Source organism: Segatella copri DSM 18205 (assembly GCF_025151535.1).
Lineage (GTDB): Bacteria > Bacteroidota > Bacteroidia > Bacteroidales > Bacteroidaceae > Prevotella > Prevotella copri.
On the sequence record NZ_CP102288.1, the window covers coordinates 1,510,172 to 1,740,857 of the forward strand.

At 45.0% G+C, this 230,686-nt stretch carries 198 protein-coding genes, 1 other RNA gene and 2 pseudogenes (2 of these 201 cut by a window edge); 77 read left to right on the forward strand and 124 right to left on the reverse strand.

Annotation, left to right across the window (positions count from 1 at the left end; all coding sequences use genetic code 11):
* The 3 genes from NQ544_RS06430 to NQ544_RS06440 form a co-directional block, all read left to right on the forward strand.
* Positions 1-1,427, forward strand: partial view of a DEAD/DEAH box helicase gene (locus NQ544_RS06430; protein WP_006849111.1) — the 3' portion only. Its footprint begins 280 nt before the window's first position; only the last 1,427 of its 1,707 coding nucleotides appear in the window; the start codon falls outside the window, past its left edge; it ends in the stop codon at positions 1,425-1,427.
* Between the two features lie 211 nt (positions 1,428-1,638).
* Positions 1,639-2,940, forward strand: coding sequence for a ComEC/Rec2 family competence protein (locus NQ544_RS06435; protein WP_006847510.1), 1,302 nt, complete (start codon positions 1,639-1,641; stop codon positions 2,938-2,940).
* Positions 2,941-3,160: 220 nt separating this feature from the next.
* A complete protein-coding gene (locus tag NQ544_RS06440; protein WP_006847509.1) occupies positions 3,161-4,495 on the forward strand; it encodes an NADP-specific glutamate dehydrogenase in 1,335 nt (444 codons plus the stop codon).
* A gap of 82 nt (positions 4,496-4,577) precedes the next feature.
* Here the strand turns inward: NQ544_RS06440 and NQ544_RS06445 are convergent, their stop codons facing one another.
* The 5 genes from NQ544_RS06445 to NQ544_RS06465 all read right to left on the reverse strand — a co-directional run bounded on the left by NQ544_RS06445 (position 4,578) and on the right by NQ544_RS06465 (position 8,980).
* Complete coding sequence (locus NQ544_RS06445) at positions 4,578-4,985, reverse strand: N-acetylmuramoyl-L-alanine amidase (protein WP_006847508.1); 408 nt, start codon at positions 4,983-4,985, stop codon at positions 4,578-4,580.
* On the reverse strand, positions 4,973-5,467 hold the full coding sequence (locus NQ544_RS06450) for a hypothetical protein (RefSeq protein ID WP_040552933.1): 495 nt from the start codon (positions 5,465-5,467) through the stop codon (positions 4,973-4,975). Before NQ544_RS06450 ends, NQ544_RS06445 begins: the two co-directional genes overlap by 13 nt.
* Before the next feature lie 112 nt (positions 5,468-5,579).
* The gene (locus NQ544_RS06455; protein WP_006847506.1) at positions 5,580-8,138 is read right to left on the reverse strand and encodes a DUF3987 domain-containing protein; all 2,559 of its coding nucleotides are present in this window, start codon (positions 8,136-8,138) and stop codon (positions 5,580-5,582) included.
* A 41-nt stretch (positions 8,139-8,179) separates the two neighbouring features.
* The gene (locus NQ544_RS06460) at positions 8,180-8,590 is read right to left on the reverse strand and encodes a hypothetical protein (RefSeq protein WP_006847505.1); all 411 of its coding nucleotides are present in this window, start codon (positions 8,588-8,590) and stop codon (positions 8,180-8,182) included.
* A 108-nt stretch (positions 8,591-8,698) separates the two neighbouring features.
* Positions 8,699-8,980, reverse strand: coding sequence for a DUF3127 domain-containing protein (locus NQ544_RS06465; RefSeq protein WP_006847504.1), 282 nt, complete (start codon positions 8,978-8,980; stop codon positions 8,699-8,701).
* Positions 8,981-8,988: 8 nt separating this feature from the next.
* On the opposite strand from NQ544_RS06465, the gene NQ544_RS06470 reads away from it, so the two are divergent.
* The 3 genes from NQ544_RS06470 (at position 8,989) to NQ544_RS06480 (ending at position 11,181) form a co-directional block, all read left to right on the forward strand.
* Positions 8,989-9,333 (forward strand): hypothetical protein, encoded by a 345-nt coding sequence (locus NQ544_RS06470; protein WP_006847503.1) that lies wholly within the window; start codon positions 8,989-8,991, stop codon positions 9,331-9,333.
* A 538-nt stretch (positions 9,334-9,871) separates the two neighbouring features.
* A complete protein-coding gene (locus tag NQ544_RS06475; protein WP_006847502.1) occupies positions 9,872-10,672 on the forward strand; it encodes a hypothetical protein in 801 nt (266 codons plus the stop codon).
* Between the two features lie 50 nt (positions 10,673-10,722).
* A complete protein-coding gene (locus NQ544_RS06480) occupies positions 10,723-11,181 on the forward strand; it encodes a hypothetical protein (RefSeq protein WP_006847501.1) in 459 nt (152 codons plus the stop codon).
* A gap of 53 nt (positions 11,182-11,234) precedes the next feature.
* Here the strand turns inward: NQ544_RS06480 and NQ544_RS06485 are convergent, their stop codons facing one another.
* The 3 genes from NQ544_RS06485 to NQ544_RS06495 all read right to left on the reverse strand — a co-directional run bounded on the left by NQ544_RS06485 (position 11,235) and on the right by NQ544_RS06495 (position 12,768).
* Complete coding sequence (locus NQ544_RS06485; RefSeq protein WP_006847500.1) at positions 11,235-11,639, reverse strand: hypothetical protein; 405 nt, start codon at positions 11,637-11,639, stop codon at positions 11,235-11,237.
* A gap of 71 nt (positions 11,640-11,710) precedes the next feature.
* Positions 11,711-12,274 carry a DUF4468 domain-containing protein gene (locus NQ544_RS06490; RefSeq protein WP_167529924.1) on the reverse strand — a complete coding sequence of 188 codons (564 nt, stop codon included), beginning with the start codon at positions 12,272-12,274 and terminating at the stop codon, positions 11,711-11,713.
* Between the two features lie 35 nt (positions 12,275-12,309).
* Positions 12,310-12,768, reverse strand: a complete 459-nt coding sequence (locus NQ544_RS06495) for a hypothetical protein (RefSeq protein WP_006847498.1) — start codon at positions 12,766-12,768, stop codon at positions 12,310-12,312.
* A 449-nt stretch (positions 12,769-13,217) separates the two neighbouring features.
* Here NQ544_RS06495 and NQ544_RS06500 point away from each other — a divergent pair, with 449 nt between their 5' ends.
* The 4 genes from NQ544_RS06500 to NQ544_RS06515 all read left to right on the forward strand — a co-directional run bounded on the left by NQ544_RS06500 (position 13,218) and on the right by NQ544_RS06515 (position 17,426).
* Positions 13,218-14,015, forward strand: coding sequence for a hypothetical protein (locus NQ544_RS06500; protein WP_153133990.1), 798 nt, complete (start codon positions 13,218-13,220; stop codon positions 14,013-14,015).
* Positions 14,016-14,063: 48 nt separating this feature from the next.
* Positions 14,064-14,531, forward strand: a complete 468-nt coding sequence (locus tag NQ544_RS06505) for a hypothetical protein (protein ID WP_006847495.1) — start codon at positions 14,064-14,066, stop codon at positions 14,529-14,531.
* 282 nt (positions 14,532-14,813) lie between these two features.
* Positions 14,814-16,106: an McrB family protein gene (locus tag NQ544_RS06510; protein ID WP_006847493.1), complete on the forward strand. Its 1,293-nt coding sequence runs from the start codon at positions 14,814-14,816 to the stop codon at positions 16,104-16,106.
* A gap of 6 nt (positions 16,107-16,112) precedes the next feature.
* Positions 16,113-17,426 (forward strand): 5-methylcytosine restriction system specificity protein McrC, encoded by a 1,314-nt coding sequence (locus NQ544_RS06515; RefSeq protein WP_006847492.1) that lies wholly within the window; start codon positions 16,113-16,115, stop codon positions 17,424-17,426.
* Between the two features lie 462 nt (positions 17,427-17,888).
* Here NQ544_RS06515 and NQ544_RS06520 read toward each other — a convergent pair whose 3' ends face one another.
* From NQ544_RS06520 to NQ544_RS06545, 6 genes are all read right to left on the reverse strand, one after another.
* Positions 17,889-18,212, reverse strand: a complete 324-nt coding sequence (locus tag NQ544_RS06520) for an Rpn/YhgA-type helix-turn-helix domain-containing protein (RefSeq protein ID WP_006847490.1) — start codon at positions 18,210-18,212, stop codon at positions 17,889-17,891.
* Between the two features lie 200 nt (positions 18,213-18,412).
* On the reverse strand, positions 18,413-19,777 hold the full coding sequence (locus tag NQ544_RS06525) for a hypothetical protein (RefSeq protein WP_006847489.1): 1,365 nt from the start codon (positions 19,775-19,777) through the stop codon (positions 18,413-18,415).
* Between the two features lie 282 nt (positions 19,778-20,059).
* A complete protein-coding gene (locus NQ544_RS06530) occupies positions 20,060-23,104 on the reverse strand; it encodes a type I restriction endonuclease subunit R (protein ID WP_006847487.1) in 3,045 nt (1,014 codons plus the stop codon).
* 51 nt (positions 23,105-23,155) lie between these two features.
* A complete protein-coding gene (locus NQ544_RS06535; RefSeq protein ID WP_006847486.1) occupies positions 23,156-24,277 on the reverse strand; it encodes a restriction endonuclease subunit S in 1,122 nt (373 codons plus the stop codon).
* Positions 24,278-24,280: 3 nt separating this feature from the next.
* Positions 24,281-25,789, reverse strand: coding sequence for a type I restriction-modification system subunit M (locus tag NQ544_RS06540; protein ID WP_006847485.1), 1,509 nt, complete (start codon positions 25,787-25,789; stop codon positions 24,281-24,283).
* Between the two features lie 7 nt (positions 25,790-25,796).
* Entirely contained in the window at positions 25,797-26,186 is a 390-nt protein-coding gene (locus NQ544_RS06545; RefSeq protein ID WP_040552930.1) for a hypothetical protein, read from the reverse strand.
* A gap of 1,058 nt (positions 26,187-27,244) precedes the next feature.
* Here NQ544_RS06545 and NQ544_RS06550 point away from each other — a divergent pair.
* Together NQ544_RS06550 and NQ544_RS06555 are read left to right on the forward strand one after the other, a co-directional pair.
* Positions 27,245-27,910 (forward strand): HU family DNA-binding protein, encoded by a 666-nt coding sequence (locus NQ544_RS06550; protein WP_006847482.1) that lies wholly within the window; start codon positions 27,245-27,247, stop codon positions 27,908-27,910.
* Between the two features lie 95 nt (positions 27,911-28,005).
* On the forward strand, positions 28,006-28,101 hold the full coding sequence (locus NQ544_RS06555; RefSeq protein WP_153072405.1) for a smalltalk protein: 96 nt from the start codon (positions 28,006-28,008) through the stop codon (positions 28,099-28,101).
* A gap of 268 nt (positions 28,102-28,369) precedes the next feature.
* Here NQ544_RS06555 and NQ544_RS06560 read toward each other — a convergent pair whose 3' ends face one another.
* Together NQ544_RS06560 and NQ544_RS06565 are read right to left on the reverse strand one after the other, a co-directional pair.
* Entirely contained in the window at positions 28,370-28,771 is a 402-nt protein-coding gene (locus NQ544_RS06560) for a DUF5053 domain-containing protein (protein WP_006847481.1), read from the reverse strand.
* 49 nt (positions 28,772-28,820) lie between these two features.
* Positions 28,821-28,955, reverse strand: a complete 135-nt coding sequence (locus tag NQ544_RS06565) for a hypothetical protein (protein ID WP_260113673.1) — start codon at positions 28,953-28,955, stop codon at positions 28,821-28,823.
* 169 nt (positions 28,956-29,124) lie between these two features.
* On the opposite strand from NQ544_RS06565, the gene NQ544_RS06570 reads away from it, so the two are divergent.
* Positions 29,125-29,268, forward strand: a complete 144-nt coding sequence (locus NQ544_RS06570) for a hypothetical protein (protein WP_006847479.1) — start codon at positions 29,125-29,127, stop codon at positions 29,266-29,268.
* Positions 29,269-29,574: 306 nt separating this feature from the next.
* Here NQ544_RS06570 and NQ544_RS06575 read toward each other — a convergent pair whose 3' ends face one another.
* From NQ544_RS06575 to rnpB, 7 genes are all read right to left on the reverse strand, one after another.
* Entirely contained in the window at positions 29,575-30,186 is a 612-nt protein-coding gene (locus tag NQ544_RS06575) for a hypothetical protein (protein WP_153134002.1), read from the reverse strand.
* 266 nt (positions 30,187-30,452) lie between these two features.
* Entirely contained in the window at positions 30,453-31,721 is a 1,269-nt protein-coding gene (locus tag NQ544_RS06580) for a hypothetical protein (protein WP_006847476.1), read from the reverse strand.
* Between the two features lie 119 nt (positions 31,722-31,840).
* The gene (locus tag NQ544_RS06585) at positions 31,841-33,019 is read right to left on the reverse strand and encodes an MvaI/BcnI family restriction endonuclease (RefSeq protein ID WP_006847475.1); all 1,179 of its coding nucleotides are present in this window, start codon (positions 33,017-33,019) and stop codon (positions 31,841-31,843) included.
* Positions 33,020-33,031: 12 nt separating this feature from the next.
* A complete protein-coding gene (locus NQ544_RS06590) occupies positions 33,032-34,906 on the reverse strand; it encodes a DNA cytosine methyltransferase (protein WP_006847474.1) in 1,875 nt (624 codons plus the stop codon).
* Between the two features lie 403 nt (positions 34,907-35,309).
* Positions 35,310-35,717, reverse strand: a complete 408-nt coding sequence (locus NQ544_RS06595) for a YkvA family protein (protein WP_006847473.1) — start codon at positions 35,715-35,717, stop codon at positions 35,310-35,312.
* Positions 35,718-35,756: 39 nt separating this feature from the next.
* Positions 35,757-36,194: a hypothetical protein gene (locus NQ544_RS06600; protein ID WP_006847472.1), complete on the reverse strand. Its 438-nt coding sequence runs from the start codon at positions 36,192-36,194 to the stop codon at positions 35,757-35,759.
* A gap of 87 nt (positions 36,195-36,281) precedes the next feature.
* Positions 36,282-36,682, reverse strand: an RNA gene (gene rnpB / locus NQ544_RS06605) — RNase P RNA component class A.
* A gap of 500 nt (positions 36,683-37,182) precedes the next feature.
* Here rnpB and NQ544_RS06610 point away from each other — a divergent pair.
* From NQ544_RS06610 to NQ544_RS06620, 3 genes are all read left to right on the forward strand, one after another.
* Positions 37,183-38,652 (forward strand): Do family serine endopeptidase, encoded by a 1,470-nt coding sequence (locus NQ544_RS06610; protein ID WP_040553047.1) that lies wholly within the window; start codon positions 37,183-37,185, stop codon positions 38,650-38,652.
* A 184-nt stretch (positions 38,653-38,836) separates the two neighbouring features.
* Positions 38,837-39,700 (forward strand): sigma-70 family RNA polymerase sigma factor, encoded by an 864-nt coding sequence (locus NQ544_RS06615; RefSeq protein WP_006847470.1) that lies wholly within the window; start codon positions 38,837-38,839, stop codon positions 39,698-39,700.
* Positions 39,701-39,760: 60 nt separating this feature from the next.
* The gene (locus tag NQ544_RS06620) at positions 39,761-40,324 is read left to right on the forward strand and encodes a hypothetical protein (RefSeq protein WP_040552928.1); all 564 of its coding nucleotides are present in this window, start codon (positions 39,761-39,763) and stop codon (positions 40,322-40,324) included.
* Positions 40,325-40,400: 76 nt separating this feature from the next.
* Here NQ544_RS06620 and NQ544_RS06625 read toward each other — a convergent pair whose 3' ends face one another.
* From NQ544_RS06625 to NQ544_RS06655, 7 genes are all read right to left on the reverse strand, one after another.
* A complete protein-coding gene (locus NQ544_RS06625) occupies positions 40,401-42,590 on the reverse strand; it encodes a S9 family peptidase (protein WP_006847468.1) in 2,190 nt (729 codons plus the stop codon).
* 3 nt (positions 42,591-42,593) lie between these two features.
* The gene (locus tag NQ544_RS06630) at positions 42,594-43,412 is read right to left on the reverse strand and encodes a gliding motility protein GldB-related protein (protein WP_006847467.1); all 819 of its coding nucleotides are present in this window, start codon (positions 43,410-43,412) and stop codon (positions 42,594-42,596) included.
* Positions 43,413-43,822: 410 nt separating this feature from the next.
* Complete coding sequence (locus NQ544_RS06635) at positions 43,823-45,070, reverse strand: DUF4861 domain-containing protein (protein WP_006847466.1); 1,248 nt, start codon at positions 45,068-45,070, stop codon at positions 43,823-43,825.
* Positions 45,071-45,103: 33 nt separating this feature from the next.
* Positions 45,104-46,120 carry a glycosyltransferase family 2 protein gene (locus tag NQ544_RS06640; protein WP_006847465.1) on the reverse strand — a complete coding sequence of 339 codons (1,017 nt, stop codon included), beginning with the start codon at positions 46,118-46,120 and terminating at the stop codon, positions 45,104-45,106.
* Positions 46,121-46,122: 2 nt separating this feature from the next.
* Entirely contained in the window at positions 46,123-47,022 is a 900-nt protein-coding gene (gene mnmL / locus NQ544_RS06645; protein WP_006847464.1) for a tRNA modification radical SAM protein MnmL/YtqA, read from the reverse strand.
* A 136-nt stretch (positions 47,023-47,158) separates the two neighbouring features.
* The gene (gene mtaB / locus NQ544_RS06650) at positions 47,159-48,577 is read right to left on the reverse strand and encodes a tRNA (N(6)-L-threonylcarbamoyladenosine(37)-C(2))-methylthiotransferase MtaB (RefSeq protein ID WP_040553046.1); all 1,419 of its coding nucleotides are present in this window, start codon (positions 48,575-48,577) and stop codon (positions 47,159-47,161) included.
* Between the two features lie 217 nt (positions 48,578-48,794).
* Positions 48,795-48,965, reverse strand: coding sequence for a PG1828 family lipoprotein (locus NQ544_RS06655; protein ID WP_022122035.1), 171 nt, complete (start codon positions 48,963-48,965; stop codon positions 48,795-48,797).
* A 402-nt stretch (positions 48,966-49,367) separates the two neighbouring features.
* On the opposite strand from NQ544_RS06655, the gene NQ544_RS06660 reads away from it, so the two are divergent.
* The gene (locus NQ544_RS06660; protein ID WP_006847460.1) at positions 49,368-50,540 is read left to right on the forward strand and encodes an MFS transporter; all 1,173 of its coding nucleotides are present in this window, start codon (positions 49,368-49,370) and stop codon (positions 50,538-50,540) included.
* 100 nt (positions 50,541-50,640) lie between these two features.
* Here the strand turns inward: NQ544_RS06660 and NQ544_RS06665 are convergent, their stop codons facing one another.
* On the reverse strand, positions 50,641-53,190 hold the full coding sequence (locus NQ544_RS06665) for a S9 family peptidase (RefSeq protein WP_006847459.1): 2,550 nt from the start codon (positions 53,188-53,190) through the stop codon (positions 50,641-50,643).
* A 280-nt stretch (positions 53,191-53,470) separates the two neighbouring features.
* Here NQ544_RS06665 and NQ544_RS06670 point away from each other — a divergent pair.
* A pseudogene (locus tag NQ544_RS06670) lies at positions 53,471-53,971 on the forward strand (PLP-dependent transferase); the annotation flags it as partial.
* A gap of 75 nt (positions 53,972-54,046) precedes the next feature.
* On the opposite strand, the gene NQ544_RS06675 reads toward NQ544_RS06670, so the two are convergent.
* Entirely contained in the window at positions 54,047-56,233 is a 2,187-nt protein-coding gene (locus tag NQ544_RS06675) for a helix-turn-helix domain-containing protein (protein ID WP_006847457.1), read from the reverse strand.
* 22 nt (positions 56,234-56,255) lie between these two features.
* Positions 56,256-56,777 carry a nitroreductase family protein gene (locus NQ544_RS06680; protein ID WP_006847456.1) on the reverse strand — a complete coding sequence of 174 codons (522 nt, stop codon included), beginning with the start codon at positions 56,775-56,777 and terminating at the stop codon, positions 56,256-56,258.
* 171 nt (positions 56,778-56,948) lie between these two features.
* Here NQ544_RS06680 and NQ544_RS06685 point away from each other — a divergent pair, with 171 nt between their 5' ends.
* The 3 genes from NQ544_RS06685 (at position 56,949) to NQ544_RS06695 (ending at position 60,340) form a co-directional block, all read left to right on the forward strand.
* Positions 56,949-58,334: a Y-family DNA polymerase gene (locus NQ544_RS06685; RefSeq protein WP_006847455.1), complete on the forward strand. Its 1,386-nt coding sequence runs from the start codon at positions 56,949-56,951 to the stop codon at positions 58,332-58,334.
* Positions 58,331-58,789: a LexA family protein gene (locus tag NQ544_RS06690; RefSeq protein ID WP_006847454.1), complete on the forward strand. Its 459-nt coding sequence runs from the start codon at positions 58,331-58,333 to the stop codon at positions 58,787-58,789. Before NQ544_RS06685 ends, NQ544_RS06690 begins: the two co-directional genes overlap by 4 nt.
* A gap of 150 nt (positions 58,790-58,939) precedes the next feature.
* On the forward strand, positions 58,940-60,340 hold the full coding sequence (locus NQ544_RS06695; protein WP_006847453.1) for an NAD(P)/FAD-dependent oxidoreductase: 1,401 nt from the start codon (positions 58,940-58,942) through the stop codon (positions 60,338-60,340).
* A 127-nt stretch (positions 60,341-60,467) separates the two neighbouring features.
* Here the strand turns inward: NQ544_RS06695 and NQ544_RS06700 are convergent, their stop codons facing one another.
* From NQ544_RS06700 to NQ544_RS06710, 3 genes are all read right to left on the reverse strand, one after another.
* A complete protein-coding gene (locus NQ544_RS06700; RefSeq protein ID WP_006847452.1) occupies positions 60,468-60,800 on the reverse strand; it encodes a cupin domain-containing protein in 333 nt (110 codons plus the stop codon).
* 64 nt (positions 60,801-60,864) lie between these two features.
* A complete protein-coding gene (locus NQ544_RS06705; protein ID WP_006847451.1) occupies positions 60,865-61,011 on the reverse strand; it encodes an NUDIX hydrolase in 147 nt (48 codons plus the stop codon).
* 288 nt (positions 61,012-61,299) lie between these two features.
* Positions 61,300-62,139 carry a carboxylesterase family protein gene (locus NQ544_RS06710; protein WP_040552923.1) on the reverse strand — a complete coding sequence of 280 codons (840 nt, stop codon included), beginning with the start codon at positions 62,137-62,139 and terminating at the stop codon, positions 61,300-61,302.
* Between the two features lie 267 nt (positions 62,140-62,406).
* Between NQ544_RS06710 and NQ544_RS06715 the strand changes: the two genes are divergently transcribed.
* From NQ544_RS06715 to NQ544_RS06740, 6 genes are all read left to right on the forward strand, one after another.
* Positions 62,407-62,877 (forward strand): peroxiredoxin, encoded by a 471-nt coding sequence (locus tag NQ544_RS06715; protein ID WP_006847448.1) that lies wholly within the window; start codon positions 62,407-62,409, stop codon positions 62,875-62,877.
* 140 nt (positions 62,878-63,017) lie between these two features.
* Complete coding sequence (locus tag NQ544_RS06720; protein WP_006847447.1) at positions 63,018-63,671, forward strand: DUF1349 domain-containing protein; 654 nt, start codon at positions 63,018-63,020, stop codon at positions 63,669-63,671.
* 11 nt (positions 63,672-63,682) lie between these two features.
* Positions 63,683-64,441 carry a response regulator transcription factor gene (locus NQ544_RS06725; protein WP_167529923.1) on the forward strand — a complete coding sequence of 253 codons (759 nt, stop codon included), beginning with the start codon at positions 63,683-63,685 and terminating at the stop codon, positions 64,439-64,441.
* A gap of 7 nt (positions 64,442-64,448) precedes the next feature.
* Entirely contained in the window at positions 64,449-65,000 is a 552-nt protein-coding gene (locus NQ544_RS06730; protein ID WP_006847445.1) for a sugar O-acetyltransferase, read from the forward strand.
* Positions 65,001-65,026: 26 nt separating this feature from the next.
* Entirely contained in the window at positions 65,027-65,290 is a 264-nt protein-coding gene (locus NQ544_RS06735; protein WP_006847444.1) for a GlsB/YeaQ/YmgE family stress response membrane protein, read from the forward strand.
* A 45-nt stretch (positions 65,291-65,335) separates the two neighbouring features.
* Entirely contained in the window at positions 65,336-65,842 is a 507-nt protein-coding gene (locus tag NQ544_RS06740; RefSeq protein WP_006847443.1) for an HD domain-containing protein, read from the forward strand.
* Positions 65,843-65,935: 93 nt separating this feature from the next.
* On the opposite strand, the gene NQ544_RS06745 is transcribed toward NQ544_RS06740, so the two are convergent.
* Entirely contained in the window at positions 65,936-66,478 is a 543-nt protein-coding gene (locus tag NQ544_RS06745) for a beta-class carbonic anhydrase (protein ID WP_040553038.1), read from the reverse strand.
* 37 nt (positions 66,479-66,515) lie between these two features.
* Positions 66,516-67,238, reverse strand: coding sequence for a phosphatase (locus tag NQ544_RS06750; RefSeq protein WP_006847441.1), 723 nt, complete (start codon positions 67,236-67,238; stop codon positions 66,516-66,518).
* Between the two features lie 160 nt (positions 67,239-67,398).
* On the opposite strand from NQ544_RS06750, the gene NQ544_RS06755 reads away from it, so the two are divergent.
* Positions 67,399-68,151, forward strand: a complete 753-nt coding sequence (locus NQ544_RS06755; protein WP_006847440.1) for a YaaA family protein — start codon at positions 67,399-67,401, stop codon at positions 68,149-68,151.
* A gap of 530 nt (positions 68,152-68,681) precedes the next feature.
* Here the strand turns inward: NQ544_RS06755 and NQ544_RS06760 are convergent.
* Both NQ544_RS06760 and NQ544_RS06765 read right to left on the reverse strand, forming a co-directional pair.
* On the reverse strand, positions 68,682-69,344 hold the full coding sequence (locus NQ544_RS06760; RefSeq protein ID WP_006847439.1) for an HU family DNA-binding protein: 663 nt from the start codon (positions 69,342-69,344) through the stop codon (positions 68,682-68,684).
* Between the two features lie 37 nt (positions 69,345-69,381).
* On the reverse strand, positions 69,382-70,746 hold the full coding sequence (locus tag NQ544_RS06765; RefSeq protein ID WP_006847438.1) for an ATP-binding protein: 1,365 nt from the start codon (positions 70,744-70,746) through the stop codon (positions 69,382-69,384).
* A 277-nt stretch (positions 70,747-71,023) separates the two neighbouring features.
* Here NQ544_RS06765 and NQ544_RS06770 point away from each other — a divergent pair, with 277 nt between their 5' ends.
* From NQ544_RS06770 to NQ544_RS06790, 5 genes are all read left to right on the forward strand, one after another.
* Complete coding sequence (locus tag NQ544_RS06770; RefSeq protein WP_006847436.1) at positions 71,024-71,158, forward strand: hypothetical protein; 135 nt, start codon at positions 71,024-71,026, stop codon at positions 71,156-71,158.
* A gap of 515 nt (positions 71,159-71,673) precedes the next feature.
* Positions 71,674-73,677, forward strand: a complete 2,004-nt coding sequence (locus tag NQ544_RS06775) for a site-specific DNA-methyltransferase (protein ID WP_006847435.1) — start codon at positions 71,674-71,676, stop codon at positions 73,675-73,677.
* A 59-nt stretch (positions 73,678-73,736) separates the two neighbouring features.
* Complete coding sequence (locus NQ544_RS06780) at positions 73,737-76,871, forward strand: type III restriction-modification system endonuclease (protein WP_006847434.1); 3,135 nt, start codon at positions 73,737-73,739, stop codon at positions 76,869-76,871.
* A gap of 51 nt (positions 76,872-76,922) precedes the next feature.
* Positions 76,923-80,159, forward strand: coding sequence for a helicase-related protein (locus tag NQ544_RS06785; RefSeq protein ID WP_006847433.1), 3,237 nt, complete (start codon positions 76,923-76,925; stop codon positions 80,157-80,159).
* Between the two features lie 56 nt (positions 80,160-80,215).
* Positions 80,216-80,878 carry a DUF4391 domain-containing protein gene (locus tag NQ544_RS06790; RefSeq protein WP_170269813.1) on the forward strand — a complete coding sequence of 221 codons (663 nt, stop codon included), beginning with the start codon at positions 80,216-80,218 and terminating at the stop codon, positions 80,876-80,878.
* A gap of 135 nt (positions 80,879-81,013) precedes the next feature.
* Here the strand turns inward: NQ544_RS06790 and NQ544_RS06795 are convergent, their stop codons facing one another.
* On the reverse strand, positions 81,014-81,817 hold the full coding sequence (locus NQ544_RS06795) for a putative polyvalent protein kinase domain-containing protein (protein WP_006847431.1): 804 nt from the start codon (positions 81,815-81,817) through the stop codon (positions 81,014-81,016).
* 117 nt (positions 81,818-81,934) lie between these two features.
* Between NQ544_RS06795 and NQ544_RS06800 the strand changes: the two genes are divergently transcribed.
* Both NQ544_RS06800 and NQ544_RS06805 read left to right on the forward strand, forming a co-directional pair.
* A complete protein-coding gene (locus tag NQ544_RS06800; protein WP_006847430.1) occupies positions 81,935-82,087 on the forward strand; it encodes a hypothetical protein in 153 nt (50 codons plus the stop codon).
* A 45-nt stretch (positions 82,088-82,132) separates the two neighbouring features.
* Complete coding sequence (locus NQ544_RS06805) at positions 82,133-82,471, forward strand: helix-turn-helix domain-containing protein (RefSeq protein WP_006847429.1); 339 nt, start codon at positions 82,133-82,135, stop codon at positions 82,469-82,471.
* Between the two features lie 95 nt (positions 82,472-82,566).
* Here NQ544_RS06805 and NQ544_RS06810 read toward each other — a convergent pair whose 3' ends face one another.
* From NQ544_RS06810 to NQ544_RS06860, 11 genes are all read right to left on the reverse strand, one after another.
* The gene (locus NQ544_RS06810; protein ID WP_006847428.1) at positions 82,567-82,815 is read right to left on the reverse strand and encodes a DUF2442 domain-containing protein; all 249 of its coding nucleotides are present in this window, start codon (positions 82,813-82,815) and stop codon (positions 82,567-82,569) included.
* Complete coding sequence (locus NQ544_RS06815; RefSeq protein ID WP_006847427.1) at positions 82,812-83,063, reverse strand: DUF4160 domain-containing protein; 252 nt, start codon at positions 83,061-83,063, stop codon at positions 82,812-82,814. Before NQ544_RS06815 ends, NQ544_RS06810 begins: the two co-directional genes overlap by 4 nt.
* Before the next feature lie 123 nt (positions 83,064-83,186).
* A complete protein-coding gene (locus NQ544_RS06820) occupies positions 83,187-83,666 on the reverse strand; it encodes a DUF1016 N-terminal domain-containing protein (protein ID WP_006847426.1) in 480 nt (159 codons plus the stop codon).
* A 192-nt stretch (positions 83,667-83,858) separates the two neighbouring features.
* On the reverse strand, positions 83,859-87,092 hold the full coding sequence (gene carB / locus NQ544_RS06825) for a carbamoyl-phosphate synthase (glutamine-hydrolyzing) large subunit (protein WP_006847425.1): 3,234 nt from the start codon (positions 87,090-87,092) through the stop codon (positions 83,859-83,861).
* A 140-nt stretch (positions 87,093-87,232) separates the two neighbouring features.
* Positions 87,233-88,309, reverse strand: a complete 1,077-nt coding sequence (gene carA / locus NQ544_RS06830; protein ID WP_040553026.1) for a glutamine-hydrolyzing carbamoyl-phosphate synthase small subunit — start codon at positions 88,307-88,309, stop codon at positions 87,233-87,235.
* Positions 88,310-88,378: 69 nt separating this feature from the next.
* The gene (locus NQ544_RS06835; protein WP_006847423.1) at positions 88,379-90,262 is read right to left on the reverse strand and encodes an amidophosphoribosyltransferase; all 1,884 of its coding nucleotides are present in this window, start codon (positions 90,260-90,262) and stop codon (positions 88,379-88,381) included.
* 105 nt (positions 90,263-90,367) lie between these two features.
* On the reverse strand, positions 90,368-92,272 hold the full coding sequence (gene glmS / locus NQ544_RS06840; protein ID WP_006847422.1) for a glutamine--fructose-6-phosphate transaminase (isomerizing): 1,905 nt from the start codon (positions 92,270-92,272) through the stop codon (positions 90,368-90,370).
* 52 nt (positions 92,273-92,324) lie between these two features.
* Positions 92,325-93,125: a polysaccharide biosynthesis/export family protein gene (locus tag NQ544_RS06845; protein WP_006847421.1), complete on the reverse strand. Its 801-nt coding sequence runs from the start codon at positions 93,123-93,125 to the stop codon at positions 92,325-92,327.
* Positions 93,126-93,243: 118 nt separating this feature from the next.
* Positions 93,244-94,698, reverse strand: a complete 1,455-nt coding sequence (gene pyk / locus NQ544_RS06850; protein WP_006847420.1) for a pyruvate kinase — start codon at positions 94,696-94,698, stop codon at positions 93,244-93,246.
* Between the two features lie 258 nt (positions 94,699-94,956).
* Complete coding sequence (locus NQ544_RS06855) at positions 94,957-95,580, reverse strand: LemA family protein (RefSeq protein ID WP_228023569.1); 624 nt, start codon at positions 95,578-95,580, stop codon at positions 94,957-94,959.
* A 67-nt stretch (positions 95,581-95,647) separates the two neighbouring features.
* Positions 95,648-96,472 (reverse strand): TPM domain-containing protein, encoded by an 825-nt coding sequence (locus tag NQ544_RS06860; RefSeq protein WP_006847417.1) that lies wholly within the window; start codon positions 96,470-96,472, stop codon positions 95,648-95,650.
* Positions 96,473-96,640: 168 nt separating this feature from the next.
* Here NQ544_RS06860 and NQ544_RS06865 point away from each other — a divergent pair, with 168 nt between their 5' ends.
* Together NQ544_RS06865 and NQ544_RS06870 are read left to right on the forward strand one after the other, a co-directional pair.
* Complete coding sequence (locus NQ544_RS06865; RefSeq protein ID WP_006847416.1) at positions 96,641-96,925, forward strand: HU family DNA-binding protein; 285 nt, start codon at positions 96,641-96,643, stop codon at positions 96,923-96,925.
* Between the two features lie 280 nt (positions 96,926-97,205).
* Entirely contained in the window at positions 97,206-98,777 is a 1,572-nt protein-coding gene (locus NQ544_RS06870; protein ID WP_006847415.1) for an Rne/Rng family ribonuclease, read from the forward strand.
* 93 nt (positions 98,778-98,870) lie between these two features.
* On the opposite strand, the gene NQ544_RS06875 is transcribed toward NQ544_RS06870, so the two are convergent.
* On the reverse strand, positions 98,871-99,149 hold the full coding sequence (locus NQ544_RS06875; protein ID WP_006847414.1) for an alpha/beta hydrolase family protein: 279 nt from the start codon (positions 99,147-99,149) through the stop codon (positions 98,871-98,873).
* Positions 99,150-99,282: 133 nt separating this feature from the next.
* Here NQ544_RS06875 and NQ544_RS06880 point away from each other — a divergent pair, with 133 nt between their 5' ends.
* Positions 99,283-99,600 carry a heavy metal-binding domain-containing protein gene (locus NQ544_RS06880; protein ID WP_006847412.1) on the forward strand — a complete coding sequence of 106 codons (318 nt, stop codon included), beginning with the start codon at positions 99,283-99,285 and terminating at the stop codon, positions 99,598-99,600.
* Positions 99,601-99,751: 151 nt separating this feature from the next.
* Here the strand turns inward: NQ544_RS06880 and NQ544_RS06885 are convergent, their stop codons facing one another.
* From NQ544_RS06885 to NQ544_RS06895, 3 genes are all read right to left on the reverse strand, one after another.
* Entirely contained in the window at positions 99,752-101,314 is a 1,563-nt protein-coding gene (locus NQ544_RS06885; protein WP_006847411.1) for an ATP-binding protein, read from the reverse strand.
* 238 nt (positions 101,315-101,552) lie between these two features.
* Positions 101,553-103,115, reverse strand: a complete 1,563-nt coding sequence (locus NQ544_RS06890; RefSeq protein ID WP_006847410.1) for an ATP-binding protein — start codon at positions 103,113-103,115, stop codon at positions 101,553-101,555.
* A 351-nt stretch (positions 103,116-103,466) separates the two neighbouring features.
* A complete protein-coding gene (locus NQ544_RS06895) occupies positions 103,467-104,216 on the reverse strand; it encodes an Abi family protein (protein WP_229775085.1) in 750 nt (249 codons plus the stop codon).
* Between the two features lie 782 nt (positions 104,217-104,998).
* Here NQ544_RS06895 and NQ544_RS06900 point away from each other — a divergent pair.
* The 4 genes from NQ544_RS06900 to NQ544_RS06915 are packed head-to-tail and all read left to right on the forward strand — an operon-like array spanning position 104,999 to position 108,190.
* Positions 104,999-105,541: a hypothetical protein gene (locus tag NQ544_RS06900; protein WP_006847407.1), complete on the forward strand. Its 543-nt coding sequence runs from the start codon at positions 104,999-105,001 to the stop codon at positions 105,539-105,541.
* Positions 105,541-106,374 carry an LpoB-related protein gene (locus NQ544_RS06905; RefSeq protein ID WP_006847406.1) on the forward strand — a complete coding sequence of 278 codons (834 nt, stop codon included), beginning with the start codon at positions 105,541-105,543 and terminating at the stop codon, positions 106,372-106,374. Before NQ544_RS06900 ends, NQ544_RS06905 begins: the two co-directional genes overlap by 1 nt.
* Positions 106,375-106,376: 2 nt before the next feature.
* Positions 106,377-107,264, forward strand: coding sequence for a DUF6175 family protein (locus NQ544_RS06910; protein WP_040553023.1), 888 nt, complete (start codon positions 106,377-106,379; stop codon positions 107,262-107,264).
* Positions 107,265-107,278: 14 nt separating this feature from the next.
* Positions 107,279-108,190, forward strand: a complete 912-nt coding sequence (locus tag NQ544_RS06915; RefSeq protein WP_006847404.1) for a hypothetical protein — start codon at positions 107,279-107,281, stop codon at positions 108,188-108,190.
* Positions 108,191-108,445: 255 nt separating this feature from the next.
* Here the strand turns inward: NQ544_RS06915 and NQ544_RS06920 are convergent.
* From NQ544_RS06920 to rpsF, 6 genes and pseudogenes are all read right to left on the reverse strand, one after another.
* Positions 108,446-108,670, reverse strand: a pseudogene (locus tag NQ544_RS06920) (helix-turn-helix domain-containing protein); the annotation flags it as partial.
* 853 nt (positions 108,671-109,523) lie between these two features.
* Positions 109,524-111,716 (reverse strand): alpha-amylase family glycosyl hydrolase, encoded by a 2,193-nt coding sequence (locus NQ544_RS06925; RefSeq protein ID WP_006847402.1) that lies wholly within the window; start codon positions 111,714-111,716, stop codon positions 109,524-109,526.
* Between the two features lie 90 nt (positions 111,717-111,806).
* Positions 111,807-112,694: an ACP S-malonyltransferase gene (gene fabD / locus NQ544_RS06930; protein WP_006847401.1), complete on the reverse strand. Its 888-nt coding sequence runs from the start codon at positions 112,692-112,694 to the stop codon at positions 111,807-111,809.
* A 284-nt stretch (positions 112,695-112,978) separates the two neighbouring features.
* Entirely contained in the window at positions 112,979-113,509 is a 531-nt protein-coding gene (rplI, locus tag NQ544_RS06935) for a 50S ribosomal protein L9 (RefSeq protein ID WP_006847400.1), read from the reverse strand.
* 20 nt (positions 113,510-113,529) lie between these two features.
* Positions 113,530-113,799 (reverse strand): 30S ribosomal protein S18, encoded by a 270-nt coding sequence (rpsR, locus tag NQ544_RS06940; RefSeq protein WP_006847399.1) that lies wholly within the window; start codon positions 113,797-113,799, stop codon positions 113,530-113,532.
* 2 nt (positions 113,800-113,801) lie between these two features.
* Positions 113,802-114,146, reverse strand: coding sequence for a 30S ribosomal protein S6 (gene rpsF / locus NQ544_RS06945; protein WP_006847398.1), 345 nt, complete (start codon positions 114,144-114,146; stop codon positions 113,802-113,804).
* A 189-nt stretch (positions 114,147-114,335) separates the two neighbouring features.
* Here rpsF and NQ544_RS06950 point away from each other — a divergent pair, with 189 nt between their 5' ends.
* Complete coding sequence (locus tag NQ544_RS06950) at positions 114,336-114,533, forward strand: hypothetical protein (protein ID WP_006847397.1); 198 nt, start codon at positions 114,336-114,338, stop codon at positions 114,531-114,533.
* A gap of 60 nt (positions 114,534-114,593) precedes the next feature.
* Here NQ544_RS06950 and rprY read toward each other — a convergent pair whose 3' ends face one another.
* The 3 genes from rprY to fusA2 all read right to left on the reverse strand — a co-directional run bounded on the left by rprY (position 114,594) and on the right by fusA2 (position 119,245).
* The gene (rprY, locus tag NQ544_RS06955) at positions 114,594-115,292 is read right to left on the reverse strand and encodes a response regulator transcription factor RprY (protein ID WP_006847396.1); all 699 of its coding nucleotides are present in this window, start codon (positions 115,290-115,292) and stop codon (positions 114,594-114,596) included.
* 59 nt (positions 115,293-115,351) lie between these two features.
* Positions 115,352-116,845, reverse strand: a complete 1,494-nt coding sequence (locus NQ544_RS06960; protein ID WP_006847395.1) for a sensor histidine kinase — start codon at positions 116,843-116,845, stop codon at positions 115,352-115,354.
* A 237-nt stretch (positions 116,846-117,082) separates the two neighbouring features.
* Positions 117,083-119,245, reverse strand: a complete 2,163-nt coding sequence (gene fusA2, locus NQ544_RS06965; RefSeq protein ID WP_006847394.1) for an elongation factor G2 — start codon at positions 119,243-119,245, stop codon at positions 117,083-117,085.
* Positions 119,246-119,472: 227 nt separating this feature from the next.
* Between fusA2 and hemW the strand changes: the two genes are divergently transcribed.
* Positions 119,473-120,609 (forward strand): radical SAM family heme chaperone HemW, encoded by a 1,137-nt coding sequence (gene hemW / locus NQ544_RS06970; RefSeq protein ID WP_040552910.1) that lies wholly within the window; start codon positions 119,473-119,475, stop codon positions 120,607-120,609.
* A 30-nt stretch (positions 120,610-120,639) separates the two neighbouring features.
* Here the strand turns inward: hemW and NQ544_RS06975 are convergent, their stop codons facing one another.
* From NQ544_RS06975 to NQ544_RS06985, 3 genes are all read right to left on the reverse strand, one after another.
* On the reverse strand, positions 120,640-121,002 hold the full coding sequence (locus NQ544_RS06975; RefSeq protein WP_147330125.1) for a hypothetical protein: 363 nt from the start codon (positions 121,000-121,002) through the stop codon (positions 120,640-120,642).
* Positions 121,003-121,273: 271 nt separating this feature from the next.
* The gene (locus NQ544_RS06980) at positions 121,274-122,620 is read right to left on the reverse strand and encodes a citrate/2-methylcitrate synthase (protein ID WP_006847390.1); all 1,347 of its coding nucleotides are present in this window, start codon (positions 122,618-122,620) and stop codon (positions 121,274-121,276) included.
* 34 nt (positions 122,621-122,654) lie between these two features.
* Positions 122,655-124,913: an aconitate hydratase gene (locus NQ544_RS06985; protein ID WP_006847389.1), complete on the reverse strand. Its 2,259-nt coding sequence runs from the start codon at positions 124,911-124,913 to the stop codon at positions 122,655-122,657.
* Between the two features lie 330 nt (positions 124,914-125,243).
* On the opposite strand from NQ544_RS06985, the gene trmD reads away from it, so the two are divergent.
* A complete protein-coding gene (trmD, locus tag NQ544_RS06990) occupies positions 125,244-125,918 on the forward strand; it encodes a tRNA (guanosine(37)-N1)-methyltransferase TrmD (protein ID WP_006847387.1) in 675 nt (224 codons plus the stop codon).
* A 161-nt stretch (positions 125,919-126,079) separates the two neighbouring features.
* Here the strand turns inward: trmD and NQ544_RS06995 are convergent, their stop codons facing one another.
* On the reverse strand, positions 126,080-126,931 hold the full coding sequence (locus NQ544_RS06995; protein ID WP_040552908.1) for a patatin-like phospholipase family protein: 852 nt from the start codon (positions 126,929-126,931) through the stop codon (positions 126,080-126,082).
* Between the two features lie 208 nt (positions 126,932-127,139).
* Here NQ544_RS06995 and NQ544_RS07000 point away from each other — a divergent pair, with 208 nt between their 5' ends.
* From NQ544_RS07000 to NQ544_RS07015, 4 genes are all read left to right on the forward strand, one after another.
* Positions 127,140-128,546 carry an aminopeptidase P family protein gene (locus tag NQ544_RS07000; RefSeq protein ID WP_006847385.1) on the forward strand — a complete coding sequence of 469 codons (1,407 nt, stop codon included), beginning with the start codon at positions 127,140-127,142 and terminating at the stop codon, positions 128,544-128,546.
* A gap of 83 nt (positions 128,547-128,629) precedes the next feature.
* Positions 128,630-129,841, forward strand: coding sequence for a C1 family peptidase (locus NQ544_RS07005; RefSeq protein WP_006847384.1), 1,212 nt, complete (start codon positions 128,630-128,632; stop codon positions 129,839-129,841).
* 259 nt (positions 129,842-130,100) lie between these two features.
* Positions 130,101-131,822: a single-stranded-DNA-specific exonuclease RecJ gene (gene recJ / locus NQ544_RS07010; protein WP_006847382.1), complete on the forward strand. Its 1,722-nt coding sequence runs from the start codon at positions 130,101-130,103 to the stop codon at positions 131,820-131,822.
* A gap of 115 nt (positions 131,823-131,937) precedes the next feature.
* Entirely contained in the window at positions 131,938-133,833 is a 1,896-nt protein-coding gene (locus NQ544_RS07015) for a RecQ family ATP-dependent DNA helicase (RefSeq protein ID WP_006847381.1), read from the forward strand.
* 142 nt (positions 133,834-133,975) lie between these two features.
* Here the strand turns inward: NQ544_RS07015 and ilvC are convergent, their stop codons facing one another.
* The 20 genes from ilvC to holA form a co-directional block, all read right to left on the reverse strand.
* Complete coding sequence (ilvC, locus tag NQ544_RS07020) at positions 133,976-135,019, reverse strand: ketol-acid reductoisomerase (protein WP_006847380.1); 1,044 nt, start codon at positions 135,017-135,019, stop codon at positions 133,976-133,978.
* Between the two features lie 197 nt (positions 135,020-135,216).
* Entirely contained in the window at positions 135,217-136,020 is an 804-nt protein-coding gene (locus NQ544_RS07025) for an acyl-[acyl-carrier-protein] thioesterase (RefSeq protein ID WP_006847379.1), read from the reverse strand.
* Between the two features lie 116 nt (positions 136,021-136,136).
* On the reverse strand, positions 136,137-136,682 hold the full coding sequence (ilvN, locus tag NQ544_RS07030; RefSeq protein WP_006847378.1) for an acetolactate synthase small subunit: 546 nt from the start codon (positions 136,680-136,682) through the stop codon (positions 136,137-136,139).
* Positions 136,683-136,786: 104 nt separating this feature from the next.
* Positions 136,787-138,502: a biosynthetic-type acetolactate synthase large subunit gene (gene ilvB, locus NQ544_RS07035; RefSeq protein WP_006847377.1), complete on the reverse strand. Its 1,716-nt coding sequence runs from the start codon at positions 138,500-138,502 to the stop codon at positions 136,787-136,789.
* A gap of 83 nt (positions 138,503-138,585) precedes the next feature.
* A complete protein-coding gene (gene ilvD / locus NQ544_RS07040; protein ID WP_040552905.1) occupies positions 138,586-140,388 on the reverse strand; it encodes a dihydroxy-acid dehydratase in 1,803 nt (600 codons plus the stop codon).
* Between the two features lie 385 nt (positions 140,389-140,773).
* Entirely contained in the window at positions 140,774-141,919 is a 1,146-nt protein-coding gene (locus NQ544_RS07045; RefSeq protein WP_006847375.1) for an OmpA family protein, read from the reverse strand.
* 237 nt (positions 141,920-142,156) lie between these two features.
* Complete coding sequence (locus tag NQ544_RS07050; RefSeq protein ID WP_006847374.1) at positions 142,157-144,757, reverse strand: alpha-L-arabinofuranosidase family protein; 2,601 nt, start codon at positions 144,755-144,757, stop codon at positions 142,157-142,159.
* A 169-nt stretch (positions 144,758-144,926) separates the two neighbouring features.
* On the reverse strand, positions 144,927-145,805 hold the full coding sequence (gene folD, locus NQ544_RS07055; RefSeq protein ID WP_006847373.1) for a bifunctional methylenetetrahydrofolate dehydrogenase/methenyltetrahydrofolate cyclohydrolase FolD: 879 nt from the start codon (positions 145,803-145,805) through the stop codon (positions 144,927-144,929).
* Positions 145,806-145,911: 106 nt separating this feature from the next.
* Positions 145,912-147,264 carry a signal recognition particle protein gene (gene ffh / locus NQ544_RS07060; protein WP_006847372.1) on the reverse strand — a complete coding sequence of 451 codons (1,353 nt, stop codon included), beginning with the start codon at positions 147,262-147,264 and terminating at the stop codon, positions 145,912-145,914.
* A gap of 143 nt (positions 147,265-147,407) precedes the next feature.
* Positions 147,408-148,067, reverse strand: a complete 660-nt coding sequence (locus NQ544_RS07065) for a hypothetical protein (RefSeq protein WP_006847371.1) — start codon at positions 148,065-148,067, stop codon at positions 147,408-147,410.
* Between the two features lie 511 nt (positions 148,068-148,578).
* Complete coding sequence (locus NQ544_RS07070) at positions 148,579-150,042, reverse strand: NAD(P)-dependent oxidoreductase (protein ID WP_228023567.1); 1,464 nt, start codon at positions 150,040-150,042, stop codon at positions 148,579-148,581.
* Between the two features lie 373 nt (positions 150,043-150,415).
* Complete coding sequence (locus NQ544_RS07075) at positions 150,416-151,213, reverse strand: prephenate dehydrogenase/arogenate dehydrogenase family protein (protein WP_006847369.1); 798 nt, start codon at positions 151,211-151,213, stop codon at positions 150,416-150,418.
* Positions 151,214-151,225: 12 nt separating this feature from the next.
* Positions 151,226-152,293 carry a bifunctional 3-deoxy-7-phosphoheptulonate synthase/chorismate mutase type II gene (locus NQ544_RS07080; protein WP_006847368.1) on the reverse strand — a complete coding sequence of 356 codons (1,068 nt, stop codon included), beginning with the start codon at positions 152,291-152,293 and terminating at the stop codon, positions 151,226-151,228.
* A 183-nt stretch (positions 152,294-152,476) separates the two neighbouring features.
* Positions 152,477-153,646, reverse strand: coding sequence for a pyridoxal phosphate-dependent aminotransferase (locus tag NQ544_RS07085; RefSeq protein WP_006847367.1), 1,170 nt, complete (start codon positions 153,644-153,646; stop codon positions 152,477-152,479).
* A gap of 36 nt (positions 153,647-153,682) precedes the next feature.
* A complete protein-coding gene (locus NQ544_RS07090) occupies positions 153,683-154,516 on the reverse strand; it encodes a prephenate dehydratase (RefSeq protein WP_006847366.1) in 834 nt (277 codons plus the stop codon).
* A 494-nt stretch (positions 154,517-155,010) separates the two neighbouring features.
* Entirely contained in the window at positions 155,011-155,292 is a 282-nt protein-coding gene (locus NQ544_RS07095) for a hypothetical protein (RefSeq protein ID WP_006847364.1), read from the reverse strand.
* A gap of 115 nt (positions 155,293-155,407) precedes the next feature.
* Entirely contained in the window at positions 155,408-156,316 is a 909-nt protein-coding gene (locus NQ544_RS07100) for a dihydroorotate dehydrogenase (protein ID WP_006847363.1), read from the reverse strand.
* Between the two features lie 121 nt (positions 156,317-156,437).
* Positions 156,438-157,214, reverse strand: a complete 777-nt coding sequence (locus NQ544_RS07105) for a dihydroorotate dehydrogenase electron transfer subunit (protein WP_006847362.1) — start codon at positions 157,212-157,214, stop codon at positions 156,438-156,440.
* Positions 157,215-157,409: 195 nt separating this feature from the next.
* The gene (locus NQ544_RS07110; RefSeq protein ID WP_006847361.1) at positions 157,410-157,955 is read right to left on the reverse strand and encodes a helix-turn-helix transcriptional regulator; all 546 of its coding nucleotides are present in this window, start codon (positions 157,953-157,955) and stop codon (positions 157,410-157,412) included.
* A 1,020-nt stretch (positions 157,956-158,975) separates the two neighbouring features.
* Entirely contained in the window at positions 158,976-160,004 is a 1,029-nt protein-coding gene (gene holA, locus NQ544_RS07115; RefSeq protein ID WP_006847358.1) for a DNA polymerase III subunit delta, read from the reverse strand.
* Between the two features lie 257 nt (positions 160,005-160,261).
* Between holA and NQ544_RS07120 the strand changes: the two genes are divergently transcribed.
* From NQ544_RS07120 to NQ544_RS07135, 4 genes are all read left to right on the forward strand, one after another.
* Entirely contained in the window at positions 160,262-160,720 is a 459-nt protein-coding gene (locus NQ544_RS07120; protein WP_022120899.1) for a type I restriction enzyme HsdR N-terminal domain-containing protein, read from the forward strand.
* Between the two features lie 353 nt (positions 160,721-161,073).
* Positions 161,074-162,327, forward strand: coding sequence for a nucleotide sugar dehydrogenase (locus NQ544_RS07125; protein ID WP_006847354.1), 1,254 nt, complete (start codon positions 161,074-161,076; stop codon positions 162,325-162,327).
* A 96-nt stretch (positions 162,328-162,423) separates the two neighbouring features.
* Positions 162,424-162,891: a MaoC family dehydratase gene (locus tag NQ544_RS07130; protein WP_006847353.1), complete on the forward strand. Its 468-nt coding sequence runs from the start codon at positions 162,424-162,426 to the stop codon at positions 162,889-162,891.
* A 3-nt stretch (positions 162,892-162,894) separates the two neighbouring features.
* Positions 162,895-163,746, forward strand: coding sequence for a TerB family tellurite resistance protein (locus tag NQ544_RS07135; RefSeq protein WP_006847352.1), 852 nt, complete (start codon positions 162,895-162,897; stop codon positions 163,744-163,746).
* Positions 163,747-163,927: 181 nt separating this feature from the next.
* Here the strand turns inward: NQ544_RS07135 and NQ544_RS07140 are convergent, their stop codons facing one another.
* A complete protein-coding gene (locus NQ544_RS07140) occupies positions 163,928-164,755 on the reverse strand; it encodes a zinc ribbon domain-containing protein (protein ID WP_006847351.1) in 828 nt (275 codons plus the stop codon).
* A 66-nt stretch (positions 164,756-164,821) separates the two neighbouring features.
* Complete coding sequence (locus NQ544_RS07145; protein ID WP_006847350.1) at positions 164,822-165,613, reverse strand: Nif3-like dinuclear metal center hexameric protein; 792 nt, start codon at positions 165,611-165,613, stop codon at positions 164,822-164,824.
* Between the two features lie 275 nt (positions 165,614-165,888).
* Between NQ544_RS07145 and NQ544_RS07150 the strand changes: the two genes are divergently transcribed.
* From NQ544_RS07150 to NQ544_RS07160, 3 genes are all read left to right on the forward strand, one after another.
* Positions 165,889-167,013 (forward strand): agmatine deiminase family protein, encoded by a 1,125-nt coding sequence (locus tag NQ544_RS07150; RefSeq protein ID WP_006847349.1) that lies wholly within the window; start codon positions 165,889-165,891, stop codon positions 167,011-167,013.
* Positions 167,014-167,042: 29 nt separating this feature from the next.
* Entirely contained in the window at positions 167,043-167,918 is an 876-nt protein-coding gene (locus NQ544_RS07155; protein WP_006847348.1) for a carbon-nitrogen hydrolase, read from the forward strand.
* Positions 167,919-168,116: 198 nt separating this feature from the next.
* On the forward strand, positions 168,117-169,025 hold the full coding sequence (locus NQ544_RS07160; protein ID WP_006847346.1) for an AEC family transporter: 909 nt from the start codon (positions 168,117-168,119) through the stop codon (positions 169,023-169,025).
* Between the two features lie 124 nt (positions 169,026-169,149).
* On the opposite strand, the gene NQ544_RS07165 is transcribed toward NQ544_RS07160, so the two are convergent.
* The gene (locus NQ544_RS07165) at positions 169,150-171,600 is read right to left on the reverse strand and encodes a C10 family peptidase (protein WP_006847345.1); all 2,451 of its coding nucleotides are present in this window, start codon (positions 171,598-171,600) and stop codon (positions 169,150-169,152) included.
* A 273-nt stretch (positions 171,601-171,873) separates the two neighbouring features.
* On the opposite strand from NQ544_RS07165, the gene NQ544_RS07170 reads away from it, so the two are divergent.
* Positions 171,874-173,643 (forward strand): TonB-dependent receptor, encoded by a 1,770-nt coding sequence (locus tag NQ544_RS07170; protein ID WP_006847342.1) that lies wholly within the window; start codon positions 171,874-171,876, stop codon positions 173,641-173,643.
* A gap of 102 nt (positions 173,644-173,745) precedes the next feature.
* Positions 173,746-174,498, forward strand: coding sequence for a NigD1/NigD2 family lipoprotein (locus NQ544_RS07175; protein ID WP_006847341.1), 753 nt, complete (start codon positions 173,746-173,748; stop codon positions 174,496-174,498).
* A gap of 181 nt (positions 174,499-174,679) precedes the next feature.
* Here the strand turns inward: NQ544_RS07175 and NQ544_RS07180 are convergent, their stop codons facing one another.
* Entirely contained in the window at positions 174,680-174,778 is a 99-nt protein-coding gene (locus NQ544_RS07180; RefSeq protein WP_153080104.1) for a smalltalk protein, read from the reverse strand.
* 67 nt (positions 174,779-174,845) lie between these two features.
* Positions 174,846-175,385, reverse strand: a complete 540-nt coding sequence (locus tag NQ544_RS07185) for an HU family DNA-binding protein (RefSeq protein ID WP_006847339.1) — start codon at positions 175,383-175,385, stop codon at positions 174,846-174,848.
* Between the two features lie 836 nt (positions 175,386-176,221).
* Between NQ544_RS07185 and NQ544_RS07190 the strand changes: the two genes are divergently transcribed.
* Positions 176,222-177,979, forward strand: coding sequence for an ATP-binding protein (locus NQ544_RS07190; protein WP_228023694.1), 1,758 nt, complete (start codon positions 176,222-176,224; stop codon positions 177,977-177,979).
* A gap of 559 nt (positions 177,980-178,538) precedes the next feature.
* On the opposite strand, the gene NQ544_RS07195 is transcribed toward NQ544_RS07190, so the two are convergent.
* Positions 178,539-178,811: a hypothetical protein gene (locus tag NQ544_RS07195; RefSeq protein ID WP_006847335.1), complete on the reverse strand. Its 273-nt coding sequence runs from the start codon at positions 178,809-178,811 to the stop codon at positions 178,539-178,541.
* A 347-nt stretch (positions 178,812-179,158) separates the two neighbouring features.
* Here NQ544_RS07195 and NQ544_RS07200 point away from each other — a divergent pair, with 347 nt between their 5' ends.
* Positions 179,159-179,455: a nucleotidyltransferase family protein gene (locus tag NQ544_RS07200; protein WP_022121250.1), complete on the forward strand. Its 297-nt coding sequence runs from the start codon at positions 179,159-179,161 to the stop codon at positions 179,453-179,455.
* Positions 179,456-179,609: 154 nt separating this feature from the next.
* On the forward strand, positions 179,610-180,767 hold the full coding sequence (locus tag NQ544_RS07205) for a PDDEXK nuclease domain-containing protein (RefSeq protein ID WP_040552895.1): 1,158 nt from the start codon (positions 179,610-179,612) through the stop codon (positions 180,765-180,767).
* 402 nt (positions 180,768-181,169) lie between these two features.
* Here the strand turns inward: NQ544_RS07205 and NQ544_RS07210 are convergent, their stop codons facing one another.
* The 3 genes from NQ544_RS07210 to NQ544_RS07220 are packed head-to-tail and all read right to left on the reverse strand — an operon-like array spanning position 181,170 to position 182,377.
* On the reverse strand, positions 181,170-181,679 hold the full coding sequence (locus NQ544_RS07210) for a very short patch repair endonuclease (protein ID WP_006847330.1): 510 nt from the start codon (positions 181,677-181,679) through the stop codon (positions 181,170-181,172).
* A gap of 24 nt (positions 181,680-181,703) precedes the next feature.
* Positions 181,704-182,066: a helix-turn-helix domain-containing protein gene (locus NQ544_RS07215; protein WP_006847329.1), complete on the reverse strand. Its 363-nt coding sequence runs from the start codon at positions 182,064-182,066 to the stop codon at positions 181,704-181,706.
* A gap of 11 nt (positions 182,067-182,077) precedes the next feature.
* Positions 182,078-182,377, reverse strand: a complete 300-nt coding sequence (locus NQ544_RS07220) for a type II toxin-antitoxin system HigB family toxin (RefSeq protein ID WP_006847328.1) — start codon at positions 182,375-182,377, stop codon at positions 182,078-182,080.
* 434 nt (positions 182,378-182,811) lie between these two features.
* On the opposite strand from NQ544_RS07220, the gene NQ544_RS07225 reads away from it, so the two are divergent.
* Both NQ544_RS07225 and NQ544_RS13945 read left to right on the forward strand, forming a co-directional pair.
* Positions 182,812-184,143, forward strand: a complete 1,332-nt coding sequence (locus NQ544_RS07225; RefSeq protein WP_006847326.1) for an ATP-binding protein — start codon at positions 182,812-182,814, stop codon at positions 184,141-184,143.
* A 534-nt stretch (positions 184,144-184,677) separates the two neighbouring features.
* Positions 184,678-184,833 (forward strand): hypothetical protein, encoded by a 156-nt coding sequence (locus NQ544_RS13945; protein WP_368389032.1) that lies wholly within the window; start codon positions 184,678-184,680, stop codon positions 184,831-184,833.
* A gap of 1 nt (position 184,834) precedes the next feature.
* On the opposite strand, the gene NQ544_RS07230 is transcribed toward NQ544_RS13945, so the two are convergent.
* From NQ544_RS07230 to NQ544_RS07265, 8 genes are all read right to left on the reverse strand, one after another.
* Entirely contained in the window at positions 184,835-184,957 is a 123-nt protein-coding gene (locus NQ544_RS07230) for a hypothetical protein (RefSeq protein ID WP_006847323.1), read from the reverse strand.
* Between the two features lie 35 nt (positions 184,958-184,992).
* Positions 184,993-187,380 carry a hypothetical protein gene (locus NQ544_RS07235; RefSeq protein WP_006847322.1) on the reverse strand — a complete coding sequence of 796 codons (2,388 nt, stop codon included), beginning with the start codon at positions 187,378-187,380 and terminating at the stop codon, positions 184,993-184,995.
* Complete coding sequence (locus NQ544_RS07240) at positions 187,380-188,579, reverse strand: AAA family ATPase (protein WP_228023692.1); 1,200 nt, start codon at positions 188,577-188,579, stop codon at positions 187,380-187,382. Before NQ544_RS07240 ends, NQ544_RS07235 begins: the two co-directional genes overlap by 1 nt.
* A 1,271-nt stretch (positions 188,580-189,850) precedes the next feature.
* Complete coding sequence (locus NQ544_RS07245) at positions 189,851-190,402, reverse strand: hypothetical protein (protein ID WP_006847320.1); 552 nt, start codon at positions 190,400-190,402, stop codon at positions 189,851-189,853.
* 1 nt (position 190,403) lies between these two features.
* Positions 190,404-191,702 carry a DNA cytosine methyltransferase gene (locus NQ544_RS07250; protein WP_006847319.1) on the reverse strand — a complete coding sequence of 433 codons (1,299 nt, stop codon included), beginning with the start codon at positions 191,700-191,702 and terminating at the stop codon, positions 190,404-190,406.
* Positions 191,703-191,705: 3 nt separating this feature from the next.
* Positions 191,706-193,367, reverse strand: coding sequence for a DEAD/DEAH box helicase family protein (locus NQ544_RS07255; RefSeq protein ID WP_006847318.1), 1,662 nt, complete (start codon positions 193,365-193,367; stop codon positions 191,706-191,708).
* A 2-nt stretch (positions 193,368-193,369) separates the two neighbouring features.
* Positions 193,370-195,739 carry an AIPR family protein gene (locus NQ544_RS07260; RefSeq protein ID WP_006847317.1) on the reverse strand — a complete coding sequence of 790 codons (2,370 nt, stop codon included), beginning with the start codon at positions 195,737-195,739 and terminating at the stop codon, positions 193,370-193,372.
* A gap of 1 nt (position 195,740) precedes the next feature.
* On the reverse strand, positions 195,741-196,055 hold the full coding sequence (locus NQ544_RS07265; RefSeq protein WP_006847316.1) for a helix-turn-helix domain-containing protein: 315 nt from the start codon (positions 196,053-196,055) through the stop codon (positions 195,741-195,743).
* A gap of 715 nt (positions 196,056-196,770) precedes the next feature.
* Here NQ544_RS07265 and NQ544_RS07270 point away from each other — a divergent pair.
* The 7 genes from NQ544_RS07270 (at position 196,771) to NQ544_RS07300 (ending at position 204,544) form a co-directional block, all read left to right on the forward strand.
* Positions 196,771-197,238 carry a hypothetical protein gene (locus NQ544_RS07270; RefSeq protein ID WP_006847314.1) on the forward strand — a complete coding sequence of 156 codons (468 nt, stop codon included), beginning with the start codon at positions 196,771-196,773 and terminating at the stop codon, positions 197,236-197,238.
* Positions 197,239-197,486: 248 nt separating this feature from the next.
* Positions 197,487-197,642, forward strand: a complete 156-nt coding sequence (locus NQ544_RS07275) for a hypothetical protein (RefSeq protein ID WP_006847313.1) — start codon at positions 197,487-197,489, stop codon at positions 197,640-197,642.
* A complete protein-coding gene (locus NQ544_RS07280; RefSeq protein WP_153133985.1) occupies positions 197,624-198,019 on the forward strand; it encodes a hypothetical protein in 396 nt (131 codons plus the stop codon). Before NQ544_RS07275 ends, NQ544_RS07280 begins: the two co-directional genes overlap by 19 nt.
* A gap of 450 nt (positions 198,020-198,469) precedes the next feature.
* Complete coding sequence (locus NQ544_RS07285; protein WP_006847311.1) at positions 198,470-201,046, forward strand: hypothetical protein; 2,577 nt, start codon at positions 198,470-198,472, stop codon at positions 201,044-201,046.
* 14 nt (positions 201,047-201,060) lie between these two features.
* A complete protein-coding gene (locus NQ544_RS07290) occupies positions 201,061-201,621 on the forward strand; it encodes a DUF5675 family protein (RefSeq protein WP_006847310.1) in 561 nt (186 codons plus the stop codon).
* Between the two features lie 323 nt (positions 201,622-201,944).
* On the forward strand, positions 201,945-202,895 hold the full coding sequence (locus tag NQ544_RS07295; protein WP_228023690.1) for a phage antirepressor: 951 nt from the start codon (positions 201,945-201,947) through the stop codon (positions 202,893-202,895).
* A gap of 290 nt (positions 202,896-203,185) precedes the next feature.
* Positions 203,186-204,544: an MATE family efflux transporter gene (locus NQ544_RS07300; protein WP_006847306.1), complete on the forward strand. Its 1,359-nt coding sequence runs from the start codon at positions 203,186-203,188 to the stop codon at positions 204,542-204,544.
* Positions 204,545-204,666: 122 nt separating this feature from the next.
* Here the strand turns inward: NQ544_RS07300 and NQ544_RS07305 are convergent, their stop codons facing one another.
* The 5 genes from NQ544_RS07305 to nusB all read right to left on the reverse strand — a co-directional run bounded on the left by NQ544_RS07305 (position 204,667) and on the right by nusB (position 208,423).
* Positions 204,667-205,116 carry a DUF5606 family protein gene (locus NQ544_RS07305; protein ID WP_006847305.1) on the reverse strand — a complete coding sequence of 150 codons (450 nt, stop codon included), beginning with the start codon at positions 205,114-205,116 and terminating at the stop codon, positions 204,667-204,669.
* 11 nt (positions 205,117-205,127) lie between these two features.
* A complete protein-coding gene (gene coaE, locus NQ544_RS07310) occupies positions 205,128-205,700 on the reverse strand; it encodes a dephospho-CoA kinase (protein ID WP_006847304.1) in 573 nt (190 codons plus the stop codon).
* Positions 205,701-205,989: 289 nt separating this feature from the next.
* On the reverse strand, positions 205,990-206,970 hold the full coding sequence (locus tag NQ544_RS07315) for a CdaR family protein (RefSeq protein WP_006847302.1): 981 nt from the start codon (positions 206,968-206,970) through the stop codon (positions 205,990-205,992).
* Positions 206,963-207,277, reverse strand: coding sequence for a preprotein translocase subunit YajC (gene yajC / locus NQ544_RS07320; protein ID WP_006847301.1), 315 nt, complete (start codon positions 207,275-207,277; stop codon positions 206,963-206,965). Before yajC ends, NQ544_RS07315 begins: the two co-directional genes overlap by 8 nt.
* Before the next feature lie 78 nt (positions 207,278-207,355).
* On the reverse strand, positions 207,356-208,423 hold the full coding sequence (nusB, locus tag NQ544_RS07325; protein WP_006847300.1) for a transcription antitermination factor NusB: 1,068 nt from the start codon (positions 208,421-208,423) through the stop codon (positions 207,356-207,358).
* Positions 208,424-208,707: 284 nt separating this feature from the next.
* On the opposite strand from nusB, the gene NQ544_RS07330 reads away from it, so the two are divergent.
* The 3 genes from NQ544_RS07330 to NQ544_RS07340 are packed head-to-tail and all read left to right on the forward strand — an operon-like array spanning position 208,708 to position 210,362.
* Positions 208,708-209,313: a 50S ribosomal protein L25/general stress protein Ctc gene (locus tag NQ544_RS07330; protein ID WP_006847298.1), complete on the forward strand. Its 606-nt coding sequence runs from the start codon at positions 208,708-208,710 to the stop codon at positions 209,311-209,313.
* Between the two features lie 51 nt (positions 209,314-209,364).
* Entirely contained in the window at positions 209,365-209,937 is a 573-nt protein-coding gene (pth, locus tag NQ544_RS07335; protein WP_006847297.1) for an aminoacyl-tRNA hydrolase, read from the forward strand.
* Positions 209,938-209,939: 2 nt separating this feature from the next.
* Entirely contained in the window at positions 209,940-210,362 is a 423-nt protein-coding gene (locus NQ544_RS07340; protein ID WP_006847296.1) for an RNA-binding S4 domain-containing protein, read from the forward strand.
* A gap of 42 nt (positions 210,363-210,404) precedes the next feature.
* Here the strand turns inward: NQ544_RS07340 and NQ544_RS07345 are convergent, their stop codons facing one another.
* Entirely contained in the window at positions 210,405-210,527 is a 123-nt protein-coding gene (locus NQ544_RS07345; protein ID WP_006847295.1) for a hypothetical protein, read from the reverse strand.
* Positions 210,528-210,529: 2 nt separating this feature from the next.
* The gene (locus NQ544_RS07350) at positions 210,530-210,739 is read right to left on the reverse strand and encodes a DUF6722 family protein (RefSeq protein WP_040552996.1); all 210 of its coding nucleotides are present in this window, start codon (positions 210,737-210,739) and stop codon (positions 210,530-210,532) included.
* 267 nt (positions 210,740-211,006) lie between these two features.
* On the opposite strand from NQ544_RS07350, the gene NQ544_RS07355 reads away from it, so the two are divergent.
* Positions 211,007-211,537 (forward strand): porin family protein, encoded by a 531-nt coding sequence (locus tag NQ544_RS07355; RefSeq protein WP_040552888.1) that lies wholly within the window; start codon positions 211,007-211,009, stop codon positions 211,535-211,537.
* A 155-nt stretch (positions 211,538-211,692) separates the two neighbouring features.
* On the opposite strand, the gene NQ544_RS07360 is transcribed toward NQ544_RS07355, so the two are convergent.
* Positions 211,693-214,638 (reverse strand): TonB-dependent receptor, encoded by a 2,946-nt coding sequence (locus NQ544_RS07360; RefSeq protein ID WP_040552885.1) that lies wholly within the window; start codon positions 214,636-214,638, stop codon positions 211,693-211,695.
* 218 nt (positions 214,639-214,856) lie between these two features.
* Here NQ544_RS07360 and aroB point away from each other — a divergent pair, with 218 nt between their 5' ends.
* Positions 214,857-215,903: a 3-dehydroquinate synthase gene (aroB, locus tag NQ544_RS07365; RefSeq protein WP_006847291.1), complete on the forward strand. Its 1,047-nt coding sequence runs from the start codon at positions 214,857-214,859 to the stop codon at positions 215,901-215,903.
* A gap of 33 nt (positions 215,904-215,936) precedes the next feature.
* Here aroB and NQ544_RS07370 read toward each other — a convergent pair whose 3' ends face one another.
* The 8 genes from NQ544_RS07370 to rfbD all read right to left on the reverse strand — a co-directional run bounded on the left by NQ544_RS07370 (position 215,937) and on the right by rfbD (position 226,158).
* Positions 215,937-216,920, reverse strand: coding sequence for an AMP-binding protein (locus NQ544_RS07370; protein ID WP_006847290.1), 984 nt, complete (start codon positions 216,918-216,920; stop codon positions 215,937-215,939).
* A complete protein-coding gene (locus tag NQ544_RS07375) occupies positions 216,917-218,041 on the reverse strand; it encodes an o-succinylbenzoate synthase (RefSeq protein ID WP_006847289.1) in 1,125 nt (374 codons plus the stop codon). The genes NQ544_RS07370 and NQ544_RS07375 overlap by 4 nt, the downstream gene beginning before the upstream one ends.
* Before the next feature lie 182 nt (positions 218,042-218,223).
* Positions 218,224-219,753: a carbon-nitrogen hydrolase family protein gene (locus NQ544_RS07380; RefSeq protein WP_006847288.1), complete on the reverse strand. Its 1,530-nt coding sequence runs from the start codon at positions 219,751-219,753 to the stop codon at positions 218,224-218,226.
* Between the two features lie 150 nt (positions 219,754-219,903).
* Entirely contained in the window at positions 219,904-221,634 is a 1,731-nt protein-coding gene (locus NQ544_RS07385) for a phosphoethanolamine transferase family protein (protein ID WP_006847287.1), read from the reverse strand.
* A 58-nt stretch (positions 221,635-221,692) separates the two neighbouring features.
* A complete protein-coding gene (locus NQ544_RS07390) occupies positions 221,693-222,868 on the reverse strand; it encodes a BamA/TamA family outer membrane protein (protein WP_006847286.1) in 1,176 nt (391 codons plus the stop codon).
* 18 nt (positions 222,869-222,886) lie between these two features.
* Positions 222,887-223,849 (reverse strand): PCMD domain-containing protein, encoded by a 963-nt coding sequence (locus NQ544_RS07395; RefSeq protein ID WP_006847285.1) that lies wholly within the window; start codon positions 223,847-223,849, stop codon positions 222,887-222,889.
* 269 nt (positions 223,850-224,118) lie between these two features.
* Entirely contained in the window at positions 224,119-225,252 is a 1,134-nt protein-coding gene (locus NQ544_RS07400) for a dTDP-glucose 4,6-dehydratase (RefSeq protein ID WP_006847283.1), read from the reverse strand.
* A gap of 33 nt (positions 225,253-225,285) precedes the next feature.
* Positions 225,286-226,158, reverse strand: a complete 873-nt coding sequence (rfbD, locus tag NQ544_RS07405; protein WP_006847282.1) for a dTDP-4-dehydrorhamnose reductase — start codon at positions 226,156-226,158, stop codon at positions 225,286-225,288.
* A 715-nt stretch (positions 226,159-226,873) separates the two neighbouring features.
* Here rfbD and NQ544_RS07410 point away from each other — a divergent pair.
* Positions 226,874-228,520, forward strand: coding sequence for a SusR-related protein (locus NQ544_RS07410; RefSeq protein WP_040552884.1), 1,647 nt, complete (start codon positions 226,874-226,876; stop codon positions 228,518-228,520).
* Positions 228,521-228,618: 98 nt separating this feature from the next.
* On the opposite strand, the gene NQ544_RS07415 is transcribed toward NQ544_RS07410, so the two are convergent.
* Positions 228,619-229,374, reverse strand: a complete 756-nt coding sequence (locus tag NQ544_RS07415; protein WP_006847280.1) for an SDR family oxidoreductase — start codon at positions 229,372-229,374, stop codon at positions 228,619-228,621.
* 79 nt (positions 229,375-229,453) lie between these two features.
* The gene (locus NQ544_RS07420; protein WP_006847279.1) at positions 229,454-229,960 is read right to left on the reverse strand and encodes a histidine phosphatase family protein; all 507 of its coding nucleotides are present in this window, start codon (positions 229,958-229,960) and stop codon (positions 229,454-229,456) included.
* A 282-nt stretch (positions 229,961-230,242) separates the two neighbouring features.
* On the opposite strand from NQ544_RS07420, the gene NQ544_RS07425 reads away from it, so the two are divergent.
* Positions 230,243-230,686, forward strand: partial view of a DUF308 domain-containing protein gene (locus NQ544_RS07425; protein WP_006847278.1) — the 5' portion only. 207 nt of this gene lie beyond the right edge of the window; 444 of the gene's 651 nt are visible here — the first part of the coding sequence; it begins with the start codon at positions 230,243-230,245; the stop codon falls past the right edge of the window.

The following is a 230,686-nucleotide window of genomic DNA, read 5'->3' on the forward strand; positions in this document are numbered from 1 at the left end:
GCTTCGGCTATTACCTGCAGGGCGTGAGCAGTGTAGCCGTATACGGCGGCAACGACGGCAACCGCTACGATCAGGAGTTGCGCAGCCTCCGCATGGGTGCCGATGTAGTCATCGCCACCCCGGGCCGCCTCATCTCCCATATCTCTCTGGGCAATGTAGACCTCAGCAAGGTAAGCTTCTTCATTCTCGACGAGGCCGACCGCATGCTCGACATGGGTTTCTCTGAAGACATCAAGACCATCGCGTCAAAACTGCCAAAGACCTGCCAGACCATCATGTTCTCGGCAACCATGCCTGAGAAGATAGAAGAACTGGCTAAGACCCTGCTCAAGAATCCGGTAGAAATCAAACTTGCCGTCAGCAAGCCAGCCGAGAAAATCAAGCAGGAAGCATACGTATGCTACGAAACCCAGAAGATGACCATCATCAAGGACATCTTCAAGGCAGGCGACCTGAAGCGTGTCATCGTCTTCAGCGGCAGCAAATTCAAGGTGAAGCAACTCGCAGCTTCTCTCCAGCAGATTGGAGTAAACTGCGGAGCCATGCACAGCGACCTGGAACAGGCTGAGCGCGATGATGTGATGTTCAAGTTCAAGAGCGGACAGTATGATGTTCTCGTAGCTACCGATATTGTGGCGCGCGGAATCGACATCGATGATATTGAGATGGTCATCAATTACGATGTTCCTCACGATACAGAAGATTACGTTCACCGCATCGGCCGTACAGCCCGTGCCAACCGCGATGGTAGAGCCATCACCTTCGTAAGCGAAGAAGACCAGTACTGGTTCCAGCAGATAGAGAAATTCCTGGAGAAGGTGGTAGACAAGATGCCTCTCCCTGAGGGATGCGGCGAAGGTCCTGAATACATCAAGCTCAACAAGCCGAAGAAGAAAGGTGCAAACGGAAGAAACAACAGACGCGGTAACGGCAGAAACGGAGAGGGCGGAAAGAACAGCGCCAAGAACCGCCGACAGAAAGACCGCGACCAGACTTCTCACAAGCGCAAGCCAAACAAGCCAAACGAGCGTCAGGAAAAAACACCACGCAACAACGAACAGCAGCCACAGCAGGGTAACAGGCAGCAGAACGCAAAGCAGCAGCCTCAGCAAGGCAACAGGCAGCAGAACGCAAAGCAGCAGCCACAGCAGGGCAACAGGCAGCAGAACAGAAAGCCAGCCCAGCCAGGCGAGCAGCCAAAGAACAGCAACAGCCAGAAGCGCCGCAATAACAGCAATAACAGCAACCAGCAGCGCCCAGGCACCGAGAACAATGTTCGCCCAGGCAGCAACGGCCGTGGCAGAGGCGTAGCCCAGAAAAAGGGCGAAAAGCCGGCTGCACGCAAGCACACCCCTATCGTAAATCCACAGAAGCAAGAAAACGCTGTGAAGAAATTCATCAAGCGCATCTTCGGATTCAAGAAATAGGTAAATAACTGAACTTTCGCATTTCAGGAAGTTAAAGGAGTTAAGGAAGTTAAGGAGTTAAGACGTATGTCTTGCTGCTTAAAAACAACGCCAAAAAGACTGTTGTCTTAACTCCTCAGCGACCGTAGGGAGCGATAACTCCTTTAACTCCTTTAACTTCTGAGCTTGCGAAACTTGAATAAATAATCATCTTTTAAAAAAGGAAAGAGGAATGATGAAAGAGCTACATCTCACCCCGCTCATGACCATCAGCCTCACACTGACGATCGGAATCATCATAGCCAAATGGGGCTATGATGATTTCAATATGCCCTTTTGGCCCATCATCTCCATCATTTCATGCGCCCTTGGCAGCATCATCTTTTTCCTTACTGAGTCCTTAAGCAAAAAAGCCTACTTCAGCAGGAGCCACCAGTTTCTCATCTTCTCCCAATGCGTGATGATTCATTTATGCATCCTGAGCCTTGGGGCTTTTCTTACCTGTAAGCAAATAGCTGATTCCCAAACCTCTACACAACTGAAAAACTGGCAGGAACTGTCTTACCTCACACGGGCAAAAATCAATACCGAACGCTATAAAAGCAATATTGAAAGCAAACTGGTTTCCCTTCACGTAAAACAGCAAGACTATGCAGTCATCGCAGCCATGGCGCTGGGCGACAAGAGCGCACTCGACTCGAACACCCGAAACAGTTACTCCATTTCCGGAGCCAGTCACATCCTGGCAGTAAGCGGACTTCATATAGGCATTATCTTCCAGCTTTTCATCTTTCTGCTAGGCGGCAGAAAGTACTCAGTTTACACCATCATTCTGTCCCTCATCTCCATCTGGACCTACGTTTTTCTCATAGGATTGCCGGCAAGTGCAGTCCGTGCAGCCATCATGCTTTCAGCCTACAGCTTAAGTTTAGCTTTCCATCGTACCGGTCTGCCGCTCAACACCTTAGCCTCAGCTTATATATTTATGCTCCTCATCAGTCCGCTCTATCTTTTCGAGTTGAGTTTCCAGCTTTCGTTCCTGGCAGTAGCCTCCATTCTGCTGTTCTTCACACCCCTTTACACCCTCCTCCCCATCCGCAGCCGTTTCATCCGTTGGGCATGGGGACTCCTTTGCGTTTCACTGGCAGCCCAGATAGGAACCCTTCCGGTCATCGTCTACTCCTTCGGCAGAATATCGTGCTATTCCCTTCTCACCAATTACATCGCCATTCCCGCAGCAACCCTCATCCTATATCTTGGAGCAGCCTTAATCCTGTTCTCCCCACTCACGTTATGGGCGCCCATAGCACCGGTTGTCGCCCCACTCATCAGCCTTACATCAGGCGCCCTGACCAGCATCACCCAGTTTTTGAATACAGCCATAAAACTGATCAGCATGCTGCCTGGAGCAAGCATCGAAAACGTAAAAATCAGTCTGCCTCAGGTAATCGGTCTCTACGCTATCATCCTGCTTGTTTATGCCCTATGGCGCAGGATAGATAAACAGAAGTCGTCAGAATGCAAGATTCCCTGAAACAGAAATAAAGGCTTAAACCCCGAAAAACGTCTCTTATATAATAAGGTGTGCGTACACAAAAGCGCTACAAATCGTGATTAAGAATGTTAAAAAATAACTTTTTTCTACTTTTTCTGCATTTTTTCTTTCTTTTTGTTGGTGTTTTCGAGAAAAACATGTATCTTTGCAAGCAGAAATAAAGAAGTAAGAATTTAAACACAATAAAAGATTAAAGATTATGAAAGCATCAGAAGTAATCGCGAATCTCCAAAGAAGATTCCCAAACGAGCCTGAGTACATTCAGGCAGTTAGTCAGGTTCTCGGTACTATCGAGGAAGAGTACAACAAGCACCCAGAGTTTGAGAAGGCAAACCTCATCGAGCGTCTCTGCATTCCAGACCGCATCATCCAGTTCCGCGTATCTTGGGTAGATGATAAGGGCAACGTACAGACTAACATGGGTTACCGCGTACAGCACAACAACGCGATTGGCCCTTACAAGGGAGGTCTTCGCTACCATAAGTCAGTAAACTTGGGTATTTTGAAGTTCTTGGCTTTCGAGCAGACATTCAAGAACTCTCTTACAACTCTCCCAATGGGTGGTGCTAAGGGTGGTTCCGACTTCTCTCCACGTGGCAAGAGCAACAACGAGGTAATGCGTTTCTGCCAGGCTTTCATGACAGAGCTTTACCGTCACATGGGTCCAGACGAGGATGTTCCAGCTGGTGACATCGGTGTAGGTGGCCGTGAGGTAGGTTACCTCTTCGGAATGTACAAGAAGTTGACACACCAGTTCCAGGGCGTCTTGACCGGTAAGGGTCAGGAGTTCGGCGGTTCATTGATCCGTCCTGAGGCTACAGGTTACGGTAACGTATACTTCCTCTGCAACATGCTCGCTACCAAGGGTATTGACATCAAGGGCAAGACTGTTTTGGTTTCAGGTTCAGGTAATGTAGCCCAGTACACTATGGAGAAGTTGCTCCAGTTGGGTGCTAAGCCAGTTACATGTTCAGATTCAGACGGTTACATCTACGACCCAGACGGAATCGACCGCGAGAAGCTCGATTACATCATGGAGCTCAAGAACGTCGAGCGTGGCCGTATCAAGGAATATGCAGAGAAGTATGGTGTAAAATATGTTGCAGGTGCTAAGCCTTGGTTTGAGAAGGCAGACATCGCTCTCCCATCAGCTACTCAGAACGAAATCAACGAGGAGGCAGCCAAGGCTCTCATCGCCAACGGCGTAATCGCAGTAAGCGAGGGTGCTAACATGCCTTCTACTCCAGAGGCTATCAAGGTATTCCAGGATGCTAAGATTCTCTACTCTCCAGGTAAGGCAGCCAACGCAGGTGGTGTTGCAGTATCAGGTCTTGAGATGAGCCAGAACTCAGAGCGTCTGAAGTGGTCTCGTGAGGAGGTTGATGCTAAGCTCCACGACATCATGAACGATATTCACGCAAACTGCGTGAAGTATGGTACAGAGCCAGACGGTTACGTAAATTACGTAAAGGGTGCAAACGTAGCCGGCTTCCTGAAGGTAGCTAAGGCTATGATGGCTCAGGGCATTGTATAAGGCTAGAAAATTTACAATAAACACTTAAAAAATTTAAAATAATAGGAAATAGCGGGTCTGTGAAGATCCGCTATTTTTTGTTTTACTCCTTCCCCCACTCCTTTTTTACATCAAAGCAGGGGCAGGCTTTGTTGGCAAATTCATTATGACCATGAATCGTGGCTAATGGATATTCCTCCTTCAGCTGCTCGATGAGCGAGCGCATTGCCGCTTTCTGTTCTCGGGTTCTTGTATCCTTCGGCTTGCCTTTCTTTGATAAGCCGCCGATGTAGCAAATGCCTATACTGATGGAATTATGTCCCTTGCAATGGGCGCCAACCTCCTCTATCGCACGGCCTACATGAATGCTGCCGTCACGATAAATCACGAAATGATAACCTATGCAACGCATTCCGCGCTCGCGGTGCCAGCGGTCAATATCCGCTACGGTGAAGTTGCGACCTTCCTTGGTCGCACTGCAATGAATGATGATTTCCTTTATCTTACGCATAATAATGATTTTACGGATGATTTGAAAGGTGATAAATACTTAAGCGGAATCGCATCAAAGCCCCAGTCTCTGATAACGAGCGTGATGTGCTCCCTGTTCCTGATTGCTTCATCCACCTTCTCGCAAAACTCCGAGAAGTATTCCTCAGAATGAAGCACAAGTCCTGAAATGTAGGATCTGCCCAGAATGATGCTGCCATACATTAATTTATAAGGGCCATTGCCTGGAACGAAGAACGGCTTGCGGATAACAGACTTCGGAACTCTGCCGTTTTCCTTCAGAATGACAGGCATGATTCTGCTCTTCTCATCATCCCTCAGAAACTTCGGGTTGGAAACCGGCACAAGTGCCAGTCTGTAAGCATCAGCTTTCAGATAGCCCTGAGGACGCTCCAATGTTCCGCAGAAAAACTTACCGTTAATGACCATAGTGCCATCTACTCCCCATGGAGTGAAACGGCGGCGAAATATACAAATGTGCATGATAATTTACAATTAATAATGAATAATTGGTTTAAGGGTGGTCATTAAGGCTGGGTTCAGACCCGAAAACCTTAATGACCCTTAATGACCTTGACCCTTAATGACACCCTCTTTAGACTGTAGGAGAAACTTTCTGATAGCGCATGTCAGGTAATACACAGATTAACCCCTGACGTTTCCAGTTCTTTAGCATCTGTTTTACCGTCTCATGGGTGGCACTTGCTCCCTTAAGTGCAATGCTCTGCTGCTCTGCCTGTTCGAAGGTGAAGGTTACGTCCAGCCGCTCAAAGATGGAATCATTCTTACCTCTGCGACTTCTGTCGTAAGCAGACTGACTGCAATAATTCTTGGATGAGAAAGCATCTTCTATTCGGCTACGGAAGAAATAGAGCGCATTATCCAGCTGGTAGTCAGCCAGTACATCAAAGACATTCAGCATGGTTGGTGTCTGCGTCTTTACGAGCATTCCCTTCCACAAATCAGGTGACTCCTTCAGCTGTTTCTCGGCTCCATTGAAACCATGCTTCTGAATCAGCGTTTCCAGAACCTTGCAGAGCATGATGCAGGTCATCATTCTCATGGTGGTTGGACAGATACGGAAACGCTGGCGGGCTTTCACCTTGTCGTCATTTTTCATCGTTTCCAGTCTTATCTGTTCCAGCCATTCCCTACCCTTATCCTCCAGCTTGGGCAGAACCACCTCACCGGTCAGCAAAGGCAGAAGATGAGCTATCTGAATAATGCGGTCGCGCTGGCGTTCGTTCATTACATACATGTTGTCAGAAAGTGGAGTGAAGGTATTATCGGGCGTTTTTGCCACGATGATACGGCTCTGGAAACCATCCGTATAATTGCTTACCACACGATAGAGCGCATCAGGCGTTCCACACATCACCACGTTCCATAACAGTCTGTCTATATGAACATTCACTGCATCTGCACTTCTTGCTTCACGCTCATAGCATGTTCCGTCGTAAGCCTGTCTCAACATGACTGAAAAGTCGCTCATTGCCGATTTCCACTTCTGCGCTACGGTGTCAGCTTCCGGAGTAAACGAAAAGGCGTGCTTGCCTTCTGTGTTAGCCAGTCGTTCAGCCAGATTCGCCACCGTATTGTTCAGTGTCAAGCATCTTACAGGCAGTTTCGGCTCTTCCGGCTGCTCCTTCTTGTTCTTGGCTGCACGTTTCTTGGCTCGCCATTCATCCTCCTTCTGCTGATACATTTTGTCCATTTCCTTCACTTCCGAAGTCCATGCGTCAATCACGGGGTCAATACTACCCTTGCCAGATGCAAAATCTCCGGCGATGTAGGAGATGAGGTTCAGCGAGTTCATCTTGCCGTGAACGGAAACCTTCACGCCCGTGGCGAGCATTCCGATGGCAGGACAGATGGCTGTGATTACAGGCAGTGCCAGTGCCGGACCCACTGCGCTGATGGAATCCCGAATGCCTTGCGGCAACTTAGGCAGCGCATTATAATAGAACAGATCGTCCTTGGCGTTAGCCTCGTCCAGCGCATTTACCAGCGCCTCATTGTCAGCCGCCGAACCACCACCTGCATTTCCCTGCTTCATTCGTTCCTGACGGATGGCAGAGAGCACATCCTTCAGCCGCTTAGGCATTTGTGTGATTTTCTCGTTCAATGCCGAGTTGATGCAAGCCATCTTTTCCTGTTCGGGAAACCCATCGTAGCAGGGAATAATCTGAGCCAGCAGATTGCGGTCAAAACCACAGATGTGGCGCAGGTTCACAGCCAGTTCAAAGGTCAACGTATTGCGGTTGGAGCGCATCGGCTCCTGCCCATCATTATACATCTGCCACCACTTCTTAATGATTTCTCCATAAGGAATCCCGAGATAATTGTCCTGAGCAGCAGAAGTAGTTGAAGCAGAAGAAGTTGACGCAGCAGAGGCAGAAGCAGCAGAAGTAGAAATTCTCGAATCCTTAAATTCCTGACCCTTAAAAGCCCCTTGAGAAGCTTTCTGAGAATCCTTAAATTCTTGACTCTTTAAAACCCCTTGAGGATTCTTCTTGATTTCTTCCAACCAAGGCATAAAGTGCTTGTTTGCCTTGTGCGCCCCTTCCGGCAGTTCCTCCTGTCCGTATCTTTCACGCTCTTCCAGGACCTTCCCTTCAGCTGCCACGGCAGCCTCATCATATTCATCCTTGAAAAGCCGTGGCGAAAGGAAGAGCAAATCTTCGTCATCCGATGTGGTCGTGAAATAAACCCGATTAATGTCGTGAGCTGAAGTATCCATTTCGCATTTCAGCATCGTAGCAATCCTCACCTGATTCTCCAGAACCGTCTTGCCCTTTTCGCGCTCAAACACCGCATGTCCGCCCTGTCGTGCGCTGCGCTCCAGCATCAGCAGTCCGTACTTGTCCGGTTCCTTCAGCAGTAGCTTGGCAGCCTTGGCAAAAGCCTCCGGCTCATCCATATCAAATCCGAAAGCACCGCTTGGCAGTTTCATTCCCTTCACCACGCCTTGCGGATAATGCCCGGAATAATTAAACTGCACCAGTCTCCGTTTCGCAGCATCGTTTCCGGCACGAGCCAGGCGAAGATTCGCCTTCTGCTCGTTGCTTCCACGCAGCTGCTTATACTCCTCTTCCGAGGTGATGGAGCGGGCAACCTTGTGCCCATTCTCCACCTTAATTAAATAACAACTCATCTATCTGTTTCTACTTATCGTTTTAAGTTGAATACAAAATCCTAATGTTTCAGTTGGTAATCCACTACCGCCTCAGCCCCTTCTTCAGCCTCAACAGCCAGCGTTCGGGCGATGTTGATTCCCTCATGGCAGAACACCTTCAAGGTAAGCTGAACAGCACCGTCCTTGGTCTTGCTCACACGACCATGCGCCAGTTTCTTAATCAGTTCCGACTGAGTTCTGAGGCGGTGCTGAACCACGAAATCAAACGTTCCGTCAGGCATTTGCTGAGCCACGCCCATCGAACGGAATCGAGGAACCTTATTCACCCCCGATTCCTGAGGACTGAAGAGGAAATACTGCTTAGCATCATAGTAAGCCATTCCACCCAACTGCACATGCTGGCAGTCATTATTATTCACCTGCTGGTTCTGAACATTGTTCTGAACCTTATTATTTTTCTTTGCACTCATAAAATCTTAAATTAAAATTGAAGATGAACGAAAGAAGTGTCGTAAGTTTCAGTTTGCGCAAATTATCCCGGGACAATTCTCACGCCACCTATTTCAATTCAAGATTAATTACTTGCCAAGTTTCTCAATGTCTGTAACGAGGATGTCTTGGTAAACCTGACCATTGTGCTCATGGGTAGTGAACCGGAGCGTAACAGCCACCAGCTCGCCCGGAGCATACTTACATTGCGCCATATTGCCGAGCATTGCCGCAGCGTACTGGTTCTCATACTTGCCGCCCATCTCCTGGAGAACGATGTTGCATTTCATCATCTGTCCGTTCTCACTTTTCTGACTCTGCACAGCGAAGGTCTCGCCCTGCTGCACCACTCTCATAATCTGAGTATACATATTATATAATGTACGAAGAGGTTTTCAAGAGCACCAAACCATTTCAGCGTTGTCTTGTTTCTTCGACGCTGCAAAAGTACTGCGAAAACAAAGGCAAAACAATCCCTTTCCCACAGCTTCCCCGAAAAACCCACGATTTTGGGAAAAATCGGGCATTTCTTGGGAAAAATAAAAAGCCTACACGCTCAGCAGGGGAAAACAAGAAAAAATCGCAAAATATTAACAAAAAGGCAAGAAAATACCCTCATTTTCCTGCAAGCCTTCCCCCACACTTTTCCCGAAAAACTGCTGTTTTTGGGAAAAATCAGGGGTTTCTTGGGAAAAATCGGAGCGTTATCGGGAAAAATGCTTAATGAAATCAAGATTACCTCAGAGAGAGAAAAAAAGAACTCAACTTATTGCATAAAAACATAAAAAATGCGTTGAAAATGCTTTATACGTTCTAAGAATGTTTTTATAATAATAGAAAGAAAACAAGGGATAACTATTTGATTACCAAGCGAAAAAACTTTTCATTTAGATTATTTCCTATCGCCTATGAGATTACATTTTTGTTTTTAGGCGTTTTTATTCCATTACAAAACTTTAGTAAACGGGTGAAGCACGCTCCGAAAAAATGAAGCAAGCTCACCCCCACACGCCCTGAAGGGGCAGAAGCTCCTAGCCCAGGGCACTCGCCCTGGGTAAACCAGCAATCAACCTTGCGCCCTGTAAGGGCAAAAGCTTTAAAAATCATCTTTCATTCTACATTTTAACACTCCAAATGTTTCTATTTCGTAAAAAATGCTTATTTTTGCATTCAATAAATGAATAGTAATGCCGATAGAATACGACAACGTATAATTTTCGCATTAACAATAACATAAACAACAACTTTAAACTAAATATATTATGACAGAAGAAGAGAAGAAAGAGTTCGAGGAATTCCTTCAGTGGAAAGCCGAGAAGAAGAAAAAGGAGGAAGAAGAGAAACGAGAGCAAGAAAAGCTTGACAAACTAGCAGAACAGGCTAAGCAAGAACGCTTGGTTGCAGCACAAGCAAAAGCTAAACAACAAGCTACTAATCCTTCTACTCCCAACAAATGGACAAATGAAAAAAGTGAATCTGATAAGTTTATACAGAAAGTTATAGTTTTTGTATGTATTGTCATGATTGCTGGTTTTGTGATAATTCTAGCCAGAATACAAAATGATCCTAACCATTCTCCTGCAACAGTAGCAAAAGAGAACATCCATAAGAAAGATTCTCTTGATGCGATTCAAGCGGCAGAAGATCAAAAAGAAGCTCTTCGTTTAGATAGTATCAGAAAGGCCAACAGAATAGACAAAGTTAAGCATTCAATTAAAATCATAAAGGCTTATTTGTCTTCTCCTAATAGTGCCGGTGGTGTAGATGCTCATTTGGTATGGAAGAATGTCTCGAAGAAAACCATAAAATACTTAAACTGGAGTGGTTATCCAATAAACGCCGTGGGTGATCCTGTTTCATGCGAAATACGTGGAATATCAGAAAGCGGCGGTAAAGTCACAGGTCCTATTAAACCAGGAACCACATATGGCTACGGCAAGTACTGGGAATGTGTATGGTATAATTATTCTGCTAAGAAGTTAATCCTTACAGGAATTGACATCGAATACATGGATGGTAGTACTATGCATATAAACCAGAATGAATTGAAATACATACGTTAATTATTAACATTAATAAAGTCCATCAATATTATAATATAAAAAGTGAGATTATGAAGAAATCCTTTAGAATCCTATTGTTGGCGATGATGCTATGTCTCGCTCATACTGCCCAAGCACAAATTGTGTTCTCCACCTTCAAGTTAAAGCCTACGCTACTCTATAATGTCAAGTCATTGCACTTAGGTTTTACCTGTAAGGGCGAGAAACAAGTGAAGTATGTTAAGATAGAATGGTGTGCTGTTAACGAGGTTGGCGATGTATCGACAGGCATGAGCCCCAACCTCTTGCTGCGCAAGGTTTCGGGTACGGGTCCATTTTCTCCTGGCAAGAAGTATAAACGTGAGGCAGCTACTGCTTATATCGGCGTAGAGAAGGTTCACGCAATGCCTGTAAGCATCTGCATTGAGTATTTGGATGGCACCGACTGGGAAAAAGACATCGATAAGGACAATTATCAAGAGTTCTTTCCACAGTTGAAATGGATTAACTTCACTGTGCCAGGAGAGTAAGAAAAGATACTTGTAATTACAAATATAATGATGGCAGAATAATAATCCTGCCATCATTTAAATTTTCCCTTCAATAGAGGTAAAAAGAAAATAGCCAAGCCTATAAACAATATTCCAAGAAAAGCAATTAGAACTGAAACGACAATCAGAATAGTTAATGCCAACAAAGTATTTTTAGAGAATACTTCCTTCTTAAAAAGCCCCCATGTTGTTAACTCATCTTTTTCTTTTGCCCTTTTGAGACAATCCACAAAAGTAACAATCAACCATGTTATTATAGCCAATACAATCCCCGTGACCAAACTACTTGTAAAGACGGTTTCCATAGGCAACTTTTCATGAATGCTTTCATAGCCTTCATGCACAGCTTCTTCGTAACTACCTATCCCAATGCAGGAAATAAAGAATACTGTAGTACCGACTGCTGAAGAAATTTCAAATTTTCTATCGTCATCCATATTAAATAGCTAAACCTAACTTACTAAAGATTAAACCACGTGAGTATATTTATGATATAGTATTCTAAAAATTAAAAATCGTCGTTTTCCAGTTCTTTGGCAGTTAACCAAATTCCAGCGGCGATTTTACCCACATCAGTCGAATATACTAGTATTGCATTTTCATCTTTTGACCACATAAAAAAGTTTTTCAACTCTAGGCTTTTTCTTCCATTATACTGTCTTGTACCATTAAATATAAAAGATTCTTGCCAATTTGCCATAGCATCTTCAGTTTTTATTCTAAATCGACCATCTTTGATATTGATAGTAACCATATAATCAATAGTACCAGTCATATCAATTGTGGTCTTTTGACGATAATTCTTCTTAGAAGAGAGATATGTTGAATTCCTAAATTTTATTGTACCATATTCCTTATCATCATACTGTAATTTCTGTTGGAAACCAGGAATATGAGAAGCAAGCCATTCTTTTGCAGAACGGTATAATACATCTTTTGATTGTGGATATGATAATACCATTGTGAGATTATAGTTAGTAGTATCACATTCAGCTTTCTCGACTTTAGCCTGAGCTTGGCAGAAAGTTGCCACAAAAAGACAAAGGAACAATATTGCAAAATATTTCTTCATGTTCATTTTATCTAAATAATTATTCAATTATATAACTAAAATTTTCTATTATAATCAACATCTACCCATTTAACACATGGAAAATATTTTTTAATATTATCTTTTGTAATTTGGATAGTATCACTACCTCCGCCCATGTAATCGATGACTATCTTGGAAGGAAATGGAGATGGCTTTTTACCAACAAAAAAATAAGGATCAAAATGTTTTGTATAACTATTCTTTGGTTCAAAAGGGCCAGTACAATATATATGAAAATATTTGTGACCATCCTCATCAACAATAGCATCTCCTACACTATTAAGAGGAGAGTAAAATACATTTAAATACTTTATATTTCTTTCACCAGTTACCTTAAACTTCGCTTCCAACTGGAGATGGCTAAAGTCCATAATATTTGCAACGTAATACTTAAATCTAGAGAATTGTACCTGCGCACTCATACTCATACTCATTGCGACTGTCATAATCGCTAAAATAACACGTTTCTTCATAATCACATCATTATATGTTATAGAATATATTAATAATCCTAACCGATTGTAGCTCCAGCAGCAGTTAATAAACCAACCTACAAAGCTCACTACAAAGGTAATTCATTTTTTTGATAATCAAACTTGTTTTATAGAGAAAATGTACTATTACGTTTCAACTTAACATTTTTAAACATAGACCGGAAAAGAAATCGAGAAAGAGGACGAAAGACGTGAACGTCAAATGCAAAGATGATGCATTCTGGGATGATTATAATAACAATTATAATGCTAATAGAGCCATCACCATCACAAACAAAAAAAAATACTCCTTGCTTGCTAAAAAAACTTCAAAAAGCAGTGGTTTTCTCGAAGTTTATTTATACCTTTGCAAACAAATATTTAGATATTAACAAAAACATCAGAAAATGAAGAAATCTAAGAAAACATTACGCCAAATTATCGCCCTCATGGCGATAGCATTTACCACCACATCCCTAACTGCCTGCGGTGGCAGCGACGATGATGGTGACAAAGATGATTTGATTGCCGCAAGTGAATATCTCCCTGGTAAAGAGTGGACCATTGGCAACGAAACTTATTCTTTCTACAAGAACCACCTATTGGTATGCGAAAGTAGCGCAAACGTTACAACTGGCGGTTTGACAAGCCAAGCTTACCTTTATTTCGGAACATGGCAGTTAGATGGCAACCGACTAACAGCAGCAATAACATCGAGTACCCAACCAAATTTTGATGCTAGCAAGTTTTTCCATGGTACATATAGCAACGTACATACAGAGAAAGATACATCTGGTGGAACTATCAGTTCTGACAAACCTGGCTCAATAACGATAACAGAGCCAAAGCCATATATCGTTGGTACAGGTACAGATGGAAAGTCTTGCTATATTTACTACCATAAGAACATGACAGAAGACAAGACCGACGAGACAATCCACGATGGAGCTTTACATGGCACATGGTACAATAAGGTTCAGTTGACGGACACCAAAAACGGCACAATGAAAACATATGAAGCAAAAATGATTTTCAAAGCTGATGGAACCGTACAGTTTGTAATAGGTGACGTGATAGACTTCACAACTACCTACGAGACAAAGAATGGTACTGTCACTTTAGGTAGTTACCTACTAAAGGACAATCCGGCTTCTTTTATCTATCTTCAGTACGGCCCAGTTGTATCGCTATACGACGTGAGTCAAACACGCTATACGTGTGATCGATGGTATAATACTCCGCAATAAAATGTATCTAAATAAAAGCCCTCGACAGCACCGGTTAAGTCAGACAGTATGAATAAAGAAGACGAAGAAACAAAAAAGAAAGTTCATTTTTTTCGAGCTCTGCTAAATGCTGGATTTAAAGATATAACAAATGATATATATCCAGAGAAGAATTATTCCGAAAAAGAACTTTCGTGCTATACAAATATTATGAAACGGGCTTTCAAAAAAGGTACGTATTCTATAAATTGTGATTACGGTGGTGCATTCATTAAAGTAGGAGAATCTTCTGAATTTAAATCATTTGAGGATATAAGCGACAAATTGATTGCACTTGTGATTTTTCTCGGTGGTCTGAAAACAGAAAATAGTCGTTATAAATTTGGTCGTTATAAAACTGAAGATAAAAACGATGTTTATGATGCAGTCATGACATCTTACCCTTACGATAACATGTTCAAGGCAAGAAAAAAAGCTATCGAGGAAGCACGCATTCAACTTCCAAAAATTTTAGAAGAAGTTCGAAGTCTCGAATAAGTAATAAAAGCGTTCCCAGTCAGCTGGTAGATGGATTTTATATAGACAACTGAACTTTCGCATGTGGTTTAAGTACGGGCTGAAGACCCAAAAGCTCCTAGCCCAGCGCAATCGCCCTGGGTAATATAGTAGTACTAGTTGGAATTATCTTCTTATGCCCAGCTTTGCTGCTTATACTTCTGTTTGTTCCAGCGCATTGAAAGTATTTGTCCGCTCATTTCTTTGATAATGATGTCAGCATCATCTCTTCGTGTAAATAAAAATATAGTTTAAAGTAGCAAAATGAAAAATATCAAATCATACATTGAACTGTTAAAAGCAAACAAGAATCTAGTTCTTACTGGTGCACCAGGCACTGGTAAAACATATCTTGCAAAACAAATTGCAAGAGCTATGAGAGCAAAAGTTGAATTTGTTCAATTTCACCCTTCCTATTCCTATACAGATTTTGTAGAGGGATTAAGACCATGTCGTGATGGAGCTGATCAAATAGAATTTAAAAGACAAGATGGAGTGTTTAAGACATTTTGTAAAGATGCCATAGCAAATAAAAAGACAGTTAGGAAAAATGAAGATGCCCCCCAAACAGATGAAGATGACCAAAAAGACCTATCTTACTATTACAATGTGCTAGTAGACAAAATTGCAAACAAGGAAATTACAAGCATTAAAAGATTGAGTGGTAAAGAATTTGAAGTATACTGTAAAAATGGAAAAACAATATATGCTAAGTTTGGAGTTAACAAATCTAAAGGTTACACGTATGACCCATCCATTTCATATAAAACTCTAAATAAAATATCTAAAAAATTTCCAGACTACGACTCATTAAAAAGTATAAAAACTAATTCGAGTCGAGAAAGAATATATGCAGCAGTTCTTTATATGCTTTATAAGATGAAGGAAGAAGATGAACTTAATGAAGCTGAATTAAAAGCAGATCAGGAAGTTCAAGAAGATAATCAGGAATACATTGACGTTTTATCAGAAAAAGAGCCAAAACCATATGTTTTCATTATCGATGAAATAAACCGAGGTGAACTTTCGAAAATATTTGGTGAACTTTTTTACGCAATAGATCCAGGATACAGAGGTAGAAAAGGTAAGGTGAAAACTCAATATCAGAATCTCGTTGGCAAAACTGACGAGTTTGCCAATGGCTTTTATGTGCCTGAAAATGTCTATATCATAGCAACTATGAATGATATAGACCGTAGTATTGAAAGTATTGATTTTGCCCTACGTAGACGATTTGCATGGAAGGTGATTAAACCCGAGGACCGTACTGACATGCTATCAGAAAAACTTGATCCAGATACTTGTGCAAAGGCATTAAAAGTAATGACGGCTTTGAATAAAGAAATATCTAGCATGCGTGGTCTAGGCTCAGCTTATCAGATTGGTCCTGCTTATTTTATGAAGCTTGACAAAGACCATTATAATGGTGATTTCACTGCATTATGGAATATGCATATAGAGGTGCTTCTTAAAGAATACTTACGTGTGTTCAATAATGCTGATATAAGATTGGAGCAGTTAAAGGAAATCTATTTTAATTCTTTAATTGAAAAGTAAGCACTAATGATAACAATTCAAGACAATGACTATTTAGGTAAGGTTTATCCTCTTAGTGAGGTTGAAGAACTGCTTTATATTGCGAATAAACCCATAAAGCAATTATGCGAAGAAGAAAACCTTCTTATCTATCCTCTTGACATTGAGAATTCTAATGATAAAATTGGGGAAAATTCTATTGTAAGTATCTATGCTAATGAGGGTAGTTCAGTTAGAATAAAGACTGGAAACATCATGGGTTTTATCGGACGTAATAACCAATATTTGAAAATATATTCACGTTTCGATAATGATCAAAATGATTTCTTCATGCATTATATGCTACAGAAGGTGTTTTCATATAATATCTTCAATTTGGACTTTATGTCCACTGAAGAGAATATCTTAAAAATTCTTGTTCTTATGTTTCCAACTATGTTGAAAACTGCAATGAAACAAGGAATCTATAAAGAATACCGCAAAATCCAATATAATGACTCTAATGTACGGGGAACTATTGACATCAGCCGACATATCAGAGAGAATATTCCTTTTTGTGGAAACATCTCATATGATACAGATGAATTCTGCTATGATAATGCAGTAATGGAATTAATACGTCACACCATTGAGTACATAAGAACAATACCTTTAGGTGACATGATTCTCTCTTCTAACGAAGTTGTGGAAGAATATGTTAGTAAAGTAATATCATATACGCCATGTTACAGACATTCAGACCGATTAAAGATTATACATGAAAATTTGACGCCTTGCCGCCATCCATATTATACGGGCTACAATGCACTCCAAAAAATATGTATACAGATACTTAATCAGGAAGATATGAAATATGGTGACGGAGATGGAAGCGTAAGTGGAATATTGTTTGATGGAGCCTGGTTATGGGAAGAATATCTAAATACCCTATTGTGTGATTATGATTTCAATCATCCCCAAAACAAACAAGGAACAGGTGCTATTTATCTTTTTGAGCATGGTGGAAAACGATATCCTGATTTTTGGAAAAAGGATTTTGTCCTCGATGCTAAATATAAAAAATACGCCCAAAGCGGGAATAAATTAGACATAGCTATAGATGATATTAATCAAATAGTTACATATATGTTCAGATTAAAATCTCAAAAAAGTGGCATTATATGTCCGTTAATCGGCGAGAAAAATAAAACCATTTCAGAAAGAATGAATAAAAACGGCTACAATGGAGTTATGTATATTTACGCCTTAGCAATTCCACAAAATTGTAAATCATATGATGACTTTGCAAACAAAATGGGGAAAAATGAGAACCAGCTTATTAAAGAAATTATGGATAGCTAGGTTCTTCTGCCCTTTCAGAACGTGTGGAGTTTACTTGCAAAATATATGAGAAGGTGCGCCTCCCCATCGCACCTTCCCTCCAATCTTCACTCTCAAATACTTCTCATATAACCATCCCTTTTCGACAGCTTATAATACAGATCCTGGGCGGTATGATAATCGGGATTGGAGCCTTCAAGCCACTCCGAAAAATGGTGGCTGTGGTTCTTCTGGGTTTCCTGCTTGCGGAAACAAGCCGGTTAGTTGTTGCAAACTACACAATAACCATTCTTGCGACCACCTTCATGTTTTAGAATCTGAAATTCTTCTCTTAAAGACTTAAGCTCCCGAGAAACCTTTCTTGCAGACATCCCCATTTTTCCTGCTAATTCTGATATTATCATTTTAGAATCCTCTGACAGCATATCCAACATAAGTTTCTGCAAATCAGTCAATTCTTTCTTGCATTCCTGATAACACTCACTACGAATGCAGCGGCTTCAATTCTTCTTCTGTCAATCCTGTTATCTGCATGATTTGAGACCAAGACATTCCCATAGCCAACAAGTTGCGCGCTACAGTCAAACCTTTAGACAATTCACCTTCTGCACGACCTTTAGCAATTCCCTTTTCCTCGCCTTCAACATACGAGCCATAAAGGCCTGAGTAGTAATCATCAACAGCCTTAATACTTTCATCGTATTTTTCCTGCTCCTCACTACTCAAGCAACGAACATCCGCCAATTTAGCAAGATGATCGAATATCTTCTTCTGTGCCGTAAAAGGCAATCTTTCCAATACTTCCATATACTTCAATACATAAATCCATAGGGGTTGATGTATCTACCCATAAATTATCAATTTAGATTCTGTAAATCTGCCGCAAAGATAAACTTTTTTATTGAAACTGCCAAGAAATTCTAGAATTTTCTTTCAAAAGAAAGAAAGAGAGATGTAGAGAGAAAGGGGAAGCTGCCCTCCCATCGCACCTTCCCAACTCTTCCTCCTCAAACTATCCTCTTATATTCCTCCTCCTTCTTCAGCTTATCATAAAGCTCGTGAGCTTTGGAATAATCTTTATCAGATTCTGCAAGCCACTCCGAAAAGTGGTGGTTGTGGTTCTTTTGGGTTTCCTGCTTGCGGAACGAGTCTACCACACACTTCTTTTCTACTTCGGGAAACATCAGGTTCATTCGGGAGGCGAAGGCTGATTTATCCTGATCACCCTTCACTATATGGAAAGTATATTTCATCAGACACCACACTATGTACCAGTCCTGCTGCTTGGTGATGTTGCCCTTGAGCCAGAACTTCAGCATGTTTTCTAACTTGTAAGGATCTACCCAGTTCACAAAGAAAGAATCGCTGTTACGCTCAAAATCATCAGCCCTGGCAATTTCTGCCTCCCACATTTTATGCTCACCCTGATACTTGAACAGCGTTTCAAAATCCTCGGGCGAAGCCTGCTCCCTGACTAGCGTACGGACGAGTTCTTCTTCCTCATCCTCCTCTCGCTCAAACCAGTCAGAACAAAGCGTATAATTGTTGTATTTCCCTTCAATATCATTCATTACTTTCTGCAAACTCAAAGTGGTAATATCTATTCTTCTCTCTCTCAGATGACGTTTCTTTACCTTTACCTCTCGTTTCAGATGGTCAGGTAGCGTGCCCTCGTCGAAAATTCGCTTGATATAATGGTAAATAATCACAGCCTCACGGTCGGTGCGGAAAAGGCGGGTTCTGTATAAGGCTAGGAAATCAGCACAAATAGCGGTAACTGTGGAGATGGTTTCAGCCAAAGCCATCTTCAACCCCATAGAGACAAAGTTTCTGTAATGGGAATCAAACTGGGGAAAGTCGTCTCCGGCAGGAACTTTAAGCTTCTTGCATTGCTCGAAAATAGCCTTAGCACTGGGAATCTGACCATACTCCGCTTCCTTATCGAGCAAATAGTCTGAATGCTTCCGGGCGATGGTCTGAATTTCCTGGAGCACCTTCTCTAAAACATCAGTATAAATCCCCATGAATTCATCATCATAGCTCTTGTAAATGGAAATGTAGACTTTCTTATGGAGCGAATGAATATATTTAAGAAAATCTGTCAACTGCTCGGCAAGGTTCTGGTAAATATGAAAATAACAGGTAAGACCTTTATGCTTTCCTGCATTCCATTTAAATTCATCTTTAGCATGCTGAATCTCCTTATACAAATGTTCTGCCTCTCTCTTAAACTGACCCACATCAGTAGTTGTTACTGGAGTGTATTTCTTGACTCCTGTTACTTCATCTTCCACAAAAAGATCTTCTTCTGATGAAATCTTCAGAAGAGAATTGTAGTTATTATCAGTATTGGGTATTTCCTCTGTCTGCATATTACTTTTCTAGGTTTGAATTGTTATATTGTTTAAATAAGCGGCGTGGGGTTCCCTGTAAGTACCGGTATTCAGGTACCTGCAAGAACCTTCGGTAAGGCACAAACAAGTACTGCCCACGCCGTAGAGGAGTGGACGCCTTGCTGTCACCATCTTCTTACCGAAAAATTCTGAATTTTGCAGGTTCTGAATACCGTAGAAGTGTCAGATAATCAGCGTCAATATTCTAATATGTTGTTTCTCTTGTTTACTTTCTGTTTCTTACTTCAAATTTTAAAGGGTTTATACTACGTTTTCTTCATCATCCGCCCAGTGGTCGCATTGGCGCATCACGGTTTCCAGCGCCTTTTCTGCACCCTCTGGTGGATACTTATACTTTTTGAGCAGCCGCTTCACCATCACTCGCATCTTCGCCCTCGCCGATTCCTTCCGGTTCCAGTCGATGGTGCGGTTGCGGTGCAGTACTTCCGTCAGTTCCCGGGTCAGTGCCACAAACTCCTCGTCGGAGTAAGCCTGGCGCACTCCTTCGGGCGTGGAGAGCGCATCATAAAATGCCTTCTCCTCGGGCGAAAGTCCCAGGTCGTTGCCCTCTGCCTCTGCCTGCTTCATCTGCTGAGCCATCTTCAACAGCTCCTCTATCACTTCCTCGTTGGTGAGCAAGCCCTTCAGATAGTTGGAGAGACTCTGGCTGAGCATGTCGGAGAAGAGGTCGCTCTGAACCACGTTGGTCTTCTGCTGCTGCTTGATTTTCTCTTTCATCAGTTTGGTGAGCAGTTCCACCGCCAGGTTGCGCTCCTTCATGTTCTTCACCTCCTGGATGAAGGTGTCGTCGAAGAGCGAGAACTCTATCTGGCGGTCGCCGAAGAGATTGATGACTCCATCGGTCTTCACGCTCTGGCGGAGCAGCTCACCGATGCGCTCGTTGATTTCATGGCGGCTGATTTTGCCCTTCTGCGAGAGTTTGAGCATCATCACGCGCAGCGCATCCATATAGCACACCTCTGCCTTCTGCTGCTCATTCAGGAGCGAACGGCAGAGCGTGGTGGCGTTGTGAAGCAGATTGCTGTGCTCCATGAAATTCTTCTTGCGCTGAACCATGGCTGGAGAACTCAGGAAGTTGGCTCCGCTGGTGATGGCGAGTGCCCGCTTCGAGTTGTCCTGTTCGAAGAAGCCGGAATAGTCGAAACCATGAAGCTGGTCTCGGCAGATTTCCATCTCTTCCTTCCATTTCACCAGGGCGGTCTTGGCGATGTCGGGGTCTCCAAAGCGGCGGCGGTCACGGTTGGTGTACTGCTGCATGGCACTCTTCAGTGCCTGCGCAATGCCTACGTAATCCACTATCAGTCCGCCTTCCTTGCCCGGGAACACTCGGTTTACACGGGCTATTGCCTGCATCAGGTTATGACCGCTCATCGGCTTATATACGTACATGGTGGCGAGCGACGGAACATCGAAGCCCGTGAGCCACATGTCTCTTACGATGGCGATTTTCATCTCATCATCGTTGTCCTTGAATTTTCTTGCCAGTTCCTTCTTGTAGGCTTCGTTGCCGATAATCGGCTGCCAGTCTTCGGGGTCCTGGTTCGAACCGCTCATCACCACCTTAACTTTCTCCGTCCACCCGGGGCGAAGCTCCAGCATCTTGCGGTAGATTTTGATGGCGATGCTTCGGGTGAGTGCCACGATCATTGCCTTGCCGGTGAGTTCCTGCGCACGGTTTTCCTCATAGTGCTTCACAATATCCCTTACCAGCGTGTCGATGGTGGCGTCTTCGCCCAGGAGCACTTCCAGCCGGCTATGCTCCTGCTTCGCCTGCCTGATCTGCTCCTCGGTGGCACCCTCATCGGCCAGGTTGTCGAACTCATCGTTCAGCAGCTTCATCGTGTCTTCGTCGAGGTTCAGGTTCACCACACGGCTCTCGTAATAGACCGGACGGGTGGCTCCATCATCTACCGCCTGACTCATGTCGTAAACGTCGATGTAGTTGCCGAACACTTCCTCCGTGTCTCTGTCGCGGTCGCTGATAGGCGTTCCGGTGAAGCCGATAAATGAGGCGCCTGGCAGGGCTTCTCTCATCTTCTGGCTGAATCCCTTCTTCATCGTCAGACTCTTGTTGTCCCAGTGCTCCTCGCCGTATTGCGAGCGGTGCGCCTCATCGGTCATCACGATGATGTTGCGGCGGGTGGAGAGTGCCGAATCGCCTTCTTCAAACTTCTGAATGGTGGTGAAGATGATTCCCCCACTCTTTCGGTTACGGAGCAGATTGCCCAGGTCTTCGCGGCTCTGGGCGTTCTGTGGTTCCTGACGCAGGAAGTCCTGGCAGCGGCAGAACTGACCGAAGAGCTGGTTGTCGAGGTCCTTGCGGTCGGTTACTACAACGATGGTTACTTCGGGCAACCGTTGCACCAGCTGGTGGGCGTAGAACACCATGGAGAGGCTCTTGCCCGAACCCTGCGTGTGCCAGAACACGCCGATTTTTCCGTTGCCTTCCACGGCGGTACGGGTGCGCTGCAGGGCTTTGCCCACGGCGTAGTACTGGTGATAGGCGGTAAGAATCTTGGCGTATTTGCCCTGGTTCTTGTCGAAGCAGATGAAGTTCTGCAGAATGTCGAGCAGTCGCTGCTGCTGGAACATGCCGAGGAAGAAGGTACGATAGTCGGCAAAGAGGGTTGACTCGTATGAGCCGTCCACGGTCTTCCATTCCATGTAGCGTTCCTGCTTGGCTGTGATGGTTCCGGCACGAGTCTCACTCATGTCGCTGATAACGTTGAAGGCGTTGTAGCTGAAGAGGCTTGGAACGCTCTGCTGATAGTTCTTGATCTGCTTGTAGGCATCTTCTACGGTTGCATCTTCGGAAATGGCACTTTTCAGCTCCACCACCACGAGAGGCAATCCGTTGACCATCACCACCATGTCGCAGCGCTTGTTCTTATACTCTTCTACCCGCCACTGGTTCACCACCTTGAAGAGGTTTCTTTCGGGATGGTCGAAGTCGATGAGCCTCATCAGGGCTGTTCGTTCTTCGCCATCTTGCAGGAATCCCACCTCCAGACCGTTTTGCATCCAGAGGGTAAACTGCTCGTTGTTCTGTTCTAAAGTACCGATGCTGATGTTGGTGATTTGCTTGATTCCTTCATCCATTGCATCGGCTGGCAGTTGAGGATTAAGCCGTCGCATCGAGGCGACCAAATCGGCACGATAGAAGGGCTCCTTATAGTTGCGCTCCACCTCGTAGCCACATTCGTACGCATAGCCGAGTTCGTCGCGGAACAGGGCAATGAGCGTTTGCTCGTATGCGTCTTCGGTGAATTTCTTGTCGTCTGCCATAATGTTAATATTTTATATTTTCTTTCTCGTTATTTTCTTTCGTAGCTTTTCTTATTCCGGGACTTCTATCTCGCCTGACATTAAGCGAGGGAGAAGGGTGTCACGGAGAGTTGAGAGGATACGAGATTCTGTTGAGATATTCTTTATTCTTTGAAGTATTGAATCAAGTATTTTACTACATTCTTCTACTACTTCCAAAGGAGGAAGAACAACAACAAACTTATCTATGTCTGCTTTACCCAAATGACTAACAGTTGTTCCCGTTTTGTAAGACTGAACAAATTCTAACTCTGGTTTCATTAAATAAAGAACAAACAAATTGCTAATTGATGTCTGCTGCGGCATTAATTTGCACACTCGCTGATTCAGCAATCCCGTATTACCTTTCCAAATATGAGGGACAAATTCAGCATCCATACCAGCAACTATGTCTCCCATATTAACATATTCTGTTTGCGGAAGTATTTCCGGTGTATAGAATTGCGGATTGCAATCTTTTAAATCCCTAATTCTTATTAAAGGAAGACCTTCTCCATTATCATTGAACTTTGCAGATTTATAAGGAGCACCATAAACAACTTTCACATATTCATATGGGCTTCCTACTTTCCATCCTTCCGGAATCATTCCCAATTCACTATCAACGAACTTACCATCCTTGAAAGGCTCAAAGTCAACGAACCAATTCTTGAAAATAGCCTGCGCCATCTCCTCCAAATCAGCATTGATCTTGTTGTTCAACTCTATCTTCCGGTCGAGAGAAGAAAGGATGGAGGCAATGCGGCGCTGGTCGGAAATATTCTTCGGATAAGATATCTGAATATCATTCAATATATTTACCGTCATACTAGGGACTGCAGACCCGACATTCATACTTGCAAAATCTCTTTTACAGATAGAATAAAACAGGAATTTTGGATCTACTTTGTCAGTATTTATAATGGACCAAAACATTGTATCTACAGTCCAAAATGGGCTATCAACAAACATTATATTGTTTAGAGTACCCTTTCTTGGAATCAGAATAGAAGGTCCATCATAAAGTATAGAATCCACGTAGCGCATCAATCCGCCACTTCCATAAACGGGATATTGTCCATCTGCAAGTTTCTTATGGTCTTTTCCATATTTTACTTCAAGAACATTCCCTAGAACATCTTCTTTCCACTCCATACTTTACACCTCCCATCCAATTTTCTTCAACTGCAATCTGATCTCTTCTTCCTGCTTCTTGCTTTCCTCAAACAGCTGCTTCAGCTCTCCGGTGAGATTCGTCATTTTCTCCTCGAAAGGCACTCCATCGCCTTCGTCTTCGGCGATTCCTACGTATCTTCCAGGAGTCAGGATGAAGTCCTGAGCAGCAATCTGCTCGGTGGTGCATACGGCACAGAAGCCTTTTTCATCCTCCAGGGTTCCCTGCTGGAAAGCATGGAAGGTGTCAGAGATTTTCTTAATATCCGTATCAGGCATCAGCTCACGAAGCTTGCGGGTTACCATCGTGCCCAGATTGCGGGCGTCGATAAACACGGTCTTGCCCTTCTGCGCCTTGTTGCGGCTGATAAACCAAAGACTTACAGGAATACCCGTACTGTAGAATAGCTGCGAAGGCAAAGCCACGATTCCCTCTACCAGGTCGGCTTCGATGATGGCTTGGCGAATCTGTCCCTCGCCGCCACTCTGACTCGAAAGCGCACCATTCGCCAGCACCAAACCAATCTTTCCGTTTGGAGCCAGATGGTGAATCATATGCTGCATCCACGCAAAGTTGGCGTTGCCAGCAGGTGGCAAACCATACTGCCAACGCACATCTTCCTGAAGCGCACTCTGCCCCCAGTCGCTGAGATTGAAAGGAGGATTGGCAAGAATGAAATCTGCCTTCAGCGTAGGGTGCTGGTCATCATAGAATGTGTCGGCAAAGACATTGCCCAGGTTCGCATCCAAGCCACGGATGGCAAGGTTCATGTGCGCCATCTTCCACGTATCAGGGTTTGCCTCCTGACCATAGATACTGATTTTGCGCAGGTTTCCCTTGTGGCGCTCTATAAACTTGGCGCTCTGCACAAACATACCACCGCTTCCGCAGCAAGGGTCATAAACTCTGCCCTCGTAAGGCTCCAGAATCTCTACCAGCGTTCGGACAATGCAGGAAGGCGTATAGAACTCGCCACCATTCTTGCCCTCCAGACTGGCAAACTGCTGCAGACAGTATTCGTAGGTTCTGCCCAGCAGGTCTTTCTCCTCGCCAGCATCGTGCATTTCTATGTTCGTAAAGAGATCTACCACATCGCCCAGACGGCGCTTGTCCAGCTCCGGACGGGCAAAATTCTTAGGCAGAATGCCCTTCAGTCTTTCGTTCTCACGCTCAATGGCGGTAAGTGCTTCATCTATCACCACGCCTATTTCCGGGGTGTGGGCAGCAGCACTAATCTTGCTCCATCGGGCTTCAGCAGGCACGAAGAAGATGTTCTCGGCAGTGTATTCGTCCTTATCTTCCGGGTCGGCGTATTCGTCGCCCTGCAGCTCCTGAAACTTCTGTTCGAAGCGGTCGCTGATGTATTTCAGAAAAATGAGTCCGAGCACCACGCCCTCGTATTGCGAAGCGCTGAGGTTGCCTCTCAGAATATCGGCAGCCTTCCATATTTTCTCTTCAAAACCAATGCTGATGGTATCTTGTTTCTTAGCCATAATATGTTTATTTTTCTACGAGCACAAGCTTCCAGTCCTCATTCTGCAGAACGAGGGTCCCGTTGTTGGTCGTAATGGTGAATATCTGATTATCTATCTGTATTTTGTTCTCCTTTATTAAATAGGTGTACTGACCGCAAGCAACGTTTTCGGTGGTAGTTTGGGTTATTTTACCGCCATCGTCGAAGTGGTTCACTTCCTTCGTTTCAGAGAAATAAATAGCATCTGAGGTGAAACGGCAGAACAAAGGAGCCTCTTTTACGTCGATAAAGATACTTCCAACACGCTGATAAAGGGCTGAAATCTGCCATTCGTGGGCTAAAAATGTGGTTTTGTAATCAAAAACCTCTGATTTTTCTGTTTCTTCGTCGCTAGAACAGGCGGTGGAAGAAAGCATAAAAAAAGCGACTATTATCATATAAAAATAAGATAATATTCGCCTGCGGATAAGAACATGATGATATTGGACTAACTTTGCCTGAGCAAAATTACCCCCCCCCTAAATCCCTGTGTATCAATGAGTTATAACTTTTCATCTCACTATTGTTGTTATGTAGTTTCTAGCTTTCCGGACTATTGCTACGTCAATATTTTGTTAATTGCTAGCAAAGATAATTAAAAGTTGGCAAACTAAAGAATTTTATCACGTTATTTAACGGAAAAATGCAAAATATGGGGGTTAGGAAGATGTTTTACCCCCTCTAGTATGGGTAAAAAATGCCCCTCCTCGGACATTAAATCCGTCTCTAACATGATGTATTTTTGACAAAATGCAACAGAAAACAAGGATAAAAATGTAGAATCGAACAACATATCAGCTAACTGAAGCGGCTTAATATGTAGATAATTATTATACACAAAATATTAGAGTAGGAATATAACAAAATACACATAACACACTAATAACCAACATATTCAGACATACGCTAAACCTATATCAGGTAAAACTCGCAAGTTCATCTTGCGTGTCATTAAGGGTCAAGGTCATTAAGGGTCATTTTCATTTTCGGGGGAGAAAAATCCCCTATAGTATATATATAAATAAATATTTATATATACTATAGCTCAAAATGACACTTTCATTTTTCTAAATGACCCTTAATGACACTGACCCTTAATGACACGCTTGTTTTTCATCCTTACTTTTCCATTGCTGATTGTTTCTGCAATAAAGTTCAGATAGAAAATCAATAGAACTTATTGTATTACAGCTACTTATAGCCTTTCTCACATAGAAAGTCAGGGTGAAAGCTTGCATTCTGCCCGAAAATGTTGTATCTTTGCACCGGCAATCGAAAGAACAGCCTTTTGTGCCTTGCTCGGGTCTTCTCTTAAGACCAACACGGGTCATAAATGATGGCAGGCGCCGGTCATCAATGAAGACCCCGAAAACGGCAGGAACGGGGCGTTCTGGGGAGTTGCAAAACAAAGGACTCTAAACATACTACAACGACTATGATTAATTACAGCATCGTAATGCGTAGCGTGAACGCAAATCTTCTGGAAATCAACCAGGCGAAGTCACGCATCAACCAGGCAAAGAAGGAGGGCAAGACCCCTGACCCAAAGGACCTGGAACTCGTGAAGACCGAGAAGCAGAATGCTTTCGCCATCTCGCAGTACACCGACATCATGACCATCGAGAAGTTTGCCAAGCACATCACCTCTCATGGCAGTGTTTATTCAAGAGCTGACATCAGCGCCATCCTCTACATCGCCGTAGACTGCATGCGTGAGATGTTGCTCGAGGGCAAGAAAATCCGCCTGGGCGATCTCGGTGATTTCTCTCTCCTTCTCACCTCGAAGGGTGCTGAGGATGCCGACAAGTTCACCGCTCAGAACATCACCGGTGTGAAGGTTCAGTGGGAGCCAGGTCAGGAGTTCAAGAACCTTCGCGATGACGCCGAGTTCAACCTCGTAGCCAGCCGCAGTGCTCAGGCAGCCGTTATCAAGGCGATTAAGGAGGGTAAGACCAACGTTGACCTCAACGCGCCAACTACTCCGGATAATACGCCAGGCGGTTCTACCCCAGGCGGTTCCAACACCGGTCAGACCGGCAGCGAAGGCCAAGGCTCTGAATCAGGCGGCGGTACTGGCGATACTGGTGACGGCCTTGAATAGCCAAAGGATAGACTGGCTAGGGTGCTAGCCCCTAGCCCAGCCTATCCGCCCCCAAAAAGTCAACATTCAACACTCAACATTCAACATTCAAAAAAATGAAAGCGAACACTTGGAAAACGATTCTGCAGATAGCCATCAGCATCCTGACCGCTATCGCTACTACGCTCGGAGTAACGAGCTGCATGGGATAAAAACAAAACGACCGCTCACCTCTAATGAGGGAGGGGGTTCTGTTAATACTTGGTGTAATACTCGGGTGGTTCAAAGGTACTACTATTTTTCGTAGTAGCCAAATATCCAATACGAAAAATCGTAGTATTAACAATGTTTAAGCTTTCTGACCATCAGAAAACGGTTGCTTGTAAATCCGCTTTAATATTGCTCATGCAGGCGTTAAGTCGCTGATGTCCCCGGCACGGAATCGTGTCGGGGACTGAGTTGAGTTATCGAACATGTTAGCTATGCTAACTGCAATGCACTAATGCGATTGCTTATTTCCTTGACTGCCTGGTTAAAAATGCCTTTCTGCTCCTGGTTGAGCGTATAAATCTTTCCACGCACCTGATATCCGTTGAGACGCTGCAAAAGCCATGATGCGCTCTTATTGAAATAGGTCTTGGCAATATAAGAGATAGGAAGCAGTTTGTAATCCTCCGCATCTATCTGGCTTCGGAGAGCTTTCATTTCGCTCTCCAGGCGAGTTACATTCTCCTCCACGAATGGTTTTGCCACTTCAGCAACAGCATCCTTATCCATCTTTTCCAACTTAGCGATAATTTCTTTTTTTCGCTCTTCGCTCCTTGCATCGGTATTACCAGCAAGAGACTGATATTCCTCCAATAAAATCTTAATATTTTCCATATCAATAATATATTTTATAATCTCCTCCCAAAGGAGGGGAAGTGAAACTTTACTTTCTATTCTTCATCAGTCTTGAAAGGTCATCTAAGAGATAATCAAGTCTCTTTTCGATTTCCTTCTTCTTTCTCTCGATTTCATTTTCTAAATCTTCTTGCATAGCTAAAAAATCTAATTGATTAAACATGTTCCTTAACTCGATTGCAAAGGTACATAATAATTTTAATATGTACAAATATCCCATAATAAATTTATTATGTATAACACATTTTTAACTTCTTGATACGGGAAATGAGCGGAAAAAAGCGTATCTTTGCAGGAAAGAAATGTTTCACCTATTTATATATATATAAGGTATGGAAAAGATAATAAGTAATAAGGCAGCCTCCTTTGTCAGCATGGAGCTTGCCAGATATGCGCTGGAACGGGCAGACCTGAGAGCCAGCAGCATCCTGACCGCTATCGCTACTACGCTCGGAGTAACGAGCAGCATGGGATAAAAACAAAAGAATGTGTCATAAGTCTAAATAATGGTAGCCGAAGACGGGCTGAAAGCCCAAAAGCTCCTAGCCCAGGGCAGCGCCCTGGGTTTTTAAATAGATACAACAAAGTCGCCCTGTAAGGGCAAAAGCCTTCAATTTCAAAGCTTTTGCCCTTACAGGGCGACTTGTTTGCGTCCGTATTTACCCAGGGTGTTACCCTGGGCTAGGAGCTTCTGCCCCTTCAGGGCGAGAGGGGTTCAGCCGGTCATTAAGGGTCATTATCATTTTCAAACCCCAAAGAGAATCCGGTCATGGAAGTTTTGTTCACTTCTTGTTGTTGTTAATTGGGGGCTGATTTTCCACAACCAAGTTTACGACATTTGTAACAGTTGTGAATTCAGGAAGTTCGACGCCTATGCTGACGAGATATTTTTCGAGGGTCGTCTTAATCCACGCTATTTTTTTTTCACGGTTCTTAAAAGTATTCATGGCAAACTTTGCTTCATCTGAAAGTTCCTGTCTCATGAATCTCTTTTCAGTCGTGATTTTTTTTTCGAGCTTTTCCACACTATCTTTCAACTTCTTATTTTCTCTAAGTCGGTTTTTGTCACGATTCTCATAATTGGTTATGAGTGACTTTTTCTTATTTTCATATTCGGTTATAAGTTTCTTTTCCTTGTTTTCATATTTGCTTATGAGTTTCTTTTTCTTGTTTTCATATTCGCCTATGAGTTCCCTTTCCTTGTTTTCATATTCGCTTATGAGTTTACTGGTCTCAACGTTAAGTTCACGTTTTACCATTGCTCTTGTGCTCAAAACAGCTTTCTCGAGGGCTTTTATCTCACTCTTCAATTCCCGGTTCTCTTCAACTAGCTTGTCGTAGTTCTTTAGAATCGGCATCATCTGCTGTTCGTATGGCAAGTCTTCATTCATCATTATCATCTCTTTTAAGTTAAGTTCGTTAAACAATTGCACGGACGATTGTGCCTCATCCGCTTATAATTTTATTATCAAGGGGCAAAGGTATATATAAATTATCAGAATTACGAACTTTTAAGAAGAAAATTTGCAATAATCCTGTATTTTTCTCTTTTTTGGGGCATGAAGGATCAAAGTTATTAAGGGTCATTTTCAAACCCAAAGAATCCGGTCATTTCCTGTCACGGTCGTTTTCTTTATAATCCGATTATAAGGATATTTGCCTAACTTAGGTGTTTTTCCTTTTCTAAACTTATATGCAATAATAATCTTGTAGGTTGCTTATTATTCAATTGAATATCATTCCATATCGCATCATTTTTGTATAATTTTAAGAATTCATCTATTATAGTGGATGAAAGAATCTGATTGTCAAGTTCACACCCGGGAATCATGAAAATAAACTCATAATGAAGGATATGTAAATCTGCACATAAATAAGGTATGGGATCCTCATTTTTCTTTCTAAAATACATATTAAGGAATGGATGAACGACAGGTTCTTTATGGATTGTTTCTTTAATATTTGGTAGTGTAATTGCGCAATCTTTGTTAATCCAATCAATTGTTTTCTTGAAATGTTTCAACTCAGAAGTAGGCAACATTCCTATTACAAACTTAACCATAGCACGATAAACATCTGAGAAATCAATACTATCAACATCCAAAACAAGATCAGCCTTATCTCTTATTACCGATACTTTTGTATAATCTATTAGTTTGAATTCAACGTCATTTGTATCTGGATTTACACTCAATTCAAAGGAGTCTGTTTTGATTTTATAGGATTTAAAACCTTCAAACTGACTTGATATAACCCTTGAGAAAGAAATATATTTAAGAAACTCTTGTTCTATAGTTGCTCCAAATTTTTTATTACATTCATCACATTCGTCATTTGTGAAATAAGCTATATTGCCCAGACAATTAGAAATAGTATGTGCATCAGTTTTAAAAGTTGCATTATCAGACATTGAACATCCACAATATCTACATGTCCTCAACTCACGTTTTTGCTCGCCAAAGCGTACTATTTTATTGTATGGATAATTCAATAAACGATAATGTTCAAATAAAGCAGAATACTTGTTCAGAAAATCTTTCAATTGTTCTTTTGTGGAAGTGCCACTTTCCAACTCCTTCATTTCCAACATCAATTTCTTCGTTTCAATTGCGTCAATAGAACAATTCAGTAATACTCCTAAACATTTTCCTTCTTCCATTTTTGAAACCAAAGCAATAACAGATTGCAATTCTGGAATCGTTTTTGATGCATCTTTGATGAACTTTATAAAAACTTCTTTCCATCGTTCTATAATTTGAAGCACAAATATTCCTTCTGGAGACTTATCACCATTACCTACCAATCGATTTAATTTAGTTACAAATTCCGTTTTAAATATATCTTCAATACTACATTTGGAAGATTGCAAAGCAATGTATGCCCCCTTATTCTCTTCACTTGTAAAGAAATTAATAATGTAAGTTACCATACAATAAAGTATTTAATATTTATCTTATATTAACAGTTTAACAACTTGTAGGTTAATGTCATTTTCAACCATCTACCTGAGGTGAACATATGAACATTTACAGATTACACAAAAAGATTCTAGATGTTGTATATTACTGATTCTGGAAACAGCAAAGGCATACCTTTCTTCTTAATTTTGAAAGAGTATGTATCGCCATGTCCACTTGGTCGGCAAAGCAACAAATCAACAGTTATAATATTCTGTTCAAGAAGTATATCAAATTGACCAATATTAGGATTCTTTGTATGCTCTATCTGTTTATAGCGAAAGTATTCCTTACCATTGTTTAACTCGTTTTCTACTTCAATCCAGAATGTTTCATGATGTTTTATTTGTAAACGTTGGTGTAACTTTACTAACCTCCAAGCTGCAATATCTTCAACTTTTCTTCTTTCAGCTTGTAATTCAAGAAGTTCGTCTACATGGTTGACATTCAAGAACATCATTTGACTGTTTGGTGGAGCACATTGAACAGTGTTTTGGTAAGTTTTGAAACCGTCTTCATTGATGTAACCGTATTTCTCGACAATTTCTCGTCCAGATTTCAATTTACTAATTCCCCAATCTGGGGTTTGGGTAAATAGTACATTTTTCTTGCTGTTTCTTTTATCCCTATGACTCTTCAATTCTATTCCCTTGTAATCAGGAGTTTTGTCACTATTCATACTGATTCCAAGGAAAGACTCTATAGCTCTGCCAATTCCAGTGTCAGCCGTTACTTCTGATTCAAACCACTGATCTTTAACAGCACGGAAACGCCCAAGAAGTTCCTCTGAAACAGAGTTTCCCTCTTTGTTAATTTCTTTCAAAATCTCCTGCATAGGCGTAATGAGAACTGAATTGTAGCATTTCTCTATATCTATATGAGATATATTGATACTATACAAAGTTTGTTCATGCCAAAACAAAACATGAATGTCATTACCGTCTGTATGTGCACCCAATCCATATATCCACATTCGAGGGTCTCCTTTCTTTGTGTTCGGACGATAAAAGGATGCTTTCGTGAAAAATTGAGTTGCATCTGTAAGTATGCAAGCTTGTTTTATTTGCTTATGTTCTTGACCTTGAAGTTGTTCCTCATAGTTATGAATACCATTTTCAAGAAAATAGGCTCGCATAGGAGCTGTTGAGTCAAGAATACCCTTACCTAAACCAGTAGGGGTAATCTCGACTTGTGTAAACTTCACATTGTGGTTTACAAGAAATTTTAAATTCTTCTGCTCGAAAGCAGTAAATGGACGCATATTAACCATACGAAAAACTTTTTACTTTATATGTTTCAACAATGTATTGGCAATTGCCCTTGCCATTAGTGGTGGGACAGCATTACCTACAAGTGTGTATTGAGGTATCTCTTTTTGGCGATTGTTACCACCTGTCTGACGTTTACCTTGGAACACAAACGAATCGTCAAAACTCTGGAGGCGAGCCATTTCACGAACAGTCATAGGACGATACGCAGAATAATGAATAAAGTCATCTGGCATTGTACATACTGTAGGACTTTGTCCAAGAGGATTCAAAACTACATAGTTTCGTTTCTGAGAATCCAATCCCTTTTCTTTCAGTTCAACCTTTGCCTCATCATAATCACCATGTGCAGCAATAATGCGCAGTCGTTCACGAACTTTTTCATTCTGTAGACTTGTTTGGTGATTGAACAAATCCATATGCTGATATTTCTGCGGTTTATCCAACTCATCCAAATTCATCACATAGAACGGTTCCTTATCAAACGTAAAGCGATGTCCCAAACGACCAATTTTTGACCATTCAGAAAACAAAAGTCCATGTTCGTCTGGCTCACCCTGAATAGCTCTTTGAATTTTTGTATCTTCAAATTTCGGGTTCAACTTTGGCTTCTTATACGAAGTTACTGTTTCACCATTTCCTATCATATCCAAATCCCAAAGAGCTTCATAAACTTTCACTTTCTCGTCATCACTGACGGTGGCTGGAATCTCTTTAATAACCTCTTGGTCATTTCGGCAACCAATAAACACGACTCGCTCACGATTTTGAGGAACACCATAGTTTGATGACAAAAGAACAAATGGCTCTTCAATATTGTAAAGACGAATCTCCTTCATCATCTCATTTAGATGATTGAGAAGGTCTGTTTTACCTTTGAGTTGCTCTTGAATATATTCTATACACTCATCAAATGTAGATGTCAATATTTCCAAAGACTTTTTCAAGGACTGAGCTTCATCCATACAATCACCCATATTTGCCACTTTATCAACAGCATCTAAAGTCTTTTCTAGAATCTGCTCATCTGATATAGTTTCAATTATAGCATTGTAACCATCCATAAAAGTGTCATTGTCAATGTGAGCACTGGTTTTTAACTGAATGACCTGTTTACGGATTGAATCTCTTTGCTGTTTCATTTTTAACAACAAAAGTCCATGACGAATAGTATTTACACTTTCATCACTCTTGCTTACGCTATATGGCAAATGCTTGGTCACATCCTTTAATTGTTGCTCAAGATTCTCAAAGAAAATCTCATTCTGCTTATCCCAATTGTCTGTGGACGTTTCCATACAAAGCCTAATATATAAGGCATAGTATAAGGATGCAGGCATCTGTGGTTTCAACACATCTTCCAAGAAAGCATAGAGCTGATTCATTCTCGCATCATCAACGATTGATCTGATTTCACGAAGAATTCTCTCTTTTATTCGTCCTTCATCCTTTGTTAATATTCCCTTTACATTCTCCATTACAAAGTATTTAGGGCGTAAAGCTTTAATAACCTTTAGGTAATGGAAGAACAGGTCATCACGCTTATCTAGTTTCTTTCTGCGACCTGCAAGACTAAACGACTGGCAACTTGGACCACCAGTTACAACATCGATTTCTTGATTGCCAATTTCTTTGAGAAGATTAGGTAAAAAAGAATCTTCCATAATGTCTTGACACATGAACTTAGTATCAAGACCTAACATCTTATTGTAACGTACACGATGTGTGAGTTCACAATTCTCGTTTATATCGCTTGCTAACCGAAAATTGTAATACTTGTCATCCGTATAGGCTTGCATGAAACCCTCGCTGAAGCCACCAGCCCCAGCAAACAAATCAAGATATGTAATGCCCTTTCGGGTTGAAATAAACTCTTTCTTTTCAGACATTGTTATGTTTTACTATTTATTTAATTCTGTTATTCAGCTCTTACCAATTCAGTACTGAACTTTCGCATGCGGTTCAAGAACGGGCTGAAAAGCCCAAAACTCCTAGCCCTGTAGGGGCAAAAGCTTTATAAATTACCTGATATTTAAAAGCTTTTGCCCTTACAGGGCGACTTGTTTGCGTCCGTATTTACCCAGGGTGCTACCCTGGGCTAGGAGCTTCTGCCCCTTCAGGGCGTGTGGGGCAAAACATGTTAAAGTTTAGCTACTACTGTAGCCGGTCATGAAGGGTCAAAGTCATTAAGGGTCATTATCATTTTCAAACCCCAAAGAGATTCCGGTCATTTCCGGTCATGGTCATTTCCGGTCATTTTCATTTTCTTATGCCTTGCCCCCTAGAGAAAAATCAAACCGGTGTATCGGTGGTTGAATCCTTGAAGAGGTCATCGGCTGATGGAATCTCATCTTCATCAAACCACTTCTTCAACTTGTCCTGAGCCTTTGACTTTACATCTTCAGAAACCTCACCCCAAACTTTCTTGAGCACAAACAGCAATACGGCCAGGTCATCGCCCAAACCGGCAATAGGTATGGCGTCTGGAATCACATCGAGCGGACTGATGAGATAACCCAAGGCACCTACGATCAGAGCCTTGTCCTTCAGCGAAACCTTGTCGCTCTCTAACGTATAATAGAGAATGAGCGCTGTATAAACCATCTTGGCACCGGCACGTTTGGCAACATGCGAAATCTTCTCGACAAATGCACGCTGGGTGAATTTGTCCTTATAGTCCATAAAGTCTGGTAATGTCATACTACTTATAGTTTATAGTTTATTATTTACAGTTTACAGTTACGACCGCTTCTCGTAGAAGAGGACTGCCTTGATGAAGGTCTCCATCTTAGGCTCCTTATGATGGTTCACGCGATAGGCGATGATCATCTGGAGAAGTGCCTTGACAAAACACGCCAGCAGCAGACCGATGATGACGGCTATGACCGTGGCGAGCATCTTGCCGTTGTCGTAGACGGGTGACTTATCCGGGAAACAGGACAGCACCAGTACGGGGAGGACGGTGATGAAACCGCCGATGGTGAGCTGGCTGCGCTTGGAACCACCCATGTCGAGTATCGCCTGCTTATCGAAAAGATAATCATCCAGCTCCATACGGGTAATGCCGTAGTTTTCAAACTTTGGGAAATCGGGCTCATTGCCATATTTCGCTATCTTGCCCGTTACCTTATGTTCGAAATCATCTAATATCTGCTTTTCCGGTTCTCTGAGTTTCATAATCTTGCTAGTTTTTAAAATCGTTTAAAATGAATGCATCTTATACCTTATTATATATATAGCGGCTGCGATGCTGAAAAAAAAAAGAAAAGCAGTGCCCCTATAAGCCGAGTTCTGTGTTCCTATTGAAAATAAGAATGTCTGTCATTTATCTAGTCCCAAAGTCACCCTTGGGCTCAAGCACTCTACCCTCCACAGCAGCCCGAAGGCAATCGGACGAGCCGCCCTCAATCTGCGGTATACATGAGCTTACAGCTCCCAGATGGCACAGCCTGACGATCACCCGCCAGCTGGTGGTCTCTTACACCACCTTCTCACCCTTACTCTCACCACCCCAGACTGGACTAACGGGATAAGTGAAAGCGGTTATTTTCTTCTACCGACACCTACTGTCACCAATAGCTTCTAGTTTCGGAAGTGGGATGCTCTATGCTGCCCGGACTTTCCTCTCGCACCTGAAAGATGCCAGCGACAGACCGGAGCACTGCTTTCGACATGCAAAAGTACAAAAAACTTTTGATACTATCGCACGATTCCTCACTTTTTTATGCATCATTAACTGAACTTTCGCATATCAGGAAGTTAAAGGAGTTAAGGAAGTTAAGGAGTTAAGACGTATGTCTTGCTGCTTAAAAAACTACGCCCAAAAGACGGTTGTCTTAACTCCTCAGCGACCGCAGGAAGCGATAACTTCTTTAACAGATATTCAATAATTAGCAAAAGATAGTTTTGTATGCAGAACTAAGATTTTCATGCTTACATTCAAATATTTGTGAATTTAGGGCATTTCTTATTTAATAGCCGTTAAAGTGTTAATTTAAAATGTTAAAACGGAATAAATTTATACTGAGAATGAAGCGTATCTCAAAAAATGACCCTATATTTGCAACCGGAAAACAGAGCGGTGCATGACAAGCTGACTTTTGGCATGATATTAGCTGCTGCAGTTTCAAGGAAAAGAAAAGTAAACAATAAAAAAATAAGAGACATGAAAAAATTAAGTAATTATGTTGTGGCTGTGCTCTGCGTTAGTTCGCTCGCATTTTCAGCCGGTGCTTTCATGAAAGTAAATGCTACACCTGCAGCTACCGCTGCGCCAGCAGGTCAGCCTGTAGACTTAACCTATGCTGCCGAGAAGGCGCTGCCTGCTGTAGTACATATTAAATACGTACAGAACTCGAAGGTGAAGACGGTAGATGTGCAGGACGACCCATTCGGAGGATTCTTCGACCCGTTCGGCTTCTTCGGCAACCCGGGACAGGGCAACGGAGGAACACGCAAGCAGAAAGTGCAGACTCCGAAGAGAGAGGCTACAGGTTCGGGCGTCATCATCAGTCAGGACGGTTACATCGTTACCAACAACCACGTGGTAGAAGGTGCTGACGAGCTGACCGTAACGCTGAACGACAACCGTGAATTCTCGGCTCGCATCATCGGAACCGACAAGACTACCGACCTCGCCCTCATCAAGGTAGACGGCAAGAACCTGCCTACCCTGCCTATCGCCGACAGCGACAAGGTGAAGGTGGGTGAATGGGTCATCGCCGTGGGCAACCCATTCGGACTGAACAATACGGTTACAGCCGGCATTATCTCAGCCAAGGCACGTTCGCTCGGTGCCAACGGTGTAGAGAGCTTCATCCAGACCGATGCTGCCATCAACGCAGGTAACTCGGGCGGTGCACTCGTCAACACCCAGGGCGAACTGGTAGGCATCAACGCCATGCTCTATTCTCAGACCGGTTCTTACTCCGGCTATGGTTTCGCCATCCCTACCTCTATCATGAACAAGGTGGTAGACGACCTGAAGAAATACGGCAGCGTACAGCGCGTGATGCTGAGCATACAGGGAAGCGATGTGCTGAACTATATCAACGCCCAGAAGGAGAACGGCAAGGAAGTGAACCTGGGAACCAACGAGGGTGTTTACATTGCCAAGGTTGATGAAGACGGCAACGGTGCTGAGGCAGGACTGAAGGAAGGTGACGTGATTACCAAGGTTGACGGCAAGAAGGTAACCAAGATGGCTGAGCTGCAGGAAATCCTGAACGGCAAGCGCCCTGGCGACAAGATGAGCATCACCTATCTGCGCAACAAGAAGGCAAGCACCAAGACCATCACACTGAAGAATGCCCAGGGTAATACTTCGGTTATCAAGAGTGCCGACCTCGACGTGCTCGGTGGCAGCTTCCGCCCTATTACTGAGAGCCAGAAGAACCAGCTCAACATCAAGTATGGTGTAGAGGTAATGAAGGTGAACAGCGGCGCCCTGAAGGATGGTGGCATTTCACGCGGTTTCATCATCCAGCGCATCAACGACAACAACATCAATACGATTGATGACCTGCAGAAGGCTGTAAAGAGTGCTTCTACCAGCAAGGACCCAGTGCTCTACATCCAGGGTATATGGCCAACAGGCAAGAAGGCTTACTTCGCTGTTCCGCTGCAGAAAGACTAAGGGTAAGCGTTTGAAGAGAAACGTCTCATGATTGAGTAGTGAAAAGGCATTTTTGCTGCCAAAAAACTCAAGAAACAGACAAAAATCAATAAAATAGTAGGTATTTCTGAAAAATATCTACTATTTTTTTTGGTATTTAAACAAAAAAGTGTATTTTTGCAACTACTTAAAATTTGATGCCAGCATGAGACAATTAAAAATTACTCAGTCAATTACGAATCGCGCAAGCGCATCGTTAGAAAAATATCTTCAAGATATTGCTCATGAGGAGCTGCTCTCTACAGATGAAGAGGTGGAGCTCGCTCAGCGTATAAGAAAAGGTGACCGCAGGGCATTGGAGAGATTAACAAAAGCCAATCTCCGTTTCGTGGTGTCTGTTGCAAAACAGTACCAGAACCAGGGGATCAGTTTGCCTGATCTTATCAACGAAGGAAATGTGGGGCTTATCAAAGCCGCACAGAAGTTTGATGAAACCCGAGGGTTTAAGTTTATCTCTTACGCGGTATGGTGGATTCGCCAGAGCATTCTGCAGGCCATAGCCGAGCAAAGCAGGCTTGTGCGCCTTCCGCTCAACCAGGTGGGAAGCGTTAACAAGATTAACAGAGAGATGAGTAAGTTCGAACAGGAATTTGAACGCAAACCGAGTGTAGACGAAATAGCTGACCGCATAGACTTGCCGGAAGACAAGATAGAGGACGCCATGAAGGCTACATCGACAAGTCGCCACCTGAGCGTGGATGCTCCTTTTTCTGATGATGAAGATGGCAGCATGCTCGACCTGATGGCCAATTCGGATGATCCGACCGACAAAGAACTGCAGACAGAGTCGCTGAGAGCAGAAATAGAAAGACTGCTCAAGACGCTGCCGGACAAAGACCAGAAAATCATTGCTGCCTTCTATGGCATAGGAACACCTGAACTGACGCTCGAAGAAATCGGAACCAAGTATCATCTCACCAGAGAAAGAGTACGCCAGATTAAGGAAAAAACGATCAGGCGACTCCGGAACAAAACGACAGATAAACTGCTGAAGTCCTATCTGGGATAAGGAAAGATCCTGCATGACTGATGGGGCAGACAGCACAAAACAAAATAAGACAGAAAAAAAATGAAAATTACAAAAATTGCATTAGCATCTATTGCATTAGCATGTTTCAGCTCGCTCTCTGCATCAGCCAAGAACGAAGTTAAGACTGCATACATCTTTGGATTTGCCTCGTCGTTTAATGACTCTACAGTCTATTTCACAGACGTTCAGAAGGTTGATTCTGCCTATTTCACCCGCAAGAACAAGTTTCTGGTAAGCCGCGAGAACTATTCATACCAGTTGCGCGACTATCTGGAGCAGAATGGTGCCGGCAACCGCACGTGTATCGTGATGTTTGACTTCAACCAGAAGAAGGCTGAAAAGAAATGGAACAAGCTCTATGCAAGATATATTCAGAAGCCAAAGGCTAAGAAGGCAAAGAACGGACAGCAGATGAACGATGCGCCTAGCCCTTATCAGGTGAAGACCATCAACTCTACTGATTTTCATTTTTCATCTGTTCAGCCAAACGATGAAGAGGTTGAAGAGGTAAAAGTGAAGAAGGCTAAAAAGCCAAGAAAGAAAAGCGCAGAAAAGGCGCTAAAACTGAATAAGAAATCAAACATTCCTTACTCTACAAAGTAAAAAAGTTAATACTTAAATTAAGAAGCCATTCCCGTTTCAACCGGGAATGGCTTCACTTTTTATATCATATCATTTTCTACTTCAGATTCTGCTTGAACCAGTTAGCTATCTGGCGAAGCAGATGGTTGCGGGTATTGCCGCCCGAAATGCCATGATTGCGGTTCGTGTACCACAAGGTCTTGAAGTCCTTGTCTGCCTGAACCAACGCCTCAGCATATTCGAAGGTATTCTGCGGATGAACATTGTCATCTGCCAATCCGTGACAGATAAGCAACGCACCATGCTGCTGCTTTACACGCTCGATAGGGTTCACCTTGTAACCCTCTTCATTCTCCTTAGGCGTGCGCATGTAGCGCTCAGTATAAACCGAATCATAGAAGCGGTAGCAGGTAGGAGGAGCCACAGCCACACCTGCCTTGAACACAGGACGGCCCTCGCTCATACTCATCAGCGTATTGAAACCACCATAGCTCCAACCCCAAATGCCGATATTATCCTTGTCTACATAAGGCAGAGAACCCATGTAGAGAGCTGTCTCAACCTGATCTTTCGACTCTAAATCGCCCAGACGGAGATAAGTAGACTTCTCAAACTCAGCTCCTCTACCGCCTGTTCCACGACCATCTACGCAGGCAATGATGAATCCTTCCTGTGCAAGATAATAATCGAAAGCACCGCCATTGCCCATACTGCCCGTGCTCCATGAATCGAGCACCTGCTGGTTGCCCGGACCGGAATACTGGAAGAGGATGACAGGATACTTCTTGCTGGCGTCGAAATCTACAGGCTTCACCATCCAGCCGTCCAGTTTCACACCTTCGGAAGTGGTGAAAGAGAAAGTCTCGCGCTTGCCCCAATTATACTTCCGGGTCTTTTCGAGCAGCTGCTTGTTGTCTTCCAATGTCTTGATGAGCTTGCCCTTGTTACTGCGTACGGTGAAGACATAAGGATGGCTGTAGCTGCTCCAGGTATTGACGAAATAGCGGTAATCGCCCGAGAAGTAAGCCGAGTTGGAACCAGCCGCATCGGTAAGGCGCTCCACCTTTCCGTTCTTATGAGCCACGTAAACCTGGCGGTCGTGCGCATTGAGCTTGGCAGCCTGGAAATAAACATCGCCCGTCTTCTCATCCATTCCGTAGATAGAGGTAACATCATAGTTGCCCTTCTCTACCTGGCGCAGGAGCTTGCCGTTCATATCATAGAGATAGAGATGCATGAAGCCGTCGCGGTCGCTAGGCAGCAGGATGTTCTTCTTGCCCACGATGCTGTTTTCAATCACCTCTTCCTTTACAAACTTAGGCACACTCTCCTTGATGAGCATCCTGCTCTTGCCGGTGAAAGGATTGACTGCATAGAGGCGCATGTCGTCCTGATGGCGGTTCATCGTATAGACAATCAGACTGTTGGCGTCTGGCGATGTCTTGATGCGTGGATAATAGCCGTCGGAATCTACAGGCACATCGAGCGCCACGGTCTTGCCGTTCTTCATATCATAGCTCCAGAGGCTCACCTTAGAGTTGTCCTGTCCAGCCTTAGGATATTTATAGGAATATTCTCCCGGATAGTCGTGATACTCGCTATGGGTAGGATGAGAACCTTCGAACATCTGCAGAGAATAAGTCTTTACGTGCGATTCGTCGAAGCGTATCCATCCGATGGCAGTTCCATCCGCATTCCATGCAAAGGCGCGGTTGAAGCTGAACTCCTCTTCGTAAACCCAATCAGGAATACCATTGATTACCTCGTTGAACTTACCGTCGCGGGTAATCTGGGTTTCCTTATCTCCATCGGTAACAAAGAGATTGTTATCCTTTACGAAGGCGATGTGGCGTGAATCAGGCGACCAGGTAGCCACCTGCTGGTTAACGCCCTGGGAAAGTTTCTTCAAACTCTTCTTAGCAATATCATATATGAAATACTCTGCCTTGAACGAGCGGCGGTAAATAGCTTCGCGATGGGTCATGATAAGCAATTTCTTGCCATCAGGACTGATTACATAACCCTCAATCTGTTCGAAGGGAGCCTTGACTGCGTTCACATCGAAGAGGATGCTCATCTGCTTGCCCGTCTTGAACGAATAACTGATAACCTGCTTGCCATCATTGCTGATAGAAGCGTACAAATCGGTGCCATCAATAGGGTTAATACCGGTAACATAAGAGGCAGCAAACTCGCCGGAGGTAATGGCCTTCAGGTCGAGTTTATCTGCAGCTTGCATTGCTGAAACCATCATGACAGTTGCAATAAAAACTGGAAATCTTTTCATGTGTTAATCTTTATGTAATGCCTCAATAGGCGAATAATCTTCGTCCTTGAGCAGTTCTTTTACCGTTACTTTAGGGTTACGCTTTACATAAGCGTTGATTGTATTCACATACTTGGTCTTGAAAATCTCCTTGCCCATCGCCTTGTTTACAGCCCACATAATCTTGCCCATGTGCAGATCGCGGTCGAGCTGCGGACGGGTGTCGAACTGATCCATCGGATAGATGCTCAGCAGATAGAAGGTAAGGCAATCAGGCACAATATACTGGCGCGACATGGTGCTGCGCTGCTGCGGTGTATAGAATTTCTTGTAGAGCGGATAGTTTTCGCCCATGTATTTATCTAGCGAAATTCCTACTGAGTGCTGTCCTACTACGATGCTCTGGTCGAGAGCGCCAATCTGGGCATAGAAACAAGGCTGCTGGAGCTCCGGAATCCAACTGTTCAGACGTGAGAAGGCAGATTTCAGCTGCTCGTTGATGTCTTCCATATTGGCAAATTCTGCCTCAGCATCGGCGATCAGTGCCTGCAGGGTAGAATCCTGATAGAACATGAGGAAACGGTTGCTGATATTGGCGTCGGTAATAGTGCCAAGCTGGAGCATTTTCTCTATCAGCGTACGGGTTTCTATCGGGTAATCGGTGTTCATCTGCTGCAGGGCTGAGAAATCACCGGTAGTAAGATATCTGCTTTCCAATCGGTCGTAACGCTGTACCGACAGGGGCACAGCCTCTCCTTCCTCGTTCGGCTTGAACTTAAACTCGCAGGCCGAACTGAGAAGCACGATTGCTAATATGACTATATAATTAAAAAACCTTTTCACGATAATTTACAAATCTTCGAGTTACGACTGCAAAAATACTAAAAATTATTTAAATTACCAAGCTTTTTTGCTAAAAAATCATACACATTCGCAAAATAAATGGGTTTTTCTCTTAAATTTGTTCTAACTGCCCGGTTGAAACGGGCTGAAAGCCCAAAAGCTCCTAGAAGCAGCACGCCCTGAAAGGGCAGAAGCTCCTAGCCCAGGGCAGCGCCCTGGGTATAATAGCAATCAATAAGACGCCCTGTAAGGGCAAAAGCTTTGTTTATTGCTTGGTTCTTTAAAGCTTTTGCCCTTACAGGGCGACGGGTTTGCGTTCATAATTACCCAGGGCGATGCCCTGGGCTAGGAGCTTCTGCCCTTTCAGGGCGTATTGGGTAATTTCAACCGTACAGGTCGAAAGAAACGGCTTATCGGATCATGACAGAAACTGAAACCTGAACCGGCTCTTCTATCTGCTTCTTCCAGGCTTTCAACCACTCATACCACTCCTTCTCGCCCTTGAAACCATAGGTTTCGTTGGCACTGGTATAAGCAAGCTTATAACTGAGCTGGCTGCCTGCAGGTTTCACCACCTGAGTATAGCAATCCTTATTGGCTGGCTGCTGACTAACCAGGGCTGACTGTGGCACATAAATGCCCAAGCCTACGGTCTCCAGCTTGTGCTTTCCATCGTCCTTGCCTGTTGGCCAGTCGCTGCCATAACAGCCTCGCAATCCCTTGCCATCAGCAAATTCGCTGGAACCCTTTACGTTGATGAGTCCTGTAGCAAACTGATAATCAGAAACATCCTTGTTGAAGAATACATCTACGTCGAAATCGCGATGACCGGCATAGATGGTGTAACGGATGGTGGCATTGACAGGCTTCAAGCCCGGAGCCGGAACCCAACCCTTATCCACTACCTCGACGATGGCACGGAGCGGACCTTCTGAAATGACGCACTGCTCCTGGTATTTCACGTTGTTGAACAGCACCTGGTCTTTACCGTCCCAGCCACGGAGCGCACCCAGTCCGTAGGTATTGCCTACCCAGAGGCAATCATCGCCCGAACCAGCCTGAATCTGCTCTTCTGAAGGATAGAACTGCGTATCCTGAACCACCAGTCCCTTGTTGATTTTGCCATAAAGGTCGATGGTCTGACGATGGTCGAAATAAACACGCATGGCAATCAGTTCGCTTTCGAAACAGATGCCATGAGAATGGACGTAGTGATAAGGGTCCTTGGTCTTCTTATCAAACGAGATGCTACGCAGATAAATATCCTGCCTGTTCTTAGCCAGCTTCCTGTTTCTGCTTGGCAGACAGAGTTCGGCAAAGGTACGAGCCGGATACTGTGCCTGCTCGCCCTCACGATAGAGATGCACCTGATAGGTCTTGGTTTCTTTCTTGCCCAAATCGGCAAGGAAACAAAGTTCATCGTTGGTACAATCGCGGTTGATGTCGTCGAGCTGGGAAGGAATCTCCTTGCCGTCAACGGTTACTACAGCGCGCTGAATATCACCAATAGCGCCCAACTTGCTGAGATCTACCACCACCGGAGCATCGGTTCTTGCCACCTTGGAAGGATTGGAAACCGACACCTGGAAATTAGCCTGCGCCTGGGCTGACAGAACCATCAGCGAAACCAGTGCCATCATCATTTGTTTTTTCTTCATAGATTTTTATTTTTAAGTTTGTTTATGAATAGTCTACAACTGCGAGAAGAGTTTCTTACCCTTGGCGTAATATTGCCAGATGATAGAGAGATTGTAAACCTGCGGAATCTCCTCCTTCACCCTACTCGCCTGTATCTTTCTGCGATCTTCGTCAAACTCATGTTTCCATGCCTTGAAAGCCCTGCGCGCCTTGAAGATAGCCTTGAAGTCACCCCAGTTGCGATTCAGAACCAATGTCTCGAAAGCAGCAAGATAATCCAGGAATCTGCGCATACGCATTACATGAGTCAACTCCGTATCACTCAGATTCTTATAAAGCATGGTTAAATTATTTCTGAAATTCAGATAAGTCTTCATCGGATTGCTTTTCGGCAGGGTTCCACCACCCACATGATAAACCTCACTCTCAGGAATGCAATAGATTTTTCTGCCCATCAGACGCAAGCGCCAGCAAAGATCAATCTCTTCATTATGGGCAAAGAAACGGCCGTCTAAACCGCCGGCAGTCCAATAATCCTTTGAGCGGATCATCATACAGGCACCCGTAGCCCACAAGATTTCCTGCTGGTAATCATACTGCCCATTATCGCGCTCTACCGTATCAAAGATGCGGCCACGACAGAACGGATAGCCGTATTTGTCGAGGAATCCGCCGCAAGCACCAGCATACTCAAAGCTGTCCTTATCGTATTCGGCAAGCAACTTAGGCTGGCAGGCAGCCACCTGCTGATGCGAATCCATAAACTCGATGAGCGGTGTAAGCCAATGATGCGAAACCTCCACATCGCTATTCAGGAGCACATAATACGTTGCATCAATCTGCTTCAAGGCACGGTTATAGCCTTCAGCAAAGCCGAAATTCTGCTCCAGCACGATGGTCTTCACCTGAGGAAACTGAGTCTCCAGAAGGTGCATCGAACCATCAGAAGAAGAATTGTCTGCCACCCAGATTTCAGCATCCTGACGGGAATATTCGATGACATTCGGAAGATACTTTGCCAGCATCTTCTGTCCATTCCAGTTTAATATAACGATTGCTACTTTTGCCATATTTATTGTAAACTCTTTAATCTGTTATTCAGGAGATTGGTAAACTCATAGTTCTTGAGTCCCCATTTGGGAGCAATCAGCAGTTCTTTGGGCGACTGACTGACGAAGCGCTCCAGCACCAAATCCTTTCTGAGCAGACGGATGTATTTCACGATGACATCAATATATTCCTCTACCGTGTAAACATGGAATGGGTGCTCAGCATATTCCTGTGCCAGCCGGGTGCCCCTGATAATCTGCATCTGATGAATCTTGAGAATATCAAGCGGCAAGGAAGAGATGAGAGGAGCCTGGCGCAGACTTTCTTCCGCATCTTCTCCCGGCAAACCGATGATGATGTGGCCGCCCGTAAGGATTCCCCTGGCATGAGTACGCTCTACGGCACTACGGCAACAGGCAAAATCATGTCCGCGGTTGATGCGTTTCAAGGTTTCATCATTGGCACTCTCAATGCCATATTCCACCAGCACGAAGGTTCGGCGGTTCAGTTCTTCCAGATAATCGAGCAATTCATCGCTCACACAATCCGGACGGGTTCCGATAACGATTCCCACCACATCTTCCACCTCAAGAGCCTCTTCATACATCTGCCTCAGTTGCTCCACCCTGGCGTATGTATTGGTATAAGCCTGGAAATAAGCCAGATATTTCATATCAGGATACTTCCTGCTGAAGAAAGCCTTTCCCTCCTCCAGCTGTTCAGTAATCGACTTTTTCCGGTCGCAATAGCTCGGATTGAAGGTGCGGTTGTCGCAATACGTACATCCGCCACTCGAAATCCTCCCATCTCTGTTAGGACAGGAGAATCCCGCGTCTATCGAAATCTTCTGAACACGGAAATCAGGAAACTGCTTCCGGATCCATGTTCCAAAATCGTTGTAATACATTGGACTTTGAACCATTTTATTTTCACAAGTAAGGGAATTAATTGAAGTTAAAGAAGTTATCACTCCCTACGGTCGTTCGGGAAGTTAAGAGACAACAGTCTCCTGACATAAAACCAAGTACATTTGTCCCTTAACTTCTCTCTAACTTCCCTTAACTTCCCTTAACTTCTAATTCTGCCTTCAGCGCCGTCTTATCGTGATTGAAATCACCCAGGCGAACCTTGATAAGCTGGTTGTCGTATTCTTCCTTGGCGAGAGCCGGTGAAAGTTCTACGCGGATATAGTTCTTGGTGAATCCATGCATTGCCTTGCCTCTTGGCGCCTTCTCGAAGAGAACCTCAGCCTCAGTACCGATGTATTGAGCATAGAATTCCTGCGTCTTCTGATCACTCAACTCCAACAGTCGCTTGGAGCGCTTCTTCTTCTCCTTCTCGTCAACCACATACGGAATCTTCAAGGCAGCCGTGCCCGGACGCTCAGAATAAGGGAAGACGTGAAGCTGGGTAACAGGCAGACTCTTCAGGAACTCATAGCATTCTTCAAAACACTCCGGAGTTTCGCCACGACAGCCCACCATCACATCGACACCGATAAACGCATCAGGCATCTTCTCCTTGATAAGATTCACCTTGTGGGCGAAGAGCGCCTTGTCGTAACGGCGGTGCATCAACTTGAGCACCTCATCGCTTCCGCTCTGCAGAGGAATATGGAAATGAGGCATAAAGGCACGGCTCTGGGCACAATACTCTATGAGATCATCATCACAGAGATCAGGCTCCAGACTCGAGATGCGGTAACGCTTGATTCCTTCTACCTGATCCATCGCCTTGACAAGGTCGATGAATCGCTCGTGGGTAGTCTGACCGAAATCACCGATATTCACACCGGTAATGACGATTTCCTTACCGCCTTCAGCAGCCGCCTGCTCACATTGAGCCACAAGCGACTGGATGCTCGGGTTGCGCGAATTGCCTCGGGCAAATGGAATGGTGCAATAGGTGCAATAATAATTGCAGCCGTCCTGCACCTTCAGGAAATAACGGGTACGGTTGCCACGCGAGCAAGAAGGCTGGAAGGTCTTGATTTCCTTCGTCTTCACGCTATAATGCTGATGAAGAGACGCAGCATCGCCGTTCTGAGAACTTTCAGCATCGCCGTTCTGAGGAGTCTGAGCAGCCAATCCGTTTTCCTGAGCAAATTTCTGCGCCCATGCATTGCTGAGATATTGAATCAAGTGCGCCTTCTCGTTAGCACCCAACACGAGGTCTACACCCTCTATCTTGCTGACATTCTCAGATTCGAGCTGCGCATAACAGCCCGTCACGATAACGAATGCGCCCGGATTGTTTCTCACCATCCGGTGGATAGCCTGACGGCATTTATGATCGGCAACTTCTGTTACCGAGCAGGTGTTAATCAGACAAATATCAGCTTTCTCCCCCCTTTTAGCAGTAATGACGCCCATATCTTCGAGCATTTTGCCAAAAGTGGAAGTTTCAGAGAAGTTGAGTTTGCAGCCTAGCGTATAATAAGCTGCCTTTTTACCTTGGAAGGCACTTGAATCTATCATATATTTATCTTTTTCTTTGGTTTCTTTTAAGCTTTTGCCCTTACAGGGCGCATTGATGATTGCTTTCATCCCCAGGGTGTTGCCCTGGGCTAGGAGCTTCTGCCCCTTCAGGGCGTTCTCCCCCAAAAAGACCTTAGGGTCTATAAAACGAAAAAAGCCGCTAGACCGAAGTCCAGCGGTTGTTTCTCTCATTTTTTCGTTCGCAAGTAATTTCAAATTACTTAGCAGAATCAGCAGCAGCTGTATCAGCAGCAGCAGTGTCAGCAGCAGTTGTATCTACCTGAGCTGTGTCAGAATCAGCAGAAGCTGTGTTCTGAGCTGTTTTGTTACCACATGATGCGAAAGAGATAGCTGCGATAGCTACGAACATAAAAACTAATTTCTTCATTTTCTTTGCTTTTTTAAAATCTGTAAAACAATCATTTGTTCTTTTGAACGATGCAAAGGTAAGCATTTTTTTGATACGTTGTTCTTTTTTTTGCGACTTTTTTTTAGGTGATTTTGTAACAAAATTACAAATCGCTATAAATCAACCACTTACAGAGTGCTAACAAAAGTTAAAGTTTTTAGTGTGCTCGGAAACAGCCTAATTTTAACACTTTTCGGTGTTTTTTAGCGTAACAAGGGTGCGCGCCAACATCTCTTCAGAGCAGCACTATATACATATAATAAGGTACGCGCGCGAGGGAAAGAACAGAAGTTTTTCCCAAGAAATCGTTCCCAAAAACTTTGATTGCCGAGAATTTTTTCGTAACTTTGCACTCAAAACAAAGAAACAAACAGACAGAAAATGATACAGCTAAAAGAAAATCAGGGCATTCCCCGCAGCATTCTTCTGATGATGGCTATCGTCGCAGGACTCACCGTAGCCAACTGCTACTACAATCAGCCGCTTCTCGAACTCATCCGCCACGACCTGGATATTACCGAGCAGAAGGCTAACCTCATCACCGTCATTACCCAGATAGGTTATGCGCTGGGCTTATTCTTTCTCATTCCCTTGGGCGACATGCTTTCGCGCAAGAAACTCATCCTTGTCAATATGACCATTGCTGCATTGATGGCAATCGTGATGGCTGCAGCGCAAAACGTATGGATGCTCTGGGGAGCTTCACTGCTGATTGGCGCCTGTTCAGTAATTCCGCAGTTCTTCATTCCGATAGCCGGACAGTTTTCGGCCCCCAAGAACAAGAGCAGGAATATGGGCATTGTACTCTCCGGACTGCTGACGGGCATTCTCGCCTCACGAGTAATCAGCGGTTACATCGGCGAATGGCTGGGATGGCGGGAGATGTTTATCATAGCTGCTTTCGTGATGATGGTTTGCATGGGAATCATGCTGCTGATGATGCCTGAAATGAAGCGCAACTATGTAGGAACCTATAGAGGGCTGATGACCACGATAGCAGAAATTTTCTTTTTCCATTCTTCTATCCGCATCTATTCCACCCGTGCAGCCTTCGGGTTCGGCAGTATGATGGCAATATGGTCTTGTCTGGCGTTCCATCTGGCACAGCCGCCTTTCAGCGCAGGAAGTGATATGGTAGGAATGCTCGGACTTTGCGGAATCATGGGAGCCGTTGCTGCCAGTGGTGTGGGAAAACTGATTCCTAGGTTCGGCATTCGGAAATTCAATCTGTTCGGAGCAGAAACGCAGATCATCGCCTGGGCAATAGCCTTGCTTTTCGGCGACACTTACGCCGGACTCATCGCAGCCATCATCCTGGTTGACATCGGTCTGCAATGTCAGCAGCTCAGCAATCAGAGTGGTTGTCTGCAGGAGATTCCGCAGGCTTCCAACCGCGCCAACACCATCTTCATGACCAGCTACTTCATCGGTGGTTCGCTAGGCACTTTCTGTGCCGGTTACGTCTGGACGCAAGCCGACTGGCTCGGTGTCTGCATCGTAGGAATCGCCTTCGCCATGATTTCTCTGCTTATCACGCTAAACTGCAAGAAATAAACATATAAAAGAAAAGAGATTATATTCCCGACTTACAGGAACATAATCTCTTTTCTTATTTTGATAGAGACTGAAGCTGGCATTTCTGCCGAAGCTTCAACTACATCTTTTCATCACCATACATTTCCGTCCACCAGGAAGCATCGTCCTGCAACCACTTGGCAAACCAGGCAAAGATGGTGTTCTGCCATTTCAGTCGCTTCTCGTAGTCGATGATGTGATGATCCTGACCATCTACCAATACCATCGCCGTAGGACGGCCAAGGAGTTTCAGCGCTGTATAGAGCTGGATACTCTCGCCCACAGGCACATTATTATCAGCCGTGCCGTGAACAAACAGCAGCGGAGTATGAATCTTGTCGGCATTATAGAGCGGACTCTGATCTACAAAGAGATGCTTGTTGGTCCAAGGATATTCGTTCGCCATAGAAACTTCGCTGTAGCTGTAGCCCCAATAGCCCTCACCCCAATAACTGGTATGGTCGCTGATGCCTGCATGCGAGATGGCAGCAGCAAAGAGGTCGGTCTTGGTCTGAAGGTACTGAGTCATGAATCCGCCGTAGCTGGCGCCGATGCAGCCAATCTTCTTGCGGTTTACGAAAGCATGCTCATCGCAGAAAGCCTGGGTGCTGGAGATGATGTCTTCAGCCACTCCCTCGCCTGCCGTATCTACATGGCGGGCTGAGAATTTCTGACCGAATCCGGTAGCTCCACTAGGATTCACAACCAGCACTACATAGCCCATTGCCGCATAAACATGATGAGGATAACGGCTCTGGAACATGCGGCTCGTAGGACTGCAACCGCCATAATAGTTCACTATCATCGGATACTTCTTAGCAGCATCAAAATGAGGTGGCAGATAGTAACGGCAGCAAAGGGTGTCGCCTCTTGAATTGACAAAATTCCAAGCCTTGCATTCGCCCAGTTCAACATCCTTCAACTCGCGCGCACTCAAATCGTCAACCAATTGCGATTTCAGCGCCTTCGTATTCATCTTATAGAGTCGGTCAGCATTGGATGCACTCTGACCGGAGAAAGCCATTTCTGCTGCAGAAGATGCAAGCGAGAAACTCTTGATGTACTCTTCAGGAGTCTTGAGAAGCGTAAACTTACCCGATTTCGGATTGAGCTGGAAGAGATGCACGCAATCCTTATCTTCTGCCGTGAAGTAGATGTTGCCATCTGCCTTACTCCAATCCACACTCTGCACATTCGGATTGAAATCCCTGGTCAGCGGACGAACCTTCTTATCCGACAAGGTCATCAGATAGAGCTGGGTGTCGATCATGCTAGGTGTCTGTCCTTCTTCCACATTCTTTCCAATGCCGTTGAAAGCTTCTGGCGAAGCGCTCACGAGAATGCTCTTGCCATCTGGCGAGAACTGGGCGCTGTTCAGGAATTCGCCTTTCTCTATCAGGGTTTCTACCTTTGGCGTTGTGGCTGAAGATGCATTCATACTGCCCAAATCCAGGCGGTAGAATGATGTCAGGGTTGTAGGACGCTTGGTGAGTCGCTCCTCTCCCTTTCCTATCAGCAGATAACGCGAATCGGCAGAAATATCCATCAGATAGATGTTGTGGTAACCGAAGGTAAGCGGCTGGAGAATGCCCGATGCAAGGTCGTATTTGGCGAGATTGCTGCGCTCGCGCCAACCAGGCTGTCTGTCTTCCGGTTCTTTTACATCATAAACTTGCGGATCCTTTTTTCTGCCTTCAGTAGTGAGCGTATAGATGAGTGTTTTTTCATCGGGTGTAAACTGGAACCAGCCTTCAGGAATATTGGCATCCAACACTTCGCGCTCCATCGTCAGCGGATTGATGGTAATGAGCTGCAATGTGCCATCCTGCTTTTCTTCTCCGGCAATACTGCTGTCGCTCGCCTTCTGGGTGAAATACAGTTTATTGCTTGAAGGCATCCATTTTACGTTCTCCTCAAATGTAGCCATCACTCTGTTAGTCTGAGAGTTGCGCAACTCGCTAATGCTATGGTTATTACCTTTTCTATCTACCCAGGTCTTCCGAACAACGATAAACTTTCCGTTTGGTGAGATAGAAACACTCGGATAGTTGGGCGCACAAATCACATCATAGATGTTATAGGCACGCTTGGCTGCCGCATCGCCTACAGAAAGCGGAGCGCCGTTGGCTGCAGTTATGGTCAACTTGATAGATTTCTTATCAGAAGATGCATTCTTCCGGGTAAGATATTTGATGACAACCGTATGCTGCGAAGGAGTCAGGATGGTTTCAGCCTTATCGCCGTTCACCGCTACCTGTTCGCCGTCAACGAACAGACGGTATTGCTCCAATCCTTCTACCGCGATGGTTGCTTTGGTGCGCTGGGTGTTAGAAACGCAGAAAGAAGCCAGATGGAGCGCATCCTGCTTGTCGGCAAGGAGTTGGGCTGCAGTCACCTCCTTGCCCTTATTTAATAAGGTGAAAGACAGCGGCGAATCGAGCAACTGCTTAAGGTCGAACGCTTCGCCCTTGATGTTCACACTGTCAGCCATCCAAGGCTGTGCTACGGCATAGGGGCCTGCATATTTCAACGTTTTCACCTCTATGGTTTCGGCACTGGCAGAGATTGAAGCCATCAGGGCAGCTGCCAGCAGTCCACTTTTTGTTGTTTTCAGAATCAGTTTATTCATAAATATCCTTATTTTTGATTTTGGTGCGAAATTACAAATAAAAATCGAGATAAACGAATGTTTCTGTTACAATTCGCTTTTTTTGCTGCATTTTTGCCTTACAAATGTTATCTTTAAGTTAATCGGATGAGCCAATAGGTTATTGTTGGGTTAAACCCCTCTCCAACGAGTTGCAATGCATAAAAAGCATTCGCAACTCGTTTTTTTTATGCGATTTATTGTCTATTTGATTTCTTTTTTGTACTTTTGCACGCAAAATATCACATAAAATAACAGAATGATGAAGAAACAGACTCAAGCTATTCATTTGGAATATGAGCGCCGCGATGCATACGACTCGCTGAGTGTGCCAGTATATAATACCCTTGCCTACGAATTCGACAATGCTGCCGTCATGGCTGAAGCATTCACCGACAAGATCAAGGCTCCAGATTATTCGCGCGTAGAGAACCCTACGGTGACCAACCTGGAGCGCCGTGTGGCAGCCCTTACCGATGCTGCTCATGCCACCGCCTTCAACTCAGGAATGGCGGCCATCAGCAACACCCTCATGGCGCTGGCAGCACAAGGCAAAAATATTGTTACATCCAAGCATCTCTTTGGCAATACTTATGCCCTGCTCGTAGCCACTCTGCGCCGTTTTGGCGTAAAGGTGCGTTTGCGCGATTTGACCAATATCGAAGCCGTGCGCGAAGCCATTGATGATGACACCTGCTGCGTCTTCCTCGAAATCCTGACCAACCCACAGCTGGAGGTTGCTGACCTGAAAGCCATCTCTAGATAAATTAAAAAAAAATAGCCGTAACTACTGCAAATATAGTTACGGCTATTATTATAATTATGGTGGAAGAATGCTTTATTCCCCCTCCATCAAATCATGAACCAGTTTGATTTCGTAATAATCAATACCAGCTCCCAGAGCTTCCTTTATTTCGCTAAAAAGCTCCAATTCAGGATGAGCCTTCATGAAATCACGGATTTTCTTTTCGTGGGCACTTGAAATCAGCGCCCGCAGTCCAATCTTTCCTTCTTTCACATACGAAGCAAGATGACCTGCAATCGTATCCTTGACTAACCCCCGTTCTGCAGCTATCTGCTCCAGCGTCATTCCCTGCTTATAAAGGTTATAACTGATTTCCCTTGTAGGGGTTTTCGGCACCTTCGGTTCATTCGGTTTCTTCTGTCTCCTTGACTTTCTGCCCGAACCGCTATCTGATGAGGCATCTGCATCCAACAGCAAGAACTGCGCCTTCTTTTTCAGATAATCTGTTACCGTGAATTCTGCACTACATTCATACTTCAAAAGCCGTTCTTTTAATTTTACATCCTCTGAGAAAACAGAGAAGCGGTCTTCAAACTGTTTCCTAGCCACCTTGTTGTCTGTATCAAGATTCGATTTTCTGATTAAATCACTCAGAATGCCGATTTTGTCAAGAAAATACATAGCTCCCTTATGAATACGGTCTTGCAGCTCAGCCTGTCTTACATCAGGATTTCGGGCAAGCATACCTGTATACTGCACACGGAATTTATCCGATACGGCTATCAGACTCTTCAGCACCACCTGCAACTTCTGATACTCGCTTACCACGCGCGGATATTTACCATTAAAAAACTCTATCAGGCAGCGCATCAGATGCTCATAGCTGGCTCTGATGGAATAAAAATCGAAGAGTTCGGTGATGCAATAAATGATGTATTGCAGCTCCAGACTGCTGATTTGCTCCTGACTAGGCGCAGCAAGCTGGCTGGTGAATGCATCCACCGTCTGACTGCTGATAATGGCTCCGCGAGAAAGCGGTTGACTGAGCACCATGCCCTCCAAAGTCTTGCAGCGGCTCAGCGCCACATAAGTCTGACCATGGGTAAAAGAATGAGAAGCATCGATGATGGCATGTTCGAAAGTAAGTCCCTGACTCTTGTGGATAGTTATCGCCCACGCCAGACGCAGAGGATACTGCATGAATTTTCCTTCCACCGTCTCCTCTATCTCCTTGGTTTTCTCGTTCAGCGTATATTTCGCATTGGTCCACTCCATTTTCTCCAGGTCAAACTCCTCGCCCGAATCCTTACTGCGAACGGTAATCTTACTGCCGTCTTCATCGGTCCTAACCCCTATCACCTCGCCTATCATACCATTATAAAAACGGTGCTGCGGGTTGTTCTTGATGAACATCACCTGTGCTCCCGGCTTCAATGTGAGCTTGAAATCGGCAGGATAAGATGTTTCAGGGAAATCGCCCTCTATATCTGCTGTAAAAGAAAATGACTGTGCAGGCAAGGCAGCAAGCTGCTGTTCGTTAATATACTGGGCAGGTGCATTATGGGTGGTAAGCCTGATATAATTGCCCTCCTTAGGTGGTACAAAATTTGGAATATAGCGCTGGTTCAGAGCCTGCAGCGTAGCTTCAGAAGCCTTGTTCTCCCTAATCTGGTTGAGCAGCGAGATAAACTGTTCATCCTGCTGCCTGTACACCTTTTTAAGTTCGATGGTGAGATAACCCACCTGCTTCAGAGCGTTGCTGCTGAAGAAGAAAGGAGTATCATAATGCTGCCCCAGCAGATGCTCTTCCTGTGGCGTAACCACGGGTGCCAGCTGCTGCAAATCGCCTATCATCAGGAGCTGCACACCACCGAAAGGCAAATCGTGGCGCTTGCGATACTGGCGAAGCACAGAATCTACAGCATCGAGCAGATCGCTGCGCACCATACTGATTTCGTCGATAACGAGCAGGTCGATACTGCGGATGATATTGCGCTTGAGCTTGCTGAACTGATAGCGTTTCTGTTCGCCGCTGCCAAAAGTCGTGCCCGGCACGTATGGCGAGAAGGGAAGCTGGAAGAACGAATGGATGGTCATTCCTCCGGCGTTGATGGCTGCAATGCCCGTAGGAGCAAGCACAATCATTCGTTTGGGCGACAGTTCTTTCAATCGCTTGAGGAAGGTCGTCTTACCTGTGCCCGCCTTTCCGGTAAGGAAGAGGTTGGCATTTGTCTTTTCTATGATATTCCATGCCAGGATGGATTCTTCGTTCATTTCCATACAGCTTCGTTTTATACCAGAACTAGATTTCTTCCGTGATTTCGCTCATCTCCTTACGCTTCTTCTCAGCGCGTGGACAGTCTTCGGCAATATGACCTACAGGGATGACGACCACCGCCTCATAGCCCTCACGCGGAAAGAACTGCTGCATCTTCGCCGTATCGTAATTGCAGACCCAGCAGGTACCCAGTCCCTTTTCGGTGGCAGCCAGACAGAGATGCTCTGCCGCTATCGCCACATCAATATCGCCATGCGGTTTCTCATCATATCTGCGCACCCAGTTCTCATTCACGTTTTTCATACCTATAATATATATAGGAGCCGTCTTGAACCATTCGCGGTCGTAGCAATCCTGCAGTTTCTTCTTCGCCTCTTCTGAGCGCACAATGAGCCAGCGCCAAGGCTGCCTGTTCACTGCCGATGGTGCCAGGCGCACACACTCCATGATATAGTCCAGATCCTCCTGGCTCACCGCCTCCGGAGTAAACTTGCGAGCCGAAAAACGCTCCTGGCTCAATGCCAACATGTTATTCTTATCATTCATATCGTTCAGTTTTATAATGTTTCAATACTAGCTTATGACCACAAAGGTAAGAATAAATCACGAAACGACAAAAAAACTTGAATGAAAAACTATCGTTTTCGGATTATTTTTTGTATTTTTGCACATCATACCAGGATTTCTGGTGATAACAAAAGGTGTTAATGATAAGATATGATAGGACTGGCAGACTGCAACAACTTCTACTGTTCGTGCGAGCGAGTGTTTCGCCCCGACCTGACAGGAAAACCCGTGGTTGTATTGAGCAACAACGACGGGTGCGTCATCGCACGCTCTGAAGAAGCCAAGGCATTGGGCTATAAGATGGGCGACCCCTTCTATCAGGTGAAGGAAAAACTGGAGGCTGAGGGAGTGGCTATCTTCTCGAGCAACTATACGCTCTACGGTTCGCTCTCCAACCGCGTGATGTCGATGCTATCCCATTATTCCCCACGCATCGACCAATACTCTATCGATGAGAGTTTCTTCGAGGCAGACGAATCAATGGCGAAAGTTTTCTTTCGGGAGCATGCGGAAGACCATCCTACTTTGTTCAATAAAATGACAATAGACGAACTGTCAGAAAAGCCCGATAGCCTGCTCCATCGCTATGGCTCCAAAATATCGGCAGATGTACTTCGGGCTGTTGGAATCCCGATATCCGTAGGCATCGCAGAAACGAAGACATTGGCGAAAATCGGCTCTAAATTCGCCAAGAAATACAAGGGCTTCCAAGGCTGCTGCCTCATCGACACGGATGAACGGAGACACAAGGCGCTGTCTCTCTTCCCCGTAGAAGATGTATGGGGAATAGGCAGACAGATAGCCCGAAAGCTCGATTATATGGGCATCAGAACCGCCGCTCAGTTTGCCGACAAGAAAGAAAGTTGGGTCCGCAGCCATTTCAATATCACCACCCTAAGAACATGGAAAGAACTGAATGGAGAAAGCTGCATCAGCATCGAGGAATTGCCGCAGAAGAAGAGCATCTGCACCAGCAGGAGTTTTGCCAACGAGGGCATTACCGACAAAAATGTGATAGAAGAAGCCGTGGCTAATTTCGCTGTACGTTGTACAGAAAAATTAAGGAGACAAGGTAGCGTATGTCAGGGCATCACAGTGTTCGCATGGACTTCCCGTTTTAACGAGCATGTGCCTGAATACACTATCCACGATTCCCTCACCCTGCCCATCGCCACTAATGCGCAGGAAGAAATAGTAGGTGCTGCCCTCAGCATTCTCCGGGCTAAATACCCGAAACCGATGGCAGACAGCAGGCCCGATCGCTCCGACATGTCGTTTCACTTCAAGAAAGCTGGCGTTATCCTGTGGCAAATCTCACCCGACCATCCTCGCCAGCAAGACCTCTTCGACCCCATCGACCGAAGCAAGCAAAAAAAACTGATGGAGGCTATCGACGCCATCAACCGGAAGAATGGTTATGGCACCATACGCCAGGCCATACAAGGCACAGACTGCCGATTCGACCTGAAACGCGAGTACATGTCGAAGCAGTTTACCACGAACATCCATGATATTCTGAAAGTAAAAACTCAATGAATAAGAATAACGATAACAAGATAAAACTGACATTTCACCCTGCGGAATTCGGAGCCAAGATGCCTATTCCGCTGGCAGAGCAAAGCGTAAAAGCAGGCTTCCCTTCGCCGGCACAAGACTATATGGAGGGAGAGATAGACCTCAACGATATTCTGGTTCGCCATCGTGAGGCCACCTTCTACGTGCGCATATCTGGCGACAGCATGCAGGATGCAGGCATTCTGGACGGTGATCTCGCTGTAGTTGACCGGCAGATAGAACCTTCAAACGGCAATTTCGTCATCGCCTTCGTAGATGGCGAATTCACCATCAAGCAGTTCAAGATAGACGAGAGCGGCACCTTCGGCTGGCTCATTCCATGGAACAAGAACTTCTCCCCTATCAGGGTAGATGAAACCAACCGCTTCATGATCTGGGGCGTGGTTACCTATGTGATTCATCAAATTGCAGAATAATTCATCTTTTTCTACTCATCTTCCTTTGCCACCTCATAAAAAAGTTGTACCTTTGCAGTCGAATTTTCAGCAAAAACCAGGCATTACGCCTTATAGAGAACAGAATTTGCAGCATATATATGTAATTAATATGTAAAAACAGCAGTAGTTATGAGCATTAATATCAAGAGAAATCAGTTGAAGAGAGTAGTGATTGTTGGTGGCGGACTCGGTGGCCTTCGCTTGGCTGAAGACCTGAGCAAGGCAAACCTGCAGGTGGTGTTGATTGATAAGAATAACTTCCATCAGTTCCCTCCACTTATCTATCAGATTGCCTCAGCAGGTATCGACCCAAGTTCCATCTCCTTCCCTTTCCGCCAGATTTTCCGCAAGCGCAAGAACTTCTACTTCCGCATGGCAGAGGCGAGAGCCGTATTCCCAGACAAGAAGATTCTGCAGACTTCCATCGGTAAGATTGAGTACGATTACCTGGTGTTCGCAGCAGGAACCACTACCAATTTCTATGGCAATGCCAACATCGAGAAGTGGGCGATTCCGATGAAGACCGTTTCAGAGGCAATGGGATTGCGCAACGCCGTGCTGAGTAACCTGGAGCGTGCATTGACCTGTGCCACAGAAGAGGAGCGACAGGAACTCCTGAACGTGGTCATTGTAGGCGGTGGTGCCACAGGTGTAGAGATTGCCGGAGCCCTCTCTGAAATGAAGCGCTACGTGATTCCTTACGATTATCCGGATATGGACTCATCTCTGATGCACATCTATCTTCTGGAAGCGGGCGACAGACTGCTCGCCGGAATGTCACAGGACTCTTCTAAGAAAGCATACGAATTCCTCACAAGCATGGGTGTGGATGTGCAGTTTGGCAAGATGGTAACCGACTACAAGGACCATAAGGTACTGATGAAGGACGGTCAGGAGATTCCTACCCGCACCTTCCTCTGGGTATCCGGTGTAAAGGCACAGCCTATCACAGGTATCGATGGCGACCATCTGGGCCGTGGTTTCCGAATCGTAGTAGATGAATTCAACCGCATCCCGGGCATGGACGGTCTCTTTGCCATCGGCGACCAGTGTATCCAGACCACAGACCCAGCTTATCCTGGCGGTCATCCACAGTTGGCACAGGTAGCCATTCAGCAGGCAGCACTCCTGGCTAAGAATATCCAGAAGATTGCGAAGGCAGATGAGGAGAATGAGAAGCATCCTGGTTCTTCAGCCCAAAACATCGACCAGCAGCTCAAGCCATTCCGCTACAAGAACCTGGGTTCTATGGCTACCATCGGAAGAAACAAGGCTGTAGTAGAGCTTGGCAAGTTCCACAGTCAGGGCTTCTTTGCCTGGGTATTGTGGCTGGTAGTTCACCTCCGCTCCATCCTTGGCGTAAAGAACAAGGTAATGGTAATGCTCAACTGGCTCTGGAAGTACGTAAGCTACAACGATTCTATCCGAATGATTACCTACGCCACCAAGCCTAAGGAAGTGCGCGACCGATTGAAGCGTGAGCAGACCACTCACCTCGGCACCGACTTGCTGGAGAATGAAGAAGATTAATATGAAGAAATAAAAACGACGAAAGTCCAGCTTGGAGTCTTTCTGAGAGAGGCATCCGAGTTGGACTTTCTTTTTTCATTTTCCTCAGGAGGAATATGATATGTTTTTCCCTGATACTCCAGGGATATTAATGATGCTCAGGCACAATGGCGAGATACACCAGGTCATGATCTGTGAGATTTTCCATATAATGAGCATGGTTCATCGGGCAGTAATGCACCTGTCCCTGTCGAACCTCTTCTACGGCATCATCATAATGGAAAGTAGCAGTGCCGCTTACCACATAGATAATCTCGCAGTTGCCCTCATGAGTATGAAGACCAGTTGATGCACCCGGACGCAAGGTAGAATACATAATCTTCACCTTGTCATCCACATAGTTACGAGTGTCGAGTTTACCCTGTCCACCCTTGAAGCCCTCCAAATGAGCCTCAGCAATCTTTTCGAAATCTATTACCATCTTTATAATGTTTATTGTTTAATGTCTAATATTTACTTGGCCTTTATAAATGAAGCCCTGCAGCTTACTTTGCTTTCGCAAAATACTTCCATAGCGGAGCCGCCATCAGGCTTTGCCAGATTTCTCCCTTCTCCAGCATTTCCATCACTTCATCCCTGGAGAAGAGGCGAACCTCGATATCCTCAGCCTGGTCAAGATGTTGTACATCCATGCGCTCCACATTTCCATTTCATATCTTTATCAGCCATTTTCTTACTTCCTTTAAAAAACTGGATTTTCTTTATTTTAATTGATGGTGCAAAAGTACGAAAAAAGATTGAAAAGAGAAAAGTTTACTTGTTATTTCTTTCAAAAAAACAGACTCTAAAACCTTTATGCCATTCTTAGCCCCTAATTTTAGAAAAAACAGTATCTTTGCAAGGCATAAAAATCATTCGCATAAAGGGATTTAATCAAATAAAAAGACATCATGGCAGAACATCTTATTATAAAAGATTCCTTAATATTCATTTCCCTCTTGCTTGATCACACTCGGACCATCGATGAGTTCAGGCTGAGGGGCATTTCTGTTCACATCACCATATGCTCTGCCCAGATCGCTCATCGTAATACTGATGTTGCGGTTCACGGGTCTGTCCTTATCTGAAAGGCTGTGAGAGAAGAGCCACTGATAGGTTTTCTTCAGATAAAACACGCGGGCAGGGGTACCGTGATTGGCACCCTTCCACCAGTCGTATATCAATCGGGTATCCTTGCCATCCTTTTCAAGTTTATCTACCACAACCTTCGATTGCTTGACCGGTACTGCCCTATCTGCTGTGCCATGGATAATCCAGAAAGGCAAATCGCCCAATCCACTCACATCCTTATACGAACAGCCGCCACACAGCGCCATGCCGGCAGCTATCCTGTCGGGATAAGTGGCGCAGACATCCATGGTGCCATAACCACCCAAGCTCATACCCAAGACATAAACCCTATTAGAATCGCATGGGTAATTCTTCTTCACCCAGTCGAGCATATCCATGATTTTCTTCGGATTCCAGGCTCCTCCCGGATTCTGCGGAACGATGGTCAGCGCATCGATATCGCGCCCCTTGACGATGGCATCAAGCGGTCCGTATCTTCTCACCTTATCCAGATTCTTGCCGCAAAGACTGGCTCCATGCAGAAAGATGATGACAGGAGTCTGTTCTTGCGAATAGAAATAATCTACCGGCGTATAAACCCAGAAGTTGTAACCTCCCGGTATCTCATCTTTCACAGCTCGCAGAAAGTCGTAAGCCGACATTCTGCATACGGAAAGACAGAATAATATAAACAAAAATATCTTTTTCATTTTCTTCCTTTTTTACCTGTTTAGTATCACGCTCCCTGTTTCATACCATGAACGTTCATCACACAAAAGTAAGTAAATATCAGCATATTACCAAATATCCTCCCTATATTTTTCTTTTTTTTATCCAAAAGAAAGATTCGTTTAAACTTCCTGGTAGAAAGATAAACAACGATTATTTGTGTTAAAAATCATAAAAATCATATCGGCTCGCATTATTTTTATTATCTTTGCATCATAACAAGACATATAATAAATAAATATAGAATTATGAATGTAGGAGATAGAATACCAGAGATTCTTGGCATTGACCAGGACGGACGTGAGATAAAGGCAAGCGACTACCGTGGTCGCAAGATTGTGCTCTACAGTTATCCGAAGGCTAACACCAGCGGATGCACTGCCGAGGCCTGCTCACTGCAGGCACATAAGGAGGAGCTGGCTGCAGCCGGTTATGAGATTATCGGCGTGAGCAAGGACAAGCAGGCTCTGCAGAAGAAGTTTGCCGAAACCAAGGGTTTGCAGTTCCCTCTTATCGCAGATACCGAAACCACCCTACTGCAGGAACTTGGCTGCTGGGGCGAGAAGGTAACCTGCGGCAGAAAGACCATTGGCATCCTCCGCACTACCTATCTTGTCAACGAAGAAGGCGTCATTGAGAAGATCTTCACTCCTAAAGAGATTAAGACCAAGATTCATGCCGAGCAGATTCTGGATTACATCCATTCAAACATCCAATAAGGGCATAATCCCATGCTGATAAATAACCATTCGGCACATTTTTTCTACTAGTTATTTTTGATTATCAGATGAATCTTTTAACTTTGCAGTTAAAAAGAGTAAAGAACAAATAAACTAAATAGATTAAAGAACGAAATAACATGAAGAAATTATTGACTATTTCGCTGTTTGCAGCAATGGCTATGACATCGGCAGCACAGAGTTTGGAGAAGATGAATTGGTTTAATGAACCAGTAAGTTATGAAATAAAGGGCAAGACATTAACAATGGATGTGCCTGGTCATTGTGACTACTGGCGAATCTCCCACTATGGCTTCACCGTAGATGATGCACCATTCTACTACGCCACTTATGGCGGTGAGTTTGAGGCAAAGGTGAAGATTTCGGGAGAATACAAAGTGCGCTTCGACCAAGCAGGAATGATGATACGCATTGATAAGGAGAATTGGCTCAAGGCGGGCATTGAATACGTGGATGGCAAATACAACCTGAGCACCGTTGTGACTCATCACACCAGCGACTGGAGTGTAATAACCCTCGACAAGCCCGTTGATTATGTGTGGATTAAGGCAGTACGCCGCCTGGATGCCATTGAAATTTTCTATTCTTTCGATGACAAGACCTACACCATGATGCGCAACTGCTGGATGCAGGACAACACCCCTGTTCAAGTGGGACTTGCAACAGCATGCCCAGATGGCGAAGGCTTCAAGGCTAAGTTTTCTGATTTTCAGGTAAAGCATCTTCCCGACCAGCGCAGACTGGAATGGCTCAAGACTCACAGCGAGAAATAAACAGAGATTTTATGATAGATATTGATGATAAACTGGATGAAAAGCTGCGCCAGCAGAGAGATGGCCAGCTGGAGGAAGACGAAGAACTGCAACTGCGATTCATCGCTAAATCCTATGCCATATGCGAGAATTCCATCGCTGTATTGAGTAATCTCCGTACCAACAAAAGCCATATCTATTATGGAATGACGAGCGACTTTCTGGGATTCGAACCATCCGGCAGTTATGAGAAGATAGAATCTATCTGGGAAGAGAAGATTCTGAATCGCATCCATCCTGATGACCAGCGCAGACGCAATCTCCAGGAGTTGGTTTACTATCAGTTTGTGAGCGCCTCCCATTCTGACAAGGCATTCTACTGGTACTTGGGAAATACCATGCGAATGGCTGACAAGGATGGCAAATATCTCCCCACACGTCACCGCATCTTCTATTTCAAGGGAAAGGGGCAGCGGGGCGTCTGCTATGCAATCTGTCTCTTTAATCTTACAGCAAAGACCAGCAAGATGGCCATTCTGAAGAATTCACTCACAGGAGAAGAGCACCTGATTGACATCGATGAGAAACAGCTCTTGAGTGAACGCGAGATAACCATCATGAACCTGGTAAGTCAGGGACTTTCGAGCAAGGCCATAAGCATCCGCCTGAACATCAGCAAGAACACGGTAGACAGGCATCGCCAGAACATCATCAAGAAGATGCAGGCAGCCAACATGGCAGAAGCTTGCCACAAAGCAAAGCAACTTGGAATAACTGTAGAATATCAATAAGAAAGAAATGACAGAATTTGAAAAAATGAGAAACAGCGAGCTCTATGATTTCAGCAACAAGGAAGGCATGAAAAGCATAGAGCACGCCAACCGTCTCTGCTGCCGCCTGCAGACGCTAACCCTGTTTGATGAAGACTATCGAACCATCATCGAAGAACTGATTCCAAGCATTCCTGCCTCAGCCACCATCTGCCCACCCTTTCACTGCGACCATGGTCACGGCATCAAGGTGGGTGAGAATGTATTCATCAACTATGGCGCCACGATGCTCGATGAAGCCCTGATTACCATCGGGGCACGCACCCTGATAGGTCCGAGCTGCCAGCTGGTAACCCCTAACCACCCCATCGACTATATGGAACGCCGCAAGCCAGTAGAAACAGGCTTCCCCATCACCATTGGCGAAGATTGCTGGCTGGGCGCAGGAGTCATCGTCTGCCCTGGAGTAACCATCGGCAACCGCTGCGTAATCGGTGCCGGCAGCGTAGTGGTCAAGGATATTCCTGATGACTCCATGGCTGTGGGAAATCCTGCAAGAGTTATCAGAAAGCTCAGATAAATAGGATAAAATAAAATCAAGAGAGTATGTTAGAACATATTGCAGATTTCACAGCGTGGCCAATCCTTACAGGTATTTTCATTGGCTATATTGCCAACCGCATTATGAGCGGTGAAGGAAAAGGATGTTGTATGAATCTCTTCATAGGTATTGTAGGCAGTTATGCCGGTGCCATCATCAGCAGTCTGCTGAACATTGAGTTGTTTGGCAAAGGTTATCTTACCAATTTCATCTTCTGTGTCATTGGTGCCATAGCGGTATTGTGGATTTGGAAGAAGCTTTTCGATTAACATCCCATCAAGTAGATATAAATATTGGTTTAAAGACATAAGATAATGACAAATAAGGAATTGATACTCGCCAGTCTGATGAGGGCGATGATTAAGTATGATGGCGGCGATGCGCCACGCATCCAGCATTTCGTAAAGGTACACGACTTTGCCCGTATGATTGCGATAGCAGAAGGAATGACCGGAGAAGACCTCTTCGTGCTCGAAGCTGCAGCCATTCTTCACGATGTAGGCATTCACGTTTCAGAAGCCAGATACGGCAACTGCGATGGCAAGCACCAGGAAGAACTGGGTCCTGACGAGGCAAGAAAAGTACTGTCAGAAGTAGATGGATTCACAGCCGCACAGATAGAAAGAATCTGCTGGCTCATTGCCCATCATCATACTTATAAAGATGTTACCAGCCTCGACCACCGCATTCTGCTTGAAGCTGATTTCCTGGTCAATTCCTTCGAATCCCAACTTGCTCCCGAAGGCATCATCACCTTCCGCAATCATGTCTTTCGCTCGGAATCAGCAATCAGTATGCTGAATGATATGTGGGGGCTGTAACGAAAGTTACTTTCTTGGAAAGAGCATCATAGCGGGAAGGTGAAAGTACAACAAACTGCTGTTATGTGTTTTAATTAAAATAATACCTTTATTCTATTTCACTTCTGTCAGTTTGCCCGTCTGTGAGTCAATGATATAGCCATGAAGATTGACGTCTTTTGGTACGAGAGGGTGTGTACGGATCGTATTGATGGTATTCCTTACAGAATCCTCTGTGTCGTGGAATCCCTCCAGCCAATGGTCGAGGTCGATGCCGCAAAGCCCGATGGTATCGATAACATTCTGATGGATGCCACGTTTGAGCATCAATTTCTTCATCTGCTGTCCGTTCATGTGGCATGCACCGCAGTTGGAGTGGGCAATGACCATGATTTCCTCTACACCCAATTCGTAGATGGCTACAAGGAGACTACGCATGGCTGAGTCGAAAGGACTGATAACCAGTCCACCGGCGTTCTTGATGAGCTTGGCATCTCCGTTCTTCAGGCCCAAAGCTGCTGGCAAAAGCTCAGTGAGGCGGGTGTCCATACAGGAAAGAATGGCAAGTTTCTTGTCTGGATATTTACTCGTAATATACTTTTCGTAAGCCTTACTGGCTACGAAGTTTTCATTATACTTGATGATTTCTTCTATAATCATAGTCGTGTAAATTGAAATGTGAAACTAAATTTTCCTATTTTTCAGGGGTTGGCTTGAGGTAAGCCATGAATTTCTCTGGCTGATAGTTGAGAACCAGCTCATCCGGGAACTCTGCTTTTTCTACCAGTGGCATAATGTTGCTGTAGTCAGCAATCATCGCAGAGAAGTGGGCATCACTTCCGAATATGACTGGAGTTTCATACTTCTTGGCAAGTTCCAGCAGTTCCAGATTATTGGGGGCAGCCACAGTCTTGTGGCGGATGGGAGCCATGGAATGGTTGTTGATTTCAAGCAAGGTATGCGTCTCCCTGGAAACTTTCATGAGTTCCTCGAAATCCAGTTCTGCCGTACCATCGCCGGGATGAGAGATAATCTGCACGAAGGGATTGCGCATGGCATTGATGACACCCTGCGTATTCTCCTCCTTACTTCCTCCCTGCCAGCAAAGGCTATGGATGCCTGCTATTCGGATATCCAGGATACGCCAGTAATCCTCGTCGAGATCGATATCTCCCTTCGTATTGAGGATGTTGAGTTCTGCTCCAAGCATCAGTTTGATTCCATAGAGCTGGCGTGGAACACAATGAAGGTTTCTGAAATAGATAGGATCACAGCTACCCGGGATATTGGGACCGTGCTCTGTGATTCCCAAAATATCCAACCCTTTCTCCTTTGCTGTCAAGGTCATTTCCTGCAAACTGCTGAAGGCATGACCTGATGCTATTGTATGTGTATGAACGTCTAATAATGTTTTCATGGGGCAAAGGTAACAAATATTTATAGATTACACAAGAAAAAGTACTATATAATGCTCGTTTTATAAAAAATTTTAATTTTATGGGATTTTTCTTGGCTATTTAGCATTGTATATTGATTTTTTCTTATCTTTGCAGGTACAATTCAAAAGATTAATTATTATGCAGATATTATTGGCAAATGCCAAAATCATGTTTGAGAAGGCAGACAGAAAGCCTATCTCCGTGCCACTATTCCAATCAGTTGCCAATGACTTGGCCAAAGAAATGGCAATGATGAATGTAGAGGAATTGGCTAAGCAACTGGATTGCAGCAGCAAGATTGCAATGACGAACTGGAAGCGATATCATGATTTTATGGCTGCAGAGAAGATGCCGGCTATCCTGGCTTACAATGGTCAGGCATATAAACATCTGCGTGCCAGTTCTTTGAGCGAGGAGGCGTTAGAGTATGCCCAGAAACATCTCTGGATTACCTGCTTCCTTTATGGATTGCTTCGACCGTTGGATGGCATCGTACCTTATCGTATGGAGCATTGCGTATCGCTCGAAGCTACAAACGACAAGCCTATCAATCAGTTCTGGAAAGACAAACTGACAGATGTTCTCATCGATAGTGTGAAAGCTGACGATGGTATACTCATCCATCTTTCTACAGAGGAATATGAACATCTGTTCGATTGGAAGAGAGTATGTAAGGAAATAAAGGTCATTCAGCCACTCTTTTATGTCCGCCAGAAAGACGGCAGATTGAAGATGCAGGCTGTATGGGCTAAATCTTGCCGTGGAGCCATGGTGAGATATATCCTGAATAATCAGCTTCTTACTCCAGAGGAACTGGCAGGCTTCAGTTACGAAGGTTTTGAATATGAGCCAGAATTAGGAGAAGCTGCTTTTCCTCATTTCGTTCGTTGAAATAGAACAAAAGCAAACGAACGTGATAAAAGGAAGATGCTGTATGTTTGGATTGAATGAGAGCACCCAATATATCTCATAGAAGTATCATCATTTTACGATTGTACAACTAAAAAGTGTATAGTTGTACAACTAAAGAGGTTATAGTTGTACGACTAAAGGGTATACAGTTGTACGACTATAGGGTATACAGTTGTACGACTATAGGGTATACAGTTGTACGACTATAGGGTATACAGTTGTACGACTATAGGGTATATAGTTGTACGACTAAAAGGTGTTGTCACTAGGCTCAGCAGAGGTGCTGACTGCAGTCAGCAGACCTGCTGACTAGGCTCGGCAGAGCTGCTGAGCCTAGTGGCAATGCCTGAGAAGGTATATGCTTGTACTCTAAAAGACGCTTGTTCTGACTCCTGGAAACGCTTCTTTTAACTCTCGGAGACGCATCCTTCAACGAGAAGAGACGCTTTATTCAAGTTAAGGAAACGCTTCCGTCAACCTAAAGAGCCGTTTCAATAACTACGTTTTAGTTACTCCTTCTTCCACAAACGATAGAGCGTTATTGGACCTTCCTTGGTAGCATACATTCTGGCAGCCGGTTCCTCACAGAGGTCATTCAATACCTTATTGGCATGATAGCGGGTGACACCGAATTCACGAATCATATCCTTCACCGTGATATAACCCTGCTGCTGACAAATCTCTACAATATCAGCAAATTCCTTATCCGCCTCTTTTGGAGTAGATTTCACACTCCAATACTGTCGGCTGCAGCCATTAGAGTGGCGTTTAAGCCTTTCCAGGAACTCCTTCGTAGGCTGAATTTCCAAGCCGCAGATATCCACCTCATTGGCTGGAATCAGATCACCCTCATGATAGGTCCTTTTCCATTCGATTCCATTCTTGTCCTTATGCTTCACCATCCCCAGCTTAGGCTTGACGATAAACATATCGCCTACCCTCACCTCGTTGCCCTCAGCCAAGGCGTAAAGCGTTTCATCCTCCAACGTTTCCAATGCAGAGATAAAGGACGAAACGTTCATCGCACAATGATCGCGAACACGCTTCTCCATCTTCTCCCGGTCAACGATATCCCGTTTTACAAACATCGGATGTATCTGATACTTACCGCTTTCGTCCTTCAAGGGCGTGCGATGCTCCAAATAATTGATTGAACCTGTTGCTCTAGCCATATTCTTAGTTTTTTTGATATTTCTTTATATCCCCCATCTACTTCTCCGCAAACAAATTGGAGATAGCATAAAGAGGAATGATGTTTATCTTCTTGCCATCGGGACTCTCGAATGTACCAAAGTTTTCGAGAGAACAGCGGATGCCCATTTCTATATGCTTCTGCGGATTGCGCATCAGCGAATACATGCTGCTCATAGAACCCTTCACACCCGATTTTACTTCTATCGGAACAATGTTGCCACTGCGAGCTATCACATAATCCACCTCGGCACAAGTACCTTTGTTCATGTTTTGCCAATAGTACAACTGATGCCGCTTCTGCGGAGAAGAATATTTAACCAGTTCCAAACCCGCCATCATCTCTGCCACATGCCCCTTGTCAACAAGATCGATGGAATCTGCCACCATCATCTCCTTGATGCTGTCGTCGATGTCGTCATCTATTCCCAGGATTCCAAGCAGCACGCCTGTATCATGGATAAGATATTTCACAACCCGCTCGTTGATTTCAGCCCCAAGCGGCACCCCATTGGCATCCGTATGATAGGTCGGGATGATTAGTCCGGCATCCTTCAGCATCTCCAAAGCCACCTTTACTTCTGCCGAACGATATTGTCCTTCTACCCTACTGTAAACAAACTTGGCTCCAGCCTGATGCGCTACGCTTATGAGAGTTTGGCGCAAAAGCAGAGGATTTGCCTTGGCTCCGTACTTGGCAAAATCGTCCTGATACCCCTGGATGATTTCATTTACAATATCACTGCTATAGCGATAAGACCCTGTCTCCTTGTAGGTTGCCACGGCTTCTGGCATTCCGCCAACCAGCATATAACTTCGAAAAGCCTCCACCAATCTGTTATAGAATGCCTCGGGCAGCGGATTCGTAGGACTGCTATTTCGCTTGGTTCTAAGAAGCCCCTCTTGCCCCATTGCCGTCAGGAATTCATCAAAAGACATCGGATAGACAAACAGTGAACTTACTCTGCCCACTCCAAATGATGCCAAATCCTTCAGCGCAAACTCCAGGAGCGAACCTGCTGCAATGACATGAAGTTCAGGATAATCTTCCTTAAAGAACCAAAGGCTGTGAATGACATCCTCGCTCTTTTGTATCTCATCGAGAAAAAGAAGGGTTTCGCCCGGAACAACCGGCACATTAAAGAAGTCGGATAGCTTAGCAGCTATGCTCTTCACATCACGACAGCCCTTAAAGAATTCCATCACCTCAGGATTTCTTTCCACATTAACTTCCAAAAAATATTTGAAGCTCTTGCCCAAATGCCGAATGGTGCTCGACTTGCCTACCTGTCGGGCGCCCCTCACCAAAAGAGGTTTTCTTCGAGGATTATCCTTCCATTCCAGCAAAGCCTGGTCGATGCTTCTTGACAAGTATTTATCCATATCTTTGCGTCTTTATGATTATACAGCTGCAAAAATACTGATTATTAACGAGATAAGCAATTATTTTATGTTAACTTTGCTAAAAGATAGAGTTATAAATGGGTGTTTTATGATAAAAGATAGAGTTATAAAGGCACGTTTTGTGATAAAAGATAGAGTTATCAGACTCATACAAGCCATTATAATCAAGATTATCAGTGTTAAAATTCATAAGAACACCTCATTTCTCATTATTTTTTATTACCTTTGCTCCATATAACAATTTAAAACAAAGGATATGAGCACATCAACTTATGCAATTACTCCCGATTTGCAAGCGAAGCTTGACAAAGCGAGAGAAGAACATAAAAACGGAGAAACTCTGTGCTTTGGCACTGCTCAAGATGCTATCGCATGGATGGAAACCTTATAGTGTTGCGAATAGACTCCTTATGGATGAAATTCCGGTATCCTTTAAAACTTGTTGCATCATAATGACCAACAAGGAATTTTGAATATATAACAATTAAAAAAGGAAGAAATATAAGAAACAGAAAAGAAAGATATAACATAGTAAGATTATAAACTTGCGTTTACTAATTTGTTCGGAAACACTTAAATTTTGCCAGAATTAAAGTTATATTCCACACAAAGAGTAAGTTCTGTAAACGCCTACGCTATAGCGTGGGCGGAACTTATCGTGTGGATGGGCCCGGCAAAAGCCTAAGTGTTGATAAGGGAAGCTCACGCTTCTTCTTTGTCTTCACTTCATCAAGGCTTTTCGACGGATGGCTTTCTGCTAATCCTTCTGTCCGCTGCCCGTTTTACTCCGATAATGATTTAGTTCCAAACGCACCCATCAGCTATAGCAAAAGACGTTGGAGTTCGCTTCAATGTTTGTTGCTATACCTTATTATATATAGTAACCAACAATGAAAAGAGCTACGAATGGACAAATTAAGAATGCAGAGTAGTAATGGTGTCGAGGACAACATTACGAAAATTGCGCAGCTGTTTCCCGACTGCGTTACGGAGACTTTAGATGAAAGAAGCGGCCGGCCAAAGCACCTCATAGATTTCGAGAAACTCAAGCAGAATCTTTCTGATAGCGTGATGTCAGAAAGAGCAGAACGCTACCAGTTTACCTGGCCCGACAAGAGCAAGGCGATTCTCCTTGCCAACTCTCCTATCAATGCCACACTTCGCCCTTGCCGTGAAGACAGCGTTGATTTCGACAACACCCAGAACCTTTATATCGAGGGAGACAACCTCGATGTTCTCAAATGTCTGAAGGAGACTTACCTCCATAAGGTGAAAATGATCTACATCGACCCACCTTACAACACAGGAAAAGATTTCATCTATGGGGATAATTATGCAGAAGAGGCTGATAATTATCTTTCCAATAGTGAACAATACGATGATCAAGGAAATCGATTGGCTACAAACATGGAAACAAATGGAAGGTTCCATACTGATTGGCTCAACATGATATATCCTCGTCTGAAGGTAGCAAAAGACTTCCTTAAAGAAGATGGTGTAATTTTTATTTCTATTGATGATCATGAAGTCACGAACTTACATAAAGTATGTGATGAAATTTTTGGAGCAGCAAACTTTACTGGATGTATAGTTTTACAAACAGCAACAGACAACAATCCACGTCAAATAAATACGGAACACGAATATATACTTTGTTATTGCAAAAATAAGGATGCTCAAGAATACTGGTATGCTGATAGTGAAAAAGCAAAGCTAATTCAGAAAAAGTATACAGAGCTAAAAGCTATATATGGGAATGATATCGAAACCATTCAAACTGAGTTACGTACATGGATAAAGTTAAATAAAGAAGAACTAAAAGGGGTTGCACATTATGACAATGTTGACGAGAAGGGAGTATTCCATGATGGTGACATTGCTAATACTACATTCGGAGGCTATGACTATACAATATTGCATCCTATAACACATAAAGCATGCAAGGTGCCAGAAAAAGGTTTCAGATTTCCACAGGAAACAATGGTAAAAATGATAGCCAATAATGATATCATGTTTGGTGTAGATGAAACAACATTAATCAAGCCCAAGAAAAGACTTGAAAATGCTAAAGATGTATTACGTTCTGTAATTTATGAAGATGGTCGTTCTTCAACAAAACAATTTGAAGCACTTATGGCAAGAGACATCTTCCAAAATCCAAAATCAACGACTATACTTAGCAGACTCTTTAACTTTGTTATAGAGAAAGATGATTATATCATGGATTTCTTTTCGGGTAGTGCTTCGACTGCAGAGACTACAATGCAACTCAATAATAAACACCAAGAATTAAATCTTAAATATATACTGGTTCAAATTCCTGAAAATATAGATAAAGTTATTGAGACTGCAAAAGATAAGGCAAAGAAAACTGCAAAGAATGCTATAAACTTTCTGGATTCAATCCATAAACCTCACACAATCTGCGAAATCGGCAAGGAAAGAATCCGCCGTGCCGGCAAGAAAATCAAGGAGGAGTCTCCTTTAACCACCCAGGACCTCGATATAGGCTTCCGTGTGTTGAAACTCGATTCCACCAATATGCAGGACATTTACTATTCTCCAAAGGATATTTCGCAAGCCGACCTCTTCTCGCAGGTTGATAATGTGAAGCCGGATAGAACGGGCGAAGACCTGCTCTTCCAGGTGATGCTTGAACTCGGTGCAACCCTGGATTCGAAGATAGAAACGACAATGGTAGCTGGCAAGACCATCTATAACGTTGCCGAAGGATACCTCGTGGCTTGTTTCGACCCGAATGTTACCGACGAAGTAGTAAAAGCCATCGCCCAGATGCAGCCAGCCTATGCCGTGCTCCGTGACACCAGCATGAAGGACGATTCCACCGCCACCAACTTCGAGCAGATCTTTAAAACATATTCTCCTGACACGGTCACCAAAATTCTTTAGAAAGGGATTTTGAAAGGTAAAAGGGTAAAAAAGTAAAAAGAGCTTTACTGATTACGATTATGAAACTGAAGTTTAAGATACAACAATATCAGACCGATGCCGTGGAGAGCGTCATCAACGTCTTTAAGGGGCAGCCCAACCAAGCCAACCTGGAATACAGGATGGATAAGGGAAAACTGTATGTGGTTGACAGCAAGAAGCATGACATCAAATTCGTTCAAACCAATGTTTTTGCTGATAGCGATGATGCTGGCAATAGCCTAGGCTATAAGAACAACCGCCTTGCCATGGATAAGGTGGCTCTCTTTGACAACATCCGACAGATTCAGACAGAGAACAACATCCATCAGGATGAAGAACTCTGTCAGAAACTCGGTGCCTGCCAGCTCGACGTAGAGATGGAAACCGGTACGGGAAAGACATACGTCTATATCAAGACGATGTTCGAACTGAACAAGCACTATGGCTGGACCAAGTTTATCGTGGTGGTTCCAAGCATCGCTATCCGAGAAGGAGTGAAGAAAAGCTTCGACATCACGGTAGATCACTTCATGGAGCAGTATGGCAAGAAGGCTCGCTACTTCATCTACGACAGCAGCAGCCTCAATGACATCGATACCTTCTCGCAGAGCAACGACATCAGCGTGATGATTATCAATACCCAGGCCTTCAACACCATGAAGGAAGGAGCCAAGAACAAGGCGGCACGCATCATCAACTCCGAACGCGATGAGTTCGGTTCCCGAAAGCCGATTGCCGTTCTTGCTGCCAACAACCCTATCATCATCCTGGATGAACCGCAGAAGATGGGAGGTGCCGCTACACAGACGGCACTCAAAGCCTTCAATCCGCTCTTCACCCTGAACTACTCCGCTACCCACAAGGAACACCACAACACGGTGTATGTGCTCGATGCACTTGATGCCTACAACCACAAACTGGTGAAGAAAATAGAGGTAGTAGGCTTCGAACTGAAGAACCTGAAAGGTACCGACAGCTATATCTATTTTACAGAACTGCTGCTCTCGAAAGACAAGGCACCACAGGTTAGACTGGAGATAGAACAGCAGAGCACTACGGGAGCCATCAAACGAATCTACAAGAAGTTGGGCGAAGGCGATGACCTCTATAGTGCCTCCGGAAACATGCTGCAATACAAGGGGTTCATGATTACCGACATCGTGGTGGATGCCCACCAGCCAAGTCGCAGCCAGGTGAAGTTCAGCAACGGCGAAAGTCTGATGCTGAAGGAGGTAATCGGCAACGTAACTGCCGACCACAAGGCTCGCATCCAGATAAGGGAAACCATCAAGGCGCACTTCCGCAAAGAGAGTGCGCTCTTCCATCGCGGCATCAAGTGCCTCTCGCTTTTCTTCATCGACGAGGTTGCCAAGTATCGCCAGTATGATGAAGACGGCAATGCGCTGCTTGGACGCTATGGGGAGATATTTGAACAGGAATATCGTGCAGAGCTGAACGAAAATCAGAATATGTACGACCCGGAGTATATGCAGTATCTCAGCTGCATTCCAGTCAACAAGACCCATGAGGGTTATTTCTCCATCGACCCCAAGACCAAGCGCATCAAGGACAGCGACGAGAAGAAGGGAGCCGGAAGCGATGATGTATCGGCTTACGACCTGATTATGAAGGACAAGGAACGCCTGCTGAGTCTCGACCCAACTTATTCACCAGTTCGCTTCATCTTCTCCCACTCTGCCTTGAGAGAAGGTTGGGACAATCCGAACATCTTCCAGATCTGTTCGCTCAGACAAGCGAACAGCATCTCGCAGAAGCGTCAGGAAGTGGGACGAGGATTGCGACTCTGCGTTGACAACAAGGGAGTACGACAGGATGCCGATACCCTGCAGGGACAGGTGCAGCAGATTAACCGCCTTACCGTGATTGCCTCTGAGGGCTATGCTGATTTCGTAAACGACCTGCAGAAGAATATTTCGGAAGATCTCTACGACCGTCCGAAGGTTGCCGACATCGATTACTTCGACGGAAAGACTTTCACGATTGAGGATGGCAGCAAGCACAGCATCACGACATCAGAAGCCAAGAAGATTTATTTCTATCTGGTAAAGAACGGTTATGTGGATGACGAAAGTCATGTAACCGATGCTTACCGCTCTGCTGCAACATCAGGAACACTCGCAACATTGCCAGATGAAATAAAGCCATACGGCAAATGGATTCACAAACTGATAGAAGGCGTTTGGAATCCTTCTGCCCTTGACGGTATGATAGAGAACGGAAGTACGCCGCAGACTCCAGAGAACAGACTGAATGAGAACTTTACGAAGAAGGAGTTCCAGGAACTTTGGAATCGCATCAACCACAAATATGCCTATACGGTGAACTTCGAAAGCAAGGAACTGATAGAGAAAGCCATTGCTGCCATCAACAAGGAACTGGTGGTTTCGAAACTGAGCTACGTAGTAACCCGAGGAGTGCAGAAGACGGAACTGAAACATGACGATATGAAGGCGGGCAGCATGATGGTGCAGGAAGAAATGCAGCATGATGACCTGAGAACGGATGTAGTAAGCACCGTGAAGTACGACCTGCTAGGCAAGATAGCCGCCAACACCCGATTGACCCGCAAAACCATCGCCGGGATTCTATCCCAAATCATGCCAAGCAAGTTTGATATGTACAAGGTGAATCCGGAAGAGTTTATCCGCAGGGTAAGTCGTCTGATACTGGAGCAGAAAGCCACCATCATCGTAGATCATATCAGTTACAACGAGATAGAGGGAAGCTACGATTCCGCCATCTTTACGGAGGAGAAGCATACCTCACTCGACAAGGCTTACCAGGGAAGGAAGAGCATCGTGGATTATGTGTTTACCGATGGAACGGCAAAGCAGAGTGTGGAACGCAAGTTCGTGGAAGACCTCGATACGAGCACCGATGTTGCCGTATATGCCAAATTGCCAAAAGGCTTCCACATTCCTACCCCTGTGGGCAATTATTCTCCCGACTGGGCGATAGCCTTCAAGGATGGTACCGTGAAGCATGTCTATTTCGTAGCCGAAACCAAGGGCAGCATGTCAACCCTCGACTTGCGAGGCATAGAAGATGGCAAGATAGCCTGTGCCGACAGGCTATTCGAACAACTCTCAGGTTCGGGCATCTACTATCATAAGGTAACCAACTACGACGACTTGATGGAATGGGTGAAATAATTCTTAATGTTAAATGTTAAGTGTTGAATGTTGAATGTTAAGCAATAGGACATGGAACAGCCGAAACAGATAAACAATACCAGCGAACGATTGGTGGACGACCTGAAATCGAGGTTGTCCACCCAAAGTCGCATATCCATCGCCGCCGCCTCTTTCTCCATCTACGCCTTCGAAGCCATGAAGGCGGAACTGGAGAAGGTGGAGGAAGTGCGCTTTATCTTCACCTCGCCAACCTTTGTGGCCGACAGGACGAAGAAAGAAAAGCGGGAGTTTTACATTCCGAAGTTGAACCGTGAGCGCAACCTCTATGGTACAGAGTTTGAAATCAAGCTCCGTAACCAGCTGTCGCAGAAAGCTATCGCCAAGGAGTGTGCGGCATGGATTCGGAAGAAAGTGAAATTCAAGTCCAATTCTTCACAGGAAGGAATGGGCGGATTTCTGCATCTCTGTGATGGTGAACCTTCTGCCCTACCTGTCTTTGACATGAATGTGCCCAGCAAGCAGCATGTTTATCTTCCTTTTGATGATTTCAGCACCACCCAACTGGGTTGCGAAAAGGGCAACAATGTCTATACGATGGTCAATGTGCTGCCTTCTCCTTCTGCCGAGGCTTATCTGCAGATCTTCAACCAGCAATGGGAGAACGATGAGAAATTCAAGGACGTAACTGCCAGGGTTTTGGAATACATCGAGACGGTTTATCAAGAGAATGCGCCCGAATACATCTACTTCATCGCTCTCTACAACATCTTCCATGAATTTCTGGAAGATATTTCTGAAGATGTTCTTCCCAATGAGCGGACCGGTTTCAAGAACAGTCTCATTTGGAACAAGCTATACAACTTCCAGAAGGATGCGGCACTCGCCATCATCAACAAGTTGGAGAAATACAACGGTTGTATTCTTGCCGACAGTGTGGGATTAGGAAAGACCTTTACTGCACTAGCTGTCATCAAGTATTACGAAAACCGCAACAAGAGTGTGCTGGTGCTTTGCCCGAAAAAGCTGAATGAGAACTGGATTACCTTCCGTTCCAATTACAAGAACAATCCGATAGCTGGCGACCGTCTACGCTACGACATTCTCTTCCATACCGACCTTTCACGAGAACATGGAAGTTCCAACGGCTTGAATCTGGACCACATCAACTGGGGCAACTACGACCTCGTGGTCATCGACGAAAGCCATAACTTCCGCAATGGAGGAAACGTGGATGAAGAGGAAGATGATGATGAGCAGCTTGAGGAAAGAAAGGAAAACAGATATCAGAAACTGATGAACCGGGTGATTCGTACTGGTGTGAAGACGAAGGTACTGATGCTGAGTGCTACCCCTGTAAACAATAGGTTTGGTGATTTGAAGAACCAGTTGCAGCTGGCTTACGAAGGCAGAAGCAGCTCGTTTGACGAAGCATTGGGACTAGGCAAGAACGTAGATGACATCTTTACGAATGCCCAGAAGGTATATAACCACTGGGCAAAACTAAAAGCAGAAGAACGCACAACGGAAAGGCTGCTCAACGACCTGAGCTACGATTTTTTCCAGTTGCTGGATGCCGTGACCATCGCCCGTTCGCGCAGCCACATCATGAAGTATTATGATACCAGTGCCATCGGTGATTTTCCACATCGTCTGCCTCCTATCTCCCGTCGTCCGAAACTCACCGACATCAGCAATGCCATCAACTTCAAGGATATTGCCACAGAACTGGACAATCTGAATCTGTCTATCTACACCCCGTCGCTCTATCTGCACGATAGCGCCAGGAACAGCTATACCATCGACTATGATGGAAGCGGCTTGTCTATCGACGGACGAGAGAAGGGACTACGGAATCTGATGGCTACCAACCTGCTGAAACGACTGGAAAGTTCGGTCAACTCCTTCCGCCTCACCTTGGAGCGCATCACGGCTTACATCAACGAAACCATCTCGCTCATCGATCAGGAAGCTGAAGAGATAAGAGGTTTCAGACTCAGAGATATGGATTATATCAGTTGGCGAAGAGATCTGGCAGCAGATCAGGAAGTACTCAGGATGCTGCTCCTGATGCTGGAAGATATTACGCCAGCCCATGACAGCAAGCTGCAAATGCTGATAGCAGACTTGAAGGAGAAATTTACCCATCCTATCAACAAGGATAACCGGAAGGTGCTCATCTTCACAGCCTTTGCCGATACGGCAGACTATCTCTATCAGGAACTTGCCGGAAGAATCAAGGCAGGCTGCGGATTGAACGTTGCCCTCATCACGGGTAGTACCGAGGGCAAATGCACCATTCCGAAGTTTGAGTGTACATTCAATAATGTGCTCACCTTCTTCTCGCCCATCTCCAAAGACAAAGGTGACATCTTTGATGAAAAGGATGCAGCTAAGAAGCCATGGATTCATGAAAACATCGATGTGCTCATCGCTACAGACTGTATCTCGGAAGGTCAGAACCTGCAAGACTGCGACTATCTGATTAACTACGATATCCATTGGAATCCCGTACGCATCATCCAGCGTTTTGGACGTATTGACCGTATTGGCAGCCGGAACAAGGATATACAGTTGGTAAACTACTGGCCTGATATGGAACTGGACGAATATATCCAGTTGAAAGGCAGAGTGGAAAGCCGTATGAAAGCCACCATTCTGACTTCTACTGGAGATGACAACCTACTGAGCGACAACGAAAAGGGCGACCTGGAATATCGCAGAAAGCAGTTGAAGCATCTGCAGGAAGAAGTGATTGACATTGAGGATATGGACACCGGTATCAACATCATGGACCTGGGACTGAACGAGTTTCGTCTCGACCTCTTATCGTATATCAAGGAACATCCCGACATAGAGCATGCTCCTTTCGGAATGAATGCTGTGGCAGGTGCAAAGGGCGATGTCAAGCCCGGTGTCATCTATGTATTGAAGAATCGCAATAATGCTGTGAACATCGACAAGAAAAACCTACTTCATCCTTTCTATATGGTGTATCTGTCGGATGATGGCGAGGTTATCTGCGACCATCTTCATCCCAAGAAACTACTGGATACCCTGCGATTGCTCTGCAAGGACAAGAAGGAATACGACAGAAATCTTTGTGCCCTGCTGAGTAAGGAAACCAGCGACGGCAGACACATGGAACATTATAGCGACCTGTTGCAGAAGGCCATCGACAGTATGGTACGCATCAAGGAAGAGAGCGACATAGACAGTCTTTTCTCGTTGGGTGAAACCACGGCTTTGACTAATGATATCAAGGGATTGGATGATTTCGAACTCATCACCTTCCTGGTTATCAGATAAGCAATCTCTTTAATCATAAAGTTCCAAGTTCAATGTGCAAAGTAAAAAAAGAACTTATGAATATATTAAATTTCCCCGACTTTACGTTGGTAAACCGAGTAGTACCCAAGATAGCTTTTTATAGCCATCTTGAGGTAACGGCTCGCATGAAATCTGCATTTATTGAGAATGTAGAGCAGGTAGTTTGGCTCTATAAGTTGGCACCCAGCAATCTGCATGTGGCAGATGGAAAGAATGTTCACGAACTCACCATCTTTCTTATTAAGCTTAAGAAAGGAATTTCAGACTGTTCAGACATCTTCCGCTATATTGATAGCAAGTTACCCCGACATACGATTTTCATCATTCAGCAGGATAATCGTTATCGCTTATTGGTAAACTACAAGCAATGGAAGGATGCTTCTGCTGGCACATTCGAGATCATCAAGTCATTTTCTACAGACTGGTTATCAGAAGAAATGCTATCTCTCTGTCTGGATAGTACTTCTAATATGGATACACTCTATGAATCCTTGGTTCGCCAGATTGCATCAACCCAGATTACTTCCTCGCAGCAGGATCTGCATCAAGCCGTTTCCCATACCATCCACATCGAAGCGATAAAAAAGGAAATGACAGCCATCAGAAAGAAAGAACTGAAAGAGCTGCAACCGCAAAAGAAATTCGCCTTGCATCAGAAATATATGAAGCTAAAAAAGAAATTGGAGGAACATATTTAGTAAAGGAGAATTATGCATACTATCATAAAAAGACACAGACTATAATAATAAGGGGCTGCCATATTAAGAGATTGCGAGGCTGCTTCTTCAGACTTAGCTATCCACAAACAAAAAATGGAGAAACTTGGTCCTCTTTCATACACATCTTGTTCTATAAAGATACTCCCATACCTCTCTTCCCGACTTCTTCAACCGGATAATCGGGTCTATGAAATACAGTTTGCCATCTTCATCACACAGCACATTATCACTGACATTAGAAACATCAGTTATTGCCAAATATTCATTTCCATAGAAATATCTATCCTCCTTTGTCAAGCCCAGTTGATTAATGAGATAATCGTCAATCGTTTTCTGCGATGGTACTTGAAACATATCGGATATATTTCGTTGCTGAAGAACAATCCGGATTCCCTTTATATCCTCTGAAAAGCCAATAAAACGATACCTCGTTGATGGGAATAAGATGTTATGAATCAGATGTTCATAAATGATATCCTCTGGCAAGATATGCTTCATCGGAGCCTTTGCAAAAGGAGACTTCATTTTGGTGAAAGTTGTTCCGTCTTCACTCAAAAAGACAATGCTTTCTCCCGTTGGAATCATTCGTCTGTCACCAAATTTACCCCAGTCCGACTTATCTATATACAAGCCTTGTTCTTTGGCGATATTTATCAAACGTAGGCATTCCTCTTCCTCTGCAGTTCTCGTGCTTTGCCTGTTATCTCCATATTGTTGAGTGGATAGCCCAGTCTCAAACACTCGAATATCGCTTCGGTCGCTATCTGCCTGTACTTTTCGCTCAGGCTCATAACATATTGCAGGGCGTTCCGCCCATCTCTTAAATATATAGTCGATAATTTTTCTTCCATAACTCTTCATTATTATAGTTTTTGCTGCAAATTTACGATTAAATTTTGAAACAACCAAAGTTTTCACTGCTTTTTTGGTACACCCTTATCATTTGACTATAAATCTCAAAAATTACTAGAAAAGTTTGGCAGTTTCGAATATTCAGCGTATCTTTGCAACAATAATAAAAGAAAGGAAAGCTATATGGAAACAAAAGACAAGAAGATACAAGTTCATACCATAGACTACAAAGACATCGACAAGTTTTTCCCTGCTCATAGCGAGATTACAATGTCTCCACTTCCGAAAGGACACGTAGCACGACTTGCTACCATCCACAAGGTTAAGATTCAATAAACTTGAATTAACTATAGATATCGACTATAATAAGGAGGATTTAATATGAAAACAAATAAACTGATGGATGAAATCCGCAAGTCAACTCCTGCGGACACAAACAAACAAGTCGACTTATGCGTTGCTATTGCCAACAGAGTCTTTGAACTATTACAGGAACGAAATATGAAACAGCGTGATTTCGCAAGAGCTCTTGGCAAGACTGAAACAGAAGTAAGTCGTTGGCTGAGTGGAACACATAATCTCACATTAGCTACAATTGCAAAGATGGCGACGATTCTTGGTGATGATATCATTACCACAAAACAGAGCCATCGTCCATACAAACTTCCAAATACGCAAAATGTAGCTATGATGGTAGCTGAAGATATGTGCAAAAAATAGTCATACAAATAAAAAATCCCTGCCATAGGAAGCCTTTCCTACAGCAGGGATTTTTCTATTGGGAATCATCAAGAATGACGAAACCGGGATTTTAATTATGCTGCCTTTCCATACTCATAAATACTGTCGCTGGCTAGATCTATCTTGTCGTTCCAATATACACAAGTTCGGCTGGTGTCCAACTGGGCTTGTTTAAAAAGGCCATATACATCCACTAATGCACGAAACGAAGGAAGCGTCTTGATGTCATCCTTCACATCGTACAACACTTTATATCCATCATCGAATTCAACGAAAAGGATATAGTCATCGAGAACTGACATTTTCTTAATTCTTGGTATCATAATGGTGGAAGTTTTGTTATTATTTGTTTGTCCCACATGTCCTGAAGTTCATCAGAATGAAGTGAGAGCCATTCTGTTACTAACTCTTGAGCCTTTTTAGGTAAATCTCCTTCAAACATTTCAAATGTCTTGATATTGAATAAACCTACATACTCATTATAGATTGCATGAATATGGGAAGGTTCATGCTCTTTTGGCTTAAAGAACATCTTTATGATGATTCCATAAAACCTTGCTATTTCCGGCATATTTTATTATTCTTATAGTTACATGTTATATTACAATGCAAAAATAAACAAAATCATGTAAATCACCAAACATTTCTGCAACTTTAACTTTTCTTTTTTCCATAAGGGAAGGACAAGCTGGGATTACAGATTCTCTTCAACATAGTATAGGGAATATCTAATACGAAAACAAAAATACCAACGAATGGCAGTAGAGTCTTCCACACGAAGAACTTTTGTTATATGTGTCCAAGTAAGATTTTGCAATCGCGATTGCAAAATTCGTATATCACTGATTGTCAAGTAGAATTGGCGGAAATAAGCCAAATTTCTTTTGCTAAATCCTTTACCATATTGATGTGTCAATTGCTCAGATAATTGCGCAATGATCTGAACCCCATACTCAGCACGTGCCTCACCATTCTGTTCTTCTTCCACGATGCGTCGCCCTATGTTCCAATAGGTCTCTATCATCTTATGATTGACGGAGGCATAAGCTTCCTTCCTGCCTTGCTCTATGATGGAGCAGACATCGGTATATAGTCTTGTATTTGTCAAATCGTTCGCCAATAGCGAACGATTTACAGAAAGCAGTACATCTGCTTGCAGTTCATCTGCTTGCAATACATCTTGTTTTCAGACGATTGCAAAAATAACGTCCAAGTTTTTTTTGATTTTTCATAAAAAAAAGCTTGTCTATAGCATCACTTACTACAGACAAGCTTTTTTGTTGATGAAAAGTTTACATTGACCACCATAAGAAGATCAGCTGTAAAACGGTTGACTTCTTTTGGCGAGAATTATTTAAATAAAGAGCTATTTATACTCTCCCCAAGCCTTGATATCGATATCCTCGAGCTTGGTGGTGCAGAATGCATAGATGAAGGCACTCGCCAGACGGCTGTTGGTAATCAATGGCACGTTCAGGTCGATGGCTGCACGACGAATCTTGTAACCATTGCTCAACTCGCTGCTAGTCAAGTTCTTTGGAATATTCACTACCATATCAATCTCGTGGTTGTGGAGCATCTCCAAAGCCTTAGGCGCACCACCTTCTGCCTCCTCTGATGGCCAGAGTACACGGGTATTCTCAATGCCGTTCTCGGTGAGGAACTTGCTACTACCACCGGTTGCATACAGCTTGTAACCATGCTTAACCAGCATCTGGGCAGCATCGAGCAAATCTACCTTCTGCTTGGCAGAACCTGTAGAAAGCAGGATGTTCTTGGCAGGAATGCGATGACCCACAGAAAGCATACTCTTCAAGAGAGCGGTAGATGTATCGTCGCCCAAGCAACCTACCTCACCGGTACTGCTCATATCCACACCCAATACTGGGTCTGCCTTCTGCAAACGGTTAAAGCTGAACTGGGATGCCTTGATACCTACATAGTCGAGATCGAAGAGGTTCTTGTGTGGCTTTTCTACTGGCAAACCGAGCATTACGCGGGTAGCCAACTCGATGAGGTTGATCTTCAATACCTTGCTTACGAATGGGAACGAACGGCTGGCACGAAGGTTACACTCGATAACGAGAATATCATTGTCACGAGCCATGAACTGGATGTTGAACGGACCGTTGATGTGCAACTCCTTGGCAATCTGACGACCTACTCGCTTCACACGACGAACTGTCTCAACATACAACTTCTGAGGAGGGAACTGGATGGTAGCATCACCTGAGTGAACACCGGCAAACTCGATGTGCTCGGAAATCGCATAGGCAATCACCTCGCCATTCTTTGCCACTGCATCCATCTCAATCTCCTTGGCATGTTCGATAAACTTACTTACTACCACTGGGTGATCCTCACTTACATTGGCAGCCAACTGCAGGAATCGCTTCAGCTCATCCTCGTTAGAACATACGTTCATCGCAGCACCCGAAAGCACGTAGCTAGGACGAACCAATACTGGGAAGCCTACACGCTCGATGAAGTTGTCGATGTCCTCCATAGAGGTCAGGGCGCTCCACTCTGGCTGGTTGATACCATTGTTGGTCAACATCTGAGAGAACTTGGCACGGTCCTCAGCGTTATCGATGTCCTTGGCAGCAGTACCCAGGATTGGCACATTCTGTGCATCCAGGTGCATAGCCAGGTTGTTTGGAATCTGACCACCGGTAGATACGATAACGCCATGAGGCTGCTCCATCTCGATGATATCCATCACACGCTCAAAGGTCAACTCGTCGAAGTAGAGACGGTCGCACATATCGTAGTCGGTAGATACGGTCTCTGGGTTGTAGTTGATCATCACTGAGCGCCAGCCTTCCTTGCGGATGGTGTTCAATGCCTGAACGCCACACCAGTCGAACTCTACGGAAGAACCGATGCGGTAAGCACCCGAACCGAGTACGATGATAGAACGGTGGTCGTTCTCGAATGTGATGTCGCTCTTCACGCCAGCGTAAGTTACATAGAGGTAGTTGGTCTGAGCAGGATACTCTGCTGCCAGGGTATCAATCTGCTTTACTACAGGCAGGATGCCATAGCTCTTGCGCTTGTTGCGAACCAGCAGGGCAGCCTTGTGCATGTTGCCCAACTCCTGCTCCAAGCCCACGGCACGGGCTACCTGGAAGTCGGTAAAACCGTAAACCTTAGCGGTGCGGAGCAAATCCTGGTCAAGAGTATTGATGTTGCACTTCTTCATCGCCTCGTCGATGTCGATGATGTGCTTCAACTTCTCAAGGAACCACTTGTCAATCTTGGTCAAGTCGTGAATCTGATCTACGGTATAGCCCTTGTGCATTGCCTTTGAAATCACGAACACACGCTTATCTGTTGGCTCGCGCAAAGCTGCATCGATATCGTCGATTTCCAGTTCCTTGTTCTCTACGAAACCGTGCATGCCCTGACCAATCATACGAAGACCCTTCTGGATAGCCTCCTCGAAGTTGCGGCCGATGGCCATTACCTCACCTACTGACTTCATAGATGAACCCAACTCCTTATCTACGCCACGGAACTTAGACAAGTCCCAACGAGGAATCTTACATACCACGTAGTCCAATGCTGGCTCGAAGAAGGCAGATGTGGTCTTGGTTACAGAGTTCTTCAACTCGAACAGACCGTAGCCCATACCGAGCTTGGCTGCAACGAAGGCAAGAGGATAACCGGTAGCCTTAGATGCCAAGGCTGATGAACGGCTCAAGCGGGCATTCACCTCGATTACACGATAATCCTCGCTCTTAGGGTCGAAGGCATACTGCACGTTACACTCACCCACGATTCCGATGTGACGGATAATCTTGATGGCGAGGGCACGGAGCTTATGATACTCAGAATTGCTCAGGGTCTGAGATGGAGCGATGACGATACTCTCACCGGTATGGATTCCCAGTGGGTCGAAGTTCTCCATGTTACAAACTGTGATACAGTTGTCGTAACGGTCGCGAACTACCTCATACTCAATCTCTTTCCAGCCCTTCAAACTCTTCTCAACCAATACCTGTGGAGAGAAAGAGAAAGCCTTCTCTGCGAGTTTATTCAGCTCCTCCTCGTTGTCTGCGAAACCGGAACCGAGACCACCCAAGGCGTAAGCAGCACGGATGATGACAGGATAGCCGAGCTCGGCAGCAGCCTTGCGGGCCTGCTCGATGTTCTCGCAAGCCTCACTCTTGATGGTCTTCACATTGATTTCATCCAGTTTCTCTACGAAGAGCTCACGGTCCTCAGTATCCATGATAGCCTGTACTGGAGTACCCAATACCTTGACATTATATTTCTCCAGGATGCCCTGGCGATAGAGTTCTACACCACAGTTGAGGGCTGTCTGACCACCGAAGCTGAGGAGGATACCGTCTGGCTTCTCCTTCTGGATGACACGCTCTACGAAGTATGGCTGCACTGGCAGGAAGTAAATCTGGTCGGCAACACCTTCTGATGTCTGTACGGTTGCGATATTCGGGTTGATGAGCACAGTCTCGATACCTTCCTCGCGCAATGCCTTCAGGGCCTGCGAACCTGAGTAGTCGAACTCACCTGCTTCACCGATCTTCAAGGCTCCAGAACCTAAGAGGAGCACCTTCTTTATATTTTCGTCTTTCATTATTCTTTATTTTAATGTTAAATGTTGAATGTTAAATGTTAAATGTTGAATTAGGCTTACGCCCTTGTTTCTCCTATTGAAAGGCTTGTTATTCGCCCGTTAGGCAACTTAACATTTAACACTTAACATTACACACAAGTTTACTTGAGTGTTTCTACGAACTTATCAAACATGAACTCTGTATCCACAGGGCCTGAGCAAGCCTCTGGGTGGAACTGGCTTGAGAACCAAGGGTTCACCTTGTGGCGGATACCCTCGTTAGAGCCATCATTCATATTTACAAAGAGTTCCTCCCAATCGTTGCCCAATGTCTTGGCATCAACGGCATAACCGTGGTTCTGAGAGGTGATGTAGCAATTGTTGGTTCCTACCATGCGCACAGGCTGGTTGTGTGAACGGTGACCATACTTCAACTTGTAGATAGTAGCACCGGCTGCCTTAGAAAGCAACTGGTTACCCATACAGATACCGCAGATAGGCTTGCGGCTCTGGCTAATCTGCTTGCGAATAATGTTTACTGCATCCTCGCACATATCTGGGTCACCAGGACCATTGGCCAGGAACAATCCGTCGAAGTCCATATCGGTGTAATCGTAATTCCAAGGTACACGGATCACCTCTACGCCTCTGTTGATGAGGCAACGGATGATGTTTGCCTTCACACCGCAGTCAACGAGAACCACCTTCTTGCCGGCACCCTCGTTATAACGGATAATTTCCTTGCAGCTTACCTGGTCAACGAAGTTTACACCCTCGTAATTAGCCTCAGGGATGTTGTCTGGTTCATCATCAAAGAGAATCTTACCCATCATCACACCATGTTCACGAAGCACCTTAGTTAACTCACGGGTATCGATGCCTGTGATTCCTGGCACTTTCTCGCGCTTCAACCAGTCGGCAAGACTCTCCACTGCATTCCAGTGGCTGTACTGCTCGCTGTAATCATTCACGATGATGGCAGAAGCATAAATCTTGTCACTCTCCATGAAGGTTGGCAAACCATTCTCCTCGAAAGTAAATGGTGGCACACCATAGTTGCCCACGAGAGGGAATGTAAGTGTCATCAACTGACCGGCGTAAGAAGGGTCGGTCAAACTCTCTGGATATCCCATCATGGCTGTGTTGAACACAACCTCGCCCGCTACAGGAGCGTCATATCCAAAAGATTTGCCATGGAACTTGGTTCCATCGCTCAAAACTAAGGTTACTTTTTTCATATCTGACATTTGATTCTTTTATTTCATACTTATAAGAGCAAATGAATTCTTTCGTTCTTCTCTATTCGCTTATTTATGATAAACGTTTTCAATGTAGTTTACAAACGACTGGTTGCAGAGCTTCGTGCCGCCTGGGGTTGGATAATGACCGGTGAAATACCAGTCACCCTTGTGGTTTGGAATCGCCTCGCGCAAGCCCTCGATGCTCTGGAATACGAGCTGGATAGGAGTGGTCATGCCCTCTGGGCGAAGCATCTCAACAATCTTCTCGTTGATTTCCTCGGTGCTGAATGGCTTGTAGATGGAGCGTACCGGATTAATCTGCTCCTCCTTTGGTTTTGCCAATTCTGCCTTGCAAGCCTCATAGGTCTGCTCGATAAGGTCTTCCATCTTGCGCTCTTTCAAAAGCTGGATAGCAGCACGGAACACGCAGAACTCTTCCAGTCTTGCCATATCGATGCCGTAGTAATCCGGATATCGGATCTGAGGGGCACTGGAAACCACTACAATCTTCTTAGGATGCAGACGGTCGAGGATGCGGAGAATACTCTCCTTCAGAGTAGTACCACGCACGATACTATCATCGATAATGACAAGATTATCCACATTCGGCTCGATGCTTCCGTAGGTTACATCATACACGTGGCTCGCCAGGTCGTTACGACTGTTGCCCTCGGTGATGAAGGTACGGAGTTTGATATCCTTCCATGCTATCTTTTCTGAGCGGACGAAGTCGCCGAGGATTTCGTATAATTCTTCTTTTGATGGAACATGGTCGAGGTTGGCAATCTGCTCAATCTTGGTCTCATTAAGATACTTCTTGAAACCGCTCAACATGCCATAGTAAGCCACCTCGGCAGTGTTCGGGATATAGCTGAACACGGTGTGGTCTACATCGTAATCCACAGCCTTCAGGATAGGCTGGGTCAACTGCTCGCCCAACTGCTTACGCTCCTTATAGATATCCTTGTCGGAACCACGACTGAAGTAGATGCGCTCGAATGAGCAGGCTGAATCGCCCTTCTGCTCCATGATGCGCTCGATGCTGCACTCTCCGTTCTTCTTCACGAGAAGTGCCGTGCCCGGCATCAGTTCCTGCACTTCCTCTGCCTCCAGGTCGAAGGTGGTCTGGAGTACAGGGCGCTCGCTGGCTACTACCACGATTTCATCGTTCTTGTAATAGAACGCAGGACGGATGCCCCAAGGGTCGCGCATAGAGAACATCTCGCCCGAACCGGTGATACCGCAAACCACATAACCGCCATCAAAGTTCTTCATCGTGGTCTTGAGTACATTGCTCATCTTCACGTGGTCTTCTATATAGTTGGTAATATCGGTATTCTGCATCTCCATCGCCTTTGCAGCTACGAAGTTGCGCTCCACCTCTCTGTCCAGACGGTGGCCCATCAGTTCAAGCATGATGTAGGTGTCGCTGTAGATGCGAGGACTCTGTCCCTGCTTGGTAAGTTCCTCGAAGATTTCATCTACGTTGGTCATGTTGAAGTTACCACAAAGGCAGAGATTCTTCGCCTTCCAGTTGTTACGTCGCAGGAATGGGTGCACATACTGAATACCACTCTTTCCGGTGGTACTGTAGCGCAGGTGTCCCATATAAAGTTCGCCTGCAAAAGGCAGTTCCTCTTTAGCGAACTTTGCATCAGCAAGCTGCTCGGGAGTCAGGCTCTTGAAGTTGGCATTCGCCTTGCCGAAGATTTCGGTCACGGCATTCTTGCCCTCTGCACGCTCACGGAACATATACTCATGACCAGGCTTACCGCCCAGTTTGACACAAGCCATACCAGCACCCTCCTGGCCACGGTTGTGCTGCTTCTCCATCATCAGATAGAGTTTGTTGAGTGCGTACATCCAAGTACCATACTTCTGCTGGTAATACTCCAGTGGCTTGAGCAATCTGATCATTGCTACACCACACTCATGTTTCAATGGTTCCATCTCTCTATTATCCTTATCTTATTTAGTTAAATTTGAATATACCTATCCGAGGGATCCCCCTCCAAAAAAAGGGAAACGTCAAGAAATGACGAATCCCTTTATATATTATTCTACAGTAACTGACTTGGCCAAGTTTCTAGGTTGGTCAACGTCCTTGCCCTTACATACAGCTACATGGTAAGCCAAGAGCTGCAAAGGAATGGTAGCCAATAATGGCTCCAGGCACTCCAAGGTCTCAGGGAGTTCAATCACTTCGTCGGCAATCTTGGAAATGGTTTCATCGCCATTGCTGACAATAGCAATAACACGACCCTGACGGGCTTTGATCTCCTGAATATTAGACAAGACCTTCTCGTACATGAAGTTGTGGGTAGCAATAACTACCACTGGCATATCGCTGTCAATCAATGCGATAGGACCATGCTTCATCTCCGCTGCAGGATAACCCTCAGCGTGGATGTAGCTAATCTCCTTCAACTTCAATGCACCCTCAAGGGCTACAGGATACTGGAATCCACGGCCCAGATAGATGAAATTGCGAGCGTATGTAAACGTACGGCTCAAGTCAGCAATCTTATTGTTGAGCTTCAACACTTCCTTCATCTTGGCAGGAATGTTCCAAAGCTGTTCTGTAATCTTCTGATATTCATTTTCGCTGATGGTTCCCCTCTCCTTACCGATGGCAAGTGCCAGGAGGATAAGGACGGTAACCTGACCAGTGAACGCCTTGGTAGAGGCAACACCAATCTCCGGACCTACGTGAATATAGGTACCTGTATCTGTCTCTCGTGCGATGGAAGAACCGATGGAGTTACAGATACCATAGATAAACGCACCGCTCTCCTTGGCAAGCTTGATGGCAGCCAGGGTATCAGCGGTTTCACCACTCTGGGAAATGGCGATGACCACATCGTCCTTCGTTACCACAGGATTACGGTAACGGAATTCAGATGCATATTCCACTTCCACAGGGATGCGGCAATAGTTCTCTATCATCTGCTTGCCGATAAGTCCGGCATGCCATGATGTACCACAAGCCACGATGATGATTCGCTTGGCATTGAGAAGCTGCTGGCGATGGTCGGTAATGGAGCTGAGCACAACACCCATCTCAGTCTCCTTCTTGCTGGTTGTATCGTCGCCATCAGTCATTACGCGAGTTTCCACTGTGCGGCTAACTACACGGCCACGCATACAGTTACGAAGGCACTCTGGCTGCTCAAAAATTTCCTTCAACATAAAGTGAGGGAAACCGCCCTTCTCTATCTGACCGAGATCAATGTCTACGGTCTGTACCTCAGGGTTGAGTTTAACGTTCTGGATGTTCACCACCTGCAATTCCTCACCGAGGCGCATCACAGCGATGTTACCATCCTCCAGATACACCACCTTATCTGTATATTCGATGATAGGACTGGCATCAGAACCGAGATAAAACTCACCATCCTTTCCGATACCTACAACCAACGGACTCTGCTTACGGGCAGCAATGATCTGATTAGGGTTACGCTTATCAAGAATAGCGATAGCGTAGGCTCCGATTACCTGACGGAGAGCCACCTGAACGGCAGTCAGCAAGTCGAGATTTTTCTTTATCTGAATATATTCAATCAGCTGAACGAGAACCTCAGTATCCGTCTCGCTCTTAAACTCTACTCCCTTAGCAATGAGATTCTTCTTGATATCGGCATAGTTTTCTATGATTCCATTATGAATCATGGCAAGGTTCTTGCTAGAGGAATAATGCGGGTGAGCATTTACAGCTGAAGGCTCTCCATGGGTAGCCCAACGAGTATGAGCAATACCCACATGTCCCGAAATATCCTTATCAGAGCAGAACGCTTCAAGATCTGCCACCTTACCCTTTGCCTTATATACATTCAAAGAGCCGTCATTGCCAATAAGGGCAACTCCCGCAGAATCGTATCCGCGGTACTCCAGACGCTTCAAGCCCTTGATGAGGGCTGGATAAGCGTCACCCTTACCTAAATATCCTACAATGCCACACATATATATATTATTATTTTTGTAGTATCCTGATTTTGCTCCCTTCTATTACCTGCTATCGCAAGATATTGACAATCAATGATGCGATAGAAATCAATGTACCAACGGCAGAGAACCACAATGTAGTAGATGAACCGATAGATGAGTTTTGAGCTTTCACCTTATTTGGTTCTACATAGATAATATCATTCTGCTGCAGATAATAGAATGGTGAATTAATAATATTTGCATCATTCAAGTTCATACGATAAGTATGCTTCTCTCCTGCTGCATCCTGACGAATCAATAATACATTGTCACGCTTACCATAGATGGTTAAGTCGCCACACTGTGCCAAAGCTTCAAGAATACTCATCTTCTCCTGTGGAGCATAAATAATTCCTGGCTTTTCTACTTCACCTAATACAGATACATGGTAACTGCCCATGCGAACCGTAACAATAGGATTTTCTTTTTCTGCCAGATAAGGCTTCACCTTATTCTTGATGAGATCTTCAGCCTGCTTCTTGGTCAAACCACCGACATGCAAGGTTCCAACAACAGGAAACTCAATATTACCATCATTATCAACCAGATATCCTTGCAGGGAACCACTACCATAACTCAGCTGTCCGCCTGTACCCAATGTTTGAGAGACAGAGAGGTTGAAAGGCATGGCTGCCTTTGGATCTGTCGTAATCACGGTAATGGTAAGTTCGTCCTTAGGCATAATCTTGGCTTCATAAAGCATTCTTGAAGCAGCCAAACTGATAGAATCCGCGTTTTGGAAATAAGCTACATTCTTAGTACTTCCGCAACTGCCAAGTACTAAGATCATAGTCAAAGCGACTAAAACTAAACTAACGAGTTTTTTCATTTTCTAAAATTTTCGTTTTAAAATATTGGTGCAAAATTACGGTATTTTTTTGAATACTGCAAATTTTTGCACCAATAATTCTATTTACGTCTATTTTTTTTTGAAATAATAGCCTTTTTTACTTATCTTCGATGCCATTTGATGGCAAATTAAAGCTATAACTATTATCGAAAATCTTCTTCACTTTATTAATCTCAACGAAGGTTGTGCCTCCACCCTCTCCAAAGCTACCGCTCAGATAAGCAATCTTATCCTCCTCACATAAGTAGCCTTTCTGGCGAAGCATACGTACCGCTGCGGTAAACATAGCCTTGGTAGAAACCTGATCCTTCTGATGAATTGGAATAATACCATAGCTCAGATTCAACCAGCGCTGGAGTTTCTCCTTATAGCAGATTGCCAATACCGGATTTGGACCACGGAAGGCTGCCAGGTCGCGTGCAGTCTGACCGGTCTCGCCATCGGTAATAATACCAGCAACACCCAACTTCTTAGTAGCCTCAATGGCAGCATGAGCCAGGAAGAGTTTCTGGTCAATCTTACCATCTTCCATTGGATCAATATCATTCAGTGGAGACTTATCCTTCTCTGCCTGCTCAGCAATACGGGCCATGGTCTGCACAGCCTCTACAGGATACTTTCCGCTTGCTGTTTCACCAGAAAGCATCAGCGCATCGGTGCGATAGAAGATAGCATTGGCAATATCAGTTACCTCAGCACGGGTAGGACGTGGATTCTTAATCATGGTATGCAACATCTGTGTTGCTACGATTACCGGTTTCTGCGCCTTCACACATTTAGAGATGATGCGGCGCTGGATGCCTGGAATTCTCTCGATTGGCACCTCGATACCTAGGTCACCACGGGCAACCATGATACCATAGCAGGCATCAATAATCTCGTCAATATTATCAACACCTTCCTGATTTTCAATCTTAGAGATAATCTTGATATCACTGTTGTGAGCGTCCAAGATATCCTGAACTGCCTTCACATCGGCTGCATTGCGCACAAAAGAGTGAGCGATGAAATCAATATCCAACTCGATAGCGAGTTCAATATTTCGGCGATCTTTCTCTGTCAGTGCAGGCAGGTCAATATGCTCTCCCGGCACATTCACGCTCTTGTGAGCCCCGAGCACTCCCTCGTTCTGAACCTCGGCAACCAGCATAGGCCCCTGGTTGTCGATAATCTTCATATCGAGTTCACCATCATCGAAGAGCAAATCATCACCTACCTTAACATCGGCTGCGATGTCAGGATAGCTCACATTCACAATATCATGAGAAGACTCCATTTCCGGACGTCCAAAGATTTTCACTACATCACCAACATTGTAGTGGATAGGTTCCTTCACACCTGTAGTTCGCACCTCAGGACCTTTGGTATCAATCATAATACCAATATGTGGAGACACGGCTCTTACATTCTTTACGATGGTGCGTATACCCTCTTCTGTGGCATGAGCAGTATTCATACGAACAACGTTCATACCGGCGAAAAACAGTTTTCGGATAAAATCCTGATCACATCTACGATCACTGATGGAAGCGACAATCTTTGTTTGTTTCATATTTGTAATTTACCTTATTGAAATTTCAATGTTTGCGGTATTTCTACCATATTTCTTAAATTGCGTGCAAAGATACAAAGAATTTCTGAAATAAAAAACATCTGAAATACAAAATATATATAAAATATTGAGTTACTTTCAAATTGAAAGCGCATAAAACAGAAAATCTAGCCAATGGGACACTTCTCGTTCCCATTGACTAGATAACAAATCTATTAATCCCGTTGAAAAACAGGATTCTTAATGATCAATTCTAAATTAGATATCCAAATCTGGCGCCTTCTCAGCTCCTGCTGCTGCCTCAAACTTAGGCATCACATTGAAATTGAAGAGGCTGGCGATAAGGGCACTTGGCATTTTTCTAACCGTCTGGTTATAGTTCTGAACGGCTTCATTATACTTACGGCGTGCCTCGCTGATACGGTTTTCCGTACCCTCTTCCTGAACCTGAAGAGCCTTGAAGTTCTCGCTGGCTTTCAACTCAGGATATTTCTCGGCTACTACCATCAGTTTGGAGAATGCATTCGCCAACTCACCCTGTGCTGCAGCATATTTCTTCAGGCTAGCCTCAGTAAGATTGTTGGCATCCAGCTTTACCTGACCTACAGCAGCACGAGCCTTGGTTACCTCGGCGAAGGTTTCTTTCTCATGCTTGGCATAAGCCTTTACGATCTTAGCCAACTGTGGCATCATATCAGCACGACGCTGATACTGAGTCTGAACATTAGCCAACTCTGTGGTAGCCAACTCCTGTTTCTCTACCAATCCGTTATAACCACTGAACATCCATAGTACCAGCACAACTACGATGCCCAGGATAATCCAACTTTTCTTTATACCTCTCTTTGCCGGTTGCATGTTTGAATTCATTGTCTGTTCCATTGTCATTATTATTAATTAATTATTTACTATAAACTATTAACTATAAACTATTAACTATAATCAGTCATCACCATCCTCCGCCAGAGCCGCCTCCGCTAAAGGTGCCTCCGCCAAAAGAACCGCCCGAGAAACCGCCGCCGGAAGAACCGCCACCTCCCATAAAGAAAGGAGGTATCCAGTCGTCATCGTTGTTTCTCCTACGAGACTGATTTCTCTGATTGCTCTTCGGTCTTGGCTTCACAATACCGAGCATCTCCAGAATATACCTGATAAACAGATAGATAGGAATACCGAAGAAGATAAGGAACAGGATAATGACCAGGAACCAGTCCTCTTCGTCATTAACCGAACCTTCATCAACATCCGCAATTCCCGTCCGTCCACTTTTCACCTTATTATATATAGCACGGCTCACAGATGCTACTGCCTCGCCCGGATTGCCTTCACGCATATACTTCACGATGCAAGCCCGGGCAATATCATCACAGTCCACATCAGTCAACTCACCCTCCAGTCCACTTCCTGGAGCAATAAAGTACTTATGGTCCTCCACCGCGATGACGATAACCAGTCCTCTCCGGCTCTTCTTGTAACCAATACCATATTGGTTGCCCACATCCTGCGCCATCCGGAAAGCATCCTGGTTGTCAACCTTTCCCACAATGATGAGCACATTCTGTACGCCACACTCCAACTTCAGTTTCTGAAGATAGAAATTGGCAGAATCCTTCTGAGCCTTATCAACATATCCATCCGGGTCGGAAACATATTGCGTAGAATCCCTGAGGAAAGGAATCGGTACATTTTTCGCCATCCAGACCTCCCCAGCCGTCAACGCCAATGCATGAAAGGCAACCATCATCAAAGCCAAAAAATATCTCTTAAATCTCATAATTTCTCTATTTTGGTGCAAAAATACGCAATAAAAACCTTATATGCAAATACTTAGAGCATTATTTTTGCAAAAAAAGCCTTAAGTATTTTGTTATATCATAAAAAACTTGTATCTTTGCACACCGAAATAAAGATTAACAAGTAAAATTAGTAAAAAAATAAAGAAATGACCAAAGCAGATATCATTAATGAGGTAGCTATCGCTACTGGTATGCCTAAGAAAGAAGTAGGTACTGTAGTAGAGGCTTTTATGGAAGAGGTTAAGAAGTGCCTCATCGAAAAGAAGGACAATGTATACTTGCGTGGCTTCGGCAGCTTCAACATCAAGCATCGTGCTGCTAAGACTGCCCGTAACATCTCTAAGAATACAACCATCACCATTCCTGCTCACGACTTACCAAGCTTCAAGCCATCAAAGAGCTTCATCGAGGAGATGCAGAACGCTCAGTAATACTGCTGGACAGGAAGAGAGAAATATCATTTTTTATAATAACAATATTTTAAAATTTTAAAATCATGCCAAACGGAAAGAAAAAGAAGGGCCACAAGATGGCTACTCACAAGCGTAAAAAAAGATTACGTAAGAACAGACATAAGAGCAAGTAAGCTAGCAGTGTAGCTAGTCTACTATAGCTCTCGGTCAGTTCGTGACTGAGGGGGTGTGTCAGTTCTGATATGGAATGACATACCCTTTTTTTGTATTAATTTAAAGTTAAAAGATTATTGAAGATATGACAAGCGAAGTTGTAATTGATGTCCAACAGAAAGACATCTCTATCGCACTCATGGAGGACAAGCAGCTGGTGGAATACCAGAACGAACCTCGTGAGGCATCGTTCTCTGTGGGCAACATCTACATCGCAAAGGTTAAAAAACTGATGCCGGGTCTTAACGCCTGCTTCGTGGATGTAGGTTATGAACGCGACGCCTTTCTTCATTATCTTGACCTAGGAAGTCATTTTAATTCCTACCAGAAGTACCTTAAACAAGTACAGAGCGACAGAAAGAAACTTTTCCCATTCTCTAAAGCCAGCAAAATGCCTGAATTGGAAAAGGACGGCAGCATACAGAATGTACTCAAAGCAGGACAGGAAGTGCTGGTACAAATCGTAAAGGAACCAATCTCTACCAAGGGACCTCGACTCACAGGCGAAATCTCATTCGCGGGCCGATACCTGGTACTCATGCCATTCGGTGATAAAGTTTCTGTCTCGTCGAAAATTAAAAGCGGTGAAGAACGCTCCCGACTCAAACAACTCATTCACAGCATCAAACCAAAGAATTGCGGCGTTATCGTCCGCACTGTGGCTGAGGGTAAGAAGGTCGCTGAGCTCGATGCTGAGCTGAAAGTCCTGGTGAAGCGATGGGAGGATGCTATCGCCAAGGTACAGAAGACCCAGCAGCGCCCGCAACTTGCATTCGAGGAGACCGGAAGAGCCGTTGCTCTCTTGCGTGACTTGTTTAACCCATCTTACGAGAACATCTACGTGAACAACGAAGATGTGATGAAAGAGGTGAAGAACTATGTTTCTCTAATAGCCCCTGAAAAGGCGGGCATAGTTAAGCTCTACACCGGTAAGGTGCCTATCTTCGACAATTTCAGCATTACCAAGCAGATTAAAGCTGGCTTTGGTCGTGTTGTTAACTACAAGCACGGTGCTTATCTCATCATCGAGCACACCGAGGCCTTGCACGTTGTCGATGTAAACAGTGGTAACAGAACTCGTGAGAAAGGTCAGGAAGCAAATGCACTGGATGTTAACCTCGGCGCTGCTGATGAGTTGGCAAGACAATTGCGCCTCCGAGATATGGGAGGTATCATTGTTGTCGACTTCATCGACATGAATCTTGCCGAAGACCGACAGCTGCTCTATGAACGCATGTGCAAGAACATGCAGAAGGACCGTGCCAAGCACAATATCCTGCCATTGAGCAAGTTCGGACTGATGCAGATTACACGCCAGCGTGTACGTCCGGCTATGGATGTGACTGTAGATGAAACCTGCCCTACCTGTTTCGGTACGGGCAAGATTAAGTCTAGCATCCTCTTCACCGACCAGTTGGAAAGAAAAATCGACCGCCTAGTCAACAAGATCGGCGTCAAGAAATTCACTTTGTATGTGAATCCTTACGTGGCTGCCTTCATCAACAAGGGCTTCATTTCCCTGAAGCGCAGATGGCAGTTTAAGTATGGTTTCGGCTTCAATGTGATTCCTTCACAGAAACTGGCGTTCCTCCAGTACGAATTCTACGACAAGGACAACCAGTATTTGGACATGCAGGAAGAACAGGAAACAAAGTAAGTTTTTAATTATCAGAAAAAGCTCCATTCGCATCTGATTGCGAATGGAGCTTTTTTATTTTGTTTTTCTACACCTTATTATATATAGGGCATTTTAGTACTCTATCTCATTATTCACCATCTTCTCTGTATCCCAAGGTGCAGGAGCACCACCGAGATAACGATGGAACCAGCCGAGGTGCGCGTTGTAATAGAGCGGCATCGACTTCAGGTTGCTTGGCCAGTGACCATCATACTTCAAAACTATCAGTCGAGAAGGAATGTTCAGGGTCTGCAAAGCTGTGAAATACTGCAAACTCTGGGTATACGGTACACGATAGTCCAACTCGCCCGCCATCACGAGTGCTGCCGAAAACATCAATCTCTTGTTCATATAACCTATAAATATTTATATTTCAGATGCAAAAGTAACAATTATTTTTGGATTTCCTGCAACCTTTTCACTACTTTTATCGTCTAAGCTATAAATAACATTGATAATAACATAAAAAAGAAAGGAAAAGATTATGATTTTAAGTACCACTCCAACCATAGAAGGCCACCCTATCCGTGAATACCGTGGCGTAGTAACCGGCGAAACCATCATCGGTACCAACTTTGTAAAGGATTTCTTTGCCAGTGTCCGTGATGTAATCGGCGGCAGAAGCGGTTCTTACGAAAGCACCCTCCGCGAGGCTAAGGATACAGCCCTCAGAGAGATGGCCGACCGTGCCGCATCCCTGGGCTGCAACGCCATCGTGGGCATCGACCTGGATTACGAAACTGTAGGCAACAGCGGCTCCATGCTGATGGTTACGTGCAGCGGAACGGCGGTGATTATCTAAGTTCTGCGACTGTACAAAAGAACAAAATATGCATGAAACGGGGCGGTAACTACCTAAAAAATCGAGTTACCGCCCCTGTTCAGATATATTTTTATCTATATAGTGTGGTGACATACACCTGATGAAGGTCACCAACTTTCTTCTATTTCATTTATTCTATCACCCAATCCTCTATACTTCGCTGGTTTTCCGAGAAGTTAATACCCACTTTCACAACCTTTCGCCCATCATCTGCAAAAGCCTTGGCATAGTCCTTGTCGCTGATTTGCGCCATGGCGATGTCGGCAGACTTCTTATATTTCAACTCAAAGATAAAGATACTCTTATCCGTCTTGAGCACAAGGTCTATTCTTCCATCCGAAGTGGTATGCTCCACTTTCACATCTTCGCCAAGCATGGTGAAGATGGTGAATATCACGGCTTGATAGTGACGCTCATTATTGTTGATAATCGTATATGGGAACTTATCATAGAATGCCTTCAAGTGAGGCATAAAGGCACCCATGTCATCATTGATGAGCACATTCTTGGAATAAGCATACACGATGGCATCATATCTGTTCATGTCTTGCGCAGTATAATACCGGACGAGACTTTTCGAGAAGCCTTGTCTTACTTCTTGATTTGGAAAACAGAGATGATACAATTTTCCCCTTCGCTCATATCCTTTAATGGTAAGATAACCACTCTGGAAAAGAACAGGAATCGGGTCTGTAAGCTTTTCAGTAGGGGTATCAAAACGATCATCATTAACCCATAAATCGTCCAGATTGAGCATATCCAAATTCTTCTGCTGCAACAACTCCACCAGAAACGTAGGCGTACCAGATGTAAACCAATAGCTATTAAACTCCTTATCATCCAAAGCATTGATAATGCTGTAAGGATTAAAGATATCCTCGCTATTGATACTGAAGTGGTAGCCATCATAATGCTGCTTGAGTTGCCCTAAGGTCTCCTCATAAGTAAGTCCATTATGCTCAGCCATCTCCTCGATACCCTCACGGAAATACTGAGTCAATTCACTCTTGGTAATACCACAACAGCTACTGTATTCATCCTTCAACGTGAGAATCTTGAGATTGTTCAACTCGCTAAAGATGCTGAGCTGACTAAACTTGGAAATACCTGTAATGAATACAAAGCGGATGTTTCCCTCTTGTTGCTTCAAAGGGCTGAAGAAATCTCGCATGATATTGCGGATGGTCTTCTGTATGTCTTCGTCACTGACAGAATCATGCATAGGAGCATCATATTCGTCTATGAGAACAACAACTTGTTTACCTGTTTGAGCAGCTGCTGCAAGCAAGATGTTCTTAAGACGACCTCCAAAAGACTTCTCATCTATTGGATTAACTTTTAAACCATATTTTTTCTCTTCTACTTCTAGTATTCCGTTTAGAATTGAATATGTATTCTCTAAACTATAATACTTACCGCAGCTCAGATCCAAGTGGATGACAGGATATGCCGTCCATTCCTTCTCCATCTGTTCGATGGCAAGGCCCTTGAACAGTTCTTTCTTACCCTCGAAATAAGCCTGGAGGGTAGATACAAACAAGGATTTTCCGAATCGACGCGGGCGACTCAGAAAATGAAACTTGGCATAATGAGCCAACTGATAGACGATAGCCGTCTTGTCAGCATAGAAGTAATTCCCCTTCACGATTTCGGAGAACGTTTGTATTCCCAAAGGATATCTCTTTGAAGCCATAATCTTACTCTTTATAATTAATGTACAAAGATACAGATAATATTTCAGAAAACAAGCATTTTTCTGATTATTAACAATGTATCACTGCAAAAATAGAACTGCAATTCAACAAAACATGCTTGAAACGGGGCGGTAACTGCCTTAAAAATCGAGTTACCGCCCCTGTTCAGGCATATTTTTATCTATATAGTGTGGTGACCTTCATCAGATGAAGGTCACCAACTTTCTTCTATTTCATTTATTCTATCACCCAATCCTCTATACTTCGCTGGTTTTCCGAGAAGTTAATACCCACTTTCACAACCTTTCGCCCATCATCGGCAAAAGCCTTGGCATAGTTCTTATCGCTGATTTGCGCCATGGCGATGTCGGCAGACTTCTTATATTTCAACTCAAAGATAAAGATACTCTTATCCGTCTTGAGCACAAGGTCTATTCTTCCATCCGAAGTGGTATGCTCCACCTTCACATCTTCGCCAAGCATGGTGAAGATGGTGAATATCACGGCTTGATAGTGACGCTCATTATTGTTGATAATCGTATATGGGAACTTATCATAGAATGCCTTCAAATGAGGCATAAAGGCTTCCATGTCATCATTGATGAGCACATTCTTTTTATAAGCATATACGATAGCATCAAGTTCACCTACCTCTGAAGGGGTATAATATTGGCAAAGGCTTTCCGAAAAACCTTGTCTAACTTCTTGATTAGGAAAACTAAGGTAATACATACCTAACTGCTTATCATATCCCTTAATCGTAAGATACCCACTTTGGAAAAGGACTGGCACAGGGTCGGTAATCGTCTCAGTAGGAACATCGAAGCGTTTAGCTCTAGCCCAGATATCATTTAAGTCCATCATATCCAAATTCTTCTGCTGCATCAGTTCTATCAAGAAAGTAGGCGTACCAGATGTAAACCAATAGCTATTAAACTCCTTATCATCCAAAGCATTGATAATGCTGTAAGGATTGAAGATATCCTCGCTATTGATACTGAAATGGTAGCCATCATAATGCTGCTTGAGTTGCTGCAAGGTCTCCTCATAAGTGAGTCCATTATGCTCAGCCATCTCCTCGATTCCCTCACGGAAATACTGAGTCAATTCACTCTTGGTAATACCACAACAGCTACTGTATTCATCCTTCAACGTGAGAATCTTGAGATTGTTCAACTCGCTAAAGATGCTGAGCTGACTAAACTTGGAAATGCCTGTGATGAATACAAAGCGGATGTTTCCCTCTTGTTGCTTCAAAGGGCTGAAGAAATCTCTCATGATGTTGCGGATGGTCTTCTGCAACTCTTCGTCACTTACAGAATCATGCATAGGTGCGTCATATTCATCGATGAGAACGACAACTTGTTTACCTGTTTGAGCAGCTGCTGCAAGCAAGATGTTCTTAAGACGACCACCAAAAGACTTCTCATCTATTGGATTAACCTTTAAACCATATTTTTTCTCTTCTACTTCTAGTATTCCGTTTAGAATTGAATATGTATTCTCCAAACTATAATACTTACCACAGCTCAGATCCAGGTGGATGACAGGATATGCCGTCCATTCCTTCTCCATCTGTTCGATGGCAAGTCCCTTGAACAGTTCTTTCTTACCCTCGAAATAAGCCTGGAGGGTAGATACAAACAAGGATTTTCCGAATCGACGTGGGCGACTCAGAAAATGAAACTTGGCATAATGAGCCAACTGATAGACGATAGCCGTCTTGTCAGCATAGAAGTAATTCCCCTTCACGATTTCGGAGAACGTTTGTATTCCCAAAGGATATCTCTTTGAAGCCATAATCTTACTCTTTATAATCTAGGTACAAAGATACAGATAATATTTCAGAAAACAAGTGTTTTTCTGTTTATTAACAATATATCACTGCAAAAATAGAACCGCAATTCAACAAAACATGCTTGAAACGGGGCGGTAACTGCCTAAAAAACGACCCGCACATTTGAGCATCGTTGAGAGGCTTGGCGGGTTCTAGCGCTGCAAAGATACGAATAATTATTGATAATACAAACTTTTGAGCAAGAAAAAACAGCCAACCTTCAATAGCATATTTGAAAGTTGGCTGTTTTTCATTTATAATGTTTCCTGCAAGTTTTTACTAAGCATAAGCTTACTTGTATTTTATCTATAAAGTTATCTCCATAGGGGCTCGGAAATCCAATTTTCAGGGAATCCCATTGCTGCAGGATCTACCTGTGGATAAGAAACGAGTAAGGATTTGAGCTCATTCTTGAAGTCCAATCCATATCCCATAGAATCAAGCCAATATGCAATACAACAGGCTATAGCATATACTTTGTTCGCATCAACACCTTCTATGTTCACCCATGCACCACGCAAAGAGGCATTCATTTGTGGAGCATTGGAGAGATAACGATTCCAAAGTCGTGAGTGATGAGCGCAACAGTTTCTTAGGACAGTTACACTACGCATCCAACTTTCCAACACCTCATGCTGTGGAAGATTGAACTGACGAGCTACACGCTTCTTCAACTTCTTGTCACCGAAATTGTAATAGAGTTTTGAAAGCGTACCGAAAGATGCCAGTTCAAGCGTTTTCCATGCAGGAGGGAATATCGGCTTGTCATAGTTGCGCCTATGTTCCTTGATAAAGTCCTCTTTACAACGCTGAAGCTCTCGGTCTATGGAGTTCATATTCTCAATAAACTTGTGCTCATCGTCAGCAAGGCTTGTATCAAAGAACCAAAATGGTCCATGTGCCAAAGAGAACTCTTGTATAATCTTTGTGCGCAAAGCAATCTCTAATCGTTGAACAGCCTTGAACATCAAATCTCTCAACTCTATATCAAAGTTATAGAGAGCTACGGCATCTTCAAATCTACTATTAGGCTTAAACTGATGTGTAGTCTTGTCTTCCTCCATAGGACGAAGGTATTGAACAAAACGAAAATAGCTGACCTCACCAAGAAATTTTTCAGCCTTGGATGAATCAGCAATATTTAAGCCTCTACTTTTTAGTAGTTCTATTTGTTCCGAAATAGAAAGAGCCTGCTTAGTGTATAATCTTAATGTACCCATAAAAAGCAAAAGACCCGCCCTGGTTCGCTGTTCAAATGGGAAGCGTGGCGGATTCTGTTGCTGCAAAGATACGAATAATCTTTGATAATACAAACTTTTGAGCAAGAAAATTCACGCAAAAGTAAATTTCTTTGATATATTTGTATTTAAGAATGTTAAATCAGACCATAAAAACACATTTTGTCTATAAAAAAAGAAAGAATATGAGATAAAAATGTTACCTTTGTAACGTTTATACCCATACCGAAAGCCTCGAGGGGCAGAGGTTGGGCAGACATATACATAATAAAAGGCGTATCTGACGCTTTGGTTTTGACGATTCGTGAACTTCGCAAACTCATTTGTCAGTCAAGAACAAAGCAACAAGGAACGTCTCATGGGTGTATTGTATACAGCCCTCATTGGCTTCGGTTGCATTTCGCATTCGTTGCAAAAAGGGTATTTATATACTTACACATACGTGGGGCTTTCGGCGTTGCTCGTTTCGGACTGACAGGGCAATGCGAAGGCCTACGAATCGTGGAACGAGTGACAGACTGGCTCCACGTTTTTTTATTTTGTATATCCGCCAATTAAAAAATAACCCTGCTGTGGTAGCCAGGCAGCCATCTTAATAATAATACAAGATGAAAAGATTTTTATTCGTTACCGCAGCATTGCTCGCAATGTCGGTATCTTTCTGTTTCGGTCAGTCCAAAGAGGACATTAAGGCTAGTATTGAACGTTGTGCAAAATTGGAGAAACTTTGCTCTAAACAGCCAAAGCAAACAGGAATTGCAGATGTTGACACCTATGTACAGGGAGTTTACAATGCAGCCATCAGTTCCGCAGCATCATCAGCTTTACTTCAAGACCTTTATTATCGTCAGATTGGCGAAACAAAGGATGGTGTTACAGACGTAACCATCAAGAAGCCTACCGTAGAGGAACTTGTCGCATTAGGCACAACTCTAACAGCAGAAGGTGTTTCTATCGCTGAGGCGGGGAAAGGTGCAGAAGCTGCAACCAAGGCATCTTCTACTAACAAAAATCCAATGAAAGTAGCTAAGATAGCATCAGCTCTAGCCTTTACAAAAGATGCTTACCCTGTCTTGCTTGAAGAATCAAAGGCAAAGGTCGCTGCCATCAAGCAGATGATTGAAACAGCAAAAACTGCAAAGAATCTGTAATGGGAAATTTTCGTATTTTATATGCGGTCATACTTGCGTGTATCCTTTGTGGGTATACGCAAGTTTCCTTAGCAGCCGATGACCGCCCTGTCATAGGCGTAACTCAGTTTACCTGCGATGAAGAGAGTCCTTACACAGGACTTATAACAGAGAAAGTTGTGGAAATGTTGACTAACACTCACCGTTTTGTTGTTGTTGACAGAACAAGTCGCGATAAAGTAATGGATGAGCTTGAACTACAGAAGAGCGAGGCTTTTCTCGACAGCCATAATCTTGCAGAACAAGGTGCGGCTGTTGCTGCCGAGCAATTGGTAACAGGTCATATTGTCAAGATTCCAGTTTATCGCATGAAGAACGGTGACGGAAGTACACGTGGCTATAAAGCGAGTGTAGCATTTCAGTTGAAAGTTGTTGACGTAGAGACAGGCGTAAGCAATGAGGCGCAGAGTTTTGATGGAAAATGCAGTAAGGAAATGCTGTCGCCAGAGAGTGCCGTTACAGTAGCCATGCAAAGCTTACAGTCCGATATCTACGAATATTTCCGTATCAATTTTCCTGTCAAAGGAAAAGTCTTGAAGACGATAGGTAAAAGCACGATACTTCTCAATGTTGGCAAGGAAGCCGGAATCAAGGTCGGCGATATGTTTACGATAGAATCAGTAGAGATGCTTGACGGCAAACCGTATCCGTCAGAACTCGGGAAGGCCAAGGTGACAAAACTATCAGGAGAGTCATTCGCCGAATGCAGCGTGTCAAGCAAAATCATTACCGCTATTGAAAATAGTAAAGCTTCTCACAATTTAATTCGTTGTAACCTAATTATCAAGAAATGAGTATGAAAAAAATTGTAACAATACTATTGGGGCTGTGTGCGTTCTGCTGCACATGGGCACAAAGCATAGAGTCTCAAGTTACTCCTTTACCTACGGCACGACCAAAGATTATGGTCATACCATATACAACGCAAGGTGAAGACATACGTACCGTTTTGGAGAATGACGTGAATAAGCGTATTGCCTTGACCAAGATAAAGGAAGCATTCGACCAAAGGGGGTATACAACAGTTGATTTTTTTGCCAAGTTAAAAGCCTTGTCAAAAGCAACCGCATTAGGCAATACCCAACAACAGGATGTCAAGACTATGATTATACAACAGTCTGGTGCAGATGTTTATGTCGAAGCGGAAATAAGCCTGTTGGAATCTCCTTCTGGCAATGCCATGAAAGTAATCCTGTCTGGTTATGAAACATCTACTGCAAATTCGCTTTCCAATGCTGTGTGCGAAAGTGGTAAGTTTTACACCGATGACTATGGTAAACTTACATCAAGAGCTGTCGAGATAGGGATGGACAAATTCTTGAACACCATGCAGGAAAAACTGATGGACATAGCTGAAAACGGACAATCCATAGCGGTAACTGTCGGCATTGACGAGACATCATCTCGCTCTATGTCGCAAGAGGTTGGCGCTGACGGTCTTGCTTTGTCCGATGCATTAGAAATGTGGGTAGAAGAAAATGCTTATAAAGGCAATTACCATATACAGGGAACAACCGACAAGCAGATGCTCTTCGACGATATTCGCATACCGCTAAAAGACGAGAACGGAAGAACATATAATATCAATAAGTTTGGATTGAAGCTGCTGACATTTTTCAAGAATCTTGGAATCAAGATTGAGAGAACTACAAGCAACAATATGCTGATTGTAACCATTAAATAACAGGAGGGTAGATTATGAGAAAAGTATTGCTTACAATGATAATCTTGCTGACCTCTTATGCAACTATTTTCGCACAAGGAATAGAAATAGCTTTTGCACTTCCTGTTGGTAATTGTCAATTAAGTGATAATACTGCAAAGATGCTAAGGAGCAAGTTCTTGCCAGCCATGACAGAAAGTGGAGTTGAAACAGCCGAAGTAAGTACCATTGCCATAAAGCCAGAGATTAGTTTCGTTAATAAACAAGTTGTTGAAGGCGGTATGAGGAATATACATACAAGCGACATACAATTCAATTTTGTCTGTACCAATCTTGCCACAAGTACAACTTTTGCAAGTTGTGTCGTTACAGTACGTGGAGAAGGATTCTCTGATGATGACGCAATAAAAAATGCCATTTCTAAATTGTCTGCCCAAGACAAACGTCTAACAGACTTTGTGAATAAGGCAAAAGACAAAATCATAGATTACTATCAGCACAATCTAAATTCTGTTATATCACGTGCTCGCACTTTCGCCAATATTCAACAATATGGCGAGGGACTGGCTCTGTTATTTTCTTGTCCTGCGACAATCTCTGGTTACACAAAAATCAATGACGAGATAACTACAATTTATCGTCAATACCAAACGCAGGAATGCAATAATGTCATCCAGAAAGCTCGGGCAGAATTCTCTAATGGTAATTTTGATGCGGCAGTCGAATATCTACAACAAATAGATATGACAAGCTCTTGTGCTGCTGAAGCTAAACAACTATGCATGCAAATCAAGCAAACTAAAGATGCAGAAACTCGCCGGGCAGTTGAACTCATCGAAAGACAATCACAACGTGAGACGGATCTTGAAAAAACAAGAATAAAAGCGGCACGTGATGTAGCTGTTGCTTATTGTAAAAGAAGAAGAGATGTGTATTTTATTTGGTAACATTATTTGTGTATTCGATTAGATGTGAGCAACCTATATGATTTCTCTTGCGAATCACTATTCACACAGTTCTCTTTCTTCACACTGCTCGCATAGCTCACACTCATCTCACTATTCAAGTCATTACTAAGGATAGTGATTCGTTGACTATTGCGAATTGTAAAATAATTAGGGAGGAGCGTGTTCGAAATACGCTCCTCCCTTAATCAAAAAAAAGACGGCTTGTTATCTCAACGTATTTACCATAACCAGTTATTATTTAGTATGACGTATTCTCTGTGCCCTCTTCTCATCCTTTCTCATCAAATAAGGAGATGGAGGAAGTTCTGGAAGCACATCATTGATGGCATCAATCTGACCCACCACCTTCAGCAAGAGGAGAAAAGTGGAAAGCGAAAGATTGCCCGCTGTACCATTCTCAAACTTGTGGATGGTGGTCAAGCCAAGCCCAGTAAACTCGGCAACCTCCTTCTGGGTGAGAGTCGCTTACAAATGACGCAGATTCACCCCTCCCTTTACCCCTCGCACATAAATGCTTTTTCTTGAAAAAAGTCTCAAAGTATCATTATTTGCAAATATATCACTGATACATAATGAATTACAAAATGATACTTCCAAATATATTTACAAAGAAGTATCATAGAAGTATCATAAATTCAATAGAAGTATCATTAAATCACCATGATGCATCATAAAAAAACACGAAATTATAGTCAACTAAATATAGAAAAAAAACAATTTGCTTGCTCAAAATAGTGCCCCAAAATTACCCCACGAAATGGGCATTCAATGCCCGCAGTACGGGCAATGAGTACCCAACACTTGGTCTATCGATACCCGTCACTTGATCCCTTAGTGCCCGTGTGAGGGGCACTAAGAGACCAACCTATGTGCTTATTACTAACTACAGTTGTCTGTGTTTTCCATCTTATTCCTAGTTAATATTGGCATACTTTATAAACTAGAAAGGTAGACACTATCAATTTTATAAAACTGAAATACTAGACATTTCTTAGTTTTTGTGCCTGTATTTCTAGACATAAATCCTCAAAAAAGGCTTTTTTGCAAGCAACTTACCTGAATTTCATGATACTTCTATTGAATTTATGATACTTCTATGATACTTCTTTGTAAAATAAACAGAAAAGTCTCATTTTTATAAACCATTATATATCAATCGTATACATCGGTTTTATCCACAAATAATGAGACTTTGAGACTTTTTCCGAGAAAAAAACTTTTATGTGCACGAAAGAAAAGGAAAGAAGAAAGCAGTAATTATAAAAGAAAAAAGCAGCAATGGCTACTACTCCATTGCTGCTTATTTTATATTTTACTGAACAATCTTGAAGCGGATACGCAAAGAATGCGCATGCTCATCCCAATTGGTACCAAGCAATACGAACTTGCCAATCTGGGCGGTAGAACGGACATGCTTGCCGATACATGGACAAACATCATAATCACCGATACGAACCAGACGCAAAGTCTCGCTCGCATCATCCGGCAGACGGTCTAACTTGACGTTAGCCGGAATATGGTCACGATCCACAAACTCGTAAGTAACAGGCATATCAAGCTCTATCAGGCGATTCATCTCCGTCTCAATCTCCTTCTCCTCCTGGCGGGTAGGCTTGTGATCGACTACGAAGGTCATCTTACTCTTCTTTCGCTCAATATGAGCATTCTTGCTGCGATCGCAGCCAAACAGGCGAACCATCAACTGATTGAGCAGATGCTCAGCCGTATGAGCAGGAGGGAACTCCTCCTTATGATGCTCATTCAATATGATATCACTTTCCTCCATCTTGACATTGAATTTATAGATTCTTACTCCGTTAGCATCCATTGATATCGGGAATACGCCATCCTTCTTCAATTCAACCTTCTTCTTGCCACCCGAGAACAGTTCTGTTACCAGCACCTCCTCTTCAGCAATATGGAAGAAATCGAAAGCATGACCAGGGATGCAAACCTGCAACTGGCGCGCCTCCTGAGCAAAATTGAGCACTATCAGCATGGCTTCATCATCCTTCTTGCGAAGGAAGGCGAAATTGGTACGGGGATCGAAATTCTCAGAACCCGGATTCACATACATCAAATCGAAGGTCTCACCCTCGCGGATGGCTTTCTCTTCATTGGCGAAGCGAAGAAGCTGACGATAAGTGGCTGCCAGATACTTCTGCTCCTGACTCAATGCCGAGTCAGATGAATCCTGATAGGCATGCGCCAGAGTTTCCGGACTCCAATAGTCGAATATCGTGGTACGGCCATCCGTGCCGCTGAATCCTTCCTTATCCATTCCCTTCTCGCCGAATTCCTGACCGCTGTAAAGCATGAAAGGATTCTTCTGGAAGAAGAGACTCATGGCTGCAGCAGGAATCGCCTTCATGGCTGAGCCACAGAAGAAATCGCTGGCGATGCGCTGCTCATCATGATTCTCAAGGAAATAGAGCATGTGGTCTCGGATATCATCCACTACCTGCCACTCGTGAGTGATACTGGCTGCCGGACGCTCACCTCGAACCACGCCACGCAGGCAATCATACATTCCTACCTTGTCATAAAGATAATCGAAACCAGCCTTTACATAGTTGCGGTACTGGTTAGGATCGTAAACCTCACCGATAACCACGATGTGAGGATACTTCGCCTTCAATATTCCGGTAGCGTATGACCAGAATGCCGTTGGCACCATTTCTGCCATATCACAGCGGAAGCCATCTACGCCCTTGCTTGCCCAGAAGAGGAGGATATCTGTCATCTTGCCCCATGTATTTGGCACTGGTTCATAATGATAGCTTCTGCCTCCTGCATCACAGTAATCTACACCGTAATTGAGTTTCACGGTCTCATACCAGTCGTTACAACCAGGACGGTTATCAAACCGGTCGTTTCCTGTAGCTCTGGCTGGGCTCTCGGTATAAGGTTCATAAATCTTGGCATCTTTCGCTGAAAAAGCCTTGAACTCTGGTTTGGATTGACGGATTTCATTCAAATCCAAATCGCCCCATGCATAATAGAAATTATTCCTGGTAGAGAAGTGCATGTTCGGATCATCATCTTCTCCCAAATCCCGTACACCTGTTGGTTTGCAAATGGAATGATACTCTCGGGCTACATGGTTCGGAACGAAATCCATGATTACTTTCATACCTGCCTTGTGAGTACGCTCTATCAGCTGCTCCCACTCTTTCATTCTCATACTGACATTCACAGCCAAGTCTGGATCGATGTCATAGTAGTCGGTAATAGCATATGGCGAACCTGCTTTTCCCTTCACTACCTCTGCATGCTGAGTAGGAATTCCATAAGAAGAGTAGTTTGTCTGAGTGGCATGACGAATCACACCCGTATACCAAATATGTGTAAATCCCATATCGTGGATGCGAGCCAGAACTTCATCTGAGAAATTATTCAACTTTCCGCAACCATTTTCTTCGATGGTACCATTTTCCTTACAAGTTGTATTCTGGTTTCCGAAGAGTCGTGGGAGAACCTGGTATATAATAACTTTTTCCTTCATTTAGCCGCTTTACTAAAAAAAATGAAACGTTTTACCTTTCCAACAACGCCTTTGCTGAAAAGATAAAACGTTGAATAGTGTTATTGTTGATTAAGCAATACCATGAACGGCAACATTCTTGTCGATGCGGCCAATCATGCCCTGCAATGCCTTGCCAGGACCACACTCTGTGAAGTCATCAGCACCATCAGCAATCATAGCCTGTACAGATGAAGTCCAACGAACAGAGCTTGTAAGCTGTGCGATGAGGTTCTGCTGAATCTCAGCTGGATCAGTATGAGGCTTACCGTCTACATTCTGGTAAACCGGGCACTTAGGAGCAGAGAATGTAGTCTTCTCGATAGCAGCCTGAAGTTCCTCCTTAGCTGGCTGCATCAATGGAGAGTGAAAAGCACCACCAACCTTCAAAGGCAATGCACGCTTAGCACCGGCAGCCTTCAGCTTCTCGCAAGCAGCATTGATAGCATCTACGTTACCAGAGATAACGAGCTGACCAGGGCAGTTGTAGTTAGCAGCAACTACCACGTTGCCTTCTGTGCTTACCTCAGCGCAGATTTCCTCAACCTTCTCATCTGGCAAACCGATGATGGCAGCCATGGTACCAGGGTTAGCCTCGCAAGCCTTCTGCATAGCGTTGGCACGGGCAGCAACGAGTTTCAAACCATCCTCGAAAGCCATAGCACCGGCAGCAACCAATGCAGAGAACTCACCGAGAGAGTGACCTGCAACCATAGCTGGCTTGAACTCCTCACCCAGGCAAAGAGCAGAGATAACAGAATGGAGGAATACAGCAGGCTGGGTAACCTTGGTCTCCTTCAACTGATCGTCGGTTCCGGCGAACATGATATCAGTAATCTTGAAGCCGAGAATCTCGTCGGCCTTATCAAAAAGTTCTTTTGCCAATGCGTTGTTATCGTAGAGATCCTTACCCATACCTACGAACTGAGAACCCTGTCCAGGGAAAACAAATGCTTTCATTTTATCCTATTATTTTTTAAGTTTATAATAAATATTCCTGCAATATACATGAATTCTTTGAATCCGACTGCAAAGGTACAATAAAATTCTGAGAATCAGCAGAGAATATTAAAAAATAAAGTTATATATTCTAAATTACTACAAGAATGGTAAAAATTTTCCATTCTGAACTGGGAAAAGGTACAAAAAAAATCCCTAATGCCTTTCGGCAAAAGGGATCTTTATATTAATTTGCTTTACAGTGCGAAAAATATCGTACTTCATACAAATTGATTGAGCCAGGATTATTCAGCTGCTGGAGCCTCTTCCTCAGCTGCAGCCTCAGCAGGTGCCTCAACTGGAGCCTCCTCAGCAGCAGGAGCTGCAACAGGAGCGTTCTCAGCAACAACATTAACTGGAACCTTAACCTCAACCTCCTTGTGGTAGTGTACAGTAGCCTCGTACTCACCAACCTTCTTAGCATCCTTCATAGTGATGATCTTGCGATCAACCTCGATGCCCTTCTTAGCGAGTTCCTCAGCAACAGTTGCAGCGTTAACTGAGCCATAGAGCTGACCAGTAGCGCTCACCTTAGCAGCAATAGTAAGAACGATGCCCTCGAGAGCCTCGCCCTTCTTAACAGCCTCAGCCTTGATAGCCTCAAGCTTGTGAGCCTGCTGCTTCAAATCCTCAGCCAACTGCTTCTTAGCAGATGGAGATGCGATAACAGCCTTACCTGTAGGGATAAGGAAGTTACGACCATAACCACTCTTTACATTTACGATATCGTTCTTATATCCAAGACCGATAATATCTTGCTTCAAAATAATTTCCATTCTTCTTTATCCTCCTTAAATTACTTCATCAAATCGGTTACGTAAGGAAGCAAAGCGATCTGGCGAGCACGCTTTACAGCCTGTGCTACACGGCGCTGATACTTCAAAGATGTACCTGTGATACGACGTGGAAGGATTTTACCCTGCTCGTTCAAGAACTTCTTCAAGAACTCTGGATCCTTGTAGTCGATGTACTTAATACCGCTCTTCTTGAAACGGCAATACTTCTTCTTCTTTGTGTCGATAGAAGGAGCAGTCAAATAACGGATTTCTGATTTCTGATCTGCCATGATTAAGCCTCCTCTTTTTTACCAAGCTTTGCACGACGCTTCTCTGCGTAAGCGGCAGCATACTTGTCAAGTTTAACAGTCATGTAACGAATTACTTTCTCGTCGCGGCGATAAGCTGTTTCGAGCTTAGCGATAACAGTTGGCTCAGCCTTGAACTCAACCAAGCTGTAGAAGCCTGATGTCTTCTTCTCGATGTTGTAAGCCAACTTCTTCAAACCCCAAGCCTCTTTGTTCAGAATCTCAGCACCATTATCGGTGAGTACCTTCTCGAACTTAGCGACCGTTTCCTTCATCTGTTCATCAGACAAAACGGGAGTCAAAATGAAAACGGTTTCGTATTGATTCATACTACTTTAAATGATTAAATATTAATATAAAAATTCTCATGCAAACCGGAAAATGTGTGCGAAAACACAGCCTTTTCACGAATTGCGGTGCAAAATTACGACTTTTTCTTGAATTAACCAAATATTTTTCGTACTTTTGCACAAAATAATTGTTAATAGTATAAAAACAACCTCTAAATAGTAAAGAATATGGCAAAAATGAACAAGAAACTGATTACTCTGTTCCATACCCTACCATCTATGGGCATGGCTTTCATCGTTTTAGGCGTCCTGCTGATGGTGGCCAGCTTTGCGTTTTCCATTCAGGGAAACAGCGTACTCTTCGCTGGCCTCTTTTTCATTCTGGCGGGAGTAGCCGGATTTGTATATTCATTAAAAAAAGGATAAGCCGGTCATCGACTTATCCTTTTTATATCTTTGGAAATCTTTTCCCAATTACAGAATCATTTAATCTTCGTTAGGAACTATCAGTTTGTATCCCTTACCATGGATATTGATGATTTCAATCTGAGGATCGTCCTTCAAATGCTTACGGAGTTTGGTGATATAAACATCCATTGAGCGTGCATTGAAGTAATTGTCATCAATCCAGATGGTCTTCAGAGCAAAATCGCGCTGCAGAATTTCATTAGAGTGAGCACAGAGCAAAGCAAGAAGTTCATTCTCCTTGGTGGTAAGTTTGGTCTGCTTTTCACCAATGGTAAGAAGCTGCTTCTGTGTATCGAAGGTAAAGTCACCAATGTGATACATGGTAGACTCCTTGCTCTTCTTGCCACGTACGCGGCGGAGAATAGCCTCTACACGGAATACCAATTCTTCCATAGAGAATGGTTTGGTGATATAATCATCAGCACCAATCTTGAAACCTTCAAGGATATCTTCCTTCAATGTCTTGGCAGTAAGGAAGATGATTGGGAGGTCGGCATTGGTCTGACGAATTTCCTGTGCCAGGGTAAAGCCGTCCTTCTTTGGCATCATCACGTCGAGTACTGCAATATCAAACTTATTCTTATTGAATTCCTTATAACCTACCTCGCCATCAGGGCACAGAACTGTAGTAAATCCCTTTGCCTGCAAATATTCGCGAAGCAACATACCTAAATTTTCATCGTCCTCGCAAAGCAAGATTTTAATTTTCTCTTCCATATCTTTATTCTTTAAAATTATTAATATTCTTTTAATTCTTTATTCTGTTTCTTCAAGTCTTAACTGTGAATCACCGGCAACTTGATGGTAAAGGTTGTGCCCTTTCCCAATTCGCTATCTACCTTAATTTCACCATCATGAAGATCTACTATCTTCTTGACATAAGCCAGTCCCAGTCCGAATCCCTTCACATCATGGACATTGCCCGTATGTACGCGGTAGAACTTGTCGAATATCTTCTTCAGATTCTCCTTCTTCATACCCAGACCGGTATCCGTAATCGAGAGATACAGATGTTCTTCATCATTCCAGGTCTTCATCGTAATGTTAAGCGGCTCGTCTGGCTTGCGGTATTTCACAGCATTGTCCATCAGATTGAAGATGACATTCTGGAAATGCACCTCGTCAACATAGAGTCCCGAATCGATGGCTTCGATATCGGTATAGACCTTACCACCTGTATGCTCAACGCGGAGCGAGAAGGAATTGGCAATATTCTCAACCATCTCGTTCAGATCGAGTTCTTTCTTTTTGAACACCGCCTTCTTGCGGTCGAACATACTCATCTGCAATACCTTTTCTACCAGGAAACGAAGACGCTTCGATTCATCGTTGATCACGTTACCCAGATGTTTCTGCATCTGTTCACTCTTTGCTACCGAGGTATCATTGAGCATCTGCGCTGCCAGACTGATACTGGCAATCGGCGTCTTCAGTTCGTGGGTCATATTATTGATGAAGTCGTTCTTTATCTCAGTATACCTCTTTTGTCTGAAGATAACCACAATGGTAAAGATGAAGGTAATCAACAGTACCAGCGTGAAGATGACACTAGGAATCATGAAGCGCACACTGGAGAAGATATAGCTGTTCATATCCGGGAAATGTACCCTTACTACACCCATCTTCGACTGTGGGTCGTTGCGGAAGAGCACCTGTGAGTAGCTGTATTCCTCACCCTCGTCCGTATAGTCAGGACAGCGGTAAACCTCTCGTCCATCCTGGGTAGTCACGGTGAAATGATAAGGTATGTTGATACCATTATTCATCATCTCAGCCTTGAGGTCCTGATCGAGCTGCTTGAAGTTGATTCTCTCCTTCAGCGGCTTGTCTGATGCCGAATAAAGGATAGAATATACCACCTCATCCAGCAACGCTTTCTGATAGACATAGCGGTTCTTCACGATTTCCTGAAGCGACTTCTGTGTTTCAGTCAGCGAATTCTTATCGCTACGCAGTATCATCGCCTTCGGCATATTGCCAGGATGTGTGGCATTTGTCTTCAGCTCGAAAGTTGAATAAACTGCCGTTCCCTTATTCTTATCTTTGTTGGCCTTACGTTCTGTCTCGTTGACATTCTTTTCGAGATAGCGCAGAGTTTCATTAAGCTCCAAATTTCTTGAAGCTTGATATAGGGCTCTGTTGACCGACTCGTCAAACTGTTCCTTCTTCATGTTTACCATCTCCTGGATGTAACTGAGCTGCAAGTACAGCAGCGCAAGGAACGAAAAGCCCATGATAATGGCTATGGTCCAAATCGTTTTCTTCTTCATGGGGGCAAAGATAAGAAATTTCTTAATCAGTTAACTTAAAATCGTTAATTAATTATTTACTCTTTCTAGTTTTTAACATTTTTCCGTATTTTTAGTTTCGTATATAAAACTAAATTTTCATTTTCCATAAAAAAAAGAGAGGAAGCATACATATCACATGCACACTTCCCCATATTGGTCATATCAACATAAAATTTTAACTTATATAAGAGAGATTTTTCTCTAACCTAACAATTGCTATTCAGCATCCTTCTCCAATTCTGCCTCATGATCCGCAATCAGCTTACTCTGAATGTCGGAAGGAACCAACTCGTAGCTGGCAAACTTGGTAGTGAATGAAGCACGTCCACCTGTCAATGAACTCAGAGAGATAGAATAGCTGGCAAGTTCCTTCAGAGGAATCTTGGCACTCAGTTTCTGATAACCAGCCTCGCTGTCCATACCCATAATGAGAGCACGACGTCCCTGGAGATCACTCATCACATCACCCATGAAATCAGCAGGCACATAAACCTCAAGATCATAGATAGGCTCCAGAATCTTCGGACCAGCCTGTTTGAAGGCATCGCTGAACGCATGGCGGGCAGCAAGCATGAACGAAAGTTCATTACTATCTACTGGGTGCATCTTACCATCATAAACGATGACACGTACATCACGTGCATAACTGCCCGTCAACGGACCATGTTCCATACAGTCCATAACACCCTTCAGAATAGCTGGCATGAAGCGGGCATCAATGGCACCACCAACCACAGAGTTGAGGAATACCAGTTTACCACCCCATGGCAAACTAACCTCTTCACGGCTCTTGATATTCATCTTGAACTCCTGACCGTTGAAGGTAAATGACGTAGGATCAGGCATACCTTCTGCGTATGGTTCAACAATGAGATGCACCTCACCAAACTGACCAGAGCCACCACTCTGTTTCTTATGGCGGTAGTCAGCACGAGCCTTCTTGGTAATAGTCTCACGATAAGGAATACGTGGCTCTTCGAAAGTCACATTGAGTTTTTCGTTGTTTTCCAGACGCCACTTCAGCGTGCGGAGATGGAACTCACCCTGTCCTCTTACGATTACCTGGCGCAATTCCTTGCTCTGATCAACAATCCAAGTAGGGTCTTCCTGGCGCATCTTCAGGAGTGCAGCCATCAGTTTCTCTGTATCCTGAACATTGGCAGCCTTGATAGCACGTGAATACTTAGGGTTAGGATATTTAATGAAGTCGAAACGCCACTCAGCCCCCTTACCATTAAGGGTATTGCCGGTCTTCACGTCCTTCATCTTCACGGTACAGCCAATATCACCGGCATTCAACTGCTCTACAGGCACACGGTTGGCACCCGCACAGGCATAAATCTGTCCGATACGCTCCTTGGAGCCACGATCTGCATTAGTCAGGTCGTCACCATTCTTGATAGAGCCGCTCATCACCTTGAAGTAGCTTACCTCACCGATATGAGGTTCCATACCAGTCTTGAAGAAGTAAACACTCTCAGGACCATTGCTGTCTGGCGTAATTTCCTCACCACGTGTATTATGCAGTTTCGGCATCTCGCTTACGAAAGGAACCACATTGCCCAGGAACTCCATCAGGCGGTGAACGCCCATCGACTTACCTGCACAAACGCAGAACACAGGGAAGATGCTACGGGTAACCAATCCCTTGCGGATGCCCTCGCGAAGTTCATCTTCTGTCAGACTCTCGCTCTCGAAGAACTTCTCCATCAGTCCCTCATCGTTCTCGGCTGCAGCCTCAACAAGAGCCGTATGAAGTTCCATGGCTTTCTCCATTTCCTCTTCTGGAATATCTTCAATAATAGGAGCACCGCCCTCAGGCTTCCAGGAATATTTTTTCATCAATAAGACGTCAATGAGAGCATTGAAGCCTGAACCGGTCTCGATAGGATATTGTATCTGCACACACTTAGAACCGTAAATGTCCTTCATGGTGGCTATGATATTATCAAAGTCGCACTTGTCTGAGTCGAGCTGGTTTACCAGGAAGATGACAGGTTTACCCAACTTCTCTGTATAACGGAAGTTGTTCTGTGTACCTACTTCTGGACCATACTGACCATTAATAAGGATAACTGCCTGATCGGTAACATTGAGTGAAGTAATGGCGCCTCCCACGAAATCATCGCTACCTGGGCAATCTATAATGTTAAGCTTCTTGTTGTTCCACTCTACATGAAAAACTGTAGGGAACACAGAGTAGCCGTATTCCAACTCAACTGGGAAGTAGTCGCTCACCGTATTTTTCGCTTCTACAGAGCCTTTACGCTTGATAACGCCTGCTTCAAATAACATACTCTCGGCAAGTGTAGTCTTGCCGCTACCCGCACTGCCCAACAGCGCAATGTTTTTAATCTCATTTGTCTGATAAACTCTCATGACGCTTATAGATTTTTAAGGGTTATACTTAAATTTGCTAGTTGCAATCCACAGTCAAACCACCGGTTTTTCTGTTTCATGCTACTAAAGTACAAAAAAATCGCACATTGCCAAAAGTTTTGGGCAAAAAACTTCTGTTTTTTAAAACATATTAGTACTTTTGCACTTTGTTTAGACATGTTTTTGTCTTTACACCTTATTATATATAGAAAAAGAAGTTCAGAAATATGGCAGGACTATACATACATATCCCCTTTTGTGAAAGCCGGTGCATCTACTGCGGTTTTTACAGTACCACCTCCCTCAAGTTAAGGGATGATTACACTGATGCTCTCTGCCAGGAGATGCAGATGCGCCCGGCAAAAGCCGCTCTCGGAAGCAATGAAACTATCGAAACCATCTATCTGGGCGGTGGAACCCCGAGTCAGCTCAACGGCTCCCACCTCAACCAGATTTTCTCTGCTATCAGAAAAAACTATACGCTGGCAGAGAATATGGAGATCACGATGGAATGCAATCCGGACGATGTAACCGGCGATTTCTGTGAAACGCTGAAGCAACTCCCCATCAACCGCATCAGCATGGGGGCACAGACCTTCTGTAACGAGCGTTTACGCTTTCTGCATCGCCGTCATAATGCCGGAGAGGTAGAAGAAGCCGTCACCCGACTCCGTAACATCGGCATCCGCAATATCAGTATCGACCTGATGTTCGGATTCCCCGAAGAATCTCTTTCCCAATGGATGAGCGATATCAGGCACGCCATACAGCTGGATGTGGAACACATATCTGCCTACAGTCTGATGTACGAAGAGGGAACGCCCCTCTACCACATGCTGAAACAGGGAAAGATTAGCGAAATAGATGAAGAAACCAGTCGCAAGATGTATGAAACCCTGATAGACCAGCTTACTGGAGCAGGCTACGAACATTATGAAATCAGCAATTTTGCCCGTCCGGGCTTCCGATCACGTCACAACAGCAGTTACTGGCACGAGGTACCATATATCGGAATAGGAGCAGCCGCCCACTCCTACAATAGGAAGCAGCGCAGCTGGAATATCGAAAATATCCAGACTTATATTCGAAGTATCGGCGATGGCATTCTGCCTTCTGAGAGTGAACAGCTAGATATTTTCACCCGATACAACGATCTGATAACAACCGCCTTGCGAACAAGCGACGGAATAAACCTCATGAAGATGGAGCAGGAATTCGGAAAAGAACTGGCAGACAGACTGCTCCAGGAAGCCCAGTCGCATATCAGCCGGGGACTGATGAAAATAAAGAACGGCAGACTCTCCCTCACTCGGGAAGGTCTTTACATATCGGATGATGTGATGAGTGATTTTATGATTATATAATGGTTTCAATAAACAAAAAAGCCTTGGAATCTAATTCCAAGGCTCTAATTTCTTTAAACCATTTTTCTTGTATACTTCATAATAAAAAGCTTTAATGCTCTTGACCACTTGTATGGTAGATTTCTTTTTCTGCAACATAGGCTTAACCAGCTGCATCACAGCAAAACAAACTACCACAATAAGCAATACTACTGCCCAAGAGAGAATCTCACTCTGAATATCCAAAATTGGCTGGAGGCCAATGCCCAAAGCCACAGGCAGGATAAAACAGACCCAATCTATCGGGCTGTCAAGCTTGGTTGATTCGAAATATTCATCGCGTAGTGCTTTTGGAGCATTCAAGATTAATCTTTTCTGGTGCTTATTCCAGTAATCTTCAAATTCTTTTTCCATGCAATCCATTTACTGTTTTGTCTTAAAACTAGACGGTTAAAACTTCAATACTTATACTATTCTTTATACTTTTCGGCTACAAAGTTAAGAATAATTATTCATTTCTCCAAAATTACAACATACTACTTTGAATATTTAACGTATATTAATTCTAATGGTCAAAACAAAAACTTCACTGCATCACTTGACAATAGCCTGCTTGTATAAAGACAGGAACAGGCAACACCCAACGACGGGCATTGCCTTTCTTGTATAAAAACAAAGAGGAATTTTATCTCTCATTAAGTGGCTTATACTCCAGTTCGCCAAGAATATTCTTATATGCAGGACGGATAATACGACGGCCTTCGAAATTGAGTTCTTCAATACGATGGGCTGTCCAACCCACGATACGTGCCATGGCGAAAATAGGTGTATAGATTTCCTGTGGCAAACCAATCATTTCATAGATAAAGCCACTGTAGAAATCAAGATTTGCACAGGCTGGCTTGCTGCCTCCACGGTGTTCCTGCAGACATTTGATACCTTCCTGCTCTATCAACTTCAGGAAATTATACTCTTCTTCTCTACCCTTTTCCTTGGCAAGTTCACCTGCCAGGCGCTTCAGTTCAACGGCACGTGGGTCACTCAAAGTATAGACCGCATGACCGATACCATAAATGAGACCTGTCTTGTCATAAGCCTCCTTGTTGAGCATTCGCTTGAGATAAGTATCAAGTTCAGTTACATTACCCCAATCCTTGATAGCTTCTTTCAAGTGGTGGAACATATTGATAACCTTGATATTGGCACCACCATGCAAAGGGCCCTTTAAACTACCGATACCAGCAGCAATAGAACTGTAAGTATCTGTACGGGTAGAAGATGTTACACGTACTGTAAAGGTTGAGTTGTTACCACCACCATGTTCTGCCTGGATAATCAGGAGAAGGTCGAGCATACGGGCATCCAGTTCGGAATAGTTTTCATGCTTCATCATATAAAGAAAGTTCTCTGCAATAGAGAGATTCTCACGAGGATGACGAATATGTAGACTTCTACCCTGAACAGAGTGACGGTAGATATTGTATGCATAAGCAATGATGGTTGGGAACTTGGCAATCAACTCAATGCTCTGGCGCATCAGATTGTCACGGCTGATGTCATCCGGATTCGGATCGAAGGTGTACATTTCGAGCACACAACGGGCCAGGATGTTCATGATGTTGCTGCCTTCCAGCTCGATGATATGGGTGATCGTACGATGATCAAGCGGCATATTATCGTTCAGAAGTTCCTTGAAAGCATCCAATTCCTCCTTATCAGGCAACTGGCCCGAGAGCAGCAGGAAGGCTACTTCCTCGAATCCGAAGCGCTTCTCCTTCAAGAGAGGAGTTACCAGGTCATCAAGTTCATAACCACGATAATAAAGTTTACCTTCTGTAGGGGTCAACTTACCTTCTGCATCGCGCTCATAACCCACTACATTACCGATATTGGTCAGTCCGACCAACACACCAGAGCCATCCTCATTACGAAGTCCACGCTTCACATTGAACTTCTTGAATGCATCCTTATCAATCTTGCATGAGTTTTTTACCTCATCGCTTAATTTATATATTAAATATTCTTTATTCATAACCGTTACTTTTTTAGCTGCATGGCTACAACTATTATTTCTTTGCAGCAAAGTTCAATGCAGAACCAGCCTTAAACCATGCAATCTGTGTATCATTATAAGTATGCTCAACCTCGAAACTATCCTCAGAACCATCCTTGTGCTTCAGGGTGACGGTGAGTTTAGAACCTGGAGCAAACTCCTTCAAACCTGTCAAAGAGATGCGGTCGTCCTCCTGCACCTTATTATAATCATCCTTGTTGCAGAATGTGAGGGCAAGCATACCCTGCTTCTTCAGGTTGGTTTCGTGGATGCGGGCGAAACTCTTGGCGAGAATCACCTTCACGTTGAGGAAACGAGGTTCCATAGCTGCATGCTCACGGGAAGAACCTTCACCATAGTTATCCTCTGCCACCACGATGCTGCTGATGCCTTTTGCCTTGTAAGCCTTGGCAGCGGTAGAAACCTCGACATAAGCACCATCCAACTGGTTCTTCACCTTATTGCTCTCACCGTTAAAGGCATTAACGGCACCCATTAAAAGGTTGTCGGAGATGTTCTGCAGATGTCCACGGAACTTCAGCCAAGGACCCGCCATAGAGATGTGGTCGGTGGTACATTTGCCCTCGGTTTTGATAAGAAGCGGCATATCTGTCAGGTCTTTTCCATCCCATGGAGCAAACGGAGCAAGTTTCTGGAGTCGGTTGCTGTCAGGCGCAATGACTACCTCTACATTGGCATTTTCTTCGCTTGGGGCAATGAATCCCTTATCCTCTACGGCAAAACCCTTAGGTGGGAAGGTGAAACCTGTAGGCGCATCGAGCATCACGCTGTTGCCCTCCTTATCCAGCAAGGTATCGGTAGCCGGATTGAAGTCGAGACGGCCCGCAATGGTGAGAGCCACAGTGAGCTCTGGACTGCCGATGAAGGCAAACGTATTAGGGTTACCATCAGCACGGCGGCGGAAGTTTCGGTTGAAAGAGGTAACGATGGCATTCTTGCGCGTATTATCATCGGTATGACGCTTCCACTGTCCGATGCAAGGACCGCAAGCATTGGTCATGATGAGGGCCCCAATCTTCTTGAAATCATCGAGGATACCATCACGCTCGGCAGTATAGCGAATCTGCTCTGAACCCGGGTTGATGATAAGCTGTCCCTTCACCTCAATACCTTTCTCATAAGCCTGACGGGCAATGCTGGCAGCACGTGCCAAGTCCTGATAAGAAGAGTTGGTACAGCTACCTACCAATCCTACTTCTACTACCATCGGATAATCGTTGGCAGGACCTTTTGCCTTCATATGAGAGATTGGTGTGGCAGCATCTGGAGTGAACGGACCGTTAAGATGAGGTTCAACCTTAGAAAGGTCGATTTCAACAATCTGGTCGTAGAAAGCAGACGGATTTGCCAACACCTCATCATCAGCACGGAGTTCGGCTGCATTCATCTGTGCGAGAGATGCAATTTCTTCACGGCCTGTCTTGCGGAGATACTCGCTGGCATTCTGGTCGAATGGGAAGATAGAGCATGTGGCACCCAATTCGGCTCCCATGTTACAGATGGTAGCCTTGCCGGTGGTAGAGATGCTGTCCAATCCCTCGCCGAAGTATTCGAGGATGGCATTGGTTCCGCCCTTTACGGTAAGGATGCCGAGGATTTCGAGAATCACATCCTTAGGAGTGGCCCAGCCAGAGAGTTTACCTGTGAGATGCACACCAATGAGACGTGGCATCTTGAGTTCCCAAGGCTGACCGGTCAACACATCTACGGCATCAGCACCACCTACACCTACGGCCACCATGCCGAGACCGCCGGCATTAGGAGTATGAGAATCGGTACCCACCATCATACCTCCAGGGAATGCATAGTTTTCGAGCACTACCTGATGGATGATTCCAGCACCTGGTCCCCAGAAACCGATATGGTATTTCTGAGAAACAGATTTCAGGAAGTCATATACCTCTTTATTAGTCTTGCAAGCCTCAGGAAGGTCTTGCGTAGCGCCCACATCGGCACGAATCAAGTGATCACAATGTACGGAAGCAGGTACGGCCACCTTGTCCTTACCCGCATTCATGAACTGCAAGAGTGCCATTTGCGCAGTCGCATCCTGCATCGCCACGCGATTAGGTCGGAAGTCAACATATTCCACACCTCTTTTATATGGTCGCAACTGTGTTGGGTCGAAAAGATGTGCAAAGAGCACCTTCTCGGCATAAGTAAGAGGTCGTTTCACCGTAGCCTTAGCCTGAGCTACACTTTCCGAATACGAAGCGTAAAAGCTTCTCAGCATTTCAATGTCCAATATCATCTTGTTCACAATTTTAATTAATTATACACTCTTTCGAGCAATTCTGTTTGCAAAAATACAACTTTTTCTACAAATAGTAGCATGTTTTATCGAAAATTTATCATTTTGATATGATTTTTCTATTTTTTGATAATTTTGTTGCATATTTATACGTTAATCTCTCTCTTTTTCCGGAAAAACAGGATTATGATATGAAAAGACAAGAATGGCTACGGAAAGGCAGGAAAACAGAGAAAAAAGAAAGGAAAGTGAAGAAAAGAGAAGTAAAAATGAAAGAAAAAGCAAAAATTTTTGGTGCTCTCCGCATTATTTATTATTTTTGCAGATGTTATGAGAATAGACATTATTACAGTATTACCAGAGATGCTGGAGGGATTCTTCAATGAGTCCATTCTGGCACGTGCGCAGAAGAAGGGTCTAGCGGAGATTCATCTGCACAACCTGCGTGACTACACATTAGATAAATGGAAGCGTGTGGACGACTATCCATACGGCGGAAGTGCCGGCATGGTGATGCAATGTGAACCAATAGACCGCTGCATTGCTGCACTGAAGGCAGAGCGCGAGTATGATGACGTGATTTATGTTTCGCCAGATGGTGAAACTTTCAACCAGAAGATAGCCAACGAAATGTCGATGCAGGGTAATCTCATCATCCTCTGCGGTCACTACAAGGGTATTGACCAGCGTGTGCGCGACCATCTCATTACCCGAGAAATCAGTGTAGGTGATTATGTGCTGACGGGTGGCGAACTTGCTGCAGCCATCATCTCAGATGCCGTCATCCGACTGGTTCCGGGCGTTATCAGCGACGAACAGAGCGCACTTTCCGACTGTTTCCAGGACGACATTCTTGCCGCCCCTATCTACACCCGTCCTGCCGACTACAAGGGATGGAAGGTTCCGGAGATTCTGCTCAGTGGCAACGAAGCCAAGATTCGCCAGTGGGAATTCGACCAGGCTATGGAAAGAACCAAGCGCCTGCGCCCTGACCTGCTGAAATAAGAAGAAATCATTGCTGATTACTATCATACCCAGAACGGTGATTTTTAGGCACGGTGTAAGCCGTTCCTAAAAATCACCGTTCTACTCATTCTCAAGCCATATACTAAAACTCTACACCTTATTTATCAACTACACCTTATTAATATTATTCTTTATTAATATTATTCTTTTTCTACGCATTTTTTGCAGAAAGCCTCACCCAGCATGAAACCTTCTTCGTAGAGGCGTTCCAGTTTATCGGTATCCTTCTCTATTCTGCCAACTTCCAACGGACGGATTGGACGGATACAAGTAATCTTACCCGCAGCCTCCAGATCATCTACAAGCTGGATCTGTTCGTTATAAGCGCGATGACGGTGACTCAGAGCCACACGCAGGCGAGGATAGTTCTTATATAAATAAGGTATCTTACGGTCTTTGCCCATATCACGCCATCCTTTGTTGCGAGTCAGGACAACCACATTGTGTTGCCACCCCATGTCAATGGCGTGCTGTACCGGAATACTGTCCGCAATACCACCATCCAACATCGGAATGCCATCCACTTCCACAATCTTGCTCACAAATGGCAAACTGCTGGAAGCACGCACAACATCCAGTGCACGCTGCCTGTCTTGATTCTCGGAAAGATACATAGCCTTGCCCGTAAGACAATTGGTAGTAACCATCTCGAAACCATCGGCATACTTAAAATAGGTATCAAAATCGAAAGGCAAGAGCTGGTTCGGAAACTTATCGTAGAGTAATTTGCGGTCGAAGATACACCCCTGAGTCACCAGATGGCGAATACCGATATACTGGTATCGGGCCAGATAATCGATGTTAGAGATACGGGCACGCCGAGGTTGGCGGCTCATATAAGACATGCCATTACATGCCCCAGCCGATACAGCCACCGTATAAGGGAAATGAACATCATGCTTCATGAAGGCATCCAGTACCCCACTGGTGAAGACCCCTCGCATGCCTCCTCCCTCAAGAACCAAACCTGTTGTTTTCAAATTCAATTTCATAACACACTCTCTGCTTTTAAAATTCTGAAAATAATTATATTTTGCTCGCAGCATAGACAATTTTCTTACATTTTGTCTAGCAAAAAGCCGTTTTTATATTAATTATTTATAAATTTACACGTTTTATTCAATTTTGCTTGCAAAGATACGTATTTTTTGGGAAATAATTGCTAACTTTGCAAGCAAAATAATGTAAAATACGAAAAATATGTTCAGCAAAGAGACTTACATCAGCCGCAGACAGGAGCTGAAGAAGCTTGTGAAAAGCGGCGTAATTATACTTTTCGGAAACAACAATTCACCATGTAATTTCCCTAATAACGGATATTACCCTTTCCGTCAGGACTCGACATTCCTCTATTATTTCGGATTGCAGCGCGACGGTCTGGTAGGTGTGATAGATATAGACAACGATATTGAAACCCTGATTGGCGATGACATCGACCTCGTAGACATCGTATGGTACGGAAGCGTTGACAGTGTTCATGATCTTGCAGCACAGGTAGGCGTTCACAACTCAGCACCTATGAAAACGCTCAAGACTATCTGCAACGACGCCATGTCGAAGAAGCGCAAGATTCATTTCTTGCCACCTTACCGCTACGACATCAAACTGCAGATATTCGACCTTCTGGGCATCCATCCTAACCAGCAGAAAGAAGAGGCCAGCATGGACCTCATCAAGGCTGTTGTGAAGATGCGTTCAACTAAGACCCAGGAAGAAATCGAGGAATTGGAGCGTGCTGCTGTCATCGGATACAAGATGCATACCACAGCGATGAAGCTCGTACGTCCGGGTGTGACAGAAAAATATGTTGCAGGTCAGGTAAGCGGCATTGCCCACTCTTACGGAGCCATGGTCAGTTTCCCAACCATCTTCAGTCAGCACGGTGAAATTCAGCATGGTTATCCATCTATGAACGTACTGGAAGAAGGCAGACTGGCACTCTGTGATGCAGGTGCAGAAACTATGAACAACTACTGTTCTGACAACACCCGCACCATGCCGGTGAGCGGAAAGTTCAGCCAGCGCCAGTTGGAAATCTACTCTATTGTAGAAGAATGCCACGACCATGCACTGGATGTAGCCAAGCCAGGCGTAAAATGGGCTGACGTACACTTCTCTGTTTGCCGCCTGCTCTTCGACCGCATGAAGGAACTCGGACTTGCAAAGGGTGATACAGAAGAGGCTGTAAAGGCTGGAGCACACGCCATGTTCCTGCCTCATGGTTTGGGCCACATGATGGGAATGGATGTTCACGACATGGAGAACCTCGACCAGATTAACGTTGGTTTCGACGAAGAGGTACGCCCTAATCTGGAGCAGTTCGGTACCAACTGCCTGCGTATGGGGCGCCGTCTGCAGGAAGGTTTCGTGGTAACCGACGAGCCGGGAGTTTACTTCATCCCTGCCCTCATCGACGACTGGAAGGCATCCGGTCATTGTGCAGAATTCCTCAACTTCGACAAGATTGAGACCTATAAAGATTTCGGTGGTATCCGAATTGAGGACGATGTACTCATCACCAAAGATGGTTGCAGATTCCTGGGCAAAGACCGCATACCTTATCATCCAAAAGATGTTGAGGAGTTCATGGCAGCCAACAAGGAATAAAATTCCTGAAAGAGAAATCATTTCAGAAAAAGGAATCAGAGAGAAGATATAACAAAAACATTAATATAAAGAGAAAAGAATTCATGAAGAAAACTATGATTGTTGCAGCCTTGATGGCTTTGGTAGCCACAGGAGCAAATGCGAAGAAAGCTGCAGACTCTGCAGAAGTAGCAAAGAACAAACCTGTATTTACTGTAGTAAAGCAGAATCCTATCACTAGCATCAAGGACCAGAACCGCAGTGGTACGTGCTGGGCTTACTCTACCCTCAGCTACTTCGAGAGCGAAATCTTGAAGAAGACAGGCAAGACCTACGACCTCAGCGAAATGTTCGTAGCCAACAAGACTTATATGGACCGCGCCACAGTGGCTGTAAGAATGCACGGCGACGTGAGCTTCTCTGAGGGTGGTAGCGCCTACGATGTACTCTATGCTTTGCAGCACTATGGTATTGTACCTGAGTCTGCCATGCCTGCACCAGGTTCATTGACAGGTGACTCTTTGGCTAACTTCGGTGAGTTCTTCAATGTAATGACTCCATACGTAGAGGCAGTAGCAAAGAGCACAGCTAAGAAGCTTTCTCCAGCCTGGAAGAGCGGTCTTCAGGGCATCATCGACTCTTACATCGGTAAGACTCCTGAGAAGTTTACATACGAGGGCAAGCAGTATACACCACAGAGCTTCTGCCAGAGCCTCGGTTTGAATCTTGATGATTATATCACCATTACCAGCTACACCCACCACCCAATGTGGAGCAAGTTTGCTGTTGAGGTACAGGATAACTGGCGCTGGCCTTTGAGCTACAACGTTCCAATGGAAGACATCTGCAAGATCATAGACAACGCTGTAAACAATGGTTATACAGTAGCATGGGGAGGTGACGTAACAGAAGACGGTTTCACTCGCAAGGGTCTCGGTATCGCTTACGACGTAAAGAAGGTTCGCTCTATGGCCGGTACAGATGCTGACCATTGGTTCAAGCTCTCTAAGGACGAGAAGAAGGAGAAGTTTGATTCTCTCGGCGTAAATGCTCCTGAGATTGTTCCTACCCAGGCTATGCGTCAGGAAGCATTCGACAATTGGGAGACAACTGACGACCACGGTATGCACATCTACGGTATCGCTAAGGATCAGAACGGCAAGGAGTACTACATGGTTAAGAACTCTTGGGGCGAGTATGGTGACTACAAGGGAACCTGGTACATGACCAAGGCTTTCGTAGCTTACAAGACTATGGACTTCATGGTTAACAAGAACGCCCTTCCTAAGGACATCCGCAAGAAGCTCGGAATCTAGGAGAGTTTTAATAGTTAAAAGTTTATAGTCTATAGGTTTTCTATGGACATTCTCCTTAACAAAAATATTCAAGGGGCAGCAAACCGATGAGTTTGCTGCCTTTTTTGTTGCCAAGAAAATCTCTTATTCACTTATTTTGGGTTGCCAACAAGTCTTATTTTTACTTATTTCTAGGTAATTTAATAAAATTCCTCCCTAAACATTTCCTTTTGTCATTTTATTTTCGTAACTTTGGGGGCAGAAATAAAAAATAATTAAAATGCATTTTAAATGGAATTACGAATCACCAACACCTGAACAGCAAAAAGCAGCTGAAGAATTAGGCGCCAAGCTAAATATGAGCCCAGTTCTTGCCCATTTGCTCATCAAGCGCGAGATTACGACAGAGTCTGCAGCCAAACGGTTCTTCCGTCCACAACTCTCAGATCTCATCAATCCATTTCTGATGAAAGACATGGATATTGCCGTAGACCGCCTGAACGATGCTATGGGTAGAAAGGAACGTATCCTTGTTTACGGAGACTATGACGTAGACGGATGCACCGCCGTTGCCCTGGTGTACAAATTCTTGCAGCAATTCTATTCAAACATCGACTACTACATTCCCGACCGCTACGACGAAGGTTACGGAGTGAGTAAGAAAGGAATAGATTTTGCTCATCAGACTGGTGTAAAACTGATTATTATTCTAGACTGCGGAATCAAGGCTATTCAGGAGATAGAATATGCCAAGAGTCTGGGAATAGACTTCATCATCTGCGACCATCACGTTCCTGACGATGTGATGCCACCTGCTGTGGCCATACTCAATCCGAAGCGTCCTGACGATCCATTCCCATTCAAGCATCTCTGCGGATGCGGTGTAGGGTTCAAGTTTATGCAGGCTTTTGCCAAGAACAACAACATTCCGTTCTCCAGGCTCATTCCTCTGCTCGACTTCTGCGCCGTGAGTATTGCTGCCGACATTGTGCCGGTGGTAGATGAGAACAGAATACTCGCCTTCCATGGTCTTAAGTTGCTGAATACCAACCCAAGTATCGGTCTGAAATCCATCATCGACATCTGCGGACTGAACGGACGCGAGCTCTCCATGAGCGATATTGTGTTCAAGATTGGTCCCCGCATCAATGCTTCAGGCAGAATGGAGAACGGCAAGCTGAGCGTAGATCTGCTGGTAGAAAGAGACTATTCCTCAGCCCTGCGCATGGCCAGACACATCAATGAGTACAATGAGCAGCGCAAAGACATAGACAAGCAGATGACTGAAGAAGCCAACGGCATCGTATCGCGTCTGGAAAGCATGAAACACAACTCCAGCATCGTGCTCTATGATGAAGGCTGGAAAAAAGGAGTCATTGGCATTGTTGCTTCCCGACTCACCGAAATCTACTTCCGCCCTACCATTGTTCTGACCCGGGATGGTGATATGGCTACAGGTTCAGCACGTAGCGTAACGGGATTTGACATCTACTCAGCCATCAAGAGTTGCCGCGACCTCCTGCTCAATTTCGGTGGTCATACCTATGCTGCCGGCCTTACCTTGAAGTGGGATAAGGTTAGAGAGTTCAGAGACAGGTTCCAGCATTATGTAGAAGAGCATATTTCGCCTCAACAGACAGAACCGATGCTCAACATAGATGCTGAAATTGACTTTAAAGACATTACCAAGCATCTGCAGGCCGACCTGAAGCGCTTCTCTCCTTTCGGTCCATGTAACCAGAAACCTATTTTCTGCACCAACCGGGTATATGATTATGGTACCAGCAAGGTGGTGGGCAGAGAACAGGAACACATCAAGTTGGAACTGGTAGACTCAAAATCGAGCACGGTCTTAAACGGCATCGCTTTCGGTCAGAGTGCAGCTGCCCGCTACATCAAGAGTAAGCGAAGTTTCGACATAGCCTTCACCATAGAAGAGAATATTTTTAAGAAAAACCAAGTTCAACTTCAGATAGAAGACATCCGTCCAAACGAAGGATGAGGTACTTAGCCCTATGCATGGATTAGGCACTGATTACTCGGATTACACGGATTTGTAGAGCAAATCCGTCAGGACGCACAAGCATCGAAATCTGCAAGGGCAAAAGTTTCAAAAAATGGCAGATAAATATCAAGAAATACTACGTACATATTGGGGGTATCCTGACTTTCGCGGCATACAACGAGACATCATCGAGAGTATAGCCCGAGGTGAGGATACCCTCGGGCTTATGCCTACAGGTGGCGGTAAATCCATCACCTTCCAGGTTCCAGCCCTTGCCCAAAAGGGCGTCTGCATTGTGGTAACTCCACTCATTGCGCTGATGAAGGATCAGGTACAGCATCTCAAGGCCCGCAACATCCTGGCTGAAGCCATCTACACAGGATTGTCGCGCCAAGAGATTCTCCGAATATTGGAAAATTGTATTTTCGGTGAAATCAAGTTTCTGTATGTTTCACCAGAACGTCTTTCTTCAGAATTGTTCCAAACTAAACTGCGCCACATTCCGGTGAGTTTCATCACGGTAGATGAAGCTCACTGCATCAGCCAGTGGGGTTACGATTTCCGCCCGTCTTATCTCGAAATTGCAAAAATAAGAGATATGAAGCCCGGTGTACCAGTCCTTGCTCTTACGGCTACGGCCACTCCCGATGTAGTAGAAGATATCCAGAACCAGCTTCACTTCAAGAAGCAAAACGTATTTAAAATGAGTTTTGCCCGCAAGAATCTTGCCTATGTGGTGCGCACCACCAACGACAAGTTGACCGAAATGGTTCATATCCTGCAGTGTACCCAAGGCTCGGCAATCATTTATGCGAGAAGCCGAAAACGAACCAAGGAGATGGCAGAACTTCTGAACAAACAAGGTATTTCTGCTACATTTTACCATGCCGGACTGGATTCCGACGTGAAGGATATCCGACAGAAAAACTGGCAAAATGACGAGATAAGGGTAATGGTAGCAACCAATGCTTTCGGCATGGGAATAGACAAGTCAGATGTGAGAATGGTAATTCATATAGATTGTCCAGACTCACTGGAAGCCTATTTTCAAGAGGCGGGACGAGGCGGAAGAGACGGCGAAAAGGCTTATGCTGTGCTGCTCTACAACCAGAGCGATGAAAACAAACTCATGAAACGCATAGACGAAACCTTCCCAGACAAAGAATTCATCAAAGACGTTTACGAGCATCTTGCTTACTTTTTCCAGGTGGCAGTTGGAAGCGGAATGGGACAGACTTTCATGTTCGAGATAGAGAAGTTCTGCTTCACCTACAAGTACTTCCCTACTCGCGTAGACTCGGCTCTGCGCATTCTGGAGCGCTCAGGCTATATCCACTACGAGGACAATCCTGACGGAAAAGCAAGAATCAGATTTAACATCAGCCGAAATGATCTCTATCTGCTAGAGAATGTTTCGGAGAAGGAAGAGTCTGTTATTACGGCGCTTCTGCGTAATTACGGCGGTCTGTTTACCGACTATGTTTACATTGATGAGTCGCTGATAGAGCGTGTAAGCGAACTAAACCGTCAGCAGGTATACATGATTCTGAAAAATCTGAGTGCCCGCCACATCATCGACTTCATTCCCCGCCGCAAGACACCTTATATCAGCTACACGCGTCCTAGGGAAGATGGTTTCAGAGTTATCATCCCTGAGGAGGTATGGGAAGTACGCAAGAAACAGTTTACTGCCCACATCAAGAGCATTATCAGTTATGCAAAGAACGACAGCATCTGCCGTTCGCGCCAGCTTCTGAGTTATTTTGGCGAAAAAACGAAAATGAAGGACGACTGCGGGATATGTGATGTCTGCATAGATCACAAAATACCCCAGAAGCAAACTATTATATCAGAAATTCTAGACTTGCTGAAAGACGGAAAGCCACATGACATTACAGAATTAAACCAACTGAAATATGATTCAGAAGATATGGCTGCAGTTCTTGAAGAAATGGTTGCAGAGAATATGTTTTATGTCGAGGGAGACAAAATCGTTCATGAGCCATAAATGAAATAGTAGAAAGGTGTATCATAAGTTATACTTTATGAGCCCGCTCCCATATGAAATCACTAAAGCCCCTTATAAACAGAAAAAAGGGAACGACACCTCTCGGGCCATTCCCTTTTCAACATTATGTACGAGAAAAAAATTAGTTATTCTCAGGGCGAAGTTTACGAACTGTAACACCAGCCTGCCACATTTCCTTGTTGCGCATAGCCTCGAGTTCAGCGTTCAACTTCTCGCGGTAATCAGCCTGAGAGTTCTTGTCGATAGAAATCTGAGCCTCGTTACCAGTCTTTACAGAGTAGTACAACCACTCCATTACAGGCTTGATAGCCTCACGGAAACGAGGAGCCCAGTCAAGAGCACCACGCTGAGCTGTAGTTGAACAGTTAGCATACATCCAATCCATACCCTTAGCACCGAAGAGAGGGCCAAGGCTCTGTGTGAGCTCCTCAACAGTCTCGTTGAAAGCCTCAGATGGTGAGTGACCATTCTCGCGGAGCACGTCATACTGTGCCTCCAACAATCCCTCAATTGCACCCATCAATGAGCCACGCTCACCTGTGAGGTCAGAAGTAGCCTCACGCTGGAATGTTGTCTTGAACAAATAACCGGCACCGATACCGATACCGAAGGCAATAGTCTTCTCCTCTGCCTTGCCAGATGCATCCTGGTATACAGCGTAAGAGCAGTTCAAACCACGACCCTCACAGAACATAGTGCGGAGAGAAGTACCAGAACCCTTAGGAGCAACCATGATTACATCAATATCCTTTGGTGGAACAACGCCTGTACGGTCGCTCCAATTGATAGCGAAACCATGTGAATAATACAAAGTCTTACCTGGTGTGAGGTATGGTTTAATCTTTGGCCAGCATGCAATCTGACCGGCATCAGAAAGCAACATACAGATGATAGTACCCTTTTCAGCAGCTTCCTCGATAGAGAACAGAGTCTTACCAGGAACCCAACCATCTTTCAGACACTTCTCGTAGGTCTTACCCTGACGCTGTCCGACGATGACGTTGAAACCATTATCGCGAAGGTTACAAGCCTGACCAGGACCCTGGATACCATAACCGATAACTGCGATTGTTTCGTTCTTCAATACTTCACGTGCTTTCTCCAATGAAAATTCATGACTGGTGACAACAGTTTCCATTACGCCACCGAAATTCATTTCTGCCATAATTTTTATTTTTTTTGTGCGGCTTGCCGTTTGTGGAGCCGCGGGTTATACTTGTCCATACGGATGCGAGCTGTATTCTTATCCAAAGAGAGCCTGTTTGATCCGTCCACCCCCTATCCAAGAAGGCGGCTCTGGGTTTATTCTTATTTTCTGAGTGCAAAGGTAAGCAAATAAAATGAAACTACCAAATTTTTCTTTCAATTTTTAATAAATTTAGCCTTACTTCTTACAACTTCCACCTCATTTACGTCATTTTTGCCGGTTTTTGTTATCTTTATGCAGTATTCTTGCATTTCTTCTGCCTCACTTGTTTCTTCCAAATAGAAATGAAGTTGGTCTCCCTGGTGACTTTCTGCTACGTAAGCTATCTCAAATCTTTGCAAAAAGTGAGTTTTGTAATAATCCAGATCAAAGAGGTCGAGGATATGTTCGATGTATTTCACCGAGTTGATGTGCCCGTTAACATCTACATCATGATAATAGGTGTCAATGGTTCTCACCAGCTTGGCATCCTTGCCCATTTTCACTCTCGAACTTGCCTGGATAGGACAAGGTTTTTCTGAATCAATATATTCTTTGATGAGCCCGTCGTGAATTTCAAAAATATCAACAGGCTGTCGGGTTTCCGTATCAATCATTGCCCACACGCTCTTGCCGTAGCCGTAAACCTTGGCTTCTTCGGATGATGATGTCTTGCCGCAGATTTTGAAATCTCGGGATGTGAAATATTTCATGGCACTCTCGCACCAGGTTTCTACTACAAAGCGGTCGTAAGACTTCGGCATCTCTGTCATCTCAATGGCCAGTCGGCTGAGAACCCATGTCTTGTGTCTGGGCATGAGGTAGTTCATACCGAACCCGCGGTCGTTGCTGTGAAAATCGGCAGCATTGAGCAGATGATTTCCGAGATGCCCCATAAAGAGGTGGCTGCTGAAATCGCAGTGGAAAGGCTCCGATAGGAATTCGTAACGCCCTACCTTATCTAATATTTTCTGTTCCATAATATCTGTCTCGTCCTTTTACTTTGTTGTCTGTCTTGTTGTTTTAAACCGAAAAAGCCCCCTGCTCCGCTAGTTTGAAGCCAGGGGAACAAAGGGCATCAAAATATGAAAAAAATCTAATCTTCTGAATTCTGCTTGAGATAATCAGAGATGGGTTCGTCAAAACTTCTCGTAACAGCGATTCTGCCGCTTCGGGTATACTGAAGCAGGCAGTTGTAGCTGTTGAGCTGCTGGAAGAGGTCAGCAATGTCTTCGGTAAGTCCTGCCAGAAGCACGGTGCTGTAGGTAGGATTCACCTCCATCATGCGGGCATCATGCTTGCGGATGGTGCGCGAAACCTCTGGATTTTCAAGCAATACCGGAGTGGAAATCTTGAAGAGAGCCACTTCATGGATGAAGATCTGGTCGTCGGTGTAGTAATCGCTCTTCACCACGTCAATCTTCTTCTCTATTGCCTTGTTGATTTTCTCAATCTGCTCTTCATCACTCCAAACCGTGATGGTATACTTGTGTATATTCTTGATACTGCTGGCCGAAACATTCAAGCTCTCGATATTTACCTGTCTGCGAGTAAACACGGCAGTAATCTGATTCAGGATACCGGCAATGTTTTCTGAGTAAACAAGCAATGTATATAATTTCTTTTCGTTGTTATTCTCCATTTTTCCAAATTTTAAAATAATCGGTTACTTTTCGGAGTCTTTCCTTTTCGGAGGATGCTCCCTCATGAAGGAATTTACACCTTATTATATATAGCCGAAAGCTTTTAATAATTCAACTCGAGTTGCATCTCATCTACACTCTTGCCCGGCAGCGTCATCGGAACGATGTCTTCATTCTCCTTGATGGCGCACTCCAGCAGGTAAGGACCCTTGGTGCTGATCATCTTCTCCACCTTAGCCTGAAGGTCCTTGCGGTCTATTACTACATCGTATGGTATGCCGTAGGCCTTGGCAATCTCTGCATAATGAGGATTCATCATGTGGGTGAAGGAGTGACGGCCACCGAACATCAGGTCTTGCCACTGGCGCACGTTGCCCAGATAGTTGTTGTTCAGCAGAATCATCTTTACCGGTGCCTGCTGCTCCATGATGGTACCCAGTTCCTGGATGTTCATCTGGAAACCGCCGTCGCCGAAGAAACAGCAGATGGTGCGGTCGGGAGCTCCGAAGGTGGCACCGATGGCTGCCGGAAGGCCGAAGCCCATGGTTCCGAAACCACCACTGGTTACGATGCTCAGCTTCTTGGTAAACTTGAAGTAGCGGCTACTGATCATCTGGTTCTGACCTACGTCGTTTACGAGAACTGCTTCATTATGAGTAGCTTCCGTTACCACGTTGGTCACCTCGCCCATAAGCAGCGGTCCCTCTGTAGGGTGGATATCCTTCTCTATTACCTTTTCCTGTTCCTGCTGGCGGTATTCCTCGAAGGAATCTCTCCACTCGCGGTGAACATTCTTGTTCAGCAGACGGGTAATGGCTGGCAGACTCTGCTTGCAGTCGCCCACAACAGCCACATCGGTCTTGATAACCTTGTCAATCTCAGCCTTATCAATGTCCAGGTGAATAATCTTGGCCTGGGGAGCATACTTAGAAGGCACGCCTGTGATACGGTCGCTGAAACGCATACCGATGGCGATGAGCACATCACATTCCTGGGTCTTCATGTTGGTAGCATAAGAACCGTGCATGCCGAGCATACCCATGTTGAGCGGGTGGTTGCTAGGCAGGGCAGAAAGGCCGAGCAGGGTTCTGCCGGCAGGGATATCTGCCTTCTCGAGGAATTCGATGAGTTCATTATGTGCACCGCCAAGCTCTACTCCATGACCCACGAGGGCGAATGGTTTCTTGGCATTGTTGATGAGTTCGGCAGCTTCAGCCACCGCCTTTTCATCTATCGTAGGATAAGGGTTGTAAGATGTAACCTTCTCACATTTCACTGGTTCCCACTCGCATGTAGCCACCTGCGCATTCTTTGTAAAGTCGAGCACCACAGGTCCCGGACGTCCGCTGCGGGCGATGTAGAAAGCACGGCTCACAGCCCATGCCACATCCTCGGCACGGCGTATCTGGTAAGACCACTTGGAGATTGGCTGGGTAACACCCACGAGGTCTACCTCCTGGAAGGCATCGGTACCCAGGGCACCTACGCCGACCTGTCCGGCGATGACTACGATTGGTGTAGAATCCATCATGGCATCAGCGATGCCGGTCAATGTATTAGTAGCTCCAGGACCACTAGTGACAAGAGCGACGCCCACTTCGCCGCTGACTCGGGCATAACCCTGTGCAGCGTGAGCAGCAGCCTGCTCGTGACGTACCAAGATGTGGTCAAACATCTTCTTTTCACCTCTCGTGTAACCGTACAGTGCATCAAACACTGGCATGATGCTGCCGCCCGGATATCCGAAGATGTTTTTAACATCCTCGTTTTTCAGGGAGCGCATCAGTGCTTCGGCTCCTGTTATTACTTCTTTTGCCATTTATATTTTATTATTCTGAATAATTCAAAAACTTTTCTTTTCTCAAAGACTCTAAAAACTGTCTTTTCAAAGACTCTCGAAGACTAGTCGATGATTCTCACACCGCCCTTATCTGCCGAACTTACGCTCTGGGCATAAGCGCGCAGTGCCTTGCTAACCACGCGGTTGCGCTTCAGCGGCTGCTGTGGGCGTGCTGCGAGTTCCTCGTCAGAGAGCTTCACATTGATGGAGCGGCTAGGGATATCAATGACGATGATGTCGCCATCCTTAATCTTGCCGATGTTACCACCTGCTGCAGCCTCAGGACTGATGTGACCGATGCTCAAGCCTGATGTACCGCCTGAGAAGCGGCCATCGGTGATGAGGGCACATTCCTTGCCCAGGTGACGGCTCTTGATGTAAGAGGTTGGGTAGAGCATCTCCTGCATGCCAGGGCCACCCTTCGGACCCTCGTGGGTGATGACTACGCAGTCGCCTGAGTTAACCTTGCCGCCAAGGATGCCTTCGCATGCATCTTCCTGAGAATCAAAGCATACGGCTGGACCCTCAAAATGCCAGAGCACTGGATCTACGCCGGCTGTCTTTACTACGCAACCGTTCTGGGCGATGTTGCCGAAGAGCACTGCCAGTCCGCCATCCTTGGTGTAGGCATGCTCGAGGTCGCGGATACAACCCTCGGCGCGGTCGGTGTCAAGACTCTCCCACTGAGCGTCCTGGCTACCCATCTGGGTAGAGAACTTTCTGCCCGGTGCAGAGTGGTAGATTCTGTCAGCCTCGGCATCAATCTCTGTGCCGGTAATGTCGTATTTCTTCATCTGCTCATCAAGTGTTTTGCCGTCAACACGCTTTACGGCGCCGTTGATCAGACCGCCCTTGTTCAGCTCGTTCAGGATACCGAGGATACCACCTGCGCGGTTGCACTCCTGTACACTGTATTTCTGGGTGTTAGGGCTCAACTTGCAGAGGCAAGGCACCTTGCGACTCAATTGGTCGATGTCTTCCATCTTGAAGTCTGCGCCAGCTTCCTGAGCTACTGCCAGCAAGTGGAGCACGGTGTTGGTGCTTCCGCCCATGGCGATGTCCAGGGTCATGGCGTTGAGGAATGCGTCGCGGGTAGCTATATTGCGTGGCAATACGCTCTCGTCGCCGTCCTCATAATATGCATAAGCGTTCTTAACTATCTGGCGTGCTGCATCTTTAAAAAGTTGGATGCGGTTTTTGTGGGTAGCAAGAATGGTTCCGTTACCTGGCAAGCTCAGACCGATGGCCTCAGTGAGTGAGTTCATTGAGTTGGCGGTAAACATACCTGAGCAGCTACCGCAACCTGGGCAGGCGCACTGCTCAATCTGCGTCATCTCCTCGTCAGAAACGCTTGTATCAGCACCCTTAATCATAGCTGTAATCAAGTCGGCGTTCTCACCCTTCCAGCGTCCGGCTTCCATAGGTCCACCTGAGCAGAACACGGTAGGAATGTTCAGTCGCATAGATGCCATGAGCATACCTGGGGTTACCTTGTCGCAGTTTGAGATGCAGATCATGGCGTCGGCCTTGTGAGCATTGACCATGTATTCTACAGAGTCGGCAATGATGTCACGGCTTGGGAGGGAATAGAGCATTCCGTCGTGTCCCATTGCGATACCGTCGTCAACGGCGATGGTATTGAATTCGGCTGCGTAGCACCCCATAGCTTCGATTTCCTTCTTGACGATCTGACCGATTTCATGAAGATGGGTATGACCTGGCACAAACTGCGTAAAGCTGTTCACGATAGCAATGATTGGTTTACCAAACTGCTCGTGTTTCATACCTGCAGCTACCCAGAGTGCTCGGGCACCTGCCATTCTTCTGCCTTCAGTACAGACGCTACTTCTTAATGGATGTTTCATATCTTTTATTTTCTTTTATTTTCTTGCTTAAAAGGGCTCTTTCGAGCCCCTTTGTTATAATTTGCCTGCAAAGATACAGAGAAATTATGTAATAGCCAACTAATTTCGTATAAATTTTCACAAAACTTCGTATTTTTGTTAGAAAAATAAATAAAATGCTTACAATTTATCACGATAGATACTCATTTCTGCTGATTTTGTGCAAAAAAAACAAGAAAGAGCTTATTAACCACACAGAACTCTTATCTTATTAAGATTACCTGACGAAAAAGTATAAAGCGAGGCGGCCAGACATGTAAGAAAGGTAAGAAGAAAAAAAATCCTCCTAAACCGAAGTTTAGGAGGACCTGGTCACAAGACCAAATATCTGAAACTACTTATTTCTTTATTCAGCTGCATTGTTATCATTGAATGTAGCAACACGGTTGAACTCAACCTGCTTGAAGAGCTTGTCAGTAGCACCCATACCCTTAGCCTGAAGACGATTTGCGCTAATCTTGTAAGTCTTAACGAGAATGTTCTTTACAGCATTGGCACGAGCCTCAGAAAGTTTCTGGTTAAGTTCCTTAGAACCCTCTGGAGATGCATAACCCTTAATTTCAACCTTAGCATCTGGATGATTCTTCATATACTGAGCAATCATCTCGATGTTTGGCATCTGGCTACGCTCTACTTTTGACTTACCTACAGTAAACAATACTGTTGGCTGCAAATTGGTAGCAGTAGCTGGCTTTACATACTTAGGAGCCTTCTGGCACTCATTGAGCGCATTCTGGAGATCCTTGATCTGCTTGTCCTTAGCTGCGAGTTCAGAATCCTTGCTATTCAAGTCGTTGCGGAGGTTGTTGATCTGACCATTCAAACCATCAATCTCGTTCTGGTCGCGTGGAGTTACGATAGTGAAGTTGTGAGAGTTGTTAGAACCCTTGAACTTGTAGTTAACACCCACCTTAACCTGAAAAGCAGACTTGTTAACATCAAACTGGCAACCATTGCAAGCACTCTTGTTGTCGTGAAGGAACCAATTCATAGATGGCTCTACATATACCTGCCAAGCCTTGTTTGCGCCAAGGTTGAATGCGAAGTCAACACCTGCGTTAGCTGTGAGGGCATTGAGGTTGCCATTATGAAGGTTGAAAGAGTGGTAAGCGCCGATGCCTGCCAATGGGATGATTTCGAATTTACGTGGCTCACCCTTGTAACCCAAGAAGAGGTTTGTTGCATTGATAGTACCGATGAACTTACCGCTTGCACCACGAACCAAAGTCTTATGTGTATAAGGCAGGTTGCGGTTACGAGCATAGAGGTCAGCCTCTACAGCAGCACCCCAAACTGGAGTAAACCACTTTCCGAGACGTACACCTACTGAAGGATTTACGTTCTTGAACCATGCATTGTGAGTAGTCTTTGTAGCAGCTCCAACGTTTACACCAAGATACCAATTGTCAAAGAACTTGCTCTCCTGTGTAGTCTGAGCAGATGCAGATACTGCCATTACGGCAGCAGCAAACATTAATACTAACTTTTTCATTTTCTCTCTAAAATTTGATTTTATATAAATTACTTAAAACTTCTTTTCAGGGTGCAAAATAATAAAAAAAATTATTAACTACCAAATTTTTGGCCATATTTTATGCTGTAAAACATAAAAAATGGAGAAAAAGAACATTTTTATATCCTATTTCTCCATTCTATTTTACTCAAAATGAATAATCTGAACCATTATTGGTTCTATCCGTTTCTATCAGAAAACATCTTCTGAAGAAAGCTAAAGTTCGAAAACCTGAGCGCTTCTGCCTGCGATGGTTACCTGCTTGTTGCCCAAGCCAGAAACCGAGAGTTTCAGCGTGCGAGGCAAGGCATTCACCACTTTAAGCCAGGTTTTGCCCGATTTAGAATCCTTCACCACACTGGTGCCCACATATTTCTTCAGCGCATCCGGCAGACTGAGCACGGATGAGATGTAGAGGTCACCGGCATGCTGACCGAACATCTTCTGCATCTTGTAGCTCTCGCTCGCGCGTACATTATTATTATCAAAGTAAATCATGTCCGGCTGCCAGTTGCTGTATCCGTCCTTACACAAGAGAGGAGCATAGGATGTCATTTCTACCACATCGCCGTTGCGCTCCACATTGCAGAGGTGGATGCCCTCAGCCAGCGCATTGTCTACCGCATTGGCACCGCGAGATGCATATTCGCCCAGATAAACCTTAGGAGCCTTGCGGTCGTAATGGTCGTAATAATCCTGATGGTTCAGGAACCAGCCCGGCTGCTCATAATAATGCTCGTCTACGGCATCAATCCAGCGCTTGTTTTCGCGGGCAATCTTCCAACCCTCAATATAATCGGAAGACGGGAAGTGGAACGGACCTACGGTACCCACAACCTCTATCTGAGGATACTTCTGCTTCACTGCCTTGCAGATCATCAGGTAGCGCTGCTCGAAATCGGTAGAGATGAGGTCTTCGTTGCCGATGCCTATCATCTTGAGGTTGAACGGAGCCGGATGACCCGCATCGGCTCTCATCTTAGCCCACTTAGAGGTGGCAGGGTCGCCATTCGCCCATTCTACCAGGTCTAGCACATCCTGAATATACTGCGGCATCTCGCTCATCGGGATTCCGCCCTGCTGACCAGCCACTCCGCGCTCATCTGCCACAGAGTTCTGACAAGGAACACCTGCCGCCAATACAGGCAGCGGCTCGGCTCCCATATCCTCGCACCACTGGAAATACTCATAGAAACCCAGCTGGCTGGTCTGATGGTATCCCCAGATGTTGTAGGCTGGCTTGCGATCTTTCTGCGGACCCACGCTCTCCTTCCAGTGGTAAATGTTCTTGAGCCCCTGACCGTGGAGCATGCAGCCGCCCGGGAAGCGCACAAAGCGAGGCTTCAGGTCGGCAATGGCCTCGGCAAGGTCTTTACGTAGTCCATGACCCTTGTAAGTATCTTGTGGTTTGAGACTTACCAAGTCTACCGCCACTTTCTGCTCGCCCTTAGGTAAGATAGCGAACCGGATGTTCTTGCCCAGTTTACCCTCCTTGGTGGTGGCTTCACTGGCGAGTTCGCCCTCATATTTATCGGTCACAATGAGCTGCGCCTTATATTCCTTCCAGTCTGCGCCCTGCACCTTGATCTTGGTCTGGCATACCGGCAATCCCTCCTGGTTTACGAGCGCCAGGGTGAGGTCTTTCTTCTTGGCATCAATGCAGCGGGCGTGCAGGCTCACCTCGTAGATGGCCGGCTGATGCTTACCCTCCTTGCCCTCAACGGCAGCTCCGCGACGTATGGCGATGCCGTCCCAACCTATATTATAAATAGGTGTAGCGCCCAGAACGGCGTAATGGGCATTGTTCTGGCTCACCCCGTTTTCGGTGGCGATGCCCTCTTTCTCTACCCCCACCCATGCCGTGGTGGCATTCCACTGGTGACGGTGGTCTTCCTTGTTATACTCAAAGTCGCCGTTCTGCAACATTTCTGCAGAGAGTCCTCCGTCGGCAGCGCGGCTGATGTCTTCGAAGAAGATACCCATCAGCTTGTTGGAGATGCGGTGGGATTTCTGTGGATTGATGCTGAGGTTGGCAGGGATTTCCGAATCTTTCGGCAGGTCGATGTGGTTGTCCTTGGTATAAGCTGCGAGGTCGGCATCGGTCTTCGGCATCGGCTGGGCGTTGAGTTTTGCCTCTTCAGAGAGGGCGTGGAACCAGGAACGGATGTAGTTGAGATGCACGGCCGGCACCTCGAAATCGCAGCCATGGAAGAGTTTTCCGCCTATGGTTGCAGTGTCGCGCTGCCAGAGTATCTCATCGGCAGAAGCCTCCAGCGTATCTTCCTTAAAGGTACGGAAATCGTTGCTTGCCTGTACGTATCGCTTGCCCTTAGATGTCTTGAGATAGATGTCGAAGTTGCCGTCATCCATCTGATAGGCAGCCACATCCTTCACGCCCTTTTCGCGGATGATGGGATAATCCTGCGGGCGCCAGGTGATGAGGTCTTCTGAATAGGCTACGGCAAACTGCGGTGCATGCTGGTTCACGCTCCAGAGTGCGCGCCATGTGCCGTCGTTGGCTTTTACCACGAAGGGGTTATACATATTCTTTTCAGCTCCCCACGGACCGTAGTCGCTGGCGCAGAGCTGTCCTACATCCACCCAACGCTCATCGTCGGTGAAATAAGCCAGATGCAATCCCTGGTTGGGTGCTGGCGAATAGATGAATATCTGGCAGATGGAATCCTTGCCCTGTATGGTGTATGCAGGGGCATCCTTGTCTATTTGCTTCTGCATCTGCTGCCTGCTGACAGCCTGACTGGCACTGGCAGCTGCCACGAGCAGCGCTGATGTAAATACGTACTTAAGTTTTATCATGTTTCTATATTTTTAGATTAATATTGTTTGTTCATTTTACACTCTTTCTCTCGGCTGGATAAAAAGGCAGAGTGCATCACTGCACCCTGCCCCACAAATTAGAGAGTTATAAAAAATCAAGTATGCAGTGACTTAAGCACTGCTTCTTTCTGAAATAATTATCTTCTTTCTAGCTGTAATATTCCTTCTTGCCGGCAGCCAGCGTATTCTTCATCAGCGAACAGATGGTCATCGGACCAACACCTCCCGGAACAGGAGTGATGAAGGAGCACTTCTCTGCCACCTCGTCGAATTTCACATCACCGTTCAGGCGGAAACCGCTTTTCTTCGTAGCATCAGGCACGCGGGTGGTACCCACATCAATGACAACGGCTCCCGGCTTCACCATATCGGCTGTCACGAAATCAGGACGGCCTATGGCTGCGATGATGATATCTGCCTCCTGACACTCTTTCTTCAAATTCTTGGAATGGGAGTGGCATACGGTGACGGTAGCATCGCCATACTGCTTCTGCATCATCAGCTGAGCCATTGGTTTGCCTACGATGTTGCTTCTGCCCAAAATGACGCATTTCTTGCCACTGGTCTCAATATTGTAATGCTGCAGCAGGGTGAGGATACCGAGTGGAGTAGCAGAGATGAAACAAGGCATGCCGAGCGACATTCTGCCCACGTTTACCGGGTGGAATCCGTCTACATCCTTGCGGTAATCTATGGCCATAGTCACCTTCTGCTCATCGATGTGCTTAGGCAGAGGAAGCTGAACGATGAATCCGTCAACATCATCATCCTGGTTCAGCTTGTCTACACACCGCAGGAGCTCTTCTTCGGTAACATCCTCCTCATAACGGATGAGGGTCGACTTGAATCCACACTTCTCGCAGGCCAGCACCTTGTTCTTCACATAGGTTTCGCTGCCTCCGTCGTGCCCTACGAGCACGGCTACCAGATGTGGCTGCTTGCCACCGGCGGCAACAATCTGTGCCACCTCCTGGGCTATCTGTTCCTTGATGGCGGCTGCCGTCGCCTTTCCGTCGATTAACGTCATTCTTTCTTTAGTTTATAATTTATAATTTATAGTTTATAGGGCATTCTTGCCTATCGCAAGTTTGCTATATGGCAAAGCCGCTATAAACTATTAACTGTCAACTGATTTACATTCCCGGCATCTTAGGCATGCCTGGCATACCCTTCATGCGGCTCATCATCTGCGCCATTTTGTTGCCGGTCATCATCTGCATCATCTTGCGGGTCTGGTCAAACTGCTTGATGAGTTTGTTCACCTCCTGGATATTGGTGCCCGAACCCTTAGCGATGCGCTGGCGGCGTGACGTGTTGAGGATGGCCGGGTTGGTGCGCTCCTTAGGAGTCATACTCTGGATAATGGCCTCTACGCCCTTGAATGCATCCTCTGGGATATCTACGTCGCGGATAGCCTTGCCAACCCCCGGAATCATCGCTGCCAGATCCTTAATGTTACCCATCTTCTTGATCTGCTGGATCTGGTTGTAGAAATCGTTGAAGTCAAACTGGTTCTTTCTGATCTTCTTCTCCAGTTTCTTGGCCTCTTCCAGGTCGAACTGCTCCTGTGCGCGCTCTACGAGGGATACCACGTCACCCATGCCGAGGATTCGGTCTGCCATACGAGCTGGGTGGAACACGTCAATGGCGTCCATCTTCTCGCCGGTACCTATAAACTTGATTGGCTTGGTTACCACGGTACGGATACTGAGGGCAGCACCACCGCGGGTATCACCATCGAGCTTGGTGAGAACAACGCCGTTGAAGTCGAGGCGGTCGTTGAATTCCTTAGCTGTGTTTACGGCATCCTGACCGGTCATGGAGTCAACCACGAAGAGGGTTTCGTCTGGACGTAGATGATTCTTGAGATTGCTAATCTCGTTCATCATCTGCTCATCAATGGCAAGACGTCCGGCTGTATCGACGATTACCACATCGTTGCCGTTGGTCTTAGCCTGCTGGATAGCATGGTCGGCGATACTGAGCACATCCTTGTTCTCTGGCTCGCTGTATACCGGAACACCCACCTGCTCACCCACTACATGGAGCTGCTGGATAGCTGCCGGACGGTAAACGTCGCAGGCCACGAGCAATGGCTTCTTGCCTTTCTTGGTCTTGAGCATATTGGCAAGCTTTCCGCTGAAGGTAGTCTTACCCGAACCCTGCAGACCGCTCATGAGGATGACGGCCGGATGACTTTCGAGCTTCAATGGGGCTTCTTCGCCGCCCATGAGTTCTTCCAGTTCATCGTGCACCAACTTGATCATCAACTGTCCCGGCTTTACGGCAGTAAGTACATTCATGCCGAGTGCTTTCTCCTTCACCTTGTTGGTGAATTCCTTAGCCACTTTATAGTTTACATCGGCGTCGAGGAGTGCACGGCGCACATCCTTCATGGTTTCCGCCACGTTGATTTCTGTAATTTTTCCCTCGCCCTTCAAGATTTTGAACGAGCGTTCCAGTCTATCACTTAAATTTTCAAACATTTTTCTTTCTTTATATTTTTGGCTACAAAGATACGACTTTTTTTCGAGAAAGCCAACTTGTTTATGCTTTTTTTTTATCCCGTCGGCTAAAATAGCTGTCGCTCTGCCTTTCCCGAGTTCATTTCTTCAGTTTACTCTTGTGCTTATTTTTCAGGATTCTCCTTCTTTTTCGATTTTGATTCAGCATCAGAAGTTGCTTTATCCTCTTCTGTAGCCATTTCAGAAGAAGGATCTTTCTTAAAAGCCGAGACATCATACGGATTAGTCAATTCATACTTTTTCCCCGTTGCTTTTTCATAAGCAGCTACCACAGGATCCTTATGTTCCATTTTTTCAAATACCTTTTTAGCCTGTTGCAGATGCTTCTTATCACGTTTTCCCTGTTTATCCATCCATCCGAAAGCATCGAAACCAATGCCAGCAGACGAAGTTGGCAAAGAGTTTATCTTCTCCTGAATATCCTCTTCCATGTTTTTGATGCCTTCCTGATTCTTGCCCCAAACTGTCACTTCGCCTAATTGTTTGGCATCCGGCAAGAGAAACAGAGTATCCGGCAGTTCCTTGTACCGGATAGTTGCCTTCATAAAACCAGGTTTCGATACAGTTGCTGAATCAAACTGATAGCGCATCGTCCAATAGCCCCGATAATCTGTTCTTGCCCAATGATTGTTATTGGTATGAATAAGTGCTTCACGAATAGGCACATGATTTTCTGCCGATGCGATGACACAGGTTTTCTGCGCATAGGCTACCTGCCCTAACATGGCAAGCAATACTGTTAAAATCAATATGATACGCTTCATGCTTTTCTCTGATTTATTTCTTTTCTTTGTACCAGACAAATTACTTCTTCTTAATATGAATCTGATACAAAAGTAATGATTAAATCTGATATTTCATTAAATTCCCAAAGAAGTTTAAGTTCATTTAAAGAGTAATGTAAAAAAATTAAACGTCTATAACAGTTGGTCTATATATATAGTATCATTCAAAGGTATATAGTATCATTCAAAGGTATATAGTATCATTCAAAGGAAAGATATGGTGTTTTCAACACTAAGAAATATTTTTATAAGTAAAAGCATATAGTTTTTAGAGTTCTTGCATATAGTCTTTTTAGTCAAAACACATAGTTTCTCAAGTCAAAACACATAGCTTCCCAGATATTACCACTAGGCTCAGCAGCTCTGCCGAGCCTAGTCAGCAGGTCTGCCGACTGCAGTCAGCACATCTGCCGAGCCTAGTGACAAATCCCAGTAAAAGCAGTTCCGTTACTGCAGAAATAATTCACTTAATTCTATTGAATTCATTTGATTATTCTACTATTCCACGTTGCTCGATTCTCTTAGCCTCTTCAAGAAGCTTGATGGCATCTACATACTGAGCGATGCCCTGAGCCACCTCCTTGGCAGCCTTCATTGCCAGAACTACAGTCTGCGGACGGTGTACCACATCACCTCCGGCAAACACACCGCGACGGGTGGTCATACCGAACGGACGTTCAACAACTTTTACATATCCCTTCTCATCCACCTCGATTCCGGCAGTGGTAGAAACGATACGGTTGGCAGGTCTTGAACCGATAGCGAGATAGATTCTGTCGAATTTTTCTACCCTTTCACCCTCAGGAGTGTTCAGCACACAGCTTCCCAGACGGCCGTTTTTGCCCTTCAGAAAGGCCTCGACGGTAGTTTTCCACTCAAATTTCACGCCTTCCTTCACAGCATCTTCATATTCGCTCCGGATCGCAGGCATCTCTTCCTGGGTCTTACGGTACAGCACGGTAACGTCGGCACCTAGTCGGATAGCGGTACGGGCAGCATCCATGGCCACGTTTCCGCCGCCAATGACACCCACCTTCTCGCCGTCGCGCAGCGGAACCATGTCGCGGGTCAAAGCGCCTTCGTTATAGGCATTCACGTTATGCAGAAAGTATGTACTCTGGCTCACACCGTGGAGCTTTGAGCCCGGTGTAGAGTCCATGTTCTGAGGCACGCTGGTACCTGTGCCCATAAAGATGGCGTCGTAGCCTGCACGGAACAGACTGTCGATGGTTACATTGTTCTCGCCCACCATGCAGTTGGTGATAAACTGCACGCCGAGGGCAGCAATCTTAGCCACCTCATCGCGCACTACCGACTTAGGCAAGCGATACTCAGGAATACCGTACATCAACACGCCTCCCGGCTCAGCCTGGCCCTCGAAAATGGTGACGTTGAAGCCCTGACGCGCCAGATCGCCGGCTACGGTCAAGCCCGCTGGACCCGAACCGATGACTGCCACACGGCCACGTGTTTTCTGTGGCAACATCTCGCGCGAAAGGTTCATCTTAGTATCAAAATCGGCAATAAACTGCTCCAGTTTGCCGATCTGTACCGGTTTGCCTTTCTTTCCGAGCACGCAGTTGCCCTGACACTGTTTCTCATGAGGGCATACACGGCCGCAGATGGCCGGCAGGTTGCTCTTGGCATTGATGATGCTCATCGCCGCACCCATGTTACCCATAGAGAGTTCGTGTACGAAATCAGGTATGTCGTTGCCTATCGGGCATCCCTTCTTGCACTGCGGAATCTTGCAGTGTAGGCAGCGTTTTGCCTCTTCAATGGCTTCGTGGGTTGAAAAGCCCTCGTTCACAACCTGGAAGGCAGCAGCATCTGTCTGCTGTTCAGCTGCATCATTCTGTTTTGCAGCATCGGCAGTTTCCGTCTGTTTCACTATTGTTTCTGTTGTATTCTGCCCAGCGGTCTGTGCCTCTGCAGCATTCTTCATATTTTTCATTTCTTTCTGTTCACTCATAATAGAACTGCTCTCCTGTTTTATTGATTCTACAATCTATCCTTTGATTTGTGGGTGCAAAGGTACAAATAATATTTCATAAATTGCCCCTATCTCCTTACATATTTTCATTTTGCCCCCTTTTTTCCTTATTATCCACCTACTGGCGCCTTACCGGGGACGCACACCTGCCTAATCACTAACCGGGGGTGGTCATTAAGCTTTTCCGCATCCGGCAACACATAAAAAGGGCCCTACATTCACATGCAAGGCCTTTAAATATTCAATATGAAGGTTCTACATTCACATGCAAAAACTTGCAAATATACGGAAGGGGGGAAATAATATAAGGGCTCCCCCCATTAGATATAATATTTTATTTTTCCTTAATCTCAATATCTTCCTTCACATGATTTCGGATTTTGGTAAGGAAGAGTTTCATACGCTTCGCATCCTTGTGGTCGATGATGTCGATGAGCTCAGCAAGCTCCTCTCTGATCTGTGTCACCTGACCCGATGTGTATGGGTTGAAGAGGATTTCCTGCAGCAGGTAATCATCTTCGTTGAGCACGCCCTTAGCTATCTGCATATGGCGCTTGAAGGTGGTGCCCGGAGCATCCTGGTGCTTCATCACTGCCGCAAAGGCAAAGGTGCTCACGAAAGGAATACTCAGCGAGTAGGCCACCGTCTGGTCGTGCTCATCAAATGTATACTCATGCAGACTCAACCCCAACTTCTGGTAGAGGTCCTTGAAGAATATCTTGCCCATGTAGTCACCCTCCTTGATGATGACTGCATTCTCCTCTGAAAGCTGGTTCAGATTGGCAAAGGTTGGGCCGAACATAGGGTGCGTGCTCACGAAGCGGAAACCGCTCTTCTCGTAAAACTCCTGCAGCCCGGTCTTTACCGAAGCTATGTCGCTGATGATGCAGTCGTGAGAGAGATGTGGCAACACCTCTTCGAAGGCTGGCAGCGTATATTTTACCGTCACCGCATTGATAACCAGTTCGGGGCGGAACATCTCTATCTCTTCCATCTTGGTGAAGCGGTAACAGTTGTAGGTGAAGCGCAGACGCTTAGCATCCTTCTCGTAAACCGCCACCTCGTGGTCGAAGCTGAGCAGGTCGATGAAGAAACTTCCCATCTTACCTGCTCCCATAATCAATATTCTCATCGCCAGTATCCTTTACTTCTGGTTCAGGATTTCCAACTGCTGGCGGACACTCTCCTCATGGATGTGCTCGAAAATCTGAGCGGCAAACTCAGGGCTCATGCCGCAGAGGGCTGCCTGGGCTCCACGCTTGTCGAGAATCTCGTTGTAACGGTTGGTCTGAACGATGGTCATGTTGTGCTCCTTCTTGTAGGTACCAATCTCGCGGCAAACGCGCATACGCTTAGCCAGAAGATCCATCAGCTGGTTGTCGCACTCGTCAATCTGACCGCGCAGCTGGTGCAGACCCTCTGTAGAATAATGCTCATCGCGCACTACGAGGAGGCTGAGGATGTAATCCAGCACCTCTGGGGTAACCTGCTGCTTGGCATCGCTCCATGCATCGTCTGGGCTGCAGTGGCTCTCTACGATGAGTCCGTCGAAACCTAAGTCCATTGCCTGCTGGCAGAGAGGGGCAATGAGGTCGCGTCGGCCACCGATGTGGCTAGGGTCGCAGATGATTGGCAACTGTGGTATGCGGCGGTGCAACTCGATAGGAATCTGCCACATAGGAAGGTTGCGGTAAATCTTCTTGTCGAAGCTGGAGAATCCACGGTGGATGGCACCGAGTTTCTTGATGCCTGCCTGGTTGATGCGCTGCAGGGCACCGATCCAAAGCTCGAGGTCTGGGTTTACCGGGTTCTTAACGAGCACAGGCACGTCTACGCCCTGAAGACTGTCGGCAAGTGCCTGCATGGCGAACGGGTTGGCAGATGTACGTGCGCCTACCCAGAGAATGTCGATTCCATATTTCAGTGCGAGCTCTACATGCTCTGGGGTAGCCACCTCAGTAGCTGTCAGCATGCCTGTTTCTTCCTTCACCTGCTTCATCCAAGGCAAGGCTGTTTCACCGTTACCCTCGAAGCCTCCCGGTTTGGTGCGTGGCTTCCACACACCTGCGCGGAACATGTGGCAACCTTTGGCAGCCAACTGCTTAGCGGTACTCATAACCTGCTCTTCTGTCTCTGCCGAGCAAGGGCCGGCAATGACGCAAGGGCGTTCCTGATCACTAGGAAAATTCAATGGTTCTAATTCTAATTCCATAGTCGTATATTTTTATTTTTTTACTTTTTTTCTTTTTTATCTTTAAGATTAAAGCCCAGGGGGACCAGCGATGGAATCGCTGGGAACGGGGGCGGAAAGGTGAAAGGCTCTTTTTACCTTTCAAAGGGGTTAAGGCTCTTTTTACCTTTTTACCCTTCTACCTTTTTAACTTTCAAAGGCCTTTTACTTTTCAAAAACCTTCTTGATTCTTTCCAGGGCCTCTTTCATCTTCTCATCCTTGGCACAGAGGCTGATACGGATGTAACGCTTGCCGTTGGTTCCGAAGATGAAGCCAGGGGTGATAAAGACGCGTGCCTCATGCAGCACCTTCTCTGTCAGGTCTTCTACATCGGCATATTTCTCAGGTATCTTGCCCCAGAGGAACATACCTACCTGGTTAGGGTCAAACTGGCAGTCGAGCACCTTCATGATCTCCTCAGCAATGTCGCGACGGCGGCGGTAGTTCTGGATGTTGTTCTCGCGGTGCCATTCATCCGTGTTGTTCAACATCGCCTCGGCAGCTGCCAGCTGTATGCCTCGGAAACTTCCGTTGTCGATGTTGCTCTTCACCTTCAGAATCCATGAGATGAAGGTCTTGTTGCTCGAAATCATCGCCACACGCCAGCCTGGCATGTTGTGGCTCTTGCTCAGGGAATTGAACTCGATGCAGCAGTCCTTAGCTCCCGGCACCTGCATGATGCTCATAGGGTGCTCGTTGAGGATGAGCGAATATGGGTTATCGTTCACCACCACGATCTTGTGCTTCTGGGCGAATGCCACCAGCTTTTCGTAGGTTTCGCGCTTTGCCACACCGCCTGTCGGCATGTTAGGATAGTTGGTCCACATCAGTTTTACGTGGCTCAGGTCCATCTTCTCCAGGGCGTCGAAATCGGGCTGCCATCCGTTATCCTCTCTCAGATCGTAGTAGGTAATCTTGGTACCCAGAATCTTGTTGATGGCGGTATAGGTAGGGTATCCCGGATTCGGGATAAGCACCTCATCGCCAGGGTTGCAGAAGGCGAGCGTTACGTGCAGAATGCCTTCCTTGCTACCTATGAGGGGCTGGATTTCTGTAGCCCAGTCGAGGTCTACATCATACCAGCGCTTATAGAAACCAGCCATTGCTTTGCGCAACTCTGGTATGCCCACCGTAGGCTGATATCCGTGTGCGTTTGGATTGTTGGCTACCTCGCAGAGCTTGTCAATGGTCTGCTTAGAAGGCGGCATGTCTGGACTTCCGATGGCCAGACTGATGATGTCCTTGCCCTCGGCATTAAGCTTAGCCACTTCCTTCAGCTTTCGGCTGAAGTAGTATTCCTGTATTTCCGTTACTCTATTGGCTGGTTGTATCATAATTCTTATTTTTAACTATTAACTGTTAACTATCAACTATTCCTTCTCCTCATATTCTCCCAACACCTTTATTTTCTTCACGAGCGGCGTAATGGCGTCGATGCTCTGGCGGTATCGGGTCAGGTTGTCGAAAGTGAGGTCTACGTAGAAGAGGTATTCCCACTCATGTCCGATGTTTGGCAGCGACTGAATCTTGGTGAGATTGATGTCGTAGAAACTCAGGATGGTGAGCACCTTGGAGAGCGATCCCTTATCGTGAGCCAGACTGAAAACGATGCTCGCCTTGTTGGCCTTTTCGATGGGACGGAGCAGGGCTGCCTTCTGGGGATTGCAGACCACGAGAAACCGGGTGTAGTTGTGCGGATTGTCGTGGATGTCTTCCTGCAGCACCTTCATGCCGTACATGTGGGCAGCGTAAGAAGAGCAGATGGCTGCCCATCCCCTTACCTTGTGCTGGGCGATGTAGGCTGCCGAGCCTGCGGTATCTTCTGCCTCCACCGCCTTGAGGTCGGGATGGTTGGCAAGGAACTTGCCGCACTGCATGAGGGCTACCGGATGGGAGTGAACCTCCTGCAGGGTGCTCCAGTCGTCTTCTGGCAGACAGCAGATGCTGTGCTCTATATGGAGCTTGTGTTCGCCTACCACGGTGGTTCCGCTCTGCCGGAGCAGTTCGTAATTGTGGAGCAGGCTGCCCGCGATGGTGTTTTCTATAGCGCAGATGCCTACTACAGTAGGGTCGCGCTTGATGTTTTCGAACACCTCTTCAAAGGTAGCACAACAGATGATTTCAATCTGTTCGCCCTCGAAATACTGGTGGGCGGTAATGTCGTGGAAAGATCCCAGCTCTCCTTGAATTGCTATTCTCTTCATGTTTCTTTTATCTTGTCTAATGTTACGAAAAACGGTCCTACTCAATAAGAGCGGGACCGTTTCGATGATTTCAAGAATCTAATATCCTAAGTTGAAATTTACACGCAACTTCCCGCTTTACAATTATTTGCAAAGTAAAAGTAATAGCTAAAAAAGAATGCGTTAAACTTCTTCATTGTCTTTACATTTTATATGTTACTCACTTTTGTTCTTTCCGAGCCCGTTTCTCCTTTATTATATAAGGAGCAGGGAGTGCTCAGATTTCGAGTCTCGACTTGCAAAAATCTCAACTCGACTGCAAAAGTAACATTTTTCTTTGATATTGCCAAACAATTTGATATATTTTTCTTCATTTTCCTTATATTTTATGCTAAAAAACATATTTTAGCCCGATTTTTATCATCAGAATACGGAAAAATGCAGAAAAAGGTACTCAAAAGCTAGGCGCTAGAGAGAGACGCAAACGCCGGAATCTGTGAGGCAAGCCCCTTCCTTTATCTGCAATGTTCTCTGCCTTCAGCCTTGAATTCTCCTGTCAGCTCCCCTACTTTCTCGGGGTTCAGCTCCAGGTAGCGCTTCATGTCCTTTCCGGCACCATCCTTGTCGCCCATCTGCATCAGCAGATTGCCGCGCTTCAGGAGATTCGCGCTCAGAGAGGCTTTTACAGACGAGTGTTCCGCAGAATCCTTCTGTTCTGCCAATTCTTTCTCCTGCTCTACAATCTGCTGCGTCAGCGTAGCAAGCAACAGAACAGGGTTTATCTGGTTCAAATCCATAGCCTTATATTTTTACAAAAAGTTATTCTGTTGTATATCAAGGAGTTAACCCACTTAATGCCCTAAAACAGGGCGTCAAAGTATGAGCCACTCCTTATTATAATAAAGGTGTAATTTACTTGATGGCCCCGATAATCTCAGTCACACTCTTGCATCCGTGAGCATCAAGCCACTCGTTGATTCCATCCTTTACCTTCTTCGTAACCGCAGGATCAATGAAGTTGGCTGTACCAATCTCAATGGCCGTAGCACCGCACATCAGGAACTCAATGGCATCCTTGGCAGAAGAAATGCCGCCCAGACCAACAACCGGAATGTTTACGGCATGAGCCACATCCCAAACCATGCGCAGGGCAACAGGCTTCACGCAAGGACCGCTCAAACCACCCGTACGGATGCTCAAGAGAGGCTGGCGCTTCTCAATGTCCACCGCCATACCCATCAGCGTGTTGATGAGCGAAACAGAATCGGCACCCTCAGCCTCCACGGCACGGGCGATGTCGGCAATGCTGGTAACATTAGGCGAAAGCTTCACGATGAGGGTCTTCTTATAAACCTTTCTCACCGCCTTCACCACGCTGGCTGCACCCTCGCAGGTTACACCGAAGGCCATGCCGCCATCCTTCACGTTAGGACAGGAGATGTTCAGCTCTATAGCCGGAATCTTATCCAGCTCGTTGATGCGCGCCGCACACTCAGCATAACTCTCAGGCGAATGTCCGCTCACGTTGACAATCATATTGGTATCAATGTCCTTGATCTGAGGATAAATATGAGAGCAGAAATGCTCCACACCCTTGTTCTGCAAACCTACGCAGTTGAGCATGCCCTGAGGCGTTTCAGCCATACGCGGATAGTCGTTTCCCTCGCGCGGTTCCAGGGTAGTGCCCTTCACGATAATACCGCCAATCTCCTCTAGAGGAACGAAATCGGCAAATTCCAATCCGTAGCCGAAAGTACCCGATGCAGTCATCACAGGGTTCTTCAACTCCAAATCCTTTATCTTTACACTTAAATCAGCCATAATCTTCTGTTTTACTTAAAAATGTTTTTACAAACAAAGACAAAAGAATTCTTCGTTCTTCACTCTTCGTTCTTCACTCTTCACTTCCAAACAAATTCTTCACTCTTCGTTCTTCACTCAATTAGATTTCCCAAGTAAGTTTCTTGATGTTGATGACAGGTCCATCCTTGCAGACGCACTGGTTACCCTCGGTAGTTTTCTCTACGCAGCAGAGGCAGGCACCCACGCCGCACGCCATCTTGTTCTCAAGAGAAACCTCACACTCCACGCCAGCCTTCTTGGCAAAGCGAGCCACGCTCACCATCATCGGCTTAGGTCCGCAGGTAGAAATCATATCAAACTTCTCGTTCTCCAGAACAGAGTGATTGGTAACGAAACCTACCTCGCCAGCCGAGCCATCCTCGGTAGTGATGCATACCTTTCCAATCTTGGCAAACTCATCCAGTTCGAGCAGATCTGTAGCCTTGCGTGCACCCAGCAGGAAGGTAACTTCAGCCCCGAAATCCTTGATGAGTTTTCCGAAATAGAGGAGCGGAGCCACACCTACGCCGCCACCTACGAGCAGATATTTCTGGCTCTTCCCGGTAGGCATGGTGAAGCCGTTGCCGAGAGGCAGCATACAGTTGAGCACGTCGCCCTCCTTGAGCTGTCCGAGCTGACGGGTACCATCGCCCACCATTGCTACGAGCAACCAGAGCTGATTATTTTCACGATCCACGAAATTGATGGAGATAGGACGGCGAAGCATGGTAGTAGGCGAATGGTCTACTCTTACTTCAACGAATTGGCCAGGCAAGATTTCAGGCAAAGGTTTCTCATCGGTAAGCTTAATCAAAACGTGCTTATCGCTAAGCGCCTCTACAGAAACCACCTTGAGGTCGAGAACATATTTTTTCATCTTATTGCTAATTTTTAATATGCTTATTATATAATGTACGTATATTATAATAGGTACCCGTAGCTTCCAGTTACGCCCACCTACGTTTCTACGATGCAAAGGTACATCAAAAATCCGAATTGACGAAAAGAAAAGAGATATTTTTTCTTTATCGCTGCTCCTATGTGTTTGTTTTAGAGTTCTCCAATCCCTACTTTATTTCTTAGGAACGAAGGTTTCCCAGGTCTGATCATCGTAGAAAATACGGATTTCGGTAATCTTTCTTTGCGGTTTGTCTACATATTTTACCGCCGCTTGGGCGATATTTTTAGGTGTACGATTTACACCCTGCATTTGAGGCTGGTCAAAGAGCGAGGGAGAAGTAGGGGAGGCTGTGGCTCCTTCGGCTCCAAAATCGAGCATAGGCTCGGCAGAGGCGGCTCCAGAAGACTGACTGCCCTGCTTCATCCCCTCAGCACCACCGGCTGCTCCATCCGTAACGCCCTGATACATGTCTGCAGCACCCTCTTCGCTGCCACCCTGGGAAGCCTGGTTCTGATACATAGGAGGAGTACCGTAGAGTACCCAATAAACGTTTACCTGAGGAAAACTCTTATGGATGCCATCCACAATGCTAAGCGAAGGATTGGTCTTCCCGTTGAAAATATTGCTCAGCGTAGCGGTCGAGATTCCGATCATCTGAGCGAAGTTTTGCTGAGTGAGGTGCTGGTCCTCCATCAGCTGTCTGATTCTATCTTTCATGCTCTAAAATTTTAGCGTTCATTTTTCTACTGATACGATGTTTTATTTCCGAACAAGCCACTTTTGGGCCCTTTTCGGGTTGATTTTACAAAGATAAAGCAAAAATTTAGAATAACCAAACATTTCTGAATAAATTTAGATTTTTAAACTTTAGGTTTCTGTTTATAAATTTAAATTCTACTCACTCCACCATCCGGTTTTTAGGTTTAGTTTTATAAATATAAACCTATCAGTCAAAATATATGACGAACCTTTTCTTTATAGATTTAGGCTAAATCACTGGTTATTCATACCATAAACCACCTAAATAAAGGCATATAGAGCGATTTATGCAATGTTTACCCCATACCTATGTAAAAATCTATGGTTTACAAAACAACTAAAGCACATAACTAACTGAGTTTCCACTACTTATAAATTCAAAATATAGCATGAATATTTATTCATTCATAACTATAAATACCCTGTTTTATCTTTATTTTTATAAATATAAAATGTAAATTCGCGTATTTAGTTTTCTTGTATTTATGTTTATAAATCAAAATCACCCGTTTTGATTTATGAATTTAAAAACATAAACTTAGGAAACGTAAACCTTAATAAATGCAAACGACCGATTTCAGACAACAGGAAATGGCAAATTTTTCCATTTCTAGCGTATTCCAGCCCATCGGCAAGGAGACGGGTAAATTCGCGAGTAATGAAGAGGGTTAATTTATCTAAGTTACTGATAACCAATAAAGTTAAGTCTATTTTCAGGCAAAACAGAAAAATGGGCATCTAGCTCGAAAAATCGCTTAAATCCCCCATTTTTGCCCAAAAATCGCCCAAAATGAGCCCAGGTAAACGCTCCAAAAAGAGCTGAAAATCCCCTATTTGGGGCAAATTTATAATGCTAAACGCTAGTTGGCTGCTTTCTGGAAACAGGCGGCAAAGAAGGCCGAAAACGGAAACGAGCTCCTGCCGAGAGAAAACTCTCAGCAGGAGCTCGCCTACTCTCCCCCACTTCGCTCTTCAGCATCAGTGAAGGATAAAAAAAATGAGTTCTTTCATCAGTTCACCCACCGGAGTGGATGGATTATCCAGTCCCTTTATCTTCGCATCCACCTCCTTAAACTTCTCAATAATCGCCATCACTTTCACGCCCGTATAGTTCCTCATTCCTATAATATATTCGCGCGCCGCCCAAGCTCCGCGCAAATCCAGGAATTTTGCGAGCTCATTTTCGTTCTGCCTGTTGGGTGCATAATAAGCAATCATCAGGTTTTGGAAATAAGTAAAGAGCATCGGGAGAAGCGTGAAGAGAGAACCACTCTTCGGATTGCTGTCAAAATAATTTATTATCTGATTTGCCTTGAACACATCGCGGCTGATGATGGCACTTCTCAGCTCAAAGGCATTGAAGTCTTTGCTCACCCCTATTTCTCGCTCCACAATCTCCGGAGTAACCCGCCGGTCGTTCTCAGGAAGAGAAATGAGCAGTTTGTCGAGCTCGGAAGTGAGTCGGTGCAAATCTGCTCCCACATGATCTGCCACCATCTGGGTAGCCTTGGGTTCAATGGTTGCCTTACGGGTCTTGAGATAAGTCTCGATGAAGCCCGGCAGATTTCGGTCGTAGAGCTTCTTGCTTTCAAAAACCACACCCGCCTTGGCAGCTAGAGCAGAAAACTTTTTACGACTGTCGAGCTTGCCGTTTTTATGACAGAAAACAAGGATGGTTGTTTTTACCGGATTTTCGAGGTACTTCTCGAGCGCTTCCAAATTCCGCAAATTCTGAGCCTCTTTCACAACCACCACTCTATACTCCGCCATCATCGGGTAGCCCTTGCACAAATCTGCCACTTGCGCACCCGTAACATCAGCTCCGAAAACCACCGTCTGATTGAAGTCACGCTCCTCGGGCTGGAGCACATTTTCTGAAATGTAGTCGCAGATCTTATCTATATAAAAAGGTTCCTCGCCCATCAGAACATAGACGGGAGAATACTTCCGAGCCTTCAAATCTTTCATGATTGACTCGTAACTTATTGCACTTTTCTTTTCTACCATTGGATTATTTTTTGTAACTTTGCACCCAGCAAACTCCGGGGGTGCGGACAAGCATTTGCTCCGCCTCCAGGTTCGCAGTTTTCTGAGGTACAGTTTTCAGCTGCACTTCGACTGCAAAGTTACAAAAAATAAATTGAACTGCCTATATAAAAGAGGTAGTTTTTGAAAATGAGGTATGGTTAAAAGAAGAAAAGAAACCATATCGAAAACAGAAAAGAAAGAAATATAACCCTATATATATAATAAGGTACAGAAAAATGATTCGCTTAAATTTGCCTTCTTTCGACATCAAGGTTTCGGGCTCAAAACAGCATCCCCAGATACTGGATGTGCTGCGCCGGAAGTTCATCACGCTCACTCCCGAAGAGTGGGTGCGCCAGCATTTCGTTCATTTTCTCATCGAGCACAAGGGGTATCCTGCCTCTCTGCTCGCCAACGAAATCCAGCTGAAATGTGGCGACAAGGTGCTGCGCGCCGACAGTGTACTCTACTCCCGTGAGTTGCAGCCCCGCATGATTATCGAGTACAAAGCCCCTCACATCCCCATCACACAGAAAGTATTCGACCAGATTTCGGTTTACAATCTTCTGCTCCATGTCGACTTTCTGGTGGTCAGCAACGGGCTGGAGCATTACATCTGCAAGATGGATTATGAAAGTAAAAAATATGTATTTTTAGAGACCATTCCCGATTATTCCGATTTATTGACATTATGAGAGCGTCGGGGGATAGTCCGGAAGTTTTTAAACAGAGTTTCCCCAGCCTTCAAAATTTGCGAATTTCCGCCCAACCGGCCATCCGTTTTAGAATTCGCGAATTTTGGAGGCCTTTTTCTGCCCCCTTTTCCTCTCCCTTTTTGAGCACTCCTTTTCCTCTCCCATCCCCTTTCTCGCGTTATTTTTTAATAAAAAACCCATTTTCATTTTGTAGTCTCCTCCTTTTATACTATCTTTGCATAAGATAAGCTGCACTCGGCAATTTGAAAGCAAGCTTTCATTGCCCTCGTTTGCATTATCTTTGCAACTAATATATATATTAAGGTATAGACAGCCTAAAAGAACAGAAAGAAATGGAGAATAAAAAGATAAAAATCGCCGTAGCCGGAACAGGATATGTAGGCCTGAGCATCGCTACCCTGCTGAGCCAGCATCATGAGGTGGTGGCAGTAGACGTGGTACCCGAAAAGGTGGAGCTCATCAACTCGCGCCGCTCGCCTATCCAGGACGAATACATAGAGAAATATCTGGCTGAAAAGGAACTCAACCTCAAAGCCACAACCGATGGAGAAGAAGCCTATAAGGATGCCGACTTCGTAGTGATTGCCACACCAACCAACTATGATCCGGTGAAAAACTACTTCGACACCTCGCACGTAGAAGAAGTCATCCGTCTGGTGATGCAGGTGAATCCCGATGCCATCATGGTCATCAAGAGCACCATTCCGGTAGGCTACACCGAAAGCATCCGCCAGAAGACGGGCAGCAAGAACATCATCTTCGCTCCTGAATTCCTGCGCGAGAGCAAGGCACTCTACGACAACCTCTACCCGAGCCGCATCATCGTGGGCAGACCGAACGGTGACGAGCGACTGGACCAGGCAGCCCGCACCTTTGCAGAACTGCTGAAAGAGGGAGCCATCAAGCAAGACATAGAAACCCTGTTCATGGGACTTACCGAGGCAGAGGCAGTGAAACTCTTCGCCAACACCTACCTCGCCCTGCGCGTGAGCTACTTCAACGAGCTGGATACCTACGCCGAAATGAAGGGCCTCGACACCAAGGCGATTATCGACGGAGTGGGTCTGGACCCTCGCATCGGCACCTTCTACAACAACCCTTCCTTCGGATACGGCGGCTACTGTCTGCCGAAAGATACCAAGCAGCTGCTCGCCAACTATGCCGATGTGCCTGAGAACCTGATTCAGGCGATTGTAGAGAGCAACCGCACCCGCAAGGATTTCATCGCCGACCGCGTGCTGAACATGGCTGGCTACTACGATTATGCCAACCAGAACAACTTCAGCGAGGAGGAAGAGAAGCCTTGCACCATCGGCGTATACCGGCTCACGATGAAGAGCAACAGCGACAACTTCCGCCAGAGTAGCATACAGGGCGTGATGAAGCGCATCAAGGCAAAGGGCGCGCAGGTTATCATCTACGAACCTACGCTGAAAGACGGAACCACCTTCTTCGGAAGCCGCATCGTAAACAACCTGGATGCCTTTAAGCAGCAGAGCCAGGCCATCATCGCCAACCGGTATGACAAGTGTCTGGATGATGTGGAAGAAAAGGTTTACACCCGCGATATTTTCAGAAGAGACTGATTTTGAGTTAAAAGTTAATAGTTAATAGTTAACAGTTGAAAGCTGAAGACGGAAAATAGGAAACAATAATATTTATAATAAAGAGAAAAATAAGAAATGGCAAAATTAGTAATCAATTCCTACGAGGAATTTGCATCTCACCTCGGTGAGAAGTTAGGAGAATCAGACTGGTTGCAGATTGACCAGGACCGTATCAACAAGTTCGCAGACGCTACACTCGACCCACAGTGGATCCACGTAGACGTAGAGCGCGCCAAGGTAGAGAGCCCTTACCACAGCACCATCGCTCACGGTTACCTCACCCTCTCAGTACTCCCATACCTCTGGCAGCAGATTATCGAGGTAAACAACCTCAAGATGCTCGTAAACTACGGCATGGACAAGATGAAGTTCGGTCAGCCAGTCATCACCGGTTCACGCGTGCGCCTGGTAGCCACTCTCCACGACATCCAGAACATCCGTGGCATCTGCAAGACCAGCATCAAGTTTGACATCGAAATAGAAGGTCAGCGCAAGCCAGCCCTCTCAGGCATCGCTTCTTTCCTCTACTATTTCAACAACTAAAAGATGGCAGCAGGTAAATGGATTGGTGGTGTGCTCGGTTTCATCACAGCCGGTCCGCTGGGAGCCCTGGCAGGCTATGCCCTCGGTTCCCTCTTTGAGCACGGACTGGATGCGGTAAACCGCGACGGCGACCACCATTACAACAACGCCTACGATGCCTACAGCGGCCAGCAGCACAGCGGCCGCCAGGGCTTCGGAAACCAGGGCTACAGCCGCCAGCAGAGCTATGAGGGAGAGCGAAACTCCTTCATGTTCTCGCTACTGGTGCTCAGCTCCTACATCATCAATGCAGATGGCAAGATCATGCATTCCGAGATGGAGATGGTGCGCCGCTTCCTGCGTCAGAATTTCGGCGAGGCAGCCAAACAGCAGGGCGAGGAAATTCTCCTCAAACTCTTCGAACAGCAGAAGCAGATGGGCATGCAGCAGTACCGTTCGGTGATACAGGACAGCTGTCATCAGATACGTGCCAACATGATGTATGAACAGCGCCTGCAGTTGCTCAATTTCCTCGTCATGATAGCCCAGGCCGATGGAGTTGTGAATCCTCAGGAGATTCAGGCGCTCAAGGAGATGGCCATCCACATGGGGCTTTCTGCCGAGGATGTAGACCAGATGCTGAACCTGGAGAGCGGGGCTTCTTCAGCAGGCAGTCTGGATGATGCCTACCGTGTTCTGGGTATCAGTCCTGACGCCTCAAACGATGAGGTGAAGGCCGCATACCGCAAGATGGCACTCAAGCATCATCCTGACAAGGTAGCAGCCCTAGGCGAAGATGTGCGCCGTGCAGCCGAGAAGAAATTCCAGGAAATCAACGACGCCAAAGACCGCATTTACAAGGCTAGAGGACTTTAGGGTCCGGATTAGGATTAAAAGTTCCAGATTAGGATTATAAAGGAGTTAAGACAGATTGTCCTAGCTGCCTGAAAACGAAAAAAATAAAGGCTCGCCAATCAATTTTGGCGAGCCTTTATTGTATCTTATCGCATCTTTATCAGAAGATTATCATCCGAAAAGAGCGGAGAGAGGAGGAAGATTAATCCTCACCCTCAGTCTTTCTTCTGCGGATAGCGCGCTTGCGCTTTGGCTTCTCCTCAGTCTTAGGAGCCTCAATCTTAACACCAGCCAATTCTGGGTCGATGAGGATACGGCCGCAATACTCACAAGGGATAATCTTCTTGTGCATCTTGATATCGAGCTGGCGCTGAGGTGGAATCTTGTTGAAGCAACCGCCACATGCATCACGCTGCACGTAAACGATACCCAAACCGTTGCGGGCACCATTACGGATGCGCTTGAAGCTCTGGAGCAAACGTGGCTCAATCTTCTTCTCGAGCTCGAATGCCTTCTCCTTCAAATTCTCCTCTTCCTCACGGGTTTCAGCCATGATAGACTCAAGCTCAGAACGCTTCATTACCAGACCCTTCTCGCGGTCAGCCTTCTGGTCCTCAGCCTTGTGAAGGTCGTTCAGGCGCTCGTTGATTGTCTGCTGCGCCTCGCGGATTTTCTTGCTGCAAAGTTCGATTTCCAGCTCCTGGAACTCGATTTCCTTGCTCAAAGTATCATACTCGCGGTTGTTGCTAACCATTTCGAGTTGCTTCTTATAACGCTCCACGCTAGCCTGAGCCTCCTCAATCTCGTGCTGCTTCTGATCGATGGCGCGGTCAAACTGCTCAATATCGGTCTGGATTTTCTCGATACGGGTGGTAAGACCAGCAATATCGTCTTCCAAATCCTGAACTTCGAGAGGCAACTCACCTCTCAACGCACGCTTTTCATCAATTGCAGACAAGGTGGTCTGAAGCTGATAGAGAGCCTTCAACTTCTCTTCCACTGTCAAATCTGTAGGATCTTTCTTTGCCATAACTTTATTTTTTTTAATGTTGAATGTTAAATGTTGAATGTTGAATGAGGCTTGCGCCCTTCCAACCTATAAATACAATATCGGATTCGTATTTATCTCCGAGATGCAGCATTTGGCATCTGGGAAATTCTCCTGGATGATGCTGCGGAAGATTTCGCCCGTAAACTGCTCACTCTGATAGTGGCCGATGACGCAGATCTGAATCTCCTGCTCGTGGCCGAAATACTCGTGATAGCTCATCTCGCCTGTGATGAAGGCATCGGCACCTGCCTTGATGGCTGCGTCGAGCAAGAAAGCACCTGCTCCACCGCAGAGTGCCACCTTCCTGATAGGCCGGCGAAGCAACTGGTTGCACTGCACGCACTCCACGCCAAACCGCTCCTTGAGCATCAGCACCAAGTCGTCGGCTGCCAGGTCCTCAGCCACCTCTCCGATGACGCCCTCGCCGCCCTTCACGCCATCCACTTCCTTCTCGCCAGCAAAGAACTGCACGTTTCGCAGTCCCAGTTTCTCGGCAATTTTGAAGTTCACGCCGCCCGCAGCCGCATCCATGTTGGTATGCATCGCCACGATGGTAATATCATTCTTAATCGCCTTGCGCACGGTACGCTGCACGTAGTTCTCGTCCGAGATTCTCGCCAGTTTGCGGAATATCAGCGGATGATGGCTCACGATGAGGTTACATCCCTTCCGGATGGCCTCGTCTACCACGGCTTCAGTAACGTCAAGACACAACAATGCCCCTGACATTTCTACCGCCTCTGTCAATCCAACTTGCAGGCCGGCATTATCATATCCTTCCTGCAAGGGCAGAGGCGCGTAATGTTCAAGGGCATCAACTACCTGTTTTATTTTCACGCTCCTATTCAATATTTTATTTTTAGACTGCAAAGTTACTCATTTTTCCCCGATTTTATCTCCATACAGCCCTCTGTTTAAACTTTTTTAATACAAAGTTTCGCTTTTGCGCAAAATATTTCACAAAAACAGCCGATAGTTGTAGATTTTTTATTAATTTTGCAAGCATACTTCATAAAAGCAGAACGGAGCCCGTCCCCAAGGAAAGGTTCCCGATGAAGAACAGAGTATAATAAATTGGTTTAGAACATCGTATCATAAAAATAGTATAGCTTATGCATCAATCTACATTACACTGCGATTTCGCACTCCCTGCCGAATGGGAGCCACAGAGCGCCATCATGCTCACCTGGCCACATGCCGGCACCGACTGGAAGCCGTATCTGCCTGAAATTACAGATACTTATCTCGAACTGGCAGATATCATCACGCGCTACGAGCAGCTGCTTGTGGCTACACCCGATGTGCCTGCCACCAGATACCAGCTCAAGAAAAAACTCTCTGCCGAACAGATGAGCCGCGTGCTGCTCTACGAGGTAGAAAGCAATGATACCTGGGTGCGCGATCACGGACCCCTCACGATGGTGCTGCGCAGAAAGCAGAACACCTGGATGGTGCCTTACCGCATACTCGACTTCAAGTTCAACGGCTGGGGCGAAAAGTTCAGATGGGAGAAGGATAATGCCATCACCCTGCAACTATACTATCAGGCAGCCTTCAATGCCGATATAGAGAACCACCAGGGCTTCGTGCTCGAAGGAGGCAGCATCGAGAGTGACGGAAAGGGTACACTCTTCACCACCTCACAGTGCCTGCTGGCGCCTCACCGCAACCAGCCGCTCGACCACGACAGCATCGACCATCTGCTGCAGACTTTCTTCCAGCTCAAGAGAGTCGTCTGGCTGGATCACGGCAATCTGATAGGCGATGATACCGACGGCCACATCGACACCATCGTGAGAGTGGCTCCACACGACACCTTATTATATGTAGGCTGCGATAATCCGGAAAATGAGCAGTATGAAGATTTCCAGGCGCTGGAAAAGCAACTCAAGAGCCTCTTCACCTGGGAGGGATACCCTTACCGCTTGCTCAAACTGCCGATGCCCGACCCTATCTATGATGAGGGCGACTGCCTCACCACCAACCCGGATAGCGAGGGCGACCGCTTGCCAGCCACCTATGCCAACTTCCTGATACTGAACAAGGCGGTGATTTATCCCACCTACAATCAGCCGGAAAAGGACGAGGAGGCACGCAAGCAGATTCAGCTCGCCTTCCCCGACCGCGAAATTATCGGCGTAGATTCGCAGACCATCATCCGCCAGCATGGCAGCATCCACTGCATCACCATGCAGTTGCCCGAGGGAGCCCTCAGAGACTCAACATTCCACATTTAACATTCAACATTTAACATTAAAAGTAAAAAATGAACGTCGGTTTATTACAACTTCATAATACGGCAGATATCGCCAACAACAAGCAGCGCCTGGCAGAAGGCATCATCGACCTCGCCCATCGCGGCGCAGAGCTCATCGTGCTTCAGGAGCTTCATAACTCCCTCTATTTCTGTCAGGTAGAGGATGTTGACCTCTTCGACCTGGCAGAGCCTATTCCGGGTCCTTCGACCGATTTCTACGGCAAGCTTGCCAAGGATCTCGGCGTCGTCATCGTCACCTCCCTCTTCGAGCGCCGCGCTCCGGGGCTCTACCACAATACGGCGGTAGTGATGGAGAAGGATGGAAGCATAGCCGGAAAATACCGCAAGATGCACATCCCCGACGATCCTGCCTACTACGAGAAGTTCTATTTCACTCCGGGCGACCTCGGTTTCCACCCTATCCAGACCTCTGTTGGCAAGCTCGGCGTGCTGGTTTGCTGGGATCAGTGGTATCCCGAAGCAGCCCGTCTGATGGCGCTGCAGGGATCCGAAATGCTCATCTATCCTACCGCCATCGGCTACGCTACCTATGATACCGAGGAGGAGCAGCAGCGCCAGCGCGAGGCGTGGACTACCGTGATGCGGGGCCATGCCGTAGCCAACGGATTGCCGGTCATCGCCGTAAACCGCGTAGGTTTCGAGCCCGATCCAAGCGGTCAGACCGAGGGTATCCAGTTCTGGGGCAGCAGTTTCGTAGCCGGTCCTCAGGGCGAGCTCCACTACCGCGCCAGCGATCAGGAAGAAGAGAGCCTGGTAGTAGATATCGACCTGAAGCACAGCGAGAATGTGCGCCGCTGGTGGCCATTCCTCCGCGACCGCCGCATCGAGAACTACAGAGATATTACCAAGCGATTTATCGATTAACTGAACTTTCGCATATCAGGAAGTTAAAGGAGTTAAGGAAGTTAAGGAGTTAAGACGTATGTTTTTCAGCTTAAAAACTATGCCAAAAAGACTATTGTCTTAACTCCTCAGCGACCATAGGGAGCGATAACTCCTTTAACTTCTTTAACTCCTGAACTTGTGAAACTTGAATATATAAGGTGTAGATTTTCAGGATAAATGGAGAATTTGGAAGTGATGGTGATACTTTTCATCATCGTGATTTTAGGTTACGTCGCCTGCAAGTTGGGATATATGGGCGACAAGTTTGACAAGAAGCTATCCAGCATGGTGGTAGATATCACCTGTCCCCTGCTGGTGCTCTCGTCAGTAATGGGCGATGAGCTGCCCGACCGCACGCTCATCCTTCCCCTCCTGGGCGTAGGTTTTCTTACCTACATCCTTTTGCTGGTATTCGGTTTCTGGGTGCCGCGTCTCATCACGCGCAATCATGACGACCAGGGCATGATAGGTTTTGCGCTGATGTTTGCCAACGTAGGTTTCATCGGCTACCCTATTGTTTCAAGCATATTCGGTCCGAAGGCCATTTTTTATGCCGCGCTACTCAACATGCCGAACACCTTTTTTATTTTTACGGCAGGTGTAATGCTCATCAAGGGCGAGTACAGCATCAAGCAGTTCAATCCTAAGGTGCTGTTTTCTCCGGCTCTTCTGGGTGCTTTTGTTGCCGCCCTCCTGGTAGCTTTCGGGGTTCATACGCCTGATATCATTGCGCGTCCGGTAACGATGGTGGGCAACATAACGGTTCCGGCAGCCCTGATGATTATCGGTTCCTCGATGGCTAAGTTGCCGGTGAAGGAGATTATCGGCAGTCCTAAGGTATACCTCTCCTCGTTCTTGCGTCTTGTGGTAGTACCTTTGAGCATTTATTTCCTGTTCAAGGTATGTGGTGTAAGCGATCAGGTCAACGACATCAATACGGTTGTCATTGCGATGCCCGTAGCGAGTTTCGGCACGATGTTCTGTCTGAAATACGGCCGCAATCCTTCTCTCATCACCGAGATGACGTTCATCACCACGGTTGGCAGCATCATCACCATCCCGCTCATCACCCTCCTCTTTTCGTAATGCAGGGAGGGTGAAATGCCTGGCGTACTTGCGTATCTTACTGCAAAAAAATCCCCTGATGCCACAGAGAGCACCAGGGGATTTTTATCTTTTAATTGTAATAATCAACACTCAACATTCAACATTACTTCGCGCTGATTTTCTTGCCATTCTGGATGTATACGCCCTTCTTCATTGCCTCGGTTATGCGGCGGCCGTTCAGGTCGTAAATGGCCTTATTGCCAGTCTCCTTATCCAATGTTACAGAATGGATGCCGGTAGGCTCCAGGTCCTCTACCACATTATCGAAGTATTTAATCCAGTTCTTGGTGTATGGATAAGCATTATACCTCGCCTTACAACCCTCGTAGAGATGCAGCGTGCGGTACAAATCACTGCTCTTGCTAGCAAATACGCACCAGCTGATCCAGCCAGGAGCCGCCTTATGACGCATATATACATCTGTCAGATTGAGGCAGTAATTGAATGTATTGAGACCGAATTCCTCTATCGTTTCAGGCAAGTCAATCTCCTTCAGCTTGGTTGCCGAAAAGGCGTTGGAACCTAACTCTTTTACACCGGCAGGCATCTTGAAATGCTCCAGAAAAGCATTGCCTTCAAATGCATACTTAGGAACCATATCAGCCCTGCTGTCTTCATAAGCAACCACCTTGGCTCCGCTCAGGTCGATGCTCTTGAAATAATGGCTTGCCAGCTCATCAAAGTCGCGCTTGTCTATCTCGCCGTTCACCTTGATATTTCGGTATACAACATAGTCAGGATCTTCGTTGGCAAGTTTTTCCTTCAGCTGCCCGGCTCCTGGCTGATTTACCACCAGTTCCTGCTCCTGATAGTCGCTATAAGTCCTTACCTCGAGATCATAAACCGGCTTCACACCTACGAAATAATTTATGCGCTCTGTGCTGACATTATCCACCAGTTTACCATTCATTATTGCAAAAAACTTTGATATGCCCTCATCCACCGTCAGGTAATAGTAATAACAAGAACCGAGGACAGGCTTGTTTTTATAGAAATTGCTAGGAAGATTATATCCGCCACTAGCTTGCTTAAATGTGGCACCTTTACCCATTTTCGTATTGAGTTCAAATGTGAGAGGCTCATATCCAGTTGCCGGCAAACGCTTTCTCTCAAAGTTTCGGTCATACAGTTCTATGTATTCCGAAGAACCTTCTTCCTTAGCTAGGATAGCCAGATAATCACCCGGTTCTGCATCCAGTGTAAACTGCAGAGAAAAAGTTGGAGAAATATAATACCTATTAACTGCCAATTTGTCCAATTTCATAGGTTGAGACGATACGATTTCTCGCCTTTCTCCCTTAGCATTCATAAGGGCTACGACGCACTCTCCGGTAAAAACACGGTCACCTGTATTACCGATAGGCATAGAAAAGAGTGTACCTTTCTGACCCTTCTTTACGTCGGTAATATTCATATTCTGTACCTGCATCCGATCTTTATCCTTCACGAATCCGATAGCAGACACTTTCTCCGTTCCGCCAGATGGTTCCATGCCGAATACTGCCGATTGACCTACATTATATTTATCGCCCGTTGGCTTTCCTGCGCTTTCCGGATTCAGGGCTCCTATCTGGTAGAAACCATCACAATAGCCGCCCCAGCCCCAGTTTACGCTGAAGCTTTCGTCCTTGTATCCATCAATTACGAAGGCATGACCGCCTCTAGCTGGGTCAGAAGCAGCATAGAGCACGGGGCGGTTGGCATCAATCTCGTCGCGCAGTCTGCCGTTCCATGCCTCAGCACCCACATCTTCTATTGCCATCAGATGCGAAAGTTTGCTGTAGCCGAAATGCTTCTGCAGGGCGGTTACCAGGTTGCCGATATACGCACCGCTTCCGTCCTTATTATACTGCATCTCCACAGCCACACCGAGGTCTGCCATCAGTCTTGCCACGCCGTCGAAAGCGGCATCGTTGGTGCCGTCATATTTGGCAGGCATGCTTGTCCAATCGTAGGTATGCTCGAAATTGGCAGTCAGGGTCTTGCCGTTCCAGGTATAAGAATGACTTCCGGTGCCCTTGGCAGGATAGCCGTGGTGCTTCATTACGATGGCTCCAGCCGTTGCTACACAGCCTGTTACATAGTTGCTTGGCGTATACTTATTGAAAGGAACATTTTGGTCCCATTCTGCGGTTTTGAGCAGTTTTTCGCCTGTAAATGCTGCTCTTGTGGCAGTTTGGTTTGCTACATAATTGTCGCCCAGCGCCGCAATCTGCCGTTCATAGCTCTTCAGCAGATCCTTCAGTCCGTCAGGCAGATTCTCGGCATCAAATGATCCCGTTGAGGTATAGCCCAATACTGGCGCTACGGCATCATCACCAGCGATAATGACGAATCCGCCGGCATCGTTGTTAAATACATAGTAAGCATCCGATGGCGATGCAGTAGTAGCCGTGCGGCTCTTCGCCTTCGCCTTCTGCGGCATCTGCTTTCCCCAGAAGCTGTAGGCCTGTTGCTGAGCCTGCCATTGTGTGATTCGCTTGGCCTGCAGAGGAGAGTATCCCAGCGCCAGCAACAATACCAATAGAAATTGAATGTGTAATAGTCGCTTCATAAGTTCTTATCTTTTTTAAAGGTTATTATATATATGTATAGTTCTTTGAAATTTCTTCTTCTTTTGCAAAGATAGTAAAAAAAAATAATGCCACGCAAGTTTTATGCCTTTTTTTTGCCCCGTTCTCCACTTTTTTACGCAATGACATCTTTTTTACGCATTGAACGATAAAAAAATCTCCATTTTTTCGTTATTACCCGTTTTTTGCTTATCTTTGCAAATAAATTTGGCACAAAGAAATCCTTTTTACCAATCATATAAATTAGAAAAAAAATGAAGATAAACAACAGTACGAAGAAAAGCCTGCTCATCATCGCACTCGCGATAGCCAGTACTACTTACCAGACACAGGCCGCTCCGATAGAACATATCGGCGACAGATACATCATGCATATTCCAGAAATGGAACTCACAGGCGAAGAATCACTCCTCGATGTGCTCATGATGTGCCCGGAAGTCATCTCGCTCGACGGCAACAACATCATCGGCGGAGATCCATTCGCCAACCTCTACGGCAAGTTCGTCATCCGCATCGACAACCAGGAATACGGACTCGATTACGCCACCTTCCTCCACCATTTCAAGGCTCGGGAGATTGAAACCATCAAGGTGTGCCAGAACGCCGAAGTGATGAAGGGATGCAGCAGTCTGAAGAAAGTCATCGACATCACGCTGCGCAAGAAGGAGAACGGAACCACCGGCAGATGGGGACTCTTCGGTGATACCTACGGCGGCGCAAAAGGCATCGTCAGCGTCATGAGCCAGCAGGATAAACTCCGCGTGCTCAGTCATGTAGAAGGCAACTTCCAGCGCACCTCCAGCAGCGATAAGGACGCCTACCAGGGCATCTCAGGCACCACCGTGAACCACTACTCCCACGAGGGCGCCAAGCTCAATCTGCTCTGGACACCTACCGCGAAGGATGTGCTCGAAATAGATGCGATGCAGACCTATACCCGCAACCATTTCACCCACACCCCGGCCGATTACGTGCGCGCCTATCATCTGCAGGCCGACTATACCCGCACGCTCGCCGACAACGGCTCCAACATCCTCTTTACCCTCGGAGCCGAGCATATCAGCGACAACGGACGCACGCTGGAAGAAAACCAGACTGCGCCTTACCAGAACCACTCTACCTACCCCTTCATGGTAGTAGAATACGCCACTCCGGTCATCACCTCCAATCTCTGGATTACGGCAGGTTTCGAGGGCGGACTCTCCATCGAGAAGAACTGCATCGCCGGTTACACCAACCATTCCAACTACCAGGATTTCTACGCCCAGCTGGATTACAACATCGGCAAGTGGGGATTCATGGCAGGCGACCGCTTCCGCATCATCAACTTCCGTCCTAAGCAGATTGCGCCGGAAGAGCACTGGAAGCATACCACGCGCAACCATATCTACTCGGTGAGCGCCTATTACAGCTTCACGCCGGGTCATACCCTGCAGGCCACCTACTGCCGCCGCATCTTCAATCCCGAGTTTGGCGATTTCGTTACCGCGGGCGATATGGAGGGCACCTGGCAGCCGGTTTATACCGCCGATATCGGCAACAGTATGGCGAATGTGGTAGAGCTCAAGCATACCTACAGCCGTCCTGCCTTCGTGCTCAGCACCTCGGTGAAGAACATCCACCAGCACCTGCTCAGCGCCATCCACGACAATACGCTCGGCATCGGCTCCACCGCCTTCTGGCACAAGGGCATCCTTCGCCTCACAGCCGGAGTCAACTACTTCTGGCAGCGCAGCGAAACCCCTTCAGAGGAGGCTCAGCAGCACAATGCGGAGTATAATCATTTTGCCGTGTTCAAGTTGGCACCGCAGCTCACAATGGCCGATGGCTGGCGCTTTACGGGCAGCCTCATCTGGTGTACCCGTCGCCGCAGCGATACCTACACCCCGGCTAATCTCTATGCCGAGGTAGGGGTATACAAGAATCTGGGCAAGCACTGGACGCTCGAAGGCCGCTTCCACGATATGGCGAGCCAGCACTTCGGCAACCGCGCTGCCACCATCGGCTGCACGTATTATTTTTAATTGAACTTTTAACAATCTTTTTCTAAATCAGAAGCAAGATTTCTGTTCCTTTCTTATTTTATTATCAGAAAGTGAAACAATAAAAAGAAAGGAACATTATATATGAGAAAAATTGATTTCAAGAAGATCGGGCTGGCAGCGATGATGCTCCTGTCGGCCCTCACATTCCAGTCGTGCGATAACGATAACGATACCGACTGGGATCGCGTTTTTCCTAACGCACTGGTAACCGTGAAGAAGAGTGGCGATGCCTGCTATCTGCAGCTCGACGACAACACCACGCTGCTCGCCAAGAACCTGAAACCTACCATTTTTGACGGTAAGGAGGTTCGCGCCCTGGTCAACTACACGCAGACCTCGGAGAAGAGCGAGAAGTATAACCAGGTGATTCACGTCAACTGGATAGACAGCATCCTGACCAAGAAGCCAGTTCCATCGCTCGGTTCTGATACCGAGAACAGCGAGAAGTATGGCAACGACATGGTCGACATCGTGCGCGACTGGGTAACGGTGGCAGAAGATGGCTATCTCACCCTCCGTTTCCGTGCTCTCTGGGGCGGTCAGAAGGTGCATTACATCAACCTCGTTACGGGTGTGAATCCAGAGAATCCTTACGAGGTAGAGCTGCGCCACAATGTTAATGGCGACTCTCAGAACTACTGGCGCGATGCCCTCGTAGCGTTCAATCTGAACGATGCCGTGCCTGATACCGAAGGCAAGACGGTGAAGCTCACCATCCGCTGGCGTTCCAGCCAGGGCTACAAGAAGGTAGATTTCGATTACTGTTCGCGCAAGCCTATCAGCAGTCCGAAGATGCTCGAAGGATACAGCCAGGAAGGAAGAGATATCCGATAAACGAAGAAAAAGCAGATAAAGCAGATAAAGCAAAAGCCCCGATGCGTGATGCATCGGGGCTTTTTTGGGTTTCCTTTATGGTAAAGGCTTTCTGGGGGGACCAGCGATGGAATCGCTGGGGACAGGGGCACAAAGGGGCTAAGGTTCTTTTTACCTTTTTACTTTTTTACCTTTTTACCTTTTAAAGGCTGCTGCAGCTTGTTATACCGAGGGTGGTAGCGATGGCTGTAAGGAAGGAGATTGCAATCTGCAAAATTGTTTTCCAGGTACTTGCTTTCATAATGTTTAATTTTTAATTTTTAATGTTGAATGTTTAATGTTGACTTGGTTGGCCTCAGGCGAGGGCTTTATTCAAGCCCGTCGCCGCCTTCCTGAGAGCCGCCGCCGGTAGTTCCGGAGCCGCCCTGGCTGGTGTCGCCGCCTTGTTCTGTGCCGCCAGAGGTACCACCAGAGGTGCCACCCTCGTCGGTGCCGGTATAGCCGCCGTACTCCTGAATCTTGCACTTCTTGCGCAGCTCAGAGTTGCTCCAGCTTTTTGTGTTTCTCACAATCAGGTGTACACCCTCTACGCTGGCAGCCGTTACCTTCTCCTTGGTATCCTCCGCCTTCGAAGTCATACCGATGGAGAACAGGCCGAGGTCAGAGAGACGCACACTCTTACCGTCGAGAATCAACTCCTGCAGATGGTCGAGTGCATCCATCAGCACACCGTGGATAGTACCTCGGGAGTAAGGCGAACCGTGGTCAGAGATGTGAGATACGAATCCCTCGAAATCCACCTCGCGGTCGGTTACCGCAGTGGCATACCACTTTTTCTTACCTGCGTTCTCGCCGCTCTGTGGTGTACGCTGCAACTTACGATACTTCAATGTTCCTTTCTGTTCCATGATATTAAAATATTAAAGGGTTAATATAAATGTTGAATGTTGAGTGTTGAATGTTAACTTGGTGGGGTGCGCTTTGTTGAGTGCATCCTTTCTTCGAACGACAGTGCAAAGAAAGTGCAAACGAGAACAGAGCTAAGCTTGCTTAAGCTTTGTCGAGTGCAGCCTTTCTTCGAACGACAGTGCAAAGGTACGGCAATTTTCTGATACTACCAAATTTCACCCTGCAGAGTTATGTTAAACAGATTTAACACTTCGAACACATCCGGTTAATCTTGCCAACTCATAATTTATCGTGTGAGAAAACTATGTAATGTAAAAAGTTTCTCTATGCTTTCTCACTCCGAAAAGCAACAGGAAGCAAGAAATCCATCATCAACCACCGAACCCATTTCCACCTCCAAAGTGTGACAGTTGTGACAGTTGTGACAGTTTTCAGCGCCTCCCCCACCTCCCTCTCTTTAGAGGTAACTTATAATATATATAAAAATATATATAATAAGTTAAATATAATAATAACAATTTGAAAGCAGCCCGATTTCATATACCCCTCCCCTGAAAACTGTCACAACTGTCACAACTGTCACAACTGTAACGCTCCCTCAATCCTTCTCCTCTCCTTCTCCCTCCATCCTGTTTTGTAAAGAAAAAAGGAATCACCCTAAACCTGATTTCCTATCATCTTTCTCCATGAAAACACAAAAGAAAAGCCCCAAAACTTGCTTAAAAGAAAAATATACTAGCTGGATGTTAGAAGTTTTTCGGGAAAAGTTTTGGAGATTAGGAGATAAAGTATTATCTTTGCCATCAGATTCAAAAACGAATAATCAAACTGAGTTATGATAGTAAGACCAAAGCGCATTTATCGCAAGCGCATACCATACGGCATGCAGAATTTTGAGGATGTCATAAAAGAGGATTGTTACTATGTGGACAAGACTCCTTTCATAGAGCAAATAGAAGAATCCAACAAGTATTTCTTCTTCATTCGCCCTCGCCGTTTCGGCAAGACACTTACCCTCTCCATGCTTGAAAATTACTATGACATCAACAAGAAAGACAAGTTTGATGAAATCTTTGGCAAGCTATACATCGGGCAGAATCCTACACCAGAGCATAGTACATATCTCATCATCCACCTCAATTTTGCCGAGGTGGCAGCAGGATTGGATGATTATAAGGATGGACTGGACAACCATTGTCGCCTTGTATTCAATTTCTTCTGCGACATCTATGCACATATTCTTCCTGCCAATACCAAGGAAGGAATGGAAAAGTTAACAGATGCAGTGTCTCAACTGAGGTTTCTTTGCCAGAAATGCCAGGAGGTGGGGAAGAAGATTTATCTCTTCATCGATGAGTACGACAACTTCACCAACATGATTCTCGCCCATGAGGAGCATCTTATGAGGTATCGCAACCAGACCCACGGAGAGGGATACTTGCGCCAGTTCTTCAACACCATCAAGGGTGCGGCTGGCAATACTCTGGGCAGAGTGTTCGTCACGGGAGTAAGCCCTGTGACCATGGATGACCTGACCAGCGGATTCAACATCGGAACCAACTACTCCCTAAGCCCAAAATTCAATGAGATGACGGGCTTCACGGAAGAAGAAGTGAGAGAGATGCTGGATTATTACCGCAGCGTTCTGCCGTTCAATCACACCACCGATGAGCTGATCAAGGTGATGAAGCCTTGGTACGACAACTATTGCTTTGCCGTCAAGAGCTATGGCAAGACCACGATGTACAACTCCGTGATGGTACTCAATTTCATTAGCAACTATATAGATAATGAGTACGACATCCCCGACTCCATGGTAGAGACCAACATCCGTATCGACTATGACAAGTTGCGAATGCTCATCCGCCACGACAAGGAGTTCGCCCACGATGCCAGCATCATCCAGCAGTTGGTAACCCAGGGATTCGTGATAGGCACGCTCAACGAGAACTTCCCTGCCGAGCGAATCAACGACCCAGACAACTTCCTCAGCCTGCTGTTCTATTTCGGCATGGTGACGATAGACGGAACATACAAGGGTGAGACCAAGTTCATCATCCCGAATGAGGTGGTGCGAGACCAGATGTACACCTACCTGCTCGACACCTACAAGGAGAACGACTTGGTATATGATAGATATAGCAAGGGTAAACTGGAGAGCAAACTGGCATACGATGGACAATTCAAGCCATACTTTGAGTATATCGCCGACTGCCTGAAGAAGTACTCCTCCCAGCGAGACAAGCAGAAGGGAGAGGCTTTCGTGCATGGCTTCACCTTGGCGATGACAAGCCAGAACAAGTTCTATCGCCCTATCTCTGAGCTGGACAATGACGGCGGCTATGCTGACATCTTCCTCTCTCCGCTCTGTGACATCTACAAGGACATGGTAGATTCATATATCATCGAGTTGAAATATTGCAAGAGCCAAACCACAGATGAGCAAGTGAAAAAGCTCTTCGAGGAGGCTTCAGCTCAAATCTCTCGCTATGCGGACAGTGATATGGTCAGAGAGGCAGTAAAGACTACAAAGCTCCACAAGCTGGTGGTTATCTACCGCGGAGCGGAAATGGTGGCTTGCGAGGAGATATAAAACAATTTCAACCATCAGGTTGAAAAATGCCGGGGTGAAGGGATTCTCGCCCATAAACTTGCGCTATATGAGTAAGTTTTTCAAACTATATGCTCCACTATGTGAAAAAGTTCCGCAGGCTGCGGACGATTTTGAAGAGGACTTGTATAAAACAGATATTCAGCGAGTTAGAGATAAAAAAACAAAATCGTCTACACGCGTGTAGACGATTTCAAAATTCTATTCTTTATTCCATGGTTTCATCATCAACGTATCATCGACAAATACAAGGATGATGTGAACAAAGAGAACTTATCCATAGCAGAAATGAGCGGCAAGAAACTCGACTGGTTCCGCAAGGTCTGTGCAGCGGTACTTTAGATACCTTGCCCCACACGCCCTGAAGGGGCAGAAGCTCCTCCCCCAGGGTAACACCCTGGTTATAAGCGCAATCCGCCATATTGTTGTGGCGCTGTTCTATGGTCAAACGGTCCGACATACTCTTTATTTACAAAGACTTCTTTTAACGTAACTTAGAAATAAAAACGAGGTCACTCTTACCAGCAACCTCGTTCAAATATTAGTTGAGTTTTAAAATATCCTCCTTGGCAAGCCCTGTATATCTTGCGATTTTATCAATAGGCTCGTTTTCCATCAGCATATTCTTAGCTATTTCTATTTTACCCTCTATGATAGCTCCTTTATAAGCTGCAATATGGTCACGCATCACCTTGATTGCATCATCATATTTCTCTTGATCTTCCTTGCAGAGTGCAGTAATGTCCTCTATCGCAGCAAGTTTCTGGAAGAGTTCATTTTCTGCCAAAGAAGGTATTTTGTCCAATATACTCATATTATTTAATTCTATTAAAAGAAACAATTCTTATATCAATAAACCCATTCATTGGCAAAATTAATCTTTTCTCATGAAAACACAAAAGAAAAAGCCTAAAAACTTGCAAAAAAGAGAAATATTGCTTTTTTTTGCAGAAAAAAAAGATGGCAAAGGAAATATAAGCTTATCAGTAATTTCTCATAAATCGTGTAATAATTCATAAAAAGAAGGCTTTTACTTGGTAGTTTCAGGTTTTTATTTTATCTTTGCAGAAGATAGGCTGCATCTCGGCAAAACATTCAAGCAAGCTTGATGTTCTGCACTCGATTTGCACTATCTTTGCGGTAGAAACAAAAACGATAATTATGAAGTCAAGGGAATATTATATATCACTCATCACTTCTCATGCCGAAGAGCTAAAAAAGAACTTTGGCATTAAATCATTACGCCTTTTCGGTTCTGTGTCTAGAAACGAACAGAAAGAAGGTAGTGACGTTGATATATGCGTAGATATGGAACCGAAAATGTTCCTTGTAGTAAGACTGAAACGTTTTCTAGAAAACCTGCTGGAATGTTCTGTTGACATTGTAAGATTGCACAAGCATATCAATCCATTCCTCCTTAAAGAAATAGAACATGACGGAATATACATCATCAAATAGAATTATTGGAACCTTAATACAAATTAAGGAAGCCATTAAACAATTGCAAGATTGGAACAAAGATGTACAGACTGTTGACGATTACTATTGTACACCAGAAGAATTGTAAAATATGGGGCGGTGTCCCACAAATTATGAAAAAGGATTGAATAATATGGAAAAATCTGCATTAACAAACATAACAGAAAAGCTGACTCAATCAGAGAAAATCTTTGTCTCTGACTTGAAGCTTTTAGCCGGGGAAGCACGTCGGCAAGCCTATCGCAATGCAGACCATCTATTGGTGGTTCGCAATTGGCTTATCGGTTGGCATATCGTGACACAGGAACAAAAAGGAAAGGAACGTGCGCAATATGGCAAACATGTCATCGAATTGGCCTCCCAAACCCTTACAGAAGAATACGGCAGAGGATTCGGACTGACAAGCATAAAGAACATGCGCTCTTTTTACCTGATGTTCAGTAAATTACAATTTGGTCAAGCAATGCTTGACCAATTCAAACTCACAGACAAACCAATTCGTCAAGCACCGCTTGACGAATCTACGATACCATTCTATCCTAACCTATCATGGCTTCACTATGAACGCTTACTGCGTGTAAAAGATGCGGATGCAAGGTTGTGGTATTTGAAGGAGGCAGCTCGTGAGCAATGGGATTACCGTACCTTACAGCGTAATATCTCCTCACAATACTATTATCGTTTGTTGCAAACCCCTGAACATCTGCGCAAAGAGGTAAGTGACGAAATGCGTTCGCTGACTTCAGATTTCGAAAAAGACAAACTCTCTTATCTCAAGAATCCTGTGATAGCAGAGTTCTTAGGATTACCACAGAACCCAGCCTATAGTGAATCGAAACTGGAAACTGCCATTATCGACCATCTGCAGACTTTCATCATGGAGTTGGGCAAAGGCTATGCGTTTGTGGCTCGCCAACAGCATATCAAGACGGATATGGGCGATTTCTATATCGACCTTGTGTTTTACAACATCATCCTAAAGTCCTATCTCATTATTGATTTAAAGACTACGCAGATAACTCATCAGGATGTGGGACAGATGGATATGTACGTCAGAATGTATGACGAGTTGAAGAAAGAGGAAGGCAATAATCCTACTATCGGTTTGGTTCTGTGTTCTGACACTAGCAATGACCTTGCACGTTATTCCATATTGAAAGACAGCAAGCAGCTCTTTGCCGCTAAGTATCTTACTTATCTTCCTACAGAAGAAGAGTTGAGCCGAGAAATCCGTGAACAGAAAGAATTTTTTGAACTACAAAAGGGAAAAGAGGCAGAAGATGAAGATTAGATTCATATGTATACTTGTAGTTTTGCTCTGTTGCTTTGTTAGCCGGGCACAAATGGTTGGCTACTCCTACAAGCTATTTGCGCAGTTGTCACCTTTGGATTAGTAGTGATAAGTTTGCAGATGGCTCTTTTAGCCTTCACGAACACTTTTCTTTGCTTGACTTCTTGGACTGTTTCTTTCTTTTCGTTGGCGAACTCTTTGGTGTCGTTGGCGAACTGTTTTTCTGAGTTGGCGAACTCTTTTGAGTCGTTGGCGAACTGTTTTTCTGAGTTAGCGAACTCTTTTGAGTCGTTGGCGAACTGTTGATTTATGACACACCCTCTTGTGGACCTTCAGCCCGTACTTAAACCACATGCGAAACTTGAGTTAAGAGTCCACTTAAAAAATCCGTGAAATCCCTGCCTATTCCTCCCGTCTTTCCGCCTCCGGCTCCGCCACCATTTCCGGCACTTCTTCCGGCAATTCATATCTTCTGATATGATGATCTTCCAGATAGATATGGTTCAGCGTAAAGGCGAGCGACTCCAGCGTCTTCTCCCTTACCGCCGGCTTCAGTTCACATTCCCATATCACGATGGTATGCCATCCCATTTCAGCCAGCCGGTGCAGCACCTCATGGTCCCTCTCCCGGTTCCTCCTGATCTTCTCCATCCAGAACCCGGTGTTCGATTTCGGCACCACATAATATTTGCACCCTTCATGTCCGTGCCAGAAGCATCCGTTCACAAGAATACAGGTACGATACTTCCTCAGCACGATGTCCGGCTTGCCCGGCAACCGCGGATGATTGAGCCGATACCTGAATCCCCTACTCCACAGAAATTTCCTGACAAGAATCTCCGGTTTGGTATCCCTGCCCCTTATTGCCGCCATATTGTTGTGGCGCTGTTCTATGGTTAAACGGTCAGACATTTTTAATTTATCATCAACATCTGCTTAACATTGCAACATCGCAGCAGGCGTTATGTTCAGAACCTTGCATAGCAATCTAGCTATTTTTAGAGTAGGCTCAGAGCGCCCTGTTACATAATCGTTAATACGTGAAGGACTTACTCCAATTTCTGAAGCCAGTTGTTTTTGAGTCATTTTCTTTTCATTTAAAGAAAGTTCGATAAGTTCAGAAACAGAAGGCTTTCCGATAGGAAAATGTTTCTTTTCGTATGACTCAACAATGTCCGACATTAATGTCAGTTCTATGGCATTCTTATCATTGGCAGGCGTATAGTCCGTTACCAATGGCAGGAGATCTTCTATTCTGTTGAGTGCAAACTCATATTGTTCTTTCGTAATTCTATCCATAATTGTTTTTATTAAATGGTGGAACAATCTATTTTGTCATATTCACTATGTGTTCCGACAAATCTTACGAAGAGTCGGCCTATTGTAAATTTAATAACCACTACCAACCTATACCTGTTTCCTCGAATGTTGAATACGTAATGTTGATTACCTACGTAGTCAGCATCAGGAAAGTCAGTTCTTATATCAGAAAAGTTGCGCCATTCTGCTTCTTCCGCAATCTGGTACCATCTTTCCAGAGCTACTTTTGAGTCTTCTCGCCCAGGGGTCTCGTAAAACTCTTTTAGTTTCCTATGCGAAATAATTCTCATAATTCCATGATTTAAATTTTCATTGCAAAGATATATAGAAATATTGAAATACAATAGTTTCTTCCATAAATATTTTGTTTTTTAGGATTATTTATATAATTAAGCTTGTTTTTCTACTATTTAGCTTCCACCTTACCCCTTACGGGCTGAAGGCCCAGAAGCTCCTAGCCCAGAGTATCACCCTGGGTATAAGCGCAATTAGCCTTGCGCCCTGTAGGGGCAAAAGCTTTATGTTTTGTCTGGAGTTTTAAAGCTTTTGCCCTTACAGACCGAAAAGATTTGCGTATTTTCAAATATTTCCACTAAAAAGATTTGCGTATTTTCTAATATTTTAGCTAAAAAGATTTGCGTATTTTCTAATATTTTTGTATTTTTGCACCGCCAAAAGGCATAAAATCAAGAAGTTAAAGATTTCGTAAACAATAGAAAATAAGATGAATAGATTTTTTAAACGAAAACTATATGATAGACTCCTGCAATGGAAGAATACGAGAAAGGGAGAAACAGCCATTCTCGTAGAAGGAGCACGTCGCGTTGGAAAGTCAACGCTGGTGAAGGAATTTGCTCAGAAAGAATATGAATCTTATATTCTCATTGACTTCAATAAGGCATCCAAGCGAGTTGTTTCACTATTTGACGATTTGATGGACTTGGATTTTATCTTCCTTCAGTTGCAAGCTATATATAATGTTTCTCTCGTAGCAAGGAAGTCTGCCATCATTTTTGATGAGGTGCAGGCGTGCCCTAAAGCAAGACAAGCCATCAAGTATTTGGTGGAGGATGGAAGGTATGATTATATAGAGACGGGGTCTCTTATCAGTATCACTAAAAATACGAAGGGCATTACCATTCCTAGTGAAGAGGAAAGAGTCGCCATGTACCCGTTGGATTACGAAGAATTTCGTTGGGCGATGGGAGATACGGCATCAATTCCTTTGCTCAAGCAATTCTTTGATAAACGGCTGATGCTAGGCCAAGCTCATCGAACAAAGATGAGGGAACTTCGTCTATATATGCTTGTTGGTGGTATGCCTCAAGCTGTAAATGAGTATTTGGAGACAAATAATCTCAGTATGGTAGATTTGGTAAAGCGGGATATCATTCGTTTGTATCTAGATGATTTTCAAAAGATAGATCCCTCTCGCAGAATAGAACAGTTATTCTTGAATATTCCTGCCCAGTTGAATCAGAATAGTAATCGATATAAACCTTATTCTGTTGTGGGAAGTGTGGATACGGACAAACTCCAAGGACTACTTCGAGAGATGGAAGATAGTAAGACTGTTTTGTTTGCTTATCATTCCAATGATCCCAATGTAGGGATGTCATTGCATCAAGACAATTCAAAGTTTAAACTGTTTTGTGCAGATACAGGTTTGTTTGTGACTTTGGCGTTTTGGGACAAGTCGTTTACGGAGAACGTGATTTATGAGAAACTGTTGAGTGACAAACTTTCTGCCAATCTGGGCTATATTTACGAGAATCTGGTAGCCCAAATGTTGACGGCGAATGGTAACAAGTTGTTTTATTATTCGTGGGCTAAAGATGCAACGCATAATTACGAGATTGATTTCCTTTTGTCTCGAGGAGCCAAGATTTGTCCGATAGAGGTGAAGTCATCTGGCTATAAAACTCATGCGTCGCTAGATGCCTTTTGCGATAAATACTCTAAGGTGGTGTCACAACGCTACTTGTTGTATACTAAGGATTTGACGAACGATGGCAATACCTTATTGCTGCCATTCTATATGATTCCACTCATTTGATGGTAATATTCTTACGAAGAGTTTTTGGCAATAGGCCCACTCCATAGAAGATCTTCCAGAGGATTATCTCCCTACCGAAGATTCTTATTATGAATTTGAGCCAGAAGATGTGAACAAAGAGAACTTATCCATAGCAGAAATGAGCGGCAAGAAACTCGACTGGTTCCGCAAGGTCTGTGCAGCGGTACTGTAGTCACTTTTTCCGATTGTCTGCAATTCGTCCGCAACTTGCGGACAAATTCACTGATAGCACAATAACCATTGATATTCAACAAGTTGCAGCCAATAAACGAAATCGTCTACAGCCTGTTGACGATTTCAAATTATTGGTTCCTAACTCTAGTTCCGCATGTGGTTCAGGTACGGGCTGAAGGCCCAGAAGCTCCTAGCCCAGGGCATCACCCTGGGTATAAGCGCAATCAGCCTTGCGCCCTGTAGGGGCAAAAGCCTTTTTAAAAAGGATATTAAGAATGAAAACAAGAGAAGGCAAGAAACCAGCACCATGATGGCAGCGATGTAGATATCTATGTAGAAATGCCCCCTAAGTTTTTCCTGATAGTCCGTCTGAAGGCATACCTTGAAGCCCTTCTGGGTTGCCCTGTCGATATTATCCGAAAGCACCAGCACCTCAACCCCTTCCGGCTCAAAGAGATTGAGAAAGATGGGATTGAAGTGATAGCGGAGAGATAGATTAGGGACACCGGTAGATAAATATGTTGACTATGGTACTCAACAAGTATCTCCGTTCGGCATCCTTGCTCCTTATTGCCGCCATATTGTTGTGGCGCTGTTCTATGGTTAAACGGTCTGACATTTTACTCTATCTTTTTTAAAAAGCCCTAAACAAAACTATTTTCCCCTATACTCCATCAGTTTTTCTGCCGTTGTAAACATAGGCTCGCCAGGAACATAGCTTTGGAATTTCTTAAGATGCTCAGCCCTCATATCCTGCAACAATCTGCCGATATCAATATTGCCGATATTCACCTCCTCATCAAAACGGAAGAAGAAGTAATTTCGCTTCGCACCATCATCGTCTCCCTCTACGGTTTCCATCGGATACCAGGTATTGCGCATTCTTTCTTCTGTCACCTTACTTGCCGTATCCTTTACGTGGAACACGTGATATTTACCCGTCTCCTCTGCACCATCGGTATAGAGAATCACGAAATGAATATTCTGCTTTTCGTAGAAATAGGCAGAATGGGCACCATCACGCGCCTCATCTTCCTTTAATTTCAGACGCACATTATAAACCAGACTACCCCTGTCGTTATTGCCCAGAATCCACTTCAGATGCTCTTCTGATTTATAATAACCCACCAGGATGCCACGACTCAAATCACGCTCCAGATAATGCACAGTAAGCCATTGCGGTGAATTCAGAGGCTGCTCCATTTCCTGTTCCACAGCCGGTTTCAACACCTTCTCAGGGTCCTTACCCATGTTACACTTGTCGATGATGAAATCTTGCTTCAGCTCATTAAACTGCCCCTCCGTCTCTGTCCATTTATCTAAAGGACGGGCATAAGCAAAGTACACCTCCCTATCCTCACCATAAGGCTTAAACACCCTACCGTTCATCTCATAGAAGTGTTTCTGCATATACAACTCGCCATCAACGCCCAGTTTGGCTCTCATGGCATAGATGCAGTAGTTTTTCTGTATCACCTCCCTTATCTCGTTGCGGAAAATATCTCTCACCTTCCTCTTCCACTGCGCCTTTTCGTTTGCCTTATTTCGGGCATATAGGAAAAGCACATAAAGGAAATTGACATCATACTGCGAAAGGAAGAGCGTATCGCGGTCGAAGAGCCTGTCAGGAAACTGATACGAAACCGTCGTACAGTGCTCCCCATTACCATTATAATGCTTGCGGATATTCTTCTCCCCTGCATTATACCGGTGATCATCATACACGAAACCACTGATAAAGAAGTTAGGAATCACGTCATACCCCTCTGTAGCTCCGATATCCTGCAAATGGATATCCCTGAAGCTCTCCCTGTCCTTCGCCCTGTTTTTTTTGTCTTCATCATCAAAGGCGGTATCATCAGAGAGGAACAGATTGATGTTCCACTGAATCACATTCCGGGCATAAGTATATTGCTTGTAGATAGATTCCGAAGTAAGCGGATGTCCGTTCTTATAATACTTGCTGTCGCCGATATAATATACCTCTCTGCTGGCCTGCGCATCATTCGATGTAAGAGCCAGGTCGGTATAGAGATGGTCCACCCGCTTGCCGTCCTTCTGGTCAGCAAGTCCCTTAGGAATATCGGTATGAGGCGTACCAATCAGGTCGTCAATCATAGCCTCGAACACGATATTGAAATTCTTGGCAAGAATATATTCCTGAGCATGCGCATTGATGGCGATGCGATAAGAATTCTCGAAGAAGGCATAGCACATATCCCAGAGCTGCAGCGCCTTATCCGAAAAATACTTATACTTAATCTGCATGAGTCTCATCTTGCCCATGCCCTTCAGATATTCCTTAAACTGCTTACCCGTAATCAGTTCATACTGGATATTGATAGGCGTTTGGAAACCATATTCAGCATTCAGATAGTTCAGAATGCTATAGTAGATGATAAACAGCTCCTCCTCATAGTTCACGATGCGCTTTTTATTGACAAGTTTCAGATACACAGGCGCTCCGTTTCCCTGCATGAAGGCAGAAGAATGACTGATGGTTTTCGTCCAGTTAATCTTATTGTTGCCACGGTGCAGATTCTTGACGGTAAAGAGCACGAAGTCACGGTTCTCCTGATTAAACCTGATCAGCGAAAGAACGATGTCGAGATAAGTATTCGTATGCTGCCGCTTACCCTTTCCTGTTCGGGTGATGTGTTTGTAGAGGATAGCCTTGCTGGTAGGATTAGCCTTATAGAACACGCTCAGTGCCCTATATACCCAGACCGAGAATTCGTAGATGAATTTACGGTACTCCCGGCTCAGTTTTTTCTGCTCCTGAGGCGTCAACACCTGTTCTGGGCATACCGTTTCCCCATCCTCCAGCGTTACGCCAGCCAGCACCTCCTTTTTCTTTTGAGGATCATCCTTCAAGAGCACCTTTGGCAGGATAAATACACAATCTCTCAGCTGTGGATTATAGAAATAACCCACATACTGCACGCTCACCTTCTTGTCCACATCCTGCAGCACATAAATGTCCTTCAGAATCTTCTCTACAGCTGAGCTTTCGTACTGATGTTCCTCAAATAGAATATACATTATTCGTTCTCCGTATTATTATTTTGCCACTTCATAATTCTGTTCAGAAAGTCAACCAGTCTCACTGTATTGACCTGTTCCCCTTCCTCATCATAGAAATCAGCGAAGGCAAGGTCTTTTTCTGTTTTCTTGCCATTCTTTTCCTCCTGATAAGTAAAGAGCGAAGCATCCTCAAAACCATAGTCCTTGAAAACATCGTTCCAGAGATAGAATATCACCTTACCCACCAGTGTATCAGCCGTGATGATGGTAGGCTTCTCGTCAGTCTCATTTGCCTTCTCAGACGGCTTGCAGAAGAAATAGCCCAACTGCTTATCGGCGCTGGATGTCATGGAAGCGATGATTTCATTCACCTTCTGGATAAAGTTCCACCAGGAGAGCGTTGTATTCTCGTCTATTATCTTTACAGGCTCTCCGTTCGCATCCTTTATCTGGATATTCCAGCCCAGTTCCTCGCCGTTCTCCTTCTTGCCTTTCTTAATCTTGATATACTTCCAGTCCCAGCGGCGCTTAAAGGCAGAGTCGATTGGGAAGAGACTCTGGTCGCTGGTGTTCATGGTTGCCAGAATGCTCATGTTAGGCGGCAGGGCCATAAAGCCAAACCAGTCTCTATCAGGGTATCTGTCCTTGCCCTCCTTATCCAGGCCGAATCTCTTGTTCATAGACGCAGCATACCCTGGGATACGGAGTTCTTTCAGATGTTCAGCTATATCCGTATCAGCCTTGATAGGATAAGTACTCCATCCGTCGTCGCTTCTATCCAGCAGCTGGAAGATGTCACCAAAAACCTGGGCACAGTTACCTCGGTTAATCTCCTCGATAACCAGGGCAATTTCCTTCTCAGGGTTCATCCAGGCTTGCTTGTAAGCCTCCAGGAAAGCCTGCTCCACAAACTCATAAGTCAGGCACTGGGAGTCCTTTATCTTATGTGGCTTGTAGCAGCCTACAAATGTAGCATAGTCGCTATCAGGATGGAAGGTAGTACGGATGCAGGTAATCTTTCCTTCATCCTCTTCCTTCTTGATAGTATGCGATTTACCGGTACCAGGAGCACCATAGTAGATGATTTGGCGAGGGGTGAAATCTCCGAATTTCAGGGATTTATCCTTGTCCTCTATCTTCTTAACATCTATATTCTGTTCATTTGTCCTGCTATCAAGTTCGTATAATCTATAGCTGTTATTATCTATTTCTATCAAATATTTGTCGCCGTATATCTCGTTGATATTATTAGCAAATATTTCCAATGATGGCAGAGTTTGCTCCTTAAAGAAACAGTATTCATTCCCTTTGAGGAACCATGTTATTGAAGTATCACAATCATCTTGATGTCTATAGTCCGTAACTGACTTTAGACTCTCAACTTTTTTACCGAAACGACAAGATTTAAATCCAACAGTCACTGTGTTAAAATTTAACCGTTTTTCAAGTTTGCTCAGATTTTCATCATATTTCAGGATAACTTTTAAAACGAATCCCCAAAAGTCGACAATATTGTTTGTCTCCTTCAATAATTTTCTTCCTACTTGAATGTCATTTTTAGGGTTTTTATCAGAGCTAACGCCAACTTCTAGGTAATCCACAAAGTTTTTATAATTTGATATAGATGCAGACCATGCGTTACCTTGTTTTTTGTTTGCTTCTAAAGGACATACCAGTTCATAGATTTTTTTTATAGACCATCGATCTATAACATCAAACAAACTGCTTTTATGGGCAACATCCTGAACTATTTGTATAACTTCCTCATGAAAAGGATGAGTGTAGGCATATTGCTTACAGGACGAATCTGCAAGTCCTGTAGATTTCAGGTACTCATAGAACATCTCTTTCTTTTTGTCTATATCTTTTTCAAGATAACTGTCCATTAAACACTTTTCGTTTTCCAATCCGAAAGTATCGAAAAACTCTTTTTTATTGTTTCTATCCATAAAACTAAAGATTTGCTTGGCGTTTATTTTTGTTGTTGACAATGTTCCCTCCTTTGAAAAAGAAAGAACTTTAGAGTAGCGGTTGATATAATTACGTACAATATCATCATTATTCTTTGCCTCATCATGGAAACAATTATGATAAGCTGTAGCATAATCACAACCTGGGTGTTTAGACACATAATCATAGAGTGTCTTTATCAAATATGTAGGGCACTCTAAATCCTTAAATCCATCACTAGCCACATAGGGATTCGGGATATAATAACGATTAATCCATAATTCCAAATATCTATGAGCTTCCGTTTCATCAATATCATGATCGAATCTAGGATAATACATACCATCTTCTGCCTCACAATACAGCGCCAACTGACAAGCTAACTGATATGGCGTATGAAAGAATTCTCCATTCCATTTGTCTTTCATGGAATTTCTGAACTGGGATATAGGCATAACTTCATGAGGCAATGAATTTGCTAATTCCATCACCGTTTTAGGAGTACCATTTCGCCATCTACATATTATATCTGCCATAATTATTCGTTTTCAGGATCGTAATATACTTTGGCATACATTTCTGAATCATTTTCACCCATCTTGGTAAGCATCAGGAATGTTACTTCAGGTATAGCGATACGCCTTATTAAATTATACGTATAAGCTTTGGGAGCTTTATTTATATCAGGATTAGAACGTTTATACGTCAATTCCTGAGCGTAAACTCTTCCATTTTTGTCATTTAGCCTTTTTCTTGTCAGGTCAAAGTTCAATTCTTCAGGAAGCAGTTTAACCTCTTCGTATAGAACTCTCCATGTATCAAGACTCACTTCATTCCTATAGTTGAATCTGTGGTTTATGTATTCCTGCTTTACAGAATCCAAATAATCCAAGACTTCATCTCGCATTAATACACAATGTACATCAAAGGCTTCAACTCCAAAGAAAGAAAAGATATCAGGATCATTCTTACTTCCCAGATAAAGACTGGCTTCTCCATTACCAGTGCCAGCTTTGTTGTCTTTAACAAAGCTGTCAACCAGTCGGATGGAAGCCCAGTCATCTATATATCTAAATATACGATTTGCCATATCAGACGCCGTATTGCGTAATATCCATCTGTTTCAACAAAGCTATAAGTACATCTACAACAATGCTATTACCTGCTTGCTGATATGCAGAAGTATCACATACTACAATTTTATAAGAATCTTTAAATCCCATCAATCTATGACATTCACGAGGGGTTAATTTTCGGATTCTTCCCTTGAAAGTCACATAGTTATCAACTCCGGCTCTATGCATTTTATGCATTGACTGTAAAAGAGGTCTCGCTATATCCAAATCTGTCTTTGTTGAAGTTTTGAAGTTTTTGGTTCCTCCTGCCAATACATATTTTGCCACCTTATCAGAAAGATAATATTTTTCTTCCACATCACGAACGTCAAATATAAACTCATCAAAAGCTTCATTCGTTGGAGTTAACTCAGAATCAGGATGATACACGAAATCTCCATGCCAATTAAACTCCTGATTTCTCTTTTGGCACAGCGCAACTTCTCCATTTATCTGAGTATAACTCTTCTCTCTGTTCTTATGACTGGTAACAAACTTAATACCTTTTTCCTTTAAGAAATACTTCGTGTCAATGTAATCTTCCAAGAAATCATACATTTTATATTCCAGTTTAATAGGAGCAGGATACTTAAAGTCTGTTGGCTTCTTAAAGCCTAAGCAGAACACTCTTTCCCGATGCTGAGGAATACCATAATCACAACTATTCAGAACCCTAAACTTTACATCATAGCCTAATTCTTCAAAAATATCATGAATTACATGCCAAGTTCTTCCCTTGTCATGACTCAATAATCCACGGACATTCTCAAAGAGGAACACTTTTGGTTCTGTCTCTTTTACAACACGAGCAAATTCATAGAATAAAGTACCTCTTGCGTCTTCGAAGCCTAATCTGTGACCAACCATAGAAAAAGCCTGACAAGGAGCTCCACCAACTATAAAATCTACTTTTCCTTTATATTTAGTTGCATCAAACTCACGAATATCAGTAAACCAATCTTCCTCATTGATTTTATAGTTCGCAAAATAACTAATTTTACATTTTGGCTCTATGTCTCCAGCAAAAACTATTTTATGGTTCAAACCAAGACGTTGAAAAGCATGTTCTATGGCACCAATGCCACTAAAGAGTGTACCAATCCTGACACAACGTTCAGGATGGGAGAATACTAAATCCTTCCAGTTTGGTCCATCGGAAATAGGTGTTGGCAATATTTCCTTATCATCCAAATTATCAGCACGTTTCCGGACGATACGCCTTACAGCTTTTATCTTAGCACTTTCTTCCTTTATATCTTTTTCTACAGTTGCCATTATTTATTTAATCCTTTCTAAATTTCCATTAATATAATATTCCTCGCTGTCTGCTGTATTCTGCACCACAGCTCGGTCGTTGATGAACGGTCCGATGTTATAGTACTTCGGCTTAACCTTAACCGTTCCATTTGCCAATAAGATACCCCACTTACCGTTTTGCTTAAACGGGATATACCCTTTATAGCAAGGGCGCATCTCTTCATAAATGGGTGGAACTATCACCCTATTATTGTGGTTGCAGACACCGTACAAGCCATTCTTTCTAAATACATTGTACTCAGAAAGACTTGCTGCCTGATTAGCTGCATCAGGCCTTACCTGAGCATTGCCCTCTGCATGTTCTACGACCATCATTTCTTCGTCGTCCTCTGTGTAATCAGGCTCATATTCCGAATCAGAATCAAGAATCAAGTCTCGCTTGATACCAGAGCCATCATTATAGCCCTCATTCCCGTCTGTTCCGAGAAAATGATACCGCCAATGCCGGTTTGCCATTGGAGTTCCGAAACGGTTGTAAAGTCCTACATTATCCAATATAATCGTGGTCTCTTTCCCTTTCGATATGCGAAGACCTCTTCCCACTTGCTGAAGATAAAGCGAGAGTGACTTGGTTGGTCGTGCCAACTGAATAAACTCAATATCAGGACAATCAAATCCTTCGGAGAATATATTGACATTCACGATAACCTCTATGCTGCCATTGGCGAAATCTGCAATCTTCTGCTCACGCTCTGCTGTAGGAGTTGTACCATCTATCATACAGACACTTACACCCTTCGTTGCATATAAGTCGCAGATATTACTGGCATGTTTGCGGTCGATAGCATAGATAATGCCTTTCTTACCCTTTGCATATTTCTCGTAGCTTTTATATAAGCCAGCACGTATCTTGGCTTTATCTATTACCGCACTCAATTCAGAATCTAGATAATCTCCATCTGCTCCCATCCGATCTATTCCGTTAATGGCATGCTGAACCTCTGAGGTTGGCTTGATACTGATATAATCATAATTGGCCAAATAGCCCTGATTAACAAACCACTCTATGCTCTTTGCCAAAACAATATCGCCAAACAAAGACGTAAAACCGCAATGACTCATACGCCAAGGAGTGGCTGTTACACCCAGTTTCTTGCTATTAGGGAACATCTCCCAAAGCTTCTGGTATCCAGGTGCCATACAGTGGTGCGCCTCGTCAATGATGATAAAGTCGAACTGTACCCGACGCATTATCTCATAATGCCGACGGCTCATGAAAGTCTGAATAGAAGCTACCTGTATAGACTTGTCTAAATCCAGTTTTTCGCCGCTAACAATCACTCCATGAGGAATATTTCCCAGTTTTCTGCTAGCCTGTCTGATCAGTTCCCTACGATGAGCAACAATCAAAATCTTAGATTCACGACTATGAAGGTTGCACCATCGCAAAATATCCTTGACAACCGAAGTAAAGACAATAGTCTTGCCCGTACCAGTTGGCATCTGAAGCATAACATTGTCTATTCTGTCCCAAAGACCATAGACATTATGTTTCATTTCTGCCTGATAAGGACGCAACCCGGTATCATCCGACTCTATATGCGAGAATCGGATGGCAGGGCGTTCGAAGGGTTCTACCTTCTCTACTTCCTCGTCAAGATATATGTCTTTATCTGTTATCATTATCAGTTTTCATTCCAGCCAGCATCTACGGCTTTCTCGTATAAATCGAGTGCCCATTTTGCTTGCTTGTATGTTAAAGTACGTCCACGCTTTGAAGAGAAAGCCACCTGTCCGATGAACGCCTGTTCCTTTGGAGTTAATTCTCCAGGGTTTTCTTTCGACCATCTAGACAAGGCAAACCATTTTTCAGGATCAACCTCCTTTGCTTCATCCATTTTCTTCTTCTGGCCTTCTGTTATTTCTTCATCAACATCGCCAACGCTACCCAAGAGTTCTGCTGGAATATTATACTTATCACCTTCCTGTGAAAGCTTGGTTTTGAGAGCATCCCAGCAGAGAGTAGCCTTTGTCCATTCATTGATATTCTTACCCTCGTCTACATCTATCAAATGCTTATATACAAATGGTTCTATATTCCTTACATAAAGCAGCACCTTATAGAGCTTTGTTGCTTTCAGACGGTCAATATCCTCTTGTGGAATCTCCTTTGGCACATAATGATTTTTACGTCTGCCGTTCGCATCTGTACGAGTTTCCTTTACCTTGTATGTAATGTGCTCAGCACCACAGATTAGTTTGGCATAAACATTATAAATATCCAGTGTCAACTCATTGTTTACCGTTGGGCTGATTACACACTGTTCATCCCATATAGCATCAAGATTTAATGCCCTTCCGGAATTAAGTGAGAGCAGAGACATTGTATAAGCCACCATATTCGACTTATATCCAGGTAAAGCCAATCCATCCTTACCATACAATGCATCAATCGCCTTGAAAAGAATCGCCTTAGCTATAGTACGCTGGTAACGAGTCTTGTCAAAATGAGCGCCATTGCGCTTCATCTTATCAAAGAACTTGGTATAATTGTTCTCGCCACCCCTACATACACTAGATGGATCCTGCTCCCAGCTCATGATAAACTTAGAGAGCGTTGTCTTATCAAACATCTGATTCTTAGGATATTCGGCATAGAATTCTTTTTCAGCCTTGCTGGAGTTCTGACGTTTTGCCTTATCCAAGTACTGACCACGTGTTCTTTCAAAGAACCACTTGCTCACTGGTTTACCGCTTGCATTCAGAACCCATGTTTCACGAGACTGCTGCTCCAATTCTACCAGGAAGCCTTCATTGATGTTGAAATCAGACTTCTTGACAGCAGATTGTGTATTGGCAAATCTCGAAATCTTTGGCACGATCTCGGACAGATTATCCTTATCCTTGACCACTGAGATTTTCATTGCTACATAAACGGAAGCCAATTGGGAGAAATCTACGTCTTTCATACCCATAACAGCGCTAATCGCAGCTGTAGTCTGGCCACCATTCACTATTTGCCAAGACTTAATCTTGGTTATCGCAGTACCTTCTTCATTCAGTTTTACGTCTGATGCCGTAGCAGATATACCATTGTTATAAGCAAAGAACATATCAGGTTCCGGTAAGGTATCTTCCACACCCTTTCTGCGTTCAACAGCTGTTGCCGTATGACCTATCAGCGTATTACGGATCCCCTTGTTTGAAGCACCTTTAAACTGAAGGAATGTACGGACATTCATCTCCAGTATCTGCTGATGATATTTATGATATACCTGCGAGAGAACCATACCAGGAATAATACAGAGATAACACTTAACGTTATCCGAAACGTCTGGCATCTGGATACATGGCAAAGTACAATTGTAATCGCCCTCAAAATCTACAACAATAGGCTTTCTACCAGAAATAATATTATCCTGTTGCATGATTCGCTTTGCATCCCAAACATAAAATTCACAAGAGGTACCATCAGCTATTTCGATATTATCTTTTTCATAATTTACTGGTGCAATAGCATTTGTGAGAAGAAACAATCTGATACGGTCTATCTTGCTGGTACTATGAATTAAATCTGCTACCTGATAAAGGTCGCTCTTAGTATCGTCCATAAACTTACCAAGCATGGCACCGCTGACAGACTGGTCATAGAAACGCTGGAGCCAATTGAACTGGCGATCCAAATCATTTGCAGAAATCTTAGAACCATTATTTGGGTCTTCATAAATGGTCAAAAAGAGATCTATGGTAGTGAGATCCTCATCACCATTAAAGCCCCAACCATCAAGTGCGACACCATTTTTTGATTTGTAAGAGCAGATGTTTACCTGGTTTACATCACCACACCCCTGAATATATCCTACGATAATTTGCGTCAAATCATCTTTCGGATTATCTGCCATCAAGAGCTGGTCATCAAAATCTTCCTTGAATTGCTCAACCTCAGTTAACTCTTTTTCTATCACACTTCCGATAGTTTCATTGACAAAAGCACCTTGCTCTTCGGCAGGCTTAAAGTCATCAAAGACTTCGCTATTACTATCAAACTGTTCCATATTATTCAGCTATATTGTCGGTATTCTTATCATGTTCTATTTTCCTAGACTCTATCTTCTCAACAAGAGGTATAATCTCTGTTTCGACCTCCTGCATGAAATCAACAACAGAAATTCCCATCAGGTTACAAATGCTACGTAACTCTATAAAGTCCATTCTACGCTCACAAGTTTCGATTTTGCTCACATAAGATTGCGGAAGGCCGAGCATCCCAGCCAACTGCTTTTGGGTAAGGCCTCGCTCTTCTCGCTTAGTTCGCAATCGAGCTATCACTTTTTGATAAAGTATTGTATGTACGCTTTTATCTATTGCCATTTTCTTAAGTCGTTTTATATTTTAAAAGCAAAATTACCTTTTTTCTAAAGAAAACCCAAACAGGGTTTTCCCCCTTTTATCCGTTTTTAGGGCACTTTAGGCAGGTTTTTTATTCCAAAATAGAATATTTAACCCGAATTAACGATAGAATATTACGAAATCAATGCCAAGAAGCATTATTTCTTATCGTTGCGGCAGAATAAGAAACGATGATTATGAGGTCAAAAGAATACTATAAATCGCTGATTTTATCTCATGCCGAGGAGATAAAAGAATCCATTTACATCATCTTTTCTCCTATTTTTTTTCGGCTTATTTATCATATTCGGGGCGCCATATAAAGCTTTTGCCCTTTCAGGGCGCCAGGCGTGGGGACATGAATACCCAGGGCGAATGCCCTGGGCTAGGAGCTTCTGCCCCTTCAGGGCGTGAGGGGAATGGCAGGGATGCGGGAGGGGTATTGCTGTGAGGTCTACGAGGAGGCTTGCAGGCGGCATTCAAGCCAAAGAAGAAGTTCGTTACGATTCGCCTAGGCGTGGATTTCAATGAGGACATTTTTGCTTATTTTCCCTTCTTTTTAGTTGCATTCAAACAAAAACCACCATTAAATCACTAAAATTCCATAAAATCAATGTATGATATTCCACGCTATCATACATTCACATTTTGCCGTTTAATACATAAATTGTACTTTTGCAGAACTTTGAAAAATAAAATGGCAACAATAAATGACTTAAAAGCAAAGTTAATCCAAGAAGATAAGCTGATGTCTATCGAAAGGATTAATGAAATACGAGAGAAAAACATCCTCTCGTATATTAAGTCCTTTATTGGTCAACAAGGAGATTTTATAAGACCCAAAACTTTCTCCGATATTACAGGAATCTCAGAACATTCTATTTCCAGAATTCTAAATGCATCCCACTTACGACCAGAGCAGCAGTTGAGATGGTGCCTCTGCATTTGGAATAACTGGGATAAGATAGTAGAAGAATTGGATAAAAAACACAGGGCTATCCACCTGAAGTTTGATAAGAAACAATTCCTAGAGGATTTCAATCAAGCCTTTCATCATTTTTCGGATATTGTTTATCTGATGAAGGATTTCAATACTCTTGAAGAAAACATCAATATTTATCAACAGAAATATTGTAGAAAGAGTTACAGAAATAGAAACTCTTAGAGTAGTATGAATTTTAATCATCAGATTAAAATAAGAGTTAACCGGCCAAGATGCTAACATCTGAAGCCAAATATTAATATTAATCATATCAACAAAAGTATGCAAACATAACCTTACCCGCCCCCACACCTTACGGATAGTAGGCGCTCGGCAGCCTCCAGCGGCTTACGCTAAAAACGTTAGCGCAAACACACGCCCTCTGCTAAAATGAGGAGGAAACAATTAACAACAAACTAAAACTATAAAAGATGAAAATATTTTTCTATAGAAAATTTATTCGCTTTGTAATAAAGCACTTTACCATCGTTATCAACAATACCATCCAGATGAATGGTGGACAATATATCGAGCACATGAACAACTATCAGGGAAAGGAGGATGAGAAATGTCTGGACAAAGAATGATCATCATGAACGCTGGTAGCTCGTACTTCGAGCATGTGGAAAACTATTATGGCAGCAATGCCTGTGAGCAAAACTCATGCAGAAATGCTGAGATGCCGGCTGAGCTGAAAACGGAAAAGGCTCAGAGGATAAAGAACAACCTGATAGAGATTGGCGTGGTAACCGAAAATTTCATGCCAGCAGGACTGTCATCATCCGAAGCTGCCATCCTTGCCAACCAGATAGGTACAGAGTTGAAAATCGATAATATATGGAGCGTATTCGGCAATTATTGGGGTCCTAATCCGAACTCGATGAGAGCCGCCTACAACCGAGGAATGGAACAGAAGAAAACGATTCCCTTCCTCGAAAAAGTGATGCCTGCTATCAGAGGATAAACTTATTCAAGTTTCACAAGTTCAGAAGTTAAAGGAGTTAAAGAAGTTATCGCTCCCTACGGTCGCTGAGGAGTTAAGACAATAGTCTTTTTGGCGTAGTTTTTTAAGCAGCAAGACATACGTCTTAACTCCTTAACTTCCTTAACTCCTTTAACTTCCTGATATGCGAAAGTTCAGGTAGTACTAGTACGCGTACATAGTACGTACTAGGTAGAAGTGAGAAATTTGCCTTACCTTTGCCCCCGGAATTCAGAACCAATGCGGTCTGAGTTTCGGGGGCTTTTGTGTATCTGCACATCAACCATGGTGGGAGCCCCCAATCTTCTAAATTATTTAAAATGATGGAAGTGAAAGCGTATGTGTTCAGTCCTCCTCCTTACAGACGGCTGAGAGTAGTGAAAACGGAAGAGGGGATTACCCCACAAACCAATCTTTTATTAACGAAATAACATGACAGAAACACAACATGTAATTGCACTGAACCCTTATCGCAAGGGCAATAAGGGGAAGGTGTTTTCAAACAGTATGGCGGTGTATGACAAGGTAATTGCATCGCCGGAAATCAGGAAGATGATTCAGCAGATTAGGGGCGAACTGCCTATCCCGAAGGTGAATGCCAACGATGCAGAGGCGGTGAAGAAGGCGCAGGACAGGCTGAAGAGCGAACTGCCTTTCTTCTGTCCCCACTACGGCATCTTCAAGAACAATGTGCGCAGACAGGAGAATGCCCAGCCCGAGAGCTTCATGTTCCAGACTATCATCGACGTGGATGACAGGGAGTATGTAGACAAGGCTATCGAGAAGGCAAGGGAGCTGAACTGCTCTGACAGCATCTGGAACGGCTCGCTGCTGCACCTCTGCTACAGTGCCCGGAAGAAGCTGCACATCGGTATCAGACTGCCGGTGGGAATGACCATCGAGGAGACGCAGAAGGCGTATTGCGAGGCGCTGGGGGTGCCTTATGACGAGAGCTGCATCACACCCGAGAGAATGATTTATCTTACGGATAAGGACTCGGAAATCTACAGGTCGAAGATGTGGTGCGCCGTGCTGAGCGAGAAGGAGATTCTGATGCGAAGGCAGGCGTATCTGGACCGCGGACTGACCGTGGACGGAAGAGGGAAAGTTAATAGTTTACAGTTAAAAGTTAATAGCAATGGTAAGAATAATGAAAATAATAGACTATCGGGCCACGACGGCAATACTGCTGTTTCTGCTGGCTCTGCTGTTCAGCCTGCCCAACCTGGTGATAGCCATGGTGCTGATGCTCCTCATATCGGGGATTCTGGAGGCAATCAGAATGCTGGCGGACTGGAAGCCAGAGAGAAGAATCTGATTGCGTTTGACCTCTTTACGCAGGCTGCCGGACTCGGGGGTATGGAGATTGATACCGTGGGGTCGAGACACTCTTCGCTGCTGGCTATCATGAGCGCCGGTGCTTCGAGGGTGATGGAGGAAGAGGAACTGATGAAGGTGGTGAGGGTGAAAATGCCGAGCTACTATCAGGAGAACGACTGCCATCAGCTGATTCACGACTTCTATGCGAAATATGCTGACAATACGAAGCCGATGTCGAGGGAAGTGATGAGGGTGAATGCGTTGGCGGAGCAGAAGGCCAGCCAGCAAGTTAATAGTTTACAGTTAACAGGTAATAGGGCTAAGCAACAAGTTAATAGTTTACAGTTAACAGGTAATAGGGCTGATGAGGATTATCCTGACCCACCGGAGATGCCGAAGAAACTGCCGAAGCTGGTGGAGCTGCTGATATCGAGGACGCCGGAAATTTATAAGCCGGCTGTGGCGCACGCTATCTTCCCGCCACTGGCTACGCATCTCTGGAAGACGAGGTTCAGGTATATTGACAACGTGGAGCACGAGGCGAGACTGATGACGCTGCTGCTTGCGGGTACCGGAGCGGGTAAGAGTAGCGTGAACAGGCCCATCGATTTCATTATGGAGGATATCAGGCTGAGGGATGCTGAAAACCTGAAGCGCGAAAAGGCGTGGAAGGATGAGATGCTGCGCAAGGGTGCCAACAAGGATAAGCGCAAGAGACCTGAAAACCTGATTATACAGGAGATTGATGCGGATATGACAAACCCGGCTTTCGTGATGAGAACGGCTGAAGCACAGGAACATTTCCTCTATACTTCGCTCAATGAGCTCGACCAGTTTGATGCGCTCAAGGGCAGCGGAAACCAGCAGTTCCGTATCATGTGTCTTGCAGCAGACCCGGGTAACAAATACGGACAAACTCGCGTGGGAACGATGAGTATTACGGAGCGTGTTACCATCCGGTTCAACTGGAATGCATCTACCACCATCCAGAAGGGTCAGCGTTACTTCTCTAAGGTTCTTACCGATGGTCCTATCAGCCGTATCAACTTCTGTACCATCCCCGAAAGGGAAATCGGCGAAGATATGCCTGTTTACGGAACTTATGATGAATCGTACCGTGAGGCGCTACGGCCTTACATCGAAAATCTGAACAAAGTAACGGGTCTGATTGAGTGTAAGGAGGCGTTTCAGCTTGCCCTCAAACTGAAGGATGAGAATGCTGAGTTTGCCCGGCTGTCGCAGGACAGGACGTTTGAGAATCTCTCGTTCCGTGCCAATGTCATCGCTTACCTGAAGGCGTGCGTGCTGTATGTAGCCAATGGTTGCAAGTGGGAGCCGGAGATTGACGAGTTTATCCGCTGGAGCGAGCAGTATGACCTGTACTGCAAGATGCGGTTCTTCGGCGACATGATTGCGAAGGAGAACTTTATGGCGGAGAAGAGTTCGAAGCGTGGACCTCAGAATCTTTTACAGATATTGCCCGATAACTTTACGGCTGCGCAGTTGCTTGCCATCCGGCTGGAGCATGGACTGGATGCGAAGGGTACCGATATGATGATCAGACAGTGGCTGCACCGGAAGTACATCAGGCGGGCGTATCAGTATACGGGCAAGCGTGACAGTTGTGACAGTTGTGACAGTTTTGAGAAGCTGAAGTATCGCCACGACGGTATGGTTATTGAATCTTAAATTTATTTTTACTTATGCAGATAGTTTTGAAACGTATAGTGAAGAAGAAGACCTACACGATAGGTCGCCTTTACATCCTGAAGGATGAGGATGTGAAGAAGCGCACGATTGAGAGTGTGAACAAGTGCAGGGGGCTGAAGACGGTGTGCGAGGTGCCCCAGGAGAAGCTGAATGCGGACTCGTATTTCTGTGATACACTGGAGCCGTGCTGGCGCAACCTTCTGGGTGTGGAGCTAAGTCCTGCCGAGGAGAATGTGCGGTTGGGGCGTGTATCGGGCAAGAAGGCGCAGAAGATGAAGGGCAAGACGGCGATACCTGAGGGCACTTATCCGGTGGTGATCAGCAAGTCGCCGAGGTTTCAGATGTGGTTGCCGCTGCTGTTGGGTGTCCCCAATTTTGAGGGCATCCGCATCCATGCCGGCAATTATCCCGATGATACGCAGGGCTGCATCCTGGTGGGTGAGAACCGTGTAAAAGGCATGGTTGTGAACTCCCGCATCTGGCTCCACCGCCTCATCAATGCCATTACCGCTGCGAGAGACAGGGATGAGAGCATTTGGGGAACGATTTTGTAATGATTAGTGATTAACTGAACTTTCGCATGTGGTTCAAGTACGGGCTGAAGGCCCAAAAGCTCCTAGCCCAGGGCATCGCCCTGGGTATAATGGCAATCAGTAAGGCGCCCTGTAAGGGCAAAAGCTTTATGTTTTGCCTGGAGTTTTAAAGCTTTTGCCCTTACAGGGCGACAGGTTTGCGTCCGTAATTACCCAGGGCGATGCCCTGGGCTAGGAGCTTCTGCCCTTTCAGGGCGTGTGGAGCTTACATGCGAAACTTCAGTGATTAATTTTTAATACATTTTTATATCATGGAAAAAAATTATAAAACAAAAAAGGAAGAAATGAAGAATGAAAAGACAGCGGGTAATGCTGTCGTGTTTGAAAACCCTGAATTCGGTAAGATTCGCACCTTGACCGATGAAAACGGGGAGCCCTTGTTCTGCGCAAAGGATGTCTGTGATACGCTGGGATATAAAAGAGCAAGATGCGCTGTGTATCAGCTAGTTAACCCACATGATGCTGTAAAACACAGCATAAGGGTAACGACTGGTATCAAGAAGGATGGAAGTGAGGCAAAGCGCTGGTGCCAGCTTCTTTTCGTCAACGAGAGCGGATTCTATGCTTTGGTGCTCGGGTCCAAGCTTCCTACGGCGGTGAAGTTCAAAAACTGGGTTACTTCCGAGGTGCTGCCGCAGATTCGCAAGACGGGCGGTTATATTCCGGTAAAGCAGGGCGAGAGTGATGAGGAGACGATTCGGCATGCTGAAGAGATTCTCAGGGCTACACTCAAGGAGAAGGAGAATCTGCTGAAAAACCAGCAGGTGCAGATTGATCAGCAGAAGAAACTCATCGGAGAACAGGATACGGAGATTCGTCGGCTGAACGGTGTGGTAGACGAACAGGTGGTTTGCATCGCCAAGAACGGTGAGAACATCATCCAGTTGGAGAATCAGGTGGATCATCTTCTGCCGAAGGCGCTCTACACCGACAATGTGCTCAACTCAGTTTCCTGCTATACCACCACGCAGATTGCGAAGGAGCTGGGTATCACGGCACAGGAGTTGAACCGCCAGCTCTGTGCCCTTCATATCCAGTACTACCAGAGCGGCCAGTATCTGCTCTATGCTGATTATGCCCACATGGGCCTGGCGAAGAGCCGCACCCGCTACTCTACCCACCCCGACCCTCACTGCGATGGGGCACAGGAGAAGCTGGGCACCGCCTACACCCACACCTACCTCGTATGGACAGAAAGAGGAAGGAAGTTCATACATTTAAAGGTAAAAGGGTAAAAAAGTAAAAAGGTAAAAAGAGCCTAGCTTACCCCCCGCTAGGCTCTTTTTACCGTTTTTAGGGGACCAGCGATGGAATCGCTGGGGACGGGGACAGGAAGGGGGAAAGCCTCTTTCTGCCTCTTCCTGCCTCTTCCTGCCTCTTCCTGCCCCGTTGCGCCCCGTTCCCAGCGATTCCATCGCTGGTCCCCTAAAAAAAAGGAGAAAAATTTGGTAATTAGTGAATAAAGCCGTAACTTTGCATGCTCTTAAGCAGAATAAAGGAAACAGATTAGTAATTAAAAGCAAATATGAATTATCATACGACATCAATAACGACAAACAGGAAACATCACTACCGGGAACTGCTGGCTATCGGCATTCCTATCATCATAGGACAGCTGGGTACCATCATCCTGGGATTTGCTGATACGCTGATGATTGGCCATCACAGTACACCCGAACTGGCGGCTGCCGGACTGGTGAACAATATCTTCGGTCTCGTTTTCGTATCCTATATGGGATTCACCTACGGACTCACTCCTATCATCGGACGGCTCTACGGCGAGGAACGGACCGACTGCATCGGACAGAAAGTGCGCAATGCCTTCTGTGCCAACATGCTGACAGGCTTCATCTTCACCCTCGCCCTCGTTGTGCTCTACCTGAATCTGGGGCGCATCGGACAGCCTGAAGAGCTGCTCTCGCTCATCCGCCCTTACTTTCTGGTAAACCTTGCCTCGGTGCTCTTCATGGGCATCTTCTTCACGATGAAGCAATTTCTTGACGGACTCGGACAGACCAAGGTGGCAATGTGGGCAATGATTGGCGGCAACGTAATCAATATTCTGGGCAACTGGGTACTGATTTATGGTGTGGCAGGCTTCCCGGAACTGGGTTTGCTGGGAGCCGGTATTTCGACGCTGGTGAGCCGCATTCTGATGGCGATGGCGATGGTGGGCATGCTGATGACGGGCAAGAATTTCGGGGAATACAGACGCGATATTCTGCACAGTTCTCTGACCAAGGCTGACTTCAGGGAGATGAACCGGTTGGGCTGGCCTGTGGCACTGCAGCTGGGCATGGAGTCGGCTGCCTTCACGCTGAGTTGTGTGATGGTGGGCTGGCTGGGAACCATTCCGCTGGCGGCTCATCAGGTGATGATTACCCTCTCGCAGCTCTTCTATCTCGTGCTTTCGGGCATGGCGGCTGCGCTGGCTATCCGCGTGAGCCATTTTATGGGTCAGAAGGACTACGGAGCTGTTCGCCGCAATGCCTACGACGGGTTCCGGCTGAACCTGCTGTTCTCGCTGTGCATGGGTTTGCCGGTGTTCCTGCTTCGCCATCAGATAGGTGGCTGGTTTAATGATAATGTGGAGGTGCAGGCGTATGTGGCTACGCTGATTATCCTGATGATGGTATATCAGTTTGGCGACGGACTGCAGTATACCTTTGCCAATGCGCTGCGTGGCATCGCCTGTGTGAAGCCGATGGTGCTCTATGCCTTCATCGCCTATTTCGTCATCTCCTTGCCGCTGGGCTACACCCTAGGTTTCCCTTGCGGCTTGGGCATTCTGGGCATCTGGTTAGCCTTCCCGTTCGGTCTGACCATAGCGGGAGAAATGTATCGAAGAAGATTTGAGAAGGAATTGAAAAAGATTGAGGAATAAGAATTAGGCACGGATTACATGGATTACACGGATTTATAGAGACATGCTCAAAACGAGTTATTATCTCGAAAAAAAAATCCGTGTAATCCGTGTAATCCGTGCCTAAAAAAAACTGACGGGATTTACTCAGCAACCTGCTCAGCACGATCATCTACGTTCTCACCCTCTGTAGGAGCGAGAGTAGCCTTGAAATCGGTGATGCCGTACTTAGCAAGAATGTTGTACCACTGGAGGAGCTTCTTGATATCGCTGTCGTGAACACGGTCGCGATCGTAGTTAGGAAGAACCTCAGCAAAATAAGCGTGGAGCTCAGCAACAGGCGCCTTCTTGTAGTTGAAAGTGCTAGGCTTGCCCTCTTCCTTCTTGCTTACGCTGTCGAGCACTTGCCAGAGTGGCACCTCATCATCGTCTGTATACATAGCGATGTCACCAAGGCTTGTTACGCGGTCGGTAGCGAAAGCTGGGATACGCTTGTGAGTCTCATCGAGTGTTTCTACGATGAGGTTTCTGTTACCTCTTGATACCAATTTATAAAGGCCTGGTTTGCCTGCAATTGAAAGGATTGTTTCCATTGTCTTTTCTGTTATTCTTTATTATTAATGATATCCAATAATTTCCTTACCTGTGCATCGATATCCTGCTCGCCATCGTTCACGATTTCGAAATCGGAGCGGGCTGCAAGTTCTTCCTGCGGCATGACGGCATCTATCCACTGCTGCGCCTTCTCTGCCGGGATATGATCGCGCAGCATGATGCGCTGGATGCGGACCGGTATGGGAGCCGTTACGCAGACCACGAAATCGAGGTGGATACGGCGGTAGAAACCGCTATCGAAGAGGATGGCACTCTCCATCCACTCATAGCTGCTCTGCTCGAAATCGCGCGCCACAGCCGGATGAACCACATCGTTGACAGCCTGCTTGTTAGCCTCGCCAGCCAGCAGAAACTGAGCCAGCACGGGCTTCTGCAAAACGCCCTCTGCACTGTAAACCTGCTCGCCCACCAGCTTCTTCAAACCAGCCTGCAAGCGGGCATCGGTGCGCATGAGCCGCTTAGCCTCAGCATCGCAGTCGTAAACCCGGATGCCCTGTTTCTCCAATATCCGGCACACATAGCTCTTTCCGCTACCTATACCGCCCGTTATCGCTATCTTCATCACGATGAATTATAAATTGTAAATTATAAATAACAGAACTTTCGCAAGTTTTACCCCACACGCCCTGAAAGGGCAGAAGCTCCTAGCCCAGGGTAACACCCTGGGTAATTACGGACGCAAACCTGTCGCCCTGTAAGGGCAAAAGCTTTAAAACTCCAGGCAATACATAAAGCTTTTGCCCTTACAGGGCGCCTTGTTGACTGCCATTATACCCAGGGTGTTACCCTGGGCTAGGAGCTTTTGGGCTTTCAGCCCGTACTTGAACCACATGCGAAAGTTCAGTTAATCATCATTGCTGTTCCAGCAGATAATCTACCGTTTCCAGTTCGAGATGCGCCTTGCTCACCGAGCGCGGCACGCTGCGCAACTGGAGTCTGCACTTGTCAGAAGGGTTGTTAGCCAGATCGTTATAATCTACTACCACCTTAAACTGGCTCGGCTTGATGGTTCTGAAGAGGCTGGCTCCGATGGTGAATCTTACCGCCACTTTAGATGGGAAGGTACGGAGCACCATGTTATCAGGCATGTTGATGGCCGTAACAGGCACCTCGACCGACTCTTCGGTAAGCACATCAGGATATACCGCCAGACGCACCATCTGAGGCACAATCTTCATGCCACGTATCTTCTTGATAGGTACGCTGCGATGAATGGTATCCTGCAGGTTGCGCATGTTGAACGGCTCGATTTCTACCGATTCCAACTGGTCGAGCTGCTTCTTGTTGGCATAAACCGTAACCGTAGACGGCAGGAATTCGGTATGTGCCAGATAATAGCTCTTGCTGGTTGTAATCTTACCTCTGAACACCACAGGCACTCGCTTGGAAGAGCCGTAGGTGAAGAAGAAATCGTATTTTGCCGGCTTGATGGAGATCAGTTTGGTAGAGCCATAGAGCTGGGATGCCACCTGTTTCTGCACATCAGCCATCGGAATCTGTCCCGTTCCCGTTTCCTCGTCGGCATAATTGGCAAACCGGAATGTGAGCGGAAGAATCTTGCCTCCGTAAGCATAGGTAACGAGTGTGAATCCCTTATCGCGCACCGTAATATGCACGGTATCAGGGAGTTCGCCGGTTATCACCGCATTGCGGGGCACGCCCGTTAGCTGCACAGGAATATTGAATTCTCTCTCGGTAGTCTCATTGAGCGTCATCATCAGCCAGAAGATGCCGCTGAGAGCGAGAAAGAACAAAAAAATCAGAAACTCCTTATTCAGACCACTGAACAGGAAGTTTCTGACAGCTTTTAATATGCTCTTGATACTATGCATTAGGTGTCTGACTAGCTGCATCAGCAAACACGTAGCCCTTAGCTACAGTGATTACCACGCCACGAGCTATCTCAACATCAACGGTATTAGCCTCGAGGTCAACACGCTTAACAGTGCCATAAACACCGCCGCCTGTAACCACCTTTGTACCCTCTGCCAAAGCATTCTGGAATTTGCGGATTTCCTTCTGCTTCTTCTGCTGAGGACGGATCATAAAGAACCACATGATAGCGAAGATAGCTACCATCATGATGAGAAAACTCATGCTGCTACCACCGGCAGCTGCTTGCAATACTAAATTTGTCATGTCGTTAAAGTATTATCTATTATTATTTTATGTTCTATATATAAATAAGGTGTGGCCAGCAAGAAAGGCCCCCGTTATTTACTCACCCTCGCCCGGAGCGCGGTGAATGCGCGGACGACGGCCGGCTGGGTGCTGGTTGTCTGGGCGCTGTTTGCCGGCATGTTCGCCGTGCTGTGCATGCTGATGCTGCTTGCGCTCAGGCATCTCCTTCTGGATGAGGTTGCGGCTGATGAGCTCGCGGCAGATGCTGTCGAGCATACCGTTAACATAACCGCCGCTGCGAGGAGTGCTGTATGCCTTGGCAAGTTCTACATACTCGTTGATAGTGACGGTAGCCGGGATGCCAGGGAAGTTCATCACCTCGGCGATGGCAATCTGCATGATAATCACATCCATATAGGCAAGACGTGAGAAATCCCAGTTGCGCAAAGCCTCGCTCATATAGCGCTGGTAGGTATCGCAGTTGAGGATGGTAGCACGGAAGAGCTTGCGTGCAAACTCTCTGTCTTCAGCATCCTTATATTCCGGCAGCAATTCCTGCTTGGCCTTAGCTTCCGGGTCGAAACGCTTGATAGTCTTCAATACGAAAGTATCTATGATATCCTTGTCATCGTTCCAGTAGAGGCTCTTCTCCTCGAGGAATGCATCAAGATCTTCATTATTCTGAATAAACTGCTTGTAGATGCGGCGCCATACCTCACGGTCGCGGCTATACTCGTCGAGATCGGCGAGTTCCTCATCAATAGCACCGCTTACATAATCAGCATAGAAATCACTAGACGTAATAGCTGTATACACTTTGCGTACCATTTCAATATCCTCATCCCAGTTGGAATGCTTAACATCTATCCATTCGAGCAGCATCTTGTTCTCTTCGAGCTGCAGAGCGAACTTATTGAATGCGAAACGTGGTGAAGGTTCCTGCTCACCCTCTCTCTTGGCACGAGCCACATCTACATCGTAGCGCTTGCGTGCCTCCTGAGTGATGGCAACGATGAGCTGCAACATGTAGTTGTACAAATCGTATGACTTGGAGAGACTAAACATCAGCTCCTTCTCAGCGTTATCCATGTTATGATCGCTGTTTTGATAGTATGCGTAGGTTAACTGCACAATCTTACGTCTTATCAAATCCCTATTAATCATTCTCTAATGTTTTTAAAAGATTCATTTATTAAATTACTTAATACGCTTGCAAAAATACACATTAAATAGGTAATAGACAAGAAAACGGGCAAAAATTTCAGTTTATTTAAGCAAAAAATTGTATTTTCAATATTTTTTCTGCATATAAAACCTGTTTTTCGGCAAAAAGTTTGCTCATTCCAAATAATTTTAGTAATTTTGCACCCGCTTTAAGCAAAGCTAATCCGTGTGATGGCGAGTTAAGGCACATTTTTTATTAATAACTTAATTTAGAGTAACACAAAATGAAAGAGATTAATGTAACAGGTCAGAAGCGTACAGACCTTGGCAAGAAAGCTTCTAAGACATTGCGTAAGGAAGGTTTGATTCCATGTAACCTTTATGGTGAGAAGAAGGGCGAGAACGGTGCTCCTGAGGCTTTGTCATTCGCAGTTCCATTCGCTGAGTTGCGTAAAATCATCTACACTCCTCATGTATACGTTATCAACCTCATCATCGACGGTGAGAGCCACACAGCTATCATGAAGGAGATCCAGTTCCACCCAACAACAGACGCTCCTCTGCACGTTGACTTCTACGAGGTTAACGACCAGAAGCCTATCACTATCGGTATTCCAGTTAAGTTGACAGGTCTTGCACAGGGTGTACGTGATGGTGGTCGTATGAACCTCTCTATCCGTAAGATCAACGTTACAGCTCCTTACCAGGTTATTCCTGAGCACCTCGATATCGACGTTACTGAGTTGAAGATCGGTAAGAGCATCAAGGTAGGTGACCTCTCATTCGAGGGTCTCGAGTTGGCTACAAGCAAGGCTGTTGTAGTTTGCTCTATCAAGATGACACGTAACGCTCAGCTCGCAGCTCAGGCTGCTGATGATGCAGAGGCTTAATCACTGAGTCATCTAGAGATTTTACGAACCTGAGTAAAGCATTATCAAACATTGGATAAATATTTGATTTGTGGGCTTGGTAACCCTGGCGATGAATATGCCGGCACCAGGCACAACACAGGATTTATGGTATTGGACGCTTTTGCTAAAGCGTCCAATATTCATTTTGAGGATAAGCGATATGGCTTCGTAGCCGAGACTACGCTCAAGGGAAGAAAGATTTTCCTGCTCAAACCTACCACATTCATGAACCTCAGCGGTAATGCGGTAAGATATTGGCTGAATCAGGAAAAGATTGACCAGAGCCGACTGCTCGTTATCAGCGATGAGCTAGCCCTGCCTCTGGGTGCTTTCCGACTGAAGGCGAACGGCAGCAACGGCGGCCATAACGGATTGGGACATATCCAGCAGCTTATCGGTCAGAACTATGCCCGCCTGCGCATGGGCATCGGCAACGATTATCCACGTGGCGGCCAGATAGACTGGGTGCTGGGCAAATATACTGAGGAAGACATGAAGCAGCTGCAGCCGGCCATCGACCTGGGTGTAGAGATTATCAAGAGCTTCGTCCTTGCCGGTATCGACATCACCATGAACCAATACAATAAGCTAGGAAAGAAATAATCATGAAGGAATCAGCAAGAATAGACAAGTGGCTCTGGGCTGCCCGCATTTACAAGACCCGCAGCATTGCTGCCGATGCCTGTAAGAATGGCCGCGTCATGGTAGGAGGCGTAACGAGAAAGCCTTCCTTCATCATCAAGCGTGGCGATGTGGTGAGCGTAAAGAAAGCCCCTATCACCTACTCTTTCGAGGTTCTCGACTGCATAGAGCAGCGCGTAGGTGCCAAGATGCTGTATGGTGTCTATAAGAACGTAACCGACCCTAAGCAATACGAGCTCCTGGAGATGAGCCGCATCAGCGGATTCGTAGATAGAGCCCGAGGCACTGGTCGCCCTACAAAGAAAGAACGCCGTGCCCTGGACGCCTTCGTAGCTCCAGCCATGTTTGGATTTGACGAAGAAGACTGGGACGAAGATGAAGAATAAAAGAATCCCCTATACATCTTTTACACTGTATAGGGGATTTTTTTATTCCCATTGAGCATTCTTCTTTTGCTGGCTCTTTTCATGAATAATCAACCCGACAGCAAAAAGACAAATCAGGATGAGTGCTCCACAAATCATTGCGAAATTAATTTCTTGTGTAGTCATAATTATTTTCCTTTCTTTCTTTTATTATTTTTATCGTCAGGACTATTAAGGTGCACAAACCAAAGCCCCAAGCCTAATATTACCATCATTATTAAAATTGCTATAGCAACCATTCCTGGGGTATTCATGTCTCCAAAAAAACTTGCTAGCAAGAGCGCCGTCAACATATACTTGGCAACGTCCATTAACCATTTTCCAAATTCCAGTCCCATAAGCATTTCTATTTAGCTCTGCAAATATACAACATTTTAAGATACGATGCAAGAAAATTGGGATAATTATTGCTAAAAATATACGAAATGGAAACTTATATGTGATATTTGGCTGCTTATTTTAAAATAATGCTTAAAATATTTGGAGCGAATAGAGAAAAAACATACCTTTGCATCTAGCAAAAATGATGGAATCAGCATACACACTGATAACTAATCATACTCTATATGAGCATTATATACTATCAATTTAAAATATTAGAGATCATGAAAAAATTATTCGTTATGGCAGCTATGGTACTGTCTTCAGTAGGTGCTTTCGCACAGCAGGCTGCAGGTACAACAACTATTCAGCCTAAGGTAGGTTTGAACGTTTCTACTATCGCTGACGGCGATTGGAAGGCAGGTTTCGCAGCCGGTGCTGAATTGCAGTATCAGGCTACAGACAAGTTAGGTCTTGCTGTTGGCGCTCTCTACTCTGCTCAGGGAACAAAGTCTGATCACGTAACTTGGACTCCAGGATATATCAACGTACCTGTAACATTGAACTACTATGTAGCTCAGGGTCTCGCTCTCAAGGCTGGTATTCAGCCAGGTTTCATGGTAGGTAAGGATGATATGCCTGACGAGCTTGTTAAGACATTCGACCTTTCTGTACCAGTAGGTCTCTCTTATGAGTATTCTAACCTTGTATTCGATGCTCGCTACAACATCGGCTGCACAAAGGTATTCAAGCACTCAGACGAAGGTTACAACAACGTAATCCAGATTACTGTAGGTTACAAGTTCGCTCTCTAATCGAGAACTCTTGACAAGACAAAATAACAATCCCCGCTCCTCATTACGAAGAGCGGGGATTTCTTTTTTTCTCGTCATATCTGTCTGAATAAGCCTCACGTAAACATGGAGTGAGGCTTACTATCGTTTTAAATGAAGCTTACTTCATTTTCTTTCTAGAACATTCTGCCGCCTGGACGACCACCGCCAAAACCGCCATTGAATGGACGGCCACTGAAGTTTGGACGACCACCAGGACCACTAGGACCTTCAGGTCCACCCCTATGGGCATCCTTGCCTCCGAAGAGATTCAGGCGGTAAATCACATGCAGCATCGCATAGCTGTTGATGGCATTATACTCCGTATCCGTACGGGATGTAGCAGAAATGGCACGAGAGAAGGTGCTCTGCTGGCGGAGAATATCGTAGAACTGCAGCATGATGGTAAGAGGCTTGCCCTTCAGGAAACCCTGAGAGAGCTGCGCATTCCATACAAACTCATCCGTATTCATGCTGCTGTCGCTATAACCGCGGCGGCTGCTGATAGAGAGGCTTGAGTTCAGACTGGTGCCCCAAGGCGCTGTAAGCGTCATGCTAGGACCATAAGAGAACTGCCAGGTATTGAGGTTGCTGTTAGGCTGCAACTTGTTTGTAGCATGGTTATAATTCAATGTTCCATCGAGCGAAAGCTCCAGCCAGTTGTTACGATAGCTGAAAGAGAGGCGCTCTCTCCAAGTAGTACTGCGGGTGGTATTCTTCTGTGAATCAGACTGCTTGTCGAGACTCAGATAACTCACATAGTTGTTGTAACCCAAGTAGGTGTCGGTATTCAAGTTCCATACACCAGCACTATCGATAGAGCAGTTGAACATAAAGGCTCCCATCACATTCCAGTTGCCATTGATATTCTCAGGTCGGGTGATTCTACCACCAGTCTTCTCATCGTAGGTCACCTTATTGCTGATGCTATTGTTGGTGGTTGAGAAGTTGATGAAAGTCATGACACCCTTGTTGTGGTTCTGCACGAAATTGTTGTAGAACAATCGGAAGTTCTGGGTGAACGATGGCTTCAAGCCAGGGTTACCCTTCGAGATGTTCAGCGGGTCGCTGTTATCCGTGATGTCAAGCAACTGAGAGATGCTTGGCTGCGCTGTGGTACCACGGTAGTTCACGCGCAGGTTGCTCATCTTGGAGAAGCGATAACGGAAATCGAGGGTTGGACTGAAATTGGTAACCGTGCGGACGGTATCCTTATGATTGCCCATATAATCGTAGATGAAGTTGGAGCGCTGTGGCTGAATCATTACACCGAAGTTGAGATTATATTTGCTTCGGATGAATCGCATCATTACCTGAATATCATGAGTATAGTTCTTATACTCAGAATACTTGCTCAAATCCTTATCCTTGTAATTATCAAGCTGACCGGCAAACGGATTCAGGTAACTATCCCAACCACGATATTCGTGATCGCCATTCATGGCATACTTGCTGAAATCGTAGGTGCTGCGGTCGCTCTTGGAGTAGCTGTAAGTAAACTTATAGCTGAACTGCAGGAAGGTAGCCTTCCAGAGTGGCTCACTATAGGTCAACTGGCCCGCATAACTGTAATTCTTCGAAGGAGTCAGGTTATAGCGGTTGGTCTGATAAGTAGAATCCTTACCCTCCGCTGTCTGTACGAGATAGAGCTTGGCGTTGTTGAGCGAGATGCTCTTGCTGTCATTATCCGTATATTTGGCATCCACACGGAAGGTGATGTTACGTCCCTTGTTGCCCAACTTGCGGTTCACCTGCAGCATACCCCTGATATTGTTATTATCAGAATAGGTGATTCCGTTAGTCAACTGACTGTTCACCATAGCCTCAGCCTTGTCCAACTCCTCAATACCTTCCTCAGAAAGAGGGTCTTTGGAGGTAATGGTATAAGGATCCTTGTTGTAAGAAGCCGACTGGCTGCCACTCAATCCATCGCTGGTACTCCAGGAGATGGAAGGACGGAAGAGGATATTGGTCATGGAATCAGGCATCCATTCCAAGCGGATGTTGCCATTCCAGCTGTTGCTGCGGGAGAAATTCTGAGTCAAGCTGTTGCTGAACGAAGAGCTGCTACCCATGAAGTTCTCGCTGGAACGACGGCTCCAAATATCGCCATCGCTGTGATTCCAGCGAAGTGAAGTATTGAACTTGAATTTATCTTTCAGTTCATAATTATAGTTAGCACCTATCATCTTGCTGGCATTCAAACCGTTAGCACCTCCGAAACCTCTACCGGGGCCACCGCCTCCGAAACCACGGTCGCTGGTGTTATTGGCATTGGCAAAGAGCATGAATCGGTTGTTATCATTGAAATAACCTCCCATGCCACGCATATTGTAGCGGCTCTTGTTGCCCACACCCAGGTCGATATTGGAAATCAGACCCTTGTTCATACCCTTCTTGACACCGAAGTCGAGCACGGTCTGCTCCTCGCCATCATCAATACCGGTCACCTTAGAGAGATCACTCTTCTCATCGTATGCCTTGATTTTCTCGATGATGCTGGTAGGCAGGTTCTTCAGGGCAGTCTTGGTATCACCCGTCATAAACTCCTTACCGTCTACCAGAATCTTCTTTACTTCCTTACCATTAATCTTGATGGTACCGTCATCGCTCACCTCTGCACCCGGCAGACGCTTTACGAGTTCCTCTACTACAGAGCCTTCCGGTGTGCGATAGGCTGAAGAATTGTACACGAAAGTATCCTCCTTCAGGGTTACCTTCTGAGCCATGGCTGTTACCACTGCGCCTTTCAGCATGATAGCCTCAGCACCCAGCACAATCTTACCCATAGCCAGATCCTTGTTATCAGAAATTTGGATACGCTTCACAGTAGACTTGTATCCTACGCTCGAAATCTTGAGCAGATACTTGCCATTAGCCGGAGCGGTGACATGAAAGAGTCCGTTCTCATTACTGATGGCACCAGCCACATACGTGCTGTCGCTCTTAAGCAATTGAATAGTTACCTGCTCAATGGCCTCCTTGGTATCGCGGTCGGTAATCTGACCGGATATCAGTCGCTGTTGAGCAAAGGATGCTATTGCCATCAACAGCAGCAGCATCGTCAGAATCGATTTTTTCATTCTTATTTTTAATTTGTTATTATTTCCAACTATGAGTGTTTTCACACATAATCGCTATGATATTCTATTATCATTTTTTGTTACTCGATTGTTTTGACGCGTTAAATACCCCAAGGTTTAATTCATTATGAGATAAAAAACGCAAATTTAGCAACTTTTTTTTTGTATTGTCTCCATTTTAGTGTATCTTTGCACAAAAATTAATACGTTAGAATGTTATGGAACAAAGAGTAATCATATCAACCCAACTGGAAAGCGAACTGGTAAGTGCACTTTCTGAGTGTGAGCACGACAAGCTTTTTGTGCTTACTGATACTACGACATTGGAACTATGCATGCCTGTATTGCAGAATTTTTACTGCATGAAGGAAGCCCATATCATCACTATACCGGCTACCGATAGCCATAAAGACATCGAAAGTCTGATGATGGTATGGAAAGGACTGCAGGAGGGAGGAGCTTCACGCCACTCCTGTATGATTAATCTGGGCGGCGGTATGGTAACCGACCTGGGTGGCTTTGCTGCCAGCACTTTTAAGAGAGGTATCAACTTTATCAATATCCCTACCACCCTGCTGGCTATGGTAGATGCATCGGTAGGTGGAAAGACAGGCATCAACTTCGGTGGACTGAAGAACGAAGTAGGTGTGTTCAACGATTCTAAGTTCGTTATTCTCGATACAGAATTCTTAAAGACGCTCGATGCAGAAAACATCTGTTCGGGCTATGCAGAGATGCTGAAACACGGTCTGATTTCTACAGAAGCCATGTGGGAAGAACTGGTCAGTTTCGACCTCGACAAGCCTGATTTGAAGCAGTTGCAGCGCATGGTAGGCGACAGCGTGAAGGTAAAGGAGCGCATTGTAGAGCAGGATCCTCACGAGCAGGGCATCCGCAAGGCACTGAACCTGGGCCATACTTTCGGTCATGCATTCGAGAGTTGGGCATTGAAGCGCAAGCCTATCCTGCATGGTTACGCAGTGGCATTCGGTCTGATTCCAGAACTCTATCTGAGTGTTGCCAAAACCGGATTCCCTACTGAGAAGATGCGCCAGACCGTAAACTTCATCAAGGAATTCTATGGTACACTGGATATTACCTGCGATGACTATGATGAACTCATCGAGCTGATGCACCATGACAAGAAGAACCAGAATGGCATCATCAACTTCACGATGCTGGGCGGCATAGGCGATATCCGTATCAACCAGACAGCTACGACAGAAGAGATCAAGGAAGCACTTGACTTCTTCAGAGAAGGATAATTCAGCTAAGGAATCTTTCTTCAGAGAATCCCTTTAAAGAAAGATAGAGCGCTTCGGCTTTCCGGTTTCGGTAAGCGGGAGATGCTCTACATGAAGGAATTCCCTTGGAATCCAATATTTATGATCAGATAAGAGGCGGCGAACAGTCGCCTCCACTTTTTCTATCTCCTCATCTTCCGTCAGGAGGACTGCAATCTCTCCAAACTTCCCGTCTTTCTTCTTGGCTATCATGAAAGGTTTTTCAAGATAAGGCTTCAACAGAGCCTCAACCTCTTCTATCTGAATCTTGATGCCTCCGCTGCAAATCACATTGTCTTTTCTGCCTTTGATGCGAAAACGGAGTTTTTCCACCTTATTATATATATAGGATTCTATTTCCACAATATCGTTCGTTACCAGGGGCTCAGCACAGACCTGCGGAGCATCTATTACCAGACATCCTTCATCGGTCTGACTGATTCTGACACTATCGAAAGGCTGGTACCATTCGCTGGCCTCAGCACCGTTAATTCTTCTCAGGGCAATATGCGAGAGCGTTTCGGTCATTCCGTAGGTACTCCAGATGGCAACATCGCCGGGAAGAGCCTTCAGTTTCTGTTCGAGAGCCTCATCTATGGCTCCGCCACCGATAATAAGATGCCTGATGCAGCAGAGACGAGCCCGCTCTTCAGGAACCTGCAGGGTGTTATAAACCTGCATCGGGACCATCGCAGCGAAGGTAATCTCTTCATTTACATCTTTCAAAGGATGCCCACTTGGGCAAACAGAAATAAGATGGAGATGGCGCTCTATACTCCGCACCACCACCATCTTACCTGCAATATAATCGAGCGACATGCAGAGCAGGGCGCTATCACCAGGTTTCAATCCCAGGAAATCACAAGTGATGCGGGCCGAGTTGAGCATTCGCTTCTTCTCTACCATCATCGGCTTGGGCTTGCCTGTAGAACCACTTGTATGAACAAGCACCCGGTCGCTACCGTTATTCCATTCTGAAAGGAATTCTTCTAAAGTCATTTTACTACAAACAATTTGTCACCACGAATCTCCAAAGGCATCGGTATATTATCAGTAAAGAGCTGTCCGGTGCCCAAGCCTTGCGGCATCTTGACATTAGGACCATATACTTTAGCTGCATAATGAGCAATAGCATTCAGACCGATATTACTCTCAAGAGCAGAAGTAATCCAACTGCCGATACCACGCTGGTTAGCCAGTTCTATCCACTCGTTGCATCCATAGATGCCACCATGAAGAGAAGGCTTCAAGATGATATATTGTGGACGAATGGTATCGAGCAAAGCCTCTTTCATGCTTCTCACATTCACACCAATCAACTCCTCGTCCAGAGCGATAGGAAGCGGTGTTTCGCGACAGAGCTGAGCCATCTTAGGCCACTGATGCTGCTTGATAGGCTGCTCAATCGAATGAATGTCATATTTAGCCAAAGCCTCCAGCTGACTCATTGCATTCTCCGGCAAAAAGCCGCCATTGGCATCTACACGCAACTCAACCTGCTCCTTGTTATACACATCACGGATGCGCTTGATGAGATCGAGTTCCTTGAAGAATTCGATGGCACCGATCTTCAGTTTCACGCAATGGAAACCCGCCTGGAGCTTCTCCTCCAACCGTGCCAGCATCTCCTCATAGGTTCCCATCCACACCAATCCGTTAATTGTAATACCTTCTTCACCTCTTCCGAAAGGAGAATTGAAGAGATCTGTCAGGTTCTCCATTCCGGCTGGAACAGAAACTCCTTTCTGCTTCAACATTTCAGAAGAAGATGCTCCTTCAGCAGGAACAATCTCCAAAAACTTCTTCGCTGCATCGAAGAACGAAGCGAAGGCTGTTTCGAGACCGAAAGTAATGCTTGGGTAAGCACGAATCATATCGTATGGAATGCGTCCCATTTGCTCCACCATCTGACAAACCTGTCGCAGGGTCATCTCATATTCCGGTTTGGCATCGCAACTGAGATCAGGGAGCGTAGCACACTCTCCCACTCCCTCTACTCCCGGCAATTCATCCGATGTGAGAGTGAGATAATAACTGTGTCTCGTGGTATATACGCCACGAGATGTGCCTGCCGGCTGCTTGAAGTGGAGCGTGCGCTCCGAGATTTCTATCTTATACATGATTTCTTAAAATTCTGAATGTTGGGGAATTATCTGAAGTTAAAGAAGTTATCACTCCCTACGGTCGTTCGGGAAGTTAAGAGACAATAGTTTTCAGGGGCAAGACGCAGGACATTTGTCCCTTAACTTCCCACTAACTTCCCTTAACTTCCCACAAACTTCCCATCAGCGAAACTTCACTTCTACTTTTTCTGTTTCAATTCATACAGATCCTTGCGGCGGTCGCGAAGATTTCTTACAGCACCGTAGGTATGAAGCTCATTCAAGAGATTCAGGTCAACATCTGATACGAGAATCATCTCGGTATTAGGTGTTGCCTCTGAACGCTTGCCATCGTTAGGGAAAGCAAAGTCGCAAGGGGTGAACACGGCGCTCTGGGCATACTGGATATCCATGTTGTGAACACGTGGCAGGTTGCCCACACTACCCGCAATGGCTACATAGCACTCGTTCTCGATAGCACGCGCCTGTGCACAGACTCTTACTCGGGAGTAAGCATTCTGGGTATCGGTCATGAATGGAACGAAGAGAATCTGCATGCCATCCTCAGCCATTAATCTTGACAACTCAGGGAACTCCACATCATAGCAGATTACGATACCAATCTTACCGCAATCGGTATCGAAGGTCTGGATATGGCTACCACCACTCAATCCCCAGCACTTCTGCTCATCTGGTGTAACATGAATCTTCTCGTACATATCCACGCTACCATCTCTGCGGCAGAGGAAGCCCACATTATAGAGGGAATCGTCCTTGAGATAAGGCATACTACCCGTAATGATATTGATGTTGTAACTGATGGCCAACTCGCGGAAACGGTCACGGATTTCTTCGGTATACTGCGCCATCTTTCGGATGCTCTGCGCCTCACCCAAGTCGTTGAAACGAGCCATCAAAGGCGCATTGAAATACTCAGGGAAGAGGATAAAATCGCTCTTGTAATCGCTCACAGAATCAACGAAGAACTCAACCTGTTCGAAGAGGTCATCCACCGAAGCGTATGGGCGCATCTGCCACTGTACCAATCCGATTCTTACGGTTGGCTTTCTATCTACATAAGAATCCGTAGGTGGCTGATAATAGATGTTATCCCACTGCAAGAGGGTGGCGCAGTGTTCACTCTCCTCATCGCTAGGAAGATAGTTGCGGATTACGCGGCGCACGTGGAAATCATTGGAAAGCTGGAAGGTAAGAACCGGATCATAGATTTCACGGTTTCTTACATGCTCGATATACTCCTTAGGGCGCATCTTATCGGCATACTTGTGATAGTTTGGTATACGACCGCCAAACATGATAGCCTTCAAGTTGAGCTTCTCGCAGAGTTCCTTGCGATACTCATACATACGGCGAGCCAGGCGCAAACCACGATAATCAGGGTGGATAAATACCTCGATACCGTAAAGAATGTTTCCATTAGGATCGTGGGTATTGAAGGTTTCATTACCCGTAACCTGAGCATAGGTATGATCGCCCTTCACCATATTATAGTTAACGATGATAGAGAGCGCACAGCCCACAATCTTATCATCAACGATAATAACCACCTGTCCCTCAGGGAAGATAGTAATGAGTTTCTTAATCTGTTCTTTTGTCCAGAATACATCTGAGTCTGCGTAAATACGCCTAAATGACTTGGCAAGCTGATCATAATCCTCCATACGGAGGTTGCGCATGCCTACCTTTTCGATTTTTCGAGTTGGTTCCATAACAACTGTATTTTTATTATTATCTAAATCCGGGTGCAAAGATACAGCAAATTATAGATACGACAAAGAGTTTTCGCAAATAATTGACATTTACGAAAACTCTTTTCATGTATTTCAAACAAAGAGCGCGTTTACGCTTAAAATCAGATGCTAATATTTGGCATTTTCCTGTGGAATCGCTTTATCATGATCATCCAGATAAAACAACTTCACAGGATGATACTTCTCACTTGCCACAGAATATTCATCCTGGCGATAACGGGTCAGGATGCCTCCTATCCCCAACATCGTATGAAAAGCCGAAAGACTCGTCTGTACCTGTTGGGTACGATGACCAGACAAAGTTTTCAGTATTCCCGGATATTGTTTTCCATAACCATCTGATGTCCAGATGATGAAAGGAACATGCAGCTCATAATCAGATGCCTTCGGGGCGGCGTGCAGAAAGAGGCGACGATCATCATCAAAGATATTCTCTCCATGGTCGCTGGTATAGAGCATCGCCGATGTAGGTTGGCTATATACCCCATCCGTCTTTGCCTGAGTCTTCTCCCATTTCTGCAGACGTTCTACGATACCATGCAGGATATAATCGGTATACCGGATGGTATTATCGTATGCATTCAGCAGGTCACGCCGGTTCTCCGGCTTCGCTTCGCTCTTACTGTCAGGTTTAAAGAAGGCGAAATTACGGGGATAGCGCTCCTGGTAATTAAAGTGAGAACCATAAGTATGAAGTACCACGAAGAGTTTCCGATAACGGTATTGCTTGGATGAAGAAGCATCTGCCGCAGGCAATATCCCATCCAACTTCTGCAACAAATCACTATCATAATGATTATCTTTTGCAGAAGCACCTTCCTTCAGGAAGTAATGTTCATCAGCCTGTTCGCCAAGGAAATCAATAAAAGAATGATTAGGCAACTGATTGCTGATAAATACGGTATGAAATCCCGCCTCCCTGAAAGCAGCCAGGATACCTTTCTCATGAAAGAGACGTTCGAAATCCTCTGCTGATGCAGCCGACAGGAGCATAGGAACACTCTTATGCGTAGTATTACTCTGGGTTGTAGCATCGGGAAAAGCTATGATTCCAGGAGTCTTGGAAAGCAAAGGATTGGTATCGCGCGGATAGCCATAGAGACTGAAATTGTGGGCTCTCGCCGTCTCTCCCACCACCATCACATACACCTCGGGAGCCTCTGCATAGTGCTCGCTCCTGGCATCAAACCTGAAATTTCTGCTTGCCTCCCTGTAATTCTCTGAAGCCGCATAACGCTCGAAAGCAAGATAGAGATTATAGCAAACGTTAACAGGATAAAGCTGGTTGCGCAAGCGATAATCATCTACAGCCACATAGCAAGCCAGCAGACAGAATAAACCGACAGCAGCTATCTCCAAAGCCCAACAACGCACTCGATGCTGGAGTTGAACCACTATCATCCCTTTCTTGCTGATATTGACAATAGCCAGAACCAGCAAAGGAAGATAAACCACAAAAACACCCACCACAGCAGGCAACAGATTACCAAGTAGTTCCTTCACCTCGCCAGGATTGGTAGTTACAAGATTCAGAAACATATCTACCGCTATCACTCCCGTCCCGAAGAGATAAAGCAATACCAGTTGGAAGGCAGCGAAAAAAACAAAAAGAAAAGCCCACCAGATCATCTTACCCGGGCATCTGGTTAACGAAAAGAACCACATGTAGAGTGCCAAAGGCAGCAACACATTGGCACCACAAGCCCAAGGAGCCAGACATTCGGTATAGCACAGAGCTATATTAGGCAACAACAATGCTACCACAGCATACCCGTAAAGGAATGCGCCCGATGACACCTTATTATATATATCCTTATATATATCCGTAAAACTGTTCATTCTACTTTTTCATTAACACTTTAAAGAGCATTATCAAACTCCATAAAGAGCATTATTACTAAAACGCTTCATTGATATTGAAGAGAAAACCAGACTGCCCCGACTTACCGAATCCATAATCCAGACGTACATTCACATTCTTCTTAAATTCCCAGCGATAACCTACACCGGCATTCGGCAAAATCTGTTTAGAGCGCAATGCCGAGAATTTCGGGAAGATGGTTCCTGCTCCAACCCACACTACGATGCCATTACGCTTCCATACATGTTGGCGCAACTCAACCGTAGCTTCCAGAGAATGTTTATCGCGATAACGGCCTTCATAATAGCCACGCATGGAATGAGTACCACCCAATTCAGCCATCATTCCCCACGAAGGATTACCAAAGTTGAGGTTAGCCCTAATGTCTTCGGCAAGAACCGTACCCTTACCCAGTCGCTGATAGGCATCAAAACGAAATGCCGTCGTACTGAAAGCATAATCATTTCCCATAAATCCAGGTCTGAACATCTGATTGATATTCAGAAAGATACCACGATGTGGATTCGTAAGATTATCTCTGTTATCATATACCAGAGAAACGCCAGCTCCTACATTCCAAGTATGCTGATCCATGCCTTGCAGTAATTCCGGACGCTCAATATGTTTACCTATTACATAGTCATAACTCGCCATCGGCCCGATATAGAAATTATCTGCTACACGAAACAGGAAGCTAACTTCAGCCTGAGCCTGCCAACGCTTCATGTCACTCTTATTGGCATCGTTATCGCCCATCTCATAGCCTATTCCCCAAAAATCAGAGGGAAAAGAATAGAAATAAAGGTGATAATCGATGCGATATCTTCCTTTAGGAGCAATATGGTTACCACGGACACCCAACATATAGAAACCTACAGAACTGACATCACCATAAAGCGAGACATTAGAAGGAGGAAGAATACTGTCATTCGGATCAGTACGGTATAGTCCTGCTGCCACCAATCCCAATCCAAACTTGGTATTAGAGGCATAATGAGGGCCACCTATCACACTAAAATCGAAACGCTTATGCTTCTTGTTTTTGTTGGAATCATTAAAGTAGTCAAGAATCCGGTTCACCCATGATTTCCCGGCATGTAAAGCCATCGTATCCACCTGCTCTGCAGATGAGATACTATCGGTTACAGAAGGCTCAGAGGCATAGCTGCCCAATGCCAACATCATAATAAGTATTGTCAGAATATGCTTCATTCTGTTGATTTTATTATTTTAATACACTAATGCTACATTATCAATCCACAAGGTATTGCCTGGAGTTCCGATATAGGCTCCACCATCGGATGAGGAGAACTGAAGAATCAGATGAGTAGGTGTTTCGTTAGCACTCGCCCATCCTACTTCTTTTACCGGCACACTCTTACCCTTGCTGTTACGGGCATAGTCAGTGGATCGCAGTCCCATAGTAGCAGCCTGATAACCTGCCATGTGGCGGATATCGCCATAATGGATTGTATAGGTAGCATCTTCCACCCATCTATCGGTACTCTTTCCGAATCTGACTACCATCGTACCCACACGTTTAGCTGTTATATTTCCCTTAGCATCTTCATGCCGTTTCTGCAGATAGAGCACAGCTATAGCATGATCTCGACCTGCAACCGTAGAGGCTCCGCTAAATCCATTCTGCTTGATACGATTGGCTGCATGAGGAAAAGAAGTCTTATAATCAAAGCGCAAAGCCTTAGGACGTGCGGTGAATGGTATACCCCAGTTGATGGCTTTAGGACCATCCTTGGTACTTGTTATCGGTTCACGAACATTACCCAGAAAGAGAGAACCGGCAGCCAAGACCTTGATATTGATGAGTCCCAGCACTTTTACTTTCTCAATATGGGTTACCAGTTTGGCACAATATCCACTACCATGTTTATCACGAAACACAGAGTTATTCGTCTTATAGATGCCCGATACATGTGCCAGGACATTAGAGGACCCCCAAGGCGAACCACCCTTATTGGTATAAGGAATATTACCATTGATAGTCATATTAGGTCCAACGGCATAAACTGTTTTCTGATTTCCTCCGATAATGCCTGATTCTTTGATATTCCTAATTACCCAGTGGTCCATATTACCATATTTAAAAGGAACCACCTTTTCCTGTCCCTTAACGGGAAGGCACGACAAGGTAGCAACCGCCATAACGATGCCTGATATTATTATTTTCTTCATATCTGTTTCTTTTATATATCATTAAGGCTGCAAAGATAGAAAAATATTTTCTAGTTTTCAGTTTTCTTCGACATAAAGCATAAAAAATTAAGAAATAATAATATATTTACTGCATTTTAATTGCCATAAAACAAAAAAGTCCTGCATTTGCTGTTATAAACAAATACAGGACTCCTGATTCAATATACAAAACAGAATCTCTTGCACCGATTACAATAGAGACATGCACCGGTTGCAATAGAAACATGTTCCGATTACTCCAACAGCTATTATCGGTTTGAATACATATTATCGTAATACTTCTGGTAATCACCCGATGTTACGTTATCCATCCATTCCTGGTTCTCGAGATACCATTTCACGGTTTCCTCGATACCCTCCTCAAACTGGAGAGATGGCTCCCAACCCAATTCCTTCTGCAACTTTCTAGAGTCGATGGCGTAACGCATATCGTGACCCTTTCTGTCGGTTACATAAGTGATGAGATCCATATCCTCGCCTTCCTTTCTGCCGAGCAATCTATCAACAGTCTTGATTACCACCTTGATGATATCGATGTTCTTCCACTCGTTAAAACCACCGATGTTGTAAGTCTCGGCAATCTTACCCTTGTGGAAAATCATATCAATGGCACGGGCATGGTCTACTACATACAACCAGTCGCGCACGTTCTCACCCTTACCATATACTGGCAATGGCTTGCGATGACGGATATTGTTGATAAACAGCGGAATCAACTTCTCAGGGAACTGGTATGGACCGTAGTTGTTAGAGCAGTTGGTCACGATGGTAGGCATACCGTATGTATCGTGGAAAGCACGGACGAAGTGGTCTGAGCTTGCCTTGGATGCAGAATATGGAGAGTGAGGATTGTACTTGGTTGTCTCCAGGAAGAACTCCTCGCCGTAAGCCTCGTGGTTCTTATCGCTGGATGCCTTGGTAGTGAAAGGTGCAGGAATACCCTCAGGATGAGTCATCTGCAAGGCACCGTAAACCTCATCAGTAGAGATGTGGTAGAAGCGCTTACCCTCGTATCCTTCAGGAAGACTCTCCCAGTAAATCTTTGCCGCCTGGAGCAGAGACAGGGTACCCATCACGTTGGTCTGAGCGAAAGTGAATGGATCCTTGATACTTCTATCTACATGGCTCTCGGCAGCGAGATGGATGATGCCATCCACCTTATAGTCCTGCATCAGTTTCAACATCAAGTCGAAATCGCAGATATCACCCTTAACGAAAGTATAGTTTGGCTTGTCCTCGATGTCCTTGAGGTTAGCCAGGTTACCAGCGTAAGTCAACTTGTCGAGGTTGATGATGTGATACTCAGGATATTTGTTCACGAAAAGTCTTACTACGTGTGAGCCGATGAAACCAGCACCGCCCGTGATAATGATATTCTTCATTTCAATTAATAATTTATAATTTATAATTAATAATTATTTTGCTGCCGCCAATTCAGCGATGCACTTCTTCAAACTGTCAGTCCAGTATGGCACCTTGAATCCGAAAGTCTGCTTCAGCTTACTCTTGTCAAGTACAGAGAAGTGAGGACGCTTCACTGGGCTTGGGAACTCCTCGCTGTAGCAAGGCTGTATATCGCAAGTATTTCCGCTCAGTTCGCAGATAATCTTAGCGAAATCAAACCAAGAGCAGATACCCTCATTAGAGAAGTGGTAGATGCCTGTCTTATCCAACTGGTCAGTTTCGATGATATGTGAGATGACAGCAGCCAGGTCGCCAGCGTAAGTTGGAGTACCCACCTGGTCGAAGACCACCTTTAGGGTGTCGTGGCTTGCCGTGAGACTCTGCATGGTCTTCACGAAGTTCTTACCCCACTGCGAGTAGAGCCATGCTGTACGGATGATGATATGCTTGCATCCAGTAGCTTCAATACTCTTTTCGCCTGCAAGTTTCGTTTTACCATATACCCCCAAAGGATTCGTTTCCCAATCTTCACGGCAAGGTATATTCTTATCGCCCTGAAAAACATAGTCGGTAGATACATGAATCAAAGTACCATCTACCTCCTTCATAGCCTGTGCCAAATTTCCCGCAGCAGTATTGTTGAGCAGATTAGCCAGATCGTAATCTGTTTCAGCCTTATCTACGTTGGTATAAGCAGCGCAGTTAACAATTACCTGAATATCATTCTCGCTCACCTTTTCTCGGATAGCGTCAAGATTGGTGATATCCAGTTTTTCATAGCCTTCAGCCACATCGGTGAAGACAAACTTGTGATTGCTTTTTTGGGCACAGATTTGCATTTCATGTCCCAATTGACCATTAGCGCCTGTTACTAATATATTCATTGCTTTAATATTTTATTCAATATAATATTTTAAAGTCTACTTACCATTTCCCTCTACACATGAAGAAAACTGATGTTTTCTCTCGAAATCTATTTCCTACTATATATATAAATCCATTCATCTATATATAAAATATGTGGCAAAGGTAAAAAAATAATTTGAGTTGACCAAAGAAAAGAAAAAGAAAAGAGAAGAAACTAACATATATTAAACAAAGACCGCCACACTTTTTCACAAAAGCATGGCGGTTTTCCCTAAAACATAATAGATAAGCTTTGCCGTTAAGGGCAAACTTGAATCATCAAGTAGCCTAGTCTATTACCAATCCTTTTTTCCCTAATATAAACTAAACCTGTTTTCCTATTTAAATCAACATACTAAATCAACAAAAGGAATTTTCTTTATCATTATATACTTTTAGAAGACTTGAAGTGGTAATTAAACCATAAAAACTACTGTTTTTCTGATTTCGTTTGCAAAGTTATATCATTTTTTTCAAAGTTGTATACCTAAGTAGTATTTTGGTAAAAAATCAGTCTACTATAGAACTAGATAACTTCCTAAGAATCAAATGCTTTAATATATTAAATATTTTTATCTAAAGTAAATGGTATTATATGAAAGGAAATTTGTATCTTTGCACCACAAAACGGACAAAAGGACGAAAATAACATTTAAAAGACAATTTTGTTATAATTATAAAGAAACATTAAAGATGAAACTACTTATATATTTACTTCTTTTGCTTACTATGCCATTGGCTGCTCAAAGCAAAACGGACGAGAAGACTTTATTGGATCGTATTGACAAGATGATTGAAAACGATCAATATTATCAGGGAATCAAGGAAAAGGAATTGAAACATCTGAAGCGGCAAGCTTATGAAGCTGAAGACGACCAAACCCGACTACTGTTTCTTGACAGCATATATCATGCCTATAGTACTTACCGCTACGACTCAGCATACGCATATATGAAACAGGGGCTTGAATTGGCAGAAAAATGTCATAACACCTATTATATATTACGTAACCAGATAAACCAGGCGTCCATACTCTCGGTAAGGGGATTTTATGGCAAAGCAGAAAGCTTACTCAAATCTCTCAATCCTAATGAGATGCCATACCAGTTGAAACTATACTATTACTTCACCTTCGCCTGGATCTATAATTACTGGGAATCATACGCCAATAACTCTGATTACGCCGAAGAATTCCGCGCCAAGAAGAAGCATTATATGAGCCTTCTGATACAGAATTTCAACGAAAACAGTAAGAAATCTGCCTACTATAACTATCTCATGGGCGAATACGCCTATATCAACAGCCCTATCAGCAAGGAATCGCTCAACCATTATCTGAAGGCACTGAAGATGTCGCCAGCCAAATCCCGTATCCATGCCATGTCAGCTTATGGTATAGCCAGATATTACAAAAATACCGGCAAATTCGACCTTTACGAGGAATATCTCGTAGAGGCATCCGTGAGCGATGGATTGTGCCAACTCAAAGAAACTGTTGCGCTTCAAAAGCTAGCCTATTACATCTTTAAAAAGGATGCGAGCAACAGTAAGAGAGCTGCCAAATATATCCAGCACACGATGGAAGATGCACAGTTCTTCAACAACCAACTGCGCATGATGGAGATTTCCAACATCCTTCCAGTCATCGCTTCAGCCAACCAGCAGGCTGCCGAGCGCTCTCGTACCCGCTTTCTTTGGGGGTTCATGGGTGTAAGCATAGCGCTGGTCATCATTCTCATCCTCTCCTTAGTCAACAACCGACAGAAGAACAAGCTAAAGAAAAACAAGGCTGAGATTGAAGAACAGAACGAGAAGCAGAAAGAGATGAATGCACAGCTCACCGAACTGAACCAGCAGCTAATAGAGACCAATATCAAGCGAGAGACCTACATGCGCCTCTTTATGGACATCAGTGCGGCTTATATCAGCAAGTTATCAGATTACCGCAAACTGGTAAGCCGTAAGATCAAGGCAAACCAGACCGCCGATTTGTTGAAGAGTCTCAACACCCATAAATTGGAAGAAGAGGAATCACAGATGTTCTACAACCGGTTCGATAAGGCATTCATGGAGTTGTATCCGGGTTTCGTTACTGAGTTGAACAAGCTCCTGCTGCCAGAATGTCAAATGGAAGTTCCTACTACGCACGACCTGACCACTGAGATTCGCATCTTTGCCCTGATGCGACTGGGTGTAACCGACAGCCAGGAGATAGCTACCCTGCTGCATTACTCCACCCAGACCATCTACAACTACAAGTCTGGAATGCGGGCAAAGGCGATTAATCGAGATACATTCGAATCAGATATCAATCAGCTTTGCCACATCATTAATAGTTAATAATTAATAGTTTACAGTTTATAGCATAAACCGCTTTGACTATCTTGCTCAACGGCGCAGCCTCTATAAACTATTAACTATTAACTGTAAACTATTAACTAGCTTCTGTGTATCACGGTTCCGTTAGCCTGATGCGTAGCAAGAACCAGGACCTCAGCTATTTGCACGTGTTCTGGGGAACTTGCAGCATAGAAGGCTACATCAGCCACGTCATCGCCGTTCAGAGGCTCTATGCCGCGGTAAACGTTGTCTGCGCGGTTCTGGTCACCATGGAAACGGATGTTAGAGAAGTTTGTTTCAACCAAACCCGGTTTCACATTAGTAACACGCACTTTCGTATGTGCCACATCAATGCGCAAGCCGTCTGTAATAGCCTTTACAGCCGCTTTGGTAGCACAATATACATTACCTCCCGCATAAGCAGCGTCACCCGCCACACTACCTATATTGATTACATGACCATGATTACGCTCCACCATACCAGGTACAATCAGGCGAGTCATGGTTAAGAGGCCCTTAATATTAGTATCAATCATCTGGTCCCAATCCTCAAAATCACCCTCATATTCAGGTTCCAATCCACGTGCGAGTCCTGCATTATTGATAAGCACATCCACATTGCGCCACTCCTCAGGGATGTAATCCACCGCTTTCTTGGCAGCTTCACGGTTACGCACATCGAAAGCCAAGGCAAGCACCTCAACGCCCTCAGCCTCGAGTTCTTTCTTCAGGATTTCCAACTTTCCCGTATTTCTACCTGTAAGAATCAGGTTATAGCCGCCACGGGCAAAACGACGTGCACAACCTTCGCCAATACCGCTTGTTGCGCCTGTAATAAGAGCAATTTTATTCATATTCTTTGATACTTTGAATTATACTTAGAACTTTTGATACTTTGAACTTTATGACTAGCGAGGCAATTGAATTCTGCACTTAAAGAATAAGGACTCTGACCTCAGCATTCGCCATTTTCTCTATCTGGTTCATCGGACGTTTATAATAAACACTCTGGATAGCCTTGTTGATGATGCCATGCCCCACAGCAAGAACGGTCTGGTCAGGATAAGTAACCTTGATCCAGGTAAGGAAATTCTGGGCTCTTGATTTCATCTTTTCCAGCGTCTCTATGTTGTCCGGCCAATCCTTTGGGTCCTTCGGCAGGTCAGGGATGAATTTGCCCGTAAAATCGCCCCAATCGCGCTCTCTGAGCAAGGGAGTGGTGACAACGGGATGCGAGCCGGCGATAATTTCACAGGTCTGTATACTGCGATAGAGATCGCTCGATACGAAAACATCGATAGGTGTACCGGCCATTTTCCTGGCCACTTCCTCAGCTTGCTCAATACCTTTCATATTGAGTTTTCCCGGTGTTTGTCCCTGCATAATTTGCGCCTTGTTATCCACCGTTTCACCATGGCGCACCAAATATAATTTTGTCATTGTCTTTACTTTTTCCGTCTATATCAAAAATGAGTTTTTACTTTTCCTAAGTCTATACTCCAGACATAGTTTTTACTTTCACTAAGCCTCTTTCCAAGACATTATGATTCTGATTTTGCTTACAAAATTACGGCTTTCTATCGAGACCAACAAATAATTTGCGTTAAATATAGCAATAATTAGCGTTAAATATAGCAATAATTTAAGTTTATATAAAAAACTTCTTGCTAGTTTCGGATTTCTTTCGTAACTTTGCCCCGAAATAACAAAATCAGTTTTAGTATGAAGGTAATACACAGTTCAATATTCCGCGCAGTATGCGCCATCATCGTAGGAGTCCTGCTCATCCAATATCGTGAGCAGACCGTCACCTGGATAACCATCGCCATCGGTGTTTTGTTTTTCCTTTCAGGTGTCATCTCCCTTGCCAGTTATTGGGCAGCCAAGCGCAATGCAGAGAAGATGCAGGGCCAGCTTCTGTCTGATTCCAATGGTAAGCCTATCATGGGTATGATACCTAAATTCCCGCTTGTGAGCGTAGGCAGTCTTATCCTGGGATTGCTGCTTGCCCTGATGCCTCAGGTGTTTATCGCCTGGCTGATGTTCATCCTGGCGTTCATCCTGATTTTGGGCGCTCTGACCCAGTTTGCCAACCTGGCTTCTGCAGCTAAGATGGGACGCGTAGGCATCCTCTTCTGGCTCTTCCCTTCAGCCCTTCTTCTACTG

Coding starts and splice junctions, on each gene's coding strand:
- NQ544_RS06715 (WP_006847448.1), top strand. CDS start 62,407: ATGAATGTAGGAGATAGAATACCAGAGATTCTTGGCATTGACCAGGAC.
- NQ544_RS07165 (WP_006847345.1), bottom strand. CDS start 171,600: ATGAAGCGACTATTACACATTCAATTTCTATTGGTATTGTTGCTGGCG.
- NQ544_RS06635 (WP_006847466.1), bottom strand. CDS start 45,070: ATGAAGAAAAAACAAATGATGATGGCACTGGTTTCGCTGATGGTTCTG.
- NQ544_RS06575 (WP_153134002.1), bottom strand. CDS start 30,186: ATGATGAATGAAGACTTGCCATACGAACAGCAGATGATGCCGATTCTA.
- trmD (WP_006847387.1), top strand. CDS start 125,244: ATGAGAATAGACATTATTACAGTATTACCAGAGATGCTGGAGGGATTC.
- NQ544_RS06500 (WP_153133990.1), top strand. CDS start 13,218: ATGGCGATAGCATTTACCACCACATCCCTAACTGCCTGCGGTGGCAGC.
- NQ544_RS06460 (WP_006847505.1), bottom strand. CDS start 8,590: ATGAGTGCAAAGAAAAATAATAAGGTTCAGAACAATGTTCAGAACCAG.
- NQ544_RS07400 (WP_006847283.1), bottom strand. CDS start 225,252: ATGAAGAATATCATTATCACGGGCGGTGCTGGTTTCATCGGCTCACAC.
- NQ544_RS07395 (WP_006847285.1), bottom strand. CDS start 223,849: ATGAAGAAAATAATAATATCAGGCATCGTTATGGCGGTTGCTACCTTG.
- NQ544_RS07210 (WP_006847330.1), bottom strand. CDS start 181,679: ATGTCTGACCGTTTAACCATAGAACAGCGCCACAACAATATGGCGGCA.
- NQ544_RS06895 (WP_229775085.1), bottom strand. CDS start 104,216: ATGGAGGAAGACAAGACTACACATCAGTTTAAGCCTAATAGTAGATTT.
- coaE (WP_006847304.1), bottom strand. CDS start 205,700: ATGAAGATAGCGATAACGGGCGGTATAGGTAGCGGAAAGAGCTATGTG.
- NQ544_RS07355 (WP_040552888.1), top strand. CDS start 211,007: ATGAAAAAATTATTCGTTATGGCAGCTATGGTACTGTCTTCAGTAGGT.
- NQ544_RS07065 (WP_006847371.1), bottom strand. CDS start 148,067: ATGAAGCGTATCATATTGATTTTAACAGTATTGCTTGCCATGTTAGGG.
- NQ544_RS06750 (WP_006847441.1), bottom strand. CDS start 67,238: ATGAAAACATTATTAGACGTTCATACACATACAATAGCATCAGGTCAT.
- NQ544_RS06440 (WP_006847509.1), top strand. CDS start 3,161: ATGAAAGCATCAGAAGTAATCGCGAATCTCCAAAGAAGATTCCCAAAC.
- NQ544_RS06900 (WP_006847407.1), top strand. CDS start 104,999: ATGAAAAGATTTTTATTCGTTACCGCAGCATTGCTCGCAATGTCGGTA.
- NQ544_RS07155 (WP_006847348.1), top strand. CDS start 167,043: ATGAACGTCGGTTTATTACAACTTCATAATACGGCAGATATCGCCAAC.
- NQ544_RS07250 (WP_006847319.1), bottom strand. CDS start 191,702: ATGGCAACTGTAGAAAAAGATATAAAGGAAGAAAGTGCTAAGATAAAA.
- NQ544_RS06700 (WP_006847452.1), bottom strand. CDS start 60,800: ATGGTAATAGATTTCGAAAAGATTGCTGAGGCTCATTTGGAGGGCTTC.
- NQ544_RS07360 (WP_040552885.1), bottom strand. CDS start 214,638: ATGAAAAAATCGATTCTGACGATGCTGCTGCTGTTGATGGCAATAGCA.
- NQ544_RS07300 (WP_006847306.1), top strand. CDS start 203,186: ATGAATTATCATACGACATCAATAACGACAAACAGGAAACATCACTAC.
- NQ544_RS06730 (WP_006847445.1), top strand. CDS start 64,449: ATGACAGAATTTGAAAAAATGAGAAACAGCGAGCTCTATGATTTCAGC.
- NQ544_RS06760 (WP_006847439.1), bottom strand. CDS start 69,344: ATGGCTAGAGCAACAGGTTCAATCAATTATTTGGAGCATCGCACGCCC.
- NQ544_RS06890 (WP_006847410.1), bottom strand. CDS start 103,115: ATGGCTTCAAAGAGATATCCTTTGGGAATACAAACGTTCTCCGAAATC.
- NQ544_RS07290 (WP_006847310.1), top strand. CDS start 201,061: ATGCAGATAGTTTTGAAACGTATAGTGAAGAAGAAGACCTACACGATA.
- NQ544_RS06685 (WP_006847455.1), top strand. CDS start 56,949: ATGATAGGACTGGCAGACTGCAACAACTTCTACTGTTCGTGCGAGCGA.
- NQ544_RS07340 (WP_006847296.1), top strand. CDS start 209,940: ATGAAGGAATCAGCAAGAATAGACAAGTGGCTCTGGGCTGCCCGCATT.
- NQ544_RS06620 (WP_040552928.1), top strand. CDS start 39,761: ATGAAAATTACAAAAATTGCATTAGCATCTATTGCATTAGCATGTTTC.
- NQ544_RS07075 (WP_006847369.1), bottom strand. CDS start 151,213: ATGAGAATATTGATTATGGGAGCAGGTAAGATGGGAAGTTTCTTCATC.
- NQ544_RS07330 (WP_006847298.1), top strand. CDS start 208,708: ATGAAAGAGATTAATGTAACAGGTCAGAAGCGTACAGACCTTGGCAAG.
- NQ544_RS06480 (WP_006847501.1), top strand. CDS start 10,723: ATGAAGAAATCCTTTAGAATCCTATTGTTGGCGATGATGCTATGTCTC.
- NQ544_RS07410 (WP_040552884.1), top strand. CDS start 226,874: ATGAAACTACTTATATATTTACTTCTTTTGCTTACTATGCCATTGGCT.
- NQ544_RS07265 (WP_006847316.1), bottom strand. CDS start 196,055: ATGGCAATAGATAAAAGCGTACATACAATACTTTATCAAAAAGTGATA.
- NQ544_RS06580 (WP_006847476.1), bottom strand. CDS start 31,721: ATGGTAACTTACATTATTAATTTCTTTACAAGTGAAGAGAATAAGGGG.
- NQ544_RS07025 (WP_006847379.1), bottom strand. CDS start 136,020: ATGGAACAGAAAATATTAGATAAGGTAGGGCGTTACGAATTCCTATCG.
- NQ544_RS06585 (WP_006847475.1), bottom strand. CDS start 33,019: ATGGTTAATATGCGTCCATTTACTGCTTTCGAGCAGAAGAATTTAAAA.
- NQ544_RS07315 (WP_006847302.1), bottom strand. CDS start 206,970: ATGCATAGTATCAAGAGCATATTAAAAGCTGTCAGAAACTTCCTGTTC.
- yajC (WP_006847301.1), bottom strand. CDS start 207,277: ATGACAAATTTAGTATTGCAAGCAGCTGCCGGTGGTAGCAGCATGAGT.
- NQ544_RS07385 (WP_006847287.1), bottom strand. CDS start 221,634: ATGAACAGTTTTACGGATATATATAAGGATATATATAATAAGGTGTCA.
- NQ544_RS06995 (WP_040552908.1), bottom strand. CDS start 126,931: ATGAAATTGAATTTGAAAACAACAGGTTTGGTTCTTGAGGGAGGAGGC.
- NQ544_RS06810 (WP_006847428.1), bottom strand. CDS start 82,815: ATGATACCAAGAATTAAGAAAATGTCAGTTCTCGATGACTATATCCTT.
- NQ544_RS07390 (WP_006847286.1), bottom strand. CDS start 222,868: ATGAAGCATATTCTGACAATACTTATTATGATGTTGGCATTGGGCAGC.
- glmS (WP_006847422.1), bottom strand. CDS start 92,272: ATGTGTGGCATTGTAGGATATTTAGGTAAGGGTGACGCTTATCCAGCC.
- NQ544_RS06665 (WP_006847459.1), bottom strand. CDS start 53,190: ATGAATAAACTGATTCTGAAAACAACAAAAAGTGGACTGCTGGCAGCT.
- NQ544_RS07285 (WP_006847311.1), top strand. CDS start 198,470: ATGACAGAAACACAACATGTAATTGCACTGAACCCTTATCGCAAGGGC.
- NQ544_RS07100 (WP_006847363.1), bottom strand. CDS start 156,316: ATGGCTGATTTAAGTGTAAAGATAAAGGATTTGGAGTTGAAGAACCCT.
- NQ544_RS07345 (WP_006847295.1), bottom strand. CDS start 210,527: ATGACTACACAAGAAATTAATTTCGCAATGATTTGTGGAGCACTCATC.
- recJ (WP_006847382.1), top strand. CDS start 130,101: ATGCATTTTAAATGGAATTACGAATCACCAACACCTGAACAGCAAAAA.
- NQ544_RS07105 (WP_006847362.1), bottom strand. CDS start 157,214: ATGAAAAAATATGTTCTCGACCTCAAGGTGGTTTCTGTAGAGGCGCTT.
- NQ544_RS06640 (WP_006847465.1), bottom strand. CDS start 46,120: ATGGCAAAAGTAGCAATCGTTATATTAAACTGGAATGGACAGAAGATG.
- NQ544_RS07180 (WP_153080104.1), bottom strand. CDS start 174,778: ATGAAAGCAAGTACCTGGAAAACAATTTTGCAGATTGCAATCTCCTTC.
- NQ544_RS06505 (WP_006847495.1), top strand. CDS start 14,064: ATGAATAAAGAAGACGAAGAAACAAAAAAGAAAGTTCATTTTTTTCGA.
- NQ544_RS06925 (WP_006847402.1), bottom strand. CDS start 111,716: ATGAAGGAAAAAGTTATTATATACCAGGTTCTCCCACGACTCTTCGGA.
- carB (WP_006847425.1), bottom strand. CDS start 87,092: ATGAAAGACGAAAATATAAAGAAGGTGCTCCTCTTAGGTTCTGGAGCC.
- NQ544_RS07295 (WP_228023690.1), top strand. CDS start 201,945: ATGAAGAATGAAAAGACAGCGGGTAATGCTGTCGTGTTTGAAAACCCT.
- ilvN (WP_006847378.1), bottom strand. CDS start 136,682: ATGGAGAATAACAACGAAAAGAAATTATATACATTGCTTGTTTACTCA.
- NQ544_RS06980 (WP_006847390.1), bottom strand. CDS start 122,620: ATGAATAAAGAATATTTAATATATAAATTAAGCGATGAGGTAAAAAAC.
- NQ544_RS06785 (WP_006847433.1), top strand. CDS start 76,923: ATGGAACAGCCGAAACAGATAAACAATACCAGCGAACGATTGGTGGAC.
- NQ544_RS07375 (WP_006847289.1), bottom strand. CDS start 218,041: ATGTATAAGATAGAAATCTCGGAGCGCACGCTCCACTTCAAGCAGCCG.
- NQ544_RS06465 (WP_006847504.1), bottom strand. CDS start 8,980: ATGTATACTCAGATTATGAGAGTGGTGCAGCAGGGCGAGACCTTCGCT.
- NQ544_RS07280 (WP_153133985.1), top strand. CDS start 197,624: ATGTCTGGACAAAGAATGATCATCATGAACGCTGGTAGCTCGTACTTC.
- NQ544_RS07000 (WP_006847385.1), top strand. CDS start 127,140: ATGTTCAGCAAAGAGACTTACATCAGCCGCAGACAGGAGCTGAAGAAG.
- rfbD (WP_006847282.1), bottom strand. CDS start 226,158: ATGAATATATTAGTAACAGGCGCTAATGGTCAATTGGGACATGAAATG.
- NQ544_RS06950 (WP_006847397.1), top strand. CDS start 114,336: ATGGCAAAAATGAACAAGAAACTGATTACTCTGTTCCATACCCTACCA.
- ilvC (WP_006847380.1), bottom strand. CDS start 135,019: ATGGCAGAAATGAATTTCGGTGGCGTAATGGAAACTGTTGTCACCAGT.
- NQ544_RS06735 (WP_006847444.1), top strand. CDS start 65,027: ATGTTAGAACATATTGCAGATTTCACAGCGTGGCCAATCCTTACAGGT.
- NQ544_RS07070 (WP_228023567.1), bottom strand. CDS start 150,042: ATGAAAAATATGAAGAATGCTGCAGAGGCACAGACCGCTGGGCAGAAT.
- NQ544_RS07095 (WP_006847364.1), bottom strand. CDS start 155,292: ATGGATTTGAACCAGATAAACCCTGTTCTGTTGCTTGCTACGCTGACG.
- NQ544_RS07270 (WP_006847314.1), top strand. CDS start 196,771: ATGGCAACAATAAATGACTTAAAAGCAAAGTTAATCCAAGAAGATAAG.
- NQ544_RS07050 (WP_006847374.1), bottom strand. CDS start 144,757: ATGATAAAACTTAAGTACGTATTTACATCAGCGCTGCTCGTGGCAGCT.
- NQ544_RS06490 (WP_167529924.1), bottom strand. CDS start 12,274: ATGAAGAAATATTTTGCAATATTGTTCCTTTGTCTTTTTGTGGCAACT.
- NQ544_RS06740 (WP_006847443.1), top strand. CDS start 65,336: ATGACAAATAAGGAATTGATACTCGCCAGTCTGATGAGGGCGATGATT.
- NQ544_RS06985 (WP_006847389.1), bottom strand. CDS start 124,913: ATGATATTGGACATTGAAATGCTGAGAAGCTTTTACGCTTCGTATTCG.
- NQ544_RS06530 (WP_006847487.1), bottom strand. CDS start 23,104: ATGGCAGACGACAAGAAATTCACCGAAGACGCATACGAGCAAACGCTC.
- NQ544_RS06805 (WP_006847429.1), top strand. CDS start 82,133: ATGAAAACAAATAAACTGATGGATGAAATCCGCAAGTCAACTCCTGCG.
- NQ544_RS06565 (WP_260113673.1), bottom strand. CDS start 28,955: ATGTTTAATCAATTAGATTTTTTAGCTATGCAAGAAGATTTAGAAAAT.
- NQ544_RS06555 (WP_153072405.1), top strand. CDS start 28,006: ATGAAAGCGAACACTTGGAAAACGATTCTGCAGATAGCCATCAGCATC.
- NQ544_RS07190 (WP_228023694.1), top strand. CDS start 176,222: ATGATAGTAAGACCAAAGCGCATTTATCGCAAGCGCATACCATACGGC.
- NQ544_RS06790 (WP_170269813.1), top strand. CDS start 80,216: ATGAATATATTAAATTTCCCCGACTTTACGTTGGTAAACCGAGTAGTA.
- NQ544_RS07185 (WP_006847339.1), bottom strand. CDS start 175,385: ATGGAACAGAAAGGAACATTGAAGTATCGTAAGTTGCAGCGTACACCA.
- NQ544_RS06595 (WP_006847473.1), bottom strand. CDS start 35,717: ATGACATTACCAGACTTTATGGACTATAAGGACAAATTCACCCAGCGT.
- rpsF (WP_006847398.1), bottom strand. CDS start 114,146: ATGAATCAATACGAAACCGTTTTCATTTTGACTCCCGTTTTGTCTGAT.
- NQ544_RS06610 (WP_040553047.1), top strand. CDS start 37,183: ATGAAAAAATTAAGTAATTATGTTGTGGCTGTGCTCTGCGTTAGTTCG.
- NQ544_RS06870 (WP_006847415.1), top strand. CDS start 97,206: ATGACAAGCGAAGTTGTAATTGATGTCCAACAGAAAGACATCTCTATC.
- NQ544_RS06770 (WP_006847436.1), top strand. CDS start 71,024: ATGAGCACATCAACTTATGCAATTACTCCCGATTTGCAAGCGAAGCTT.
- rplI (WP_006847400.1), bottom strand. CDS start 113,509: ATGGAAATTATTTTGAAGCAAGATATTATCGGTCTTGGATATAAGAAC.
- NQ544_RS06960 (WP_006847395.1), bottom strand. CDS start 116,845: ATGAAGAAGAAAACGATTTGGACCATAGCCATTATCATGGGCTTTTCG.
- NQ544_RS13945 (WP_368389032.1), top strand. CDS start 184,678: ATGCCCCCTAAGTTTTTCCTGATAGTCCGTCTGAAGGCATACCTTGAA.
- NQ544_RS06540 (WP_006847485.1), bottom strand. CDS start 25,789: ATGGCTAAGAAACAAGATACCATCAGCATTGGTTTTGAAGAGAAAATA.
- NQ544_RS06515 (WP_006847492.1), top strand. CDS start 16,113: ATGATAACAATTCAAGACAATGACTATTTAGGTAAGGTTTATCCTCTT.
- hemW (WP_040552910.1), top strand. CDS start 119,473: ATGGCAGGACTATACATACATATCCCCTTTTGTGAAAGCCGGTGCATC.
- NQ544_RS07140 (WP_006847351.1), bottom strand. CDS start 164,755: ATGGCAAAGAAAGATCCTACAGATTTGACAGTGGAAGAGAAGTTGAAG.
- NQ544_RS06865 (WP_006847416.1), top strand. CDS start 96,641: ATGACCAAAGCAGATATCATTAATGAGGTAGCTATCGCTACTGGTATG.
- ilvB (WP_006847377.1), bottom strand. CDS start 138,502: ATGGCAAAAGAAGTAATAACAGGAGCCGAAGCACTGATGCGCTCCCTG.
- NQ544_RS06860 (WP_006847417.1), bottom strand. CDS start 96,472: ATGAGATTTAAGAGATATTTTTTGGCTTTGATGATGGTTGCCTTTCAT.
- NQ544_RS06545 (WP_040552930.1), bottom strand. CDS start 26,186: ATGCTTTCTTCCACCGCCTGTTCTAGCGACGAAGAAACAGAAAAATCA.
- NQ544_RS06835 (WP_006847423.1), bottom strand. CDS start 90,262: ATGGAACCATTGAAACATGAGTGTGGTGTAGCAATGATCAGATTGCTC.
- NQ544_RS07225 (WP_006847326.1), top strand. CDS start 182,812: ATGAATAGATTTTTTAAACGAAAACTATATGATAGACTCCTGCAATGG.
- rpsR (WP_006847399.1), bottom strand. CDS start 113,799: ATGGCAGATCAGAAATCAGAAATCCGTTATTTGACTGCTCCTTCTATC.
- NQ544_RS06450 (WP_040552933.1), bottom strand. CDS start 5,467: ATGCACATTTGTATATTTCGCCGCCGTTTCACTCCATGGGGAGTAGAT.
- NQ544_RS07160 (WP_006847346.1), top strand. CDS start 168,117: ATGGAGAATTTGGAAGTGATGGTGATACTTTTCATCATCGTGATTTTA.
- ffh (WP_006847372.1), bottom strand. CDS start 147,264: ATGTTTGAAAATTTAAGTGATAGACTGGAACGCTCGTTCAAAATCTTG.
- NQ544_RS06510 (WP_006847493.1), top strand. CDS start 14,814: ATGAAAAATATCAAATCATACATTGAACTGTTAAAAGCAAACAAGAAT.
- NQ544_RS06560 (WP_006847481.1), bottom strand. CDS start 28,771: ATGGAAAATATTAAGATTTTATTGGAGGAATATCAGTCTCTTGCTGGT.
- NQ544_RS06550 (WP_006847482.1), top strand. CDS start 27,245: ATGATTAATTACAGCATCGTAATGCGTAGCGTGAACGCAAATCTTCTG.
- NQ544_RS06710 (WP_040552923.1), bottom strand. CDS start 62,139: ATGAAAAAGATATTTTTGTTTATATTATTCTGTCTTTCCGTATGCAGA.
- NQ544_RS06660 (WP_006847460.1), top strand. CDS start 49,368: ATGATACAGCTAAAAGAAAATCAGGGCATTCCCCGCAGCATTCTTCTG.
- aroB (WP_006847291.1), top strand. CDS start 214,857: ATGGAACAAAGAGTAATCATATCAACCCAACTGGAAAGCGAACTGGTA.
- fusA2 (WP_006847394.1), bottom strand. CDS start 119,245: ATGAGAGTTTATCAGACAAATGAGATTAAAAACATTGCGCTGTTGGGC.
- NQ544_RS07130 (WP_006847353.1), top strand. CDS start 162,424: ATGGCAAAATTAGTAATCAATTCCTACGAGGAATTTGCATCTCACCTC.
- NQ544_RS06475 (WP_006847502.1), top strand. CDS start 9,872: ATGACAGAAGAAGAGAAGAAAGAGTTCGAGGAATTCCTTCAGTGGAAA.
- NQ544_RS06705 (WP_006847451.1), bottom strand. CDS start 61,011: ATGGATGTACAACATCTTGACCAGGCTGAGGATATCGAGGTTCGCCTC.
- NQ544_RS06655 (WP_022122035.1), bottom strand. CDS start 48,965: ATGAAGAAATTAGTTTTTATGTTCGTAGCTATCGCAGCTATCTCTTTC.
- NQ544_RS06855 (WP_228023569.1), bottom strand. CDS start 95,580: ATGGAACAGACAATGAATTCAAACATGCAACCGGCAAAGAGAGGTATA.
- carA (WP_040553026.1), bottom strand. CDS start 88,309: ATGAAAAAAGTAACCTTAGTTTTGAGCGATGGAACCAAGTTCCATGGC.
- NQ544_RS07135 (WP_006847352.1), top strand. CDS start 162,895: ATGGCAGCAGGTAAATGGATTGGTGGTGTGCTCGGTTTCATCACAGCC.
- NQ544_RS07245 (WP_006847320.1), bottom strand. CDS start 190,402: ATGGCAAATCGTATATTTAGATATATAGATGACTGGGCTTCCATCCGA.
- NQ544_RS07230 (WP_006847323.1), bottom strand. CDS start 184,957: ATGTCAGACCGTTTAACCATAGAACAGCGCCACAACAATATGGCGGCA.
- NQ544_RS06815 (WP_006847427.1), bottom strand. CDS start 83,063: ATGCCGGAAATAGCAAGGTTTTATGGAATCATCATAAAGATGTTCTTT.
- NQ544_RS07350 (WP_040552996.1), bottom strand. CDS start 210,739: ATGGGACTGGAATTTGGAAAATGGTTAATGGACGTTGCCAAGTATATG.
- NQ544_RS06625 (WP_006847468.1), bottom strand. CDS start 42,590: ATGAAAAGATTTCCAGTTTTTATTGCAACTGTCATGATGGTTTCAGCA.
- NQ544_RS06520 (WP_006847490.1), bottom strand. CDS start 18,212: ATGGAAGTATTGGAAAGATTGCCTTTTACGGCACAGAAGAAGATATTC.
- NQ544_RS07255 (WP_006847318.1), bottom strand. CDS start 193,367: ATGATAACAGATAAAGACATATATCTTGACGAGGAAGTAGAGAAGGTA.
- NQ544_RS06615 (WP_006847470.1), top strand. CDS start 38,837: ATGAGACAATTAAAAATTACTCAGTCAATTACGAATCGCGCAAGCGCA.
- NQ544_RS06485 (WP_006847500.1), bottom strand. CDS start 11,639: ATGGATGACGATAGAAAATTTGAAATTTCTTCAGCAGTCGGTACTACA.
- fabD (WP_006847401.1), bottom strand. CDS start 112,694: ATGAAAGCATTTGTTTTCCCTGGACAGGGTTCTCAGTTCGTAGGTATG.
- NQ544_RS06470 (WP_006847503.1), top strand. CDS start 8,989: ATGTACGAAGAGGTTTTCAAGAGCACCAAACCATTTCAGCGTTGTCTT.
- NQ544_RS06885 (WP_006847411.1), bottom strand. CDS start 101,314: ATGGCTTCAAAGAGATATCCTTTGGGAATACAAACGTTCTCCGAAATC.
- NQ544_RS07235 (WP_006847322.1), bottom strand. CDS start 187,380: ATGTATATTCTATTTGAGGAACATCAGTACGAAAGCTCAGCTGTAGAG.
- NQ544_RS06910 (WP_040553023.1), top strand. CDS start 106,377: ATGAAAAAAATTGTAACAATACTATTGGGGCTGTGTGCGTTCTGCTGC.
- folD (WP_006847373.1), bottom strand. CDS start 145,805: ATGACGTTAATCGACGGAAAGGCGACGGCAGCCGCCATCAAGGAACAG.
- NQ544_RS06845 (WP_006847421.1), bottom strand. CDS start 93,125: ATGAAAAAACTCGTTAGTTTAGTTTTAGTCGCTTTGACTATGATCTTA.
- NQ544_RS06780 (WP_006847434.1), top strand. CDS start 73,737: ATGAAACTGAAGTTTAAGATACAACAATATCAGACCGATGCCGTGGAG.
- NQ544_RS06800 (WP_006847430.1), top strand. CDS start 81,935: ATGGAAACAAAAGACAAGAAGATACAAGTTCATACCATAGACTACAAA.
- pyk (WP_006847420.1), bottom strand. CDS start 94,698: ATGAAACAAACAAAGATTGTCGCTTCCATCAGTGATCGTAGATGTGAT.
- NQ544_RS06435 (WP_006847510.1), top strand. CDS start 1,639: ATGATGAAAGAGCTACATCTCACCCCGCTCATGACCATCAGCCTCACA.
- NQ544_RS07215 (WP_006847329.1), bottom strand. CDS start 182,066: ATGGATAGAATTACGAAAGAACAATATGAGTTTGCACTCAACAGAATA.
- NQ544_RS06535 (WP_006847486.1), bottom strand. CDS start 24,277: ATGGAGTGGAAAGAAGATGTTCTAGGGAATGTTCTTGAAGTAAAATAT.
- NQ544_RS07370 (WP_006847290.1), bottom strand. CDS start 216,920: ATGACTTTAGAAGAATTCCTTTCAGAATGGAATAACGGTAGCGACCGG.
- NQ544_RS07120 (WP_022120899.1), top strand. CDS start 160,262: ATGATTCGCTTAAATTTGCCTTCTTTCGACATCAAGGTTTCGGGCTCA.
- NQ544_RS06915 (WP_006847404.1), top strand. CDS start 107,279: ATGAGAAAAGTATTGCTTACAATGATAATCTTGCTGACCTCTTATGCA.
- NQ544_RS06875 (WP_006847414.1), bottom strand. CDS start 99,149: ATGAACAAGAGATTGATGTTTTCGGCAGCACTCGTGATGGCGGGCGAG.
- NQ544_RS07015 (WP_006847381.1), top strand. CDS start 131,938: ATGGCAGATAAATATCAAGAAATACTACGTACATATTGGGGGTATCCT.
- NQ544_RS06720 (WP_006847447.1), top strand. CDS start 63,018: ATGAAGAAATTATTGACTATTTCGCTGTTTGCAGCAATGGCTATGACA.
- holA (WP_006847358.1), bottom strand. CDS start 160,004: ATGGTAGAAAAGAAAAGTGCAATAAGTTACGAGTCAATCATGAAAGAT.
- NQ544_RS07305 (WP_006847305.1), bottom strand. CDS start 205,116: ATGGAAACAATCCTTTCAATTGCAGGCAAACCAGGCCTTTATAAATTG.
- ilvD (WP_040552905.1), bottom strand. CDS start 140,388: ATGAAACATCCATTAAGAAGTAGCGTCTGTACTGAAGGCAGAAGAATG.
- NQ544_RS06695 (WP_006847453.1), top strand. CDS start 58,940: ATGAGCATTAATATCAAGAGAAATCAGTTGAAGAGAGTAGTGATTGTT.
- NQ544_RS07125 (WP_006847354.1), top strand. CDS start 161,074: ATGGAGAATAAAAAGATAAAAATCGCCGTAGCCGGAACAGGATATGTA.
- nusB (WP_006847300.1), bottom strand. CDS start 208,423: ATGATTAATAGGGATTTGATAAGACGTAAGATTGTGCAGTTAACCTAC.
- NQ544_RS07205 (WP_040552895.1), top strand. CDS start 179,610: ATGGAAAAATCTGCATTAACAAACATAACAGAAAAGCTGACTCAATCA.
- NQ544_RS06755 (WP_006847440.1), top strand. CDS start 67,399: ATGCAGATATTATTGGCAAATGCCAAAATCATGTTTGAGAAGGCAGAC.
- mtaB (WP_040553046.1), bottom strand. CDS start 48,577: ATGATAGATTCAAGTGCCTTCCAAGGTAAAAAGGCAGCTTATTATACG.
- NQ544_RS07170 (WP_006847342.1), top strand. CDS start 171,874: ATGAAGATAAACAACAGTACGAAGAAAAGCCTGCTCATCATCGCACTC.
- NQ544_RS07005 (WP_006847384.1), top strand. CDS start 128,630: ATGAAGAAAACTATGATTGTTGCAGCCTTGATGGCTTTGGTAGCCACA.
- rprY (WP_006847396.1), bottom strand. CDS start 115,292: ATGGAAGAGAAAATTAAAATCTTGCTTTGCGAGGACGATGAAAATTTA.
- NQ544_RS07175 (WP_006847341.1), top strand. CDS start 173,746: ATGAGAAAAATTGATTTCAAGAAGATCGGGCTGGCAGCGATGATGCTC.
- NQ544_RS07200 (WP_022121250.1), top strand. CDS start 179,159: ATGAAGTCAAGGGAATATTATATATCACTCATCACTTCTCATGCCGAA.
- NQ544_RS07415 (WP_006847280.1), bottom strand. CDS start 229,374: ATGAATAAAATTGCTCTTATTACAGGCGCAACAAGCGGTATTGGCGAA.
- NQ544_RS06690 (WP_006847454.1), top strand. CDS start 58,331: ATGAATAAGAATAACGATAACAAGATAAAACTGACATTTCACCCTGCG.
- NQ544_RS07275 (WP_006847313.1), top strand. CDS start 197,487: ATGAAAATATTTTTCTATAGAAAATTTATTCGCTTTGTAATAAAGCAC.
- mnmL (WP_006847464.1), bottom strand. CDS start 47,022: ATGGTTCAAAGTCCAATGTATTACAACGATTTTGGAACATGGATCCGG.
- NQ544_RS06775 (WP_006847435.1), top strand. CDS start 71,674: ATGGACAAATTAAGAATGCAGAGTAGTAATGGTGTCGAGGACAACATT.
- NQ544_RS06570 (WP_006847479.1), top strand. CDS start 29,125: ATGGAAAAGATAATAAGTAATAAGGCAGCCTCCTTTGTCAGCATGGAG.
- NQ544_RS07085 (WP_006847367.1), bottom strand. CDS start 153,646: ATGATACAACCAGCCAATAGAGTAACGGAAATACAGGAATACTACTTC.
- NQ544_RS06675 (WP_006847457.1), bottom strand. CDS start 56,233: ATGGAAATGAACGAAGAATCCATCCTGGCATGGAATATCATAGAAAAG.
- NQ544_RS06905 (WP_006847406.1), top strand. CDS start 105,541: ATGGGAAATTTTCGTATTTTATATGCGGTCATACTTGCGTGTATCCTT.
- NQ544_RS07090 (WP_006847366.1), bottom strand. CDS start 154,516: ATGAAGAGAATAGCAATTCAAGGAGAGCTGGGATCTTTCCACGACATT.
- NQ544_RS07150 (WP_006847349.1), top strand. CDS start 165,889: ATGCATCAATCTACATTACACTGCGATTTCGCACTCCCTGCCGAATGG.
- NQ544_RS06880 (WP_006847412.1), top strand. CDS start 99,283: ATGATTTTAAGTACCACTCCAACCATAGAAGGCCACCCTATCCGTGAA.
- NQ544_RS07220 (WP_006847328.1), bottom strand. CDS start 182,377: ATGAGAATTATTTCGCATAGGAAACTAAAAGAGTTTTACGAGACCCCT.
- NQ544_RS06765 (WP_006847438.1), bottom strand. CDS start 70,746: ATGGATAAATACTTGTCAAGAAGCATCGACCAGGCTTTGCTGGAATGG.
- NQ544_RS06455 (WP_006847506.1), bottom strand. CDS start 8,138: ATGAGTTGTTATTTAATTAAGGTGGAGAATGGGCACAAGGTTGCCCGC.
- NQ544_RS06525 (WP_006847489.1), bottom strand. CDS start 19,777: ATGCAGACAGAGGAAATACCCAATACTGATAATAACTACAATTCTCTT.
- NQ544_RS07110 (WP_006847361.1), bottom strand. CDS start 157,955: ATGAAAGATAGAATCAGACAGCTGATGGAGGACCAGCACCTCACTCAG.
- NQ544_RS06590 (WP_006847474.1), bottom strand. CDS start 34,906: ATGTCTGAAAAGAAAGAGTTTATTTCAACCCGAAAGGGCATTACATAT.
- NQ544_RS06445 (WP_006847508.1), bottom strand. CDS start 4,985: ATGCGTAAGATAAAGGAAATCATCATTCATTGCAGTGCGACCAAGGAA.
- NQ544_RS06600 (WP_006847472.1), bottom strand. CDS start 36,194: ATGAAACTCAGAGAACCGGAAAAGCAGATATTAGATGATTTCGAACAT.
- NQ544_RS06725 (WP_167529923.1), top strand. CDS start 63,683: ATGATAGATATTGATGATAAACTGGATGAAAAGCTGCGCCAGCAGAGA.
- NQ544_RS06495 (WP_006847498.1), bottom strand. CDS start 12,768: ATGAAGAAACGTGTTATTTTAGCGATTATGACAGTCGCAATGAGTATG.
- NQ544_RS07195 (WP_006847335.1), bottom strand. CDS start 178,811: ATGAGTATATTGGACAAAATACCTTCTTTGGCAGAAAATGAACTCTTC.
- NQ544_RS06680 (WP_006847456.1), bottom strand. CDS start 56,777: ATGAATGATAAGAATAACATGTTGGCATTGAGCCAGGAGCGTTTTTCG.
- NQ544_RS06975 (WP_147330125.1), bottom strand. CDS start 121,002: ATGGAAAAAGAATTTGAAGATTACTGGAATAAGCACCAGAAAAGATTA.
- NQ544_RS07260 (WP_006847317.1), bottom strand. CDS start 195,739: ATGGAACAGTTTGATAGTAATAGCGAAGTCTTTGATGACTTTAAGCCT.
- NQ544_RS07420 (WP_006847279.1), bottom strand. CDS start 229,960: ATGACAAAATTATATTTGGTGCGCCATGGTGAAACGGTGGATAACAAG.
- NQ544_RS07380 (WP_006847288.1), bottom strand. CDS start 219,753: ATGGAACCAACTCGAAAAATCGAAAAGGTAGGCATGCGCAACCTCCGT.
- NQ544_RS07045 (WP_006847375.1), bottom strand. CDS start 141,919: ATGAAAAAGTTAGTATTAATGTTTGCTGCTGCCGTAATGGCAGTATCT.
- NQ544_RS07080 (WP_006847368.1), bottom strand. CDS start 152,293: ATGGAATTAGAATTAGAACCATTGAATTTTCCTAGTGATCAGGAACGC.